This is a genomic window from Mycobacterium sp. NPDC048908, assembly GCF_043197955.1.
GTDB lineage: Bacteria > Actinomycetota > Actinomycetes > Mycobacteriales > Mycobacteriaceae > Mycobacterium.
In genome coordinates, this window is sequence record NZ_JBICUE010000003.1 from 115,344 (window position 1) to 339,896 (window position 224,553).

221 protein-coding genes, 1 tRNA gene and 4 pseudogenes (1 of these 226 cut by a window edge) are annotated in these 224,553 nt (G+C 65.3%); 125 read left to right on the plus strand and 101 right to left on the minus strand.

Translation table 11 applies throughout. From position 1 onward, the window contains the following. Positions 1–19: 19 nt before the first annotated feature. Genes ACGFK1_RS09425 through ACGFK1_RS09435 form a run of 3 tightly spaced genes read right to left on the minus strand, consistent with a single transcriptional unit; the run spans position 20 to position 2,547 of the window. Positions 20–1,609: a 5'-methylthioadenosine/S-adenosylhomocysteine nucleosidase gene (locus ACGFK1_RS09425; protein ID WP_393428000.1), complete on the minus strand. Its 1,590-nt coding sequence runs from the start codon at positions 1,607–1,609 to the stop codon at positions 20–22. A 57-nt stretch (positions 1,610–1,666) separates the two neighbouring features. Beyond that, entirely contained in the window at positions 1,667–2,056 is a 390-nt protein-coding gene (locus ACGFK1_RS09430; protein ID WP_393428001.1) for a DUF5313 family protein, read from the minus strand. Further along, positions 2,053–2,547, minus strand: coding sequence for a MarR family winged helix-turn-helix transcriptional regulator (locus ACGFK1_RS09435; RefSeq protein ID WP_393428002.1), 495 nt, complete (start codon positions 2,545–2,547; stop codon positions 2,053–2,055). The genes ACGFK1_RS09430 and ACGFK1_RS09435 overlap by 4 nt, the downstream gene beginning before the upstream one ends. A 228-nt stretch (positions 2,548–2,775) precedes the next feature. Here ACGFK1_RS09435 and ACGFK1_RS09440 point away from each other — a divergent pair, with 228 nt between their 5' ends. Beyond that, complete coding sequence (locus ACGFK1_RS09440) at positions 2,776–3,039, plus strand: DUF732 domain-containing protein (protein WP_393428003.1); 264 nt, start codon at positions 2,776–2,778, stop codon at positions 3,037–3,039. Between the two features lie 19 nt (positions 3,040–3,058). On the opposite strand, the gene ACGFK1_RS09445 is transcribed toward ACGFK1_RS09440, so the two are convergent. The 6 genes from ACGFK1_RS09445 to kdpF are packed head-to-tail and all read right to left on the minus strand — an operon-like array spanning position 3,059 to position 11,131. Further along, on the minus strand, positions 3,059–3,751 hold the full coding sequence (locus ACGFK1_RS09445) for a response regulator (protein ID WP_393428004.1): 693 nt from the start codon (positions 3,749–3,751) through the stop codon (positions 3,059–3,061). Next, positions 3,748–6,300 (minus strand): DUF4118 domain-containing protein, encoded by a 2,553-nt coding sequence (locus ACGFK1_RS09450; protein ID WP_393428450.1) that lies wholly within the window; start codon positions 6,298–6,300, stop codon positions 3,748–3,750. Before ACGFK1_RS09450 ends, ACGFK1_RS09445 begins: the two co-directional genes overlap by 4 nt. After that, the gene (locus ACGFK1_RS09455; RefSeq protein WP_393428005.1) at positions 6,278–7,204 is read right to left on the minus strand and encodes a potassium-transporting ATPase subunit C; all 927 of its coding nucleotides are present in this window, start codon (positions 7,202–7,204) and stop codon (positions 6,278–6,280) included. Before ACGFK1_RS09455 ends, ACGFK1_RS09450 begins: the two co-directional genes overlap by 23 nt. Positions 7,205–7,206: 2 nt before the next feature. After that, positions 7,207–9,351 (minus strand): potassium-transporting ATPase subunit KdpB, encoded by a 2,145-nt coding sequence (gene kdpB, locus ACGFK1_RS09460; protein WP_393428006.1) that lies wholly within the window; start codon positions 9,349–9,351, stop codon positions 7,207–7,209. Beyond that, on the minus strand, positions 9,351–11,021 hold the full coding sequence (gene kdpA / locus ACGFK1_RS09465) for a potassium-transporting ATPase subunit KdpA (protein WP_393428007.1): 1,671 nt from the start codon (positions 11,019–11,021) through the stop codon (positions 9,351–9,353). Before kdpA ends, kdpB begins: the two co-directional genes overlap by 1 nt. Before the next feature lie 8 nt (positions 11,022–11,029). Then, entirely contained in the window at positions 11,030–11,131 is a 102-nt protein-coding gene (gene kdpF / locus ACGFK1_RS09470; RefSeq protein ID WP_393428008.1) for a K(+)-transporting ATPase subunit F, read from the minus strand. A gap of 280 nt (positions 11,132–11,411) precedes the next feature. On the opposite strand from kdpF, the gene ACGFK1_RS09475 reads away from it, so the two are divergent. From ACGFK1_RS09475 to ACGFK1_RS09490, 4 genes are all read left to right on the plus strand, one after another. Then, complete coding sequence (locus ACGFK1_RS09475) at positions 11,412–12,173, plus strand: LysA protein (RefSeq protein ID WP_393428009.1); 762 nt, start codon at positions 11,412–11,414, stop codon at positions 12,171–12,173. Positions 12,174–12,278: 105 nt separating this feature from the next. Continuing rightward, positions 12,279–12,352, plus strand: a tRNA-Leu gene (locus tag ACGFK1_RS09480). A gap of 376 nt (positions 12,353–12,728) precedes the next feature. Further along, positions 12,729–14,963, plus strand: coding sequence for a GAF domain-containing protein (locus tag ACGFK1_RS09485; RefSeq protein ID WP_393428010.1), 2,235 nt, complete (start codon positions 12,729–12,731; stop codon positions 14,961–14,963). Between the two features lie 5 nt (positions 14,964–14,968). Further along, positions 14,969–16,654 carry a phosphotransferase gene (locus tag ACGFK1_RS09490; RefSeq protein ID WP_393428011.1) on the plus strand — a complete coding sequence of 562 codons (1,686 nt, stop codon included), beginning with the start codon at positions 14,969–14,971 and terminating at the stop codon, positions 16,652–16,654. A gap of 9 nt (positions 16,655–16,663) precedes the next feature. Here the strand turns inward: ACGFK1_RS09490 and ACGFK1_RS09495 are convergent, their stop codons facing one another. Next, a complete protein-coding gene (locus tag ACGFK1_RS09495; protein WP_393428012.1) occupies positions 16,664–17,182 on the minus strand; it encodes an SLATT domain-containing protein in 519 nt (172 codons plus the stop codon). Between the two features lie 501 nt (positions 17,183–17,683). Here ACGFK1_RS09495 and ACGFK1_RS09500 point away from each other — a divergent pair. The 4 genes from ACGFK1_RS09500 (at position 17,684) to ACGFK1_RS09515 (ending at position 20,478) form a co-directional block, all read left to right on the plus strand. Further along, a complete protein-coding gene (locus ACGFK1_RS09500) occupies positions 17,684–17,821 on the plus strand; it encodes a hypothetical protein (RefSeq protein WP_393428013.1) in 138 nt (45 codons plus the stop codon). Between the two features lie 363 nt (positions 17,822–18,184). After that, positions 18,185–18,826: a DUF2510 domain-containing protein gene (locus ACGFK1_RS09505; RefSeq protein WP_393428014.1), complete on the plus strand. Its 642-nt coding sequence runs from the start codon at positions 18,185–18,187 to the stop codon at positions 18,824–18,826. 77 nt (positions 18,827–18,903) lie between these two features. Further along, the gene (locus ACGFK1_RS09510) at positions 18,904–19,512 is read left to right on the plus strand and encodes a DUF4189 domain-containing protein (RefSeq protein ID WP_393428451.1); all 609 of its coding nucleotides are present in this window, start codon (positions 18,904–18,906) and stop codon (positions 19,510–19,512) included. A 642-nt stretch (positions 19,513–20,154) separates the two neighbouring features. Next, positions 20,155–20,478: a hypothetical protein gene (locus ACGFK1_RS09515; RefSeq protein ID WP_393428015.1), complete on the plus strand. Its 324-nt coding sequence runs from the start codon at positions 20,155–20,157 to the stop codon at positions 20,476–20,478. Positions 20,479–21,065: 587 nt separating this feature from the next. Here the strand turns inward: ACGFK1_RS09515 and ACGFK1_RS09520 are convergent. Next, a complete protein-coding gene (locus tag ACGFK1_RS09520) occupies positions 21,066–21,623 on the minus strand; it encodes a hypothetical protein (RefSeq protein WP_393428016.1) in 558 nt (185 codons plus the stop codon). 27 nt (positions 21,624–21,650) lie between these two features. Beyond that, entirely contained in the window at positions 21,651–22,100 is a 450-nt protein-coding gene (locus ACGFK1_RS09525; RefSeq protein ID WP_393428017.1) for a hypothetical protein, read from the minus strand. Positions 22,101–22,772: 672 nt separating this feature from the next. Here ACGFK1_RS09525 and ACGFK1_RS09530 point away from each other — a divergent pair. Continuing rightward, on the plus strand, positions 22,773–23,456 hold the full coding sequence (locus tag ACGFK1_RS09530; protein WP_393428018.1) for a trimeric intracellular cation channel family protein: 684 nt from the start codon (positions 22,773–22,775) through the stop codon (positions 23,454–23,456). Between the two features lies 1 nt (position 23,457). On the opposite strand, the gene ACGFK1_RS09535 is transcribed toward ACGFK1_RS09530, so the two are convergent. Beyond that, a complete protein-coding gene (locus ACGFK1_RS09535; RefSeq protein ID WP_393428019.1) occupies positions 23,458–24,723 on the minus strand; it encodes an amidohydrolase in 1,266 nt (421 codons plus the stop codon). A 997-nt stretch (positions 24,724–25,720) separates the two neighbouring features. On the opposite strand from ACGFK1_RS09535, the gene ACGFK1_RS09540 reads away from it, so the two are divergent. Further along, on the plus strand, positions 25,721–26,230 hold the full coding sequence (locus ACGFK1_RS09540) for a cupin domain-containing protein (protein ID WP_393428020.1): 510 nt from the start codon (positions 25,721–25,723) through the stop codon (positions 26,228–26,230). Positions 26,231–26,452: 222 nt separating this feature from the next. Here the strand turns inward: ACGFK1_RS09540 and ACGFK1_RS09545 are convergent, their stop codons facing one another. Together ACGFK1_RS09545 and ACGFK1_RS09550 are read right to left on the minus strand one after the other, a co-directional pair. After that, a complete protein-coding gene (locus ACGFK1_RS09545; RefSeq protein ID WP_393428021.1) occupies positions 26,453–26,857 on the minus strand; it encodes an MmcQ/YjbR family DNA-binding protein in 405 nt (134 codons plus the stop codon). 61 nt (positions 26,858–26,918) lie between these two features. Then, positions 26,919–27,572: a nitroreductase family protein gene (locus tag ACGFK1_RS09550; protein ID WP_393428022.1), complete on the minus strand. Its 654-nt coding sequence runs from the start codon at positions 27,570–27,572 to the stop codon at positions 26,919–26,921. Positions 27,573–27,942: 370 nt separating this feature from the next. Between ACGFK1_RS09550 and ACGFK1_RS09555 the strand changes: the two genes are divergently transcribed. Then, a complete protein-coding gene (locus ACGFK1_RS09555) occupies positions 27,943–28,554 on the plus strand; it encodes a peptide deformylase (protein ID WP_393428023.1) in 612 nt (203 codons plus the stop codon). A gap of 132 nt (positions 28,555–28,686) precedes the next feature. Here the strand turns inward: ACGFK1_RS09555 and ACGFK1_RS09560 are convergent, their stop codons facing one another. The 3 genes from ACGFK1_RS09560 to ACGFK1_RS09570 form a co-directional block, all read right to left on the minus strand. After that, positions 28,687–29,505 (minus strand): isocitrate lyase/phosphoenolpyruvate mutase family protein, encoded by an 819-nt coding sequence (locus tag ACGFK1_RS09560; protein WP_393428024.1) that lies wholly within the window; start codon positions 29,503–29,505, stop codon positions 28,687–28,689. A gap of 395 nt (positions 29,506–29,900) precedes the next feature. Beyond that, positions 29,901–30,437: a carboxymuconolactone decarboxylase family protein gene (locus tag ACGFK1_RS09565; RefSeq protein ID WP_393428025.1), complete on the minus strand. Its 537-nt coding sequence runs from the start codon at positions 30,435–30,437 to the stop codon at positions 29,901–29,903. Positions 30,438–30,466: 29 nt separating this feature from the next. Beyond that, positions 30,467–31,966, minus strand: a complete 1,500-nt coding sequence (locus ACGFK1_RS09570) for a dihydrolipoyl dehydrogenase family protein (protein WP_393428026.1) — start codon at positions 31,964–31,966, stop codon at positions 30,467–30,469. 1,130 nt (positions 31,967–33,096) lie between these two features. Here ACGFK1_RS09570 and ACGFK1_RS09575 point away from each other — a divergent pair. Next, positions 33,097–34,116, plus strand: a complete 1,020-nt coding sequence (locus ACGFK1_RS09575; protein ID WP_393428452.1) for a class I SAM-dependent methyltransferase — start codon at positions 33,097–33,099, stop codon at positions 34,114–34,116. Positions 34,117–34,174: 58 nt separating this feature from the next. Further along, positions 34,175–34,509, plus strand: a pseudogene (locus ACGFK1_RS09580) (LLM class flavin-dependent oxidoreductase); the annotation flags it as partial. A gap of 61 nt (positions 34,510–34,570) precedes the next feature. On the opposite strand, the gene ACGFK1_RS09585 reads toward ACGFK1_RS09580, so the two are convergent. The 4 genes from ACGFK1_RS09585 to ACGFK1_RS09600 all read right to left on the minus strand — a co-directional run bounded on the left by ACGFK1_RS09585 (position 34,571) and on the right by ACGFK1_RS09600 (position 38,542). Continuing rightward, entirely contained in the window at positions 34,571–35,215 is a 645-nt protein-coding gene (locus ACGFK1_RS09585) for an FMN reductase (protein WP_393428027.1), read from the minus strand. Next, the gene (locus ACGFK1_RS09590; RefSeq protein WP_393428028.1) at positions 35,212–36,306 is read right to left on the minus strand and encodes an LLM class flavin-dependent oxidoreductase; all 1,095 of its coding nucleotides are present in this window, start codon (positions 36,304–36,306) and stop codon (positions 35,212–35,214) included. Before ACGFK1_RS09590 ends, ACGFK1_RS09585 begins: the two co-directional genes overlap by 4 nt. A gap of 128 nt (positions 36,307–36,434) precedes the next feature. Next, on the minus strand, positions 36,435–37,091 hold the full coding sequence (locus ACGFK1_RS09595; protein ID WP_393428029.1) for a hypothetical protein: 657 nt from the start codon (positions 37,089–37,091) through the stop codon (positions 36,435–36,437). Between the two features lie 74 nt (positions 37,092–37,165). Continuing rightward, positions 37,166–38,542: an alpha/beta hydrolase-fold protein gene (locus ACGFK1_RS09600; RefSeq protein ID WP_393428030.1), complete on the minus strand. Its 1,377-nt coding sequence runs from the start codon at positions 38,540–38,542 to the stop codon at positions 37,166–37,168. 364 nt (positions 38,543–38,906) lie between these two features. Between ACGFK1_RS09600 and ACGFK1_RS09605 the strand changes: the two genes are divergently transcribed. Further along, the gene (locus tag ACGFK1_RS09605) at positions 38,907–39,797 is read left to right on the plus strand and encodes an N-acetylmuramoyl-L-alanine amidase (protein WP_393428031.1); all 891 of its coding nucleotides are present in this window, start codon (positions 38,907–38,909) and stop codon (positions 39,795–39,797) included. Position 39,798: 1 nt separating this feature from the next. On the opposite strand, the gene ACGFK1_RS09610 is transcribed toward ACGFK1_RS09605, so the two are convergent. The 3 genes from ACGFK1_RS09610 to ACGFK1_RS09620 all read right to left on the minus strand — a co-directional run bounded on the left by ACGFK1_RS09610 (position 39,799) and on the right by ACGFK1_RS09620 (position 41,508). Continuing rightward, a complete protein-coding gene (locus ACGFK1_RS09610) occupies positions 39,799–40,320 on the minus strand; it encodes an HPP family protein (RefSeq protein WP_393428032.1) in 522 nt (173 codons plus the stop codon). Between the two features lie 123 nt (positions 40,321–40,443). Further along, complete coding sequence (locus tag ACGFK1_RS09615; RefSeq protein ID WP_393428033.1) at positions 40,444–40,782, minus strand: hypothetical protein; 339 nt, start codon at positions 40,780–40,782, stop codon at positions 40,444–40,446. A 303-nt stretch (positions 40,783–41,085) separates the two neighbouring features. Beyond that, a complete protein-coding gene (locus ACGFK1_RS09620; RefSeq protein WP_393428034.1) occupies positions 41,086–41,508 on the minus strand; it encodes a hypothetical protein in 423 nt (140 codons plus the stop codon). Here ACGFK1_RS09620 and ACGFK1_RS09625 point away from each other — a divergent pair. The 5 genes from ACGFK1_RS09625 to ACGFK1_RS09645 all read left to right on the plus strand — a co-directional run bounded on the left by ACGFK1_RS09625 (position 41,468) and on the right by ACGFK1_RS09645 (position 45,711). After that, positions 41,468–43,096 carry a DUF4185 domain-containing protein gene (locus tag ACGFK1_RS09625; RefSeq protein WP_393428035.1) on the plus strand — a complete coding sequence of 543 codons (1,629 nt, stop codon included), beginning with the start codon at positions 41,468–41,470 and terminating at the stop codon, positions 43,094–43,096. The genes ACGFK1_RS09620 and ACGFK1_RS09625 overlap by 41 nt on opposite strands. 45 nt (positions 43,097–43,141) lie before the next feature. Continuing rightward, a complete protein-coding gene (locus ACGFK1_RS09630) occupies positions 43,142–43,426 on the plus strand; it encodes a hypothetical protein (RefSeq protein WP_393428036.1) in 285 nt (94 codons plus the stop codon). A gap of 104 nt (positions 43,427–43,530) precedes the next feature. Continuing rightward, the gene (locus ACGFK1_RS09635) at positions 43,531–44,259 is read left to right on the plus strand and encodes a flavodoxin family protein (RefSeq protein ID WP_393428037.1); all 729 of its coding nucleotides are present in this window, start codon (positions 43,531–43,533) and stop codon (positions 44,257–44,259) included. Between the two features lie 54 nt (positions 44,260–44,313). Then, the gene (locus tag ACGFK1_RS09640; RefSeq protein WP_393428038.1) at positions 44,314–44,592 is read left to right on the plus strand and encodes a hypothetical protein; all 279 of its coding nucleotides are present in this window, start codon (positions 44,314–44,316) and stop codon (positions 44,590–44,592) included. A 135-nt stretch (positions 44,593–44,727) separates the two neighbouring features. Further along, complete coding sequence (locus tag ACGFK1_RS09645; protein ID WP_393428453.1) at positions 44,728–45,711, plus strand: esterase family protein; 984 nt, start codon at positions 44,728–44,730, stop codon at positions 45,709–45,711. Here the strand turns inward: ACGFK1_RS09645 and ACGFK1_RS09650 are convergent. Then, positions 45,708–46,448, minus strand: a complete 741-nt coding sequence (locus ACGFK1_RS09650) for a DUF427 domain-containing protein (RefSeq protein WP_393428454.1) — start codon at positions 46,446–46,448, stop codon at positions 45,708–45,710. The two genes, ACGFK1_RS09645 and ACGFK1_RS09650, sit on opposite strands and share 4 nt — an antisense overlap. 160 nt (positions 46,449–46,608) lie before the next feature. Here ACGFK1_RS09650 and ACGFK1_RS09655 point away from each other — a divergent pair, with 160 nt between their 5' ends. The 3 genes from ACGFK1_RS09655 to ACGFK1_RS09665 all read left to right on the plus strand — a co-directional run bounded on the left by ACGFK1_RS09655 (position 46,609) and on the right by ACGFK1_RS09665 (position 48,810). Continuing rightward, the gene (locus ACGFK1_RS09655) at positions 46,609–46,797 is read left to right on the plus strand and encodes a hypothetical protein (RefSeq protein ID WP_393428039.1); all 189 of its coding nucleotides are present in this window, start codon (positions 46,609–46,611) and stop codon (positions 46,795–46,797) included. Positions 46,798–46,894: 97 nt separating this feature from the next. Beyond that, positions 46,895–47,308 (plus strand): YkvA family protein, encoded by a 414-nt coding sequence (locus ACGFK1_RS09660; RefSeq protein WP_393428455.1) that lies wholly within the window; start codon positions 46,895–46,897, stop codon positions 47,306–47,308. Positions 47,309–47,751: 443 nt separating this feature from the next. Further along, complete coding sequence (locus tag ACGFK1_RS09665) at positions 47,752–48,810, plus strand: YncE family protein (protein ID WP_393428040.1); 1,059 nt, start codon at positions 47,752–47,754, stop codon at positions 48,808–48,810. Between the two features lie 82 nt (positions 48,811–48,892). Here the strand turns inward: ACGFK1_RS09665 and ACGFK1_RS09670 are convergent, their stop codons facing one another. Both ACGFK1_RS09670 and ACGFK1_RS09675 read right to left on the minus strand, forming a co-directional pair. Beyond that, the gene (locus ACGFK1_RS09670; protein ID WP_393428041.1) at positions 48,893–49,582 is read right to left on the minus strand and encodes a response regulator; all 690 of its coding nucleotides are present in this window, start codon (positions 49,580–49,582) and stop codon (positions 48,893–48,895) included. Next, positions 49,579–51,129, minus strand: a complete 1,551-nt coding sequence (locus ACGFK1_RS09675) for an ATP-binding protein (protein ID WP_393428042.1) — start codon at positions 51,127–51,129, stop codon at positions 49,579–49,581. The genes ACGFK1_RS09670 and ACGFK1_RS09675 overlap by 4 nt, the downstream gene beginning before the upstream one ends. Positions 51,130–51,207: 78 nt before the next feature. On the opposite strand from ACGFK1_RS09675, the gene ACGFK1_RS09680 reads away from it, so the two are divergent. Then, positions 51,208–51,819 carry a DUF4352 domain-containing protein gene (locus ACGFK1_RS09680; RefSeq protein WP_393428043.1) on the plus strand — a complete coding sequence of 204 codons (612 nt, stop codon included), beginning with the start codon at positions 51,208–51,210 and terminating at the stop codon, positions 51,817–51,819. On the opposite strand, the gene ACGFK1_RS09685 is transcribed toward ACGFK1_RS09680, so the two are convergent. Next, the gene (locus ACGFK1_RS09685; RefSeq protein WP_393428044.1) at positions 51,816–52,706 is read right to left on the minus strand and encodes an alpha/beta fold hydrolase; all 891 of its coding nucleotides are present in this window, start codon (positions 52,704–52,706) and stop codon (positions 51,816–51,818) included. The genes ACGFK1_RS09680 and ACGFK1_RS09685 overlap by 4 nt on opposite strands. A 292-nt stretch (positions 52,707–52,998) precedes the next feature. Between ACGFK1_RS09685 and ACGFK1_RS09690 the strand changes: the two genes are divergently transcribed. Both ACGFK1_RS09690 and ACGFK1_RS09695 read left to right on the plus strand, forming a co-directional pair. After that, positions 52,999–54,381, plus strand: a complete 1,383-nt coding sequence (locus ACGFK1_RS09690; protein WP_393428045.1) for a cation:dicarboxylate symporter family transporter — start codon at positions 52,999–53,001, stop codon at positions 54,379–54,381. A 210-nt stretch (positions 54,382–54,591) separates the two neighbouring features. Next, the gene (locus ACGFK1_RS09695; RefSeq protein ID WP_393428046.1) at positions 54,592–54,900 is read left to right on the plus strand and encodes a hypothetical protein; all 309 of its coding nucleotides are present in this window, start codon (positions 54,592–54,594) and stop codon (positions 54,898–54,900) included. An 8-nt stretch (positions 54,901–54,908) separates the two neighbouring features. Here ACGFK1_RS09695 and ACGFK1_RS09700 read toward each other — a convergent pair whose 3' ends face one another. Further along, positions 54,909–55,499: a TetR/AcrR family transcriptional regulator gene (locus ACGFK1_RS09700; protein WP_393428047.1), complete on the minus strand. Its 591-nt coding sequence runs from the start codon at positions 55,497–55,499 to the stop codon at positions 54,909–54,911. Between the two features lie 83 nt (positions 55,500–55,582). On the opposite strand from ACGFK1_RS09700, the gene ACGFK1_RS09705 reads away from it, so the two are divergent. Together ACGFK1_RS09705 and ACGFK1_RS09710 are read left to right on the plus strand one after the other, a co-directional pair. Continuing rightward, positions 55,583–56,311, plus strand: a complete 729-nt coding sequence (locus ACGFK1_RS09705) for an SDR family oxidoreductase (protein WP_393428048.1) — start codon at positions 55,583–55,585, stop codon at positions 56,309–56,311. A gap of 1 nt (position 56,312) precedes the next feature. Continuing rightward, positions 56,313–57,236: an SDR family oxidoreductase gene (locus ACGFK1_RS09710; protein WP_393428049.1), complete on the plus strand. Its 924-nt coding sequence runs from the start codon at positions 56,313–56,315 to the stop codon at positions 57,234–57,236. Here the strand turns inward: ACGFK1_RS09710 and ACGFK1_RS09715 are convergent. The 6 genes from ACGFK1_RS09715 to ACGFK1_RS09740 form a co-directional block, all read right to left on the minus strand. After that, the gene (locus ACGFK1_RS09715) at positions 57,193–57,504 is read right to left on the minus strand and encodes a hypothetical protein (protein WP_393428050.1); all 312 of its coding nucleotides are present in this window, start codon (positions 57,502–57,504) and stop codon (positions 57,193–57,195) included. The two genes, ACGFK1_RS09710 and ACGFK1_RS09715, sit on opposite strands and share 44 nt — an antisense overlap. A 59-nt stretch (positions 57,505–57,563) precedes the next feature. Next, entirely contained in the window at positions 57,564–58,754 is a 1,191-nt protein-coding gene (locus ACGFK1_RS09720) for a lipid-transfer protein (RefSeq protein ID WP_393428051.1), read from the minus strand. 101 nt (positions 58,755–58,855) lie between these two features. Further along, positions 58,856–59,197: a DUF732 domain-containing protein gene (locus ACGFK1_RS09725; protein WP_393428052.1), complete on the minus strand. Its 342-nt coding sequence runs from the start codon at positions 59,195–59,197 to the stop codon at positions 58,856–58,858. 91 nt (positions 59,198–59,288) lie between these two features. Beyond that, complete coding sequence (locus ACGFK1_RS09730; RefSeq protein ID WP_393428053.1) at positions 59,289–60,416, minus strand: BTAD domain-containing putative transcriptional regulator; 1,128 nt, start codon at positions 60,414–60,416, stop codon at positions 59,289–59,291. 69 nt (positions 60,417–60,485) lie between these two features. Beyond that, positions 60,486–61,382, minus strand: coding sequence for an MBL fold metallo-hydrolase (locus tag ACGFK1_RS09735; RefSeq protein ID WP_393428054.1), 897 nt, complete (start codon positions 61,380–61,382; stop codon positions 60,486–60,488). Next, positions 61,379–62,089 carry an SDR family oxidoreductase gene (locus tag ACGFK1_RS09740; protein WP_393428055.1) on the minus strand — a complete coding sequence of 237 codons (711 nt, stop codon included), beginning with the start codon at positions 62,087–62,089 and terminating at the stop codon, positions 61,379–61,381. The genes ACGFK1_RS09735 and ACGFK1_RS09740 overlap by 4 nt, the downstream gene beginning before the upstream one ends. A 108-nt stretch (positions 62,090–62,197) precedes the next feature. Between ACGFK1_RS09740 and ACGFK1_RS09745 the strand changes: the two genes are divergently transcribed. Together ACGFK1_RS09745 and ACGFK1_RS09750 are read left to right on the plus strand one after the other, a co-directional pair. Beyond that, entirely contained in the window at positions 62,198–63,067 is an 870-nt protein-coding gene (locus tag ACGFK1_RS09745; RefSeq protein ID WP_393428056.1) for a LysR family transcriptional regulator, read from the plus strand. 31 nt (positions 63,068–63,098) lie between these two features. After that, positions 63,099–64,148, plus strand: coding sequence for a dihydrodipicolinate reductase (locus ACGFK1_RS09750; RefSeq protein WP_393428057.1), 1,050 nt, complete (start codon positions 63,099–63,101; stop codon positions 64,146–64,148). Here ACGFK1_RS09750 and ACGFK1_RS09755 read toward each other — a convergent pair. The 3 genes from ACGFK1_RS09755 to ACGFK1_RS09765 all read right to left on the minus strand — a co-directional run bounded on the left by ACGFK1_RS09755 (position 64,145) and on the right by ACGFK1_RS09765 (position 67,076). Continuing rightward, the gene (locus ACGFK1_RS09755; protein WP_393428058.1) at positions 64,145–65,191 is read right to left on the minus strand and encodes a cupin domain-containing protein; all 1,047 of its coding nucleotides are present in this window, start codon (positions 65,189–65,191) and stop codon (positions 64,145–64,147) included. The genes ACGFK1_RS09750 and ACGFK1_RS09755 overlap by 4 nt on opposite strands. A gap of 107 nt (positions 65,192–65,298) precedes the next feature. Further along, a complete protein-coding gene (locus ACGFK1_RS09760; RefSeq protein WP_393428059.1) occupies positions 65,299–66,036 on the minus strand; it encodes an SDR family NAD(P)-dependent oxidoreductase in 738 nt (245 codons plus the stop codon). After that, on the minus strand, positions 66,033–67,076 hold the full coding sequence (locus ACGFK1_RS09765; RefSeq protein WP_393428060.1) for a zinc-binding dehydrogenase: 1,044 nt from the start codon (positions 67,074–67,076) through the stop codon (positions 66,033–66,035). The genes ACGFK1_RS09760 and ACGFK1_RS09765 overlap by 4 nt, the downstream gene beginning before the upstream one ends. Before the next feature lie 22 nt (positions 67,077–67,098). Between ACGFK1_RS09765 and ACGFK1_RS09770 the strand changes: the two are divergent. Continuing rightward, positions 67,099–67,645: pseudogene (locus ACGFK1_RS09770) on the plus strand (class II glutamine amidotransferase); the annotation flags it as partial. Positions 67,646–67,739: 94 nt separating this feature from the next. Here the strand turns inward: ACGFK1_RS09770 and ACGFK1_RS09775 are convergent. The 4 genes from ACGFK1_RS09775 to ACGFK1_RS09790 all read right to left on the minus strand — a co-directional run bounded on the left by ACGFK1_RS09775 (position 67,740) and on the right by ACGFK1_RS09790 (position 72,282). Then, positions 67,740–70,910, minus strand: coding sequence for a protein kinase (locus tag ACGFK1_RS09775; RefSeq protein WP_393428061.1), 3,171 nt, complete (start codon positions 70,908–70,910; stop codon positions 67,740–67,742). A 6-nt stretch (positions 70,911–70,916) separates the two neighbouring features. Then, the gene (locus ACGFK1_RS09780) at positions 70,917–71,285 is read right to left on the minus strand and encodes a hypothetical protein (protein ID WP_393428062.1); all 369 of its coding nucleotides are present in this window, start codon (positions 71,283–71,285) and stop codon (positions 70,917–70,919) included. Between the two features lie 249 nt (positions 71,286–71,534). After that, positions 71,535–72,002 carry a hypothetical protein gene (locus ACGFK1_RS09785; protein ID WP_393428063.1) on the minus strand — a complete coding sequence of 156 codons (468 nt, stop codon included), beginning with the start codon at positions 72,000–72,002 and terminating at the stop codon, positions 71,535–71,537. After that, positions 71,950–72,282 carry a hypothetical protein gene (locus ACGFK1_RS09790; RefSeq protein ID WP_393428064.1) on the minus strand — a complete coding sequence of 111 codons (333 nt, stop codon included), beginning with the start codon at positions 72,280–72,282 and terminating at the stop codon, positions 71,950–71,952. Before ACGFK1_RS09790 ends, ACGFK1_RS09785 begins: the two co-directional genes overlap by 53 nt. A 47-nt stretch (positions 72,283–72,329) precedes the next feature. Here ACGFK1_RS09790 and ACGFK1_RS09795 point away from each other — a divergent pair, with 47 nt between their 5' ends. Next, positions 72,330–73,043: a hypothetical protein gene (locus ACGFK1_RS09795; protein WP_393428065.1), complete on the plus strand. Its 714-nt coding sequence runs from the start codon at positions 72,330–72,332 to the stop codon at positions 73,041–73,043. Between the two features lie 26 nt (positions 73,044–73,069). On the opposite strand, the gene ACGFK1_RS09800 is transcribed toward ACGFK1_RS09795, so the two are convergent. Then, positions 73,070–73,786 carry an HAD family acid phosphatase gene (locus ACGFK1_RS09800; protein WP_393428066.1) on the minus strand — a complete coding sequence of 239 codons (717 nt, stop codon included), beginning with the start codon at positions 73,784–73,786 and terminating at the stop codon, positions 73,070–73,072. 37 nt (positions 73,787–73,823) lie between these two features. Here ACGFK1_RS09800 and ACGFK1_RS09805 point away from each other — a divergent pair, with 37 nt between their 5' ends. Further along, entirely contained in the window at positions 73,824–74,681 is an 858-nt protein-coding gene (locus tag ACGFK1_RS09805) for a patatin-like phospholipase family protein (RefSeq protein WP_393428067.1), read from the plus strand. A 1-nt stretch (position 74,682) separates the two neighbouring features. Here the strand turns inward: ACGFK1_RS09805 and ACGFK1_RS09810 are convergent, their stop codons facing one another. From ACGFK1_RS09810 to ACGFK1_RS09820, 3 genes are read right to left on the minus strand one after another with little or no spacing between them, the layout of a single operon-like run. Continuing rightward, a complete protein-coding gene (locus ACGFK1_RS09810; RefSeq protein WP_393428068.1) occupies positions 74,683–75,624 on the minus strand; it encodes a patatin-like phospholipase family protein in 942 nt (313 codons plus the stop codon). A gap of 20 nt (positions 75,625–75,644) precedes the next feature. Further along, entirely contained in the window at positions 75,645–76,082 is a 438-nt protein-coding gene (locus ACGFK1_RS09815) for a lipoprotein LpqV (RefSeq protein ID WP_393428069.1), read from the minus strand. Positions 76,083–76,124: 42 nt separating this feature from the next. Further along, on the minus strand, positions 76,125–77,996 hold the full coding sequence (locus ACGFK1_RS09820) for a hypothetical protein (protein WP_393428070.1): 1,872 nt from the start codon (positions 77,994–77,996) through the stop codon (positions 76,125–76,127). Positions 77,997–78,898: 902 nt separating this feature from the next. Here ACGFK1_RS09820 and ACGFK1_RS09825 point away from each other — a divergent pair. Together ACGFK1_RS09825 and ACGFK1_RS09830 are read left to right on the plus strand one after the other, a co-directional pair. Next, complete coding sequence (locus tag ACGFK1_RS09825; protein ID WP_393428071.1) at positions 78,899–79,450, plus strand: cysteine dioxygenase; 552 nt, start codon at positions 78,899–78,901, stop codon at positions 79,448–79,450. Then, positions 79,450–79,821, plus strand: a complete 372-nt coding sequence (locus ACGFK1_RS09830; RefSeq protein WP_393428072.1) for a rhodanese-like domain-containing protein — start codon at positions 79,450–79,452, stop codon at positions 79,819–79,821. Before ACGFK1_RS09825 ends, ACGFK1_RS09830 begins: the two co-directional genes overlap by 1 nt. Here the strand turns inward: ACGFK1_RS09830 and ACGFK1_RS09835 are convergent. From ACGFK1_RS09835 to ACGFK1_RS09845, 3 genes are read right to left on the minus strand one after another with little or no spacing between them, the layout of a single operon-like run. Continuing rightward, positions 79,818–81,566: an alpha/beta hydrolase gene (locus ACGFK1_RS09835; RefSeq protein WP_393428073.1), complete on the minus strand. Its 1,749-nt coding sequence runs from the start codon at positions 81,564–81,566 to the stop codon at positions 79,818–79,820. The two genes, ACGFK1_RS09830 and ACGFK1_RS09835, sit on opposite strands and share 4 nt — an antisense overlap. Then, positions 81,523–82,302, minus strand: coding sequence for an enoyl-CoA hydratase (locus ACGFK1_RS09840; protein WP_393428074.1), 780 nt, complete (start codon positions 82,300–82,302; stop codon positions 81,523–81,525). Before ACGFK1_RS09840 ends, ACGFK1_RS09835 begins: the two co-directional genes overlap by 44 nt. Beyond that, on the minus strand, positions 82,299–83,360 hold the full coding sequence (locus ACGFK1_RS09845; RefSeq protein ID WP_393428075.1) for an enoyl-CoA hydratase/isomerase family protein: 1,062 nt from the start codon (positions 83,358–83,360) through the stop codon (positions 82,299–82,301). Before ACGFK1_RS09845 ends, ACGFK1_RS09840 begins: the two co-directional genes overlap by 4 nt. Positions 83,361–83,517: 157 nt before the next feature. Here ACGFK1_RS09845 and ACGFK1_RS09850 point away from each other — a divergent pair, with 157 nt between their 5' ends. Next, entirely contained in the window at positions 83,518–84,366 is an 849-nt protein-coding gene (locus tag ACGFK1_RS09850; protein ID WP_393428456.1) for a Bax inhibitor-1/YccA family protein, read from the plus strand. Between the two features lie 177 nt (positions 84,367–84,543). After that, positions 84,544–85,464, plus strand: coding sequence for a hypothetical protein (locus tag ACGFK1_RS09855; RefSeq protein ID WP_393428457.1), 921 nt, complete (start codon positions 84,544–84,546; stop codon positions 85,462–85,464). Here the strand turns inward: ACGFK1_RS09855 and ACGFK1_RS09860 are convergent. Then, entirely contained in the window at positions 85,461–86,678 is a 1,218-nt protein-coding gene (locus ACGFK1_RS09860) for an acetyl-CoA C-acetyltransferase (RefSeq protein WP_393428076.1), read from the minus strand. The two genes, ACGFK1_RS09855 and ACGFK1_RS09860, sit on opposite strands and share 4 nt — an antisense overlap. A 35-nt stretch (positions 86,679–86,713) precedes the next feature. Next, positions 86,714–87,679 carry an SGNH/GDSL hydrolase family protein gene (locus tag ACGFK1_RS09865; protein WP_393428077.1) on the minus strand — a complete coding sequence of 322 codons (966 nt, stop codon included), beginning with the start codon at positions 87,677–87,679 and terminating at the stop codon, positions 86,714–86,716. 196 nt (positions 87,680–87,875) lie between these two features. Between ACGFK1_RS09865 and ACGFK1_RS09870 the strand changes: the two genes are divergently transcribed. The 5 genes from ACGFK1_RS09870 (at position 87,876) to ACGFK1_RS09890 (ending at position 92,957) form a co-directional block, all read left to right on the plus strand. Beyond that, on the plus strand, positions 87,876–88,937 hold the full coding sequence (locus ACGFK1_RS09870; RefSeq protein ID WP_393428078.1) for an alpha/beta hydrolase: 1,062 nt from the start codon (positions 87,876–87,878) through the stop codon (positions 88,935–88,937). 29 nt (positions 88,938–88,966) lie between these two features. Then, positions 88,967–90,361: a cystathionine beta-synthase gene (locus tag ACGFK1_RS09875; RefSeq protein ID WP_393428079.1), complete on the plus strand. Its 1,395-nt coding sequence runs from the start codon at positions 88,967–88,969 to the stop codon at positions 90,359–90,361. Positions 90,362–90,496: 135 nt separating this feature from the next. Beyond that, a complete protein-coding gene (locus tag ACGFK1_RS09880) occupies positions 90,497–91,174 on the plus strand; it encodes an RDD family protein (RefSeq protein ID WP_393428080.1) in 678 nt (225 codons plus the stop codon). 20 nt (positions 91,175–91,194) lie between these two features. Beyond that, positions 91,195–92,355, plus strand: coding sequence for a hypothetical protein (locus ACGFK1_RS09885; protein ID WP_393428081.1), 1,161 nt, complete (start codon positions 91,195–91,197; stop codon positions 92,353–92,355). Between the two features lie 68 nt (positions 92,356–92,423). Next, positions 92,424–92,957: an RDD family protein gene (locus ACGFK1_RS09890; RefSeq protein ID WP_393428082.1), complete on the plus strand. Its 534-nt coding sequence runs from the start codon at positions 92,424–92,426 to the stop codon at positions 92,955–92,957. Here ACGFK1_RS09890 and ACGFK1_RS09895 read toward each other — a convergent pair. Next, on the minus strand, positions 92,941–94,107 hold the full coding sequence (locus ACGFK1_RS09895; protein WP_393428083.1) for an acyl-CoA dehydrogenase family protein: 1,167 nt from the start codon (positions 94,105–94,107) through the stop codon (positions 92,941–92,943). The genes ACGFK1_RS09890 and ACGFK1_RS09895 overlap by 17 nt on opposite strands. A gap of 103 nt (positions 94,108–94,210) precedes the next feature. Here ACGFK1_RS09895 and ACGFK1_RS09900 point away from each other — a divergent pair, with 103 nt between their 5' ends. Further along, positions 94,211–95,683, plus strand: coding sequence for an FAD-dependent oxidoreductase (locus ACGFK1_RS09900; protein ID WP_393428084.1), 1,473 nt, complete (start codon positions 94,211–94,213; stop codon positions 95,681–95,683). Here the strand turns inward: ACGFK1_RS09900 and ACGFK1_RS09905 are convergent. Then, positions 95,676–96,521 (minus strand): alpha/beta fold hydrolase, encoded by an 846-nt coding sequence (locus ACGFK1_RS09905; RefSeq protein ID WP_393428085.1) that lies wholly within the window; start codon positions 96,519–96,521, stop codon positions 95,676–95,678. The two genes, ACGFK1_RS09900 and ACGFK1_RS09905, sit on opposite strands and share 8 nt — an antisense overlap. Positions 96,522–96,566: 45 nt before the next feature. On the opposite strand from ACGFK1_RS09905, the gene ACGFK1_RS09910 reads away from it, so the two are divergent. After that, the gene (locus ACGFK1_RS09910) at positions 96,567–97,721 is read left to right on the plus strand and encodes a cystathionine gamma-synthase (RefSeq protein ID WP_393428086.1); all 1,155 of its coding nucleotides are present in this window, start codon (positions 96,567–96,569) and stop codon (positions 97,719–97,721) included. An 87-nt stretch (positions 97,722–97,808) separates the two neighbouring features. On the opposite strand, the gene ACGFK1_RS09915 is transcribed toward ACGFK1_RS09910, so the two are convergent. The 3 genes from ACGFK1_RS09915 to ACGFK1_RS09925 all read right to left on the minus strand — a co-directional run bounded on the left by ACGFK1_RS09915 (position 97,809) and on the right by ACGFK1_RS09925 (position 99,693). Next, a complete protein-coding gene (locus ACGFK1_RS09915) occupies positions 97,809–98,471 on the minus strand; it encodes a GPP34 family phosphoprotein (protein ID WP_393428087.1) in 663 nt (220 codons plus the stop codon). Positions 98,472–98,536: 65 nt separating this feature from the next. Then, on the minus strand, positions 98,537–99,031 hold the full coding sequence (gene greA / locus ACGFK1_RS09920; RefSeq protein ID WP_015308864.1) for a transcription elongation factor GreA: 495 nt from the start codon (positions 99,029–99,031) through the stop codon (positions 98,537–98,539). A gap of 239 nt (positions 99,032–99,270) precedes the next feature. Next, a complete protein-coding gene (locus tag ACGFK1_RS09925) occupies positions 99,271–99,693 on the minus strand; it encodes a DUF4307 domain-containing protein (protein WP_393428088.1) in 423 nt (140 codons plus the stop codon). A gap of 142 nt (positions 99,694–99,835) precedes the next feature. On the opposite strand from ACGFK1_RS09925, the gene mca reads away from it, so the two are divergent. Genes mca through ACGFK1_RS09945 form a run of 4 tightly spaced genes read left to right on the plus strand, consistent with a single transcriptional unit; the run spans position 99,836 to position 103,268 of the window. Further along, the gene (gene mca, locus ACGFK1_RS09930; RefSeq protein ID WP_393428458.1) at positions 99,836–100,702 is read left to right on the plus strand and encodes a mycothiol conjugate amidase Mca; all 867 of its coding nucleotides are present in this window, start codon (positions 99,836–99,838) and stop codon (positions 100,700–100,702) included. Further along, complete coding sequence (locus ACGFK1_RS09935) at positions 100,699–100,935, plus strand: hypothetical protein (RefSeq protein ID WP_393428089.1); 237 nt, start codon at positions 100,699–100,701, stop codon at positions 100,933–100,935. Before mca ends, ACGFK1_RS09935 begins: the two co-directional genes overlap by 4 nt. Beyond that, entirely contained in the window at positions 100,919–102,898 is a 1,980-nt protein-coding gene (locus tag ACGFK1_RS09940; RefSeq protein WP_393428090.1) for a thioredoxin domain-containing protein, read from the plus strand. Before ACGFK1_RS09935 ends, ACGFK1_RS09940 begins: the two co-directional genes overlap by 17 nt. Positions 102,899–102,908: 10 nt before the next feature. Next, the gene (locus ACGFK1_RS09945; protein ID WP_393428091.1) at positions 102,909–103,268 is read left to right on the plus strand and encodes a nuclear transport factor 2 family protein; all 360 of its coding nucleotides are present in this window, start codon (positions 102,909–102,911) and stop codon (positions 103,266–103,268) included. Here ACGFK1_RS09945 and ACGFK1_RS09950 read toward each other — a convergent pair. Then, positions 103,265–104,002, minus strand: coding sequence for a hemolysin III family protein (locus tag ACGFK1_RS09950; protein ID WP_393428092.1), 738 nt, complete (start codon positions 104,000–104,002; stop codon positions 103,265–103,267). The genes ACGFK1_RS09945 and ACGFK1_RS09950 overlap by 4 nt on opposite strands. A gap of 55 nt (positions 104,003–104,057) precedes the next feature. On the opposite strand from ACGFK1_RS09950, the gene ACGFK1_RS09955 reads away from it, so the two are divergent. The 4 genes from ACGFK1_RS09955 (at position 104,058) to ACGFK1_RS09970 (ending at position 107,364) form a co-directional block, all read left to right on the plus strand. Continuing rightward, on the plus strand, positions 104,058–104,849 hold the full coding sequence (locus ACGFK1_RS09955) for a (2Z,6E)-farnesyl diphosphate synthase (protein ID WP_393428093.1): 792 nt from the start codon (positions 104,058–104,060) through the stop codon (positions 104,847–104,849). 40 nt (positions 104,850–104,889) lie between these two features. Next, positions 104,890–106,245, plus strand: a complete 1,356-nt coding sequence (locus ACGFK1_RS09960) for a hypothetical protein (protein ID WP_393428094.1) — start codon at positions 104,890–104,892, stop codon at positions 106,243–106,245. 181 nt (positions 106,246–106,426) lie between these two features. Then, positions 106,427–106,864 carry a hypothetical protein gene (locus ACGFK1_RS09965; RefSeq protein WP_393428095.1) on the plus strand — a complete coding sequence of 146 codons (438 nt, stop codon included), beginning with the start codon at positions 106,427–106,429 and terminating at the stop codon, positions 106,862–106,864. Positions 106,865–106,953: 89 nt separating this feature from the next. Beyond that, the gene (locus ACGFK1_RS09970; RefSeq protein WP_393428096.1) at positions 106,954–107,364 is read left to right on the plus strand and encodes a hypothetical protein; all 411 of its coding nucleotides are present in this window, start codon (positions 106,954–106,956) and stop codon (positions 107,362–107,364) included. Positions 107,365–107,386: 22 nt separating this feature from the next. Here the strand turns inward: ACGFK1_RS09970 and coaA are convergent, their stop codons facing one another. Beyond that, positions 107,387–108,325 (minus strand): type I pantothenate kinase, encoded by a 939-nt coding sequence (coaA, locus tag ACGFK1_RS09975; RefSeq protein ID WP_393428097.1) that lies wholly within the window; start codon positions 108,323–108,325, stop codon positions 107,387–107,389. A 30-nt stretch (positions 108,326–108,355) separates the two neighbouring features. On the opposite strand from coaA, the gene ACGFK1_RS09980 reads away from it, so the two are divergent. The 6 genes from ACGFK1_RS09980 to ACGFK1_RS10005 all read left to right on the plus strand — a co-directional run bounded on the left by ACGFK1_RS09980 (position 108,356) and on the right by ACGFK1_RS10005 (position 115,759). Next, positions 108,356–109,555, plus strand: coding sequence for a DUF885 domain-containing protein (locus tag ACGFK1_RS09980; protein WP_393428098.1), 1,200 nt, complete (start codon positions 108,356–108,358; stop codon positions 109,553–109,555). Between the two features lie 4 nt (positions 109,556–109,559). Continuing rightward, entirely contained in the window at positions 109,560–111,029 is a 1,470-nt protein-coding gene (locus tag ACGFK1_RS09985; RefSeq protein ID WP_393428099.1) for a glycine hydroxymethyltransferase, read from the plus strand. An 80-nt stretch (positions 111,030–111,109) separates the two neighbouring features. Then, positions 111,110–112,384: a serine hydroxymethyltransferase gene (gene glyA, locus ACGFK1_RS09990; protein ID WP_393428459.1), complete on the plus strand. Its 1,275-nt coding sequence runs from the start codon at positions 111,110–111,112 to the stop codon at positions 112,382–112,384. A gap of 52 nt (positions 112,385–112,436) precedes the next feature. After that, on the plus strand, positions 112,437–113,264 hold the full coding sequence (locus ACGFK1_RS09995; RefSeq protein ID WP_393428100.1) for an acyl-ACP desaturase: 828 nt from the start codon (positions 112,437–112,439) through the stop codon (positions 113,262–113,264). Between the two features lie 226 nt (positions 113,265–113,490). Beyond that, the gene (locus ACGFK1_RS10000) at positions 113,491–114,804 is read left to right on the plus strand and encodes a PhoH family protein (RefSeq protein ID WP_393428101.1); all 1,314 of its coding nucleotides are present in this window, start codon (positions 113,491–113,493) and stop codon (positions 114,802–114,804) included. A 73-nt stretch (positions 114,805–114,877) separates the two neighbouring features. After that, the gene (locus ACGFK1_RS10005; protein WP_393428102.1) at positions 114,878–115,759 is read left to right on the plus strand and encodes a polysaccharide deacetylase family protein; all 882 of its coding nucleotides are present in this window, start codon (positions 114,878–114,880) and stop codon (positions 115,757–115,759) included. Between the two features lie 116 nt (positions 115,760–115,875). On the opposite strand, the gene ACGFK1_RS10010 is transcribed toward ACGFK1_RS10005, so the two are convergent. The 6 genes from ACGFK1_RS10010 to glpX all read right to left on the minus strand — a co-directional run bounded on the left by ACGFK1_RS10010 (position 115,876) and on the right by glpX (position 126,246). Next, a complete protein-coding gene (locus ACGFK1_RS10010; RefSeq protein WP_393428103.1) occupies positions 115,876–117,708 on the minus strand; it encodes a hypothetical protein in 1,833 nt (610 codons plus the stop codon). A gap of 96 nt (positions 117,709–117,804) precedes the next feature. Next, a complete protein-coding gene (locus tag ACGFK1_RS10015; protein ID WP_393428460.1) occupies positions 117,805–118,038 on the minus strand; it encodes a hypothetical protein in 234 nt (77 codons plus the stop codon). Between the two features lie 86 nt (positions 118,039–118,124). Next, entirely contained in the window at positions 118,125–120,839 is a 2,715-nt protein-coding gene (locus ACGFK1_RS10020) for an AAA family ATPase (protein ID WP_393428104.1), read from the minus strand. 136 nt (positions 120,840–120,975) lie between these two features. Beyond that, positions 120,976–123,711: an ATP-binding protein gene (locus ACGFK1_RS10025; protein ID WP_393428105.1), complete on the minus strand. Its 2,736-nt coding sequence runs from the start codon at positions 123,709–123,711 to the stop codon at positions 120,976–120,978. A gap of 55 nt (positions 123,712–123,766) precedes the next feature. Next, on the minus strand, positions 123,767–125,191 hold the full coding sequence (locus ACGFK1_RS10030) for a class II fumarate hydratase (RefSeq protein WP_393428106.1): 1,425 nt from the start codon (positions 125,189–125,191) through the stop codon (positions 123,767–123,769). A 26-nt stretch (positions 125,192–125,217) separates the two neighbouring features. Next, on the minus strand, positions 125,218–126,246 hold the full coding sequence (gene glpX / locus ACGFK1_RS10035) for a class II fructose-bisphosphatase (RefSeq protein WP_393428107.1): 1,029 nt from the start codon (positions 126,244–126,246) through the stop codon (positions 125,218–125,220). A 55-nt stretch (positions 126,247–126,301) separates the two neighbouring features. Between glpX and ACGFK1_RS10040 the strand changes: the two genes are divergently transcribed. Continuing rightward, positions 126,302–126,979 carry a DUF4245 domain-containing protein gene (locus tag ACGFK1_RS10040; RefSeq protein WP_393428108.1) on the plus strand — a complete coding sequence of 226 codons (678 nt, stop codon included), beginning with the start codon at positions 126,302–126,304 and terminating at the stop codon, positions 126,977–126,979. An 8-nt stretch (positions 126,980–126,987) separates the two neighbouring features. Further along, complete coding sequence (locus ACGFK1_RS10045) at positions 126,988–127,791, plus strand: dienelactone hydrolase family protein (RefSeq protein ID WP_393428109.1); 804 nt, start codon at positions 126,988–126,990, stop codon at positions 127,789–127,791. Here the strand turns inward: ACGFK1_RS10045 and ACGFK1_RS10050 are convergent. The 3 genes from ACGFK1_RS10050 to ACGFK1_RS10060 are packed head-to-tail and all read right to left on the minus strand — an operon-like array spanning position 127,766 to position 130,629. After that, positions 127,766–129,022: an AI-2E family transporter gene (locus tag ACGFK1_RS10050; protein WP_393428110.1), complete on the minus strand. Its 1,257-nt coding sequence runs from the start codon at positions 129,020–129,022 to the stop codon at positions 127,766–127,768. The two genes, ACGFK1_RS10045 and ACGFK1_RS10050, sit on opposite strands and share 26 nt — an antisense overlap. A gap of 9 nt (positions 129,023–129,031) precedes the next feature. After that, entirely contained in the window at positions 129,032–129,862 is an 831-nt protein-coding gene (locus ACGFK1_RS10055) for an SDR family NAD(P)-dependent oxidoreductase (RefSeq protein WP_393428111.1), read from the minus strand. Continuing rightward, positions 129,859–130,629, minus strand: coding sequence for an SDR family NAD(P)-dependent oxidoreductase (locus ACGFK1_RS10060; RefSeq protein ID WP_393428112.1), 771 nt, complete (start codon positions 130,627–130,629; stop codon positions 129,859–129,861). Before ACGFK1_RS10060 ends, ACGFK1_RS10055 begins: the two co-directional genes overlap by 4 nt. A 78-nt stretch (positions 130,630–130,707) precedes the next feature. Between ACGFK1_RS10060 and ACGFK1_RS10065 the strand changes: the two genes are divergently transcribed. After that, a complete protein-coding gene (locus ACGFK1_RS10065; protein ID WP_393428461.1) occupies positions 130,708–131,154 on the plus strand; it encodes an SRPBCC family protein in 447 nt (148 codons plus the stop codon). Positions 131,155–131,227: 73 nt separating this feature from the next. Here ACGFK1_RS10065 and ACGFK1_RS10070 read toward each other — a convergent pair whose 3' ends face one another. From ACGFK1_RS10070 to ACGFK1_RS10085, 4 genes are all read right to left on the minus strand, one after another. Continuing rightward, positions 131,228–132,106, minus strand: a complete 879-nt coding sequence (locus ACGFK1_RS10070) for a formylglycine-generating enzyme family protein (RefSeq protein WP_393428113.1) — start codon at positions 132,104–132,106, stop codon at positions 131,228–131,230. Next, on the minus strand, positions 132,099–132,995 hold the full coding sequence (locus tag ACGFK1_RS10075) for an HAD family hydrolase (RefSeq protein WP_393428114.1): 897 nt from the start codon (positions 132,993–132,995) through the stop codon (positions 132,099–132,101). Before ACGFK1_RS10075 ends, ACGFK1_RS10070 begins: the two co-directional genes overlap by 8 nt. Continuing rightward, positions 132,996–134,534, minus strand: a complete 1,539-nt coding sequence (locus ACGFK1_RS10080) for an arylsulfatase (protein WP_393428115.1) — start codon at positions 134,532–134,534, stop codon at positions 132,996–132,998. It lies immediately after the preceding gene. Between the two features lie 74 nt (positions 134,535–134,608). Next, positions 134,609–135,316 carry an alpha/beta fold hydrolase gene (locus tag ACGFK1_RS10085; protein ID WP_393428116.1) on the minus strand — a complete coding sequence of 236 codons (708 nt, stop codon included), beginning with the start codon at positions 135,314–135,316 and terminating at the stop codon, positions 134,609–134,611. Positions 135,317–135,412: 96 nt separating this feature from the next. Here ACGFK1_RS10085 and ACGFK1_RS10090 point away from each other — a divergent pair, with 96 nt between their 5' ends. The 5 genes from ACGFK1_RS10090 (at position 135,413) to ACGFK1_RS10110 (ending at position 140,739) form a co-directional block, all read left to right on the plus strand. Next, positions 135,413–135,688 carry a DUF1876 domain-containing protein gene (locus tag ACGFK1_RS10090; RefSeq protein ID WP_393428117.1) on the plus strand — a complete coding sequence of 92 codons (276 nt, stop codon included), beginning with the start codon at positions 135,413–135,415 and terminating at the stop codon, positions 135,686–135,688. A gap of 3 nt (positions 135,689–135,691) precedes the next feature. Further along, positions 135,692–136,213 (plus strand): 2'-5' RNA ligase family protein, encoded by a 522-nt coding sequence (locus ACGFK1_RS10095; protein ID WP_393428118.1) that lies wholly within the window; start codon positions 135,692–135,694, stop codon positions 136,211–136,213. Between the two features lie 160 nt (positions 136,214–136,373). Further along, positions 136,374–138,254: an ATP-binding protein gene (locus ACGFK1_RS10100; protein ID WP_393428119.1), complete on the plus strand. Its 1,881-nt coding sequence runs from the start codon at positions 136,374–136,376 to the stop codon at positions 138,252–138,254. Then, the gene (locus ACGFK1_RS10105; protein WP_393428120.1) at positions 138,223–139,497 is read left to right on the plus strand and encodes a hypothetical protein; all 1,275 of its coding nucleotides are present in this window, start codon (positions 138,223–138,225) and stop codon (positions 139,495–139,497) included. Before ACGFK1_RS10100 ends, ACGFK1_RS10105 begins: the two co-directional genes overlap by 32 nt. A 3-nt stretch (positions 139,498–139,500) precedes the next feature. Next, on the plus strand, positions 139,501–140,739 hold the full coding sequence (locus tag ACGFK1_RS10110) for a glycosyltransferase (protein ID WP_393428121.1): 1,239 nt from the start codon (positions 139,501–139,503) through the stop codon (positions 140,737–140,739). On the opposite strand, the gene ACGFK1_RS10115 is transcribed toward ACGFK1_RS10110, so the two are convergent. The 4 genes from ACGFK1_RS10115 to ACGFK1_RS10130 are packed head-to-tail and all read right to left on the minus strand — an operon-like array spanning position 140,701 to position 143,899. Continuing rightward, positions 140,701–141,843 (minus strand): NAD-dependent epimerase/dehydratase family protein, encoded by a 1,143-nt coding sequence (locus ACGFK1_RS10115; protein WP_393428122.1) that lies wholly within the window; start codon positions 141,841–141,843, stop codon positions 140,701–140,703. The two genes, ACGFK1_RS10110 and ACGFK1_RS10115, sit on opposite strands and share 39 nt — an antisense overlap. 51 nt (positions 141,844–141,894) lie before the next feature. Further along, positions 141,895–142,107 (minus strand): exodeoxyribonuclease VII small subunit, encoded by a 213-nt coding sequence (locus ACGFK1_RS10120; RefSeq protein WP_393428123.1) that lies wholly within the window; start codon positions 142,105–142,107, stop codon positions 141,895–141,897. Further along, positions 142,104–143,339: an exodeoxyribonuclease VII large subunit gene (xseA, locus tag ACGFK1_RS10125; RefSeq protein ID WP_393428124.1), complete on the minus strand. Its 1,236-nt coding sequence runs from the start codon at positions 143,337–143,339 to the stop codon at positions 142,104–142,106. Before xseA ends, ACGFK1_RS10120 begins: the two co-directional genes overlap by 4 nt. Next, a complete protein-coding gene (locus ACGFK1_RS10130) occupies positions 143,336–143,899 on the minus strand; it encodes a lipid droplet-associated protein (RefSeq protein ID WP_393428125.1) in 564 nt (187 codons plus the stop codon). Before ACGFK1_RS10130 ends, xseA begins: the two co-directional genes overlap by 4 nt. 66 nt (positions 143,900–143,965) lie before the next feature. Between ACGFK1_RS10130 and ACGFK1_RS10135 the strand changes: the two genes are divergently transcribed. The 9 genes from ACGFK1_RS10135 (at position 143,966) to ACGFK1_RS10175 (ending at position 155,389) form a co-directional block, all read left to right on the plus strand. Next, positions 143,966–144,967, plus strand: a complete 1,002-nt coding sequence (locus tag ACGFK1_RS10135) for a 4-hydroxy-3-methylbut-2-enyl diphosphate reductase (RefSeq protein ID WP_393428126.1) — start codon at positions 143,966–143,968, stop codon at positions 144,965–144,967. Positions 144,968–145,063: 96 nt separating this feature from the next. Further along, complete coding sequence (locus ACGFK1_RS10140) at positions 145,064–146,845, plus strand: penicillin-binding transpeptidase domain-containing protein (protein ID WP_393428127.1); 1,782 nt, start codon at positions 145,064–145,066, stop codon at positions 146,843–146,845. An 80-nt stretch (positions 146,846–146,925) separates the two neighbouring features. After that, positions 146,926–148,176 (plus strand): hypothetical protein, encoded by a 1,251-nt coding sequence (locus ACGFK1_RS10145; RefSeq protein ID WP_393428128.1) that lies wholly within the window; start codon positions 146,926–146,928, stop codon positions 148,174–148,176. After that, positions 148,173–149,135: a glutamate ABC transporter substrate-binding protein gene (locus ACGFK1_RS10150; RefSeq protein WP_393428129.1), complete on the plus strand. Its 963-nt coding sequence runs from the start codon at positions 148,173–148,175 to the stop codon at positions 149,133–149,135. The genes ACGFK1_RS10145 and ACGFK1_RS10150 overlap by 4 nt, the downstream gene beginning before the upstream one ends. 3 nt (positions 149,136–149,138) lie before the next feature. Continuing rightward, the gene (locus tag ACGFK1_RS10155; RefSeq protein WP_393428130.1) at positions 149,139–150,284 is read left to right on the plus strand and encodes a hypothetical protein; all 1,146 of its coding nucleotides are present in this window, start codon (positions 149,139–149,141) and stop codon (positions 150,282–150,284) included. Further along, positions 150,281–152,491: a tetratricopeptide repeat protein gene (locus ACGFK1_RS10160; RefSeq protein WP_393428131.1), complete on the plus strand. Its 2,211-nt coding sequence runs from the start codon at positions 150,281–150,283 to the stop codon at positions 152,489–152,491. The genes ACGFK1_RS10155 and ACGFK1_RS10160 overlap by 4 nt, the downstream gene beginning before the upstream one ends. Continuing rightward, on the plus strand, positions 152,488–153,495 hold the full coding sequence (locus ACGFK1_RS10165; protein WP_393428132.1) for a protein phosphatase 2C domain-containing protein: 1,008 nt from the start codon (positions 152,488–152,490) through the stop codon (positions 153,493–153,495). The genes ACGFK1_RS10160 and ACGFK1_RS10165 overlap by 4 nt, the downstream gene beginning before the upstream one ends. Beyond that, complete coding sequence (locus tag ACGFK1_RS10170) at positions 153,492–154,772, plus strand: VWA domain-containing protein (protein WP_393428133.1); 1,281 nt, start codon at positions 153,492–153,494, stop codon at positions 154,770–154,772. Before ACGFK1_RS10165 ends, ACGFK1_RS10170 begins: the two co-directional genes overlap by 4 nt. Further along, a complete protein-coding gene (locus tag ACGFK1_RS10175) occupies positions 154,772–155,389 on the plus strand; it encodes an FHA domain-containing protein (protein ID WP_393428134.1) in 618 nt (205 codons plus the stop codon). The genes ACGFK1_RS10170 and ACGFK1_RS10175 overlap by 1 nt, the downstream gene beginning before the upstream one ends. Here the strand turns inward: ACGFK1_RS10175 and ACGFK1_RS10180 are convergent. Next, positions 155,386–156,447 (minus strand): DUF6542 domain-containing protein, encoded by a 1,062-nt coding sequence (locus ACGFK1_RS10180; protein WP_393428135.1) that lies wholly within the window; start codon positions 156,445–156,447, stop codon positions 155,386–155,388. The genes ACGFK1_RS10175 and ACGFK1_RS10180 overlap by 4 nt on opposite strands. 84 nt (positions 156,448–156,531) lie before the next feature. Here ACGFK1_RS10180 and ychF point away from each other — a divergent pair, with 84 nt between their 5' ends. The 7 genes from ychF to ACGFK1_RS10215 all read left to right on the plus strand — a co-directional run bounded on the left by ychF (position 156,532) and on the right by ACGFK1_RS10215 (position 161,570). Then, positions 156,532–157,605 carry a redox-regulated ATPase YchF gene (gene ychF / locus ACGFK1_RS10185; protein ID WP_393428136.1) on the plus strand — a complete coding sequence of 358 codons (1,074 nt, stop codon included), beginning with the start codon at positions 156,532–156,534 and terminating at the stop codon, positions 157,603–157,605. Between the two features lie 76 nt (positions 157,606–157,681). After that, positions 157,682–158,080 (plus strand): VOC family protein, encoded by a 399-nt coding sequence (locus ACGFK1_RS10190; protein WP_393428137.1) that lies wholly within the window; start codon positions 157,682–157,684, stop codon positions 158,078–158,080. 11 nt (positions 158,081–158,091) lie between these two features. After that, the gene (locus ACGFK1_RS10195; protein ID WP_393428138.1) at positions 158,092–158,490 is read left to right on the plus strand and encodes an ester cyclase; all 399 of its coding nucleotides are present in this window, start codon (positions 158,092–158,094) and stop codon (positions 158,488–158,490) included. A 47-nt stretch (positions 158,491–158,537) separates the two neighbouring features. Next, positions 158,538–159,284 carry a class I SAM-dependent methyltransferase gene (locus ACGFK1_RS10200; protein WP_393428139.1) on the plus strand — a complete coding sequence of 249 codons (747 nt, stop codon included), beginning with the start codon at positions 158,538–158,540 and terminating at the stop codon, positions 159,282–159,284. 21 nt (positions 159,285–159,305) lie between these two features. Then, the gene (locus ACGFK1_RS10205) at positions 159,306–159,641 is read left to right on the plus strand and encodes a hypothetical protein (protein WP_393428140.1); all 336 of its coding nucleotides are present in this window, start codon (positions 159,306–159,308) and stop codon (positions 159,639–159,641) included. 51 nt (positions 159,642–159,692) lie between these two features. Then, positions 159,693–160,259: a VOC family protein gene (locus tag ACGFK1_RS10210; RefSeq protein ID WP_393428141.1), complete on the plus strand. Its 567-nt coding sequence runs from the start codon at positions 159,693–159,695 to the stop codon at positions 160,257–160,259. A 99-nt stretch (positions 160,260–160,358) separates the two neighbouring features. Continuing rightward, positions 160,359–161,570, plus strand: coding sequence for a serine hydrolase domain-containing protein (locus ACGFK1_RS10215; protein ID WP_393428142.1), 1,212 nt, complete (start codon positions 160,359–160,361; stop codon positions 161,568–161,570). Between the two features lie 56 nt (positions 161,571–161,626). Here ACGFK1_RS10215 and ACGFK1_RS10220 read toward each other — a convergent pair whose 3' ends face one another. The 3 genes from ACGFK1_RS10220 to ACGFK1_RS10230 all read right to left on the minus strand — a co-directional run bounded on the left by ACGFK1_RS10220 (position 161,627) and on the right by ACGFK1_RS10230 (position 162,609). Continuing rightward, positions 161,627–161,866, minus strand: a complete 240-nt coding sequence (locus ACGFK1_RS10220; protein WP_393428143.1) for a hypothetical protein — start codon at positions 161,864–161,866, stop codon at positions 161,627–161,629. Between the two features lie 25 nt (positions 161,867–161,891). Continuing rightward, a complete protein-coding gene (locus ACGFK1_RS10225) occupies positions 161,892–162,146 on the minus strand; it encodes a hypothetical protein (RefSeq protein ID WP_393428144.1) in 255 nt (84 codons plus the stop codon). Positions 162,147–162,237: 91 nt separating this feature from the next. Continuing rightward, positions 162,238–162,609 (minus strand): hypothetical protein, encoded by a 372-nt coding sequence (locus ACGFK1_RS10230; RefSeq protein ID WP_393428499.1) that lies wholly within the window; start codon positions 162,607–162,609, stop codon positions 162,238–162,240. Between ACGFK1_RS10230 and ACGFK1_RS10235 the strand changes: the two genes are divergently transcribed. Then, entirely contained in the window at positions 162,591–163,430 is an 840-nt protein-coding gene (locus tag ACGFK1_RS10235; RefSeq protein ID WP_393428462.1) for a DUF2993 domain-containing protein, read from the plus strand. The two genes, ACGFK1_RS10230 and ACGFK1_RS10235, sit on opposite strands and share 19 nt — an antisense overlap. A gap of 7 nt (positions 163,431–163,437) precedes the next feature. On the opposite strand, the gene ACGFK1_RS10240 is transcribed toward ACGFK1_RS10235, so the two are convergent. Further along, a complete protein-coding gene (locus ACGFK1_RS10240) occupies positions 163,438–164,115 on the minus strand; it encodes a guanylate cyclase (RefSeq protein ID WP_393428463.1) in 678 nt (225 codons plus the stop codon). 41 nt (positions 164,116–164,156) lie between these two features. Here ACGFK1_RS10240 and ACGFK1_RS10245 point away from each other — a divergent pair, with 41 nt between their 5' ends. Next, on the plus strand, positions 164,157–164,318 hold the full coding sequence (locus ACGFK1_RS10245) for a hypothetical protein (protein ID WP_393428145.1): 162 nt from the start codon (positions 164,157–164,159) through the stop codon (positions 164,316–164,318). Here the strand turns inward: ACGFK1_RS10245 and ACGFK1_RS10250 are convergent. Then, on the minus strand, positions 164,315–165,097 hold the full coding sequence (locus tag ACGFK1_RS10250; RefSeq protein WP_393428146.1) for an adenylate/guanylate cyclase domain-containing protein: 783 nt from the start codon (positions 165,095–165,097) through the stop codon (positions 164,315–164,317). The two genes, ACGFK1_RS10245 and ACGFK1_RS10250, sit on opposite strands and share 4 nt — an antisense overlap. Before the next feature lie 25 nt (positions 165,098–165,122). Here ACGFK1_RS10250 and ACGFK1_RS10255 point away from each other — a divergent pair, with 25 nt between their 5' ends. Beyond that, positions 165,123–166,076, plus strand: a complete 954-nt coding sequence (locus ACGFK1_RS10255) for a hypothetical protein (RefSeq protein ID WP_393428147.1) — start codon at positions 165,123–165,125, stop codon at positions 166,074–166,076. 99 nt (positions 166,077–166,175) lie between these two features. Further along, the gene (locus ACGFK1_RS10260; protein ID WP_393428148.1) at positions 166,176–167,012 is read left to right on the plus strand and encodes a hypothetical protein; all 837 of its coding nucleotides are present in this window, start codon (positions 166,176–166,178) and stop codon (positions 167,010–167,012) included. A 49-nt stretch (positions 167,013–167,061) separates the two neighbouring features. Here the strand turns inward: ACGFK1_RS10260 and ACGFK1_RS10265 are convergent, their stop codons facing one another. Together ACGFK1_RS10265 and ACGFK1_RS10270 are read right to left on the minus strand one after the other, a co-directional pair. Continuing rightward, complete coding sequence (locus ACGFK1_RS10265; RefSeq protein WP_393428149.1) at positions 167,062–169,953, minus strand: aminotransferase; 2,892 nt, start codon at positions 169,951–169,953, stop codon at positions 167,062–167,064. Next, positions 169,950–170,801 carry an alpha/beta fold hydrolase gene (locus ACGFK1_RS10270; protein WP_393428150.1) on the minus strand — a complete coding sequence of 284 codons (852 nt, stop codon included), beginning with the start codon at positions 170,799–170,801 and terminating at the stop codon, positions 169,950–169,952. Before ACGFK1_RS10270 ends, ACGFK1_RS10265 begins: the two co-directional genes overlap by 4 nt. A gap of 101 nt (positions 170,802–170,902) precedes the next feature. Between ACGFK1_RS10270 and ACGFK1_RS10275 the strand changes: the two genes are divergently transcribed. The 13 genes and pseudogenes from ACGFK1_RS10275 (at position 170,903) to ACGFK1_RS10335 (ending at position 184,133) form a co-directional block, all read left to right on the plus strand. Continuing rightward, positions 170,903–171,517, plus strand: a complete 615-nt coding sequence (locus ACGFK1_RS10275) for a TetR/AcrR family transcriptional regulator (protein ID WP_393428151.1) — start codon at positions 170,903–170,905, stop codon at positions 171,515–171,517. Between the two features lie 57 nt (positions 171,518–171,574). Beyond that, complete coding sequence (locus ACGFK1_RS10280; protein ID WP_393428152.1) at positions 171,575–172,045, plus strand: VOC family protein; 471 nt, start codon at positions 171,575–171,577, stop codon at positions 172,043–172,045. Between the two features lie 427 nt (positions 172,046–172,472). After that, complete coding sequence (locus tag ACGFK1_RS10285) at positions 172,473–173,240, plus strand: MlaE family ABC transporter permease (protein ID WP_393428153.1); 768 nt, start codon at positions 172,473–172,475, stop codon at positions 173,238–173,240. Continuing rightward, positions 173,237–174,091: an ABC transporter permease gene (locus ACGFK1_RS10290; RefSeq protein WP_393428154.1), complete on the plus strand. Its 855-nt coding sequence runs from the start codon at positions 173,237–173,239 to the stop codon at positions 174,089–174,091. The genes ACGFK1_RS10285 and ACGFK1_RS10290 overlap by 4 nt, the downstream gene beginning before the upstream one ends. 3 nt (positions 174,092–174,094) lie before the next feature. After that, positions 174,095–175,546 (plus strand): MCE family protein, encoded by a 1,452-nt coding sequence (locus ACGFK1_RS10295; RefSeq protein WP_393428155.1) that lies wholly within the window; start codon positions 174,095–174,097, stop codon positions 175,544–175,546. Between the two features lie 36 nt (positions 175,547–175,582). After that, complete coding sequence (locus ACGFK1_RS10300; RefSeq protein ID WP_393428156.1) at positions 175,583–176,614, plus strand: virulence factor Mce family protein; 1,032 nt, start codon at positions 175,583–175,585, stop codon at positions 176,612–176,614. Beyond that, a complete protein-coding gene (locus tag ACGFK1_RS10305; RefSeq protein WP_393428157.1) occupies positions 176,611–177,945 on the plus strand; it encodes an MCE family protein in 1,335 nt (444 codons plus the stop codon). Before ACGFK1_RS10300 ends, ACGFK1_RS10305 begins: the two co-directional genes overlap by 4 nt. Beyond that, complete coding sequence (locus ACGFK1_RS10310) at positions 177,942–179,261, plus strand: MCE family protein (RefSeq protein WP_393428158.1); 1,320 nt, start codon at positions 177,942–177,944, stop codon at positions 179,259–179,261. Before ACGFK1_RS10305 ends, ACGFK1_RS10310 begins: the two co-directional genes overlap by 4 nt. Beyond that, on the plus strand, positions 179,258–180,412 hold the full coding sequence (locus tag ACGFK1_RS10315; RefSeq protein WP_393428159.1) for a virulence factor Mce family protein: 1,155 nt from the start codon (positions 179,258–179,260) through the stop codon (positions 180,410–180,412). Before ACGFK1_RS10310 ends, ACGFK1_RS10315 begins: the two co-directional genes overlap by 4 nt. Position 180,413: 1 nt before the next feature. Next, the gene (locus ACGFK1_RS10320) at positions 180,414–181,916 is read left to right on the plus strand and encodes an MCE family protein (RefSeq protein WP_393428160.1); all 1,503 of its coding nucleotides are present in this window, start codon (positions 180,414–180,416) and stop codon (positions 181,914–181,916) included. Then, positions 181,880–182,536 carry an Mce protein gene (locus ACGFK1_RS10325; protein ID WP_393428161.1) on the plus strand — a complete coding sequence of 219 codons (657 nt, stop codon included), beginning with the start codon at positions 181,880–181,882 and terminating at the stop codon, positions 182,534–182,536. Before ACGFK1_RS10320 ends, ACGFK1_RS10325 begins: the two co-directional genes overlap by 37 nt. Continuing rightward, positions 182,533–183,183, plus strand: coding sequence for a hypothetical protein (locus ACGFK1_RS10330; protein WP_393428162.1), 651 nt, complete (start codon positions 182,533–182,535; stop codon positions 183,181–183,183). The genes ACGFK1_RS10325 and ACGFK1_RS10330 overlap by 4 nt, the downstream gene beginning before the upstream one ends. Before the next feature lies 1 nt (position 183,184). Beyond that, positions 183,185–184,133: pseudogene (locus ACGFK1_RS10335) on the plus strand (alpha/beta fold hydrolase). On the opposite strand, the gene ACGFK1_RS10340 reads toward ACGFK1_RS10335, so the two are convergent. Beyond that, the gene (locus ACGFK1_RS10340; RefSeq protein WP_393428163.1) at positions 184,090–184,890 is read right to left on the minus strand and encodes an SDR family NAD(P)-dependent oxidoreductase; all 801 of its coding nucleotides are present in this window, start codon (positions 184,888–184,890) and stop codon (positions 184,090–184,092) included. The pseudogene ACGFK1_RS10335 and the gene ACGFK1_RS10340 overlap by 44 nt on opposite strands. 23 nt (positions 184,891–184,913) lie before the next feature. On the opposite strand from ACGFK1_RS10340, the gene ACGFK1_RS10345 reads away from it, so the two are divergent. Then, complete coding sequence (locus tag ACGFK1_RS10345; RefSeq protein WP_393428164.1) at positions 184,914–186,167, plus strand: WS/DGAT domain-containing protein; 1,254 nt, start codon at positions 184,914–184,916, stop codon at positions 186,165–186,167. On the opposite strand, the gene ACGFK1_RS10350 is transcribed toward ACGFK1_RS10345, so the two are convergent. After that, positions 186,137–186,766 (minus strand): TetR/AcrR family transcriptional regulator, encoded by a 630-nt coding sequence (locus ACGFK1_RS10350; RefSeq protein ID WP_393428165.1) that lies wholly within the window; start codon positions 186,764–186,766, stop codon positions 186,137–186,139. The two genes, ACGFK1_RS10345 and ACGFK1_RS10350, sit on opposite strands and share 31 nt — an antisense overlap. 24 nt (positions 186,767–186,790) lie before the next feature. Here ACGFK1_RS10350 and ACGFK1_RS10355 point away from each other — a divergent pair, with 24 nt between their 5' ends. Next, positions 186,791–187,555 carry an SDR family NAD(P)-dependent oxidoreductase gene (locus ACGFK1_RS10355; protein WP_393428166.1) on the plus strand — a complete coding sequence of 255 codons (765 nt, stop codon included), beginning with the start codon at positions 186,791–186,793 and terminating at the stop codon, positions 187,553–187,555. A gap of 22 nt (positions 187,556–187,577) precedes the next feature. Next, entirely contained in the window at positions 187,578–188,108 is a 531-nt protein-coding gene (locus tag ACGFK1_RS10360; RefSeq protein ID WP_393428167.1) for a DoxX family protein, read from the plus strand. 61 nt (positions 188,109–188,169) lie between these two features. Here ACGFK1_RS10360 and ACGFK1_RS10365 read toward each other — a convergent pair whose 3' ends face one another. After that, the gene (locus ACGFK1_RS10365) at positions 188,170–188,529 is read right to left on the minus strand and encodes a hypothetical protein (RefSeq protein WP_393428168.1); all 360 of its coding nucleotides are present in this window, start codon (positions 188,527–188,529) and stop codon (positions 188,170–188,172) included. A 443-nt stretch (positions 188,530–188,972) separates the two neighbouring features. Between ACGFK1_RS10365 and ACGFK1_RS10370 the strand changes: the two genes are divergently transcribed. Further along, a complete protein-coding gene (locus tag ACGFK1_RS10370) occupies positions 188,973–190,718 on the plus strand; it encodes a DUF3556 domain-containing protein (RefSeq protein WP_393428169.1) in 1,746 nt (581 codons plus the stop codon). A 10-nt stretch (positions 190,719–190,728) separates the two neighbouring features. Continuing rightward, the gene (locus ACGFK1_RS10375; RefSeq protein WP_393428170.1) at positions 190,729–191,088 is read left to right on the plus strand and encodes a hypothetical protein; all 360 of its coding nucleotides are present in this window, start codon (positions 190,729–190,731) and stop codon (positions 191,086–191,088) included. A gap of 86 nt (positions 191,089–191,174) precedes the next feature. Here the strand turns inward: ACGFK1_RS10375 and ACGFK1_RS10380 are convergent, their stop codons facing one another. Then, complete coding sequence (locus tag ACGFK1_RS10380) at positions 191,175–191,966, minus strand: FadR/GntR family transcriptional regulator (protein WP_393428171.1); 792 nt, start codon at positions 191,964–191,966, stop codon at positions 191,175–191,177. A gap of 154 nt (positions 191,967–192,120) precedes the next feature. Here ACGFK1_RS10380 and ACGFK1_RS10385 point away from each other — a divergent pair, with 154 nt between their 5' ends. The 3 genes from ACGFK1_RS10385 to ACGFK1_RS10395 are packed head-to-tail and all read left to right on the plus strand — an operon-like array spanning position 192,121 to position 195,249. Next, complete coding sequence (locus tag ACGFK1_RS10385) at positions 192,121–193,275, plus strand: thiolase family protein (protein WP_393428172.1); 1,155 nt, start codon at positions 192,121–192,123, stop codon at positions 193,273–193,275. A 9-nt stretch (positions 193,276–193,284) separates the two neighbouring features. Then, positions 193,285–194,106 (plus strand): crotonase/enoyl-CoA hydratase family protein, encoded by an 822-nt coding sequence (locus ACGFK1_RS10390; RefSeq protein WP_393428173.1) that lies wholly within the window; start codon positions 193,285–193,287, stop codon positions 194,104–194,106. Further along, entirely contained in the window at positions 194,107–195,249 is a 1,143-nt protein-coding gene (locus ACGFK1_RS10395) for an acyl-CoA dehydrogenase family protein (protein WP_393428174.1), read from the plus strand. Here the strand turns inward: ACGFK1_RS10395 and ACGFK1_RS10400 are convergent. Genes ACGFK1_RS10400 through ACGFK1_RS10415 form a run of 4 tightly spaced genes read right to left on the minus strand, consistent with a single transcriptional unit; the run spans position 195,246 to position 201,346 of the window. Beyond that, positions 195,246–196,634 carry an FAD-binding oxidoreductase gene (locus tag ACGFK1_RS10400; protein ID WP_393428175.1) on the minus strand — a complete coding sequence of 463 codons (1,389 nt, stop codon included), beginning with the start codon at positions 196,632–196,634 and terminating at the stop codon, positions 195,246–195,248. The two genes, ACGFK1_RS10395 and ACGFK1_RS10400, sit on opposite strands and share 4 nt — an antisense overlap. A gap of 11 nt (positions 196,635–196,645) precedes the next feature. Continuing rightward, entirely contained in the window at positions 196,646–197,338 is a 693-nt protein-coding gene (locus ACGFK1_RS10405) for an SDR family oxidoreductase (protein ID WP_393428176.1), read from the minus strand. Next, positions 197,335–198,537: a flavin-containing monooxygenase gene (locus ACGFK1_RS10410; protein ID WP_393428177.1), complete on the minus strand. Its 1,203-nt coding sequence runs from the start codon at positions 198,535–198,537 to the stop codon at positions 197,335–197,337. Before ACGFK1_RS10410 ends, ACGFK1_RS10405 begins: the two co-directional genes overlap by 4 nt. A 31-nt stretch (positions 198,538–198,568) precedes the next feature. After that, the gene (locus ACGFK1_RS10415) at positions 198,569–201,346 is read right to left on the minus strand and encodes an AAA family ATPase (RefSeq protein WP_393428178.1); all 2,778 of its coding nucleotides are present in this window, start codon (positions 201,344–201,346) and stop codon (positions 198,569–198,571) included. A gap of 230 nt (positions 201,347–201,576) precedes the next feature. Here ACGFK1_RS10415 and ACGFK1_RS10420 point away from each other — a divergent pair, with 230 nt between their 5' ends. The 4 genes from ACGFK1_RS10420 to asnB all read left to right on the plus strand — a co-directional run bounded on the left by ACGFK1_RS10420 (position 201,577) and on the right by asnB (position 205,463). After that, positions 201,577–202,278 carry a sigma-70 family RNA polymerase sigma factor gene (locus tag ACGFK1_RS10420; RefSeq protein ID WP_393428179.1) on the plus strand — a complete coding sequence of 234 codons (702 nt, stop codon included), beginning with the start codon at positions 201,577–201,579 and terminating at the stop codon, positions 202,276–202,278. A 3-nt stretch (positions 202,279–202,281) separates the two neighbouring features. Beyond that, positions 202,282–203,115 (plus strand): SDR family oxidoreductase, encoded by an 834-nt coding sequence (locus ACGFK1_RS10425; protein WP_393428180.1) that lies wholly within the window; start codon positions 202,282–202,284, stop codon positions 203,113–203,115. Positions 203,116–203,131: 16 nt separating this feature from the next. Then, positions 203,132–203,347 carry a hypothetical protein gene (locus tag ACGFK1_RS10430; protein ID WP_393428181.1) on the plus strand — a complete coding sequence of 72 codons (216 nt, stop codon included), beginning with the start codon at positions 203,132–203,134 and terminating at the stop codon, positions 203,345–203,347. 286 nt (positions 203,348–203,633) lie between these two features. Further along, positions 203,634–205,463 (plus strand): asparagine synthase (glutamine-hydrolyzing), encoded by a 1,830-nt coding sequence (gene asnB / locus ACGFK1_RS10435; protein ID WP_393428182.1) that lies wholly within the window; start codon positions 203,634–203,636, stop codon positions 205,461–205,463. 9 nt (positions 205,464–205,472) lie between these two features. Here asnB and ACGFK1_RS10440 read toward each other — a convergent pair whose 3' ends face one another. Both ACGFK1_RS10440 and ACGFK1_RS10445 read right to left on the minus strand, forming a co-directional pair. Further along, positions 205,473–206,189, minus strand: coding sequence for a fasciclin domain-containing protein (locus ACGFK1_RS10440; RefSeq protein WP_393428183.1), 717 nt, complete (start codon positions 206,187–206,189; stop codon positions 205,473–205,475). Between the two features lie 77 nt (positions 206,190–206,266). Beyond that, positions 206,267–207,547: an MFS transporter gene (locus ACGFK1_RS10445; RefSeq protein WP_393428184.1), complete on the minus strand. Its 1,281-nt coding sequence runs from the start codon at positions 207,545–207,547 to the stop codon at positions 206,267–206,269. A gap of 82 nt (positions 207,548–207,629) precedes the next feature. On the opposite strand from ACGFK1_RS10445, the gene ACGFK1_RS10450 reads away from it, so the two are divergent. From ACGFK1_RS10450 to ACGFK1_RS10465, 4 genes are read left to right on the plus strand one after another with little or no spacing between them, the layout of a single operon-like run. Continuing rightward, positions 207,630–208,586 carry a GlxA family transcriptional regulator gene (locus ACGFK1_RS10450; RefSeq protein WP_393428185.1) on the plus strand — a complete coding sequence of 319 codons (957 nt, stop codon included), beginning with the start codon at positions 207,630–207,632 and terminating at the stop codon, positions 208,584–208,586. A 15-nt stretch (positions 208,587–208,601) separates the two neighbouring features. After that, positions 208,602–209,135 carry a gamma carbonic anhydrase family protein gene (locus ACGFK1_RS10455; protein WP_393428186.1) on the plus strand — a complete coding sequence of 178 codons (534 nt, stop codon included), beginning with the start codon at positions 208,602–208,604 and terminating at the stop codon, positions 209,133–209,135. A 58-nt stretch (positions 209,136–209,193) separates the two neighbouring features. After that, positions 209,194–210,342, plus strand: a complete 1,149-nt coding sequence (locus ACGFK1_RS10460; RefSeq protein WP_393428187.1) for an NAD(P)H-binding protein — start codon at positions 209,194–209,196, stop codon at positions 210,340–210,342. After that, entirely contained in the window at positions 210,339–211,043 is a 705-nt protein-coding gene (locus tag ACGFK1_RS10465; protein ID WP_393428188.1) for a CPBP family intramembrane glutamic endopeptidase, read from the plus strand. The genes ACGFK1_RS10460 and ACGFK1_RS10465 overlap by 4 nt, the downstream gene beginning before the upstream one ends. Here the strand turns inward: ACGFK1_RS10465 and tet(V) are convergent. The 3 genes from tet(V) to ACGFK1_RS10480 all read right to left on the minus strand — a co-directional run bounded on the left by tet(V) (position 211,040) and on the right by ACGFK1_RS10480 (position 213,665). After that, on the minus strand, positions 211,040–212,308 hold the full coding sequence (gene tet(V), locus ACGFK1_RS10470; RefSeq protein WP_393428464.1) for a tetracycline efflux MFS transporter Tet(V): 1,269 nt from the start codon (positions 212,306–212,308) through the stop codon (positions 211,040–211,042). The two genes, ACGFK1_RS10465 and tet(V), sit on opposite strands and share 4 nt — an antisense overlap. Before the next feature lie 65 nt (positions 212,309–212,373). Continuing rightward, positions 212,374–212,721 (minus strand): type II toxin-antitoxin system HicB family antitoxin, encoded by a 348-nt coding sequence (locus ACGFK1_RS10475; protein WP_393428189.1) that lies wholly within the window; start codon positions 212,719–212,721, stop codon positions 212,374–212,376. A 125-nt stretch (positions 212,722–212,846) separates the two neighbouring features. Continuing rightward, positions 212,847–213,665 carry an enoyl-CoA hydratase gene (locus ACGFK1_RS10480; protein ID WP_393428190.1) on the minus strand — a complete coding sequence of 273 codons (819 nt, stop codon included), beginning with the start codon at positions 213,663–213,665 and terminating at the stop codon, positions 212,847–212,849. A gap of 88 nt (positions 213,666–213,753) precedes the next feature. Here ACGFK1_RS10480 and ACGFK1_RS10485 point away from each other — a divergent pair, with 88 nt between their 5' ends. Genes ACGFK1_RS10485 through ACGFK1_RS10495 form a run of 3 tightly spaced genes read left to right on the plus strand, consistent with a single transcriptional unit; the run spans position 213,754 to position 216,637 of the window. Continuing rightward, positions 213,754–214,848 (plus strand): CaiB/BaiF CoA transferase family protein, encoded by a 1,095-nt coding sequence (locus ACGFK1_RS10485; RefSeq protein ID WP_393428191.1) that lies wholly within the window; start codon positions 213,754–213,756, stop codon positions 214,846–214,848. Between the two features lie 17 nt (positions 214,849–214,865). Beyond that, on the plus strand, positions 214,866–215,618 hold the full coding sequence (locus ACGFK1_RS10490) for a 3-hydroxyacyl-CoA dehydrogenase (protein ID WP_393428192.1): 753 nt from the start codon (positions 214,866–214,868) through the stop codon (positions 215,616–215,618). 8 nt (positions 215,619–215,626) lie between these two features. Next, positions 215,627–216,637, plus strand: coding sequence for an NAD(P)H-dependent flavin oxidoreductase (locus ACGFK1_RS10495; protein ID WP_393428193.1), 1,011 nt, complete (start codon positions 215,627–215,629; stop codon positions 216,635–216,637). Between the two features lie 91 nt (positions 216,638–216,728). Here the strand turns inward: ACGFK1_RS10495 and ACGFK1_RS10500 are convergent, their stop codons facing one another. Then, on the minus strand, positions 216,729–216,860 hold the full coding sequence (locus tag ACGFK1_RS10500; RefSeq protein ID WP_101953086.1) for a hypothetical protein: 132 nt from the start codon (positions 216,858–216,860) through the stop codon (positions 216,729–216,731). Positions 216,861–217,164: 304 nt separating this feature from the next. On the opposite strand from ACGFK1_RS10500, the gene ACGFK1_RS10505 reads away from it, so the two are divergent. From ACGFK1_RS10505 to ACGFK1_RS10515, 3 genes are read left to right on the plus strand one after another with little or no spacing between them, the layout of a single operon-like run. Beyond that, complete coding sequence (locus ACGFK1_RS10505) at positions 217,165–219,429, plus strand: MMPL family transporter (RefSeq protein ID WP_393428194.1); 2,265 nt, start codon at positions 217,165–217,167, stop codon at positions 219,427–219,429. Between the two features lies 1 nt (position 219,430). Continuing rightward, entirely contained in the window at positions 219,431–220,132 is a 702-nt protein-coding gene (locus ACGFK1_RS10510) for a TetR/AcrR family transcriptional regulator (RefSeq protein WP_393428195.1), read from the plus strand. After that, a complete protein-coding gene (locus ACGFK1_RS10515; RefSeq protein WP_393428196.1) occupies positions 220,110–220,742 on the plus strand; it encodes a class I SAM-dependent methyltransferase in 633 nt (210 codons plus the stop codon). The genes ACGFK1_RS10510 and ACGFK1_RS10515 overlap by 23 nt, the downstream gene beginning before the upstream one ends. 19 nt (positions 220,743–220,761) lie before the next feature. Here the strand turns inward: ACGFK1_RS10515 and ACGFK1_RS10520 are convergent, their stop codons facing one another. Further along, entirely contained in the window at positions 220,762–221,475 is a 714-nt protein-coding gene (locus ACGFK1_RS10520) for an NAD-dependent deacylase (RefSeq protein ID WP_393428197.1), read from the minus strand. 37 nt (positions 221,476–221,512) lie between these two features. Here ACGFK1_RS10520 and ACGFK1_RS10525 point away from each other — a divergent pair, with 37 nt between their 5' ends. Next, positions 221,513–221,878: a GntR family transcriptional regulator gene (locus ACGFK1_RS10525; protein ID WP_393428198.1), complete on the plus strand. Its 366-nt coding sequence runs from the start codon at positions 221,513–221,515 to the stop codon at positions 221,876–221,878. Here ACGFK1_RS10525 and ACGFK1_RS10530 read toward each other — a convergent pair. Both ACGFK1_RS10530 and ACGFK1_RS10535 read right to left on the minus strand, forming a co-directional pair. Further along, positions 221,879–222,717, minus strand: a pseudogene (locus tag ACGFK1_RS10530) (class I SAM-dependent methyltransferase). Beyond that, entirely contained in the window at positions 222,714–223,235 is a 522-nt protein-coding gene (locus ACGFK1_RS10535; RefSeq protein ID WP_393428199.1) for a DUF1697 domain-containing protein, read from the minus strand. The pseudogene ACGFK1_RS10530 and the gene ACGFK1_RS10535 overlap by 4 nt, the downstream one beginning before the upstream one ends. 143 nt (positions 223,236–223,378) lie before the next feature. Between ACGFK1_RS10535 and ACGFK1_RS10540 the strand changes: the two genes are divergently transcribed. The 3 genes in view from ACGFK1_RS10540 to ACGFK1_RS10550 are tightly spaced (at most 41 nt apart) and all read left to right on the plus strand, a layout consistent with a single transcriptional unit that may run on beyond the window. Continuing rightward, positions 223,379–223,822, plus strand: a complete 444-nt coding sequence (locus ACGFK1_RS10540; RefSeq protein ID WP_393428200.1) for a PPOX class F420-dependent oxidoreductase — start codon at positions 223,379–223,381, stop codon at positions 223,820–223,822. A 41-nt stretch (positions 223,823–223,863) separates the two neighbouring features. Further along, on the plus strand, positions 223,864–224,034 hold the full coding sequence (locus ACGFK1_RS10545; RefSeq protein WP_393428201.1) for a DUF5302 domain-containing protein: 171 nt from the start codon (positions 223,864–223,866) through the stop codon (positions 224,032–224,034). A gap of 5 nt (positions 224,035–224,039) precedes the next feature. After that, on the plus strand, positions 224,040–224,553 hold the 5' portion of the coding sequence (locus tag ACGFK1_RS10550; protein ID WP_393428202.1) for a LysE family translocator. 98 nt of this gene lie beyond the right edge of the window; 514 of the gene's 612 nt are visible here — the first part of the coding sequence; the start codon lies at positions 224,040–224,042; its stop codon lies off the right edge, out of view.

Sequence of the window (224,553 nt, forward strand, 5' to 3'; positions counted from 1 at the left end):
TTTGCGTCTGCTCGCGCAACTATGCGTCAGGTGCGTCGCCCCAGCTCTGAAGGAACGCCTCGGTCACGATCGCGGCATTGTCGGCCGCGATCTGCTTGTAAACGGCGAACGTGAACGGGTAGCCCGGCAGGTTCAGCGGATCGCCTGGCCCGTCCGACATACCGCGGATGCCGAGGAACGGAATGCCGTGTGCGTCGGCGACTTGTTGTGCCGCCGCGGTCTCCTGGTCGACCGCATCCACCGGTGGTGTGACCGGGTTCAACAGCCCCGTCAAGTTGCTGAAGAGTCCGAAGGCCACAAATGGCAGCACGGCCTGGAAGAAGTTGCCGGTGAACAGAAGCGAGAAGTCCGGGGCAGCACAGGGCTGCGCGCCGAAGATGTCGCCGACGAACGGGATCGACGGCAGCGCGGGAAACGCTGTGCCGTTGTTGTTGTCGTCGCTGGAACCGTTGCCGCCGACGTGCAGGTCTGGTTCGCGCCGCAGGTCGATGCGCGGGCCGGCGAACAGGCCGCAGAAGCAGCTGGGATCGCCGACGCTGTCGCGGCTGAGCAGGTCGACGTCGAGCGTGCTGGCGGCCGCCAACATGCCAGGGTCGACGGGATGCCACGTATGGCCATCGTCGGAGGTCCACCGGGCGGGCACGGCCACATCTCCGATCTCGGTGCGCCCCGATCCGCCTGCGACGCCCGAAAAGACCACGGCGTCAACACCGTTGAAATGGTCGAGTGCGATGTCGGTGGTCCGCGCCGCGTTGACCATTCCGATGCCGGTCATCGCGACGATGACCTTCTTGCCGCCGAGCGTGCCGAGGTAGAAATGATGGCCGTCGACGACCACCGAGGGGTTCGGATCGAGGGTGGTGCGCGCGAGGATCGCGTCGGTTTCGGCGGGGAAGGCCGACAGGATCAGGGTGCGTTGTTGTGTGGTCTGACTGGTCGTCGTTGCGTCCACGCGTGTTTGGGTCGGCGACGGCGACGAAAAGACGTGTTCGAATTCACGCCGCGCGAACGCCAGTAGCGTCCACAGCGACGGCGCCGCTGCGGGTGCCGCAGGAGCGCTGCTGGCGGCCACCGGGCGCAGGACCGCGTTCAGCACGGTCGACACCAGCGTGGTGACTGCGCGAACGACGTTGAGCTGCGGCGGTTTTGGCGTCGGCATTGCCCGTGTGAGGTTAGTCGGCGACTCCTCCGACGCGACCCGCAGCGAGGCTGTGACCGGTGGTGCTGCGGCGGGGGCTGGACCGACGGTATCGGCGGATTTGCTGGGCGCCGGATCGGTTCGCGTTGTCGCTTCGTGTTTCGCCTCGGATATCGGTGACGACTTCTTCGCCCGTGTGGGCTCGGCCGCCGCGGGCTCCTTGTTCTTCTTGGGCGGCTTCGGCGGCCTGGGCGGCCTGGCCGGCTTGGGTGTCTCCGCGGTCGCAGTGTCTGGTGGCTGCGCCGTGCCGGTGGGCTTGGTGGCGTCGTCGGTCGCGCTGGAGGTGGTGGCGCCATCGGTGCCACCGGATTCGTCGGCCCACGCGACACCGGTCCCCGTCCACAGAGTCGCACCGAGCGCCAGGGCGGCGACCAAGCCGCCGACCCGACGTGCACCTGCCTTGTGAGGCATTCGGTATGTATATCGCCGACAGCCCCGCGATGGGCCGGAACCGGCCGCCGTGTTTGCTCAGGCGGTGTCGCGGTATGTCTCCAGATAGCGACGCATCCGGTCGGGGTGCTTGGCGCTGTCCCGCTCGCTGAGAATGCGTTGCGCGGTGCCAGCGGGGTAACCGTGCTTCGCCAGCCGATGTTCGACGGCGGGGTCGAAGTAGGCGGCCGAGTAGATCAACGCCAACACCAGCCCGCAGCCGACACCGACCCAGGCGATCCAGCCGGATCCCAGCGCGATCAGCAGCACGGCGGCCAGCGGCACCACTTGCACGACCGCACGGACGATCTGGCGCTCCCATCGGGTCCGACCGGTGAGATCACGCAGCACCCATTCGCGGTAGCGGGATCCGAGGGTGCCGCCGAACGTGTACCAAATCCAGCGCAGAGGGTCGGGGCGCGGGGTCATCGGTCCAACTCCGCATCGAGCGCACCTGCCGCCAGCGCAGCGGTGTTGATTCCAGTGAGGACCTGGTGGAGGTGCTCCAACTCGGACAGCCCGACGCCCAGGCGCTCGACCACCGCGGGCGGCACCGCCAGAGCCTGCTCGCGCAACTCCCGGCCCTTCGCCGTGAGCTCGACGTGGGTGGTGCGTTCGTCGGCCTCGCTGCGCGACCGGGTGATCAGGCCCTGAGCCTGCAGCCGCTTGAGCATCGGTGACAGGGTGGCCGAATCCATTTGCAGCAAGCGCGCGATGTCCTTGACCGACAACGGCTGGCCGCCGGCCTTCGCGTTGTCCCACAGCGACAGCATCACGAGGTACTGCGGGTGGGTCAGGCCGAGCGGCTCGAGCAAGGGCCGGTACACCGCAAGCACCGCACGGTTGGTGACAGCGAGCGCAAAACACACCTGGCGCTCCAACGCCAGCGGATCGAGGTCCGTGGCCAGTCGATTCGTCATGGCTTTTCCTCTGATAGTTAGGGTACGATTAGTTAGCGTACTACCAATCTTGAACGCCGCTGCGCGCCGATACAGTTCGCGCTGCCATGAGAGATGGGTCACTACCTGCCCAACGGACGACAGCCAATAACTGTCGTTGGCGTTAATATGGCTGCAGTAAGCTGACCTTTGCTACTGCAAACACTGATCTCGGGGAGTCAACATCACATGTGGTCAAATGCGGTTCGGGTGGTGATCGCCGGCGCGGCGGTCTCGCTGATGTTTGCCCCGTCCGCAGCGGCCGACAACGCCGGTTTCCTGCACGCGTTGGTCCCCACGTACAACAATGTGACGCCCCAGCAGTTGCTTGCCGCGGGCTACAACGCATGCAATTCGATCCGCGGCGGGATGAACTCCACCGACGCCATGCTTCAGGTGCAGAACGAGATCGGCGTATCGGTACCCGCGGCCGGCGACATTGTCTCGGCCGCTGTGGTCCACCTCGGCTGCTGACTCCCGACAGCAGAGCAAGTCACTGCTGGAAGCGGTAACCCATACCGGCTTCGGTCAACAGGTGCACCGGATGTGACGGGTCGTTTTCGAGTTTGCGACGCAACTGCGCCAAATACACCCGCAGATAATGGGTTTCCTTCGCGTAGGCCGGACCCCAGACCTCTTTGAGCAGTTCTTCGCGGCCGACGAGCTTGCCGCGGTTGCGCACCAGCATCTCGAGCATGCCCCACTCCGTAGGCGTCAAGTGCACCTCCGAACCGTTTTTCGTGACCTTCTTCGCGGCGAGGTCGACGGTGAAGGACGACGTTTCGATCACTGGTTCGTCGGTGTCGGAGGACGCGGTGCCTCGACGCACTGCGGCACGCAACCGAGCGAGGAATTCATCCATGCCAAAGGGTTTGGTGACGTAGTCGTCGGCGCCGGCATCGAGCGCCTCGACCTTGTCGGCGGAGTCCGTGCGCGCCGACAGCACGATGACCGGCGCGGTGAGCCAGCCCCTCAGTCCGCCGAGCACTTCGATACCCGACATATCCGGCAGCCCGAGGTCGAGCACGATGACGTCGGGCCGGTGGTCGGCCGCCGAGCGCAGCGCCTCCGCGCCATTGGCGGCCGTAGTGACTTCATATCCGCGCACCGACAGGTTGATCCGCAACGCGCGCAGGATCTGGGGTTCGTCGTCGATGACCAGTACCCGGGTCTTCTGCGGGGTCATGCCGCGCCGTCCTGCGGTGCGGCGAGGTCGATTTCGACGGTGAGGCCGCCGCCGGGGGTGTCTGTCGAAGAAATCGTGCCGCCCATCGCCTCGACGAAACCGCGCGCAACCGAGAGACCCAGGCCGACGCCGCTGCTGGTGTCGTGGTCACCGAGTCGCTGAAACGGTGCGAACATCTGGTCTTCTGCGCCGCGGGGGATGCCGGGTCCTTCGTCGACGACCGCGATCAGCACGCGTTCTCCCACTTGCCCCGCGGTGACGCGCACCGGGCTGTCCGGCGCGTAGCGCAGCGCATTGTCGATCAGGTTGGCCAGCACCCGCTCCAGCAGACCGCTGTCCGCCATCGCCACCGCATCGCCCACGTCGACCTTGACCCGGTCGACGCCCTGGCGTCGAAAACCCGTGACGCCCCTACTGATTCCCAACAGAGCTCGCTGGACGGTTTCCTCGAGGTACACCCGCCGCAGTTCGGGCCGGAGCACACCGGCCGCCAACCGCGACGAGTCGAGCAGGTTGCCGACCAGTGCGGTCAGTTGGTCGATGGACTCCTCGATGGTGGCCAGCAATTCGGCGGTGTCCTCAGCGGAAAAGTGGATGTCGTCGCTGCGCAGGCTGGACACCGCGGCCTTGGCGGCGGCCAAGGGAGTGCGCAGGTCGTGGCTGACGGCCGACAGCAGGGACCGCCGTAGCTCGTCGGCTTGGGCGATCGCTTCGGCTTTGCCCGCCTCTTCGGTCAATTCACGCTGCTTGACCAGACCGGCCGCTTGTTTCGCGACCGCGCCGAGCACCCGGCGATCGCGGGCGGCCAGCTTGCGGCCCGCCATCAACAGCCAGAACTCGTCATCGCCGACTTCGATTGCGGTGTCGGCGGTGTCGACGTCCACGCAGGGATCCGTGCCCACGCATCCGACGATCCCAGCGCCTTCCCGCAGCAGGCTGACCGCACGCTGTGAATAGGTCTCCCGCACGCGTTCCAGCAGCGTGTTCAGGTCCGCGCCGCGCAGCACCGACCCGGCGAACAGCGCGAGCAGTTCCGCCTCCTGTGAGGCGCGTCGTGCCTCCCGTGCCCGACTTGCCGCTCCGTCGACCAACGCGGCCACCGCGACCGCGACGAGCAACAGCACCACCACCGTCACCGCGCTGTCGGGTTCGGCGATGGTGAACGTGTAACGCGGCGCGACAAGGAAGTAGTTCAACAGCAGACCGGACAGCAGCGCCGACAACGCCGCCGGTGCCACGCCACCGAGCAATGCGACGATCAGCACGCCGATGAAGAAGATCGCGCTCTCGCCACCGATACCCAGATACGGGTCAAGCAGATAGACGATCACCGCACAGATCGCGGACGGAACGACGATGGCGGCAAGCCACGACATCGCATGGTGTTGCCGAGGGGTGATCCGCGCCAAAACCGAACTGCGGCTTGCTTGGTCGTGGGTGACCATGTGCACGTCGATCTTGCCGGACTGCTGCACCACCGAGGCGCCGATTCCCTCGTCGAAGATGCGGGCCCACCGCGACCGCCGCGACGTGCCGATGACCAACTGGGTGGCGTTCTCGTCACGCGCGAAATCCAGCAGCGCACTGGGCACGTCGTCGCCGACCACGGTGTGCAGGGTGGCGCCCAGGCTGATGGCCAACTCGCGCACCTTGCCCATCTGCGGCGCGGACACCCCGGTGAGCCCGTCGCCGCGAACCACGTGCACCACCATCAGTTCCGCGCTGGACTTCGATGCGATGCGTGACGCCCTGCGCACCAGGGTTTCCGACTCCGCGCCGCCCGTGACGGCGACGACGACGCGCTCGCGTGCCTCCCAGGTGTCGGTGATCTGGTTCTCCTGGCGGTATTTCTCGAGTGCGGCGTCGACCTGGTCGGCAAGCCACAACAGCGCCAGTTCTCTTAGTGCCGTCAGGTTTCCGCGGCGGAAGTAGTTGGACAACGCGGCGTCGACGCGCTCAGGTGCGTAGACGTTTCCGTGGGCGAGCCTGCGCCGCAACGCCTCCGGGGTGATGTCGACGAGTTCGATCTGGTCGGCGGCGCGAACGACTTCGTCGGGCACCTTTTCTTGTTGTTCGATACCGGTGATCTGGGTAACGACGTCGTTGAGGCTTTCCAGGTGCTGCACGTTGACCGTCGAGATCACGGTGATGCCGGCGTCGAGCAGTTCTTCGACGTCCTGCCAGCGCTTGGGGTTCTTGCTGCCGGGAGTGTTGGTGTGGGCGAGTTCGTCGACGAGCACCACGTGCGGCTGACGTCGGAGCACCGCGGCCACGTCGAGTTCACCGAAGAGCTTGCCGCGGTACTCGATGTACTTGGGCGGCACCGTCTCGATGCCCTCGAGCAGGTCGGCGGTCTTCCTGCGGCCATGCGTCTCGACGACCGCGGCCACCAGGTCGGTGCCCCGTTCCAGTCGGCGGTGCGCCTCGCCCAGCATCGCGTACGTCTTACCGACGCCGGGGGCTGCGCCGAGATAGATGCGCAGCTCCCCGCGTTTGGGTGCGTGCTGGGACGTACTCACACGATCATCATCCACCCGGGTACTTCTGATCGAGCGCGATATTCAGCGTCAACACGTTGACCGTCGGCTCACCGAAGAAGCCCAGCCAGCGGCCGTCGGTGTTGTCCGCGACGAGTTCCTTGACCTGATCGGCGCTGATCCCGCGGGCCCGGGCCACCCGGTTCAGCTGCAGGTCCGCGTAGGCGACCGAGATGTCCGGATCGAGGCCGCTGCCGCTGGCGGTGACGGCGTCGGCGGGCACCTTCGGGTCCGCAGGGGCCGCGCCACGAACCGGCACGATCTGGCCGATGCTGTAGTCCTCGCCCGACTTTGCGCATTCGACGCGCACACCTTCGAAGGTGTTCAGGAATGGGGCCTTCGTCGTCTCGCACGGCTCGTTGACACTGACGACGCGGGTCGGGTGCACGACGTTGCCGCTTGCATCACGGGGTCCGATCACCGACAGCACCGCGCCGACGCCGCCGCCGGTGCAGAACGGGCGCGCGCCGTTCACCCCTTCGAGCTGGCCGACCGCCACACTGCGCGAGCAGACCTGGGTGAGCAGGCTCGGCTTGTCTTCGGCTGGATTGCCGGCACCGCCGGCGGCGGCTGGATTGTCGGCACCGCCGACGGGGGAGTCGACGATGCTTTCCGGGCCGAGGTTGCTCGCGCTGGTGGACAGCGGGTCGTAGCCGTCGCCCGCTGCCGACGGGCGGCTCTGGAAGTACTTGGCCAGCGCGTTGCCGTCTTTGTCGGTGAACGACTGCCCAATCAGGCTGCTGCCCACCGGCTTTCCGTTGGCCTCGATGATCGAGCCGTTCGCCTTATCGCGCAGACTGGGGATCTGGGCGACAAGCCAGATGAACAGGGGGTAGGCGAGGCCGACGATGACAGTGAGGACGAGCAGCGCGCGCAGCGCGGCCCAGTGTTGACGAACCAGATGCGAGATTTTCATGGTCACATTCCCGGTAAGAATTGGATGACGAGGTCGATGAGCTTGATGCCGATGAACGGCGCGATGATGCCGCCGAGACCGTAGATGTAGAGGTTGCGCCTCAACAGTTTCGACGCGCTGCTCGGTGTGTAGCGCACTCCACGCAGCGACAGCGGGATCAGCGCGACGATGATGATCGCGTTGAAGATCACCGCGGACAGGATCGCCGACTGCGGGCTGTGCAGGCGCATGATGTTCAGCAGATCCAGGCCGGGGAACAACGCCACGAACATCGCCGGAATGATGGCGAAGTACTTGGCGATGTCGTTGGCGATGGAGAACGTCGTCAGCGCGCCACGGGTGATCAGCAGTTGCTTGCCGATCTCCACGATCTCGATGAGCTTGGTCGGGTCGGAGTCGAGATCGACCATGTTGCCGGCCTCTTTGGCCGCCGATGTGCCGGTGTTCATTGCGACGCCGACGTCGGCCTGCGCCAGCGCGGGCGCGTCGTTGGTGCCGTCACCGGTCATCGCGACCAGGTTGCCGCCTGCCTGCTCCTTCTTGATCAGCGCCATCTTGTCCTCGGGCGTGGCCTCGGCGAGGAAGTCGTCGACGCCGGCCTCGTCGGCAATGGCCTTGGCGGTCAAGGGGTTATCGCCGGTGATCATCACCGTGCGGATGCCCATCCGGCGCATCTCGTCGAACCGTTCCCGCATGCCCTGCTTGACGACGTCTTTGAGGTGGATGACACCCAAGATTGATGCGGTGCCTCCGACGAGCTGACCGACGACCAGCGGGGTGCCGCCTGCGGCGGAGATACCGTCGACGATGTCGCCGAGTTCGGTTGTCACACGACCGCCCTCCGAGCGCACCCACTCGGAGACCGAGCTGGCCGCGCCCTTGCGCAGGGAATGCCCGTTCTCGAGGTCGACGCCGGACATCCGGGTCTGAGCGCTGAACTCGACCCAGTGCGCCTTGTCGAGTTCGCCGGGTGTGCGGGCACGTAACCCATACTCCTGCTTGGCGAAGATCACGATGGAGCGGCCCTCGGGGGTCTCGTCGGCCAGGCTGGACAACTGCGCGGCGTCGGCCAACTCGTGCGGCGTGACACCCGTCAGCGGCACGAACGCGGCGGCCTGCCGGTTGCCAAGGGTGATGGTGCCGGTCTTGTCGAGCAGCAGCGTGTTGACATCACCTGCGGCCTCGACGGCGCGACCGGACATGGCCAGGACGTTGCGCTGCACGAGGCGGTCCATGCCTGCGATGCCGATGGCGGACAGCAGCGCCCCGATGGTGGTGGGGATCAGGCAGACCAGCAGCGAGACCATCACGATGCCGGATACGCCGTTGCCGTTGAGCGCCAACGAATCCGGCACGCCTGGGTTGTTGGCCTTGGAGAAGATGGCCAGCGGCTGCAGGGTCGCGACGGCGAACACGAAGATGATGGTGAGCGACGCGAGCAGAATGTTGAGCGCGATCTCGTTGGGCGTCTTCTGCCGGTTGGCGCCCTCGACCAGTGCGATCATCCGGTCGATGAAGCTCTCGCCGGGCTTCTGCGTGATCTTGACGACGATGCGGTCGGAGAGCACGGTGGTGCCGCCGGTGACGGCCGAGCGGTCGCCGCCGGATTCGCGGATGACGGGCGCGGATTCGCCGGTGATGGCCGATTCGTCCACCGAGGCAATGCCTTCCACGACGTCGCCGTCACCGGGGATGGTCTGGCCGGCCTCGACGACCACCAGGTCGCCCTGCTGCAGCAGGGGAGCGGCGACTTGTTCTTCCCGGCCGGGGGCGCCTGGCAGCCAGTCGACGAGCCTGCGGGCCATGGTCGCCGTCTTGGTCCTGCGCAGCGACTCGGCTTGTGCCTTACCGCGGCCCTCGGCCACGGCTTCGGCGAGGTTGGCGAAAATGACTGTCAGCCAGAGCCATATCACGGTCAGCCAGCCGAACCAGGTCGGCTCGGTGATGGCCAGGATGGTGCTCCAGACGGCGCCGATCTCGACGATGAACATGACGGGGTTGCGCCACAGCGTGCGGGGATCCAGTTTGCGCAGCGCGTCGGGCAGCGACGTCCACAGCATCTTGGGGTCCATTAGGCCGCCGCCAACGCGCTTGTCGGCGTAGGGTTTCGGCTGGGCGGGTGGGGACAGGAGGGTTGGTGCGGACATCAGTGGATTCCTTCAGCGAGGGGTCCGAGCGCGAGCATCGGGAGGAAGGTGAGGGCAACGACGATCAGCGTGACGCCGGCGACCATGCCGACGAACTGTGGGCGGTGGGTCGGCAGGGTGCCGATGGATTCCGGTGCCTTGCCCTGTTTGGCCAGCGACCCGGCCAGCGCCAGCACGAAGATGATCGGCAGCAGCCTGCCGAAAATCATGGCGAGACCGAGAGCGGTGTTGTACCAGTCGGTGTTGGCCGACAGGCCGGCGAACGCCGAACCGTTGTTGTTGGCCGCCGAGGTCAACGCGTAGAGCACCTCGGACAGACCGTGCGGTCCGGTGTTGAGCATGCCGGCCCGCTGGCCGGGCATCGCCATCGCGACGGCCGTGCCGGTCAGTACCAGCAGCGGCGTGATCAGGAAATACGTTGCGGCGAGCTTGATTTCACGCGGAGTGATTTTCTTTCCGAGGTACTCCGGGGTGCGGCCGACCATCAGCCCCGCGACGAACACGGTGATGATGGCCAACACGAGCATGCCGTACAGGCCGGAGCCGACGCCGCCGGGCGCGACCTCGCCCAATTGCATGTTGAACATTGTGAGCATGCCACCGAGGCTGGTGTAGGAGTCGTGGAACGAGTCCACCGCGCCGGTGGACGTCAGCGTCGTCGCGGTCGCGAATACCGCGGAATCCGGTACGCCGAACCGTTGTTCGACGCCTTCCATCGCCGATCCGATTGCGGTGGGCACGGTTCCGTGCGCCTGGATCTGGAACCACATCATGAAGCTGACGCTGAGGGTGGCGATGACGCCCATCACCGCGACGATCGCATAGCCCTGCTTCTTGCTCTCCACCATCCGGCCGAATGTGCGGGGCAGCGAGAAGGCGATGCAGCAGATCAAAAAGATTTCGATCCAGTTCGTCCATGAGGTCGGGTTCTCGAACGGGTGCGCGGAGTTGGCGTTGTAGAAGCCGCCGCCGTTGGTGCCGAGTTCCTTGATGACTTCCTGGCTGGCCACCGGGCCGCCGGTGATGGTCTGCTGACCGCCGGTCAGTGTATTGACGATCTGGTCGTGCAGGTGGAAGTTCTGGATGGCGCCACCGGCGATTAGCAGGATGGCGGCAATCACCGAGATGGGCAACACGATTCGGATACTGCCGCGGACGAGGTCCACCCAGAAGTTGCCGAGTTCAGTGGTGTTGCGGCGGGCGAGGCCACGCACGAAGGCCATGGCCACTGCCATGCCAACGGCGGCGGAGACGAAGTTCTGCACCGCGAGGCCGGCCATCTGCACGAGGTGGCCCTGTGTGGATTCACCCGAATACGCTTGCCAGTTCGTGTTGGCCACGAAGCTGATCGCGGTGTTCCACGCGAGTGCCGGAGTCATCTTGGTGGCGGGATCGTTGAGGTGAAGCGGCAGCTTGCCTTGCACCAGTTGGAAGACGAACAGGAACAGGACGCTGACCGCGGAGAAGGCGAGCACGCTGCGGGCGTAGGCGCCCCAGGTCTGCTCGGCTTTCGGGTCGGCGCCGATCAGCCGGTAGATGAGGCGTTCGGGTCGGGAGTCCTTCGTGGAGCTGTAGACCCGATACATGTAGTCGCCCAGCGGCACGTGCACCGCCACCAGCGCGATGATCATCGATGCGAGGAACAGGATCCCCGCCGTTTGGGAACTCAAGGCACTCACTAGAACCTCTCGGGGAAGAGCAACGCGGCGAAGAGGAACAGGGCCAGCAGGACCGCGAGGATCAGGCCCACGATGTTTTGACTCACAGGTTCTCGACCCACTTCTCAACCAGGCCGAGCAGGGCGAAGATTGCCACCGTCAGCACGATGAATACCAGTACGGACATGCCCGTCTCCCACGTTTACGGGGCACCGGATTTCGGCGCTCTGTGAGAGATTCGTCCCAGCTCAGGGTGTAGATACCGGCCTTGACGGTTTCTTGACGGCAGCGCCGCGTTCCTTTACGGATTCACGTCAACGCGGCGTCAAACTTCGACAGAAGGCCGTCAAGAGAGCGCTAGGGCTATGGCGTGTTCGGGGGCCGCGGCGGATCGTCATTGGGGTGACAATCTCTGAGTTTCTGGGCCGTGGTCGGGTGTCCACCGACGAGGATCTGCGGCGCTGCGAGCAATACCGCAAATCGTTCCCGACGGCGGAGGTCGCGTTTCCGGCCGTCGTGTTGAGGAACCGGGTGATCGCGAAGTGGGTGCGGGACCATCGCGTGGCCGTGGATCTGCGCACAGGCGAGGACCTGGCCATCGCGATCGCGGCGGGTATACATCCGTCGAGGTTGAGCATGGACGCCGATTGGATGAGCGAATCCGACCTGCGGGTGGCGGCCCGGTTGGGAATCGGGTTGTTCCGGGTCGGTTCGATGAAGCACATCGAATCGCTTGCCGCAGTGGACTACCGGCGACACGAGATCGTGGTGTGCCTGTCGGACGGCACGACGGGAGGTTTCCGGTTCGACTCGCTGGAACTGGACCACGCGATCGGGGCGGTGCTGGCCGGCGACCGCTTCAATCTTGTTGGGCTGCATTGTGATGTCGGCCCGGGACTGCATGGGTTCCTCAGCTATCCGGCGGCGGTCGGGCAGATGATCACGGAGATGGAGCACGTCCGCAGGCATCACCACAGGTCGCTGACGCGGGTGGGCCTCGGCGGCGGTCGGGCGGTGCCGACGGGGGACTGGATGGTCGCGCTGCCGGAGTTGTCGATGCAGATCGAGCAGGCGCTTGACGACGAGTGTGCGACGTTGCGGTTCCCGCGTCCGCTGGTCGTGTTGACGCCGGGGTTGACGATGATGGGCCAGAGCGCGGCGTGATCGGGGGCGCGGGGCGCTTCTAAACAATGCCCGCGGACGTCGCGACTAGGCGCTGTCGGATCCGTCCCATCGGTTATGGGTGGGCTGCCTCTAACATCAGGCGAGGCCCCCATAGCCCAATTGGCAGAGGCAGCGGACTTAAAATCCGCCCAGTGTCGGTTCGAGTCCGACTGGGGGCACCGGAAGCGGCCTGGTAGAGGCGTTATTGTCGGGGCCACTGGATTCTCGTTTCACCCCTCGCATCGCGGCGTCGTCGCGGCGCTCGGCGGGTTCGCGGCGATGGGTTTGGTGCGCTAGCTAACTCGATGAGGCGCCTCCGGTGCTTGCCCAGGGCAACAAATAGGTTCCTCGCATTTTGGTATTCGAGTGATCACATCAGTCGAGACCTACGAATTCAACGGTGGCTGCGTGATGCGGCAAATGGTCGATGGACATGGCTCTGCGTATGCCGGCCGTTTGCAGGCAAGTTCCACGAGCTCGGTGAGATTTTGGTGACTGATGCGGACAATGTCTGCAAACGACTTATCACGTGCAAGTCTTTGGCACAATCGCCCAATGGGGACAATCGGGGGTGCCGCGACGTGGAGACCAAGTGATTTGATCTTGCGCGATATCTTTTGCCCACATAGCGAAATCCAAACGTTGGCCGACGAGCTTCGCATTCGGGTGGGTGCCTCATGGCTAGTGGCGCTGTCCTACGACAAGCACAACGTCGTCCCAGTGCTTTCCTTCATCTCGACCAACGGCAGCAATGATCATGCGAAGGTCGGCCAGAAGGTCCGTTCGCTCACGACGCAGCCGGTAGTGAACCGCCTGACAGGCAACGAACAAGAGATCATCCGATGGTCACGGTCGGTCGAGTTGTTTCCACCCGACGACGATCTATATGTTCTGAGGTCCAATGCCAACGCAATCTCCAGTCATGGATTGCAGATATGCGTATTCGCCGACGCAGACCTCCAGCGCGGGTTCCAGGAGGAGGTCGCCGAACTTGCCACGTACATTAACGCAACTGAACTTGCCGCGATTCGCAAACAACAAAGTCTGACGAGGACAATACGGCGTGTCACTGCGGCCGAAGAGGACGCCTCACGAACGGCGACGCTAGTCAGGGTGGCCGTGCAACACCTATCCGCCGACTGCGCGATCTTCTACTCAATAGATCGAGACCCCACCAAGTTGCAGGCGGATTGCGACTATCCGACGGGCTCCCGCGAGTTGGTGACTGACCTACCGGAAGACATCCAGCTCTCCGATGGGATACGCGGAATCACTAATCCCAAGGTTCGCAGCATAATTCAGGCCTTCATTCAATCAGCCTCGTTCATTCATCCACTGACTCCCCAATCAGGATCAGCGATCTCGACCACCGTCAGCTCTATCGCGGTGCCGGTGCCGTACGGCGATCCCGACCGTCCAAAGTCGTTGAACCTCGGCGTGCTGATCGTTCTGACGGACAGTAAACGACCCTTCTCACGCTTGAACCTGACCTCGCTGCAGATCTTCGCGCTGCGCTTGTCGCTGCTGTACCGCTTAGAGCAGATCGACGAGTCTAGCCACCAATTGGCGGTTGTGGCAGACATGTTGAGCAAGCTGGGAGAGCCCGACGAGAGTCTCAGCGTTGCCAAGCCACTTACGTTGGGCGCACGTGCATTCCCAGCCGATTACGAGCAATCCAGACTCATCCTCGAGTCACTCGCTGACCACCTGCTGAAGGCGACTCCTAGTGCCTCGGTGTCCATTCGGCTCATCAGCACAAGTCAACCCGCGGAAGCCTCCATCCTGGTCTGTCGGCGCTTCACTGCTCGCCCTGCCGAGCGGATGTCCGATCCCGAAGCGATTATCCCAATTTTCGGACAGGACGCCGCGGGGCGGCATCACGAGAACACATCTGCAAATGTCCGTGCAGTCATCACCGGCAAGACAACGCTGTATCCGAGCGACGAAATCAAACTCATACGGGAGATCACCGGCCGCAACACCCTGTCCGAGGTCGCGGTACCGATCGTCTGCGGGTCTCACATCGTAGGGACCGTCAACGTCGAAAGTCCTTTGGCGGAAGCTTATGTCGGCGAAGTGGTATCGATAGTCGAGTCGTTCGCGGCTCTGGCTGGCGTGGCCATTGCGCTGGGACGCGAGCAGGTGCTGGCTCGTGTGGCGCGCCGTGCGGCCATCGAACGCATCGGTCCGCATGAGATCGACAATGCACGCACCGCGGTCAACGCCATCCGCGAAGCCATCGACGGCGATGACACCGACTTGGGGCAGAAGGTCTCATATCTCGCGGCTTTGGTGGATCGGTACGATCTCGCGAGGTCGTCAGAAGCTCCGTCGACAGCCGAGAAGATGTCCGAGATTATCAAGCACTCGGTGAACAGTGTGTTGGTACCAGCCAACGTCGATTTTCGGCTGGGCATTGTTGACGACTGCCTCATCGATGAGCAGTCGTCACACGAAGTGCATTCCGTCATGGACGAGATCATGCGTAATGTCACCCGCCATTCTGCGCCGGGGGTGGCGATCATCCAAACCACGGGCGTCAAGCTCGGCGGTCTCAACTATGTGCACATCTCTTTCAAGAACCCGGCCAAGAAGCGACTGCTCTCGTCGCACACCGCGAAGGTGTATCGCGTGCCTGTGGTGAGCACCACCAACGACAATGATCGACCGCGTCTGGGTTGCTACATGGTCGGTGAAATGGTTCGAGAAATGGGCGGCGACATCTTCATGCGGTTTGTCCCTGACCCCGACATGGTGCAAACCCATTGGTTCGTGCCGGTAGGCGAGTAGGCAACATGTTCGTACCGCTGAAGGTCCTGATTGCCGACAACGATGCAAACGGACTCGAAAGCCCAAGAGCCGCTTGGGATGAGTTCGACTATCTCGAAAAGCTTGATATCGATTTCGTGCAAACCGTTGATGCCGCGATCGAGGCTGCCAGGGACAACTACTACGACCTGGCCTTCATCGATTTGGTGTTCACACCGGATGCTGAGGGCGACCCAGGCGGCCAGGCGGTTCTGACAAGTATGAGTAACACGTCGCCGGGATGCGTACGCGCCATCGCGACCGGATACAAGCGCGAGAACATCGACGTGATACTGAACCTCGTGAGCTCCCTCGAAGGGGGCGAGGTGCTATTTGTCAACAAGTTCGTCGGAGAGTCCTCTGGGTATGTGGAGATACTCAAGAACAAGTTCAGCGAACGATTCAATGCCACTTGGGAACTTGACGGTATTGACCGGCTTGCACAAGGCATCCTCGACCGGGGAAGAGTGCCAGGTCTGCGTCCCGAGTTCGTAGCGGTCAAGGCCGAACTTGTGGCACTGCTCTTCGACGTGTTCAACCGTCCGGCGTCCATCGGATTGGTTCGTGACAAGGTGCGACTGGTCTTAAGCCCGATGGAGCAACAGGGGATGAGCGCATCAGTTGTCATCAAGGCGAATCTGAATTACGGCACCGATCAGCACGGCCTACCGATTCGAGGCGCGGAGTGCGTCCTGAAGGTGGGTCCGAAGGAGGACATCCGCCACGAAGCCAATCAGTATGTCGGCTTGATCCGCATGGGGGTGCCCAGCCGATTTCGAGTCGATCTGGTCGGCTGGTCTCAACGCGACAGCCTAGGGGCGATCTGCTATTCGATGGCGGGGGGCGGCAGATCGCCGGTCAGATCCCTCGATGCTCTACTGGCCACAGATGAGTTCGATGCCGTTCGGCAGTCGATCCGATCCCTGTTTTCCGAGTCGTCGCAGAGTTGGATGGCGATCGCGGGCGCCCCAATAACGCCGCACCGGTATTACTTCAGCAAGTTCCGAAGTTCGACAGAGCGAGCGCTGGAGAAGATCGAGAACTTCTTGGTTCGGTCTGATACCGTCCGAGGCTTCGATTCGCAGGCAGGACAGGCAATCTTCGAAGATTTCACCCTCGAGATCGTTCGTCCAGGTGCAGTCACAGAGAGTGCGTTCACTTTCGACGTACCTGCCTGCTTGGTGCATGGAGACCTGCACGGCGGCAATATCCTCATCAGCGACTTGGACGGCGCCGAAGTGAGCATGATCGACTATGCGACGGCGGGAATGGGTCCGCGTTTCACCGACGGCGCTGCGCTCACATCCACGCTGCGCCTAGCTCAAGTCGACGGCACCACTACGCCACGGACTGCACTGTCCATTGCAAAACTGTCAGAACAGGATTACGACCTACTCGTCGCCTTCCGAGATGGCACAGAACAAGACCTCTCAGCGGTGACGAGCCGCGATCGAGAACTATTCGCATTGATGCGATTGGTCGCTGAAACCATGCTGGCCAACTTCGATTGCGATCGTACAACTGCTGCACGCGAGTGGGCCCAAACTCTATTCGCCTACGGACTGAGCATCTTCGTTCGCGAGTGGACAGATCTCGAACGGATGCGGATTGTCGCATTCGTCGCCGCGTCCAGTCGCTACCTGAAGGAAGCGGGCGTACCAAGCGTAAGTTGATGACGAGGATTACACGCCGCCCGCTGCCCGCGCCTCATCTCGTTCAGCGAGCATCTTTACCGTTCTCTCGAATATGCGCCGACTCACGACATCCCCTTCCGTGCCCAGCGCATCGAACTGCTGCCGAAACTCGTCGAGCACCACCTTGACGTCACCACGGTCGCTGGGAACGAGTGCGATTGATTGCTCGATGCCCCGCCGCACATTGCCATATTGGGCACCGAGATGTTTGTGTTGCTCAGCTTTCTCGGCGTACTTGAAGTAGACCTGAAGTGCAGCTAAAACCGCGGCAACCATGCTCAGTACGCCGAACCATATCTTCTGCGTGGTGCCGGCCTGGCTGTTGATAGAGGCGAACGCCGTGGTTCCAAGAACAGTGTTGATAACCACGACAGGAACGGCTAGTAGGTAGTTCCGACGCTTGAAGATCTTTCCTTGTTCATGATGCGAATGCTGACTGTGGCGGGCTCTCTGGAACCAGTCGCGAAGCAGCCTGTCTGAGTCGTCAGTCCATTGCCGTTCTGCCATTGCCGGATTCCCCCATCTCGGGCGCTGTCGCAGCCCCCTGAAAGACGGAGTTTATAACTTCGCTCGACGGCGAACAGCAATTCCGAGCGGAAGACGATGGGATTAGCCACAAGAAACACCGCTTCGGTCTACTCAAGGTGATAACGATTCACGCGTTCTCGTCCAGCGTATTAATTCACCGCATCAACCCCTGTCCCGCCGGGGAGGACACCTTGCGGTGGTGAAGGGGTTGTGGTGAGCGCAGAGTCTCGTGACAGTGCCGGGCGACTGACACGGAGCGCCGAAGCTTCTCCTAGAAGGCTAAGAAGATGGCAATGTTGTTCGCCTCGTGGCCGCCTTGGTCTTTCATGGGTATGCCGGCATCGTCGTCGTGGAAGTACTCGACAGCACCTTGTCGCGAATGCATCTGCCAGGCGGTGTTTCCGCAGGGGCATCGACTCGCATCACCCTCGTCGCTGACCTCTCCCGGCGCCGCCGGCGAAGCCATCGACAGTGGACCCAGTGGAGCGACCGCTACACCCGTGGCGTTCTGGGGGAAATCCCGGCGATGGTCTTCCCCTCGGGTTCGTCCTGCTCACCTACGTGGTGACCGACCTCGTCTTCATCGCGTTGCCGGTGTTTTTCTCATCCGGCGCATGATCGACCTTCGACGACAGTCTCTGACCTTTGCTAACAAGATTGCTGGCACGGTCGGCGGAAAGGCGGACCCTCATTGCATATGAAAGCTAAGGACCCAGCGGAAGTGGCTGGCCAAACATTGGAAAGGCCGCCCCGCGGGCGTTAGCATCCGCGTACATCAAGCCGGGAACGTGCAGAAATGCGCCCCGTTTGGCGCTACGTGGCATCGTGACTTCCTACGCCTCTGGCCGATTACTCTCATCCGGGGATGATTGCGAAATCAATCAAGTAGCATCACTCTGGCGTTAGCGGGGGACTTAGACATTTTGTGCCTCGCCGTCATGTAGCACTCGGAAACGGCGACGGAAGGCGATACACGGCAAAATGCCTAACGAATCGGATGAAGTCCCTCCCGGTTGGTATCCAGCACCGCAGGGTGGTCAGCGGTATTGGGACGGCAAGCGATGGCTGGCGCTTCCGGAACCTGATGACGCCACCCCGTTTCCAGCCGAGGCAACTGGTTCAGCGAAAAAGCCGGCTGCCGCACGGAAGAAAGTTGTTATCGCCAGTGTCGCAGCCCTAACCGCTCTTGTTGCGATCGGCATCGGAGCTTTGACCTGGAAGAATAGCCACGATACTCAGATGCGGAACGACGCGGCCGCGGCGTCTTCGTCCAAAGCGGCTGCCGACAAGGCCGCTGTGGACGCTGCGGCAGCTGAGCAGGTTCAGCGTGATAACGAGGCCAAGCGTGCCCAACGCGCTGCGGCTGTTAAAGACTTAGAGGCGTCTGTCACGAAGATGGCGCAGAAGCATGTGAACGACGGACTATTCGACGGCCCTGTTTTGTCCGTGTCTTGTGACCCGGTTGGCGGTGGATCGACTGACGACCTGACCGCCAAGACCACGATCTTCGAATGCTTCGCTGGAACAAAGGACAACGGTGATGGGACTATGAGCGGTCACAAATATCACGCCACCGTCAACTGGGACACCGGTCAATACACCTACGGTCTCGGTGCTCCGTGACAAACGCCAAAGTTTCGCCATCCCTCGGTTGGAATCCAGGTTCGATGCACAAATTCGTAGCGGCGTCCATCTTCGCAATGGCGGGACTCGGCTTATCAGCCGGTGTAGCTGACGCCGGCCCGTTTTGTTATGAGACGGGTCCGGGGTTTGAAAAGTGTCTTGACAGCCCGACCGGTGACTACTTCCATCCGATATATCAGGGACCCAAGCTTGACGATCGCTATATTCCGTGGGTTCCGAGCGCCGATCCTCCACCAGTCATCGCGCCAACATCCCCTCCGGTCAACACGAATGGTGGCCTCAGTCCCGCTGCCACAGCGGGGTGTCCGGAAGGCAGTTACGTTGACCCGAGCAACCTGAATGCGTGCTTAGCTGCAACGCCCGGTAACGACTACATTTCCTTGGCAGCGTCGTCGAGCAATCCCGAGTTGGGTGGATATGGGATGGCTGCCAGCCAAGGACAAGCGGACGAGATCGCTATTGCGGAATGCACAGCGAGAACCAACAGCGCCTGCCAAGTTGCCGCGAGGGCGTTTCACGCTTGTGCGGCGTATGCGCTGGGTGCAAACGGCATCATCGCCGGAGGTGTCGGCCCAGACCCAAGTGCCGCCTCCGCTGATGCGTTGCACGGAGCGCCCGGAGGACGTGCCGCGGGCGGTAAATGCTCTGAGCCGCCGGGCAATTAGACGGGACGGACCAGCTGCGGCTGAGGCGACTTCTGAGAATCAGTTGGGGTTTTCGGTGGGACGCGTTGCTCGTGAGTTCGCGGCAATGCTGTAGGCATGGGCATCCGCGTAGCGCCGCATCCAGTCGGCAAGTCTGTAATCGACGCAGAGGCGCCGAGACCTTACGCGGTCACGCTTCGACCATGCTGCTCGCCCACGCGCTAACTTGAAACTCCCACTTTGGCATCGACATCGGCTGAAGGCCCCGGGACCGCCGCGAGCACGTCACGCCGCCGACCCCGTACGGGGCGGCGCACAACGTTCCGATATTTCAGCCGATTCGGGCTTACAGCGCACAGCCGCATAGATACGGCGGCTGCGCTCGGGTCTCGAACTACGCGCCACTCCTCGCGCTGCAGATGTCGAGGCTACGTATCGAGCACCACCCGCTGGGGGGAATAGATTCGGCAGTCCTACTGTTGAACTGACTGATTCCTGGTCGAAACCCGCCGCTGGGCGGACGCTGGCCAACAGCAGGATGCCACCGAATCGACTTCAGGCCCGACGAACAAATCGTCGGGCCTGTTCGATGTTGCGGCACAGGCAAGTTCGTCGGCGATGACCAGAAGGCAGCGAAATGGATACGTACAGAGGGAGATCGAGATGAAGAACATCGCCGCCACAGTTGGAACTATCGTTGCGATCGCTGCGCTGGGCCTAGGCACCGCTGCCGCGGCCAGCGCCGCCCCGAGCGGCGTCGGCACAGCCGATCAGACCATCGGCAAACTTCAATCCGAGGGCTACAACGTCATCGTCAACCGAACCGGTGCTGGTCCAACCGAGCAGTGCACCGTGACGGGAGTGCGCCCCGGCCAGACATACTCGCGGACCGACTCCGGCGTGCCTGGGAACCTACTCGGCACCCCTGGGCCTAACATCGCCACGACTGTGATGAACAAGACGGCGTACGTGACACTCAGTTGTTGATGATCCGCAGGGCCGCGCCCCGCAACGACGGCTTGAGGTGTGGTGACAGAAAGCCTGACCGAGGGTGGCAGTCGCAGCTGTCACCCTCGGTCGTTAGCTGTTATTTGGCCGCGGACGCTGATATTTCGCGTCACGCGAACGCATTTTGAGCCGTCCGGCCGCACCGCTCCTGCAGTCGGCGCGCGACTCGGTCGAGCGTCGCCCTCATCCAACCCGGATCGCCGCGCCGACCGGGCCGCTGCGGTCAACGCCGGGGCGGCAGTGGTGATCACCGTCTGGGCGCTGGGCGTGATGAGGGGTCCGGGACCGCTCTAGCTTGATACAGCACAGCGCAGTCGAATCACAAGCCCCAATCTGCCGACGAAGCGATGACAACATCCACGTACTGCAATCACCTGCGTGGCGCGCGTTCAGTTCAACTCACGCTTCAGCCGCGGCGGGTTTGTCGTTCGTCCGTCGCGCCAATGTGTGTCACCAGCGCAACAGCGCGGCGATGCCGGCCGCATCAGCCAGCTCACCGCGCGCGGCCCCTTCGACGGGAGTGATCTGTGCCCCGGTGTCGAGCGCACGCTCGACCAGTCGTTCGGTCAACCGGGGTTCGGGTCGCGGCTGCTGGCTGCCGGGGGAATCTCCTCGCCGCCGTAGAGCCCACCATCAGCGCCGAGGCTTCCCATGTATCGCACGTTCGGGTCGTACACCAGGTGCGCAACCCTGCCGACGTTCAAGGCCGCGGCCACTTCAGATAGTCCCAGGGCTGCCAATCCCGAACTCGCAGCTTCACCTACTTGCGCCAGCAGTCGTTTCTCGCGGTCCTGGTGCTGTTTGTGGAGCTGTTCGGTGATCGCCGCGGACAACGCCGCGTCATCAACGGCGGACAAGAACCTCGCGTCAGCGATCGTGTTGTCGCGCAACGCTTGCGGGAATCGGGAGATGACCGGCTCGGTCCAGCGTTCGCCGCCGCTGACGAGAATGCGCTCCCAACCAAGTTTTTCGGCTACCTCCGACCGTACGTGCGCTGACCTCGTCCAAGAACCGCAGTGTGCGGTGTCGCCCGCGGGCGGCACGTTGTTCGCGCATCGGGGTGTGGAATTGCCCTGTCGGGCCGCCGCCGATTTGCCCGGCCCGCTCGTGCGGAGCCTGGACATATCTCTGCGACATCCGATCGACTTCAGTCACCGAGCCGACCCGCCCTCGAGCAGCCGGGCCTCTTCGGCGGTGGCGATGACGATCCCGGCGCGCCGGCCTTCGTCGAGGAGTTCCAGTAGCGGATGGATGAAGGGGCCGTCATCCAACACGAGCCGGTTGGGTACCGGCAACGCGCTCTCGAGTCGCACGGTCCAATCCCCGCCCAGCGCGGCGAAGACAATACGGCCTCGTCCCGATGCGATTGGGCTTGTCAGGATCTCCAGTTGCGGCCAGAGCCGCTGCAGTTGGTCAGCGTCTTCATGGCTGACCCGGCGCTGCAACTCGGAAAATCGGTTCCTCAGGTCGATCGCGGCGGCACGCAGATTCGGGTCCCGATAGGGGTCAGCGTTCACATAGACCGACAGCACGCCGAGGGTGTCGGTGCGCTGGGCGAGCTCGCGCACCGCGGCGTGGTCTAGCCGATCAATCATCAGCATGATGTGTCACTCGTTCCTTTCGTCGGTGTGTGCGCCGACCGTTGACTGAATTTCTGCCGAGCGGAGGCAAGGCACACGCTGGCGCGCACGGCGTTGGTTCAAGACGGATGAAGGGCCGCACGAACACGTGTGCGCCGTCGGAGAATCCTGTGGTCGGCACCGGTAGCCGTATGGGGTGTTCGGTCCTCGACGTTTCGTCGAAGTGTTGAAGACTGGCCGTGTGGCGAATTCTGTTGGGGTCTAGGCATTGTCAACGTGCTGTCTCCTGCCGTCCGTTGTCCTCGTCGTCATGGCGGTGCGCTGTCCGGGCTTGCGGCAGCACCGCCGATGGGCCATGGGCGGCCGAGTTGTTGCGAGGTCCGTGTCATGCGCGCTCGACGACTACTGCGATCCCTGGCAACACATCACGTTGCGCTACTTCCAGGGTCGTCGATGAGGCGCCCCAGCGGTTGCCTGGACTCGACAATCAAACGCCGGCCCGTTGTCGTGGTCGCACAACGCGCATCGCGAGCGCCCCCGGTGAGGGCACCAGCGCCGGCGTGGTGAAGGCCGCACCACCGGCGGCCAAGAATCTCGCCAATCCAGCAGCACTAGCGTGCAGTGGTCAAAACAGCGCGAATCCGATGACCGCGAGGCTCCGATCGCGGTTCGGATCCGTGATAGGCACGGTGTGTGAGTGTCGAACCGCCGTTGCTGCTTGTTCTGGATCTGATAGGCACCTTCGTCTTTGGACTCAACGGAGCCCTGACAGCGGTGCGGGCCGCGCGACTCGACGTGGTGGGCGTGGTGACGCTGGGCATGATGACGGCGTTGGGCGGCGGGGTTGTCCGCGATGTCGTTATTGGCGCGATACCACCAGCAACCTTTCGTGACTGGCGGTATTTCGCACTCGCGCTCGGGGGCGGGCTGATCGCATTCGTCCTCAGCAGGTGGCTCATACGACTGGAGACACCGATCACGGTGCTGGACGCGATCGGGCTCAGTGTGTTTGCCGTCATCGGTGCGAGTAAGGCGGTGGAGTTCGGACTTGGGGTCGCGCCGGCGCTCCTGCTGGGCGTCGTCACCGCGGTGGGGGGCGGCACGATACGCGACACCATGGTTGGGCAGATCCCTACAGTGCTGCGCAGTGAGCTCTACGCGATTCCTGCTTTGGTGGCCGCCGCGATCACCGTCGCCGCGATCCGGCTGGATGTCTACGGCCTACCGGCCGCGTTGGCCGCTGCGGCGGCCTGCTTCGTTATTCGGATGATCGGCGTCCGGTTCGATCTTCACGCCCCTGGGCCTCCAGGCGCCGAAAGAAATTCTCGGCGTCCTGATTCGGATCCGCCCGCGAAAGGACCGACCGATCAGCGGTGAGTCAAGTGGCGAGCCAGGCGAGCGCGGCGACCACGAGTGCTTGGGTGCCGGTGTCGAGGGTGGGCTGAATGGTCGGAGCGAAGGTCGATGAGTGGTTGACCGGGATGTCCTGAGCTACCCGTCCGGCATCTGCAGCCCTGCGGTATTGCTGCTCCTCGACACCGCCGATCCCCCAGTAGGTGTACGGCGCGCCAAGGGCATTGGGGATGTCGCTGAAGTCCTCACTGGCCGACTGGGCCGCCATCGTGGCGAAGCGCTTACCGAAGTAATCGGCGAATGCGCCGCTGACACGGTCGGTGACTTCATCGTCGTTAACGGTGAGTGGGAACCGGTCGTAGAGCTCAAATTCGGGTTCCTTCGGGGAGTTGGACGCCTGACACTCGGCGATGACGATGCGCCGGATCGCCGCTAGTACCGCGGTGCGTACCGAGTTGTCATAGGTGCGCAGATTCAGCTCGAGCACCGCGTGGTCACCGATCACGTTGCTCTTGGTGCCGGCGTGGATGCTTCCGACCGTCAGCACGACGGTGTCGGTCGGCGCGACTTCACGCGAAACGACTGCTTGCAGCCGGACCACGATGATCGCCGCGAGCACGACGGGATCGACGGCGGCCTGCGGCATCGAACCATGGGCGCCGCGGCCGAAGACCGTGATCCGCATGCTGTCGGCCGCTGAGAGCACTGGGCCACGATGGGTGCCCACGTGGCCGGCCGGGGCCGGAAGCACATGCTGAGCAAGGGCAACATCGACGTGGCCGAGGACTTCTGCCAGGCTGTCATCGACCATGCCGCGCGCGCCGTCGCCGACTTCCTCGGCGGGCTGAAACAGCGCGACCGCGGTTCCGATCCAGTCTCGGGTTGCATCCGAGAGTAGAGCGACCGCGCCGAGCAGGCATGCGACGTGCACGTCGTGGCCGCATGCGTGCATCACAGGCACCTCATCACCGGCGGCGTCGGTGGCGCGCACGGTGCTGGCATACGGCAGACCGGTGGCTTCCTCAACGGGCAGCGCGTCCATATCGGCGCGCATCAGCACCGTCGGTCCTTCGCCATTGCGCAACAGGCCAATGACACCGGTGCCGCCGATCCGTTCGCGCACTTCGCAACCCGACGCCCGCAACCGGTCCGCGACTAGACCCGAAGTGCGATGCTCCTGATGAGACAGTTCTGGATGCTGGTGGATGTCGCGGTAAAGCTTCTCTTGCCACGATCGGATGCCAGCGAGTCCCTCGAGGACCGAGGCGGCTGGCGTCGAAGCCTTGCTCACATGTCCTCCCACCTCGAGATGAGGTCAGTCGCTGGCACAACCGATGTTGGTGCGGCATACCCGCATATTTGCCGATGGTAAACGCAGCCGATGGCTCGCCGTGCCCGGTCCTGCGTGATGGAAAGCGATTGGTCGTGCGGTCATCGGACGCTGCCAGGAAAGAGACGTGGTCGGCACGATCCGACGAGGCTGGCAGATTTGCTCTGGGCCGGGTGTCCTGCAGCGCAATACAGACGCTGTGGCAGATGGACAGCCTCCCAGCCTGGACGGCCCCACTGCCGGCAGCGTTCATCGCGCACTGCAGCCCGATGCATCCGGTTGAAGTCAACCGGTACCTGTCCGGTCTGGAAAACCTTGGGACAAGCGGCGACGGTCAAGCACACTTCGCCGACAGAAGTCGGCAACACCTGAGTCGTCGGAATGAGACATGCGGCTCACGGTCCCCGCGTAAACGCGACTCTCTTAGGGGCTTCCCTGTGTGTTGTGAAACCACTGTCAGTGTGCTTAGCGGTCGTCGCAGAGGACTGGCGGCTGAGCGCTCGGCCGAGATACCCGACAACGGGAACGTCGCACTGACCGGGCGCCAGACGTGTGTTCAACGCGATCGAATGTGAACGTCGAAACACCCGACGCTTCGGGTTCGTTTGAACCGACTATTGGACAATTCCCATTGTCCGCAAACGCATTTGAGAAGAGAGCAGATTTACCAAGAGGACTATTTAGTCCTTGTGTGTTACCATCGCACCGGTGCGGTTAGTTACCCCGTCATGGTGCCCGGCCGTCGCGACCGCGCTCGTCCGACCAACCCGGACTCCCAACACATGTTGTGAAATTACGGCGCGGGCTGCGGCTGACATCCCCACCGCTGGGCACCCACTGGCCAGCAATGCCGTTGCGCCACCGCCGTTTCGTACCGCACATGCGTCACGCGCCGGCAGTCAAACCCGTAGCTCTCGATGCAACTCGGGAGTGAAGAACGCTGTAGAGGAGTCACCACATGGATGACGTGGAACCGCCTCCACCGCTGACCATTGTTCGGCCTGGCGAAGGCAGGGCCGGCGACATAGGCCCGCACGGGGTGGAATTCAAGCTGTGGGGCGAGGACACCGGCGGCGCGTTGGCTATCGTGGAGCACCCATTCCCTGTGGGTGCGCTCACTCCACCGCACCTGCATACCCGCGAAGATGAGTACTCGATCGTCACGGAAGGCGAAATCGGTTTTCGCTCAGGTGACCGGGAGGTCGTGCTCGGCGCAGGCGGCTACATCACGAAGCCCCGGGGCGAACTGCACACGATGTGGAACGCGGGCTCCACTCCTGCCCGCATGATCGAGGTGATCAGCCCAGCCGGCTTCGAAAAGTTTTTCCGCGACCTCACTGACCTCACGGTCGAGGGTGCCCCACCCTTCGAGGCAATCGCGACACTTGCCAAGACCTACGGACTGCAGTTCGGCGAGCCCCCGTGGCTACCCGACCTCATCGCCCGCTACAACCTCACCCCGCCGTGACGAACGCGGGTACGCCCGCGCTTCAATCAACAAAACGCGCCACCCGTCGCTAAAGCTACGAGAAGCGACCTGTCAGGCGCGATACCGATTCCGACACTCGATCCCCATCGGCCGGTTTCGCAGCGATCAGTTCACCTCCGTTCAATCGGCTGTGCGCCAGCCGTTTCGGGTGGGGTGCCAACCGTTGCGCCGCGGCCGGTAATGACCGCGGGCGTTACAAGGTCACGACGACGGCTGGCGCGGCTGCGGGTGTCGGAATGTGTCGGGATCTACTGGGCGCTTCTTCTTGGGAAGCCCTTCGACGACGAGCAGGTAGGACTCGGTCACCAGATCGTCGACAAGCCGAGGTTCGATGCCGCCACCGGGATGAAGCGTGATCCAGTGCTCCTTGTTCATGTGGTACCCCGCGGTGATCTGCTCGTGGGCTTCGCGTAGCGACTTCGCATCGGCCGGATCAGCCTTCAGGATGACGACCGGTTCCCCGGGCATCGCGGTGTGCAACATGAACACCTTGCCGCCGACCTTCCACAGGTCCCAGCCGCCGGAGGGCTGATGAGTCCGCTCCGCTCCTGGGAGCTCGTCCGCGCGGGTGGCCGACCGCGCCTGCAGCCGCGTGTCACGTTCCATTGTGATGCTCCTGGTGGTCGCTGCGGAGGTTCACGACGCCGTGCCGATGCGGCTCCGGGGTCTAAAGGACGGTGAACAGGCGGTCGGGGCTGAGCCGCGAGATCTTGGTCGTATAGGCCTTCTCCTGATTCGGGTAGCCTAGCCCCATAAGAAGCGTTGTCGTGTAACCAGTCCCGACAATTCCGAACGCCTCGTCAACGCTGGCCCGGTTGAATCCTTCGAAAGGTGTCGCCGCGACACCGAGTTCGGCGGCAGCCATCATCGTCATGCCGACAATCATGTAGGTCTGCTTCTCCATCCAGTGCTCCAAAGCCTTATCCCTGAAGCCCGAGGAACGGATGTTGAGGAAGTCACGGGTCATGAACTCCCACAGCTCCTGCTTCGCCGGGTCGCCGAAACGGTCGTCCGCCCGCTCTTTGGCAAAAACCGCATCCATGTGCTCGTCGGGTAGGTCAGTTCGCGTAGTAACGATGATGTCGTGCGACGCGTTCTGGACTTTCTCACCGTTGTCGCTAAAGCGTTCGCCCAAGTTGTTCGCGAGCTTCTCCTTGGCCTCGGGCGTTGCGAGAACGTAGAAATGATTGGGCTGCACGTTGACTGACGTCGGAGCCGAGCGCAGAAAATTCAACAGTTGCTGCAAAGTCTCTTCCGGGATGGTCTTCGTCGGGTCGAAGTACCGCGTGAGGTGCTTGTCCATCAGCTGTCCGAGGTCCATGGTCTTCCTACTTTCTTCGTAAAACGGGTAAGGGTTATAGGCGGGCGATCGTCAGTCCGTCGGCTCCGCGAGATAGCGGGGTGTAAGCCAGTCATTCCTACTATCTGTGACACTCCTTTGTTCCTCGACGGGCGCGAGCGTGATCACCGACGCAACAGAGCGGCATCGCACTGGCGGCGAAGCGAGGATATCATCTAGCGGACTAAAAAGTCCTTTCTATACGTTTGTTGGCGCAGTTCTTGGTGTCCTGTTGGGCTTCGTCGCCAAGGACTGCGAAACTGTCCGGATCGAAATGGCAACCCGGGCTCGCCGTTGCCGATAGCCGAGGTGCACAAGATGATTCGCAACCGATGGCGTATCGTCGCCCCTCATGGGTGTCATACCGATCCGCATTGTCGGAGATCCCACTCTGCATACCCGCACCCGTCTAGTCTCGGTCGGCGCCGACGGGTCGTTACCGCCCGACCTCGCACATCTCATCAAAGATCTGTATGACACGCTCGCGGCATCGAAGGGAGTCGGCCTGTCGGCCAACCAGATCGGAGCCGACCTTCGCGTCTTCGTCTATGACTGCGCACGAGCGCGTGCTGAACCCACACGCATCCGGGGTTGCGTTGTCAACCCGGTCTTAGAGACTGCCGATTGGCCTGCGGGCCCACCCGATCCGGACAGCGACGAGGAAGGCTGCCTATCAGTGCCGGGGGAGAAATTTCCGATCGGCCGCGCGAACTGGGCACGTGTCACCGGACTGGATGCGTACGGCAGGCCTGTCACCGTGGAGGGCACTGGACTGATCGCGCGAATGCTGCAACACGAAGTCGGGCACCTCGACGGCGAGCTATACATCGATCGCCTGGTGCCTCCCTACGCCGTCCGCGCCTCCGACGCTGTTACCGCACATGGCTGGGGGGTCCCTGGGCTTTCCTGGACGCCTGGTGTCGATCCGCACCCATTCGCTGATAGCGGCAACATCCAAAAGTAAATTTCTGAACAGAGGCGGTCGCCACCAAGACGGTTGCGTTGGCCGGATCAGGCTGTGTGCCGGCGTCATGGTCGCTCCACCGCATGTCCGGGAGTCGACCGAGCGGTCCATCGTGACGAGCGGCAGCGTTTGTCAGCCATTGATCAGGTCGACGATGTGGCCGAAGTTCAGGTTTGATGCGAGCGCCGTGAGGTCTCCCTGCACAAGCCTGGCGGCCGCCTCTTGTGTAGCTCCGAGAGCGTGCGTATAAGGGTCGACGCCAAGGCTGATTCGACGCACACCGATCGCCTGCAGTTCCGCGAGTGTCGCGGCATCCCCAGGGCTGACTACGTTGACCGGCTTGGGGGCGACAGCATTGATGACTGCGCTAATCGAGGCGCGGTCAGGCAGATTGGGTGCGTAGAGGACGTCAGCTCCTGCCTCTGCGTATGCGGTAAGGCGGCGGATGGTGTCGTCGATGTCGGAAACGCCCCACACAAGGTTGTCCGTACGGCCGGTCAAGACGATCTGTCCGCGCGCAGCTGCGGCGGCCGCCTCGATGCGGCGAACCGCGTCATCGAATTCACGAATCGGCTTGGTGGGGTCGCCGGTGGTGTCCTCGACTCCGATGCCAGCCAGACCGTGGGCGATTGCTGCCTCGACGGTGGCCCGGACATCTTCGGGCGTCTCGCCGTAGCCGTCCTCGAAGTCGCCGTTGATCGGAAGTCCACTCACGGAGGTGAGTAAGGCGGCGTAACCGAGATGCTCGTCACGGCTGACGGCGTGGATGCCGTCGATGCGGCCAAGCGTTGCGGCGAGAACCGCGGAGGAGGTGGCGATGGATTTGAATCCGGCTTCCTTGAAGAGCAGGGCCGACGGCCCATCCCATGCGTTGGGCATGATGAATGTCGCAGGGCCACGGTGGAGTTCGGAGAACTCTTCGTAGCGTACCCGGGCGGCTATGTCATTCATGGCGGAGCTGTCCTTTCAGCGATGCGCGAAGTTCTGTCCAGTGGGTTAGGCGGTGCGAAAGACGCGGATGACGTACGCCGGCGATTCGGGGGTACCGTTCGACCCCGAAGCGGTCGCCGCCGCCTTCGGCGGTCGGGCGGTTGTTGTGCCGTCGGGTCATGACTGACTGGAAGTCGTTCATGCTCTTCACCAGAGCTTCTCGCGAACAGGGTGAATAGTCATCACCCTCGGCGCCTGTTCACCCGGGTGACTCCTGCGGGACCGACGGTCTTTGCGATGGGCTCGGCTCGTGCGGGTGCACCCGCGTCGCGGCCCACTGGACCGGTAATGAGAGCGCACTACGGGCCGACCGTGAGGTCTCGCTCCTCGTGGGGATTGTGGAGCAGGTCGACGGGTCACAGTGGGACGACCGGCCATTCGTTGTCGACGCGAGCCATGATGTTGAAGTAATTGGTCAGAGTGTTGAGCGCAAGGTTGGCCACGAGTTCTCCGATCTCTTCCTCGGTTACGCCGGCCAGACGGGCGGCGCTGATGTCGGCTTCGTCGACGTCGCCGAAGTTGGCAGCGATGGTGTTCGACAGTTTCAGAAGAGCGGCCACGTGTGGATCGTCAGATTCGCACCTGCGAGCCTTCGCCAGTTCGGCCGCATCAACCTTGTTTATGGTTGCGCCGATGTAGGTGTGCGACGACAGGCAGTACTCACATCCGTTGAATTGAGCGGAGGCGATGGCCAGACGCGCACGGGTGGCCGCTGGAATGGTTCCGCTGGCGACTGCGGTGAACAACGCGAGATAACTCTTGAGTAGAGTGGGGCTGTTTGCCATCACTTTCGTCATGTTCGGGATGGAGCCCAACGTCTTCCTTACCTGGTTCAAGAGGTCGGCGGCTTCGCCGTGCGCTGTATCGGGCTCGATAGGGGTGAAGTAGGCCATTGCGGGTTCCTGTCGTAGGGGATCGACGTCTAAAGGGCTTGACGGATAAATCGATTCGCTTCCATGCTCGCGAGCCCTTCGTTCCTGCCCTTCTGCAATATGTCGGCAAGTTCGGATTCCTCGGCGAGTAGCGGATTCCAGACCTGATTGACCGTTGGGTGTGGCGCGACGGCATGGCGCAGGAGACTGACCGGAACCTTCGCCACGATCGCTACGGTGGCTGCTTGAGCCAGTTCCGAGAACTGCGGGCCGACGAATGTCGCTCCGAGCAATGTGTCGGTCTCGGCGTCAATGACCAACTTCGCCCAGCCCTGGAAGCCATCCCTGTACAGCGCGAGGAATGCCACTGCGCCGGGGTAGTGGGCAGTTCGCGTGCGCACCGTGAATCCTTCATCCCGAGCCTGACTTTCGGTGAGGCCGACCCTGACCACCTGAGGCTCGGTGTGAATAACCTGCGCCAAACTGCCGCCATCACGGGCGATCAACTCGTTGTCGGACAGTTCTCGTCCCGCAACCCGAGCGGTGATGATGTCGGCCACAACAAGGCCGTGGTAGGTGGATATATGAGACAGCCGAGCACGCCCGGTGGTATCTCCCAACGCGTAAAGCCAGCCACCGTCGATGCCGACTGCTTGGAGATGGTTGTTCACGACGATGGGCTTGCCGCTGGGCAGGCCAACGTGCTCTAGCCCGATGTCGTCGGTGTTGACACACCGTCCGGCGGCCAGAACGATCTCGTCTACCTCGATGCTGCTGCCGGCGAAGGTTGCGGTGACGGGTCCGTCCGCCACAGGGCGCGCCACTGAGGACAACTCCGTCTGAAAGTGAACATCGACACCGCGACTTCGAAGTGACTGCGCAACGACCTCGCCGACTTCTGGTTCGCAGCCAAGGAGCAGGGCGTCCTCACGGACGAGAAGTGCTACGGCTGAGCCCAAACCGCTCAGTATGGTCGCGAACTCGACGCTGACAGGTCCGCCACCGACCACAAGGGCGCGAGGCGGCACTCGTGTCATGGTCGTCAAGTCCCGATTGGTCCAAGGACGCGCTTGCGTCAACCCGGGAATCTTCGGCACGTGAGGACGAGTGCCGGTGGCCACGACGACGGCGTGGCGTGCAGTCAAGACGGCTTCGGTGTCATCAGCATTCACCACACGCACCGTTCGTTCGCCGCTCAACCGGCCGAACCCATGAAACACCGCAACCCCAGCTTGACGCAGAGACGCTGTCCGGTCGTCGTCCGAAAGATGCTCGATGAGCTCATCCCGCTTCGCAAAAATGGCCGCAAGGTCGAGTTTGGCACCCGAAATAGCCTCGCGCACACCAGGAACTGCCTTTGCGAGATTGAGCACCTCGATCGGGCGAAGCAATGTCTTGCTCGGATTGCAGCCGAAGTAATGACACTCCCCTCCGATCAGACGATCCTCGACGAGTGCTACCTCGAGGCCGGTCGACGCAAGCCTTCGGACGGCGGCTATACCGCCGACACCGCCACCCAGGACGACCACGTCGAATGCTTTACCCGTCATATCTACCTTCGCTTCCGATGTTCATTGCGAACAGCGATGTCTGCCTGCGACTCGACGGATTGCAACGAACCGGCCTCATCTCGAACCCTGCCGGCCGACACATTGAGTCTCAGGCGAGATCCAGCGCAGGGGCGTATCGACCACAATGTCAGGGTCGTCATTGCGCACTGTCAGAATCCAGAGATGCGTTGGGCTCTATCGTGCCCATGCGCCATGTCGTCGTAATCGCGGTCGATGGTGATGCTCCTGACGTCCATCCGCGGACCTATCGAGTGGCCGCCTGCACCTGATGATCAACGCCTCACGATGTTGTTATCGGGACGTCTGGATCCTCAGTCTAAACTTATGAGGACTATATAGTCCACTGAAAGTCTTCCGCCGTCCGACCAACGCCTCGAATTGACTCCCGGTGAATCGAGCACGGGTTGCTCGAATCCTAGTGCGTAAGAGGAATATCGATGGTACGCGGAACATGGGAGTCGTCGTTGCCGGTGGCAGCCCACTTGATGGCTAATATTTTGCACGGTAGCGCGCGAAGAGTTTGACCGCGGAGACGAGGACGGCGCCTGATCTGTCGTCCGGATCACGGCCTATGGGCGTGGGCTCCCCCTACTGACGGTCCCCTTTGATGTCTTCGGTACTACACGGCGAACCCGGGTGAATTGGCTCGCCGGGTGATGACGACGTACACCCTGTCGGAGAACGCTGACGCAGGGGAGGACAAGTGCAGCCGACGATCTACCAGATCTGATTCGGGGGTTGCCTGACCGAGCGCTCGAGTCCGCACTGGAAGGGGTGCGCGCCTCAGGTCCGCGGCACGGTACAGTCGCGATCGGGCGGTTGGGGGCGGGTCTCGCCCTCAATGACCCACTCCGCGGCCCCTCGATCTACACACCGTCAAGTAGGCCGCCCCATCCATGCAATTTGCCGCCAACATCTCTGTCGGCAACGCTTGACCCGATGGCTATACGTACGTTTTAGTCCTCAAAGGTATTGCACTCAGCGCGAATTGAGTGCCTTCTCACACGGGGTTATCGACGGCGTTGATCCGAGTAACGTCGGAAAATGTGACTGCAATAGAACAACAATCCAACTACGAGATTGCTGACGCCGAGGCGTTCGGCAGCCGGATGCTCAGCGTTGTGAACGACGCGGCCGTTGCCCTGCTACTGAGCATCGGACACCAGACGGGTCTATTCGACCGCATGGCCGGCCTTCCGCCCTCTACTAGTGCTGAAATCGCCGCGGCTGCAGGGCTGAACGAGCGCTATGTCCGAGAGTGGCTGGGCGGCATGGTGTGTGCGTCGATCGTCGACTATGACTCGAACAGCCACACGTATCACTTGCCGGCCCACCACGTTCCCGCGTTGACACGCGCCGGTGGACCCGACAACGTCGCCAAAATGGCCCAGTACGTCGCGCTGTTGGGCGAGGTCGAGCAGCGCATTGTTGACTGTTTCCGCGACGGAGGCGGATTGCCGTACAGCGCATTTCCGCGCTTTCATGGGCTGCGAGCGGAGGAAAGCGGTGCCGTCTTCGACGCTGCGTTGATCGGCACGACTCTTCCGTTGGTCAACGGGCTAACAGAACGACTGCAGGCGGGCATCGAGGTCGCCGATTTCGGTTGCGGCAGCGGACATGCCATCAATGTGATGGCGCAGGCCTTCCCGGCGAGCACATTCACCGGATACGACTTCTCCGAGCAGGCTATGTCGACGGCCCGGAAAGAGGCTGCCGAACTGGGTCTATCCAATACGCGGTTCGTTGCGCAGGATCTTGCGGCCATACCTAAGGGCGACGCGTTCGACGCCGTTGTGGTGTTCGATGCTATCCATGACCAAGTCCACCCGGACAAGGTGCTGGCTAATATTTACCGCGCGCTGCGGACCGGTGGTGACCTACTGATGGTCGATATCAAAGCGTCGTCGGACTTGGCGCAGAACCGTCAGCTTCCATGGGCTACCTGGCTCTACACCATATCGACGATGCACTGCATGACAGTTTCGTTATCGGCCGGCGGTGCCGGGCTAGGCACAATGTGGGGCCACGAATTAGCCACCTCCATGCTCGCAGATGCCGGCTTCACCGATGTCCACATCGCAGAGGTCGACACCGACCCCTTCAACAACTACTACATAGCCCACAAATGAAGTGAGGACCGCAACCGCAACACACGACGAGGCGTGAGCTGATGCGCGAGTCGGCGGTGTGAAGTACTACGTAAGTACCGTATTCCTCCGTCTCCAGGGACGTTTTAAAGGTAGGCCGCCGCCGACGAGATCGGCTTTCACGGTTTGGCAATTGCCGATCACGTGGTCAACATAAAGCAAATTTCTTCGCGGTACCCATACACCGGTGACGGCTGCCGCCGATGGCAGCCTTTCACGGAGTGGCCCGACCCGTGGGTGATGATCGGCGCATTGGCCCAGGTGGCGCCGCGATTACGCTTCGCGACGACCGTCTACATCGCCGCGATGCGTAATCCTTATGTGGCCGCCAAAGCCATTGGAACTGCCGCGCTGCTGTCCGGCGGACGGGTTGACCGCAGCGCCTTGGTCTGGGCGGAGCGTCACGAACCTGGTCAACCTGGGCTCTACCCAGCCTTCAGTCCTCGACACTTTCGCCCGCGCTCCGCGGCTGCCAGCCCGCCAGCAGGCGTTCCATGTCGGTCACGCCTTCATCGAATACGTCTCGGCGAGCTCTCGGACCACACGCCTGCAACAGCCGGGCGAAGTCCTGGGCGGCTTTGGTGATCCGCTCGGACAGCCCGGCCGACCCTTGCTGAGCGCCGAAGTCGTCGGTGGCGGCGTACACACCCGTGGGCGACACGACCGCATGCAGGTAGGAAAACATCGGCCGCAGTGCATGTTCCAGCACCAGGGAATGTCGCTCGGTACCGCCGGTCGCTGCGATCAACACTGGCATGTCCGAGAGCGTTTCCTCTGGCAGCACGTCGAAGAACGACTTGAACAGCCCGCTATAGGAGGCGTTGAAAGCCGGGCTCACCGCGATCACCCCGTCGGCGTCAGCGATTGCCGCAAAGGCGGATTCCAGTTCAGGAGAGGCGAATCCGGTCAGCATTGCATCGATGATCGGCCGGGCGAGCGGGCGCAACTCGATCACGGAAGCATCGGTGGCCAGGTTCTGGTCACTCAACGCTGCCGTGACTGCCGCGGTGATTCGGTCGGCCAGCAGCCTGGTCGACGACGGTTCACGCAACCCGCCGCTGATCACCGTCAACTTCGTCATGACTGGACTTCCTCGCCGCTGGCCGCCGCCTGCACCAGCGCTGCATGGGTAGGGGCGTCGGGCACATGGTCCGGTCGACCGACGGCAAATTCCTTGCGCAGCACTGGAATTACGTGTTCTCCGAGAAGATCGAGTTGCTCCAACACCACTTTCAACGGCAGCCCGGCATGATCGATGAGGAACAACTGCCGCTGATAGTCACCGGCGTATTCCCTGAAGCCGAGCGTCCGGTCGATCACCTGCTGCGGCGAACCGACGGTCAACGGGGTCTGCGCGGTGAACTCCTCCAGACTCGGGCCATGCCCGTAGACCGGTGCGTTGTCGAAATAGGGCCGGAACTCGGCGACGGCGTCCTGACTGTTCGGCCGCATGAAGACCTGTCCGCCGAGACCGACGATCGCCTGATCGGCGGTGCCATGTCCATAGTGCTCGAACCGCTGCCGATACAACTGCACCATCCGTTTGGTGTGCAACGGAGGCCAGAAGATGTGGTTGGCGAAAAAACCATCGCCGTAGAACGCGGCCAATTCGGCCACCTCGGGTGTTCGGATGGAACCGTGCCAGACGAACGGCGGGACGCCGTCGAGCGGTCGCGGTGCCAGCGTGAAGCCTTGCAGCGACGTGCGGTACTCCCCGCTCCAATCGACGACCGTCTCTCGCCACAGTCGCCGCAGCAGCCCGTAATGCTCGACGGTCAACGGGATCGCCGCACGGATGTCCTGACCGAACCACGGGTAGACCGGCCCGGTGTTGCCGCGGCCAAGCATCACGTCCACCCGGCCACCGGACAGATGCTGCAGCACACTGAAATCCTCGGCGATTTTCACAGGATCGTTCGTGGTGATCAATGTGGTCGAGGTGGAAAGGATTATCCGCTCGGTCTGCGCCGCGATGTAGCCCAACAGAGTGGTCGGCGACGACGGCACGAACGGCGGGTTGTGGTGCTCACCGGTGGCGAACACGTCGAGGCCCACCTCTTCGGCCTTCTTCGCGATCTCGACGGTGGCCCTGATGCGCTCGGCTTCGGTGGGCGTGTCACCCGTCGTCGGGTCGCCGGTGACGTCTCCGACCGTGAAGATCCCGAACTGCATGCCTGACAAAACGCCCCTGGGCCCATTTTCGATGCGACGCATCCGACGGCAACGCGGCCGCGGTGCCAGCACGACGTTACGCCTGGCTCATTGGGCGCGGGAGTCGTTGACTGAACGAGCGCTGATGACTAGCGGGCCCGGCCCAGCCGCCACTTGGTCTTCTTCGGCGGGTGGTACAGCTCGTGCGTCCAGGCGTCCATCATGTCCTCGGCCTCGCCGCTGACCGGGTTGTTGGTCACCTGCCAGCCCAGACTCTCGATCTGGGTCGTGCACCACCGAATCAACGAGCCGTCGGCTCCGATCTCCTGCGCGAGCAGAACCCGCTCGTCGGAGTCCAGCTTGTCGCTGAACGCGTCCATGCAGTTCTTCACGCGCCAATAGGGCACGGCGTCGTCGAACTGCCGGCACAGCTCCAGGAATTCCTTGCGAGCCCGCTCGAGGAACGGCGTCAGCGGTGTGTAGGTGGGATCTCCGCTGGCGCGCACCTGATCGCCCGCATCGCCCGCTTGCCGTTCGGGGTCGGTCAGCTCGCGGTATTTGATGCGCAGCTCGTCGAGTTCGGCCGTGGCTGCCTCAGCAGTCTCGCGCCACCATCTGAGGTGATACTCGACCAGCCTGGCCTCGCAGTCAACGCACACCGAAGCTGGTTGGTCCGTCGGATCCAGCTGGGCCGGATTGTCGAGCGCCAACCCGCACAGCGCGTGGTCATCGCGACGGTTGAGGTAGTCCTGATGGTGCACTACCGGCGAGGATGCGTCCTGCAGGTAGGTGTGGGGTGGTTCCACACCGCGAACCTAACCCACGGGCACCACGGTCTTCACCGGTTCCGTCGAATGTCCGGCCGCTCAATCGAATTCGGTCAGGGCTGTACCGCCGCAGGTGGCCCTGGCGCCACCCCCGCCGCCGCAGGTCGTAGCCGGGCGATGATCCCGTCGAGATCAAGGCGGAACATCTCGGGACGGAAGACGTGGCCGCCGGGCACCTCGTGCGGTTCATACGGGATGCCTGCCGCTCTGAGCCGATCGCCGAACTCCCGCTGGCCCGCCAGCACCTGCGTCTCGTTCACGCTGTCGAACCAGTTGAGCGGGTCAGGACTGGTGCCGGCGACCAGAAATATCCGCTTGTTGCGGTAGCTTTCAATGCGCTCGACGGGATTGTCCGCACTGACCCTGGCCTGGTCCCACAGCGGGGCGCCGTAGACGGTGCCACCCGCCAGGTCCAAGACCGCCGAGGTGATGTTGGCCCAATGCACCACCAGGCCGAAGTCACGCCGCAGGCTGGCCGGGCCGGAGTGCGCGCTGACCGAAGCGAAGTGGCCGTAATACTTGGCCGCATACTTAAGCGCTCCGAAGCCGCCCATCGAGAACCCGCCCACCGCACGGCCGTCGTACTCGGCATAGGTCCGGAAGTTCGCCTCGATCCACGGAAGCAGCTGAGCGATGTGGAACGTCTCCCAGTTCCGCGGGCCGACGAATGAGCTGACCGGGTTGGAGTACCACCCTGCGTGCCCGCCGTCGGGCATCACCACGATGATCGGCTTCCCGGCGGTCCACTCGCGAATGCCGAGGAAGTCGAACTGACGGAAATCGTCGGCGCCGCCGTGAAACATATAGAGGACGGGATAGGTGCGACCGCTGGTGCGGTAGTCATCCGGAAGCAGCACGTTGACACCGGGATTCCAGCCGATCGCTGCGGTCTGGAAGCGGTAGTACCACAACCTGGGATCGTTCTCGTTTCGGTCCACGATCCGCAGGCCGAACCCGTCGCTGCGCCCCACGAAGATGATCAGCTTCTGCCCGACGTTGATGACAGCGGGGTCGGTGATTCTGTTGACGGCCGCGATCGGCGGATAGAACGCCGTGTCACCGTAGTAGCGCATCGCCAAGGCTGCCAAGGTGTCGCCAGCAGCCACGGTGTGCTTGGTGAGGTCCGGGATGATGAGCCGTTGGCCGGCGCTGACGGGGCCGGACTCGGCGATTCCGCTCGCGCCCGCGATCAGCCAGTCCAGTTCGGCGTCACCGTAGAACCTCGAAGCCAACGCCGACAACGTGTCCCCAGCGACCACCGTGTACCTGGTGAAGTCGGGCATCACCAATCGTTGCCCGACATTGATCAGGTTGGGATTCGGGATCCCGTTGGCGGTGGCGATCAGCCGATACAGTTCCGCGTCGCCATAGAAGCGCAAAGCCAACGACGACAACGTTTCTCCCGCGACGACCGTATGCGTTCTGACCATTTCTTGGCTCCCTCTGCCGCACGGTATGGATGCCGGGTCCCCGTAGTCGAAATCCTATCCGCATCCATGGGAATCGGTCAGCGATTCCGGGCGCGACGTCGCACGACCGAAGACAAATCCCGATCCTGATCCCTCGCGTACAGAGCGACCACACGCAATGTTCCTTCTGCGCAGTCATCTTCAAGATGAGAGGTGGCTGCAGGTCTAATTCTCGCCTTGTTGGCGTTTGCTTGACCCACGCCAGCGAACGCCGGTGGTTGTCTCGAAGTGCTTGAGATACAACGGTTTTGTCAGCGCCCCCGAGGCGAGGTGTTCGTCGGATACGCTCGCCGATGAGGCCACCGCGATCGAAGAGAGGAATGTCGTGGCTCAGACAGGACCGTGGACCGGCGACCCGGTCTGGCTTGCAGACGTGCTCCGCGCCGAGAACGTCAGGCTAGTCGAGTATCCCGGGTGGCGCGACCGTGGGCACGGCGACTTCAAGGACATTCGCGGCGTGATGGTGCACCACACCGGATCGGACAACGCCACTGCGGCCTCTATCGCCAACGGCAGGCCAGACCTGCCCGGGCCGTTGTCACAACTGCACATTGCCCGTGACGGTACAGTGACGGTCGTCGCGGTCGGTGTCGCATGGCATGCCGGTGTCGGGATGTATCCGTGGCTGCCGACAAACATGGCCAACTGGCACATGATCGGCATCGAATGCGCCAACAGCGGCACCAGTCCCACCGCACCACACCGGACGAATTGGCCCGACGCGCAGTACGACGCGTTGGTTAGCTGCTGCGCAGCGATCAATTGCCGCTTGGCGCAGAACTCCAGCCGAACGATCGGCCACAAGGAGTACGCCGGTCGCTCACAAGGCAAATGGGATCCCGGCGCCATCGACATGGACATCCTGCGCAGCGACGTGCAAGCCCGGATCGGCACCGTTGCCGACCCTGCGCCCACGCCAAGACCCCCGGTGCCGGTCGGCGAGTACGCCCACGTCCTGCTGTTTCGGGGCTCCGAAGGGCCGCAAGTCGCCGAGTTGCAGCGCCAGCTCAAGGAAAGCTATCCGGAGTACGCCGGACAACTCGACGTGGACGGAATCTATGGCCCGCAAACTGAGGCGGCGGTCAAGGAGTTTCAGCGGCGCACCGGCGGCTTGAAAGTCGACGGCATCGTCGGCCCCCTCACGGCGGCTGCCCTCAGGTTGAGATGGGTGCCACCGGCCCAGGCGCTGCTGCTGGCCGACGCCGAAACGGGCTGACTCACCACCAGTAATGCGGGTACTTCGCCCGGTTGATCTTGTTGCCCACCACGCCGACGGCGACCAGAATGGTTGCGGCAGTGCCGATCAGGAGCACGAATTCCCACCGCGGTATTGCGGGCGCGACCCCGATCATCGCCGTCGCCGCGGCCGGCGAATGCGACATCCGGATCACCTTCATGACACCGAGGGCAAGCGCGCCCGCAAGCGCACCACCCCACAACGCGTCGATGCCGATGATGCCGACGACGACCCCGACGACCGCGGCCGCCATGTGCCCGCCAATCACATTGCGCGGCTGTGACAGCGGGAAATGCGCGCCGCCGATCACCAAAGCCATGCTGGCGGCCAGGGGCGGAATGAGCCACGGCTCGCGGGTCAACGCGGTCAGACCGGCGACAATTCCGAGCGCCACCAGACTGATGATCGTCTCGACCGCGATGACGAGGAGTTTCTGCCTTGGCGGCGCTGAACTCACATACCAGGGGGAACTGGTCGGGGCTGGCGCCTCGGCCTGCGTCACTGAAACCTCCCGAATGGTCAAGCCATCCCGGAGAAAGCTAGGTTGCCCGTTTACCTCCTCGCAACATTTCCGCGATTCACGCTAGTTATCAAGCGGGACAACGGATATCGAGGGGCCGTGCGTTCAATTTGCCGTTACCTGCCCCGCTGTTGATTCATGCACGTTATCGTCACCTGTCGCGGCGCCGAACCTGTGATCGGAGGGAACTGCGTCAGCGGTAGCCCACCCGGCCAGCAACTCATCGAACTCGTCGTCGACGGACTTCTGGCGCACCTCGAGGATGCGCGCCGCTTCGGCGACCAGCGCGATGGCCACGAACTGGGCCGCTCCTAACGCCAGCAGCGGCCACACCGCGCCCAACACCGCGATCACCCGGAAACGTTGACTACCCGCGAAGAGGGTCAGTCCGATCGACGTGGCGGTCCAGCCGATCAGATAGCTGCACAGAACTGTTTGGATCACGTTTCGGGCTCCTTGCTAGCCGCCGGTGCGGCCCAATGCCGCCCAGTGTGAAACCGGCCCCTTGAGAATTCCTTGGCGGCGGCCGACGCCGGTCACGGCCATTTGCTGGATAACACCCTCGCAAACATCCGGCCCGTAAATTTTCGTTGATTTTCGTACATTCGTCCTTGATTCGTGCAAGAGTGTTGCGCGGGTCGGGGATGCATCAAAAGCTTAGGGGAGAAAATTGGGTGCATCCGCTTATGTAGGCCGCGTCGGCGGCCTGGCTGTCGCTCTAGGGGTGGGCGTAGCCATAGCTACCGGTCAAGGGGTTGCTTCGGCAAGCCCGACGGACTCGGATTCGCCGCCGTCAGACACCTCGGCGTCCGCTGACGCGGGTGCTGGCGCGTCCGCGCCTGCCAAGAAGTCGACAACGAAGCCGACATCAACCATTAAAACCGACCCCGCAGAACCACGTGGTGAGAACGAGAGCACCGCCGACACCAAGAGCACCGCCGACGCTGAACCCAACGCCGACACCGAGGTGACGCCGACCGCCGAGCCCGAAACCGAGGCCGACGAACCGGAAGCGAAGTCCCACGACGATGCCGCACCGGCGCGTAAGTCGACGAAGCCCAAGAGCGCCGAAACGCGCGTCGTGAAGAAGCCGGCTGCCGGACTGTCGAAGATTTCGTCGGTGAATGAGGTGACGACCACGTCGGCCGCCGACGCGCCCGCCGCTGTCACGCGCACCACCGCCGACAACCCGCCCGCCGCGCAACGCGTCATGCTCGCGGTTGAGCCAACGCAGCCGCAGGAAGTCGCGGTCGTCGCGATCCAGAAGACCGAGACTGTCCGGGCAATCGCGCCGCAGCCGTCGACGGTGCAGCGAACGCTGTCGGGCATCGTGTCTCGGCTGTTGTCGGCGGTCGGTCTGGGCTCGCTGGCGGCCAACGCGCCAGGCAGCCCGAGTTGGTCACCACTGGGGCTGGCGCTGCTGGCGTTGGGGGTGCGCCGGGAAACCGAGCAGACATTCGACGTCGCGGCCACCGGGACGACAACGACCGGAACACCGGTGGCCGCATTGGCGTTGGTGCCGACCGCGGTGGTGACGACGACGGACCCAGGGACTACGCGCACACCTGTATGGGTAAGCGGCAACACACAATTCATCGAGTACGTGACCGGTGCTGGAAACCTCAATGACACGCAGAGGCGGTTCGGCATCGGCGGCACTGACCTCGGCATCATGTGGGACAACGGGATCAAAGACGATCCGACGACCGCCGTCAACGAACACCAGGTGTTGATGGCGTTCGGTGACACGTTCAGCAACAGCTTCCCCGTGCGCTCCGGAATCTGGCGGATGAACACCATGTTCCGTAGCACGGACACGAATCTGGCCAACGGGATGTACATTCCCGACGGCATTCAGCATGACCCAGGCATGTACAGCGGTTCACCGATGTCGGATCCCAACTTCTCGCGAGAGATCATCGGCCATCCGCCGTATGCCATCGGCCCGGAAGTCACGATCATCCCCACCGCGGCCATCTCGGTTCCCGGCGCCGGCGCCAACGGCGCAACCAGGCAGTACATCAGCTTCATGTCCGTCAGGTCGTGGGATACGCCGGGAAGCTGGACGACGAATTACTCGGGCATCGCGTATTCCGATGACAACGGGCAGAATTGGCGATCCGAACTGGTGCCGACGTCGTCGATCCGGACCGCCGCGTCCGGCCGCTCGACGGTGCCATACGTCTCGGGTAATCAGAACTTCCAGCAGAACGCGTTCGTCAAACCGCCGGAGGGGTCGCAGGAAGCCGCAGAGGGCTGGGTGTACATGTACGGCACGCCGTCCGGTCGCAATGGCACCGTGTACGTGTCGCGGGTCAACCAGTACCAAGTGATGGATCAAACGAAGTACCAGTACTGGAACGGGTCCTCATGGGTGGCGAACAAGCCGTCGGCTGCGAAGCCGGTCTTGCCGGGGACGACCACCAGCTTCTTCGGTTTCTTCAAGTCGACCACGTATCCCAGTGCCGGCGAGATGTCGGTGCAGTACAACCCGTACCTGCAGAAGTACGTCATGGTGTACGCCGACAAGAACAACAACGTCGTGATGCGCACATCGACTACGCCGCAAGGGACTTGGTCGGCGCCGAAAACACTGGTGACGTCGACGAAGATGCCTGGCTTGTACGCTCCGATGATCCATCCGTGGTCCGGCACCACTAATCTGCCTCAGTCAGAGGCCCAGTACCTGTACTGGAACCTGTCGACCTGGGGTGACTACGAGGTGAGGCTGATGCGCACGGATCTGACCAAGGTGTAGTCGGCGCTACCGCTTACGACCCGCCCCTGCGTTGCCCTGCGTAGCGTGTTCGCCAACGCAGGTGGGGAATGTGAATCAATCCTGCAACGGCTGGACTTGGCCGAGGACGTCTACTTCGACGAAGTCAGCCAGATTGTGATGCCGAGGTGGTTTCGAGGTCGCATCGCGACCATCGGTGACGCGGCCGCTGCGGCGTTCGCCCCGACAACGGCGCCCGGACTGTGGGTGCGAAACCACGCGACCAAGCTTCTGGCAATCCCCTATATCGGTGAGCGCATACTGTCGCGTCAACTCAGCGATGGATTCACGCTACCGACGTACGGCATTTAGTGTCGACGTGAGCCCGAAAGCACGGGCTGTCGGGCAGATCGGTGCAACGCTGAAACCGCGGTATGCACATCACGTCCCCGTTGGGAGCCAGGAGGAAACCCGCGATGGCCGTTACCCAGCCAGGCGAGCCGACCGACTTCGCCGGCCTGCGCGCGTTGTTCATCAACTGCACACTCAAGCGGTCACCCGAGCCGAGTAACACGCAGGGACTGATCGATGTCAGCGCCCGTATCATGGCGAAGCATGGGGTGGCTGTCGAGGTTGTGCGCGCGATCGACCACGACATCGCCACGGGCGTCTGGCCCGACATGCGCGAGCACGGCTGGGATACCGACGCCTGGCCGACAATCTTCGAGAAGGTGTTGTCTTCCGACATTCTCGTGCTGGCAGGCCCGATCTGGTTGGGCGACAACAGCTCGGTGATGAAGAAGGTCCACGAGCGGCTGTACGCCGGATCTCATTTGGTCAACGACGCCGGGCAGTACGTCTATTACGGTCGCGTCGGCGGATGTTTGATCACAGGCAACGAAGACGGGGTCAAGCACTGCGCGCAGAACGTGCTCTATACGTTGCAGCACATCGGTTACACCATCCCGCCGCAGGCGGACGCGGGCTGGATCGGCGAAGCGGGTCCCGGCCCGTCCTATCTCGACCCGGGATCGGGCGGGCCTGAGAACGACTTCACCAACCGCAACACGACGTTCATGACGTGGAATCTGATGCACCTGGCGTGGATGTTGCGCTCGGCTGGCGGTGTGCCCGCATACGGCAACATCCGATCGGAATGGGACGCCGGGTGCCGCTATGACTTCGTCAACCCGGAATATCGGTGAACGCCAAACCGATCACTCAGGGACCGCGCAGCATCCGCGGCTAGCGTCGAGCCAGTGAACCACAGCGATGTGTCTGCCCTGGCGTCGGAGTTAGCAGAGTTGACTTGTCCGCATCTAGCGTGGAGCGACCGGCGGGTCATTGCCCTCGAACTGGGCGCGGGGGAGTGTGATCTTGCCATCGATGACATGGTGCGCGGCGCCGTTCATTCGCCGTGTCGGCTGCCCCCCGAAATGATTGCCCGATTGCGGCTTTGGCTCGATGGCACTGACCTGACCGCATGCACCGACAAGACGCAGTTGCGCGGCTACGTCAACCAGCTACGGTGCGCATGATCGGGGCAAGCGGTGCGCGGCATCGGCGGCGAAGATTCTTCAGGCGGGCCTGATCTCAAGGTTTGATAACAAGCCGATCAACGGCCGCGCGTCGGCGGCGCGGTGCTGATCCTGCGCTGCTAGCTTGCCGACGTGATGTTACGGCTTGGCAGAATCTGCGGCGTGCTCCTCGCGGCACTGCTGCCGGCATTCGCCGCGATCGCAGTTGTCCCACCTACGGCCTCGGCTTATTCGCGCGAGGGATTGCCGGTAGAGGATCTAGAAGTGCCCTCACCGTCGATGGGCCGCAACATCAAGGTGCAATTCCAGGGCGGCGGGCCGCATTCCGTGCTGCTGCTCGACGGGCTTCGGGCCCAGGACGACGCCAATGGCTGGGACATCAACACCGCGGCGTTCGAGTGGTTCTATCAATCCGGCGTCTCGGTCATCATGCCTGTCGGCGGACAATCCAGTTTCTACTCCGACTGGTACCAGCCGGCCACCGGAAGCTCAGGCACCGTGACCTACAAATGGGAGACGTTCCTGACCCAGGAGTTGCCGGCCTGGCTCGCCGCGAACAAGGCGCAGGCACCCACGGGCAATGCCGTTGTCGGGCTTTCGATGTCGGGCAGCGCCGCGTTGACGCTGGCCATCTGGCATCCCGCGCAGTTCATCTTCGCGGGCTCGTTGTCTGGTTACCTCAACCCGTCAATGGGATTGTGGCCCACGCTGATCGGGTTTGCGATGAAGGATGCGGGCGGCTACAGCGCCGCGAACATGTGGGGGCCGACGTCCGACATTGCCTGGCGCCGCAACGATCCGATGGTCAACATCAACACCCTGGTGGCCAACAACACCGCTTTGTGGATCTATTGCGGCAACGGCGTCACGTCGGAACTGGATGACGGCGCAAACTTCGGCAATCAATACAGTGCCCAGGTCCTGGAGAACATCACGTTGTCGACCAACAAGGAGTTCCAGCAGAAGTACGTCGCGGCAGGGGGCCGCAACGCGGTGTTCAATTTCCCCACCGACGGCACTCACAGCTGGGGTTACTGGGGATCCCAATTGCAGGCCATGAAGCCGGATCTGGTGCGCATCATCGGCGGTCAGCAACCCCCACCGGCGCCGCCGGGCTAACCCAAGTGCGTCTGCGGACGCGGGAGTTGCACACCGTCGACGGTGAAGTCCAGTTTTTCGTTGTAGAAGGCGATCATGCCCGTGATGGGCGAGACCGCGGGCACCGGGTAGTGATACGTCCAGGCCAGGTCTTGATGGAGGGCGCCTCCGACCCGCACCGACCAGTAGCCCGATGTCACGCCCTTGTACGGACAGAGCGTCTCGGTGTCCGACGGTTCGAGGTGCTCGAATGCCACGTCGGTTCGGTCGATGTAAAACCTGGTCGGCAGACCAGTTTCAAACAGCAGGACGGGACTGTGCGTGTCGGCGAGCAGCACGCCGTCCATTGCGACGGTGACGTGCCGGTGTGACCGCAGCGCGTCCACCCGAACGTACGGATTGCGGGGATGACCCCAGATCGGCTCGTCTTCCTCGAACCAGGCCAGCCGAGCCCATTCAAAACGCACCAGTCCCGCGACCGGCCCGTCACCTTCGTCGAACACCCGCGCGGCCGATTCGTATGTCTGGTCGTCGTCGATCAACGAGAAGGTGCGAGAAGGGCCGAGTTGCACCCTCTGCGGATGATTTTCGTCGCGCAGGAATTCGGCACGGAGGTCGGCAAGCGGGATGTAGTACTGCGGGTAGTAAGGCAGTTCCCACACGTATCGGGCCGCCGTGGTGTCGAAGACCAGCTTGTCGTTCAGGAAGCCGCGGACCCGACGCGGTGCGGGTTCGATGCGCCCACGGGCCGCGGCCATCTGCGGATAGTCGTTGGCAGGCTGCTGAGATGTGGTGCTCACACCTCCATCATGGCGGGTTGGCGAGAAGAACTCGCTTAGGAGACGCGACCATTCGCAGTGAGTTCTCAAATTCCTCGACGTCTGTGAGGACCGCCGTCCGCACACCTAAAGTGGACGCATGCGCATTGCCACCGTCGTCATCGGCGTTGTCGTTTTCCTGTTCGGCACGCTCTGGGCGTTACAGGGTTTCGGCGTCGTCGGCGGCAGCCCGATGAGCAACACCACGACATGGTCGATCATCGGCCCGATCGTCGCGTTGATCGGCATCGCCTTGGTCGTTGGTGCGCTGCGCCGACGCAAGTCGTAGCCGACGAAGTGGCCGCGTCACTATGAAAGAGTCTGTGGCGCAGGACAACCCGCGCGCTCACGCTTCGGCGATGGGAACGAAGCGGGAGTCTTAAGTGGTGTGGCACGACTGGTGGACGATCCCGCTCGGCATTGTCGGCGGGGTTTTGCTGGTGTGGGCTGTCCTCGTCGCGGTGCTGTGGCTGAGCAAGCCCGGCGACTACGACCTGAAGCAGGCCGCACGCCTGCTGCCCGACCTGATCCGGCTGGTGAAGCGCCTGGCCAGCGATCCGGAGACGCCCCGAGGGGTGCGGATCAGGCTCGCGCTGCTGCTGGCCTACCTGGCCCTGCCGTTCGACCTCATCCCCGATTTCATCCCGGTGCTCGGCTACGCCGACGACGCGATCATCGTTGCCCTGGTGTTGCGCTCTGCGACGCGACGCGCGGGATCCGACGCATTGGCCAAGCATTGGCCCGGTACCGAAGACGGCCTGACGGCCCTGAAGCGGCTGTGTCGGCTGAACGAAATGTGAACGCTTGTGATCCAGCTAACACCGCGAACGGATGGTTCCGCTTCCCGTAGCGCCGGCGGAGGAGCGGTCCTGCGTCCATGCGCCCCCAACGGCGACGAGTGAGAAGTTTGCTGACGTGTCGGGTGTGATCTAGCGCTCACTTTCGCTCGCAAATATAAGAAACCGTTACCGAAGCGTTGTCGGTAATCGAACTCTAATCGATTGCCGTGACTTCAAATCCACATGTCGGCAACGGAAACAACGTTGCCGGCTCCGCGTAACAGCTGCATAACGAAGAGTTTCTTAAGCGCTGTCTGAGAGCATCGCCAGTATTTCCGCGGATCGACGAAGTCACCCGCTCGTAACACACATTTTCGTCGCTAGACTCGATTTCGGATCGCGCCGACAGGCGCTGATAGACGTGAAATCTAGGGCCGGTGCACGCCATACCGGCGGAGGTACCGATGAAGATGGCTAACTTTTTGTTGCCCAAGGGCACTGGTGAGACGCATGTGAATACCGAGGCGACGGCTGACCCGGAGGTCGCTCTGGTTGGCGCCGTCGCGGTCGGCCGGGGCCCGATCGGTGACATCGCCGCGGGTGACGTCCTGATCGCCACCAACTACGGCGACAACAGCGTTTCGTTCGTCAACCCTGGCAGCTTGCAGGTCGAGGACACCATCGGCGTTCCTGGCGAACCGTTCGCTGTCGTCGTCTCCAATGACCGCGCCTATGTAAGCACCTCCTCGGAGAGTCATGACATCGTCTCGATGATCGACGCGAACACCAGGACCGTCATCGCCACCTACCCGCTGGCGTTCGGCATCACGGCGCTGGCCATCAGCCCGGACGGCAAGCGCGTCTACGCAGGCCGAACCGGCCAGGACCACGTCGACATAGCGGTCATCGACACCACCGCCGAGCGTGTCGGCACCATCGATGTCGCGACGGGTGCCGGAATCGGGATCGATGCAGTGATGGTCGACCCGGGCGGCAAGCGCCTGTACATCGCGACCACCGATATCCGCGGCAGCCAACTCGTGGTCATCGACGCCGAAACCACCCGCGTCGATCGCAAGGTGTGGGTCGGCGCGCCCATCCGCGACATCGCTTTCGCCGACGGCAGCGTGTACGTCTTGACGTCGGATCGGAACCGCGGCGGTGCGGTCAGCGTCATCGACGTGGCAACCAGTCGGGTCACCGACACCATCGAACTCGGCATCGGCGCACCGACTCAGATGGTGTTGGGCCCCGACAAAACCCGCGCCTACATCGTCGACTACGACCGCGTCGTGGTGGTGTGCATGCTGTCTCACGACGTCGTCACCGATGTCACGGTGGGGGCGCGGCCGTCTTGTGTCGCAGTCGATTCCGAAGGCGGCCGGATCGCGATCGCCGATTACGCCGGCAACGTCAATGTGTTCGCCGTCGCATCGACGCTGCCGCAGCTGTATTCGCAGCTGGTTGCCACCGAGCCGATCGCCTCTGCCGGGGCGCGCGAACTGGCGCCTGCCGCAGTCTGACCTCACCGATCCCGCGAGCGACCGCATTTGCACGCGGAAGCACGGCGTGTCGGCGTACAGACGCGGTCACTCGCGGCCAGGGTCAGCCCCAGGTGTAGCGGGTTTTCGGCCGCCCGGCCTTGCCGTAGTCGGTTTGCCGGGTGACGGTGCCCTCGTCGGCAAGCCGTTCGAGGTAACGCCATGCCGTCACCCGCGACACGCCGACCTGCTTGGCCACCTGGTCGGCGGTGATGCCCTCGACGGAATCCCGGACAGCGCGGGCGATTTCGTCGTTGGTGCCGGGTGCCGCTCCCTTGGGTGCGGCGGATTTGTCTGAGCTGACCCGCAACTCGGCGAGCGCGCGGTCGACCTCCGCCTGGCTGGCCGCGTCGGTGCCTGCGGGCAGTGCCTCGCGGTAGCGCTGGTAGCGCTCCAGTCGGTCGCGGAACGCAGCGAACGTGAACGGCTTGAGAAGGTACGCCAGCGCGCCGTGACCGACGGCGGCGCGCACCATCTCCAGGTCGCGTTCGGAGGTGATCGCGATGATGTCGGGCGCCGGACGTAGCCCGGACAGGCCCGACGCCAGCGCGATGCCGTTCGCGTCGGGCAGGCCGATGTCGAGCAACACCAGATCAATCGGCGTCTCAGAGGCCACCGCCTCGGATGCGGCCCGCATCGCATCGCGCGCGGTATGCGCGACGGCAGTCACCGAAAACCCTTGCAGCCGACCCAGATACGACTGATGCGCCTCGGCGATCAACGGTTCGTCCTCGACGATCATCACGCTGATCACGCTGTCACCGTCACTGTCACCACCGAGCCGTACGTGACGTCGGCACGCACGGTGCCGCGGTGCCGCTTCACCACCTGAGCCACCAACGCCAGGCCGAGACCGTGTCTTTCGGGGTCGGAACCCTTCGTCGAATAGCCGCGTTGCATCGCCTTTTCGAACGTTTCTTCATCCATGCCGTGTCCGCTGTCGGCCACTCGGATCAGCAGCGTGCCATTGTGTTGGGCTATGGTGACTTCCACCCACGGGTCTTCGCGATCGCACGCGTCCATCGCGTTGTCGATCAAGTTGCCGAGCACCGTGACCATCTCCTGTCCCGACAGTGCGAGTTCATCGGTATTCGACGGCAGATGCGTCTCCTCGGTGACCGTCAACTCGATACCGCGTTCGTCGGCCTGTGCGGTCTTGCCGAGCAGCAGCGCGACCAGCGCGGGCTCGCTGACGGCGGTGGAGAGCCGGTCGACCAGTTGTTGCGACAGTTCCAACTCGTTGGTCGCGAATTTGACCGCTTCGTCCGCGCGGCCCATCTCGACCATCGTGACGATGGTGTGCAATTTGTTGGCCGCCTCGTGCGCCTGCGACCGCAACGAGTCGGTCAGCACCTTCAGCGAGCTGAGTTCGCCCAGCGCCCCCTGCAATTCGGTGCGGTCGCGGATGGTGACGACTTCCGAATTGCTTGGTCCGTCCGCCACGGGGGAGCGGTTGACCACCAGCACCCGCTCGTCGGTCACGTGCACTTCGTCGCGCGCCCCTGGGTTGTAGGTGCGCAGGAACTGCGGCAGATCCGACGGGTCGACCGGGCCGGGCGGCAACCCGAGCAGCCTGCGGGCTTCGTCGTTGACCAGCGCGACGCCGTTACGGTCCAACACGATAAGTCCCTCGGACACCGAATGCAGGATCGCGTCGTGATGCTCGTACATCACCCGCAACTCGTCGGGGCGAAGACCGTGTGTCTGACGCAGCAGCCTGCGCCGGATCGCCCACACCCCGACCAGCGCGATGGCGAGCGCCGCGATGCTCACCGCGACGATCGTCGGGATCTGCGCGCGCCACCGGTCGGCAAGGCTCTGCTGCAGGATGCCTGCCGACACCAACCCGACGACGCGTCCGGTGCTGTCGCGTACGGGCGCCACTGCGCGGATCGACGGGCCCAGCGTCCCGGTGTACACCTCGCTGAACGTCTGTCCGCGCAGGGCAGGCTCGATGCTGCCGATGTACTTCTGGCCGATCTGGGGCGGGTCGGTGTGGGTGAAGCGGGTGCGGTCGGGCGCCATGATCGTGATGAACGCGATGTCGGTGTTCTTGCGGACGGCCTCGGTGACCGGCTGCAAAGTTTCGGTCGCCCTGCCCGATTCGATCGCGGCCGCTGTGGACGGAGAATCGGCGAGCGCAGTGGCGATACCGAGCACCTGTTGCCGCGCGGCGGCGTCACCGTCGTTGCGGGCGTCGACCAGCGCGAGCGCGCTGCCGACCAGCACGACCACCGCGATCACCAGGATCTGCAGCGCAATTGCCTGCGTCGCCAGGGATCGGGGTCGCCATCGGTTCACGGCTTCATCTTGACCGTCCGCGCCCACGACATCGAGCCGATCGCGAAGAATCGGCCCGCCTCGCTAGCATCGGCGGCTATGTGGTCACATCCGCTGCCGCCAGGCTGGTACCCGGACCCTCGGGGCGGCGGGGGCCGAGCCTACTGGGACGGTCGGCAATGGCAGCTCCCGCCACAACGGCGCAAGCGGTCACCGTTGAAGATTCTCCTCATCGGCTGCGCCCTGGTGGTGGGCGTCGTTTCCCTTTCCCTCGCTTCGCCGCTCGGCCAGAAGGTGATTCACAAGTCGAAGTCGAATCAGTCGAGTCAATCAGCGGCGCGGCCAGCACCGCAGAAACCGACCGAGGTGCGACTCAACCAGGAAGCGCGCGACGGCAACTTCGCGTTCGTCGTCGGTTCTGTCGATGCGGCGCAGCGGGCCGTCAACGTCCACCTGACAGTGAAGAACGCAAGCAATCGTCCCGCGGTGTTCTGGACCGACAACCAGCGGTTGTGGGTCGGCGGCAAGTGGTTCGTGCCCGACAAGGCCGCCGCGGCCAAGGCAGGCACCGCGAGTGTGAAGCTTGATCCCGGCAAGTCCGCCACTGTCGTGCTGGTGTTCAACATGTCGTCCGATGACACGGCTGTCGACCACATCGAATTGCACGACGCGGCGGTGTCTGCAGGCATCACCGTCGTTCCGCGGTCTTAGCCGCCGGCCAGTTCGTCGGCTGCGATGGCGAAGATATGGTCGGCGGCCCCGACCGCCACGAAGTGGCCTGCGCCGTCGACGGGATGCCACACCGCACCTGGCATGGCGTCAGCGACTGCCTTGTTGATGGCATCGGGCACCAGTCGGTCGTCGAGCCCCTGCCAGATGTGCACCGGCCGGTGAATCGCGGAAACGTCGAAAGACCATCGGCGATAGAGGCATTCGGCGTCGCGGACCAGTCCGTCACTGCCGTGCGCGAAGCATTCGGCGGACGATTCCGCGAAGTCGATTGCGATCTGCGGGCGCAGCAGAAGCTCACGGTCGTAGTCGTTGACGCCGTTGCGGATCTGCTTGACGAAGCTGGCAGGAAACCATTTCGCGGAGACGCCGAGCATGGCGTACATCAGCCGGAAACCAGGTGTGAAACGCAATGCCAACGCACCGCCCAGCGCGTCGATTCTCGAAAGGTATTGGGCCGCCGAATTGTCCCCGAATGCACCATAGCTGCCCGGCGCGATGGAGCTGACGTGACGCAGCCGGGCCGGGTCGATGTAGGCGGCCGCCGCCAGAGCCCACGGGCCGCCCTCGGACCAGCCGGTCACACCGAATTCGCGGTAGCCCAGGTGGTCGGCGACCGCGACGAGGTCGTCGGCCCAACCGGCATAGCTGCGCTGCTTCTGCGGACTCGACTGGCCCATGCCCGGCCGGTCGATGCAGACCAGCCGCAGCCGGTTCTTGGCCGCCGACTCTGCGAGCAGGCGCGCCTCCAGCCGACTGCTCGGGCCGCCGTGGTTGTGCAGCGCCAGCGGCCCGCTCGGGTCGCCCACGTCAAGGCAAGTCAGTCGGCGGCCGTCTTCCAGGATGATGTCGCAAGCGGACTCGTGCACCTTGCACAGGCTAGGGCGACGCGTGAGCGCAATGCGGACAACTCCGAAATCGGCGGTTACGCGGCTTGCGCGCACAACCTCGCCGGCGTGGGCGTGGGTCCATAACGTGGTGTCCAGAACGTCGCAAAGCGCATGTGAGCTAACGGGCGGGCAGGAGCGGAGGTCGGTCCCGGTGGGCCGGCCTCCGCTCTTATAGGCCGCGCGAACTTAATGCACTAAAACGTGACCTGGCTCACCTTCTGGCCGAGAGTCCTTGCAGACCACTTTCCGGATCTGCTTGGAGGAAACGACCATGACCACGAGTTTGGACCGACCGTCGGTGGCGGAGCCGCCGCGCCGCCGCGACCGCACCCACTGGCTGTACCTCGCCGTCATCGTCGCGGTGCTGGCCGGCATCGTCGTCGGCCTGGTTGCGCCCGAGGTCGGTAAGAGCGTCGGGGTGCTCGGCACCATGTTCGTCAACCTGATCAAGATGATGATCGCGCCGGTCATCTTCTGCACGATCGTGCTGGGCATCGGGTCGGTCCGCAAAGCAGCCACCGTCGGCAAGGTCGGCGGTCTGGCCTTCGTCTACTTCCTGGTGATGTCGACGTTCGCGCTGGCGATCGGCTTGGTCGTCGGCAACCTGATCCACCCCGGTAGCGGTATGCACCTGACCGAGAGCGCCGCTGGGAAGGGCGCCGAACTCGCCGAGAAAGCACATGAGGCCGGTGGCCTGATGGACTTCGTCCAGGGCATCATCCCGGAGACCCTGTTCTCGTCGCTGACCGCAGGCAGCGTGCTTCAGGCGTTGTTCGTGGCGCTGCTCGTCGGGTTCGCGCTGCAGGCGATGGGCCGCACCGGTGAGCCGATCCTGCGCGGCATCGAGCATCTGCAGAAGCTGGTCTTCAAGGTGCTGGTGATGATCCTGTGGCTCGCCCCGATCGGTGCGTTCGGCGCGATCGCCAACGTCGTCGGCCAGACCGGCTGGACCGCGGTGACCCAACTGCTCACGCTGATGCTCGGCTTCTACGTCACCTGCGTGGTGTTCGTGTTCGGTGTGCTCGGCGTGATCCTGCGCGTGGTGTCCGGCGTCTCGATCTTCAAGCTGGTGCGCTACCTGGCCCGTGAGTACCTGCTGATCTTCTCGACCTCGTCGTCGGAGTCGGCGCTGCCGCGGCTGATCGCCAAAATGGAACACCTCGGCGTCGACCGCAGCACCGTCGGTGTGGTGGTGCCCACCGGCTACTCGTTCAACCTGGACGGCACCGCCATCTACCTGACCATGGCGTCGCTGTTCATCGCCGACGCGCTGGGCGCCCCGTTGTCCGTCGGTCAGCAGATCGGCCTGCTGGTCTTCATGATCGTCGCGTCCAAGGGCGCCGCCGGTGTCACCGGTGCCGGGCTTGCCACGCTGGCGGGCGGCCTGCAGAGCCACCGCCCCGACCTGCTCGACGGCGTCGGCCTGATCGTCGGCATCGACCGGTTCATGTCGGAGGCCCGCGCGGTGACGAACTTCTCGGGTAACGCGGTTGCGACGGTGCTGGTGGGCTCCTGGACCAAGACGATCGACCGCGACCGGGTGAACGCGGTACTTGGCGGATCCGATCCATTCGACGAACTCACCATGGTCGACGACGATCGCGCCTCGCACGCCGAAGAGCCGACGCAGGAGAAGGTGCCTGTGCTGGCGTAGCGCGAGCCAAGAAAGGCCCGGCCGAGCCCCTCCGGCCGGGCCTTTCTGCTGCCTCGAGACTGCGAGGAGATCGATATATCACTCGAAAACGCGATCTCCCCGCAGTCTCGCCGACGTTTGGAAGAATTTTGAAGATCCTTTGAACCCGCTGCGGACTCCTCCCGTTGGACCGGCTGACACCGACCAAACGGAAAAGATCGGAGGCCCGCCATGCGTGCCATCTTGCTCACCCTCATCGCATTGGCCGCGGCGGCTTGCGGATTGATCCTTGCCCCCGCAGGTTTCGCCTCAGCAGCCGAGTCAGCCGTCGCCACCATCGGCCAACTTCAGGCCCAGGGCTTCGACGTGAAGATCGACCGAGTGGGCAGCGCGCCACTCTCGCAGTGCGTGGTCACCAACGTGCGAAACCCAAGGAACCGAACGGAATTCGTGCCGGTGCTCGGTGACCGCGGCGACGGCGTCGTCCCGGTGATCGTCGATCGGACCGTCACTGTGTCACTGGACTGCTCGAGTCGCTGACGTCCGCATCATCTGCTGATACCGCGAAAGAGGTTGTCCACCAATGCATCGACGAATTCGTCGGTCAACGGCTGATCGGGAAGCAGCAGTCGGTGATAGCAGGCGCCCCACAGTTGGTCCACGACAGTTTCGGGATCCAACGTGGCCCGAAGCTGACCGCGTTCCATCGCTGTGTTCATGGCCGCCACGGCTTTGGCCCGCCGCGGTCCCGAATAGCGGTCCAAAAAAGCCACTTTCAGCTCTGGATCGGACTGCGCCTGCCCGATCAACTCGCCAATCACCCGACCGGCCGGGCTGTCACCGATGACCCGCAAAAAGGCATGCAACTGCGCGCGCAGGTCGGCCTCGATGTCGCCGGTGTCGGGAAACTCCAGTTGCGGCTCGACGCGGTGAAAGTAGCCGTCGAGCGCCAACGAGCCTTTGGAAGGCCACCACTTGTAGATCGTCATCTTGCTGGCGCCGGAAAGCTTGGCGACCGTCTCGATGGTGAAGCCGGCCGTCCCGTGGTCGAACAGCAGCGCGGCCGCGGCTTCGAGAATTCCGTCCCGCACCTCGGCCGCGGGCCGACGACCGCGGCCGCGCCGAGTGCGTTCGGTCATCGACGACTCCTCCCGGGAATATATGGACTGATCGTACACTTGAGCCACATATGGACGCATCGTACACAAATAAGGAGACCAAGATGACCGACCGTATTGCCATCGTGACCGGCGCTTCCGGCGGCATCGGCCAAGCCGTGGCAGTCCGGCTTGCCAGCGCGGGCATGGCCGTGGCCGTGCATTACGCAGGCAACAAGGACGGTGCCCAGGCCGTTGCCGACGAAATCACCGCCGCCGGTGGCCGCGCCATCGTCGTGGGAGCAGACGTCGCCGACGAAGCCCAGGTGGCCGCGCTGTTCGATCGGGTGGAGACCGAGTTCGGCGGGGTGGACGTGGTGGTCAACACCGCGGGCATCATGCTGCTGTCACCGTTGACCGAACTGGACTTCGACGACTTCGATCGCATGCATCGCACCAACGTGCGCGGCACCTTCGTCGTCAGCCAGCAGGCGGCGCGGCGCATCCGTGAGGGTGGGGCGATCATCAACTTCTCGACGTCGGTGACCAAATTGGCCCTGCCCGGCTACACCGCGTATGCGGCCACCAAGGGCGCCGTCGACGCGATGACGCTGATCCTGGCCAAGGAGATGAGGGGTCGCGATGTGACCGTCAACGCCGTCGCGCCGGGACCCACCGCCACGCCGCTGTACTTCCAGGGCAAGTCACAAGAGGTCATCGATCGCGCCGCGGCGGCAGCGCCACTCGAGCGTCTCGGCGAGCCAACCGATATCGCCGAGGCCGTGGCTTTCCTCGCCGGACCTGCCCGCTGGGTCAACGGTCAAATCATTTACGCGAACGGAGGATTGATCTGAAATGAGCACACCGAGAGTCATTCTCGTCACCGGCGCCTCGAGCGGTTTCGGCGCGATGACGGTCCGCGCGCTTGCCGACGCCAAACACGTTGTCTACGCGGGGATGCGGGACATCGGCGGCCGCAACGCACAAGCCGCCGCCATGGCTCGGCGCTACGCCGACCAGCATGGCGTGACGCTGCGGCCGGTCGAGATGGACGTGTCTGACCAAACCTCTGTCGACGGCGCCGTGGCCGCCGTGCTTGCCGAAGACCGGCGCATCGACGTCGTCGTTCACAACGCCGGGCACATGGTGCTCGGTCCGACCGAGGCGTTCACCCCGGAACAGGTCGCGGCGGTGTACGACACCAATGTGCTGTCCACGCAACGCGTCAACCGTGCGGTGCTGCCTCCCATGCGCGCCCAGCGGGACGGCCTGGTGGTGTGGGTGGGCTCGTCGAGTTCGCGTGGCGGGACGCCGCCCTACCTCGGACCGTATTTCGCGGCCAAGGCGGCCGAGGACGCGCTGGCGGTCAGCTACGCCGCGGAGCTCACCCGATTCGGCATCGAGACGACGATCGTCGTGCCCGGCTCGTTCACGTCGGGCACCAATCACTTCGCCAACGCGGGAGCGCCCGCCGACAGGTACATCGCGACCGCCTACGAGGCCGAGTACGCGGGCATGATGGATGAGGTCAGCAAGAAGCTGGCCGAGCTGTCGCCGCCTGATGCCGACCCGACGGAGGTGGCCCGACAGATTGTGAAAGTTGTTGACACGCCGAAAGGCTCACGCCCATTCCGGGTGTACGTCGACCCCGCCGACGACGGTGCGGAGGATGTCTTCCGGGTCGGCGACCGGGTGCGTCAGTGGTTCTTCCAGCGGATCGGGATGCTGGACCTGCTCAGCGTGAGCAGTTCAACGTCACCGAGATCGACTGGCTGGTGACCACCTGAACGAGCACGCGATCGCCGTCCTTGCCGGGGCCGCTGTACGGCAGCCACTGCTTGACCTGCTGCGGGTTCCTCACGTTGGTCACCACGCACTGGTCCATCGGCCCGGTGCCGATCTTGTCGATGTTGACCGTGTAGCCCTCGCTCTGCAGCCTGTTGATCACCTCTTGCGCCGTTTCCTCGGCAGAGGCGAGGCCCGCAGGGGCGGTGATCGCTGCACACACACCCGCAGCCACTGCGGCGAGCATCAGCCTGGTACGCACGATCCCATGGTCCTCTCTATGGCAAGCAGACGCAAAGTCCGCTCGCCAGAGAAAAGCAGTTAGCGTTCGGCGCGCTGGTAGGCCGTCACCACCGCCGCCCCGCCGAGACCGATGTTGTGCTGCAGCGCGGCCGTGACGTTGTCCACTTGGCGTTTGTCGGCCGTGCCGCGCAGCTGCCAGGTCAACTCGGCGCACTGCGCAAGGCCGGTCGCTCCCAGCGGGTGGCCCTTCGAGATCAGGCCGCCGGATGGGTTGACCACCCAGCGGCCGCCGTAGGTGGTGTCGTTGTTGTCGATCAGCTTGGGCGCCTCACCTTCGCCGCACAGCCCGAGCGCTTCGTAGAGCAGCAATTCGTTGGCGGAAAAGCAGTCGTGCAGCTCGATCACCTGGAAGTCGCTTGGCCCGAGCCCGGACTGTTGGTAAACCTTCTGCGCGGCTTGCACATTCATGTCGTAGCCGATCAGGTTCTTCGCACTGCCGTCGAAGGTAGACGCGGAATCGGTGGTCATCGCCTGTCCCACGATCTCCACCGCCTGTCCCGCCAGGCCGTGCTTGTCGACGAATGCCTCGCTGGCCACGATCGCCGCACCCGAACCGTCCGACGTCGGTGAGCACTGCAGTTTGGTCAGCGGGTCGGAGATCATCTTCGCCGCGAGGATGTCGTCGAGCGAGTACTCCTCCTGGAACTGCGCGTACGGGTTGTTCACCGAATGCTTGTGGTTCTTGAGCCCGATCTTGGCGAAATGCTCTGCGGTGGTGCCGTAGTGGCGCATGTGCTCACGTCCGGCGGCGCCGAACATCCACGGCGCGACGGGGAAGGCGAATTCGTCGATCTCGGCCATCGCCTTGACGTGCTTGCCCATCGGCGATTCGCGATCCTCGGCGCCGCCCTGCAGCGGGCCGGGTTGCATCTTCTCGAAACCGAGTGCGATCGCGCAGTCGGCCAGGCCGCCGCGGATGGTCTGCGCCGCGAGGTACAGCGCCGTCGAACCCGTCGAGCAGTTGTTGTTCACGTTGGCGATCGGAATTCCGGTCATGCCGAGTTCGTAGAGCGCGCGGTTGCCCGACGTCGAGTCACCCGCGACGTACCCGACGAAGCCCTGCTCGACCTCGGAGAAATCGATGCCCGCGTCCTCGAGCGCCTTGGTTCCCGATTCCCGGGCCATATCGGGGTAGTCCCAACCCTCGCGGCGGCCCGGCTTTTCGAACTTCGTCATCCCCACACCGACGACGAACACTTTGTTTGGCATGCCATCGACAGAAACACACGGCGGGCGAACTGTCTAGATGCTCTAGCCAGGGAGGTGCGGGGGCCCCGCCGCCGCAACGGGGCCCCCGCAGGGGAGGGGGGCTATTCGAAGTAACCGGTGTACTGGGGGCAGTACGTGGTGACCGAGGTGATTACGAACACCGCGGCCTGGTGCGTGGTGAGATCCATGGTGTCCAGGATGTTCGGGGCGAAGTCGACGGGGTCGGCCCCGCCGTCTAGGGCGCGACACACCGAGTGGGCGGTCTGGATGGCGGCCTTCGGGCTGTCATAGGAGATGCCCTCGTCGCTGATCCTCGTCACGAACGTGTGGTCCGTCGAACTGACCGCGCCTGCGCTGCCGGCGGTTGCCACGGCGGCAAGTCCGAACGCGGCAGCGACCAAAGCGGCCCCGGCGAACGTGCTCAGGCCGTGCGTGGCGAACATTGGGCTCCTCACTGATGTCGTTTCCGAGCCGACATCAGAGTCGGACAACGCCCTTGGCGGATTCTTGACGAATCCTTGGTGGCCCGCGGTGCTACGCGTCGGGCGGCACGATCTCGAAGGTGAACTCGTGGGCACAGATGCGGATCCGGTCGCCGTCGGCGAGGGTGGCGGTGCCGCGTATGCGTTCGTTGCGGACGTCCACGCCGTTCGCCGAGCGCAGGTCGCTGATCACGAAACTGGTGCCGGTATCGATGATGACGGCGTGATGCCGGCTGACGCTGGCGTCGTCGAGCACGATGTCGTTGTCGGTGAGCCGACCGATGCGGGTGGCGGCGGCCAGCAGCGGATAGACCCGGCCATCGGTGGACCGCAGATTCGCCTGCGCATGCAACGCGTCGACCGAGGTGCGCAGCGCGATGTCGTGGACGGTGTGCACAGCGGTGGTCTTGGCCGCCTTTTTCGCATCGAGCGGTTCTTGTCGCAGGATGCGCTCGTGCAGGGTGCGCACGGTCGGACCGGGGTCGATGCCCAAGTCGTCGGCGAGCGTGGTCTTCAACCGCTGGTAGGCATCCAGCGCCTCGGACTGCCGCTCGGCCAGATAATAGGCGGTGATCAACTGTGCCCAGAGCGGCTCGCGATAGGGATGCTCCGCCGTCAGCGATTCGAGCTCTCCGATGACGGCATAGCCGCGGCCACAAGCGATTTCGGCCTCTGCGCGGGCAGTGTGGGCTACCACCTTGTCCTCGGTCAACGCGGTGGCGAACGCGTCGACGAACTGGAAGTCGCGCAGATCCTCCAGGACCGGTCCGCGCCACAACGCCAGCGCCGCAGTCAGATGACGGCTGGCCTCCTCAAATCGGCCCGCGGCGGCAGCCTGTACGCCCGCCGTCTTCTCGATGATGAACCGGCCGATGTCACAGGCGCTGTCGTCTGCCTTCAGCCGATATCCCGGTGGAGCGTTTTCCAGCATCGACCGTGAGTCCCCAAGCAATCTGCGCAGGTTCGAGATATAGGAATGCAGACTCGCCCGCGCCTCCGAAGGGGGCCACTGTTCCCAGGCCGCGGTGATCAACGAGTCGATCGCCACCGGCCGGTTGCGGTTCATCACCAGCATCGCCAGCACCGCGCGCTGTTTCGGGGTGCCCAGCGCGACGGGCGCGCCGTCGACCGTGACCTGCAGCGGCCCCAGCACACCGAATCCGATCTTGTTGTCGGTCATCACGGATGTTCTTATCGCGAACCGACGCCGTATGCCGACACAAGGCCCGAAATTGGGGGCAATTCGTCCTCAGCGCGGCGGCGGGGCCAGCACCACAGTGGGTACCGGCGCCCAGCCGCCGTCGGCGGTCACCCGGCCGAACGGCTGATCACCGAAGTGAAAGCCGAAGCCCAACGTGTTCGGCTCGGCCAGTTCGGCGAGCAGGCGGCGTCTGGCGGTGACGACCTCCGCGGCATCCCATTCCGCGACCGACATCCATTCGGGGTGCGCCAGTTGGGCCGGGATGTGGAAGGCGTCGCCGAACACGACGAGCCGTTGGCCGTTTGTCGAAGTGATCACGTACGACGTGTGGCCCGGCGTGTGCCCCGGAGTGACGACGGCGCGAACACCTGGCACGACCTCGTCCCCGTCGTCGATCAGGTCGATACGTTGATCGGCCAACTGCGCGATGATCTGCTTCGGCGTCACGGCGTCCCCTTCAGGGGTGCCACCTCTGTGCGGCGCCCACTCCGCCGCGGCCATCACATAACGGGCGTTCGGAAAGGTCTTGTCGCCGTTGGCGTGAGACCAGCCCGCATGATCGAAATGCAGGTGGGTGAACGCCACCACGTCGATGTCCTCTGGCCGACGCCCGACGATGCCGAGCACATCGAGCAGCGAACCGCAATCGACACTGCCCCAGGCGAAATCGGTTGTCATCGCTCCGACTCCGGTGTCGATCAGCAGAGTGTCGTCACCCCGCTCGACCAGCAGACCACCCGCGCTCATCACCAGATCGCCGGTCTCGGTGCACAGGTCCGGCCGTGTCGACCAGTAGTCGCTTGGGATGGCGGGGAAGAAACCGGTGGGCGGCATGGTGATGACTCCGTCGACCACATACGTGGCGACCACGTCGTCAAACGTCAAGGACCGCACCGCCGCTCGATCACCGGGACGGCCGATGGAGGATGCGCCGACGGTTGTCATGCGGCCAGGCTGCCGCCGCCGTCGGCCCGAATGATCTGGCCCGTGATGTAGCCGGCGTCCTCGTCGAGTAGTGCGCATATCGCGTGCGCGATCTCGGCTGGCTTGCCGACGCGACCCAGCGGAATGCTGTTCAGCAGGTGGGCTTCGCGTTCCGAGCCGACCGGGCTGCGCTGCCGGTACATCTCGGTTTCGGTCGGGCCGGGTGCGACGGCGTTGACCGTGATACCCGTCAGAGCGAGCTCCTTGGCCCAAATTCGGGTGCACGTTTCCAGCGCGGCCTTCGCGGCGGCATACGGCGTCCGCTCAGTGGTGCCGAGGGTGGTCAAGCTGGTCACGTTGACGATCCGGCCCCACCCGGCGGCCAGCATGCCGGGCAGGACGGCCTGCACGACCTGAACGGCGGTGCGGACATTCATGTCGTAGGTGTCGAACAGGTGATCCAAGTCGATCGAGCCGATCCGGCCCATTTGCACATAGCCGACATTGTTGACCACTCCGTCGACTCTGCCGCCCGCAAGGATGCTCGCCAGCGCGTCGTTCGTAGCGGCTCTGTCGGCCAGGTCCAGCTCGACGAACTCGCCGGGGAAGTCGGCGGGCTTGGTTCGCGCGACGCCGACCGGGATGTTTCCCGCGGCGGCCATCCGGTCGGCAACGGCTCGGCCGATGCCCTTCGATGCGCCTGTGATCAATATCCGTCTGGGTGACATGACGTCCTCCTTCTCATCGTTGGCTATTACGTAAACGCTGCGGCGGGACTAAATCGCATACCAAGGTCGATATAGAGGTATGTCGTTCACCGCATCCCTGGAGGCTCCATGTCAACGCTGTTGCAGTTGAAGGCGTATGTCGCGGTCGTCGATCAGGGCGGTTTCACCGCGGCGAGTCGGCGGCTGGGGTTGTCGCAACCCGCCGTGAGCCGGGCAGTCGCCGCGCTTGAAAAGGAGTTGGGCGCCCCGCTTCTGGTTCGTCACCGCGACGGGCTGTCGTTGACGGAGGCCGGTTCTCGCGCGTTGACGCATGCGCGTGAGGCAGTGCGGCATTTGACCTTGATGCGCGCCGACGTCGTCGCGCTGTCCGGCGCGATCTCCGGGACGCTGAGCCTTGCCAGCCTGCCGAGCGTGACCGGCACGCTCGTCGCGCCGCAGTTGCACACCTTCACCCACCGTCATCCTGCGGTGAAGGTGCGCTTGCTGGAAGGCAGCGAACAGGAGGTACGCGACTGGCTGGACCAAGGCGCCGCCGAGGCCGGAGTGGTGTCCCTGCCGATCAAGGGCCTGGCGGCCGCGGTGCTCGGGGATCAGGACATGGTCGCGGTGGTGCCTGCGGGTAACCGGTTGGCCGAGTGGGCGCACATCGGCTACGCGGAGTTGGCCAAGGAGCCGTTCATCCGGTCGACTGGTGGCTGCACAGAGGTGTTCATGCCGGTGGCGCAGCGGTTGGGCGTCGAATTCGACGTGGCTTTCGAAGCGCGCGAAATGTCGGCTGTGCTCGAGATGGTCCGCGCGGGACTGGGAGTCAGCATTCTGCCGAGTGCCGGCATGCCCAAGGCGCCCGACGGCGTGGTCACCCGCCCACTGGTGCCCAAGACCGTGCGGCGGTTGGGTGTCGCGGTGTCTGCCAGCGCCTCCTCGCCCGCGCGGGCCTTCCTGGAGCAGATCGCCGCGCTCGAACGCGAAGTGGTGTAGAACCTGTTCTAATTCCAAGTCAGGAGGCGTAATGGCCTTGCGGGTCGTGCAGTGGGCAACCGGAGGCGTCGGGGTCGCCGCCATCAAGGGCGTGTTGGAACACCCGGACCTCGAACTCGTCGGCTGCTGGGTGCACTCAGAGACCAAGGCAGGCAAGGACGTCGGCGACATCATCGGCGCAGAACCAATGGGCGTCACGGCCACCACCAGTGTCGACGAGATTCTGGCGTTGGACGCCGACGCGGTAATCTATGCGCCGTTGATGGCCAACCCGGACGAGGTGGCGGCACTGTTGCGGTCCGGCAAGAACGTGGTGACTCCCGTTGGCTGGCTGTACCCGAGCGAACGAAGCGCCACCCCGATGCGGGAGGCCGCCTTGGCGGGCAACGTGACGTTGCACGGCACCGGTATGGCCCCCGGGGGGATCAGCGAGAAGTTCCCGTTGCTGTTCTCGGCGTTCTCGACCGGTGTGACTTTCGTTCGCGCCGAAGAGTTTTCCGACCTGCGTACCTACCAGGCGCCCGACGTGCTTCGGCATGTGATGGGCTTCGGCGAGGTTCCGGACAAGGCGATGACCGGGCCCATGCAGAAGATGATGGACAGCGGGTTCATCCAGGCGGTGAAGATGGTCGTCGACCAGATGGGGTTCAACGCTGATCCGAAGATACGGGCCACCCAGGAAGTGGCGGTGGCGACCGCGCCGATCGACTGCCCACTCGGCGTGCTTGAACCCGGCCAGGTCGCAGGTCGCAAGTTCCATTGGGAGGCGCTGGTCGATGGTGAGCCTGTCGTCCGCGTCACGGTGAATTGGTTGATGGGTGAGGAAAACCTGGATCCCCCTTGGACATTCGGGTCCGCTGGGCAGCGTTACGAGATGGAGGTGCGGGGCAACCCGGATATCACTATCGCTGTGAAGGGTTTTCACTCCGCGATCGGCGGCGAGGGTCCGGAGCATGGCATCGTCGGGACGGCGGCGCACTGCGTGAATTCTGTTCCCGCGGTGTGCGCCGCCGACCCTGGCATCCTGACCATGCTCGACCTGCCACTGATCAGCGGCAGGGCGGCGCCTGCGCTTCGCTAGCGGTCCAGCGGGTTGTGCCTGTTGACGATCAGCGGATCGGACTTGGTGAACGGGAAGTCCGGCAGGTCGTCGATGTGGGTGTTGAACGTGGCTGCCAACACTTCGCGTGAGTATGCGCTGATCGACGTGCGATAGCCGATGTCGGCGGGGAACGGCTGATCGAAGAAGATCAGGAAGTGCCACTCCGGCGCGTCGAACACCTCGATGTGATGCGGGTAGGCGCGCGGGATGAAGTAGACGTCGCCGTGGTTGAGGTGCCAGGTGTCCAGCGTGCCGTCGGGATCCATCACCGTCATGCGCGCGGAACCGCTTTCGACGTAACCCATTTCAGCGGTGGCCGGATGCCAGTGTGGTTCACGCATGCCGTCTTCGCGGATGCGCAGCGAGTACATCGACAGGTCTTTGAGCGCAGGCCAGAACTGCACGCGGGCGGTGCGGGCGGAGCCGACCGCGGCCTGCACCGGAGGAGTCATGGCTTCCACCGAGAACTTGTGCGGATCGTTGAAATGCGCGGTCGACGGCACCACCGGGTCGCCGGTCCTGCCTGCGATCGAGCGGTCGACGAGGTTGCGGCGGATTGCCGCGAAATCGGAGGCGTCGAGGTCATACGTGTTGCCGAGCACCGCATCGGTCATCGCGCCGAAGGCGCCGGCAAGGCCGAAGTCCTGGGGGCGCTCGTGGCGGAAGGTGATGATGAACTCGGCGGGCTCGGTGCCGATGTTCTCGATGTGGTGCAGCGAGCCCGAGTCGATGTGGAACATCTCGCCCGCGCTGATGGTGAAGCTGGCGAACTGGCTTCCGCTGTCGAGCACGGTGACCAGCGCGTTGCCTTTGACGCAGTACGTCAACTCGTTGGCGTTGGCATGCCAGTGCGGGGTGCGCATGGCGCCGGGGTTGATCACAAGGCGCTTGATCGACAATCCGTCGAGGATGGGGAAGTTGTCGGCAGTCAGACGCTGGATCGAGCCGAGCTCGGACTCCTCGACGATCTCGCCGTTCAGCAGGGACGCGGCATGGGTGCTGCGGTCGATGGAAAGCGTCATGGTGTTGCTCCTTTGGCTCGTGTGGCTAGTACCTTCGCCCACAAGCGCGCAGCGCAACATCGCCGCTGGCAACCAAAATGCGCTACCGGCTAGCCGGTAGTGCACGGTCAGCGCGGCAGGATGCCGCCGTCAAGCGTGACCACCTTGTTCGTAAGGTATCCGTTGCCCAACATGGCGATAGCCATTTCCGCCACCTCCGAGGGCCTGCCCGCCCTCCCCACGGGGATGGGTATCGGGGCCTCGGCCGTCTCAGGGTCGGCGGGGAACATGCCGGTGTCGCCGATCAACGCGGGCGCCAGCGCGTTGACGGTGACGCCTTCGGCGGCCAGCCGCGGCGCCAGATGATGCATCAAACCGTGCAACCCGGCTTTGCTTGCCGCGTAGTGCGCCCCGACGACGCCGCCGTTGAGGCCAGCGACCGACGAGATGAACAACACGCGGCCGAACCGGTTATCGATCATCGCGGGCAACACCTGCTGCGCGAGCAGAAACGGTGCGGTCAGGTTGACGGCCAGGGTGTGGTTCCACGACTCGAGGTCGATGTTCTGCCAACCCTTTACGTCTGCAGTGCCGGCATTGGCGACGAGAATGTCGATGCGGCTGAACTCGCGTCGGGCGGCCGCGACCACGTCGGCAGGCACGGTCGGATCGCTGAGATCGGCCGATGCGACGACGCGCCTGCCGAGTCCGCGGGCGTAGTCGGCGGCCTGCTCGGCGTCCTCGTTGTTGCGTCCGTAGGCCAGAAACAGATCGACGCCTTCTTCGGCGAGTCCACGGGCGATGCCCCTGCCGATGCCGCCCGACGCGCCGGTCACCAACGCAACTCGCCCCGCCAGGTTCGTCACGGTTTGACCAGGATTCGGATCGGGTTGCCCTCCTGACCCTCCAGCTTTTCGATTCCGCCCCTCACATCTTCGAGTGAGACGACGTCGCTGATCGACCGGGACAGGTCCAGGCGGCCGAGAGAAACCAGCGTCGCGAGGGTCTCGATGTCGACGTTCTGATAGCCGAGGTGGCCGAGCACCTGTTTTTGGGTGAGGCCGAACATGCTGGTCGGCCCGACGGTCGGCGCTTCCGCGCTCATCCCGACGCCGACCAGCCGTCCGCCAACCGAGATGCAGTCGAGCGCCTGCTCGAACGTGGACTTGAGCCCGACCGCATCGAAGGCAACGTTCAGCAGCCGCCCGCCGGTGATCTCGGCGATCTTGTCGCGCAGGTCCGGATCGGCCGCGTCGAGGGCGTGGTCGGCGCCCAGTTCCAGCGCCCTGGTGAACACTGCGGGCTTGATGTCGACGGCGATCACCGGTGCCGCACCGACCAACCGTGCCAGTTGCACGATGTGCGTGCCGACCCCTCCGACGCCCCACACCCCGACGGACTCGCCGATGCGGACCTGCCCGGTGCGCACCACCGCGCCGAACGGGGTCGACACCGCGTCGGCCAAGATGGCAGCCTGCTCGAGCGGAACGTTGTCGGGCACCCGGGTCAGGCCGACGGCTTGTGCGACGGTGTACTCCGCCCAGGCGCCGTCATATGCGAACGCCATCAACTGAATTCGCTGACAATTCGCGATGTCGCCGCGTCGACAGGTCGGACAGGTTATGCACGGCCTGCCCGCAGCGACGACAACCCTGTCGCCCTCGGACCAGCCGGTCACGCCCGCGCCGAGCTTGGCGATCGTGCCCGACGCCTCGTGGCCCTGCGTCACAACCGGTCGCTGAGCAGGAAACGTGCCGTTGATCAGGCTGAGGTCCGAATGGCAGATGCCGCAGTAGGCGACCTTGACAAGCACCTCGCCGGGACCGGGCTCTGGTATCGGAACATCTTCCAGCACAATCGTTTTGGAGTCCGCGTAGAACCGCTCGGCCCGCATGGTGTCGACCATTGCGTCACGCTACCATCGGGCCATGTGCCGGCTGTTCGGCCTTCATGCCGACAAGAAGGTGGTCACCGCGACGTTCTGGCTGCTCGATGCTCCTGACAACCTCGTCGAGCAGAGCAGGCGCAACCCGGACGGCACGGGGCTGGGAGTGTTCGGCGCCGACGGCAAGCCGGTGGTGTACAAGCAGCCCGTCGCCGAGTGGCAGGATCGGCGTTCGCGACCGAGGCACACGAGTTGACCGGGACGACCTTCATCGTGCACGTCCGCTACTCGTCCAGTGCCGCGCTGCGGGTGCGCAACACTCACCCGTTTCTGCAGGACGGCCGGATCTTCGCGCACAACGGCGTGGTGGAGGGGCTCGACGCGGTCGACGCACGGCTCGCCGAATTGGGCGCAGGCGGTCTGGTGCACGGCCAAACGGATTCCGAGCGGATCTTCGCGTTGATTACCGCAGGGCGTCGGATCGGTGATGTCGGTGCGGGCATTGTCGATGCCGTCGGTTGGCTGGCGCAGACCGCGCCGATTTCGCGGTCAACATCCTGCTCAGTACCGCGACCGAGATGTTTGCGATAGGGCCGTGCAGGAGGAGATTGTCGCCGCTCAATGCAACCCCTCAACGTCGCTGTTGCTGCGGGATCGCGCTGGTCCGGATCGGCTCACCGATCGCTAGTTCAGCCAACCTTGGCTTCGGTCATGCCACCAGCGGTAGACCTGGTCGATCGTCGTTCCGTCACGACCGGGAGCATTGCCAACCAGCAGGCGCGCGTCGTCGGTCCACCACACCGACGGCGCGCCGTCCCCATCGACGATGCAACCGACCAGCCCTCCTGCCAGGACGTCCCCGGCACGATGCCAGTTCTGAACAGCTGCCGATGCGCCGGGGCACGATTGAACGAAGTGGAGGCTGTCGAAGTAGTTGTTCAAGGCAGTCTGGTCGGCAAAGAGGTAGTAGGTCGGCGAACCGCCTCCAAGTCCGGTTTCCTCTGCGCAAGCGACGCCGGCCAACGCCTCGGGCGGATACGGGCCGGATTTGCAGTCGCGACCGAACAGATCCTCTGCGACCAAATCCGTCAGCTTTCGCTCGGCGACGCGTGATGGGTTGGCGTTGTAAAGAACAGCGGTCACAACGGCGGCCACGACAACCACGACGACCAAGATGATCACGAGCGCGCCAGCGGCTCGTCTGCGATCTCGAAGGAACGATCTCGAGAACCGACTCTGCGTAACCTTCGCCTCCGAGACGGAGTCAAGCAGGACAGCAGCGTTCGTCGCGATGTCTTGGTCGAGATCGTCTCTCGCACAGAATGTGCTGAGAAGCCGCTGCGCGGTGTTGGATTGGATATCCGACTTCAGTCGGCCGAGTAAATCCTGCTGTTCCTGGTGACTGAGCCGTCTATCGGAGTCGATTAACGACCCCAGGTCGCTCCACTCATGAATCCCGGTTGCCGGTCCCAACGCCGAATCCTGCCGGTTGGCCGCGCCTTTGACGTCGACGCAAGCCTCAGGGGATTGGGGGGATTTCTCTGGCGATGCCGGTGGGGAATCGGCCTTTATGTCTTTGGCTGCCGTGAGTTCCTGCTGCGCTTTTGTGATCAGCGTAGAAGCGTCGCGAAAACCCGATTGTTCTTGTTCGATTGCGGTCAACATCTCGACGGCCTGCTGCCAGTGCCGCTGAGTGAACTGATTCACCGCGTGCTGGTAACGGTCGGCTAGATCTGCTTCTCGAAGCTTGGCTCGGGAGTCGGCAAAGACGCCGTCTGGGTCTGGATGGTCGGGGTCGAGGCTGACGAACTCTTCCTCGGCCGCCACTACCTCTTGCCACCGCCCGGCACGGTGTAGGGCGGTCACCTCGTTCAGCAGGTCCTTGCGCCGCCGTGCCGCCCGGGCCTGCGCCAGACGAGAGCCGGCGTCCGGGTAAGCGCTGTCCAGGCCGATAAGCTTCTCGAGCGCGGTGACGGCTCCGTCCCAGTCGTCGGCTTTCGCTGCTGCGGTTGCCCGTTCTGACCACACGGCCATATCGCACTGTCGTTGGGCCTCGGCATGTAATTCGGCCGCCTCACGGTAGCCCGGCTGCTGCTGCTCGATCGCCGCGAACAAATCGGCTGCTGCTTGCCACTGCTGCCGGTCGAGATTTTCCCGCGCCTCCGCATACTGCTCGGCGAGCGCCGCGTCGCCCGGCTGGCCATCAGATTGGAGGTCGGGGAATTCAGGCCGGTAACCGGCAACGACAGCGGCCACCGCATCCGCGAACTGGCCGCCATCGCGGTAACGCATTGCGGGGTCTTGCGCCATCGCAGTTTCGACCAATGCGTGAACGGGTTCAGGCAGATCGGCCGGAAGCTTCGGCAGTGTTTCCCGGACATCGTCGGTCGGCGCTTTGGTTACGCGACCATCTGGAAACGCCGGTCTACCCGACAGCGATTCATAGGCCACTACTCCGAGTGAGTAGACGTCGCTAGCTGCTGTCGCGTCATGGCCGAGAACTTGCTCCAGGGACACATATTGTGCCCCGCCGATCGCTGTGCCGGTTCCCGCCACGGCGGCGGAGTCGACACCGCTGGAGATGGCGGCGGAGTCGACACCGCTGGAGATTTTGAAGCCGATCAGCTTCACCCGCCTGTCTGAGGTGATCAGGATGTGACCTGGTGTGACGTCGCGGTGCACCAGCCCAGCACCATGGACCATCTGCAACGCACGTCCGGTCTGCTCGAGCATGTCCAGGGAGTCCGCGAGGGAGAGGCGGCCCGTCCGTTCGAGCACCGAGCTCAGTGGCTCGCCTTCGACCAACTCCATCACCAGGTATACGACGCGGCCCCGGTCCGTCTCGCTTTCGCCGTAACCGTAGACACTCGCGATATTCGGGTGGTTCAGCAGCGCGATGGCGCGGGCCCCGACACGGAAGCGTTGACCGAACTCGGGGTCGTCGGAGAACTCCGGGAGGAGTATCTTAACCGCGACGCGCCGAGGGTCGGTGTTGTCCTGCGCCTCCCACACCTGGCTGGCGGTGCCGGTGGCGATGAGGCGTTGCAGCTCATACCGCTCGGACAGCGTTGCTCCGGCTTGCAAGCCTCTGTCGGGCGTCGTCGACTCGGAGCTGGCGAGCTTTGCGCGGTTACGCGCAATGCGAAGCTCGCCAATACTGTTACGGTCGCGCCTCTGCGGTTCAGGCCGTCCTTTAGCCCGCAGTTCTCGACGGAGGGTCCGATACAGCGAGTCGAGGTCCCAGAATTCCGGTGCGTCCGGATGCCCTTGGTCGAACAGCCTCACAAGCTCACCAGTGAACGCGGTGTACTTCTCGTTCACGGGTGCCAAGGCGGTCATGTTTTCCGCCGAGGCGGCAAGCACGAACGTGCCTTCCGCTTCTGCTGCTTGCGCGACCAGATCGGCGTGTGACTGCGACGAACTCATCGTCCCGAGAGCGCGTCCGCTGTAGCAGCAGTCCATGATCACGACACGACGCTCGGCGGGACTCTCAATCACAAGTTGACGAATTCGATCAAAGTCCGCCGCGCTGTACCACTTTCGCGGGTCTGAGCCCTTCAGGGCGAGCATCAGGTTGCCGCGGCGGTTCACTATGCCGTGTCCGGCGTAGTAGACGATGAGGGTATCGGTAGCTTCCTCAGCGGCGGTATGAATTAGGTCTAGAAGCGATTTTTCGTCAACGGGATCCATGGATCTGCTGACGTTCTGTCTGTCGATGCCCCACAGTTCTTTGTCCAGCAGGCAGGCCTCGAGTGCTTCAATGTTGTTGCGTACGGCGGGCAGGTCGTCAAGGTAATCAAAGACGCTGGACCCGACCAGCACGGCTCGGGAGTGTTGCGGGCTGGGTAACTGCATAGCCCGCTACTTACGTCGTCGGCCTAGGCTGTCGGCAATCGTGCTGGCGGCTGGGCCTTTGGCGCTAACGACCGCCTTTGCGCCATCCGCACCAGTGACTTCGACCGATATCTCTGGACGGCGCGATTGCAGCCAGGCCGTTATTGAACTGATCAATACGGTCATTGCGCCGCCACTGCCCAGCGCGACGACCAACACGTCGGACACCGCCCCCATTTCCCCGGGTAGTGGTGCTCTTTCCTCTGGCTGAATTCGATCCCGGAACTCCCGCTCCGTTGACAACCAGTCCCAAAGTGACGCCATTTCAGAGCCGACGTCACGAGCGCCGGATAATTGGAGCCGAGCAACCACTGATGGCTGCTCATCTCTGATCATGAGGAGATCCTAGGTCGCTTACAGGTAGTGATCAGGCTTCTTGCTCAGAAAACCACCGTGATCGAGCCGTATCCGGGCACTGCGGGCTCAACCTGGCCGCGATGACGCCCTTGCTGTGGGTTGCAGCGAGGCGGTCGAGACGAGAGCAACGGATGGCGATGCTTGGAGGCGAGATCTGCCTGCGCTGTCCAGCCGCACAAACATCACTGGACTGACGTGACTAGCCCGCCAGCCGGTGGCTCTTCGTCGCTATAGCCGCGCGCTGGGTCCCTGACCACCGAGTCGCGCTGCGGCGCGGCGTCGCCACTCTCCGGCGTTGTCCCGGTCCGGACTCGAACCCTTGCCGAACTCGTCGGGCCACCGTCTTCTGCTGCACATCGACGCAGTTCGTGGGGATTCCCGCCGGGCTGTGGCGCCGGCCACCCGCGGGTGTGCCGCAGGCGGGGGTCGGCCCGGCACCGGTGGCCCGGTCAACGGTTCCTCAGGCGTGTTCGGGTCGTCGTCGCGGTGCCCGGAATCGTTGCGGGTCAGTCGGTCCCGGCCGCGCTCGTACAGCTCGCTGCCGCGCACAACTGTTCTGCGACCACGTTCGTAGCCGGTGCGGCCGTGGTCGATCAACTCTGTCACCACGCTGGTCAGGTCCTCGCGGGTGTGGTCACCCAGTTCACGTTTGAGCCAGCGGAACAGCCCGGTGGCTACCGCCGCGATGAGCGCCATCAACACCAGCAGTGCCCGCCGGGTGCGTCATGCCGACCTGAGCGGCATACCCGTCCGGCGCCACCGTCTTCAGCACGATCACAGCAGCCACCGAAATGTAACTGACATAACCGAATTCCAGCATCACGTGTTTGAAAAACGTCACTAGCCGCTGCCACGCCCGACGCCGCGGTCTGCCGTCGATCATCGCCACCGCCGCCGCGGGTACGGCCAGCAGCGCATTGAGGAACGCCGCGCCCGCCACCATCACATAGCTGTAGGCGACATAGCAGACGAACACCGTGAAGATCAGGCCCAGCAGGCAGTAGAACGAACCCAGGTGCCAAGTTGCCGCCGTCGAGGTGCTGGGCGTACGACAGCGCCTGCGGCGCAACGCAACTGGTCATCGCCCGCGCCGACGCGTCGGACACCCCCGTCAGGACAGCACGCGACCACGCCTCGGCGCAGCTGCCGATCCCGTCCACTGGCGCGCCGAAGTTCCACAGCTGCAACGGGGTGCGCACGGTGGCGTCGGCGATCAGCCCGGTCAGGCTGTGCAGCTGCGCGGCGCCACCACCGGGCGCCAGTGAGCCGTTGTTCAGCGCGGCCTGGGCGACGGTGAAGCCGAGGTTGCGGCCCTGGTTGAGCAGTCCGTCATCGCTGTACAGCTCGGTCAGCGGGTCGTGTGTCAGTGCGAGCCCGACGATCCCGATCGCGAAGCTGCTCAATATGATTCCCCAGCCGCGGCCACGATGCCGGTGCCACAGGATGTGCGCCGCGGGTTGTGGTTGCGGCGCGCGGCGCCGCAGGTCGATCAGCACGGCGCTGTTTAGCGTGTTGGTCTTGTTGAAGCCCAGCAGGATGCCGGTGTCGTTGCCGAGCCGGCTGGAGACCAGGGGGACGAAGCGGGACCATTTGCTCGCGCCGGGTGAGCTGGTGCACGTCGACGCCGATCTGACGATCAGCCGCCGCCTCGCGTTTCCCGACGCGCCGAAACATCAACTTCGCCACGCGGATCTGACTGCGCAGGCCGCCGCGTCGCAGCACGGATCGGTGGCGTGAACCCGGAACCGAGATCGCCGGGGCGGCTAGGGGATCCGGTAGAACGGATTTGGCAACAGATAGGTCCGCTCGGCGAATCCGCCGTCGAGGTCCGACGGCTGGTCGCCGAGGTTCGCGATGATCGTGAAGCCGCGCTGCTCGATCTGCTGACGCTGCGGCGCCTTGAAATCGGCCGCCGAAACATAATGAGCTCCAGCAGGTTCCATGATCAGCTGGGTGTAGTCGAGATAGCCGGCGGCGTGCAGGTTGCGCTCGGTCGACGCGCGCTGGGTCTCGTCGCGCCCGGTGATGAAGAAGATGGCCGCATCATGGTCCTTGGCGGCCCGGTAGACGTCCATCGTCGGTTGGATGACCGTCGACTGCGCCCGCTGATCCCAGGTGAGAAGACCGCACGGGCCATGAGGCAGCCGGTCACACGGACCGTCGGCTATGCGGCCGAAGTCGTTGGCCTTCAACTCTTCCCAGTTCGACAGCGCGGTCTCGTCGATGTCGAACACCACCGCAGGCCGGTCGACGCGCGGCGCCTCGTTGATCCATCCGATTGCGGGGGCAGCGGCGAACTGTAGGTCGGTCAGATACGCGCCGCTGTTGTAGTAGTCGATCGCCGCGAACTTCAGATCGCCGATGTTCGCGGGTTGCACCGGAGGCGGAACGATCGGTGCGGGCGGTGCGGGCGGCTCGGCGGCTGCGGCGGGCGCGAACGCGATCAGCGCGCCGGTGACAAGGGCTACGACAGTGCGCATGACTGGACCCTAACGGCGGTTTGGCACACTCGCTGCCGTGGCAACGAAACGAGGCCTGGTCCTGGCAGGCGGGGGACTGGCGGGCATCGCATGGGAAACCGGGATTCTGCGGGGCATCGCCGACGAATCGCAGGCGACGGCGGAAGCGCTGTTGGCCGCCGACGTATTGGTGGGAACGTCGGCAGGTTCCACGGTCGCCGGGCAACTCGGCAGCGGGCTTGGACTCGACGCGCTGTTCGAGCGTCAGACGGCCGCGTCGTCGGCCGAACTGAACCCGGACGTCGGGATGGACGAGATCACCGAACTGTTCCTGACCGCGATGACGGCGCCAAATACGAGCAACGCAGAGAAGCTCCAACAGATCGGCGCGATCGCGTTGTCGACACAGACGGTGCCAGAGGCGGTGCGTCGCGACGTGATCGCGCAGCGGCTGCCGTCGCACCAATGGCCCGATCGAGTGCTGCGGATCTCCGCGATCGACACCGAGACGGGCGAACTGGTCGCATTCGACAAGGACTCCGGCGTCAGCTTGGTCGACGCGGTCGCCGCCAGCTGTGCGGTGCCAGGGGTCTGGCCGCCCGTGACGATCGGCGGCCGCCGCTACATGGACGGCGGCGTCGGCAGCAGCGTCAACATGGCACTGGCCAACGACTGCGCCGCCGCGGTGGTATTGGTGCCGTCGGGCCGGGACACGCCCTCCCCGTTCAGCGCCGGTGCCGGCGACGAGGTCGATGCATTCGACGGCGCCACCTTCGGCGTGTTCGCCGACGACCAGTCGCTCGACGCGTTCGGCCCCAACCCGCTGGACCCAGCGTGCCGGCTGCCGTCGGCGCTGGCAGGCCGCGAACAGGGCCGCCGCGTCGCTGCGGCACTCGCCGACTTCCTGAACAGCTGAATTAGCTTTCCTGCGTTGCCTTTTCGAGCTCGTCGAGCATGGTGGCCGCCAACTCTCTGCCGATGTCGATGACTTCAGCCGCGCGGTGGAAGTCGAGACTGCGGCACGCCGTGCGCGGTACCTCGATCAACAGATCGGGCGGATAGGCCGCGAGGGTGTGCCGCGCCAGTGCGGCCTGGGCGATGTCGATGGTGCGGTTCATCACCTCGAAGCTGCCCAGTTTTGGCACCGCTTCTTCTTTGGACGTGTCGACCAATTCGTCGACGCTGCCTGTCTCCTCTGGTGCCTGGCCGGTGCGTTCGAACAGGGCGGTGGTGCTGCGCCACACCCTGCTCAACCATTCCGGGGTGGCCCTGGACTCGCCGTCGGTCGGTTCCTGCCGTCCGCCCGCCTCGCTGCCAGCGAGGCTGATCGCGATGGTGAGGTCGGCGTTGACGGCGGCGATCGGCGCCATCGGCAGCGGGTCGAGGATGCCGCCGTCGGCGAGCAGGCGTCCGTCGAACACGTGCGGTGTGATCACGCCGGGGATCGCGATCGACGCCCGAATCGCCGCGTCGACCGGACCCCGTTGCAGCCAAACGGCTTTCCCGGACAGCAGGTCGGTCGACACGGCCGTGTAGGGGATCGGCAGTTCCTCGATGGTCACCTCGCCGAGGATGTCGCGGACCGCGTCGAGGATCTTCTCGGCGCGCAGCACACCGGCGGCGGTGATCGACGGATCCAGCAGGCGCAGCACCGCCCGCTGCGTCAATGACTTGGCCCAGTCCGCGAATTCGTCGAGCTTGCCCGCCGCCTGCAACCCGCCGACGAGCGCTCCCATCGACGATCCGGCGATGCCGACGATGTCGTACCCGCGGTCGCGGAGTTCGTCGATCACCCCGATGTGCGCGTACCCGCGAGCGCCGCCGCTCCCCAAGGCGAGGGCGACCCGGTTGGAAGCCATAACGCTATTTTGCGCCGCGGCTACTCGCACTCACCATTGCCTGCGGCGGTGACCGCGACGATGACGCCCGCCTGTTGGCCAGGGGTCAGGTCGGCCCACGGAGTGTTGAAGTTTCCGGGACCGGTGAATCCCGGCGCCTGCAGCATTTTCAGGTAGGGCTCCACGAGCGTCTTGGGGTCGGCGGCGTGTTGGCCGTCCATCCACACCTTCGCCGCGTGACAGGCCTGGCCGTATTGAGATTCTGTGGCGTCGGCGGGTACGTCGACCCTGGTGGTGACCCCGCCCGGCGACACGCCGACAGCGCCAGGCTCGGCCGGTTCGGCGGGCAGCGGCGCCAGCTCACTGGTTGGCGTCGGCGACGGCTGCGAGGTCGGCGGCGGCTGCCCGTTGGACGAACAGCCGACAGCGAGGGTCGCCAGAGCCGTGAGCAGCGCGACGCGTTGGAGATACCTGGGCATGCAGCCCAATGTAAGCAACTCCGCTTTGAGGCCTATCGCCAGTTACCCGTCGGCGCCGTCGCTGCCGTGGTTGCTGCCATCGGATCCGCTTCCTTTGCCGCCGGTGCCGCCCTTGCCGTCGGCCGCGCCGAGGCCGTCATGGCCGCCGGCGCCACCGGCCCCGCCGTTCCCGGTGCCGGTGGTGGCGGTGCCGTTGCCGCCGGTACCGCCGGTGCCTGCGTGATAACCGTTGGCCCAGCTGGTGTTTCCGCCCTTGCCGCCGTCACCGCCCGTGCCGGTGCCTGTGCCCGCGGTCCCGTGCCCGCCGTCGCCGCCGTTACCGCCGTTCTGCATCAGCCCACTCGGGCCACCCGAACCGCCGCTTCCGCCGGTCGCGGTGCCGGTCTCGACGGCCGCATCGCCGCCTGAGCCGCCGTTGGCGCCCTGGCCGTCGATGCCGCCGATGCCCGCGTTGCCGCCGTTGCCTCCGGTCGCGGTGCCGGTGGTGGCCTGCGCGCCGCCGCCACCACCGCCGTTGCCTGACGTGCCGTTGAAGATGTTGCTTCCGCCGTTGCCGCCGTCACCGCCAGTGGCATTGCCGGTTCCTGTGGTCGCCGACCCGCCCAGACCGCCGTCGCCGCTGTCGCCTTCGATGCCCAGGCCGCCACCGTTGCCGCCGTTGCCACCGGTGGCGTCGCCGCTGTTGCTCGTCGCTTCCCCGCCCGCGCCGCCGCCGCCTGCCCAGCCGAACAGCGCGCCGGTGTTTCCGCCGTCACCGCCGTCGCCGCCGGTGGCGTGGCCCGACTCGCTGGTGGCCCCGCCGCCCGCGCCGCCGCCGCCGCCGGTACCGGTCCAGACGCTGCTTCCGCCCGCGCCGCCCTGGCCGCCTTGCGCGGTCCCTGTGGTGCTGCTGGCCGTGCCGCCCGCACCGCCGTGACCGGCGTTGCCGAACACCAGGCCGGAGTTGGCGCCCTTGCCGCCGTCCCCGGCGACGACGTCTCCGGTATCGCTAGTCATGCTCGCGCCGGCACCGCCCGATCCGCCGCTGCCGAAAAGGCCCACGCCGCCACCGTTTCCGCCTCGACCGTCGTTGACGCCCTCGACGCCGACACCGCCGTTACCGCCCTGGCCGAGCAGCAGGCCGCCGCGACCGCCGTCTTGACCCGGTGCCCCGTCGGCGCCGCGACCAATCAGCAGACCGCCGTTCTCACCAGGCTTCTCGCCGTTGCTGATGTAGACCTTGACGGTCGCTTTCACCCACTTCTCGAAGGCGGACTGGCCAGGCACCCACCCTTTGGGAGCGGCCGGGTTCGCGGCCGTCGTCACCGGGTCCGTTGCCGGCGACGCCGACGGACCGACCACCATCGCCGACCGGGCGGCAGGTGGATGGTCATGGATGAGCGATTTGGCGAAGTCCGGCAGTCCGAACGTCGGCAGCGAGAGGTTCTGCGGATCGAAAGCGAAGTTCCCGGGATCGAACCCCAGGTTCTGCGGCGCGAACGCCAATACCTGCGTTGCGAACGCGGTGCCGGGGGACAGGCTCGGCGTGACGCAGTCCGGCGTGAGGACCGGTCCCGTCCCGCATGCGAGCGGATCGCCAACGGCGTCGTCGGGGTTCGAGGCGGGCGCTGCTGCAGGTGAAACCGGGGCGGGGGCCGCGCCGCCGCCGACGCCGAGTCCGCCGGAATCCGGCGCCCCGATGGGCTCAGCCACCGCGAACAGCGGATTGGGGGCAGGGCTGGGTTCGACGGCCGCCGCCAAACCGAGGGTCGGCGTACGCGCGTCGGCGTGATCGGTCGAATCAGCGGACCGGTCAAGGAGGTCGAACGCGCCGCCTCCCGCGGCCACGAGCACGCCACCGGTGACCGCGGCGGCGGTGACCAGCGCCTTCCTGCTCGGCTTCGCATGCCGTGAGCGCTTGGCTCGTTGAACCATCCCCTGTGCCCCTTCCACGTCTCGCCCGGCGGCGCTGCGATCTTTACTGGCTAACCAACGCCTAGCGCGGAGCAACAATATGATTAGCACAAAGAAGTCCAGTTTGGGATGGTTATTCCGGCGGTTTCGGTAAATTTCCCAAAACCGGGAGACGGTTTCGCTGAGGCCTTGCCTCGGCCGCCGCGGCGAGTCGATCAGCAAACACGGTCACACTCGAACCGCGGGCCGTTGACGGCTCGGGCGAGGCACCCCGTGCCCGGCGTCGCCGGGCTGACCCGGCGGACCGCGCACTGCGGTGCTCAGACCGACCGCGACTGAAGTGGGCGGAAGCCGTGTGCCACATGCCCACTGGGTGCCGGGCATCGGATTTACCCGTGCGTCGAAACGCGTCGAGATCGGCAGCGATTGGCTGGTTTGGGGGGTGTGTCGACACGGCCTCGCGCCGCGCCGGCGAAGCGTCGCGCTCAGCTAGGCCTTTCGAATGTTCGCAAATTGGACTGTTTGTGATGTAAATCCCTGTCGAGGCGCTTTCCCGAAATGCCGTTCGGCATCGGATCGGGTGATATTGAGGGCAGAAATTGACGGCATCGGCAAATAGCTGGTTGCGAATTCAGCAACGTCAGGCGCCAGCGCGTCGGAGGGGTAGTGAAACCGGTTTACCGATCTTGAGCGCGGGGTTTGCCGAGGCCTGGCTCAGTTCTGCTCACGCCGAGTCGAAAGTGGCTCGCCGATGATACTTCGCTGACCTGGTTCTTTGGCTTCGTCGCGGCCATGGCCGCAGCGGCACGGTCCGCTCGTGCTTCAGCGGCGTGCCACACTCGCATACATGACGAACCGGTTTGAGTGTTGTCGGGCCTGACCGCCGACCATCCGATCCGATCCCGTCATTCCTGGAGCTCTACATGGTTTCCGCACAGCCTGCTGTGTTGCCGTCCGCCATCCCCGCCGTCTCCTCCCCGACGCGCCTGAGGCTGCCGGACCTACTGCAAACGACCGACCGATACGCCGACGGGGTGCTCTCCGGACGGTACGACCATCTGCTGCCTGCAGGCGGCCCGCCCGCCGACGACCGCTGGTTCACGCGGTTGCACGGCGACGATGAACTCGACGTCTGGCTGATCAGCTGGGTGCCGGACCGTTCGACGGAACTGCATGACCACGGCGGCTCGCTGGGTGCGCTGACGGTGCTCTCCGGCGCGCTCGAGGAAACCCGTTGGGACGGTGACCAGTTGCGGCGCAGGCGGTTGAGTGCGGGCGACCAGGCCAGCTTTCCGTTGGGCTGGGTGCACGACGTCGTCTGGGCGCCCGAGCGGAATCTGTCGACGACGGTCACGCCCACACTCAGCGTGCACGCGTACTCACCGCCGCTGACGGCGATGTCGTACTACGAGGTAACTGAGCGAAATATGCTGCGTCGCAAGCGCACCGAACTCACCGACGCTCCGGAGGGGTAATGAGCCGTATCGACAACATCCTCGAAGAAGCGCGCTCGCGGCTGCGCAGGCTGTCGGCGGGCGAGGTGCCCGCGGCGCTCGAGCGCGGCGCAGTGCTGCTCGACATCCGTCCCCAGGCCCAGCGCCAGCGGGAGGGTGACGTGCCCTGCGCGTTGGTGATCGAGCGCAACGTGCTCGAGTGGCGGTGCGACCCGACCAGTGACGCGCGAATCCCACAGGCCGTCGGCGACGATGTCGAATGGGTGGTGCTGTGTTCGGAGGGCTACACCTCGAGCCTGGCCGCGGCGGCGTTGCACGACCTCGGCCTGCACCGCGCCACTGACGTCGTCGGCGGATACCACGCGTTGAAAGCTGAAGGCGTTGTCACTTAGGCGTTTTCGTCATTGGACAGCAGCGGGCGAAGCCTCTCTGTCTTCTCCGGTGTCCACCCCGGCGGCTCCATGATGGCGGCCCACGCGTTGGCGACGTCCTTGACGTAGACGTGGCCATGCCCGTCGGGCACGTCGACGGCGACCGCCATATCGGCGGACACCTGGAGGAACGTGACGATCGGGACCCACTCCATCTGGGGCGACAGGTCGTAGCCGCGGGGTTCTTTGAGCCAATCGGGTTTGGCGAACAGGAGATCGACGTTCCACCAGGCGATCGGATCGGATGCATGCTGCAGGTACACCACCCGGGGATGGCCCCACGGATCGGGGGGCCTGCTGAGATTGTCGGCGCGCGCCGCGAAGCGCGCGTTGTCGCCCTTGTCATAGATCGGCAGCCACATCGGCGACCCGGGGTCGCGGTCACGGGTGAGCTCTTCCCAGATCGTGTTGTTGAAGGTGGGTCCCGAGAACAGCGCGCCGTCGGTGCGGGCGATGAGGTTGTTGAGTGCTAGGAACGGCGCCTCACCGCCGAACGAGCCGAGGCTCTCGCCGAATACGACGAGTTTCGGTCGCTTGCCCTCGGGTCGTTCCTTGACCAATGCGTCGACGGCCTCGAACAGTGCCTGGCCGGCCTGCCGCGCGTTCTCCTTATCGACCAGGAAGGACAGCCAACTCGGCAGGAACGAGTACTGCATCGACACGATCGCGGTGTTGCCGTTGTACATGTACTCCAGCGCAGCGGCTTCCGCCTCGTTGATCCACCCGGTGCCCGTGGTGGTGGCGACGGCGACGACCGCGCGATCAAGGCCGCCTTCACGCCGCAGTTCCTCGGCGGCCAGCTTCGCGGTCGCCTCGATGCCGTCGGCGGAGTGCAGTCCCGCGTATGCGCGAATCGGTTCGGTCGCCGGTTTGCCGTTGAACTTGGTGAGTTCCTCGACCGTCGGGCCCGCGGAAACGAACACCCGACCCTGATGGCCCAGTGATTCCCAGCTTGCCAACGACTCCGGCCCGCCCGAGCGCAACCTCGACGTGGGCGCAGGGAAATCAGGATCGGTTTCGTCGTTGACGGCCGCGAAGGTCTTGTTGATGGTGCTCATCGCGACGCGCGCCACCACACCGTTGAGTAGCGCGATCGTCAGCGCCAGCAACAATCCGACCACGATGACGGCCGAAACCCGGGGCGGCGCAAAACGATCCATCTTGCGGACCAAGAAGCGCACCAATCGTCCTATCAGTTGGCCGATTTCGACCAACAGGAACAGCACGACGATCGAGAGGACGGCGGTCAGCGGATGGTCCCAGAACCCCATACGCGCCACTCCGTTGAGGTCGCGAACGTCGTCCTGCCACACGTGGAACCAGAAGATCATCAGGATCTGGCCGATGACACCGGCGATCACCAGCCCGATCCAGGCCCACCGTGGCGCGGGCGGGCTGGTCTCCTTCGAGCGCATGTAGCGCACCAGCCATACCCCGAATACGCCGAGGCCGTAGCCGATTGCACCGGCGGCGCCGCTGACGATGCCCTGGAACAACGGCCCTCGGGGCAGCAGCGAAGGCGTCAACGACAACCAGATGAATGCCAACCCGATGGCGGTCCCGGTATAGGTGTAGTGCCGTTCCCACCAGGGCTTCTTGGCAGACTCGCGCTGCGGAGGGGCTTGTTCGGTCTTCTCCGCCGTGTCGGTCACGGACGAAAATTTACCGGTGCGTGAAGTTCGGGGGGCGCTTCTCGGTGAACGCATTCATGCCCTCGGTCTGGTCGCTGGTGGCGAACGCTGAGTGGAACACCCTGCGCTCGAAGAGCAATCCCTCGGCGAGTGTGGTTTCGAAGGCGCGGTTGACGGCTTCCTTGGCCATCCGCGACGCCGACAGTGACATGCCCGCAATGGTCTTGGCGACGGCGTTGGCTTCCTCGAGCAATGTGTCCGCGGGCACCACACGGGACACCAGACCTGCGCGCTCGGCCTCCTCGGCGTCCATGTTGCGACCGGTCAGAATCAGGTCCATGGCCTTGGCCTTACCGATCGCGCGGGTGAGTCGCTGCGAGCCACCCATGCCGGGCAGCACACCGAGTTTGATTTCGGGTTGGCCGAATTTCGCGGTATCGGCGGCGATCAGCAGGTCGCACATCATCGCCAGTTCACAACCGCCGCCCAGCGCGTAGCCTGCCACCGCGGCGATGGTGGGGGTGCGGGTCGCGGCGAACTTGCCCCACGCCGCAAAGAAGTCTGAGGAGAACACCTCGGCGAACGACAGTTCGGCCATCTCCTTGATGTCCGCCCCCGCGGCGAACGCCTTCTCGCCGGACCCGGTGACGATGATGGCGCCGATACCCGGATCGTTGTCGAATTCCGCTGCGGCCGCGACGACTTCGTTCATCACCTGGGTGTTGAGGGCGTTGAGCGCCTTCGGCCGGTTCAGCGTGATGGTGCCGACGCGCTCGTCGCGGCTGACGAGGATGGTCTGGTAGCTGGTCATGTGAACTCCAGTTCGCGGTCGGCCGGCGCGAAATAGGCATCGACGTCGGCGGGGGTGACGGCCGCCAATGACGCAGGCGACCACTTCGGGTTGCGATCCTTATCGATGACTTGGGCGCGGATGCCCTCCACTAAATCATGTGAGCGTGACGCGCCGCATGACGTCCGATACTCCTGGCGCAACACGTCTTCCAGGGTGTCGAGCTTGGCGGCGCGGCGGACGGCTTCCAAGGCGACGGACAGGCAAACGGGGGAGCGGGTGGCGATCAGGTTCGCGGCCTCGACGGCGGCGGTGCCGCCGAGCTGACCCGCGGCCTCGCCGCCGTGTTCGTGCAGGGCGGCGACGATGTCGGTCACCGTGTCGCGCGCGTAGCAGTGGTCGATCCAGTCCCGTTGTGCCAGAAACGCACTCGGTGGCGGCTCTTGGGTATAAGAGGCCAGTGCCGCGTCGATACCGTCGGCGACGACCGCGTCCTTGAAGTCGAGTAGTTTGTCGTGAGGCACGAAGTGGTCGGCAAAGCCCATGGCGATCGCGTCGGCGCCGTCGAAATTGGCACCCGTCAGCGCGGCGTGCAGGCCGAGCAGACCCGGTGCACGCGAGAGGATGAGCGTGCCGCCGACGTCAGGGATGAGGCCGATACCGACTTCGGGCATCGCCATCTTCGTGGTGTCGGTGACCACGCGGACGCTGCCGTGAGCGCTGATGCCGACGCCGCCGCCCATCACGATGCCGTCCATCAGCGCGACGTACGGCTTGCTGAAACGGCCGATCCGCGCGTTGAGCAGATATTCGTCGTACCAGAATTTTCTCGCCTCAGACCCGTCGGCGTTGACGCTGTGATAGATCGCGACGATGTCGCCTCCTGCGCACAGGCCACGCTCGCCGGCGCCGGACACCACGACCGCGCGCACACCATCGTCGTGCTCCCAGTCGGCGAGCACCTTCGACATCGCGGTGACCATCGAGTGGGTCAGCGAGTTGATGGCCTTTGGGCGGTTGAGCTCGATAAGGCCGACGCCGCTTTCGACAGTTACTAGGATGTCCTCGTTTTCCGCCACGAGTATGCAATCTAGATCGCCGCCCGCGCTGCGCACGCGCCGGGTAGGGTTTCCTGTGAACTAGCTGGGAGGTTTCTTCGGGAACCGAGAACAGGTAGTGATCGTTGAGAGTGTGTTCGCCAACTTGTCGAACCACAGCACAGGAGAGGAACCGACGGTGCGGGAGACCAGCAACCCGGTATTTCGTTCCCTGCCTAAGACGCAGGGCGGTTATGCACAGTTCGGTACCGGAGCCGCCGGCTACGGTGCACAGGCGGTACACGCCGACCCGTATGCGGGCGCGTACCCGGAGCAGCGGCAGGCGGGTGTTGCCCGGCCGCTGACCATCGACGACGTCGTCACCAAGACGGGCATCACGTTGGGCGTGCTGGCAGCCGTCGCGGTGGCCGCCTACTTCTTGGTCGCGCAGAACATCGGCCTCGCGATGCCTCTGATGATGGTCGGCCTGATCGCCGGCATGGTGCTGCTGCTCATCGGCATCTTCGGCCGCAAGCAGGACAACCCGGGCATCGTGCTGAGCTACGCCGCGTGTGAGGGCTTGGTCGTCGGCACGTTCTCATTCGTGGTCGCGAACTTCATGGTGTCGGGCATCAGTGCAGGCGCGCTGATCAGCCAGGCGATCGTCGGTACCTTCGGCGTGTTCTTCGGCATGTTGGTCGTCTACAAGACCGGCGCCATCCGCGTGACGCCCAAGTTCACTCGCTTCCTGGTGGCGGCAGGCTTCGGCGCCGTCGTGCTGATGCTGGTGAACCTGGTGGTCGGCTTGTTCACCCACAGCGCCGGACCGCTGCGCGACGGTGGCCCGCTGGCCATCCTGTTCTCGCTTCTGATGATCGGCCTCGCGGCGTTCTTCTTCCTGTCTGATTTCGATCAGGCCGATCAGCTGATTCGCGCAGGTGCGCCGGAGAAGGCGGCATGGGGTGTCGCGCTCGGCCTGACCGTGACGCTGGTCTGGCTGTACCTGGAGATCCTGCGGCTGTTGTCCTACTTCAACAGCAGCAACTAGCTACCCGGCGAGAGAAGGGGCGTCCACGAATGTGGGCGCCCTTTTTCATTGGCTCGGTCTGGCTCGGATTGGCGCGGGCTCGGCCGCCGAGACTGCTCACAGATCCAAATTCGTCCACAGATTGCGATCTGTGCGCAGTCTCGAGGGGGATAGACGAGCGAGAGTCGACTCATGAAAATGGTCGACAAGCCGTTCGTCGGTAGTGAGGCGATAGCGGCCGGAGTGCTTCGAAAGCATGAACTCCGCACGCGTTATCGGGCGGAGTTCCCAGATGTCTACGTTCACAAGGACGCCGTGTTGACGACCGCGCAGCGTGCGCGGGCGGGGTGGTTGTATACGCACCGACAGGGCGTCATTGCGGGGGTGACGGCGTCGGCGCTGCACGGCGCGAAGTGGGTCGACGCCCACTTGCCGATCGAGCTGATCTGGTCGAACTACCGTCGTCCGCGCGGACTTCGCACCTATGGTATGCGGCTTCTCTCAACAGAATCCGCCTATTACACCGACATGCGTATCACCACGGTTGAACGCACAGCCTTCGACATCGGCCGCAGAGGCCGGCTCGACGATGCGGTCGCCCGCCTCGATGCGCTCGGAAATGCCGCGGGCCTCAAGGCGAATGAGGTGCTTGCCGTTGCCGCCCAGCATCCCGGTGCCCGAGGCGTTCGCCAGCTGCGTGCAGCGCTCGACCTCTACGACCCTGGCGCACAATCACCGAAGGAAACGTGGTTGCGGCTGTTGATGATTCGAGCTGGTTACCCTCGACCGCAGACACAGATTCCGGTGCTGAGCCCGGACGGCTGCCGGTGGTACTACCTCGACACGGGCTGGGCGGACATCAAGCTCGCTGCCGAGTACGACGGGGAACAGCATCGCAAAGATCCTGAGCAGTATGCGTACGACATCCGCCGGTCAGAGGATCTCGACGTCCTTGGCTGGACCCGGATCCGGGTCGTCAAACGCCACGACGAAGCCGACGTCTTGCGTCGACTCGACCGCGCGTGGCGCTCGAAACTGCGGACAGACACGAAATCTCGTGAAATCGCGATCTCACCGCAGTCTCGGCGACGAACGCGCGACGAACGCGAAGGAAACTAGCTGAGCCGCTCGATGATCATCGCCATGCCCTGGCCGCCGCCGACGCACATGGTCTCCAGGCCGAACTGCTTGTCGTGGGTCTGCAGATTGTTCAGCAGGGTGGCGGTGATCCGAGCGCCGGTCATGCCGAACGGGTGTCCCAGCGCGATCGCGCCGCCGGACACGTTGAGCTTGTCGAGATCCATGCCCAACTCGCGGGCCGAACCGAGCACCTGTACGGCGAACGCCTCGTTGATCTCGTAGAGGTCGATGTCGTCGATCGTCATCTGAGCGTTGGCCAACGCCTTCCGCGTCGCCTCGATGGGACCCAGCCCCATGATCTCCGGCGACAACCCGGACACTCCCGTCGCGACGATGCGCGCCAACGGCGTCAGCCCCAACTCGCGGGCCTTGGCATCCGACATCACGATCACCGCCGCAGCGCCGTCGTTCAGCGGACACGCGTTGCCCGCGGTGACCGTGCCGTTGGGCCGGAACACCGGCTTCAACTGCGAAACCGCCTCGTAGGTGGTGCCTGCGCGCGGCCCGTCGTCCTTGGCGACCGTCGACCCGTCAGGCAGCGTCACCGGCACGATCTCGCGCTCGAAAAAGCCGCTCTTGATGGCTTCTTCGGCACGATTCTGGCTGCGCACGCCCCAGTGGTCCTGTTCCTCGCGACTGATGCGGGTGAGCAGCGCGACGTTCTCCGCGGTCTGGCCCATCGCGATGTAGACGTCGGGCAGCAGTCCGTCCTGACGTGGATCGTGCCATTCGTCCGCGCCGGCCGACGCCTGCACCGAACGTTGCTCGGCGTCGGCGAACACCGGGTTGTGTGAATCGGGCCAGCCGTCCGAAGTTCCCTTCGGAAAACGCGAAACCGTCTCCACCCCAGCGGAAATGAACGCGCTACCCTCGCCGGCCTTGATCGCGTGGAACGCCATCCGGGTGGTCTGCAGCGACGACGAGCAGTACCGGTTCACGGTGGTGCCCGGCAGGAAGTCGTAGCCCAACTCGACAGCCACGGCGCGACCGATGTTGAAGCCGGCCTCGCCGCCGGGCTGCCCGCAGCCCATGATCAGGTCGTCGATGTCGCGGGGGTCGAGCGCAGGCACCCTGTCCAGCGCGGCGCGCACCATCTGCGCGGCCAGGTCGTCGGGCCGCATCTCGACCAGTGAACCCTTACCGGCGCGGCCGATCGGCGAACGGGCGGTCGAAACGATCACGGCTTCAGTCATGACGGCTCCTCGGTATCGAGTGGATACCAGAAAACCTAGCTGGCGGACACCACGACGGGTGCGGGCACCCCAGTCGACCGACGCCACAGCCTGCTGATGTTGCCCATCCGAGCCAGCAGTGAACCGTGTTGGGCCGTCCGCGCCTCGAGCGCGTCGTCGGTCACCGGGTGACCGATGAAGTCTGCCAACGCGTTACCGAGCGCGGGCAGTAGCTGCTTGGCCGCCAGCGCGTATCCCGCGGCCGACGGGTGGAACATGTCGTGGGAGAACAACACGTCCGGCTTCTTGCGGAACTCCGGCGCCAGCAGATCGGAGAACGGGACGGGCACGCCGCCGGCCGAGCGGATTTCCGCGGCTTGCGCGCGGGCCAACCGCAACCCGCGACTGTGGGCCACCCAACGCAACGGTTGTGGAATCGCGGTGATGACACCGAAGTCCGGACAGGTGCCGACCACCACGACGGCCCCGCTGGCACGCAATCGGCGCACGGCCGTGCCGACCCGGCGGGCCGACGGTCCGATGCCGTTGGGCTTGGTGATGTCGTTTGCTCCGATCATGATGACGGCCGCGTCGGGCGGTGGGCCCGCCACGAACATCGCGTCGATCTGTCCCGACAACCCTTTCGACGTCGCGCCGACGATCGCTTTTGTGCTCAACCTCACACGCCTGCCGGATTCTTCGGCGAGTCCGCGCGCAAGCAGCACGCCGGGCAATTCGTCGGGGTGCTCGCAGCCGTAACCGACGGCGGTCGAGTCGCCGAAGATCATCAGGTGCAGGTCGAACGGAACTCCGCGATGCCATCGCTCGACCGGCCCGCCGCCCGGTGAGTACACGCCGTCCGCCCGCGGCGGGATGTCCCATGACTTCGGTATCACGCGTCGTGCCTGGTCAGCCTGTCCGGTCAGCAGGTTGCGAGCCCCGATATAAGCGGAGCCTGTCGACGCCAGGCCGGCCGCCGCCGCAAGGGCGATGGTCGATCGACGCCCCACACGAATGCGCACAGCACAAGTTTATGTGGGAATTGCGGGACTCTCCGCGTGGCGGACAGGATCGGCGATCACATTGCGGTATCAAGTCCGGTATCGATTTTGACAAGTTCGTTGTTTGAATGGATATAGGGTGTCAAGCTAACCGTGTTGGGTTAGCTCAGTTAATTCTTGAACACCCCGGCACTGCGATGGCGTAGGAGTGGTGGCGATGACGGCACCGAGTAAGGTAAGTCCAACGACGCACGCTGGCGTCAGCCCAGCTAGCTCACGTAAACCGCGCAAGTTTCCGGTCAGCGACGGCGCGCCCGTTGAGTTCGTCGAAGACGGTCCAAGCCTCGCGGGACGGCTGACTGCGCTGGCCGCTCTGCTAACTATCCGGCCGACGCTAGCAATCGGCAGCTATGCGCCCCGGCTGCCGTGGCCATGGGGTTTGGTCGATTTCGTGTCCCGCGTGATGCGGCCCGCTCCCGGGACGGTCCGCGCCACCATTTCTTTGCCGAACTGCACTGCGCAGTTGGTGCGCGCCGCAGGCGTGCTTCCCGCCGACGGCAAGCGAAGCGTGATCCTGTACATGCACGGTGGCGCGTTTCTCACCTGCGGGGTGCACTCGCACGGCAGGCTCGTGACCGCCCTGTCGAAGTACGCCGACAGCCCGGTGCTCGTCGTCAATTACCGGATGATCCCGAAGCATTCGGTCGGCATGGCGATCGACGACTGCTACGAGGCATACAAGTGGTTGCGCCTGCGCGGCTACGAGCCCGACCAGATCGTGCTGGCCGGTGACTCCGCCGGTGGCTATCTGGCGCTGGTGCTGGCCGAGCGGTTGCAGCAGGAAGGTCTGGCCACCGAATCGCCCGCGGCCATCGTCACCATGTCGCCGTTGTTCGAAATCGACAACGAGACGCGGGCCAACCACCCGAACATCCGCACCGATGCGATGTTCCCGCCCAAGGCATTTCACGCTCTTGTCGAGCTCATCGAGCAAGCCGCGGAACGGCACATTGTCGACGGCAAGCCCGAAGAGGTCTACGAACCGCTCGACCACATCGAGCCGGGGCTTCCGCGCACATTGATTCATGTGTCCGGCTCGGAGGTTCTTGTCAGCGACGCCCGCAAGGCCGCCCACATGCTTGCCGCCGCCGGAGTGCCCGTCGAGGTCCGGGTCTGGCCGGGACAGATGCACGTCTTCCAGTTGGCCGCGCCGATGGTCTCCGAGGCCAGCCGGTCGCTGAAGCAGATCGGCGACTACATCCGAGAGGCCACCTGGTAGCCGATGGACGGGCCTGAGACGATGGTCGTATGCGCATCGCCAGGCACGTCAGTGAGCTCATCGGCAACACCCCTCTGGTACAGCTGAACTCTGTTGTGCCGCAAGGCGCGGGCACGGTCGCGGCCAAGATCGAATACCTCAACCCCGGCGGCAGCGCCAAAGACCGCATCGCGATCAAGATGATCGACGCCGCGGAGGCCAGCGGCGAACTGCGGCCGGGCGGCACGATCGTGGAACCGACCTCCGGCAACACCGGCGTCGGGCTGGCCCTTGTCGCCCAGCAGCGCGGCTACAAGTGCATCTTCGTCTGCCCTGACAAGGTCAGCGAGGACAAGCAGAACGTGCTGCGCGCCTATGGCGCCGATGTCGTGGTGTGCCCGACGGCGGTACCGCCCGACCACCCCGACAGTTACTACAGCGTGTCCAACCGACTCGTCGAGGAGATCGACGGCGCGTGGAAACCCGACCAGTACTCCAACCCGATGGGGCCCGCCAGCCACTACGAGACCACGGGACCCGAGATCTGGGCCGACACCGAGGGCAAGGTCACCCACTTCGTCGCGGGCGTCGGCACCGGCGGCACCATCACCGGCGCCGGCCGCTACCTCAAGGAGGTGTCCGGCGGGAAAGTGCGCATCGTCGGCGTCGACCCGGAGGGATCGGTGTATTCCGGCGGCACCGGCCGGCCGTATCTGGTGGAGGGCGTCGGCGAGGATTTCTGGCCGTCGGCATACGACCCCACCGTGCCGGACGAGATCATCGCGGTTTCCGACGCCGACTCGTTCGAGATGACCCGCAGGCTGGCGCGGGAGGAAGCGCTTCTGGTCGGCGGCTCCTGCGGCATGGCGGTCGTCGCCGCGGTCAAGGTGGCCGAAACGGCCGGCCCCGACGCTGTGGTGGTGGTTCTGCTGCCCGATGGCGGAAGAGGTTATCTCTCAAAGATTTTCAACGATGACTGGATGTCCTCCTACGGTTTCCTGCGTACCCGTCTGGACGGCTCGGTAGAGGAGACGACCGTCGGCGACATCCTGCGCGGGAAGTCGGGCGCGCTGCCTGACCTGGTGCACACGCATCCGTCGGAGACGGTGCGCGACGCAATCGGCATCCTGCGCGAGTACGGCGTGTCGCAGATGCCGGTCGTCGGTGCGGAACCCCCGGTGATGGCGGGCGAGGTCGCGGGCAGCGTGTCGGAACGCGAACTGCTCTCCGCGGTGTTCGAGGGCCGCGCGAAACTCGCCGACGCCGTCGCACAGCACATGAGCCCGGCGCTGCCGTTGATCGGTGCGGGTGAACTGGTCAGCACCGCGGCCAAGACGCTGCGCGAATGTGATGCGGTGATGGTGGTCGAAGAGGGCAAACCCGTTGGCGTCCTGACCCGGCACGACCTACTGGGTTTCCTGTCCGACGGCGTCATGCGTCGATAGCGACGCGATTCGTGCGGGTCATCGGACCGCGCGCGTGTCCAAGATCAACTTCCGCAGGGAAAGCCCTGTTATCGGGGACTTTCCAGGTTAGGGTAGGCACGCTCGTTGCCAGCTAATCCACCCTGGAAGGCGTCCATGACCGATCAACCGCCACCGCCCCCTGGTAACTACCCGCCCCCGCCTCCACCTCCGCCCGGCGGGTATCCGCCTCCGCCGCCGCCACAGGGTGGTGGCTACCCGCCGCCCCCGTCCGGTGGTGGCTACCAAGCACCGCCGCAGGCCGCGATGGCGTATCCGCCACCAGCTTCCGCCGGGCCCGTGCTGCCGAAGGAGGCCTACACCCCGTGGGGCACGCGGGTGTTGGCGTGGCTGATCGACTTCATCCCGTTGGCGATACTCGAGGGCATCGGCTGGGGGCTGCTGCTCGGCACCCAGCAAACTGCCTGCATCACAGACAATTCCGAGTACGACCTCGGCGAATTCTGCGCGACGGGCGCGTCGACGCTCGGTCAGATCTCGATCGTCGTCACCGCGATCATCGCACTGGCCTACTGGATCTGGAATCTCGGTTATCGGCAGGGCACAACTGGCTCGAGCATCGGCAAGTCGATCATGAAATTCAAGATCGTCAACGAAAAGACTGGACAGCCAGTCGGTTTCGGAATGTCGGTGCTACGTGAGGTCATCTACTGGGTGGCCGCGGGCCTGTGCTTCGGTGTGCTGTGGCTGGTCGCAGTTTTGTTCCCGCTCTGGGATGTGAAGCGGCAGACTCTGGTTGACAAGATCCTCACCCACGTTGCCCTGCCGATCTAGCTCGAAAGCCGAAGAACGTCATGACTGATCAGCCACCTCCGCCCGGCGGCTATCCACCGCCGCCCCCTCCCGGGGGCCATCCACCACCGTCCCCTCCCGGGGGCCATCCACCACCGTCCCCTCCCGGGGGCCATCCACCACCGTCCCCTCCCGGGGGCTACCCACCTCCTGGCGGCTATCCACCGCCGCCTCCGCGGCCTGGAGGCGGTTACCCGCCGCCACCTCCGCCGGGCGGTTACCCGCCGCCACCTCCGCCGGGCGGCTACCCGCCACCGCCCGGGTCTGGCGGTTACCCGCCACCACCTCCACCGGGCGGCTATCCGCCACCACCGTCCGGGCCGGGCAGCTATCCACCGCCAGGTCCGCCCGGCGGTTACGCCCCGCCGCCTCCTCAAGGGGGCGGCTATCCCGGCTACGGGACTGCGCCGCAGGTGAGCATTGGTGAGGGTTTCTCCTGGGCGTGGAACAAGTTCACCGCCAACGCGGTTCCGCTGATCGTCGCGACGCTGATCTTCGGCGTGATCGTCGGCATCCTCTACGGGATCATCTACGGGTTGGCGTTCGCCCTCGCCCCGTCCGGCGCAACCACATACGACTCGTCGGGAAGTGGTTTCGAGTACTCCACCAGCGTGTCGTTCGGCGTCGCGAGCATCATCGTTCTGGTGATCGGGCTGCTGCTGATGTTCGTCGTCGTTGCCGCGCTTCAGTCCGCGTACCTGGGGGGAATCTTCGATATCGCCAACGGTCAACCGGTGACGATCGGGTCGTTCCTCAAGCCGCGGAACGTCGGCAATGTGATTGTGGCGACGCTGATCATCGGCGTTCTCACAGCGATCGGGTACGCGCTGTGCATTCTGCCGGGGCTTGCGGTGGCTTTCCTCACCTTCTTCGCGGTGATCGCTCTGCTCGACCGGAACCTGTCCGCGATCGACGGGATCAAGACCAGCTTCGAGGTGGTCAAGGCCAACTTCGTGCCGACGCTGCTCACCTGGCTGTCGTGCGCAGCCATCGCGGTCGTGGGCGCACTGGTGTGCTTCGTCGGCTTGTTCGTCGCCGTTCCGGTGGCGGCGCTGCTCCAGGTGTACGCGTGGCGTCGCCTCAGCGGCGGAGAGGTAGCGGCGCTCAACCCGCAACCGCTGCCACCCGGCCCACCGCAGCAGTTCGGTCCACCCGCGCAGTAGCTGTTCGTCGGAAGGCGCGGCCCTCCCAGGGGCAGCGCCTTCCGACGTTGTTCACGCTCCACGGCTCTATGACCGAAGACCGGCCGATCCCGTCGCTGCCTGTGCCCGCCGACGCCCTCACCCCCTGGTTCACCCGGGTGGTGGCCTTCGTCATCGATTGGGCGCCAATCATTCTGGTCTGGGCGACGCCGTTGGTGGTCATGCTCGCCGCCGGTGACACCCAGTGCATCAGTAGCGTCTACTTCGGCGCCAGGGAACCTCGCTGCTCCTCGGGGATACACCACTTCTGGACCGGCTTTCTCGGTTTCGCGCTGCTGCTCGTTGTCGCCTATCCGCTGTGGAACAACGGCTATCGCCAGGGCACGACGGGCCAGAGCATCGGCAAAACGTTGATGAGATTCCGGGTGGTCAGCGAAAAGAATTGGCAACCAATCGGTTTCTGGCGATCAGTGCTACGCCAGCTTGCCCACAACATCGACCTCGCGGTCTGCTACCTCGGCTACCTGCTGCCGCTGGTGGACAAGAAGCGGCAGACCATCGCTGACAAGATCTTCGGCACTGTCTGCGTGCCGGTGCAGCAACCGCTCAGCGGAAGGCGCTGACACCGGTCAACGCCTCCCCGATGACCAACTGGTGCACCTCCGACGTGCCCTCGTAGGTCAGCACAGATTCCAGATTGTTCGCGTGCCGAATGACCGGGTACTCGAGCGTGATTCCGTTGGCACCCAACAATGTTCGGCATTCACGCGCGATCTGGATCGCTTCGCGGACATTGTTGAGCTTGCCGAAGCTGACCTGCTCGGGACGGATCCTGCCGTCGTCTTTGAGCCGCCCGAGATGCAGCGCCAACAACTGCGCCTTGCCGAGTTCCACTGCCATGTCGGCGATCTTGGCCTGTGTCAACTGGTATCCGGCGAGCGGCTTGTCGAACACCTCGCGGGTGCCGACGTAGTCCAGCGTGGTCTGCAGGCAGTCGCGCGCGGCGCCGACACTGCCGAACACGATGCCGAACCGCGCCTCAGACAGGCAGCTCAGCGGGCCCTTGAGGCCCGACGCCTCTGGCAGCTGAGCATCGGCAGGCAGTCGGACGTCGTCGAAATGCAGTTCAGAGGTCACCGACGCCCGCAACGAGAGCTTGTGCGTCATGTCTCGCGTCGAGAAGCCCGGCGTGCCCGCGGGCACGAGGAAACCGACGATGCCCTCCTTGGAGCGGGCCCACACGATCGCGACGTCGGCGACCGAACCGTTGGTGATCCACATCTTGGAACCGTTGAGAATCCAATCCGAGCCGTCGCGACGGGCGGTGGTGCGCATACCGCCGGGATTGGAACCGAAATCGGGTTCGGTCAGCCCGAAGCAGCCGATGACGTCGCCGGTGGCCATGGCCGGCAGCCACTGGTTGCGCTGCTCCTCGCTGCCCCAGCGGTGGATTGCGAACATCGCCAGCGACCCCTGCACCGAGACCAGGCTGCGCAGACCCGAATCAACCGCTTCGAGCTCCTGGCACACCAGGCCGTATGCCGTCGCCGTCGAGCCACCGCAGCCGTAGCCCGACAGGTGCATCCCCAGCACGCCGAGTTTTCCTAGGTCGGCGGCCAGCTCACGGACCGGGACCTCTCCAGCCTCGAACCACTCCGCGACGTGCGGGCGCAGCCGCTGTTCGCCGAATCGGCGCACCGTCTGCCGTAGCTCGATGTCTTCGGGAGTCAGCAGCGAGTCGAGGTCGAGCAGGTCTTCAACGCGGGTAGCCATGGTCCATGTCTACACCGACTGGCTCGTTGCCTTGGCCACGACCACGAACTCAGGTATCCGAATACTCGCTGGGGCCCGCGGGCACGGGCAGACAATGTTTGCCATGGGAGGAAAAGAATCCGCGGCCGCGCCGACAGAGCGCTGCGATGTGTGCGTCGTGGGGGCCGGCATCGCCGGGCTGAACGCGTTGTTCGTCGCCAGTCAATACCTGGCCAGCGACCAGAGAGTGATCCTGGTGGATCGTCGGCCGCGCGTCGGCGGCATGTGGGTCGACACCTATCCGTACGTGAGGTTGCATCAGCCGCATCCGATGTTCACTGCCGGGAACATCGCATGGACTCTCGGCGCAAAACCCGCGCACCTGGCGACCAAAGCCGAGGTGCTCGACCACTTCACCCACTGCCTCGACGTGATCAAGCAGCGGGTGCGAGTCGACGAGTTCTTCGGCTGCACAGTCGAATCCCACGAAGACGCCGATGGGGCAGTGCGCATCGACTGCCGCTCGGTGGACGGCAAGCGTTCGGTGATCGAAGCCAAGCGAATGATCAAGGCCTACGGTTTCCAGGTAACGCCGAATCAACCGCTCGAGCTCTCCAGCGCGCGCGTGCTCTCGGTGTCGCCCGACTACTGCGATATGCGGTGCGAGCAGATGCGCGCCAGTGATGCCCCGGTGTGGGTCATCGGCGGCGGTAAGACCGCGATGGACACCGCGCACGCGTTGATTACCGAATACCCCGGCCGCCAGGTGAATTTGGTGGCGGGCTCGGGCACCTACTTCATGTGCCGGGACCGGCTGCTGCCGACCGGGATCAAGCGATACTGGTCCGGCACGTCGTTCGGCAGACTCGGGCTGGAGATGGCCCGTCGCTACGACGGAACCAACGAGGCAGCGGTCAAGCAGTGGTTCCGCGAAACCTATGGCACCTGGTTGACGCCGGAGACCGGTAACTTCCTCGCCGGTTTGCTTTCCGAATCGGAGAACCAGACGATCGCGGCGGGCCTCGACGACGTGATCATGGACCACCTCGTCGATGTCGTCGACCGCAACGGCAACACCGATCTGGTATTGCGCAGCGGCGCCACCAAGGCGATCCAACCCGGCAGCTGGATCGTGAACTGCACGGGTTACTTCAAGTACCAGGATGCGGCGCCTTACGAGCCGTATGTTTCGTCGAGCGGCGCGGTGCTGTCCATCCAGCCGCGGTCCACCACGCTCCAATTGAGTTCGCTGATGGGGTATTTCATGACGCACCTGCTGATGCAGGACAAGCTCAGCAGTCTTCCGCTGTACGAACTCGATGTGATGGAACTGCGAGAGAAGTCGAACACGGCATTCGCGTTCGCGCTTTTCACGCTCGCGATGTACAACATGGGCCTCATTGCCGGGCAGATCCCGAAGAAGGCGCTGACCGACTGCGGAGTCGACCCGAGCCGCTGGTATCCGCTGCCGCGGCGCATGGCGGACGCGGCGCAGTTCATGCTCGCGGGCCGCCGTGAACGCGAGCACCAACGGCGGACCCTCGACACCGTGCGGGAACGTTTCGGTGTCCGGTGCGGCCCACTGCCTGCTAGTTAGGGTGCGCGGCGAACCACTCCAGCAGCAGGTCGGTGGTCTCATCCGGTGCTTCGTCGACGATCCAGTGTGAAACACCCGTGAGGACCTGCAGCCGATAGTCGGCGTGCACATAGTCGCCGGTGAGTCTCGCGCCCTTCTCCTTCAATGCCATGTCGCCGTCACTCCAGATCAACATCGATGGCACCGCGACAGGACGACTGGCGTCGCGTGCGTTGCCGATCGGCATCGCGCGGTACCAAGCGAGCGCCGCGGTGAGCGCGCCCGGCTCCCTCATGGCCAACGCTTCGGCCTCGGCGAGCTCGCGGGCATGCCCTTCGCGCTGCGCCACCATCCCGCTCAGTGTGAACCCCCGCTTGGAGTGCAACGTGTACCACTCCGGCACTCGAGGCAACTGGTAAAACAGCATGTACCAGGACGCGAGCGCTTGGCGGCTCGTCATCATCGCCTTGTAGAACGCGCCCGGGTGCGGCACCGACAGCGACGTCACGGTGAGCAAGCGGTCGGGATGGAGCTGCGCCACCCGCCACGCGACTGCACCGCCCCAGTCATGGCCGACGAGGTGTACCCGCTCCGCGCCGCTGACGTCGATGAGCGTTCGGATGTCTTCCGCGAGCTCGTCGACGCGGTAGTGCCGTCGGCCTGTCGGCCGCGCGCCGGGGGAGTAGCCGCGTTGTCGAGGGGCCAGACACCGGTACCCCGCCGCGGTCAATCGAGGGGTGATGCGCCGCCACATGATGTTCTGGTTCGGGAAGCCGTGCAGCAGAATTACCACCGGTCCGTCCGCAGGACCCTCGTCGATGACGTCGAACACGAGCGCGCCGCGGCGGAACTGTTCCATCGGCCAACGGTATCGCCGGATCACGCATCGTTACGCTGATCGGTGATGAGCGACAAACACATGTTCAAGGGCTTGGCCACCAAGGCCATCCACGCGGGCTTCCGGCCTGATCCTGGCACCGGTGCCGTCAACGCACCGATCTACGCCAGCTCGACGTTCGCGCAGGACGGCGTCGGCGGCTTACGCGGCGGCTTCGAGTACGCCCGCACCGGCAACCCGACGCGCGCCGCGTTGGAGGCGTCGCTGGCCGCCGTCGAGGAGGCCGCGTTCGGGCGCGCGTTCTCCTCCGGTATGGCCGCCACCGACTGCGTGCTGCGTGCGGTGCTGCGGCCAGGCGATCACGTGGTGATACCCGACGACGCCTACGGCGGCACGTTCCGACTGATCGACAAGGTGTTCACGCAATGGGGAATCGGCTACACGGCGGTGGCGCTGGCCGACCTCGACGCGGTCCGCGCTGCGATTACGCCGCAGACCCGGCTGATCTGGGTGGAGACGCCCACCAACCCGTTGCTTTCGATAGGTGACATCGCCGGGATAGCGCAACTGGCGGCGCCGTCGAACATAAAAGTGTTGGTGGACAACACTTTTGCTTCGCCCGCATTGCAGCAGCCGCTGAGGCTGGGTGCAGACATCGTGCTGCACTCGACCACGAAATACATCGGCGGGCACTCCGACGTGGTGGGCGGGGCCCTGCTGACCAACGACGAGGAACTCGACACCGCGTTCGCGTTCCTGCAAAACGGCGCGGGCGGGGTGCCGGGCCCGTTCGACGCCTACCTGACCATGCGTGGACTCAAGACGCTGGTGCTGCGAATGCGTCAGCACAGCGAAAACGCCATGGCCGTCGCCGAATTCCTCGTCAACCACTCCGCCATCGACTCCGTTCTCTACCCCGGACTGCCCGGCCATCCCGGCCACCAGGTCGCTGCGCGTCAAATGAGCGCGTTCGGCGGCATGGTGTCAGTGCGAATGGCCGGTGGACCGCAGGCAGCTCACGACTTCTGTTCCAAGACAGAGATTTTCATCCTCGCTGAGTCGCTGGGCGGCGTCGAGTCGCTGATCGAGTATCCCGGCGCGATGACGCATGCGTCGACGGCCGGCTCGCAGCTGGAGGTGCCCGACGATCTGGTGCGGCTGTCGGTCGGTGTCGAGGACGCCGCCGACCTGCTGGCGGATCTGGACCAGGCGCTGACCTGAGATCAGGTTTGCGCCGTAACTGCTCTTTGTGTTCCTGTCCACGAACATCGCCGTGCTGTTCGCCGTCCCGAGGTGGGCGCGCAATCGCTAGTCCAGCGCTCCGCGCACGGCTGATGCAGTGATCGCCAGGTTCACCTCGGGCATGGCGGTCGGATACTCGTCGACCCAACTGCCCATTGCGATTTCGCCTGCCCTGGCGTGCACCCAGCGCCAGCCGCGGTCGTTCAGGCTCAGTAGCGCGCCGAGACCGTCGGCGGCGTGCAACAGCGAGATGATCGCCGCGGTCGGCGGCGCGGGCGGTCGCCGGTCGAACAACGCGGCCAGCAGCGCCGAGCGCGCCCGACCGACCCGTTCCCTGTTGGTCAGCGGCCAGGCGTACGGATGGCTGAATCGCTTGGAGGCCAACCGGACCCGGCGGATCTGGCCCATGTATTCCAGATAGTTGGCCAGGTTGTCCTCGGTGTGCTTGGACAGCCGTTTGACCGCAGTGGCGGGGCGCAGGGGCCGTCGCTGCAGCAGTTGGAAGGCGGGCCCAACGACGGGATCCATCGGCCCAGGCGCCCCGAGCGCCAGCAGCCTGCCGGTTTCGACGGGTTCGTCGGCCGTCGCGGGCCGGATTCGGCATGCGTGCGCCAGGTCCAACAGCACCGCGGCCGCGAGCAGACGCTCACGCCGCGGCCGGTCCAGGGCCGGCTGCGCGGACGCGTTGTCCAGCAACAGCAAGAACAGGTCCTCGGCGATCTGGGCCATAGCCCGGACTGTAAACCGCGCGCCGGTGCGACCGCGAATCCAGGGACCGCGGCCGAGCCGCGCAGCTAGGAGTGGTACGGCTCGGCGCTGACCAGGGTCACCTTGACGGTGTTGCCGTTGGGCACCTGATAGCTACGCGTCTCGCCGACCTTCGCGTCGATCAGCGCGCCGCCGAGCGGCGAATTCGGCGAGTACACCTCGAGCTTGCCGTCGGACACGCCTTCCTGGCGGGTGGCGATCAGGAACGTCTCGGTGTCGCTCTTGTCGTCGTCGTAGTAGACCTTGACCACGGAGCCGGGCAGGGCCACGCCGGACTGCTTGGGCGCCTCGCCCACCTTGGCGTTGTTCAACAGCTCCTGCAGCTGGCGGATGCGGGCCTCCTGCTGGCCCTGCTCTTCGCGGGCGGCGTGATATCCGCCGTTCTCCCGAAGATCGCCCTCTTCACGGCGGTCGTTGATCTCGGCCGCGATGACCGGGCGGTTGGCGATCAGCTGATCGAGCTCTGCCTTCAGCCGGTCGTACGCCTCCTGCGTCAACCAGGTGACCTGGGTGTCGGTCATATCGTCGCGCTCCCCTCGTCGTTGCTCTCGCGCGTATTCGCGTAAGAAGTCTCGCTTCTACGGTGCCGGGAGCTGTCTGCGTGTATTGCCACTCACGTGAACGCCTAATCCGCGCACTAAAAGCAGCAATACACGGTCCCAGCAGGAACCGTGTATCGGACTATTCTAGCACCGCCAGGACAACGAATTTTCACGTTCGCGCTGTTCGCTGTTTGTTGCATCGACCCGTGCCGCGTGCTCTATTGGGCCACCAGGTAGGACGGCACATTGGTGCCGCATCCGTATACATCACCGACGACGGGTGGCTTGCTGGTCTTCACCATCGTGGTCACCTGCACGGTTTTCTGTGTCGACGGACCGACCAGCACTTCGCGTCTGCCGACCTCGCTGCCGTCGATCGATCTGGCCCGGACGATGCAGGCCACCGGCCGGCTTGGGTCGTCGCGGGTGACGGTGATCGTCACCTGCGCGGTTCGGTCGTCGACCAGCTGATATCCGCCGAGCTCGCCCTTGACCTCACCGGTGCCGAGTCGCTGTGAAGCGATCACGGCGATGACCACCCCCGCCGCGATCACCAGCACGCCGAGTCCGATGGCGATCCAGCGGCGGTTGCCACCCGACGCCCGCTGCCGCCCGTAACGGGCCGTAGGACGTTCGATCATGTCGTTTTGCATGCCCGTCGCTCGGATAGATCTACTAGGACTGGAACTATAGGGGCACCGGCGATGGTTTAACTGTCTCGGCAATGTCAGCGACCAGGTGATACCAGACCGATACCACACGATCCAGACGATGAGGAACCAGTTGAGTGAACTGCGATTGATGGCGGTGCACGCCCACCCGGACGATGAGTCCAGCAAGGGCGCCGCCACCATGGCCCGCTACGCCGATGAGGGCGTCCGCGTGCTGGTCGTCACGCTCACCGGCGGCGAACGAGGCGACATCCTCAACCCGGCGATGGACCTGCCGGACGTGCACGGCCGCATGGCGGAGATTCGCCGTGACGAGATGGCCAAGGCGGCGGAGATCCTCGGGGTCGAACATCATTGGCTGGGCTTCGTCGACTCGGGGCTGCCCGAGGGTGACCCGCCGCCGCCGCTGCCCGAGGGCTGCCTCGGCGTGGTGCCGCTAGAGGAGCCCGTCGAGGAACTGGTGCGGGTGATCCGCAAGTTCCGGCCGCACGTGATGACCACCTACGACGAGAACGGCGGCTATCCGCATCCGGACCACATCCGCACCCACCAGGTTTCGGTGGCCGCCTATGAGGCCGCAGGCGACTTTCGGCTTTTCCCCGACGCTGGTGAGCCGTGGGATGTGCGCAAGCTGTACTACAACCACGGATTCCTGCGGAAGCGAATGCTACTGCTGCAGGAGGAGTTCGCCAAGCACGGCGAGGAGGGGCCGTTCGAGAAGTGGCTCAAGCACTGGGATGCCGACGACGACGTGTTCGCCAAGAGGGTCACCACCCGAATCGAGTGCGCCAAGTATTTCGCGCAGCGTGACGATGCGTTGCGCGCCCACGCCACCCAAATCGACCCGAACGGCGACTTCTTCCGTGCGCCCATCGAATGGCAGCAAAGGCTGTGGCCCACTGAGGAATACGAGTTGGCGCGGTCGCGGGTGCCGGTGACTCTGCCGGAAACCGACCTGTTCTCCGGGATCGAGCCATGACCGACACGCTGATGCTGGCGGTCAGCCTGCTTGCCGACGATGCGCCTCGCAACACCGGCCCCGACTTCGGGAAGGCCAGCCCGTTCGGGCTGGTCGTCGTCGTGCTTCTGCTCATCGGCACGTTCGTGTTGGTGTGGTCGATGAATCGGCACCTGCGCAAACTACCCAAGTCGTTCGACGAACAGCCACCCGATCAGCCGACTGAGGATCCCAAGAGTGAGTCCGGCGGCTAACACTCTCTCCGAGGCGACCAGCCCGTATCTCCGCCAGCACGCCGGCAATCCGGTGCACTGGCAGCAGTGGACGCCCGACGCGTTGGCGGAGGCCGCGGCCAGAGATGTGCCGATCCTGCTGTCGGTGGGATATGCGGCGTGCCACTGGTGCCACGTGATGGCGCACGAGTCGTTCGAGGACGAACAGGTCGCCGCGGTGATGAACGACGGCTTCGTCAACATCAAAGTCGACCGCGAGGAACGGCCCGACCTCGACGCGGTCTACATGAACGCCACCGTCGCGCTGACCGGGCAGGGCGGCTGGCCGATGACATGCTTCCTGACCCCCGACGGCAGGCCGTTCTTCTGTGGCACCTACTACCCGAAACCGAATTTCCTGCAACTGCTGGCCGCCGTCACGGAGACCTGGAAGACCAGGCGCGGTGACGTCGAAGAAGCGTCCGACCGGATCACCGGCGAGTTGCGGTCGATGGCCGCCGCGCTGCCGGGTGGTGGGCCGCCGGTGCAACCCGCGCTGTGTGACCACGCCGTGGCCTCGGCCCTGCAGGACGCGGACGTCGAGCGCGGCGGATTCGGGGGAGCGCCGAAGTTCCCGCCATCAGCGCTTCTGGAGGCGCTGCTGCGCAACCACGAACGCACCGGCGACGCGCTGCCGCTGGAGACGGTGGAGCGAACCTGCACCGCGATGGCGCGCGGCGGCATCTACGACCAACTGGCGGGCGGCTTCGCCCGCTACAGCGTCGACGCGTCGTGGGTGGTTCCGCACTTCGAGAAGATGCTCTACGACAACGCCTTGCTGCTCCGGGTCTATTCGCACTGGGCGCGTCGCAGCGGTGACGCGTTGGCGCGCAGGGTCACCGAGCAGACTGCGCGGTTCATCATCGACGACCTCGGCGCCGATGGCATGTTCACCTCGTCGCTGGACGCGGACGCCGACGGTCGGGAAGGCCTTACCTACGTCTGGACGCCCGCGCAGCTGCGCGAGGTGCTGGGCGATGACGACGGCCGTTGGGCCGCAGTACTTTTCAACGTGACGGGCGAAGGCACGTTCGAACACGGCAGTTCGGTGCTGCAACTGCTTGCCGATCCGGACGACACCATGCGGTTCGAACGGGTGCGCGCCCAATTGCTGACCGCGCGGCTGACCCGGCCGCAACCCGGCCGCGACGACAAGGTCGTCACCGCGTGGAACGGGTTGGCGATCACGGCGCTCTGTGAGGCGAGCGTGGCGCTGGGCCGTCGCGAATTCCTCGACGCCGCAACGCGATGCGCGCGATCCCTGCTCGACCTGCACATCGTCGACGGCCGGCTGCGTCGGGCCAGTCTCGGTGGCCGGGTGGGGGAGAGCGCGGCGATCCTCGAGGATCACGCGGCGCTCGCGACCGGCCTGTTGACGCTGTTTCAACTCGACGGCGACGGGTCGTGGCTGGACGCGGCGACGGGTCTGCTCGATCTCGCCCTTGACCACTTCGCAGGCGACGACGGCCGCTGGTTCGACACCGCAGACGACGCCGAACAGTTGATGGTGCGGCCCGCCGACCCGCTCGACGGGGCCACCCCGTCGGGGGCTTCGACGATCGCGGAGGCGCTGCAGTTGGCGGCGCACGTGGCGCCGCGGCCGGACCGCTACGCTGCAGCGGCCGACGCCACGCTGGCCAGCGCGACACAGATCCTGGCGCGGCTGCCGCGCTCGGGCGGGCACTGGCTCGCGGTCGCCGAGGCCGCGGTGCGAGGGCCGATCCAGATTGCGGTGGCCTGCGAGCCGGAGAACTCGGAATTACTCACGGCGGCAAGGCAATTGGCACCTGGTGGGGCGATCGTCGTCGGCGGCCCGGTGAATTCCTCGGAACTGCTGCTCGATCGTGACCGGGTGGGCGGCGCCGACGCTGCCTACGTCTGCCGCGGCCGGGTATGCGGCCTGCCTGTCACGACTATTGCCGAATTGACGGCGGCGCTGCGGTAGCGTCTCGGCCATGTCGAGCCCTGAAGACAACGCCAAGACCGTCAACCGATATCTGGAAACTCTGTCGCAGGGGCAGCCCGACGACATCGCCGCCCTCTACGCCGACGACGCCACCGTCGAGGATCCTGTCGGCGGCGAGGTGCACATCGGCCGCGAGGCGATCCGCGGGTTCTACACGACCGTCGAGGGCGCCAACAGCACCAGCGAAATCGTGATGCTGCGCACGCTCGGCAATGAGGCCGCCTTCTTGTGGAAGCTGCACATTCACGGCATCACCATCGAGATCATCAGCACGATGACGTTCGACGACGAGGGCAAGATCGCCTCGATGAAGGCCTACTGGGGACCGGACAACATCACCAAGGACTAGAAGACGGCGAACCACATCGCGATGTAGTGGCAGATCGCCGCGACCGCGGTGCAGGCGTGGAAGAATTCGTGGTGGCCGAACGTCGTCGGCCACGGGTTGGGCCACTTCAGCGCGTACAGCACACCGCCGATGCTGTACAGCGCGCCGCCGACGATCAACAACACCAACGCCGCGACGCCCGCGCCGTCCATGATGGGTCCGACGAACCACGCCGCGACCCAGCCCAACAAGATGTACAGCGGCACACCGACCCAGCGCGGGGCCGACGGCCAGAACATCTTCAGCAGCGCTCCCGCGATCGCGCCGCCCCACACGATCCAGAACAACACCCAACCGCTGCGCTCCGGCAGCGCCAGCAGCGCGAACGGGGTGTAACTGCCCGCGATGAAGATGAAGATCATGGAGTGGTCGGCCCGCTTCATCCACTTGCGGGCGCTCTTGGACTTCCAGTTCACCCGGTGGTACGTGCCGCTGACGGCGAACATGGCCACGATCGTGAAGGTGTAGAGCAGGGTCGCGAGCCCGGCCCTCGTCGACTCGACCGACCACGACACCGACACCAGCGCGGCACCGGCGATGAACGCGATGACGGCCGAGTAGACGTGAATCCAGCCGCGCGCCCGCGGCTTGCCGAGAACTTTCTCGACGTGGTCTACGACAGCCTCGGGCAGGTCCTCGGCGTACACGCGCGGCGGCTGTTGCTGCGCCTCGTCGGCGGTGTCGATCTGCGCCATGTCACCTCCAGCAATGCCGTGGGGGTCTACCACCGAAACAGTAGTCTGGATCCTCGTGGACATCATTCCTCCCGGTCTCAAGGAACCGATGTACCGCCTCTACGAGATGCGGTTACGTCAAGGACTGGCGTCCTCGAAATCTGAACTGCCCCGCCACATCGCGGTGCTCTGCGACGGTAACCGACGATGGGCGCGTGACGCGGGTCACGATGACGTCAGCTACGGCTACCGGATGGGCGCCCGCAAGATCGCCGAGATGCTGCGCTGGTGCCAGGAAACCGGCATCGAGATGGCGACCGTCTACCTGCTGTCCACGGAGAATTTGCAGCGCGATAAGGACGAGCTGGCGTCGCTCATCGAGATCATCACCGATGTCACCGAGGAGATCTGCGCGCCCGCCAACCGGTGGAGCGTGCGCACGGTCGGCGATCTCGAGCTGATCGGCGAGGAGCCGGCGCGCCGGCTGCGTGAAGCCGTCGAGTCCACCAACGGCAACGGCAGCGGGTTTCACGTCAACCTCGCCGTCGGCTACGGCGGCCGCCAGGAGATCGTCGACGGCGTGCGCCAACTGCTCAGTAAGCAGTTGGCCAACGGCGCCACCGGCGAGCAGCTGATCGAAGCCGTCACCATCGACGCGATCTCGGAGAACCTCTACACCTCCGGGCAGCCCGATCCCGATTTGGTGATCCGCACCTCAGGCGAGCAGCGGCTGTCCGGCTTCCTGCTGTGGCAGAGCGCCTACTCCGAGATGTGGTTCACCGAGGCGTACTGGCCGGAGTTCCGCCGCGTCGACTTTCTTCGCGCACTGCGCGATTACACCGCCCGTCACCGCCGGTACGGGATGTAATCGGCTCGGCCGATGTGGCGTGTAGTGCCACACTTGAGCCATGGCTGCGCTGTCAGCGGTGGTTTTCGCGCTCAGCTGGTGGTTGGGCCTGTACCTGCTGGCCCGTGATCCACGTAAACCCGTTCTCGTGCTGGCCGCCATCGGGTTGACCAGTTTCGCGTCCGTGGTCGCGCTCGATGCCGTTCGGCTGGTGAGCGATTCGGAGTTGTTGAGCAGCGTCGAGGTCTACCTCGTCGTGGTGCCAGGCATCGCGTGGTTCGCGGTGCTGCTGGAGATGTCGCGTCCGAGTGACACCTGGCGCGGCAGGGCGGGGGAAATCGCGCTGGTGGCCGGCGTCGCGGCGGTTGCGTTCGTCGGGGCGGTGTTGGCGGGCAACGTCGACGGCCCGCTGCGGGTGGGGCACTGGGTGATGTTCGCCGCTGTCTCGTTGTCGTCGTTGGGCGCGATGCTGCGTGCGGTGTTCGGTCCGTGGCAGCCGCGGCCCGTCGTCGGCTACCTCGTGGTCGCGACGCTGTTCTTCGCGCTGGGCAACGCGATCCTGGTCATCCCGCTCGGGCTGGTGCCCAGCTGGTTGGCGCTGGCGTCAACGGGATTCGACGTCGCGCTGCTGGGGTTGGCGGTCGCGATGTGGGACGCGTTCGATGAGGGCCAGGCGTTGCGGGCCGACATGCTGCGGTCGTTCGCGGCGACGGGCGTTGTCGCGGTGTTGTTCGGCGGCCAACTGTTGATCGGGCTGGCGGTGTCGCACGGCCAGACCGCGCTGACGGTGCTGCTGTTCACCAGCCTCGGCGTGGCGATCGTGATCAACGTGCTTGCCGATCCGCTGGCCGGGCTGCTCGACCGGGTCACGTTCTCCCGCTCGCCTGGGCTGCGGGCCGACCGTGCCGCGCTGCGGGAGGCGGAGGCCGCATTGCCGCGACGGTCGGCCAGCCCCCTGGACGGCATCGACGATGAGACGTTCGTCCGGCTCACCCGCCGCGCGCTCGGCCATTACGGAGACTTGTCGAAGCTGGTCGCCAGCCCGCTGACCGCGCTGCCGATCATCGACGAGCGACTGGCCGAACGCGGCGCACCCGACGCGCCGCTGGAGAGGGCCAACGAACTGAAGGCCTTGCTGGCCGACCGCATCGCCCGACTCAAGCCGCGCGACGGCGGCGACTTCGGCACCACCGAGCAGTGGCGGCACTACAACTCGCTGTACTTCCCGTACGTCGTCGGGGTGCGCGCCTACGCGCAGAACGCCACCGCCACCGGGTTGGACCCGGTCGCGCGGCAAGCCTGGCAGTGGTTCGCCACGGAGGTGCCGCAGCGGTCACTGCACAACTGGCAGAACGCCGCGGCGCGGCTGATCGCCGCGGATCTGCGCGGCAACCTGGTGGCCGTAAAAGAGGCCTGACTCAGGTTTGACAGGTCGCTCTCCTCGGGCTCGTTCCTCGCACGTATCGTCGCTGACTCTGCTTTTCAGGTCGCTCCTCCTCGGGCTCGTTCCTCGCCCGCATCGTCGCTGACCTGCGGTTGGCAGTAGCTGGCAGCGATCGGCGTCGATCTGGCAGCAGCTTCTGAGCAATCTCAGGGCCATGACCGCAATCAACACCCAACCGGTCCGGGAAACGCAAACCGATGTCGCCGCCGCTGGTGCTCCAGGCGATTCTCTACTGCGTTTCGCCCTTCGCGCCGACGCGACACTGTGCGGCGGACTTGGCTTGCTGGTCGCGATGGCGGCCGATCCGCTGTCCCGGCTGTCCGGCCTGTCGTCCACATCGGAGTTCATCGGGGGCACCGCGTTGGTGATCTACGGCGCGGCGCTGTACATGGCCGCCGGCCTGCCCGACGTCCGCCGCGTCGGTGTCGCAGTGCTGGCCGGAAACGTGGCGTTCGCGATCCTCGTCACCGTCGTGCTGATCGCGGGGTGGCTGCCGCTGACCGAATTCGGCGTCATCGCGACGATCGCGTTCACCGTTGCCACCCTCGGCTTCGCCTACGCCCAATACCTCGGAGTGCGCCGTCTTGCGTGACTCCCGCATGACTGGGTCCGGAGCCGCCGTTGTAAGAGGTTGCGGCGTCGGCTCCGGAACCGGTACCACCCAACAAGAGAGGAAGTTTCATGACCGCCATCACCACGCCCAAGCTGCGTCAGTCCAACGACTCATTCCTGCGCTTCGCCCTGCGGGCCGATGCGACCTGCAGCGGGCTCATGGGCATCGCCGGAATCCCGCTCGCAGGCCGGCTCGCCGAGCTGTCCGGTACCACAAAGGCATTCGAATACTCCGTGAGCGCCTTCTTCATCGCGTTCGCGGTGGGCGTTTTTGCAGTCGCCGCACGACCGTCGGTGAAACGACCGGGCATCGTGATCGCCGTCGGCAATCTGCTCTACACCGTCGCGAGCGTCGTCTTCGTGCTCGCCGACGTGTTTCCGTTGACGGTCACGGGCATCGTGCTCACCCTCGCGACCGGTGTCTACACGCTGGTGATGGCCGAACTGCAGTACACCGGCTGGCGCCGCGCCAAGGCTTGATCGCCCAGTGGCCACTCGATGCCTAGAGCTTGCGCAGCCGCAGCCTGTTGATCGCGTGGTCGGCGTCCTTACGCAACACCAGCGTTGCCCGCGGTCGGGTAGGCAAGATGTTCTCAATAAGGTTGGGGCGGTTGATCGAATGCCAGATGTCGCGAGCCGCGAACACCGCGGCGTCGTCGGTCAGGGTGGCGTAGTGGTGGAAGTGTGAAGCCGGATCGGCGAACGCGGTCGTCCGCAGCCCGAGGAACCGGTTGATGTACCACTGCTCGATGTCCTCGATACGTGCGTCGACGTACACCGAGAAGTCGAACAGGTCCGACACCATCAGCGCCGGTCCGGTCTGCAAGACGTTGAGGCCCTCGAGGATCAGGATGTCCGGATGCATGACGAGCTGCTTTTCGCCCGGCACGATGTCGTAGAGCAGATGCGAGTACACCGGCGCGCACACTTTGTCGGCGCCCGACTTCACGGCCGTGACGAAGCGCATCAGTGCGCGTCGGTCGTAGCTTTCGGGAAAACCCTTGCGATGCATCAGGTTTCGACGGCCCAGCTCGGCATTGGGGTACAGGAAGCCGTCGGTGGTGACAAGGTCGACGCGGGTATGGTGTTCGAAGCGGGCCAGAAGTGCTTGCAGGACACGGGCCGTCGTGGACTTGCCGACGGCGACGCTGCCCGCAACGCCGATGATGAACGGCACCGGCCGGTTCGGGTTCTGCTGGGGCTCGCCGAGGAACTCGGCGGTCGCGGCGAACAGTCGCTGACGCGCCGCCACTTGGAGGTGGATCAGCCGGGCCAGCGGCAGGTAGACCTCTTCGACCTCGAGTAGGTCGAGTTTCTCGCCAAGACCGCGCAGTTGCAGCACTTCGTCTTCGGTCAGCTTCATCGGCGTCGACATGCGCAGTGCGCGCCATTGACTCCGGTCGAACTCCACGTAGGGGCTCGGCTCGCTCAGCCGCGGCATGGGGTCAGTCTTGCATTTAACGTTGGGGACATGGACACGACCACCTTGATGCGGGAATATCTGCTGCTCGGCCTGCGCTTCGACCGGATCGAGGAAGGCTACGTCGACTCCTTCACCGGGGACCCGGAACTGCGCAAGCAGGTGCAGAACGAGGCCGCGCCCGACCCCGCCGATCTGGCTGACCAGGCCGAGCGGCTGGCCGCCGACATTCCCGACGATCTCGAAGCGCCGCGTGCCGACTACGTCGCCGCTCATCTGCGCGCGTTGGCCTGCGCCGGCCGCAAGTTCGCTGGCCAGGACGTGGGCTTCGTCGACGAAGTTGAGGCGTACTTCGACGTGCACATCACCAGGGGCGACACGGAGAAATACGAGCAGGCGCACCGCAGGCTCGACGACGCGCTCGGCGGCAGTGGACCGCTTGCCGAGCGCATGCAGGCCTATCGGGTCGCCGAGGAGATTCCGCCCGCCCGACTCGAGGACGCCATCCACGCGTTTTCCAGCGCCCTGCGCGACCGGGTCCGCGCCGAATTCCCGTTGCCGGAGCGCGAGACCATCACCTACGAGATCGTCACCGACAAACCCTGGTCGGGGTTCAACTACTACCTCGGCGACTATCGCTCGACCGTCGCAGTCAACGCTGACCTCAAGCAGCAGATGTCGAATCTGCCCCGTCTTGTCGCGCACGAGTCCTATCCCGGACACCACACCGAGCACTGCCGCAAAGAATTCGGCTTGGTGGCCGGGCGGAACCAGGCCGAGCAGACCATCTTCCTGGTGAACACGCCGCAGTGTTTGATGGCGGAAGGGTTGGCCGATCTGGCGCTGTACGCGGCGATCGGACCGAACTGGGGTGATTGGGCCAGCGAAATCTATGCCGACCTCGGGCTGCGGTTCGACGGCGCGCGCGCCGAGGCGGTGTCCGAGGCGGTCGGCGCACTCGCCGAGGTTCGCCAGGACGCGGCGCTGATGCTGCACGACGAGCATCGCGATGTCGACGACGTCGTCGCGTTCCTCAGGCGCTGGTTGCTGGTCAACGACGAACGGGCCCGGCAGATGCTGCGGTTCCTGTCCTCGCCGTTGTGGCGCGCCTACACCAGCACCTACGTCGAGGGGTACCGACTGCTGCGCGGCTGGCTGGAGGCACGGCCCGACGACGTCAGCCTCACCGAACGGTTCGGACGACTGCTCGACGAGCCCCTGATTCCGTCTTCGCTGCGGGACGTAGGCTGACACCATGACTGCAGACCCCGTCACCACCTCAGCTCCCGGTGCCGAGTACGCCGATACCGCGAGCTCGGCCTACCGCTCGATCCTGCAGATCATCGAGTCCGTCGAGCCACGCATCGCCGCCGCGACGCGCAAAGAGCTTGCTGACCAACGTGATTCGCTCAAACTGATCGCCAGCGAGAATTACGCCTCCCCGGCGGCGTTGCTGACCATGGGTACCTGGCTGTCCGACAAGTACGCCGAGGGCACCATCGGGCACCGGTTCTACGCCGGCTGCCAGAACGTGGACACCGTCGAGACCGTGGCCGCAGAGCATGCCCGCGAGCTGTTCGGCTCGCCGTACGCCTATGTGCAGCCGCACTCGGGCATCGACGCCAACCTGGTTGCCTACTGGGCGATTCTGGCCACCCGCGTCGAAGCTCCCGGGCTGGCCGACGCGGGTGTCAAGAACGTCAACGACCTGTCCGAGGCGGACTGGGAGAAGCTGCGCGCCAAGCTGGGCAACCAGCGGTTGCTCGGCATGTCGCTGGACGCCGGTGGCCACCTCACCCACGGCTTCCGGCCGAACATCTCGGGCAAGATGTTCCACCAGCGCAGCTACGGCACCGACCCGAAGACCGAACTGCTCGACTACGACGCGCTGGCCGCGGCCGCACGCGAATTCAAGCCGCTGATCCTGGTCGGCGGGTATTCGGCCTATCCGCGCCGGATCGACTTCGCCAAGCTGCGCGAGATCGCCGACGAGGTGGGCGCCACGCTGATGGTCGACATGGCACACTTCGCCGGCCTGGTCGCGGGCAAGGTGTTCACCGGTGACGAGGATCCGGTGCCGCACGCCCACGTCACCACGACCACCACGCACAAGTCGTTGCGTGGTCCGCGCGGCGGGCTGGTGCTCGCCACCGCCGAGTACTCCGATGCCGTCGACAAGGGCTGCCCAATGGTGTTGGGCGGGCCGCTTTCTCATGTGATGGCAGCCAAGGCCGTCGCGCTGGCTGAGGCGCGCCAACCCGCATTCCAGGCGTACGCGCAGCGCGTCGCCGACAACGCCAAGGCGCTCGCCGAGGGTTTCCTCAAGCGCGGCGCGCGACTGGTCACCGGGGGCACCGACAACCACATCGTGCTGCTCGACGTGTCATCGTTCGGGCTGACCGGCCGCCAGGCCGAGTCGGCGCTGCTGGACGCCGGCGTCGTCACCAACCGCAACTCGATCCCCGCCGACCCCAACGGCGCCTGGTACACCAGCGGAATCCGGTTGGGCACCCCGGCGTTGACCACTCGCGGCTTCGGGGCCGACGACTTCGACCGGGTCGCCGAACTGATGGTCGAGGTGCTGTCCAACACCGAGGCGGCGGATGGGCCTGCCGGCCCGTCGAAGGCCAAGTACAAGTTGGCCGACGGCACGGCGCAGCGGGTGCATTCGGCTGCGGCGGAGCTATTGGCCGCCAACCCGCTGTATCCGGGGCTGACGCTCTAGAAGACGTAGCCCCCCATTTCGCGCGGGTGCATGCCACACTCGCCGCCGTGACCGCCACAGCTGAGCTCGCCAGTTCCGTGATGTCCGCCCCGCTGGGCGTTGTCGATCCCGACATTGCGCAATTACTGAGCAGCGAACTGGGGCGCCAACGCGACACGCTCGAGATGATCGCTTCTGAGAATTTCGCGCCGCGCGCTGTGCTGCAGTTGCAGGGCAGCGTGCTCACCAACAAGTACGCCGAAGGGCTGCCGGGCCGTCGGTATTACGGCGGCTGCGAGCACGTCGACGCGATCGAGGACATCGCCCGCGACCGCGCGACGACGTTGTTCGGCGCCGAATTCGCCAATGTGCAACCGCATTCCGGCGCGCAGGCCAACGCCGCGGTGCTGGCCGCGCTGATGGCGCCCGGTGAGCGGTTGCTCGGCCTTGACCTCGCCAACGGCGGGCACCTGACGCACGGCATGAAGTTGAACTTTTCCGGCAAGGTGTACGAAAGCGGTTGCTACGGCGTCGATCCCGTGTCTGGCCGCATCGACATGGACGCAGTGAGGGCCAAGGCCAAGGACTTTCGGCCTCGGGTGCTGGTCGCCGGGTGGTCGGCGTATCCGCGCATCCTCGACTTCGCGGCGTTCCGAGCGGTCACCGACGAGGTCGGCGCGCATCTGTGGGTCGACATGGCGCATTTCGCCGGCTTGGTCGCAGCGGGTGTGCACCCCTCACCGGTGCCCCACGCCGATCTGGTGTCCACCACCGTGCACAAGACGCTTGGCGGCGCACGCTCGGGCTTGATCCTGGGTGCCAAGCGGTTCGCCAAGGCCGTCAACTCGGCCGTGTTTCCTGGTACGCAGGGCGGCCCCGCCATGCAGGTGGTCGCGGCCAAAGCCGTCACCTTCAAGATCGCGGCCACGCCGGAGTTCGCCGAACGCCAGCGCCGCACCCTCTCCGGTGCCCGCATCATTGCCGACCGACTGCTGTCCGCCGACGTCGCACGCGCCGGGATCAAGGTGCTCACCGGAGGCACCGACGTCCACCTGGTGCTCGTCGACCTGCGCGATTCATCGCTGGACGGCAAGACCGCCGAAGACCTGCTCCACGACATCGGCATCACCGTGAACCGCAACGCGGTGCCCAACGACCCCCGGCCGCCCATGGTCACCTCGGGACTGCGGATCGGGACGTCCGCCTTGGCCACCCGCGGCTTCGCTGACGCCGAGTTCGCCGAGGTGGCCGATGTGATCGCCGCGGCGCTGACGCAGACCGCCGACGTCTCGACACTGGCCGGCCGGGTTCGTCGTCTCGCCGGCAACCATCCGCTCTATGACGGGCTGGAGGGGTGGGAACTGCACGGGCGGTGACACGCCCGGCCCGATTTCCGGAAATGTGTGAACACGGGTTACAGTTACTTTTATGGCACAGAAACCTGTTCCTAATGCGTTGATACTCGAACTCGAGCCGGTCGTTGCGCAGGAACTACGCCGCCACATCGACTCCGAGGATTTGTGGTACGCCCACGACTACGTGCCGTTCGAGCAGGGCGAGAACTTCGCCTTCCTCGGCGGCCGCGATTGGGACCCGTCGCAGGTCACTTTGCCCAAGGTCGTCACCGACGCTCTCGAGATTTTGCTGATCACCAAGGACAACCTCGCCGGCTATCACCGCGAGTTCGTGTTCAGCTTCATCCTCGAGAACAAGTGGGGGCGCTGGCTCGGTCGCTGGACCGCCGAGGAGCACTTGCATGCCATCGCGCTGCGCAATTACCTCGTCGTCACCCGCGAGATCGATCCCTCAGCCAACGAGGACGTCCGCGTCCAACACGTGATGAAGGGCTATCGCGCCGACACCTACACCCAGATCGAGCGCCTGGTGTTCATGGCGTTCTTCGAGCGCGAGCACGCCGTGTTCTGCCGCAACCTCGAAGCCCAGATCGCCGAGCCGGTATTGAAGGGCCTGGTCGGCCGGATCGCCCGCGACGAGGAGCGGCACGAAGAGTTCTTTGCCAACCTGGTGGCGCATTGCCTCGGCTACAGCCGCGAGGAGACGGTCGAGGCGATTGCGCGGCGCGCCGCCGAACTCGATGTCGTCGGTGGGAACATCGACGCCTACCCGGACAAAGTCGCCAACGTCGCAGATGCCGGGATTTTCGGACCCGAGCAACTGCGCCAGGTGATCGCCGATCGCGTCACCGCGTGGGGCGTGGCCGACGAGCCTGCGCTGAAGCAGTACGTCACCAGTTAGCTACCGGAGGCCGCTGCGGCCCGCGACACCGGGCACGGCGCGCCTGCGCGGCGCGAACCGCGAAGCGAGAGTAGCGTCGTTTCTCGATGGCTAGCGACATGCTCTGCTATCCGGGCGGTACCGATCGTTTCGATCACGAGAGGACCGGCCCCGGTCCTGGTACCGCAGCGTCCGCCGAAGTGTTCGTGCGGGGCCGCATGAATTCCCTCGCCTCGAGGAGCGCTACGTGACCAAAACTACCGTCCGGACCTATGTGCTCGACACCTCCGTGCTGCTGTCTGATCCCTGGGCGGCAACCAGGTTTGCCGAACACGAAGTCGTGGTCCCGTTGGTGGTGATCAGCGAACTGGAAGCCAAGCGACATCACCATGAACTCGGCTGGTTCGCAAGGCAGGCACTGCGGATGTTCGACGATCTGCGGCTCGAGCACGGGCGGCTGGATCAGCCGATTCCCGTTGGGACGCAAGGCGGTACGCTGCATGTCGAGTTGAACCACAGCGACCCCACGGTGTTGCCCGCCGGGTTCCGCAACGACAGCAACGATGCGCGGATCCTCACGGTCGCGGCCAACCTGGCCGCGGAGGGTAAGCGAGTCACGTTGGTCAGTAAGGACATTCCGCTGCGGGTCAAGGCGGGTGCGGTCGGGCTGAATGCCGACGAGTACCACGCCCAGGACGTCATCACCTCTGGTTGGACCGGGATGGACGAGATCGAGGCGACGCCCGGCGACATCGACATGCTGTATGCGGACGGTGAGATCGACCTGGAATCCGCACGTGATCTCCCGTGCCACACCGGAGTTCGGCTACTGGGCGGCAGCTCCCATGCGCTGGGCCGGGTCAACGCCGACAAGCGGGTGCAGTTGGTGCGCGGCGACCGCGAGGTGTTCGGATTGCGTGGCCGCTCAGCCGAGCAGCGGGTGGCGCTGGACCTCCTGCTCGACGAGTCCGTCGGCATCGTGTCACTCGGCGGCAAGGCAGGTACCGGCAAGTCCGCGCTGGCGCTGTGCGCGGGCCTCGAGGCGGTGCTCGAGCGCCGCACCCATCGCAAGGTCGTCGTGTTCCGGCCGCTGTACGCCGTCGGCGGACAGGATCTGGGCTACCTGCCCGGCAGCGAGAGCGAGAAGATGGGCCCGTGGGCGCAGGCCGTCTTCGACACGCTCGAAGGTCTGGCCAGCCCGGCGGTGCTCGAAGAGGTGCTCTCCCGCGGCATGCTCGAGGTGCTGCCGTTGACGCACATCCGGGGCCGGTCGCTGCACGACTCGTTCGTGATCGTCGACGAGGCCCAGTCGCTGGAACGCAACGTGCTGTTGACGGTGCTGTCGCGGTTGGGTGCCGGGTCGCGGGTGGTGCTGACCCACGACGTCGCCCAGCGCGACAACCTGCGCGTCGGCCGCCACGACGGCGTGGCCGCGGTGATCGAGAAGCTCAAGGGCCATCCGTTGTTCGCCCACATCACGTTGCTGCGCAGCGAGCGGTCGCCGATCGCGGCGCTGGTCACCGAGATGCTCGAGGAGATCAGCCCCGGCGCCCTGCCCTGATGCGGTTTGTGGAGTCGCAACCGCGGTCGGCGCGGTTCAGACTCCTCAAATCACCAATCGGTAGGCTGCTTGCGTGCCGAAGCGACCCGACAGCCAGGCCTGGCGCTACGCGAGGACCGTCCTTGGCGTACTGGCGGCGGCCGCGGTGCTGGTCATCGGTGGCCTCACCGGGCACGTGCGTAAGGCCAGCGCGGAAGACGTCGACTGCGCGAAAGTGAAGTGCGTGGCGCTGACGTTCGACGACGGGCCGAGCCCATACACCGACCGGCTACTGCAGATCCTCAAGGACAACGACGCCAGGTCGACGTTCTTCTTGATCGGCAACAAGGTCGCGGCCAACCCGGCGGGGGCCAAGCGGATCGCCGATGCCGGCATGGAGGTGGGCAACCACACCTGGGAGCACCCCAACATGACGACGATCCCGCCCGAGGACATCCCCAGCCAGATCTCGAAGGCCAACGACGCCATCCAGGCCGCAACGGGACAGCGACCCAAGCTTCTTCGTACCGCGGGCGGTCTGATCAACGACAACGTGCTCGCTGCCGCGAAAGCGCAAGGCATGGCCGACATCAACTGGGACGTGATCCCGTTCGACTGGGCCAACGACTCCAACACCGGCGCCACCCGCTACATGCTGATGACGCAGATCAAGCCGAGTTCGGTGGTGTTGTTCCACGACACCTACTCCAGCACAGTCGATTTGGTCTACCAGTTCATTCCCGTGCTCAGGCGCAACGGTTACCACCTGGTGACTGTGAGCCAAATGGTCGGACCGCGCGAACCCGGCACCAGTTACGGAAGCCGGGAGAACGGCCCGCCGGTCAACGATCTGATGGACATCCCGCCCGCCGAGATTCCGACGCTGCCTGCCACGCCGTCGCCCGCGCCGATGCCCAACTTCCCGATCCACGATATCGAGGGCGCCAACTCCGGCGGCGCGAACAACGGCGCATAGGTAGGGGACTCGGTGCGCACCGACCCACGTTTGTGCTCACCCTGCTGGTGCTGGGTTACGCGGTTGTCTTCACCGTCAGCCTCGTTGTGCACAACCTGACCGCGCCCCGCTGGGCATCAGGAGGTGGCCCGCTGCTGCGAAGACGGCGAGGACTGACGGCACGGCGCATGAATCGTGAATTCCGGTTCGATGAGCCGTGTCTGGATGGGGCCGGTACGAGGCTTGAGCCATGACGCCTCACGCGATGGGTTGTCGGGGTCGTAATCCCAACGCGTGCAGATGTTGTCGATTCCGATCGGGTATACCGTGACCGCCTCCTTCGTCACGTGCATACGCAGGAAATTCTTGTATCCGGAGTAGCGGAACGCCGAGAAAGCCTCGGTGCTGTTCCAGCCGAACACGGTGAACACCAGGAAGAGAAACGTCGCGAAGATCAACGAGCCGACGACACCGCCCGCCACAGCGACCAGAAGCGTGCTGAGTAACAAGCGCCAGCTCGTCAGCGGCTCCAGGAACGTCACGCACGCCATCGCGATCGCGGCCTGCGCAGCGACATGGCACGCCGTCTGGGCGATTCCGGCCAGCCCCCGCATGACACGTGAAGTCCAGACGCCGACCCGTTTGGGGACGATGTAGAACGCGGATGTTATCGCGGCTACCACGAAGACGATTGCGAGCGTCGTCGCGCCCATCCCACTGATCAGGAAGTCGCGAAAACCCCATGGTTCATGGTGGACATCGAGGCCGATCTTGTTGTCCTGGTCGGCAAGCCGAGAGACGCTCGCGATGAACAGCAACACATACATCGTCGCCGGAATGACCATGAACCACGGGTTGCGCAGGCCCAGCGCGAGAATGTGGCCGTTGAGGCGGCGCGACTGGTTGAGGCTCGGGTAACGGCACGCCAACTGGAAGCGTTCGTTGTCGTCGGTCTCGGGATCGGCGTCCCCTCGGGGTTTCGGCACCTCCAACCAGCGGTCGAGCTTTTGCGTCGTGGACAAAAACGCCCCGCCGCCGCCTGCGGTGACCTTCATCCTGCGCTGCGCTGCGACGGCATCGTCCACCGCTTCATAACGTGCGTAGTGATGCTTGTCGCCGGACAGCATGAGGATGGTCCTGACCCCGTCGGGCACCAGCGTGCGTTCGACGAACGCGAGGTTGCGGTACGCGTCCTCGGAGTCGCGGACCGCTGTCCAACTCGGTTTGGCCGTGCACAGGATCAGCGCGTCGTTGTGGGTCATCTTGTCGGCGGCGGTCTTGAAGTAGGCGATCTGCGCGGCGTCCACATAGTTGTCGCTCTGAATGTCAATGCCCCACAACCAGAATGGGCCGGGAAGGTCGACGGCGAAGTAACTTCGGGTCTGCTGCAATTGGCGGCCGCCGATCCAGCCGTGTTGTGCGAACATCCGCATGAACCCCGTCAGGCCGTCATACCAGTCGTGGTTGCCGGGAATGGCCAGCATGCGCGGATGCGGCTCCTCGGTGCGCGACGGATCCGGCTCCGTCCATGGCAGCGCGGCAAGATATGGACCGCTGAACCTGTCTTCGTACTCCTTTGGTGTGGCGTACGGGTACACCTCGTCGCCGCCGAACACGATGAGCTGTGCGCGAGGCAGCGTTCGGGGTTGTCCATCGGAGCCGACCGGCGTGATGTTCGGTTGCGAGACACACCACGCGACCGAATACGTCTGATCGAATCCGTCGGCGGTGTCAGCGACGAAGTCGATCCACAGGTCGCCGGCGCCGGCGCCCGCCGTCAACACACTCGCCGTGAGAGTGCTTTCCATTTCCCGCTTGTCGAGATAGTCGCCGAACGCGGCGGCCAGCACCACTTTGGCGGCGGCGCGGGCCAGTGTGGGCGGACTGAACCACCGCACCGCCTTGCGCCGGCTGAACCCGAGCCCATCGCCGTCAGTTGGGCGTGGTCTGGGTTTGTCGATCGATGTCACTGTTGACTCCTGGGGCTCACCAGGGTGGAACCTTATCGTTTGCCACAGCAATAGATGACCACAATCGACGCTGGCGTCAGCGCCTGCAACGCCGGGCTACCGCAGTCTGCGCCCTCGGACCAGAAACCAGCCCGCGACGACGGCCCCACCCAGCGCAACCACCCTGTCGGCCGGTTCCGCTCGTGGCAGGTCCAACAACGAGACCAGGCCCAGCATCGCGAACCCGGTGCGCAACGCGGGCTGGCTGGTCGCCGTTGTCACCAGGGTGGAGTGGTTCTGACTTGCCACAGGGCTGGGGTCGAGGCCCACCGATCCCTCCTTCGGTTGCATGACCGGCACGGCGGTTGACGCTAATCCGCCCAACGGCCGTACAGAAATAGGGTGTTTCCCTACCGTCGAGCGGTGCGACGGGGTGACTAGCTCTTGCCCATGTGGCGGCCCAACTCGGCGCGCGACTTGATGCCCAGCTTGCGGTAGATCCGAGCCAGGTTCGCCTCGACGGTCTTCGGGCTGATGAACAACGCGGTCGCCACGTCGCGGTTCTTCATCCCCAACGCGGCCAACTCGGCGACTCGCTGCTCCGAGGGGGTCAGTTGTCCGCTCTGACGAGGGCCGACGTTGGCGCGGGCGAGTTCGGCACGGGCACGAGCGGCCCACAGCGGCACGTGCAGCCGCTCGAAGATGTCCAACGCCTCCTGAAGGCTTGCCGATGCCGCCTCCTTCTTGCGCTGCCTGCGCTGTAACTGGCCGAGCAGCAACAGGGTTCGGCCGCGTTCGACAGGCATCGGCAGCCGGTCGTGTTGCAGCATTGCGTTTTCGGCGGCGGCGCCTGCCCCATCGAGGTCACCGCGTGCGGCCAGCAGCATGCTCCTGCCTCGCGCGCCAACGGCTCGCATCCACGCGCGGCCCTGCCGCTCCCCGTTGCGTTCGAGGGCCGCGATGAGTGGCTCGGCGTCGTCGCCCCTGTTCACCTGAATCAGCGCCTCGATGGCGTCGGGCAGGAACGTTGCGCCTGGCAACTCTGTCGACGTCGACGCCGGGTCGAACTTGGCGAGCAGGGACCGCATCGTCGCGACCGCCTCCTCGTAGCGGCCCAACGACACCTCGAGGAAACCGAGCGTGCCGATGACCCTGTCGGTCAATCGAATTGCGCCTGTGCGGCGGCCGATTTCGAGGGCTTCCGCTGCGGACTGCCTGGCATCAGTCTCGCGCCCGGCGTACGCGGCCAGCTGCGCCCGCAGGCTGTATGCCAAGAACAGCGGGGTGTCGCCGCCGAGCTGACGGGCCCGTTCCATGGCGTCGTCGGCGACCAGGCCTGCCGCAACGAAATCGCCCCGCCAGACGTCGCTGAGCACCACATGTTGTGCGATGAAGATCAGCTCGCCTTCTTCGCCTTTCTCTGCGCAGCGACGCCTGACGGCTTCCAGAATGCGGTGCGCCTCGTCGAGGCGGCCGATCCACTCCAGTAGCAGCGCACGCTGAACCGACGGCCGAAAGACCAAGGGTGTGAAGATGTCTGGGTCCTCGAGCTGCAGCGCGAAGCGCAGCTGGTCTTCGTCGAACCCTGCGCCACTGAGGAATTCCAGGGTCACCCGCATACCCATCGCCAAGCCCAGCAGATGCCGTTGATTCAGTCGCTCGGCATGTGCGACGGCCTCCTCCGCTGTCTCGAGGGCGTCGGGCAACTCGCTGGATTGCAGAAGGGCATAGGCCAGCGTGATGAGAATCTGCACCCGCAGAGGGCTATCGGGATGCACTTCGTTCAGTGCTCGACGCAGTAACGTCACCGCCTCGAAGAAGCCGTCGCCGTACAGTCTGACGACAGCCAGTCGACTGAACGCTTCGGCGCGCAGTTCGCCTGGCGCCAGACTGTCGATGGTCTCTTCCAACACGATGCGTGCGCGCTCTTGGTCGCCCGCGTCGAAATGATGCAGGGCGGAACGCAGTCGACGGTCGGCGGTGTCGCCGCCGAGTCCGATCGCCAAGTCCATCAGTTCTGCCGCGGCGGCGGGTGCGCCGCGGACACGCGCGGATTCGGCCGCCGTATCAAGCGCTTGCAGCGTGATCTGGTCGCCTCTGGTGGCGGCCAACGCCAGATGGCGTGCCCGCAACTCGGGCTCGTCGACGATGTCGGCGAGGCGCCGATGCATCGTTCGACGCCTGCCTGGGGCGGCCTCTGTGTACACGCCCCTGGCCAACAGGGGATGAGCGAATTGGATACGGTTGCCGTCGATGGTGATGATGCCCTTGCTCTCCGCACCTTCGAGGAGCGCGATCAGACGGTCGTCGTCCTTGATCGTCGCTTCCGACACCAGTTCTACCGTCGGTGAAGCCAGGCATGACGCAGCCAGCAATGCGTCGTGCAGGTCGGAATCCAGCCCATCGAGCCGAACTTTCACGACATCGGCAAGAGTGCTCGGCAACGCAGTTTCGATGCCAGGAGGCCGTTCGGTCAGCGCCCGAGCCAATTCGATTGCATAGAACGGGTTTCCGCCGGACTCAGCGTGGATGCGGCCCATGGTGGGACGCGAGAACGCCCGCCGGAGGCGCGTCGAGACCGCGGCGTGCAGATCGTGGAGACCCAACGGGTGCAACTGGACTCGGCTGACCGCATCGGGGCGTGGCAGCTGCAGCCATGCAGTGCTTGCGGTGTCGCCGGTATCGGTGCGCACACTGCCGAGGATGCCCACCGGACCGCTGAGTCGCCGGGCGGCGAACGCCACCACGTGCATGCTCGACGGGTCGATCCACTGCAGATCGTCGATCGCCAGCAGCAACGGGCCCTCGTCGGTCAGGTAGCCGACGACGGACAGGAATGCGGCGGCGATGGCGCGCTGATCGGTGACCGTGTCGTCATCCGCGCGCATCAGCACCTGATCGACCGCGAATCGCTGCGGTTCGGGGAGATCGGCCCACGCGGCGGCCGGGACACTGTCCAGCAGGTCTGCCAGCGCGGTGTAAGCCAGTACCGACTCGGCTACGGCGGCGCGCGCCGAGAGGACCCGAAATCCGATCTCGTTGGCCAGTTCGAGCGCCTCCAGCCAGAGCGTGGTCTTGCCGATGCCGGCTTCACCGTCGATCAGCAGGGCCGACGGCTCCGAACGCGCCGAAGACAAGAAACCACTGATCATCCGGCTCTCCGTCGGACGGCTTTGCACGCCAACTCCCCTTGGCACAGTAGAAGGATTCCAGCTAACCGCGGATCGGTCTACTTTTTGCGCCACCTAGGTCAGGAGCCCCCAGCTGGCAACATCCGCAAACGCATAATTACCCATTGTCGCGAATGGTATGCATGTGCCGGCCAAGCTCCGCGCGCGAGCGGATGCCCAGCTTGCGGTACACGCGCGCAAGGGTCGCCTCGACCGTCTTGGCGCTGACGAACAGCTGTGCCGCCACGTCGCGATTGGTCATTCCCGACGCAGCGAGCTCGGCGACCCGTTGCTCGACGGGCGTGAGGCCTTCCTGCGTTCGAGTCCTTGGCTTGGCGCCCGCCACTTCGGCACGGGCCCGATCCGCCCATAGGACGGTGCCGAGCTTTTCGAACGTGGCCAGCGCACCGTTGAGGACGGCCGTCGCGTCCGACCGCTGGCGCCGCAGCAGTTGGCCCAACAGCAGCTGAGTCCTGGCCCGCTCGAACGGCATGGGCAGCCGTTCATGTTCGATCATCGCGGCGCGGGCACTTTGCACGGCCCCGTCCAGATCACCCTGGGCGGCGAGGATGATGGCCCGGCAGCGTGCGCCGACCGCGAGCATCCACGGCCGGTGGAGTCTGCGGCCGTTGCGCTCCAGCGCCTGCACGAGTGGTTCGGCCACGTCGGCGCGGCCCAACGCGGTCAGCGCCTCCACCATGTCGGGTGCAAAAGCCGCCGCGTTCAGCTCGGTGGAGACGGGCACGTGCCGCGACAGCAGCGGCTGAAGCGCGTCCACCGCGGCGCCGTAGTTGCCGAGCGATACCTCCAGCAATCCCAGCGCGGTCAGCGTCCAGTCCTCGTGCCACGCGGTGCCGCTGCGCTTGCAGGCGTCGATCGCCTCGGCGACCGCCAACCGGGCGTCGGCTTCGGCGCCGGCGTACACCGCCAGCCACGCCCGCAAGACATGGCTCAGCATCGCCGGGAATTCCGCACCCAGTTGCTGCGCCAGTTCCGTCACCTGCGCGGCCAGCCGGTTGGCCGTGGCCATATCCCCTCGCCAGATCCGGTTCACCACAACGTAGAAGTCGACGAAGATAAGTTCGCCTTCTTCACCCTTGTCGGTGCAGCGCCGCTCGATGGTCCGTAACCGCTCGTAGGAGGTGTCGAGGTCGCCGGTGCACGCCAGGATGAGCGCATGTTCGACGCTGGGTCGAAGCATGATCGGCATGAACGAGTCGTGGTCTTCCAGCTCGAGCGCCTGTCTCAGGCTCGGTTCGTCGATCCCGCCCCCGACGAAGAACTGTATCGTCGCCCGTACCCCGAGTGCCTCGCTGAGAAGCCCAGGCGCACCAAGCTTTTCGGCGAGCGCGACCGCCTCTTCGGCGCGGCGCCACGCGGCATCCGGCTCGCCGGTCATGAACAGCGCATACGCCGACGTGGTCGCCATCCGCACCTGGGCGGGTCCGCCTAGGGTGTCCTCGTCGAGCGCCTGCCGAAGCAACTCGGACGCCTCCAGGTAGCCGTCGTCGATGAAGCGCACCACCGCCAGCGTGTACAGCACCTGTGCGCGGACCGATCCGGGTTGCATACCCGTGATCGCACGTTCCAGCAGCGTCCGCGCCCGTGCCGGGTCGCCGGCGTCGAAATAGTGCGCCGCCAACTGGACTCGTCGCTGCGGAGTGTCGCCGCCAAGGCCGATCGCCAGCTCGAGCAGTTCCGCGGCGGCGGCGGGTGCGCCGCGGGCATGCGCGGTCGCTGCGGCGTTGTCGAGTGCCTCCAGGGTCTCGGTGTCACCTGTGGTCGCCGCCAATGCGAGATGCCGTGCGCGCAGCTCTGATTCGTCGACGACGGCGGCGAGGCGCCGGTGCATGTTGCGTCTCTTCGCCGGCGAGGCGGCGGCGTAGACGCCACTTGCCAGCAATGGGTGGGTGAACCGGATCCGGTTTCCCTCGATCACCACGACGCCGTGGCGCTCGGCGGCTTCCAGCAGTTCGATCAGCCGGTCCTGGTCCACGTCGGTCGCCGCGCCCACCACTTCGACCGTTGGCGTGGCCATGCACGCGGCCGCCCGCAGCACCTCATGTGCTGCGGGTTCTAGGCCGTCGATCCTGGCGCGAACCAACTCGGCCAATGAGCCGGGCAGTTCCTCACCTGTGTTGTCGACGAAGGCCCGCGCCAATTCGATTGCGTAGAGCGGGTTTCCGGCCGACATTTGGTTGATGCGCGTCATCACCGTGCGCGGTACCGGCCGGCCCAACTCATCCCCGATCACGGTTTCCAGCGCCCTGGCCGGAAGCGGATGCACCGTGATCCGCTGAACTGCGTCGGGTCGCGGCAGCTGCAGCCAGGACGTGGTGTGGCTGCTGCCCGGTTCGGTGCGGACGGTGGCCAGCAGGCCCACTGGATCCGACAAGCGACGCGCCGCATACCCGATCACATGCACGGTCGACGGATCCAGCCATTGCAGGTCGTCGATGGTGAGCAGCAGGGGACCGTCGTCGCTGAGCCGATCCACCACCGACAAGAAGCCGGCCGCCACCGCCCGCTGGTCGGTGACGACGCCGGTAGTGAGGTCGCGCGTCATCACCCGGTCGATCGCCGCCCGCTGAGGAGTGGGCAGGTCGGCCCAGGTGTCCGCATCGACGTTGACGAGCAGGTCGGCCAGATGTGTATACGCCGGCACCGATTCGGCTTCCGCGCCTCGGGTGGACAACACCCTGAAGCCGTGCCCACGCGCACTGATTAGGGCCGCGGTCAGAAGGGTCGTCTTGCCGATTCCCGCCTCGCCGTCGAACAGCAGTGCCGACGGCATCCTGGTGGCGGCATCAAGGAACGTGCCGAGAGCATGCTGCTCGGCGGGGCGGTTGGCCATGCCCGCGATCATCCTCGAGGAATGTTAGCTACCGCGGGGCCGCGTGCAAGTGCTGTTAGGCGTCGCCCGGCTTGACCTTGGCCATTTGGAGGACATCGAGTCGCCGGTCGAGTTCCTCGAGCGACAGCTTGTCGCCGATCAGACCCCGGTCGATCACCGTCTGACGGATGGTCTTCTTCTCCTTCAGCGCCTGTTTGGCGACCGCCGCGGCTTCCTCGTAACCAATGGCCGAGTTGAGCGGCGTCACGATCGACGGTGACGATTCTGCGAGCTCGCGCAGCCGATCCTCGTTGGCAACCAGCCCGTCGATGCAGCGCTCCGCGAACAGGCGGGACGCGTTGGTCAGGATCTTGAACGACTCCAGCAGGTTGCGGGCCATCATCGGGATGTACACGTTGAGCTCGAAGGCGCCTGACGCGCCGCCGAATGCGATCGCCGCGTCGTTGCCGACCACCTGCGCGGCGACCTGCGTAACCGCCTCGGGGATAACCGGATTGACTTTGCCCGGCATGATGGAACTACCCGGCTGCAGATCGGGGAGCGCAATCTCGCCAAGCCCGGTCAGCGGCCCCGAACCCATCCACCGGATGTCGTTGGCGATTTTGGTCAGCGACACGGCGATGGTGCGCAGCGCCCCCGACGCCTCGACAAGTCCGTCGCGCGCGGCCTGAGCCTCGAAATGGTTTGCGGCGACCTTCAATTCGGCGATGCCCGTCTGTTCGGTGAGCACGGCGACCACCCGGGTATCGAAGTCCTTCGGCGCGTTGAGTCCGGTGCCGACAGCCGTGCCGCCGATGGCGAGTTCGCCCAGCCGGGGAAGCGTGGCCTTGACCCGTTCGATCCCCGCTTCCACCTGGCGGGCGTAGCCGGAGAACTCCTGACCGAGCGTCACTGGGACAGCGTCCATCAGATGGGTGCGGCCCGACTTCACCACCGTTCGCCACTGCCGCGCCTTGCCTGCCAGTGATTCGTGCAGCACCTCGAGCGCCGGAATCAGATGGCGCACAGCGGCTTCCGTCGCTGCGATATGAGTTGCGGTGGGGAAGGTGTCGTTCGACGACTGCGACATGTTGACGTCGTCGTTGGGGTGCACGGTCACGCCGTTGGACGCGGCGATGCTCGCGATCACCTCGTTGGTGTTCATGTTGGAACTGGTGCCCGATCCGGTCTGGAAGACGTCGATCGGGAACTGATCGTCGTGCAGGCCGTCGGCGATCTCTGCGGCCGCGGCGATGATCGCGTCGGCCTTTTCCGGGGCGAGTAACCCGAGGTCTTTGTTCACCTGCGCGCAGGCTCCCTTGAGCAGACCGAGTGCGCGAATCTGCGTGCGCTCAAGGCCGCGGCCGGAAATCGGGAAGTTCTCCACGGCCCGTTGGGTCTGCGCACGCCACAGCGCGGCGACGGGCACCCGGACCTCGCCCATGGTGTCGTGCTCGATGCGGTACTCGACGTCTTCGGACTTCGCTGAGTCGACGCTCACAAATTGATCCTTACGGTGAGGTGTTTTTACGGAAGCGGGTAGCCGGCGCTGCTGTCGCCGGTGAAGTCGATGGCAGAGTATTCGTTGAGCTTCGACAACCGGTGGTAGGCCTCGATCATTCGCACGGTGCCCGATTTGGAGCGCATCACGATGGACTGCGTGGTGCAGCCGCCACCGTAGTAGTGGACGCCCTTGAGCAGATCGCCGTCGGTGACACCGGTGGCGCAGAAGAACACGTTGTCCCCGGACACCAGGTCCTCGGTGAACAGCACCTTGTCCAGGTCGTGGCCGCGATCGAGTGCCTTCTGCCGTTCGTCGTCGTCCTTGGGCGCCAACTGACCCTGGATCGCGCCCCCCATGCAGCGGATGGCCGCGGCGGCGATGATGCCCTCCGGCGTGCCGCCGACCCCGACGAGGATGTCGGTACTGGTGTTGGGCCTGCACGCCGAGATCGCGCCCGCGACGTCGCCATCGGAGATCAGCCGGCATCGGGCGCCTGCCTCCCGGACGTCGGCGATCAACTGCCCGTGCCGCGGCCGGTCCAGAATGCAGACGGTCAGGTCGGACACCGACACGCTCTTGGCCTTGGCCACCCGGCGGATGTTCTCGCCGATCGGCGCGGTGATGTCGATGGCGTCGACCGCGTCCGGCCCGACGGCGATCTTGTTCATGTAGAACACCGCCGACGGGTCGTACATGGTGCCGCGCTCGGACACCGCCAGCACCGAGATCGCGTTGTTGATGCCCTTGCTCATCAGCGTGGTGCCGTCGATCGGGTCGACGGCGAAGTCGCATTCGGGCCCGTCGCCGTTGCCGACCTCTTCGCCGTTGTACAGCATGGGCGCGTTGTCCTTCTCGCCCTCGCCGATCACCACTACGCCGCGCATCGAGACGGAATTCACCAGCTCGCGCATGGCGTCGACGGCGGCGCCGTCGCCGCCTTCCTTGTCGCCGCGACCCACCCAGCGGCCCGCCGCCATGGCGCCGGCCTCGGTGACGCGGACGAGTTCGAGGGCAAGGTTGCGATCCGGGGCTTCACCGCGCGAGGGGCTCATGGTGCAGATTCTCCCATTAGCGGGTCGTGGATTGGGAGCTGGGATACTGGCGACCATGACGACGGAGCCGCTGCCCGGTCCAGATGTTGCCGGCCAACCAGCTCCGGCCCCCAAACCTGCCAAGCCGCGGCTCCTGCAGGACGGCCGGGACATGTTCTGGTCGATCGCGCCGCTGGTGATCGCCTGTATCGTGCTGGCCGGGGTGCTGGGGATGTGCTCGTTTGCCCCCAACGGGCCCGGCAAGGGGCCCGCGCCGAATTACGACGCTCCTGCCGCACTGCAGGCCGACGCCGACGCCCTGAAGATCCCGATCCGGTTGCCGAAGCTGCCGGATGGCTGGCACGCCAACTCCGGCAGCCGCAAGGGCATCGAGGGAGGCCGTACCGACCCGCTGTCGAACCAGCGCAGCCGCGCGGTCAGTTCCACCGTCGGATACCTCGCACCCAGCGGGATGTACATCAGCCTGACGCAGAGCAATGCCGACGAGGACAAGCTGGTCACCTCGATCGACTCCGACGTCTACCCGACCGGGACCCAGGACGTCGACGGTGTCAAGTGGGTGGTCTACGAGGGTGCGCCCGACGACGGCAAGCCGGCCGAGCCGGTGTGGACAACCCGCCTCACCGGTCCCGGCGGCCCGGCCCAGATCGCGATAACAGGAGCCGCGGGTACGGCTGAGTACCGTACGCTGGCGGCGGCGACGCAGACCGCTTCGCCGCTTGCCGCCAAGTAGGGGACTCGATGACCGCGCCGCAAGGAGACTTGACCGGTTGGACCGCCGCGCCGTTCTCGGCGGCCGGCTACACCCACGACGTCTATCGGAAGGGCGACGGCGAAGGCGTCGTGCTGATCCCGGAATTGCCAGGGATGACTCCGGAGGTGATCGGGCTCGGTAATCATCTGGTGGACAACGGCTTCACCGTGGCATGCCCGTCACTGTTCGGCACCCCGGGTGCTGCGGCGGTCAGGCCGGGTGCGATTCCCGTCATGATGCGCACCTGTATCTCGAGGGAATTCGCCGGCTTTGCGCTCAATGCCGACCGCCCGGTGGCGCATTACCTGCGTGCGCTTGCGCGTGACCTCAACGAGCGGACGCCCGGCAAGGGCGTCGGCGTGATCGGGCAGTGCTTCACGGGCGGCTTCGCGCTCGCGGCCGCGGTGGACGACAGTGTGTTGGCGCCGGTACTGAGCCAACCGTCAGCGCCGATCTCGTTGACGCCGAAGATGAAGCGCGATCCCGGCATGTCCGAGGGTGAACTCAAGGTCATCGAACAGCGTGCCGCCAACGACGGTTTGTGCGCGCTGGGTCTGCGATTCAGTGAAGACCCGCTGTCACCGGGTGAGCGTTTCAAGACCCTCAAGGCTCGTCTCGGCGATGCGTTCGAGGTCATCGAGATCGATTCGAAGAAGGGCAACGAACACGGCTTCGGCAAGATGGCCCACTCGGTGCTGACGCTTGAGGTGCGTGAGCAGGACGGACACCCCGCTTACGAGGCGCGCAAGCGCGTGGTCCAATTCCTCACCGAGCGCCTGCGCTCGAATTAGGCGGGGGAGCGCCTGCGCTCGAATTAGGCGGGGGAGCGCCTGCGCTCGAATTAGGCGGGGGAGCGCCTGACTCGGCAGGCGCTTTTGGCGGTGTCTTCTTGCCGGTGAGGCGGGCCAGCCAGCCGGGAAGCCCATGCTGCCTTGGCTTTTGGTCGTCTTCGGGGGTGGCCATCGGCACCCCCTTGTACACCGCGAGGTAGACGCTGATCGTGGTGACGATCACGATCATCAGCACCGGACCGATCACGATGCCCCACGCGCCGAACATGGCGATGCCGGAGAACACGGCAAGCAGCATCAGCGCCGAGTCCAACCGGGCCGCGCGCGGCACCAGGATCGGCCGCAGGAAGTTGTCGATATTGGTCACCACGATGAGGTGGAACGCGATCACGAACACGCCGCCGAATACGTTGCCGAACAGGATCATTCCGATTCCGAACGGGATCGTGACGATGCCGCTGCCGAGGGGGATCACCGAGAGCGCCGACAGCAACACCGCGAACAGGAAGAAGCCTTGGTGGAAGCCGGCGATGTAGATCGACGCTGCCCCAGCGACGCCCTGACATACCGCGATGACGAACTGGCCCATCACGGTGCCCTTCACCATCGCGCCCATCTTCGACATGTACAGGTCGGTGATGTCCTCGCCGAGAGGGTTGAGGCGGCGGATCAGCACGAGCACTTTGTCGCGGTTGGTCAACAGCGACAGGAACACGTACAGAAACAGAATTGCCGCCGTCACTCCGCCGAACACGCTGCCCGCCGCGCCCTGCAGGAGACCCAGCAGCCATTCGCCGATCTTCTGTGCGGCGGTGGCCATCCAACCGCGCAGCGAGTCCGGCGTGACCGTCACGTTGATGAACGGCACCCGGTGCAGCACGTCATTGACGAACCGCAGCGCTTGATCGCCAATGGTCGACAGGTCCGTCCGGCCCACCCACTCCGCCACCCGCTCGACCATGTTCGTGATCTGAACGACGGCCAGCATCACGAATAGGCTCAACGGCAGCACCACCGCGGCGATCGCGGCCAGCAGGGTCACCGTCGCGGACAATCCTGAGCCGAATCGCTTGTTCAGCCAGTCATAAAGCGGTGTGAACAGATACGCCGCCACCGCCGCCACCACGATGAGGATGAAGTAGCCGCGTAGAAAGTAGGCGCCGAACAAAAGGGCGACGACGGTCGCGACGGCCAGTGCACGCTTCTGTGTCAGCGTGAACTCGGTATCCATGCTGTGACGCTAGCTCAGCTGCGAAGATCCTGTGCCCTGGCTGGCACGCTGCTTTTCGATGAAGCCGATCGAAACCCGGTTCATTAGGGTCGGTGCGAGCCGGGCGAACAGCCACTGGGCGTGTGCCAGTCGGGGTTTGACCAGAATCGCTTTGTTCTTTTCGATGGCGCGCAACGTGTCTCGCGCCAACCGATCCGGGTCGTAAGCGGTCTTGGCGCCCTGTCCCTCGAGAAAGTAGTTGCGCCCGACGAAGCCGCCGACCGCACCTTTGTCGAGGATCGGCGTCTCGACGGCGGACGGGCACACCACGAGCACACCGACCCCGCGGGCGGCCGCTTCCGAGCGCAGTGCCAACGACAATCCGACGACGGCGTGTTTGGTGGCGACGTAACTGGTGATCTGCCCAGCGGCGGTCAGGCCCGCCATGGACGCGGTGTTGACGATGTGTCCGAACCCCTGTTTCACCATCAGCGGATAGGCCGCAGCGACGCCGTGCACGACGCCGCGCAGGTTCACGTCGATGATCGCGTTCCACTGATCCAGCGTCAGCAGTTCGGTGTCGCCGCCCCACACGATGCCTGCGTTGTTGAACATCAGGTCCAATCGGCCCGCGCGATCGACGACACCGTCGACGGTGTGTTGCACCGCCGCCGCGTCGGTGACGTCGAGGCGTGCGGCCATGGCGTTGGCGCCAAGTGCGGCGGCGGTGCGTGCCGCGGCCTCGCCGTCGATATCGGTGCACACGACCGTGGCACCCGCGTCGACAAGGGCGCGACACAGCGCAGCGCCGATGCCCGAGCCCGCACCGGTGACGATCGCCTGCTTGCTGGCCAGGCTCATTGCGATGCTTCCGCCAGTCTTTGCACATGGCCGAGGATGTCGGGGTAGCGCTTGAGGTGCGCACCGCCGTTGAGGTCGAGCACCTCGCCGGTCAGCCACGACGCCGCGGGCGAGCACAGGTACAGCACGGCGCCCGCAATGTCCTCGGGCGTACCTGCGCGGCCGAGCGCGGTGTTCTCCAGGTACTCCTCGACGACCCCTGGCACCGCGGCGGCCGGTTCGGTCAGTGGGGTGCGGACGAAGCCCGGCGCCACGGCATTGACACGAATACCTCTAGGGCCGAGTTCCAGCGCGGCAACCTGGGTGAGCATCGAAAGGCCCGCCTTGGCCGCGCAATACGCGCTCATGCCCGCCGCGGGCTGGCGGCCGTTGAGCGAGCTGATCGATACCAGTACGCCGCCGGGGCGCAGGTTGCGGCCCGCGTGCTTGGCGACGATGAACGCGCCGGTGAGGCAGACGTCGATGACGTCGCGGAATTGGTCGACAGGCATATCGGTGATCAGGCCGACGTTGGAGAAGCCCGCGCAGTTGACGACGACGTCCACGGGGCCGGTCTGCTCGAAGAGTCGTTGCACCGAATCCTCGTCGGTGACGTCGACGGACGCGGCGGGCTGCCCGAGTTCGGCGGCGCGGTCTCGTGCCCCCTCGGCGTTGCGGTCGGCGATGGTGACGTGGTCGCCCTGGGCCGCCAGCGCTTGGGCCGTCGCCAAGCCGATGCCGGACGCGCCGCCGACCACGACCGCGTTCCGGTGATTACCGTCGGTCATCCGGTGAGCCCTTTCACGAAGGCTAGAACGCGTTCCAACTTAGCGGTACGGCAGACTCGTGGGGTGAGCGATTTGAAGATGTCCGAGTCGATTTCCGTGGCCGTGCCGCCCGACGAGTTGTACGCGTTGGTGTCGGATGTGACCAGGATGGGCGAGTGGAGCCCGGTATGCCGGGCCTGCTGGTGGGACGACGGTGACGGCCCGCGCGTCGGCGCCTGGTTCACCGGCCGCAACGAACTGCCCGAGCGGACATGGGAGACGCGCTGCCAGGTGGTGGCGGCCGAACCCGGTCGCGAGTTCGCGTGGGAGGTCAACAATGGCTGGACGCGTTGGGGTTACACCTTCGAGTCGCAGGGAGATGGCACGAAGCTGACCGAGTCGTGGGAGTTTCTGCCCGCCGGTATCGCCGGCTTCCGCGAGCGATACGGCACCGATGCCGACGCGCAGATCGAGAGCCGCACCGAAGCGGCGAGGACCGGGATTCCCGCGACGCTGGCCGCGATCAAGAAGGCCGCCGAATCCTGATTCGCCGAAACGGTATTCCAGCAGGCGTGTTCTCGCACTTTCGCTGCTGGAACGCAGTTTCGGCGGATATGCCTCAGCGCCTCACGCAGCGGAAGCCGATGTGGCTCATGCCCGTATCGACCGGTTGCGGCCTGCGCGCCGCGGGGCGGTACCTCAGGCAGTAGTTGTCGGCGCACAGAAACGAGCCGCCCTTGACGACCTTGCGCGGTACCTGGAACTGCGGTTGACGGGGATCGTAACTGTCTGCCGCACAACAGGGCTCACCTGAGCGGCTGTCGGTGTACCAGTCGGTTGTCCACTCCCAGACGTTGCCCGCCATATCGGCCAACCCGTAGCCGTTTGGGGGGAACGTGCCGACGGGGGTGGTGCGGCCGTAGCCGCGGTCAGGCCGCCACGGGAAATCGCCGTGCCAATAGTTGGCCAGCCGTTGGCCGGGAGCTTCGGGTTCGTCGCCCCAGGTATACGTCGCGCCGTCGAGACCGCCGCGCGCCGCCGTCTCCCACTGCGCTTCGGTGGGCAGCGCGAGCCCGGCCCACGTCGCGTACGCCTCCGCGTCCTCATAGGCCACATGCACGACGGGGTGGTCGACGCGTTTGTCGATCGACGAATGCGGCCCGACCGGATGCCGCCACGATGCGCCCGGCGTCCACGTCCACCACAGGTTCAGGTGCCGCAAGTCGACGGCACCGCGGGTGCGGGTGAACACCATCGACCCCGGCTGCAGGTTCTCCGCGGGCGCGCCGGGGTAGTCGGCCGGGTTCACCGGACGCTCCGCGACAGTGATATACCCTGTGGCACCGACGAATTCGGCGAACTCGGCGTTTGTCACCTGATGCGTCTGGACCGCGAAGCCGCCGACGTCGACGATCCGTACCGGGCCTTCCTCGGCGTAGTGCATCTCGGATCCCAGCGCAGCCTTCTGCGCGGGAATCTGCACCAGTTCGTTAGTCACTGAAGACGGTCGTCCAATCGTCGCGCATGCTGACCACGGTCCAGTCGTCTCTCTCTGCCTGCGCCAGCGCTTTCTCGGCGCCTGCGGTGTAATCGAATTCGCGATCGGCATCGTCGTGCAAGACCATCAGTCGCAAGCCGCGGGTGAACTCCAGCATCTCGATGTCACCGTTGGAGTTGCCCGCGGCGAGAATGGGCCTGCGTCCGATTCTGCTCCACAGCCGCACCGGCTTCATCGGCCCGTCGTCGAGGAATTCTGGTTGCGCAGTCGTATAGAGATTCCCGTCACGATAATCGAGGCCGACGGAACTTCCGACGATCCGCTCTGGCGGAATCCCATACATCGCACTGGTAATCGGACGCATGAAGTCACGGCCGCCGCCCGAGACGATGTAGTTCGTGAAGGCGTTCGCCTCGAGATAACGAAGCAACTCGACCATCGGGCGGTACTTGCACGACGTGTACGGCCGCTTCAGTGTGGGGTGCGCGGCGTCGGAGAAGAATGCGCGGACGCGGCCGGCGTGTTCCTCCACCGTGATTTCGTGATGGGCTGTGAGGATGGCTCCGACAAGGGGTTTGACGGCTGAGTCGTCGCCCTGGTAGTGCTTGGTCACCGCGTCGCCGAACCATTTCAGGTTGCCCTCGAACGCCGCCTTGTACGGCTGCTGATTACGCAACGACGGGTCGGCTTTGGCTTGTTCGACGAACCGGCGGATCAGGAAGTCGAGTTGGATGTACATCGGCTTCTCGCACCAGAGCGTGCCGTCGTTGTCGAACACGGCGATGCGCTGATGCGGCTCAATGTAATCCGGTCCGCCGTGGGTGGTTATTCGACCGACAAAGTCGACGATCGCCGACTTCGCGGCCCCGTCGTTCCATGACTCGAGCATCTAATCCTTCGCGAGGAATTCGTGCAGCTTCTGCACGGCATTGCTGATGGTGAACGACGCCGGCTCCTGCCGCGGTGGGAATTCCTTGAACGTCTCGAGGAATTGCGTGACGACCGCACCGGCATAGAAAGCGAGATACACACGGTCGAGCATCCAGTCGTAGTAGGTATTCGATGTGATGTCGGCGCGCTCAAACGGGTCGGTGCGCAAATTGAAGATCTTCGGCGCCCGCAGCGGCGTGAACGGCTCTTGCCAGATCTTCAGCGTGCCTTCGCACCGTTGCTCCATGAAAACGACTTTCCAGTTCTCGTACCGCAGGCCAAGGACGTCGCCGTCATCAGAGAAGTAGATGAAGCCTTGCCGCGGACTCTTGTCGGCCTCGCCGGTCAGATACGGCAGAATGTTGTAGGCATCGAGATGGACCTTGAACTCCCTGTCTCCGACTTTGTGGCCGTTCTTCAGCTTCTCGACTATGTCGGGTTCTCCCGCCGCGGCCAGAAACGTCGGAAACCAGTCGTGATGCTGGATAATTTCGTTCGACACCACACCGGCGGGGATCTTGCCAGGCCAGCGGATCACCTCCGGAATGCGGAACGCGCCCTCCCAGTTGGTGTTTTTCTCGCTCCGGAACGGCGTGGTCGCGCCGTCTGGCCAGCTGTTGGCATGCGGTCCGTTGTCGGTGCTGTAGATGACGATCGTGTCCTCGGCGATGCCCAATTCGTCAAGGGTGTCGAGTAGCAGGCCGACATGCTTGTCGTGATCGATCATCGTGTCGTGATACGGCGACTGCCAGCGGCCCGCCTGTCCCACGGACTCCGGTTTCGTGTGCGTCCGGAAATGCATGTGCGTGGTGTTCATCCACACGAAGAACGGCGTGCTGTCCTGCACCTGCCGCCTGATGAAATCTACGCAGGCGGCCGTGGTTTCGTCGTCGATGGTCTCCATGCGCTTCTTGGTCAGCGGACCGGTGTCCTCGATGCGCTGCTTGCCCACGCGGCCCCAGCGCTCATGCACTTCATCGTCGTCCTCCTCGGTGGCCCACGAATGGATGACGCCCCGCGGCAGGAAAGCGTTGCGCATGAGAGGAGCTTCTTCGGCGGTGGGATAGTCCGGCTGTTCCGGCTCCTCCTCCGCGTTCAGGTGATAGAGGTTGCCGAAGAACTCGTCGAAGCCATGCACCGTCGGTAGGTACTTGTTGAGGTCGCCCAGGTGGTTCTTACCGAACTGGCCCGTCGCGTAGCCCAACGGTTTGAGACAGTCGGCGATGGTGGGGTCTTCCGGCTGAAGGCCGGCGTCGGCCCCCGGCATTCCGACCTTGGACAGCCCCGTGCGGTAGACACTCTGTCCGGTGATGAAGGCGGACCGGCCCGCGGTGCAGCTTTGTTCACCGTAAGAGTCTGTGAAGCGCATGCCCTCGTTGGCGATGCGGTCGATGTTCGGCGTTCGATAGCCCATCAGGCCGTCGCTGTAGCAACTCAGGTTGGTGATGCCGATGTCGTCGCCCCAGATGACGAGGATGTTCGGCTTGCCGTCCGGCATGGCGGCTCCTTCAATTGACGTCGGTGTTGAGCCTAGGGATTGGCGCGCGCTGCGACGGCGGTTTGGCCGACGACTCAGCGATTCGTAAGTTCGCAGACGAGCCGTGGATACCTGCCGCGGTCGGGGCGGAAGATGTCGTGCGGTGAGTCGACGAACTCGTGCAGCTGTGCCGACGGAAATGCGCTGTGGTAGCGGGCCCACGCGGCGTCGTCGATCAACGGGCTGTTGGGGCTGCGCACCGCCAACATCGGCGGCTGCAGTGCCGACAATTCTGCCCAGAACGACCTGCCTCTCGCTTCGCGGAACGTCTTGACGGCGGCGGCATGGTCGAGCCGGTCGCGCACCGGTGTGCCGCGCCACCGGCCGTCGAGCAATCGGTGCACATGCGGGTCGGGCAGCACGATCTCAGCAGGCACGTAATCGCCGATGGCGAGCGAGCGCACCCGGTTCGAATTGGCCAGCACCCACGCGATCGCATATGTTGTGCCGCGGGAGAACGTCATCACATGCACAGGCCCGTCGGTGACCGCATCGACCACCGCGCCGACGTCGTCACGCAGCGTGTCGAGGTCGTAGCCGGTTTCCGGCGCATCGCTTCGGCCGTGGCCGCGAAGCTCCACCACGATGGTCCTGCGTCCGAGCAGAGGCAGGATCTCGACGTAGTCCTCGGCGATGTCGGTCATGCCGGGAACGAAGACGATGGGTGCGCCGCGATCGTGTCCGCCCGAGTCGAGGTAGTGAATGCGGGCGTCGCCGTTGGTGGCGAAGCGGGAATGAACCATCGCCGGACAACGATGCCCGCTCGATGCGGGCCGGTGTGCGGTTTCGGTGCGAAGTGCCCGGATCAGGCGCACCCTGGTAGCCGGAAGGTGATGGCCATGTATGACAAGGATTTGAGCAACAAGTGGCGCGTCGAGATCGACTTCGACGAGGACGAAACCCACACACATGCGACGGTGCACGGCCGGTGCGGCGATGAGGCGGTGACCGCGTTGGGCGACGCCTTTCGCAATCCGAAGGACAGCAGTCAGCCAATGATCGGTGAGGAGATCGCCGCGGCGCGCGGGCTGATCGCGTTGGGCACCGAACTGCTGCAACGCGCGTCGTCGCGGATCGAGCAGGCCACGCACCAACCGGTGCACCTGTATCGCTGACCCGTGGCCCTGGCCGTCTGTCTGTTGTTCGACCGGCGATCCGAGCGGGCAGTCCGTGCGCTGTGGGACCGAATCGAGGAGCAGGGCGTCGGCACCCTGCGGTCGCACACCCACGGCAGGCATGTGCCACATGTGTCATACGTGGTGTTGCGCCAGTGGGATCTGCCTGCGGTGACGACCGCCCTGGCGGGCCTGCACGGCGACGCTGTCGACCTCGACTTCGACGGCGTGGGGCTGTTTCGTCGCGGCAGGGCCTGGTTGCTGGCAGGCGTGAGCGCCGACCTCGTCGCCCGCCAGCAGCGGGTCGTCGAGGCGGTCATCGGCACCGGAGCAGAACTGCACAAGCACTACCGGCCGGGCGTGTGGCTGCCGCACTGCTCGCTGGCGCCGCGCGCGACGCTGTCTTCGCTGCCATCGGTGGTGGCGGCGGTGATGGACGTGCTGCCCCTGCAGGCCAGGTTGGACCACGCGGCCTTGGTGAACAGCGCGACAGGAGAGCTCAGCCAGTTGCCGGACCTGCCGTGACGCGTCCACATTTCATCGGTTAGCGGCCGCATTTCCGGTTGGTAGGCGATCATGTTATTGACGCAGGAGAAACCGGGGGATGCTCAGTTCTGGCAGCGGAGGCACTGTTCAGTGCGGGTCGTGCGGTAGCGACCTGCGTTCGATAGCGCGCTTCTGCGATGTGTGCGGAACCCCGGTCGCGCCGCGATCGGCCACCGGCGAGCACAAGCAAGTCACCGTGCTGTTCGCCGACGTTGTCGGCTCCATGAGGCTGGCAGCGACGCTCGACGCTGAGCGACTCCAAGCGATCATGAACGAACTGTTCAACCGCGCGGCAGCAGTGGTGCAGCGCTATCAGGGCACCGTCGACAAATTCACCGGCGACGGGTTGATGGCCCTGTTCGGTGCCCCGGTTGCGCTCGAGGACCATGCACTGCGCGCATGCATCGCCGCGCTGGAAATCCAATCGGTCACGAAAGATCTTGCCGCCGATGTCCTTCGCCGAGACGGTGTTGCGCTCGAGATTCGCGTTGGCTTGAATTCCGGCGACGTCATCGTTGGCGAGATCGGGTCAGGACCGGGCAGATACACCGCGGTGGGCCATCCCGTCGGAATGGCGCAACGGATGGAGGCCGCCGCAACCGCAGGCGGCGTCCTCTGCTCGATTTCGACGGCCAACCTCGTGATGGGCGCCGCTGAACAGGGTCCGGTGCAGCGGGTCGCTGTCAAAGGCCTTGACGAGCCCGTACCCGCGAGAGCGTTGCTTGCCGTCGGCTCCGACCGGATGGTGTTGGGCCGTAACGAAGGCATGATGGTCGGACGCGATGCCGAGCTGAAGTGCCTCGAGAACACTCTGGACGCCGCCGACGGACGCTTTGTCGCGGTGGTCGGTGCCCCCGGTCTGGGTAAGAGCCGATTGATCAACGAGTTCACCACGATTGCTGCCGGCCGCGGCGCTGACGTCGTCCTCGGCCGTTGCGAAGCCCACACCGCCACGGTGGCTTTCAGCGCGTTGTCGCGCCTGTTGCGCACCTTGTTCGAGGTGGACGGGATGACCGACGCCGAGGGCCGCGAGCACACCATCGCCCAGTACGACGGGCTCCTGCGCCCGGACTCGGCCGACGCCCGGATCCTGTTCGACGCCATGGGAATCGGAGATCCCGACGCGTCTGCTCTGCAGGTCGGCGTCGACGGGCGTCGTCGCCGCCTGGTCGAGCTGATGAGGCTGGCGGTTCTCGAGCGGCCCTCTCGCACGGTTCTCCTCCTCGAGGACGCCCATTGGATCGACGAGCCAAGCGACGGCGTCCTTGCCGGATTCGCTGCCGGGCTCACCACGACCGACTCGCTGCTGGTGACCACGTATCGGCCGGAGTTCGACGGCACCCTCAGTCACAGCCCGGATCAGAAGGTGACGCTGCAACCGCTGCCGGACTCGGAGGCGGTGCGCATGATCGACCAGCTACTCGGCGGCCATCAGTCAGTGGCCGGGCTGGCCGAACGGATCGCAGTTGCAGCAGCCGGCAATCCTTTCTTCATCGAGGAGATCGTCCGTGACCTCACGGGGCGCGGCGTGCTTTCAGGCGGTCGCGGCCGTTACCGCCTGCAGGAGGACGTCGCCGAGATCACGGTCCCTGGCACGGTGCAGGCAGTAGTCGCCGCCCGCATCGATCGGTTGCCCGGTGAAGCGAAATCCATGCTCAACGCCGCAGCGGTGATCGGCAGCCAGTTCGATCTCGAATCGCTTCGCGTTTTGCGGCGAGAGGTCCGGCCCGATCAGTTGGCCGTGTTGGTGTCGGCGGAATTGATCGACCAAACGGAATTCACTCCTTGCCAACGCTTCTGCTTCAGACACCCGTTGGTCCGTGCGGTCGCTTACGAGTCACAGTTGAGCTCGGCCCGAATGGATGCCCCACAGCAGACTGGCCGCCGCGACCGAGGCTCGCGATCCGACCGCAGTCGACGAAAACGCAGCACTGATCGCCCGCCATCTGGAGGCGGCAGGCCGGTTGGCGGCGGCCTACCAGTGGCACATGCGCGCGGCGGAATGGCTTCGACCCCGTGATCTAGCCGCTGCCCGCGCACAGTGGGAGAGCGCGCGATTGATCGCCGATCGGTTGGCCGACGACCACGGCGATGTCATCGCCATGCGGATCGCGCCGCGCACATTGCTGACATCGACAACATTCTTCGTGGGCGAGACGGCCGATGCTGATGCGCAATATCGCGAACTCCGCGACTTGACAACGCAAATCGGCGACATGACGTCGCTGGCGATCGGAACAGCCGGTCGAATCTGGTCGTATTGTGTCAATGACAACCGCGTGCCGGAAGCCGCCGCGCTGGCGTCGGACGTCGACCGGGTCTTCGACAAGGTCGACTGCGACGTCCAGACGAAGAGCATCATCCTGATCGCGGTGGCGTATGCGCGGTTCGCCACATGTGATTTCCATGGCGCGCTACAGGTCATCGATGTGATCCAGGCTTTTCCGCACGAGCGGTTGATCGTGGAGAACTCCGTTGCTGATTCATTGCGCGGTGTGATCGAGATCTGTCTCGGCGACCACGAGCGGGGTAGACGAAGCCTGCGCAAGGGAACCGACGAGGCCCGGGTGTTGCCGCCCGTCAACTATGCTGCGGCGCTGTCGTATTGGGTAGCCCTGTTGGCGGCCTTCGGCACGTACGCAACCGACGAACTGGTGGACGAAATGCACGAGGTCGTGCGGCGCGCCGAGGCGTTCGGTGACATCTTCGGGATCATCGCGGCGCAGTGGGCCTATGGCACTGCGCTGCTGCGCTCGGGCAAGCCGTCCCGAAACGATGCGATCGCTGTGCTCGAACGCGCTCGCGCCGGCATCCTCAAACACAGGGTTTGGACACTGGCGCTGGCAACTGTTACGCCTGACCTCGCGATGAATGCTGCCCGCAAGGGCCGACGAGACGAGGCGATCGCGGACCTCCGCGAATCCGTGGCAGTCCAGATGGCCGGTGGCTCTCTGGTTTTCGTCAGCTGTGCGTGCGAGGTGCTGGTCGAACTTCTCGTCGACCGAGGAACCGGCGACGACCTCGTCGAAGCGCATCGGATCGTCGACCAGTGGCGGGCTTGTCGACCTGCCTCGCCTGCACTGGACCTCTGGTGGTTGAAGTGCCGTGCGCTGTTGGCGAGGGCCGAGGGGCGGTCGCAGCGCTCGGCCGAACTGGCGGCGCAGTACCTCGCGCTCTGCCACGAGGTCGACGCCAGAGGTCGCCTCGCGGAGGCGCGTCGGATGCTGGACGAAATGACGCCGGTCAGGCGCGGAACAGGCTGAGCGATGGCAACGATTTTGGCGTACACGTCACCTGCGCTCGGGCACCTGTTGCCCATCGGTGCACTGTTGTCAGAATTGTCCGATCGTGGTCACAGAATCCACGTGCGCACACTTTCCACCGGCGTCGAGCAAGCCGAACGTCTGGGCTTCAGCGCGGCTGCGATCGACCCGCGGATCGAGGACATCCATCATGACGATTACAAGGCCACCAATTCCCTTGCAGCGCTGAAGCTGTCCGTCGCGGTGTTCGCTAAACGTGCGGTGCATGAGGTCGCCGACCTCACAGACGCGGTCGGACAGGTGGGCCCGGACGCTCTGCTGGTGGACGTGAACTGTTGGGGCGCACTGTCGGCCGCCGAGGCCGGTGGTGTGCCATGGGCATGCTTGTCCCCGTACACGCCCCCGCTGCGTTCACGTGGCGTGCCGCCGTTCGGGCTCGGTCTCAAACCCCTGCCAGGAGTGCTGGGAGAGTTGCGCGACGCTGCGGTACGAGTGACGCTGTTGCGCACCATCGAGCACGCGATGTTGCCGTCCATCAACGCGATACGAGCCGATGTCGGCCTGCGGCCTGCGGCGTCCGTGGACGAGTTTTTGCGCAGCGCACCGCAGATGTTCATCGCCAGCGGCAAGCCGTTCCAATATCCGCACACCGAGTGGGGCGACACGGTTCACATGATCGGCCCTTGTGTACTCGAACTGGGGCTCGATGCCAAACCGGCTTGGTTGGATTCCATCGACCAGCCGATTGTTCTGGTCACCACGTCGTCGGAAGCACAGGCCGACGCCGACCTGATCACCAGTGCGATAGCCGCGTTGGCCGACGAACCGGTGCACGTTGTCGCCACCGCGCCCGCCGGGCTTTCGGAGGGACTACCGGAGTCGCCGAACGCCACGGTCTGCCGTTTCGTCCCCCACGGACTCGTGCTGGAGCGTGCAGCGTGTGCAGTCACCCACGGCGGGATGGGCGCCACCCAGAAGGCGCTGGCCCGGGGCGTACCGGTGTGTGTGGTGCCGTATGGACGTGACCAATTCGAGGTGGCGCGCCGCGCCGAGGTGGCACGGTGCGGCACCCGGCTTCCCGCCAAGAAACTGTCGGTCAATCGGCTGCTCGCCAAAGTGCAGGAAGCAATGACCATGACAGACGGCGCGAAGCGCGTAGCGGCCGGGTCCGAGGCCACCGGGGGAGTGGCCCGCGGCGCGGACCTATTCGAACACCGCACTCTCGAACTCAGTGGCGGCTGAGGTCTTCCGGTACGCGGGTACCGGCGACCGCGCGCCCTTCATCTGGTGGAAGAGGTCGACATAGTACGGCAGACACTCGGCCATCGCCTGCTCGGTGGTGAACAGCGGCCGATAATCCAGGTCGCGTTGTGCCTTGGCGATCGAGAAGTAATTGTCAAGGTAAAGCCGTTCCACCCCAAGGGGTTCCAGCAGGGGCTTGGGCAGGCCGAACCGGAAGTGGAACCACTGCCACACCATCATCACGGCCTTCACCAGCCGCCCGGACACCCACAACGTCGGCCACGGCTGCCCGCAGGCCTCGACCACGGGCCGGGAGAACTCGAACATGTTGATCGGTTCACCGTCATTGATGAAGTACGCCTGGCCGGGCGCGGTGCCTCCCGGCACCAGGTGCTGCGCGGCCAGGATGAATCCGTGAATCAGGTTGTGCACGTACGAATTGTCGAGCTTGACCTTCTTGTTGCCGACCAGCACCTTGACGTGACCGGCGAGCACGTTCTCGAACACCTTGCGGAACATGGTCTGGTCGCCCCGGCCCCAGATGCCGCTGGGTCGGATCGAGCAGGTCAACAACCCTCGAATGCCGTTCTGCGACAGGACGAACCGCTCGGCGACGACCTTGGTCTCGGTGTACAGGTCGGTGAACCGTTCGGTGTAGGGCAGGGTCTCATCGCCGCCGGAGATCCGCCGACCGCCCATCACCACACTGTTGGATGCGGTGTAGACGAACCGTTTGACCCCTGCCGCCTGCGCGGCGTGCACGAGGTTCTTGGTCCCGTCGACGTTGACCGCGAAGCTGCGTTTCCGGTACTCGTCGGTGACTGACGCCCCGCCCATCAGGTCGATGATCGCCGCGGTGTGGAAGATCGTGTCGACGCCCTCGACCGCGGCCGCCACGGTTTGCGCATCGCAGATGTCGCCCTCGATCACCTCGAGGCGTGGATGCGCGGGCAGTGGGGACGCGGCCCGATCGAAGGAGCGGACGTGATGCCCGCGCTTCAACAGTTCCGTCACCAGGTTGGCTCCGACGAAGCCGGACCCTCCCGTGACGAGCACACGGCCCAAAGCGGTCGTCAACGTTGAATCGCCCATGCCGCGAAGCATAAATGAAACGTGTTACAGTTTCGAGCCCTTAACCGAAATTCGGTTTCGGATTCAAGCGTCGTCACTGTCCTTGGCGGCCAACGCGTCCTCCACCCGCTTGCGGGCGCCAGCTAAGTGCTCTTCGCAGCGTTTTGCCAGTTCTTCACCGCGTTCCCACAGTCTCAGCGACGTCTCCAGGTCGAGGCCGCCCTGCTCCAGCTGCTGCACGACAGCCATCAGCTCATCACGGGCTTCTTCGTACCCCAATTGACTAATAGGCTTCATTTAGCGCCCTCGCTGCCTTCTCTGCCTTCACTGACGGCGGTCACGGCCCCGTCGGCGACCCTGACCCGCAGTCGCGTGCCGGCGGGCGCGTCGGCGGTGGTGCGCAAGACCGTGCCTGCTGCGGTCTGGACGACGGCGTAGCCACGGTCCAGGGTCGCCGCAGGGCCCAGTGTCGTCAGCCGGGCCGACAAGTGGCCGATCCGGTCCGATTCGGCGGCTAACAGTCGGGTGATGTCGCGACGGACACAGGCCCTGGCGCGCTGGATCTCGTCGGACCGCGCCGTCAACGCCGCCAGCGGCTGCGCCAGCACCGGCCTGCTGCGCAGTTGTGACACCGTGTGTTCTTCGCGGTGCACCCAGTTACGCAGGGCCCGCGCGCTGCGCCGGCGCAGGTCGGTGATCAATGCCTGCTCGGCCGTGGCGTCGGGCACGATCCGCTTCGCCGCATCGGTCGGCGTTGCGGCACGCACGTCGGCGACGAGGTCGCATAGCGGATTGTCCGGTTCGTGCCCGATCGCGCTCACCACCGGTGTGGTGCACGTGGCGATCTCCCGGCACAGCGTTTCGTCGGAGAACGGCAGCAGGTCTTCGACACTGCCGCCGCCACGGGCGATGACGATGACGTCGACGTCGGGATCGCCGTCCAGGTCGCGCAGCGCCTCGACCACCTGTGGCACGGTGTTGGGTCCCTGGACCACGGTGTTGCGGACGGCGAATCGCACACCCGGCCACCGGTCGGTCGCGCACGTGATCACATCGCGCTCGGCATGACTGGCTCGTCCGGTGATCAGCCCGACGGTGCCGGGAAGGAAGGGAAGCGGCCGCTTCAGCCGTGGATCGAAGAGGCCCTCCGCGTCGAGCAGTCGTCGCAGCCGTTCGATCCGCGCCAGCAGTTCACCAAGGCCAACCGCCCGGATCTCGCTGATACGCAGACTGAATGAGCCGTTGCGGGTGTAGAACTGCGGCTTGCCGCACATGATCACCTGGGTGCCTTCCGACAGCGGCACGGGCGCATTGGTGACGAGGTCGCGCGCGCAACTGACCGTCAGTGACATGTCCGCGGCGGGGTCGCGCAGCACCATCCACGCCGTCGTCTGGCGGAGTTTCAGCTCGGTCAACTGGCCCTCGATCCAGACCACGCCGAGCCGGTCGATGTACTTCGCGATGCGGGTGGCGACCGCCCGCACCGGCCAGGGGTTGTCGGGGGACTTGCCGGGCTCGGGTTCGCTCACTTGGCGGTCGCGCGGGTGATCCTGTTGGCCAGAAGGGTCTGGAACGGAGCCCGCGACTTCGTGGCGCTTTCATAGTCGAGCAACGCCTCGAGATCGGCGACACGCAGGGAAGCCAGCCGGGCCCGCAGCTGGGCCAGCGTGAGCGACTCGTATTCCAACTCGGTGACGATCTCGGGCGGGTCATCATCTGCGGAGTTCGTCTCCGGCGCGCGCCTGGACTCGCCGGACCCCGGCTCGCCGCTGGTGAACAGCGCGAAGCGGCCTTCGGTCAGCCGCTCCCCGTCGGCGCCTGGCTTGGCAGGGGCCTCGTCGTCGAGGTCCTCGTCGAACGTCGCCCACTCGGGCTGCTCGTCCTTGGGCGGAAACAACGATTCGAGCGCCTCGTCGCCCTTGTTCACCAGATCGGCGACGTCCTGCTGCATCTTCATCACGAAGTGGGCAACCTGGCTCGCGATGGTCATCGGGTACATCAGGATGGTCTGCGGGAGCTTGCGGGTTTCCTCGAGGGCGGTCACCGCCGCACCGACCAGCAGACGGACCCCATACGGTGCAGTTGCCATGGCGTCCAGACTACGGGCGATCCTCTGGCTGGCCCCGCGAGGTGCGCAATCAGTACCCTGGAAACCATGCCGCCGACGATAAACATGGGGATTCCGGGTGCCTCCAGCTCGGCAGCCGGCGGTGTCACCGGTAAACGGGTGCTGCTGGCCGAGCCGCGTGGGTACTGCGCAGGCGTGGACCGGGCGGTCGAGACCGTCGAGCGCGCGTTGGAGAAGCACGGCGCGCCGGTGTACGTGCGACACGAGATCGTGCACAACCGTCACGTGGTGGACACGCTGGCCAAGGCGGGTGCGGTGTTCGTCGACGAGACCGACGAGGTGCCCGAGGGCGCGATCGTGGTCTTCTCCGCGCACGGCGTGGCGCCGACGGTGCACGAGTCGGCCGCGGCGCGTGAGCTCAAGGTGATCGACGCGACCTGTCCGCTGGTCACCAAGGTGCACAACGAGGCCAAGCGGTTCGCCCGCGACGACTACGACATCCTGCTGATCGGCCACGAGGGCCACGAGGAGGTCATCGGCACCGCGGGTGAGGCGCCCGAGCACGTGCAACTCGTGGACGGCCCTGATGCCGTCGACGACGTCACCGTGCGCGACGAGAGCAAGGTGATCTGGCTGTCGCAGACCACGCTGTCGGTGGACGAGACCATGGAAACCGTGAGGCGGCTGCGCGAGAAGTTCCCGACGCTGCAGGACCCGCCGAGCGACGACATCTGCTACGCGACGCAGAACCGTCAGGTCGCGGTCAAGGCGATGGCCCCGGAGTGCCAGTTGGTGATCGTCGTCGGCTCGCGCAATTCGTCGAACTCGGTGCGCTTGGTCGAGGTGGCGCTTGGCGCGGGCTCGGACGCCGCCCACCTGGTCGACTACGCCGACGACATCGACCCGGCCTGGCTCGAGGGAGTGACGACGGTCGGCGTCACCTCGGGCGCATCGGTGCCCGAGGTGCTCGTGCGTGGCGTGCTCGAGCGGCTCGCCGAGTACGGCTACGACATCGTCCAGCCGGTGACGACCGCGAACGAGACGTTGGTGTTCGCGCTGCCGCGGGAGATCCGCCCGGCGCGCGCGTAGCCGAACTGCGCAATCGACTTACGTAACGCTTCGGCGGAAATCGAGTTGGTTTTCCGCCCTGACGTTACGCAACCCGGGCTGGGTAGGGTCGACTGAGTGTGCTTACCCCAGAAGCTCTTTTCCCTTCTCGCGGGTGTGGCGACCTTCGCACTGCTGCTTGCCGGGTGTGGCGACGACGCGACAGACCGGCTCAACGCCGCCGTGCACACGTTCGCCGACGCGCTCAGCAAGGGCGACGCTTCGGCCGCCGCCGCGGTGACGAGCGATCAACGGCAGGCCTCCGACACACTCGGCAAGTTGTTCGACAGCCTCGGTCGCAACGCGCAATTCGACGTGTCGACCGTCGATCGCAAGGACAATGACGCGACGTTCAGCCTCGCTGCCACATGGAAATTCGGCAAGGACGGGCGCAACCGGTGGACGTACAACACCACCGGCAGCGCGACCCAGACCGGCGATCAGTGGAAGATCCAGTGGAACCCGGCCACCGTCGCGCCCGGACTTGGCACCGGGCCGCTGTCGTACAGCACGCTGACCCCCGACCCGGCCGCAAGGGTGTTGGACCGCACCGGAGCAGAACTGCTCGCCCAGCAGGTCGTCACGCTGGTGAACGTGTCACCCGGCGCGGACGTGAATGCGGTTGCCGCGCTGCTGAATCCGATCGACGGAAGCATCACGGGCGACTCGCTGCAGTCGCAGCTGAACGGAGCCAACGGCCAGCCGGTCACCGCTGTCACGCTGCGCGCGGACGATCTTGCCCCCATCCAGGATGCGTTGTCGGCGTTACCGAATGTGACTCTGGCCCCGCAGACGCGGCTGCTCACCAGCGACAGGGCATTGACGTCGCCGACGCTGTCCGGCCTGTCCGACCTGTGGCAACACGCCACCGACGATGCGGCCGGATGGGCGGTGAGCGCGCAGACCGCCACCGGCAGTCAGCAAGTCGGCGGACAGCAGCCCAAGCCGGTGGCCGACATTCACAGCACGCTGGACGTCGCGATGTCGCGCGCGGCCGAGGAGGCACTTGCCGCGATCCCAACGCCGGCCGCGATGGTGGTACTGCAACCGTCGACGGGTGACGTGCTGGCGATCGGCCAGAACCCCCCCGCGGACGCCGAGGGCCCGATCGCGCTGACCGGCCTCTACCCGCCCGGTTCGACGTTCAAGACGGTGACCGTGTCGGCCGCGCTTCAGGCAGGCCAGATGACCCCCGACAGCATCGTCGGCTGTCCCGGCACCGAGAACATCGAGGGCCGCCAGATCCCCAACGACGACAATTTCGATCTCGGTCAGGTGCCACTGCACACGGCGTTCGCGCGGTCCTGCAACACGACGATGGGACGGCTGGCGGTGAATCTGCCACCCGACGCTCTGACCAAGGCGGCCGCCCAACTCGGCCTCGGCATCGATTACACCGCACCGGGCATGACGACGGTCACCGGAAAAGTGCCCGTTGCCGACACCTCCGCCCTGCGCGTCGAGGAGGGCATCGGACAGGGCCAGGTGACGGCGTCGCCGTTCGGCATGGCACTGCTGGCCGCCGCGCTCGCGCACGGGTCAGTGCCTGCGCCCGCGATCGTCGCCGGCCAGCCCGGTAAGCCGGACCGCGCGCCCGACCCGCTGCCGCCAAGCGTTGCCGATCAAGTGAAATCGATGATGCGCGAAACCATTACGAGCGGCACGGCCACCCAGCTGCAGGACATCCCCGACATGCTCGGCAAGACCGGCACCGCCGAGTACATCGACAACACGCATGCGCACGGATGGTTCGTCGGCATCGACGGAGACCTTGCGCTGGCGGTATTCATCAGCGACGCGGGCAGTTCCACACCCGCCGTCGACGCCGCGGGCCGATTCCTGCGCACGCTGCATCCCTGATCGCAATTGAAGATCAATCATCGTTACCCGCTGTGCCTTTGCGGTTAATATCGCCTTGAGGTTCAGGGGGGAGGCCGAAATTGGGGGCCCCGGGCGCAGTGGACACCCGGTCCTCCGCCGCCCTTGTGCGACGGCTGGCCCGCACGACGCCTGGCATCATTTCAGTGATCGCGCTCGCTGTCGGGGCGATCTGTGTGATCGCGGGCCTGGTGTGCGGTGGGCAACTCGACGGACGGCTCGACAAGCGCAACGCCGTGCTCAGCAGTTCCGAGCCGTTCGCCTATGCGGCGCAGAACCTCTACGCCGCCCTGTCTGCCGCCGATGCCGCCGCAGCGTCGGCGTTTCTTTCCGGGGGCATCGAAACAGCCGAGATGCGGGCGCGCTATCAGGAAGCCTTGGCGCGCGCGTCCTCGGCACTGGCCGATGCGACCGCGGGAGCGGCAGACAGTGAGGCTCGCACCCGAATAGCAGAGATATCAGCGCAGCTGGCCAAGTACACGGCCCTCGTCGAGTCGGCGCGGGCGAACAATCGGCAGGGCTATGTGATCGGCTCGGCGTATCTGCGCGAGGCGTCGTCGCTGATGCAGACGTCGCTGTTACCGGGCGCCGAGAAGATCTACACCGCCAATCTCGCCACTCTCGAGGAGGACCAGCACGCGATCGGCTCGCTGCCCGTCGTGAGCCTTGCGCTGCTTGTGCTCGCCTTGGTGGCGGTCGTCGTCAGCTCGATCGTCATGTACCGCCGCACGCACCGGCAATTCAATATCGGGCTCGTCGTTGCGGCCACCCTCATCATCGTGGTCACCGGATGGGTCGTGGTGGCCACTCAGATGGCCGCAGGCGAGATCGAGCGCAGCAGGAAGGACGGCACCGAGAGGTTCGAACAGCTCGCGAAGGCGCGCATCCTTGCCCAGCAAGCGCGCACGGAAGAGACGCTCGAGTTGATCGCCCGCGGCGACATCACCGCGCGAGAAGAGTCCTTCCGCAGCCACATCGGCGAAATGACCACACTGCTGGACGTGGCGCCTACGGCCACGATGGACGCGGTGCAGGGATGGACGGCTAGTCACGCCAAGCAGTCCGAGGCCTACGAGGGCGGGGACTACGACACTGCGGTGGTCCAGGCGCTCGGTACGTCCGCAACGGAGTTCTTCGCTGTCGAGTCGCGCCTGCGCGACGGTATCGAGAAGACGCGGAACACCCTGCGCGACAAAGTGTCCGAGGCGGGCGGCTGGCTGGCGATGAGCCCGACTGGAACCCTCGTGCTGATGGTGATCGCCGCCGCTGCGGCGGCCGTCGGGCTGTGGCCGCGCCTCAAGGAGTTCCTATGAGGGCACAAGTCGTGGTCGTGCTCGTCGCCCTCGCACTTGCGGTCGTCGGCTGCGGCTCATCGGCGGCACCGGTATCGGTGTCCGTCGACCCGATCAATCCCCGCCCGGCGGGCGCCACCGAGGTCACCGCCGCGCCCGCCGCGGGAAACACGGACTGCGACCCGCAAGCCAGCCTGCGGCCCGGCCCTTTGCCTCCGCCCGGCAACATGCCTGCGGGGTCGACGATGGCAATGATCGCTGACCGCGGTCGGCTCATCGTCGGTGTCGACCAGAACACGTATCTGTTCGGTTTCCGCAACCCGAATACGGGAGAACTCGAAGGCTTCGACATCGACATCGCGCGTGAGATCGCGCGGGCCATTTTCGGCGATCCGGACCGCATCCAACTGCGAGTCGTCGATGCGAGCCAACGGGAATCGATGTTGCAGTCCGGCAAGGTGGACCTGGTGGTGCGAACCTACTCGATCACCTGCGCACGCAAGGAGCACGTTGAATTCTCCACCGTGTACTTCAACGCCAACCAGAAGGTGCTGGCCGTGAAGGGCTCGGGAATCGACTCGTTCCAAGCGCTTTCGGGCAAGCGGGTGTGCGCGGTGGCGGGCACCACCTCGCTGGCGAGGCTGTTCGAGCTCACCCCGCCACCCCACGTGGTCAGCACGGTCACGTGGACCGACTGTCTGCTGATGCTGCAGCAAGGCCAGGTCGACGCGATCAGCACCGACGATGTGGTGCTCAAGGGGCTGGCGCATCAGGATCCGAACCTGGAAGTGGTCGGGGACAGCGTGGCCGTCGAGCCGTACGGCATCGGAGTCAACTTGCACAACACCGACCTCGTCCGATTCGTCAACGGGGTGCTCGACAAGATTCGCAATGACGGCACCTGGGAGCGGCTCTACCAAGCTCGGCTGAACGAGCTCGGACCCTCGCCGGGGCCGCCTCAACCGCGGTACCGGGACTGACCCATGGGCGCGTTGACCACCGATGAAATCGACCGGGAGCTCGAATCGCGGACCAAGGAAGTCGCTGCGATGTCGGCGACGTTGGTCGAACTCGAAAGCCACCCGGGACTCGAACACGTGCGGGTCTATCCACCGACCGGCCTGACGGCACAGCGATGGCTGGTGGTCGAGAAGTCGCTGAGCCAATTGTGGGACGACCTGGGACGAATGACGTCGATTCTGGAGTCGGCGCGCGGGATCAGGACCCGCCGCTCGAAGCCCGACGACGGTGACCGCAGCGAGCTGACCAGGCTGCTGCGCGAGCCGACGTTGGAGGTCTCTCGACAGCCGATTCCATTGGCGCAGCGCAACATCAGTGGTAGCGGGGTAGCAGTCGAGTATGTCGGGCTCGCCGACACGGCCGAGCGAATGCACGCGGCGTATCCCAGTGTCGTCGACTTCCTCGACGCAGTGAATCGGGTCAACACGCTGGTAGCCGAGAAGCTTGCCCCGACGCGGAAACGACTCGATGCGGCAGGTGTCGCAGGCCCCGTGGAAATCAGCGAGTTGTTGGAGATTTCCGCGACCGACCCGCTGTCGTTGACTGCCCGCGAGATCGAGCAGCGCATCGAACGCATCACCGACAACGTCGAGCGCATGTCGGTCGAACTCGCCGAACTGGCTGCAATACGGTCGGATTGGGCTAGGGCGCGCGCGAATGTGGTTCAACAGCTGGACGAATTGTGCGAGGCAAGCACGCGGGCCGAAGAGGTGCGCGATCAGGCCGTGCGGAAAGTGTTGGCGGGCGCGTTTCCCGAACGTCGCGACGAACAACCGGCCTTACGCGCCGCACTCGCGGCCATCACGTCACCGGATCCGAGGGCGCTGCGCTCGTTGCGGCACCAAATCGAGGCGGCACTGCAAGCCGCACGCGACGAGGAGGAGCTCGCGCAGGGTCTGCTCGATCGACGCAGCGAGCTCAAGGGTCGGCTGACCGCGTATCAGGCGAAGGCGGCCAGGCTCGGTCTTGGCGAGGACCGAGACCTGTTGGCGTGTACGCGGATAGCTGAAGGTCTGCTGTCGCGGCGGCCGTGTGACCTTCGTGCGGTGACGCGAGCGATTTCTGACTATCAGCAGATGATCGCGGAGAAGCGGGAGAAGACATCATGAAGTGCGCCGAGCCGGACTGCGGCGGCACCGTCGTCGACGGCTACTGTGACGTCTGCGGCACCGCGCCGCAACCCGCTACCGCGCAGGCGGTTTCGGTAGCGACGGCACCCGGGCGCTCAGTCCCGTCGGTGCGGACGGCCTCGGTGCGAACCGCGAGGAGCGGGTCGTCGTCGGTGGGCAGCGCGCGCGGCCGCCTCGGCGCGGGAATCGTCGAGATGCCGCGCATCCCGAAGGGTGACCCGGCCGCCGCGATCCTGGCCGATCCACAGGTGCCCGAGGCCAGCCGGTACTGCGGCAACCACGACTGCAACAAACCGGTCGGACGTGAACGGGACGGTATACCGGGCCGCACCGAGGGCTTCTGCCCCGACTGTGGCACCCGATACTCCTTCGTTCCCAAACTTGCTCGAGGCGACGTTGTCGGTGGTCAGTACGAAGTTCGGGGCTGCATCGCGCACGGCGGACTCGGCTGGATCTACCTGGCGACAGACCGCAACGTTGAGAACCGCTGGGTGGTGCTCAAGGGTCTGCTGAATTCCGGCGATGCCGAGGCGATGGCGGTGGCCAAGGCCGAGGTCCTGGCCCTTGCCGGGGTGGAACACCCGAACATCGTCCGCATCTACAACTTCGTCCAGCACCCGGATTCAGCAGGCATTCCGGTCGGCTACATCGTGATGGAGTTCGTCGGCGGCACCTCGCTCAAGCAGATCCGCAAGGCACGCAACGCCCCACTTCCGCCGAGCCAGGCCGTCGCCTACATGATCGAGATCATTCCGGCGCTGGGCTACCTGCACTCGCAGGGGCTGGCGTACTGCGACTTCAAGCCGGACAACGTGATGCAGACTGATGACCAGCTCAAGCTCATCGACCTCGGCGCAGTGATCGCCATGGACGACGACGAGAGTGCGATCTACGGCACGCTGGGCTACCAGGCGCCCGAGATCGCCGAAACCGGTCCGACCGTGGCCAGCGACGTGTACACGGTCGGCCGCACACTCGCTGTGCTGGTGATGGACGTGCCGCAGGAGAGGGGACGCTTCGTCGCGCAGTTGCCGGGACCCGACACCGCACCCGTGCTGGCCACACACGAATCGCTTTACCGCGCAATCCTTCGCGCCACCCACCACGATCCCGACTGCCGCTTCGAATCCATGGAGATACTCGGCGATCAGCTGACCGGGGTGCTTCATGAGATAGTCGCTGTCGAAACAGGCACTCCGCAGCCGCGGATGTCGAGTCACTTCAGCCCGCAACGCGGGATCTACGGTGCGGGGTCGGACAAGCCGGTCGACGCCGACGCGGTCATCGCCGCCTTACCCGTGCCCGTCGTGGATCCCAACGATCCGGGTGCCGCAGTGCTGGCGACGACGAGTGGGACGCCGCCGGCGCAGCTGGAGCACGCCCTCCAGATCGCCAGAACCGGTGCGCACCAAGCAAATAGGTCTTCTGTCGAGGTGCCGCTGCGGCTGGTGCGGGCGTCGCTGGAGATCGGCGCTCCCGAGGAGGCGAGAAAGCGGCTCGCCGAGTTGGATGCGAAGCTCCCCGGCGATTGGCGGCTGCGCTGGTACAGCGGGCAGTGTGCACTGTTGGAGGGCGCGTTCGACAACGCCGCGGCGGATTTCGAGGCGGTGCTGGCGGCTCTGCCCGGTGAGCTGGCACCCAAGATGGCCATCGCCGCCACCGCCGAATTGCGTGGCGCCCGGGATGTGGCCGCGCGTTACTACGAGACAGTGTGGCGCACCGACCGCAGCTATGTCAGCGCCGCATTCGGGTTGGCGCGGCAGCGTGTACACGCCGGGGACCGAGTCGGCGCCATCGCGGCGCTCGACGAGGTACCCACGGACTCAGCTCATTTCACCCCCGCCGCGGCCAGGGCCGTCGAGGTCCTGCTCGACGGCGGCGAATCGGAGAAGCTCGACGAGCAGACGCTGGTTGACGCGGGCCAGCGGGCGGCCGAACTGAACCTGGAGTCGGCCACCAAACGCGCGTCGATCCGGCTAGGGGTGTTGGGCGCCGCGCTGGACTGGTTGCATGCGGGTCATCAGCCAAGCGGCAGGCGGCTGCTGGGCGCGGAATTCGACGAACCCGGCATTCGCGTCGGCATGGAACGCAGTTATCGCGAGCTGGCACACGAGGCGACCGACATGTGGGAGCGTATTGCGCTGGTGGAGAAGGCCAACGAGATCCGACCGAGGACCCGCGTATGACTCAGGCAGCCGTCTGTCCGCACTGCGACACCGCCGTGCAACGCGCCGATAGGTTCTGCGAGAGCTGTGGCGCCTCGCTTGCTGAACCGCGTCGGGTGGCGATCCCACGGCAGGAAGGCGGCGGATTCGCGCCATGCAAGGACTGCGGCAACGACGCCCGCTTCGACGAGTACTGCACGGTGTGCGGGCACCGCCGCGAGCAACCCGACCGCGACGAGGCGAGCCTAGGTCCCGTGGTGCTGATCACCGACCGCGGCATCGAACACACCAAGAACGAGGATGCCGCCGCGGCGGGAATCCTGGTCGGCGGCGACGCTGAACGGCCCGACGCGATCGCCGTGGCGGTGTGCGACGGGGTCTCCTCGTCGCAACAAGCGCAGATCGCCGCGGTGGCCGCGTCGAAAGCCGGCGTGGATGCCATGCTGGCTGCGCTGTCCGCGGGCATGACGTCGCGGACGGCGATGCTCTCGGGACTGCAAGCCGCGACGGCGGCCGCGGCCGCGGCAGGCGACGATTCCGCATCGGCACCCTCGTGCACATACACCGCGACCATCGTCGTTCCCACGGCGGCGGGGGCGGCGCAGATAACGGTCGGCAATGTCGGCGACAGCAGGGCATACTGGCTGCCCGAACCGCCAGGCGCCCCGCGGCAACTGACGGTCGACGACTCGCTGGCGCAGGAACTGATCACCGCGGGCGCCGCACCGGATTCCTTTGCGGTGCAACGCGGTGCGCATACGTTGACCCGCTGGCTGGGCGCGGACAGCGAACCCCAGCCCTGGTCGGAGTCCAGTGTGCAGACGATCACGGCGGCCGGCCCAGGCACCGTGGTGGTGTGCAGCGACGGCCTGTGGAACTACCTGCCCGACGCCGCCGACATCGCCCGGTTCTGCAGTGGCGCCGACGCCAGCGTCGCGGCAAGGGCGCTGACCCAATTCGCGTTGGACGGCGGCGGCCAGGACAACATCACCGTCGTGGTGATACCGATCGGAGGGCTGCGATGAGTTCGGCTGAACGACAAGGCATTTCCGTCGACGTCGACCACAACCCGTACCTCGCCGACGGCAACGGAACGGTCGACGCGATCGTCAGCATCACCGCCGACGTGGCCGCCACGGCCGCTTCGCCCGATCGGGTCGAGGCCATCATCATCGACTGCTCGACGTCGATGCAGGCACCGATCGAGAAGTTCGAGGCGGCCAAGCGCGCCACCGCGGCGGCCATCATGGAACTCGTCGACGGCACCTATTTCACGATCGTCGACGGCACCGAGAAGGCGGTCAGCGTCTACCCCAAGGAAGGGCTCGCGCGTGCGAGTACAGAAACCAAGGCCGCGGCAATGCGCGCCGTCGACGGTCTTCGGCCGCACGGCGGCACCGCGATGGGAACCTGGCTCGCGCATGTGCGCGGCATCGTCGGCCAGCGCGAAGGCGCGATTGTGCACGCGATCCTGCTCACCGACGGCAAGGACGAACACGAGACACCAGAGGAGCTCGGCCAGGAGATCGGGCTCAGCGAAGGGGAGTTCACGTGCGACTGCCGTGGTGTCGGCACCGCATGGGAGGTTGACGAACTGCGTGCGATTTCGACCGCGCTGCTGGGCACCGTCGACATCGTCGCCGACCCGGAGGACCTCGCCGACGACTTCGCGTCGATGATGAAAACGTCGATGGGCAAGTCGATTCCGGACCTGACCCTGCGGCTGTGGACACCGGCGGGGGCGAGCGTTGAGTTCGTCAAACAGGTGGCGCCGACCGTCGAGGACCTTACCCACCGCCGCGTTGAGGCGGGCAACCAATGCGGGGAGTACCCGTTGGGGTCATGGGGGTCCGAGGACCGCGACTACCACATCCAGGTCGAGGTCGAACCCGCGGCAGTCGGCCGTGAAAAGCTGGCTGCCCGCGTCAGCGTCGTTGCGGGCGAACAGGTTCTGAATGAGGGCCTGGTGAAGGCGATATGGACCGCCGACACCGGATTGTCGGCGCGGATCAGCCGACGAGTCGCGCACTACACGGGGCAGGCGGAATTGGCACAGGCCGTCCAGGAGGGGTTGAGCGCACGCAAGGCCGGCGACGTGCGGACCGCCACCGCGAAGCTGCAACGCGCCATGGAACTCGCCGTCGAATCGGGCAACGACGGAACGGCAAAGCTTCTCAAGGGAGTGGTCGAGGTCGACGAACGCACCGGTACCGTCCAACTGCGGCGTGACGTCGACGCGGCGGATGAGATGGCGCTCGACGCCAGGTCCACCAGGACCGCCCGAGTGCGGAAGGAGACCTGATGCCGACCTGCGTGGAGGGGCACACGTCGAAGGCCGCCGACTACTGCGACGTCTGCGGAGCACCGATCGGCACCGCTGCGGCACAACCCGATCCGGCCCCGCCGGTGGAGGCGAAGGCCTGTCCGGCATGTGGAATGCCGGTGACCGGCCGGTTCTGTGAGGCGTGTGGGCACGACTCGGCGTTGCCGGAACCGTCGGCGGCGCCGACGGCCACCGCACCGACCGGCTGGACGGCCGTCGTCAACGCTGACCATGACCTCTATGAGCGGGTGCTGGCCCAGGGCGGCCCGGAAACCGTCGAGTTCCCGCGGTTCTTCCCTGAGCGCCGGATCGCTCTGCAGACCGACACGACGCTGATCGGCAGGAGCAACCGTAAACAGGGCGTGGATCCTCAGATCGACCTCGGCATCCACCCTGCCGACCGCGGCGTCTCGTCACAGCACGCGGTGCTGCGACTGCGCGATTCGCGACTCACCATCACCGACCTCGGCTCGACCAATGGCACCTGCCTCAACGGCAGCGACGTGCGACTGGAAGAAGGCGAAGAAACGCCCCTCGCCGACGGCGATCGCATCCATATCGGCGCGTGGACCACGATCACGATCGTGCAAGGCTAGATGTCGTACTCCCAGCTTTCGGCTTCCCAGCCGTTACGTGATGCGCGCGGCCGCGACCGGTTCTCGGCGCGGGTGTCGCTCTCGTCGGCGCCGCGGTAGCGGACCCGGGAGACGGGGTGGTGGGTGCCGTTGCCGTTGCCGTTGCTGGCGTGCGGCTCACGGGGCGGAAAGTCGTCGTAGCGACGTCGCCGCTCAGGGCGCTCATAGGGAGCGCGCCGCTCCGGTGGCGCCGCCTTACGGGGTTCGCGGGTCGACGACGAACGCGGCCGTCGGCGTGGCGGGTCGGCGGGTGGCTGATCGGTCTGCCGTGTGGGGCGGGGCCGGCGCGGACGCTCGGCGACCGGTTCGATGAGCTCGGTCTCGGGCGGGCGGGTGTGACGGGAACGGGACGGCGCGGTGCGCTTGGTGGTACGCGCAGTGCGGGTGGCGCTTGTACCGGACTTGGCCGACTTGGACGTTCGGGTCGGCCGCTCGATGGTGTGCTTGCGGCGCGGCTCCTGTGCGTCGTCGTCCTCGTCGACGTCACCGGTCAGCAGCGACGACATCTTCGATGTGACGGACGACACACGACTGGGTTTCGCCGTGGTGGTGTCTCTGGCGGCGGATTGGCTGGCACCTCGCCGCGACGACATCGCGTAATACCAGCGACCCAGCCCGATGAGCAGCACCGCGGCCGACGTGAAGAACATCAGCGGGAACCGCTCGATCAGCGGATAGCCGCAGTTGATCGCGAGGTCTTTGAGACCGCCGACCTGGCCGCTGTGGAACAGGAAATATGCGGTGGGCACCGCGCCGAACAGGATGAGCGGCGGCTGGATGACGGCGGTGAACACCCCGGACTGGCGCACCCCCAGCACGGCGAAGACGCAGCCCAGCACGTAAAACGAGGCGAATACGATGTCGAGTTCTTTATTGCCGGAGCCCGCGTCATACGCGAAGCCGACGGCGGTCATCGTGATGGCCAGCAGCACCGCACCCCACCACGGAATGCCCGGGATATTGGGGTGCGCAGAGCGGTGATCGGCCGGCACCGCCGACCGTGCGCGCTGAGCTGACACAGGTAGACCGTACCGGCTGTAGCCGAAAGTAGCTGTCAGCGCGCTTCTGGCGTGCCCGTCACAGTCTCCTAGACTCTGGTGCCTGTGGGCCTGAACCTGGGAATCGTCGGCTTGCCGAACGTCGGCAAGTCGACCTTGTTCAATGCGCTGACGCGCAACAACGTGCTAGCAGCCAATTACCCGTTCGCGACGATCGAACCGAACGAAGGCGTGGTGCCGCTGCCCGATCCGCGGTTGGCCAAACTCGCCGAGATGTTCGATTCGGCCAAAATCGTGCCTGCGCCGGTGACGTTCGTCGACATCGCCGGGATCGTCAAGGGCGCGTCGGAGGGCGCCGGGCTTGGCAACAAGTTCCTGGCCAACATCCGCGAGAGTGACGCGATCTGCCAGGTCGTGCGGGTGTTCACCGACGACGACGTGGCACACGTCGACGGCAGGATCGATCCGAAGTCCGACATCGAGGTGATCGAGACCGAGCTGATCCTCGCGGACCTGCAGACGCTCGAGCGCGCGGTGCCGCGGCTGGAGAAGGAGGCCCGCACGCACAAGGACCGGCGCCCGGTACACGACGCCGCCATGGCGGCGCAGGAGGTGCTCAACGGCGGCACGACGCTGTTCGCCTCGGGCGTGGACGCGTCGCTGCTGCGGGAGCTGAACCTGCTGACGACCAAGCCGTTCCTCTATGTCTTCAACGCCGACGAGGCGGTGCTGACCGATGAGAAACGACTGGCGTCGCTGCGCGAACTGGTCGCGCCGGCGGACGCGGTGTTCCTCGACGCGAAGATCGAAGCGGAGCTGCAAGAACTCGACGACGAGTCGGCCGCGGAACTGCTGGAGTCGATCGGCCAGAGCGAGCGCGGCCTGGATGCCCTGGCGCGCGCGGGCTTTCACACGTTGAAACTGCAGACGTTCCTGACTGCGGGGCCGAAAGAGTCGCGCGCCTGGACCATTCATCAGGGCGACACCGCGCCGAGGGCCGCCGGCGTCATCCACACGGACTTCGAGAAGGGTTTCATCAAAGCCGAGATCGTGTCGTACGACGACCTGATGGAGGCTGGGTCGATGGCGGCCGCAAAGGCCGCGGGCAAGGTGCGGATGGAAGGCAAGGACTACGTGATGGCCGACGGCGACGTGGTCGAGTTCCGCTTCAACGTGTGAGCGCGAGTTGACTCTGGCGATGTGCTCTCAGCGCAGAGTCAACGGCTTGTCGGTGGTCTCGGCTAGCGTGCGCGGGATGAACCTTGTCTCGATCCGCATCATCACGGCCGACGTGAAGCGCCTCGTCTCGTTCTACGAGGTGGTCACCGAAACCGAGGCGGTGTGGGCGAACGAACTGTTCGCCGAAATTCCCACAGCGGCGGGCACACTGGCGATCGGCAGCGACAAGACGGTCCCGCTGTTCGGGCCCGGTTCCGCTGAGCCAGCGGCAAACCGGAGTGCCATTGTCGAGTTCATCGTCGACGATGTGGACGCCGACCACGAGCGTCTACGCGGACAACTGGACGAGGTCGTGACCGAGCCGACCACCATGCCGTGGGGCAACCGGGCCTTGTTGTTCCGCGACCCCGACGGAAACCTGGTCAACCTGTTCACTCCGGTCACCGATGACGCCCGCGCCAAGGTCGGCGTGTGATCGGAGGGCCCATGGACGACAACCAACTGCACACGGTCTATCGCGACTACTTGGCGTGCTTGAACGCGCGACGCTGGGATGACCTCGGACGATTCGTGGCCGACGAGGTCGTTCACAACGGAAAACGCCTCGGTCTCAGCGGCTACCGAGCGATGCTGGTGGCTGATACCCACGCGGTACCAGACCTTCAGTACATCCCCGAAATCCTGATCGCCGACTCCGACTTCGTGTCATGCCGGTTGCACTTCGAGTGCACGCCGCAGCGAGAGTTCCTCGGCTTCGAACCCACAGGAACCCGAATATCGTTCGCGGAGCACGTGTTCTACCGGTTCCGCGACCAGCGAATCGGCGAGGTCTGGTCGCTGATCGACCGAGACTCGATCGCCGCGCAGATATCTCAAACCCAATAGCGCCCGAACGAGACGCTCATCGCTGCCGCGCGGCATAGCATTTCCTGATGAGTTTCGAGGTAGCGCCGGACGCCTACACGCGGTTCATGGGGCGATACGCCGAACCTCTGGCGAAGGTCTTCGCCGCAGTGTGCGGCGTGCAGGCCGGCGACACCGTTCTCGACGTCGGCTGCGGGCCCGGCGCGTTGACGGCCCAGCTGCTGTCCCTCGGGGCCGAGGTCACCGCCATCGATCCCTCACCGCCGTTCATCGAAGGGCTCCATGCACGGTTTCCCGACGTCGACGCCCGCCTGGGCACGGCGGAGGAATTGCCTTACGACGCAGACGTTTTCGACGCTGCTCTGGCACAGTTGGTGGTGCATTTCATGACGGACGCGGTCGGTGCCATCGGACAAATGGCGCGCGTTACCCGACCGGGGGGTGTCGTTGCCGCCTGCGTGTGGGACGGGCCGACCGGGGCGCTGGCGCCATTCTGGGACGCGGTGCATGTGATCGACCCTGATGCTGAGGACGAAGCGCTGCTGTCCGGGGCGCACAGGGGACACCTGACCGAGATATTCGAAGTCGCCGGCCTGCGTGATGTCGAGGAACGCCCCATCTCGGTTGACGTGCAGCATCCGAGTTTTGAGGAGTGGTGGCAGCCCTACACCTTCGGCATCGGTCCCGCGGGGGAGCATGTCAAACGTCTCGACGACGACGGCCGCGCACGTCTCGAATCGGTGGCTCGCCAACGACTGGGAGATGGCCCGTTCACCATCACCGCTACCGCGTGGGCTGCGCGCGGCACGGCGTGACTGCGAGCGTTATCGTTGGTTGTGGTCACTGGAGACTCCGCCGACATTGCCAGTGAACTCGCGTCGAGTGAGGCAGCCCTCGAGCGGCGTGAAGCTGAGTTGTCCAAACGCGAATTCCACGCCGAAGAGCGTGATCGGCTTGCCGATGAGCGGGACCGGATCGCTGATCTGCGCGAGGAGGCGGCGGACGAACGAGAGCGACTCGCGGATGAACGCGAGGGCACCTCTGCCGAGCGGGAACGTGAGCGGCAGCGGCGAGCCGACGAACGGGCGGCGCGCCGGGCCGCCAGTGCGGAGCGAGAGCAGGCCGACGTGGCCAGGGAAATGGCCGAAGCCGAACGACTCCAAAACGAGTGAATTCCTCCGCCTTATGTACTACCTTCCGTAGTAATCGAGCGGGGAGGCATGATGCGGTGGCGCGGCGTCAGCCACGTGGAGTTCGCGGTATCCGACTACGCCGACTCCGTCGCGTTCTACGACGCGATGTTCGGTTGGCTGGGATACGACAGCTTCTCGTCGCTGAACATGGAGTATCAGTCGATCTACTACTTCACGCGCTACGTCAACCCGCACAGCTACATCGGCATCCAGCCGGCCCGCACCGGTGACAAGCTGCGACACCGCGACCAAGCGGTGGGCATCAATCACATCACACTATGGGCGCGCAGCAGAACAGAAGTCGACCGGTTCCATCATCAGTTCCTGCTAACCCGGGATGTCGACGTCACCGATGCGCCGAAGGACTACCCGCAGTACTGGCCGGGTTATTACGCGGTGTTCTTCGACGATCCCATCAACGGGATTCACTGGGAGCTGGCGTGGGTGCCGAAAGTTCCCAGCCCGCGCCAGATTTGGTCGTTCTACCGCGCAATCAACGGATTCGCCAGGAGCCGGACTGACCTTGCGCGCACCGTGCCTGGCGTGATGTGGCAGGCCAGGCGAACGCTGCCTGGCCAAGAGGCGGCCACCCCGTAAGACGGGTCTGCGCATCAATCGGCTCAAACGCCGATTCGGCCAGGTGAGCGCCGTTAGAGTTCGGCTACGCGGGCCGACCGCGCTGGGGGTGGTGTCACGATGAGAATCTGCCGGACGCTACTGGTGGCCATGTTGGTTGTGTCCTGCTCGGCGACCCAACCCGACAATTCAGCGCTGGAGACCATTGACCCCCAGGCGTTTCGGGACGTGGTGGAGCACGCCGCCCAGCAGCTGAAGGTTCCGGGAGCGGTTGTCCTCGTCCGATCGCCGAGAGGTGATGTCGCCGTCGGCGTCGGCACCACCCAACTCGGCGCTCAGATAGCGCCTGCGGCCGACACCCATTTCCGGATCGCGTCGAACACCAAGACCATGACCGCAGCGCTGATCGTGCTGCTCGCCCAGGACGGCAAGTTGAAGCTCAGCGATCCGATATCGACCTACGTTCCCGACGTACCGAACGGTGAAAACATCACAATCGCGCAGCTTTTGAAGATGCGCAGCGGCCTGGCCGGCTACACGTTCGACCCAGCGCTCGCCGCCGCCATGGATGCGACGCCAGGCAAGGCGTGGACGCCCCAGGAGGTGCTTGCCATCGGGTTCCGGCACCCGCCGCTTTTCGCGCCCGACGCCGCGTATGACTACAGCAACACCAACTACGCGCTGCTCGGTCTCGTCGCCGAGAAGGTCGGCGGGCGTTCGCTGGCACAGCAGTTGCAGGAGCGGTTGTTCGGCCCGGTCGGCCTCAAACACACGTCGCTTCCGGCCGCCGACGACACATCCATGCCTTCGCCCTACTCACACGGCTACATGTACGGCGGAAGCATCTACGCGCTCGCTGACATTGCGTATCCATCCGAGATCCAGGCCGGCGCCGAAGCCGGAACGCTGCAGCCTGTCGACTACACGAACCAGAACCCTTCGTATGCCACCGCGGCCGGTGGCGCGATCTCAACAGCCGACGATCTGGCCACCTGGATGAAGGAACTCGTCTCCGGCGCGGTGTTCAACGCTGACTTCCACCAACAGTGGCTGGCCAGCCTGCAAGCCGAAGACCCCGACAGCCCCGATGCCCAGAAATACGGCTACGGAATCTCCTACCAGCGCTTCGGTCCGCACGCCGCGATGTTCTACCACGGGGGCGAACTCCCCGGCTTCAATTCGTTCATGGGGTATGACCCGGATAACGATGTGACGCTGGTGATTTGGACGAATTTGACCCTCTCGCCAGACGGTAAGACGACGGCGCAGGCATTGTTGCCGACGATGCTCGACGAGATCTACCAGGGGTTGTCGCTCGCGCCTGCCAAGTGACGCCCAAGACCCCACCTGCGGTGTGCAGATAGGGTCTGGCGGTGTTCAGCGAGGACTCAGAAGGGCACGTCCGTGTCATCGCCGAGCCACGGGTGATAGCCGAAGATGGCCGGGCTCTCACGGTCGGTTCCGTAGGGCGTGGCCGGATCGGTATCGGTCACCGCGGGCCGCGCCGACTGCGTCGTCGTAGGTATGTGCACCGGATCGGAGGCGGCACCGGCGGTGGGGGCGAACGCAATGCCGGCACCCACGACCGCGGCAGCCAACAAGGGTGCGGCGTAGTTGATGGTTTTCATCGGTGTCTCAGTGTTGGGCGGAGGTTCAGAACGGGACGTCGATTTGACCGTTCGTGGTGTTGGACTCGTCGTGGTCCGACGTGTGGTAGCCCAACACATACGGGCTGCGGGGGTCCGTGCCGAAGGGCACGATGGGATCGGTGCCCGCAGTGCCGACAGCGGATTGGCTGGAATGCGGTGCCGGCACGGTGGCAGCGCTGGCGACGGGGGCGAGACCGACCGCCCCACCGATCGCGGCGACAACCATCCACGGGGCGAGGTACTTGAGCGTGTCCTTCATGGTGTCCTCCTGGCTTGTTGAGCACCCGGTTGGGCTGGATAAGAGATTGCCGCGTCAGCAAGCCGAAGTCGTCACTGCTGTCACCCGTCGTTCACCTGCTGCTAGCTGGAATCTGCTGCGGTAGCCAACAGGTAAGCCGCAGGTAGGGCAGGACCCCGCAGCGGCATCCGCGGCTGGGCGGTGGCGCCGATCCGCCGCCGTGCGGGCCGCGCACAGCAACCGTCGACGGATCGCGCAGCCCGACACCAGCATGGTCGGACGCGAGCCGGCCCGCGATGAGGCAGAATCGCGCAAGTGACTCCGCCGCAACGCCCCGGGCACCCTGATTGGCGCAGCAGGGGCGCACCACCGCCGCGGCCACCCGGGCCGCCGAGACGGCCGGAGCCTCCAACCGAACGCCTGCGCGGGCCGTATCGCCGCCCGGACGCAGGCCCGACGCAGCGGATACCGCGACCGCCGTCACCCGCCGATGCCTCGCCCACTGAACAGATCTGGCGCACGCCGCCACCCCCACCTCGGCCGCAGACACCGCCGCACGCGTCGCCGGAGCAGAAACCGCGTCGTCGCGGACTGTCCCGGATGTCGATCGTTCTGATCGTCGTCATCGTGATCGCGTTACTCGTGGGTGGACTGGCGGGCGGTGAACTGTACGCGCGGTATCGCGCCGACAAAATCCTGACCGAGGTCGCTCAGTGCGTCGTCCAGGACGGCGCGTCGATCTCGTTCGGGGTGAACCCGCCGTTCCTGTGGCAGCACATCACCGGCCGCTACACCAACATCTCGGTCAAGACCGATGGAAACAGGGTGCAGAGCGCAGACGGCATGACGGCCGACGTGACGCTCGAGGATGTGCGACTGCAGGACTCGGCGAACGGCAAGGGCACCATCGGATCGCTGACCGCGACACTGAGCTGGAAGTCCTCAGGCATCAAGGACACCGTGGCGGCCAACCTGCCCGGCGTCGGGAATCTGGTCACCGGCGTGAGCACCGATGCGTCCGCGGGAACCGTGATCCTGAACGCCGGCGGCGGCAGTGTCACAGCGAAACCTGTTGTGACGGACGGCGATCTGAACCTCGACGTCGTCGACGTCACCGGTATCCTGCCGAAGGACGCGGTGCAGACGGCGCTGAACGGTTTGACCAAGAAGCTGAACGACAACTACCCGCTCGGCATCCACGCTGACAGCGTCAAGGTGACGGACACCGGAGTCGTCGGGACATTCTCCAGTCAGAACGCGACCATCCCGAAAGAAGACGCCAACGCCTGCTTCGCGCGCCTGTAACCGCGAATCAGTCTGCCAAGACCGCGATTTCGTCGCCGAGCTGGTATCCGGGTGCCAGCGGCAGCTCGTCGCCGCTCCAGAACACACCAGGATCGAACCAGTTGTAATGCTTTTCCGTTGACAGCAGCCCCATCTCCTCGTAGGTGATGGCGACGGTCTCCGCGCAGTAGGCCGTTTCCAGCCCGACTTGAAGCGTCTGCTTCTTCTTGCGCTGTGCGGCTTCCCGGACTCTGCTGTGCACGAACGGAAGTCCGCGCGTGAAGTCGGTGACCGCGAGCCGGCCGCGAAACCAGCGGCCGGTCAGTCGCGCGGTGGTGGGAAAAGGAGTGCCGTCCATCCTGGCAACCACCTTCAGCGCGAGGTCCTCTTGCTCGCGGGTGGCGAATGGCGTGAGCTCTCGCAGCCAGCAGCGCTGGTGATAGTTGTTCATCCACCGCTCGACAGCCTGGCGCGCGTCGTGAAGCTGAACCCCGCGGTGGTTACCACCGGTCCACATGTCGGTCAGCTTGTCACCGAGTTCGGCATGCCAGATCAGCGGCGGGAGATCCTCGATGGCGATGGTCATCCCGACGTGGTTGACGGGGGCGTTGCTCATCGTCTGGATCGCCCGATCGGGCCCCGAGGTGCCCCTGAACAGCCAGATATCGCCCGTTCGGGTCTCTTCCAGCGCCCGGCTCAGCGACACGGTGCTTTCCTTCACGGGAGCAGCTTAGGCAAACTGTCGCGATGCGCAGCATCTGGAAGTGGGTCGGACTGGCCGGTGTCGCCGGCGTAGTGGCGGGCGGCGTGCTGGTCGCGCGTGACCAACGCAAGCGCAACTCGTACACCCCCGAGGACATCCGCGCCCGGCTACATCAGCGGGTCGCAGACGCCGACAAGGCAACCTAGGACGCGACGGCGTAGAGCCGGTACGAGCCGGAGAACCCTTTCAACTGGACTTCGCGCCCGTCGTCGAAGGCGATGTCCTCATCGCTGACGGCATCGCGGACGACCTCGCTGACAAGGATCTCGCCGCCGTCGGCCTGCGCGGCCACCCGTGCCGCCATCGCGACATTGCGGCCGAACAGATCGTCGCCGCGGCGTACCGACTTGCCCATGTGGATGCCGATCCGCACGCGAATTCCGTTGGGCCGGCGGTGAAGTGAACGCTGCACATCGATGCTGCACCGCACCGCCTGCTGAGGCTGCGCGAACGCGATCATGAAGCCGTCGCCCTGGCTCTTCACCACATGGCCGGAATGCTTGTTGACGAGCTTGCGAACCAGCTTGTCGTGACTGCCGAGCAGCCGTACCCAGGCGCGGTCGCCGATGCGTTCGTTGAGTGCCGTCGACTCCTCGATGTCGGAGAAGACGATCGCCACCTTCCCGTTGGACGCCACCCGCGCGAGGTCTGGCCGCTCGACCTCCGCCCAGTCGGCCAGATCCTCGATCGACGACCGGACCGCTGCACCGAAGCCGTCTTTGCGAAGGATGTTGGCGGTCTGCCAGACCTGCTTGACAGCCTCGCGGCCACCGGTGAACAGCATGTTCTTGGTGTCCAGGCGCCTGCGCAACTCGTCGAGTTCGTGCTGCTGACGTCTGTAGCTCAGCCCCAGCACCACAAGTGCCACCGCCTCGACCGCGGCGACCGCCGCGAGCACGTAAGCCGCAATCTGCGCTCCGATCACGGGTCAAGTATTGGATGCTCTACTCGTGAAGCCGCAGGCGCCCTACTACGAGAGCCGCTACATCCGCGCCAATCATCCCGGACAACCGCAGGCGGTGTGGCTGCGCGAGACGCTGCTGCTGCCCACGGCCGGTGATCCGGTGGCAGATGTGTGGGTGATGGCGTTCGATCCCGACGGGCAGGGCAATCGGGCGTTCAAGCAGCCCTACCCAATTGACGCGGCCGACTACGACTACGACGAGTGGATCGCCAGGATCGGCGCGACGTCCATTGACGACACGTCGGCGCAGGGCGCCGTGACGGACGGGAACACCTCGGCGCGATGGGATCTGCGTATCGCCCCCGGTGTGGAGGATGCGGTCAGGATGCTCACCGAACGGGCGTACAACGCACGCATTCCGACCGCGAAGACAACGGTGCGCCACCCCTTGGCGCACTTCGACGGGCTGGTGGAACTCGATGACACTCGTCTGGTGCTCGACGACTGGATCGGCAGCGTGAACCACAACTGGGGCACGCGGCACACCCCTGCCTACGCGTTCGGGCAGGTGTGTGGTTTCGACGAATCGCCGGGCTCGACGCTGGAGATCGTCACGGCGCGAGCCGCGATCGGACCGGTGTTGACTCCGGCGGCGACCCTGTTCGTATTCCGGCACGCCGGGCAGGAGTTCGCGGTCCGCTCGATTTTCGGCAGCCTGCAGACCCACGGCAGATACCGGCCGTTCTCGTGGGCCTTCGGGGGGCGCGTCGGCGATCAGATGATCGAGGGCGAAATCGTCGCAGAGCCGTCCGATGTCATCGGGCTGATCTACACCGACACCGACGGTGGCAAGAAGTACTGCTACAACTCGGCGATCGCAACGTGTCGAGTTCAGGTGGCGGGCAAGGCTTTCGAACGCGCGGAGCTGGTGGCTACCCGCAGGGCGATGTTCGAGATCCTCACCGACAAACGGCACGACGAGGTGCCGCTGCTGGCCTGAGTCTGTCGCGAATGTGAACTCATTGCGAGTCTTGGGCCGAAATCTCACAATGGCTTCACGCTCGCGGGGCGTGTCGGTCCGCGTTGCCACAATCTCCGCATGGGGGAGCCATTCATCGGCAATGAAGCGGTCGCATCCGGCCTTCTGACGCCGTACGTGCTCAGAAGCAGATTCTCGGCGCTGCACCACGATGTGTACCTGCCAAAGGACGCCGAGGTCACTTCGATCATTCGTGCCAAGGCCGCCTGGTTGTGGTCGCGGCGGAATGGGGTGGTTGCGGGTCAGTCGGCAGCGGCTTTGCACGGTGCGAAGTGGGTGGACGCGAACGCGCCCGCACAGATCATCTACGCCAATCGCCACCCACCACGGGGGATTCATACGTGGGCGGATCGCTTCGATGACGACGAGGTCGAGGTCATCGACGGAATGCTCGTGACGACGCCGGAGCGCACCGCTTTCGACCTTGCATGTCGATACCCCGTCGGTTCCGCGGTTGCAAAGATCGATGCTCTCGCTCGCGTGACGCGACTCAAGTTGGCAGACGTCGATCTTCTCGGCGAACGGTATGTGGGCCGCCGCGGCATCAAGAATGCTCGCGTTGCCTTGAGCCTCGTCGACGCCGGTGCGGAATCGCCTCGGGAAACGTGGCTGCGGCTGCTGCTGATTCGTGCCGGATTTCCCCGGCCACAGACGCAGATTCCGGTCTACAACGAATACGGCGTCCTCATTGCCGTTCTTGACGTGGGCTGGCAGGACATCAAGGTGGCCGCCGATTACGAGGGCGACCATCACAGGAGCCGCGCACGGTTCAACAAAGACATTCGCCGTCATGAGGAGGTGACCGAGATGGGCTGGATCGACGTCCGTGTCACATCTGAAGACACGGAGGCTGTCATCATCCGACGGCTACAAGCCGCGTGGGATCGCCGAGTGTGAAGTCATTGCGAGTTTTCCGCGGAAAGTTCGCGACGGTTTCACGCTCGCGTTAGAAACCTTCGGTGAGTACCCGATCCAACGTGTCGACGTAGAAGTCGGCCCCTTCGACGTCAATGCACAACGGTGGCTTGGTCTTCAGGATGTTCTGATGGTCGCCGGTCGGCTGAATGATCACCCCGAGTTCCAGCATGCGGTCGCAGATCGCCGAGGTCTCCTGCACGGCAGGCTCCAACGTCGACCGGTCGCGCACCATCTCGACACCCAGATACAGCCCGATGCCGTGGACGGTGCCGATGATCGGGTGTTTGTCCTGCAGCGCTTGCAGTCTTGCCTTCAAATGCGCGCCGACCCGGGCGGCGTTCTCCTGGAGCCGCTCCTCGCGCAACACATCGAGGACTGTCATCCCGATGGCACACGACAACGGACTGCCGCCCGTCGACGAGAAGAAGTAACCCTGCGACCGGAATCCGTCGGCCACCGCGCGACTGGTGATCACCGCGCCCAGCGGATACCCGTTGCCCACCGATTTCGCGATCGAGATGATGTCGGGCACCGCGTCCTGCTGCATGAAACCCCAGAACCACTCGCCAAGACGGCCATATCCGACCTGGACCTCGTCGGAGATCGCGAGTCCGCCCGCGGCCCTCACCGCCGCATAGACCTGTTGCAGGTAGCCGTCCGGCAGCGCCATGCCGCCCGCGTTGCCGTAGACGCTTTCGCAGATGAATCCGGCGGGCGGTCGGCCGTCGGCCACCAGCCGATCGATGACCTCGACGGCCTCGCCCGCGTACCGCACCGCGTCGGCGCCGCGGTATTTGCCGCGGAAGCTGTTCGGTGACTCGACGGTGTGCACCCAATCCGGCCGGGTGGCCAGGGCATTGGGATTGTCGGCCGTGGACGTCGACACCGCGTCCGTACCGTAGGTCCATCCGTGGTACGCCTCGCGGACCGCGACCACATCACGTCGCCCAGTCGCCGCCGTCGCCAGCCGGATCGCCAGATCGCTTGCCTCCGAACCGGAGTTGACCAGGAACACCGTGTCGAGCGGATCGGGCAACAGCCCTGCGAGCCGCTCACTGAACTCGACAACGGCCGCGTAGTTGAACCGTGAGTTCGTGTTCAGCTTGCGCAGCTGTCTGGCCGCGGTGTCCGCGATCCGCGGATGCGCGTGGCCGAGCACCGTCACGTTGTTGACCATGTCGAGGTACGTGCGCCCGGCCGTCGACATCAGATAGTGCCGTCGGCCGCGTTCGATCTGCGGTGGCCTGCGGTAGTAAAACTCCTGCACCGGAGCGAAACTCGCGTCCCGACGCGACAGCAGATCACCGGTGTCGGGTGCCGCCGAGGCCGGCAGCCCGAGCAGCGGTCGCGGATCGCGCGTCAGTGCCAACCAACCGGGCGCATATTCGGGTCGCACCAACGGTGGTGCCACTGACGTGCCGACCGGACGCACCCCAATCTCGACCCAACTGCCTGCCGGTATCTCGGCCAGCGGGTCACCTGCACGCACACTGCCCGACGCCGCGTCGATCCCTGTCAACGTCAGCACGAACTCGGCGCCCCGCACCGTCGACCCGTCGACGTTGCCGTCCCACGGCGCGACGAGCGCCATCGGCGCCGCCGCCCAGACGCTGACGCCGGTGGCCACCACCTCGGGGCTCTGCTGGCTGAGCCTGCGGGTGCGGCTGAGCCGCGCCTGACCGTACTGCGTGACGACAAGTCCGGCACCGGCTTTCACTGCCGCCCTTGCCAGTTCGTCCTCGATGTCGGGCTTCAGCGATCCGTCGTCGGTGAATGCGACGTCGTATACATCCGATGTGGTGGCCAGGTCCAAAGTGACCACCGACCCGGATTCCGCCGCTATGAGCGACCCAGGCAGCGGGTCCGGCGACACGGTGAACCCGAGGTCGGCCTTGATCACCTCGGTCATCACGTCCATCGGGATCGAGGTCGCCTGTTCGAACATCCGCCACTCGCCGCCTGCCTGGTCGACGAGATAGGGATTACCAGGGTCGAGGCCGGCCTGCTGCGCTCCGCTGACGATGAGCACCGCGGCGCGCAGCACCAGCAGGGGCCACAACACTTGCGCCTCTGTCGCCGTCAGCGGTCTTACGGCGTGAAACGCCCTGACGGCAGGCAGGATCGAGACCGGTTCGCTGCCGGGGTGGCCGAGCACCGACGACGCCGTGATCGCGAGGTCGGAGACCGCCCAGGTGTCCGACAGGTCGCCGAAGTCGATGACGCCGTCCGGCCCGGTGGCGGAAAGCACCACGTTCGCGTCGGTCATGTCCAGATGGACCGCCTGCCGCGGCAGGTCGTCGACAAGCGGCGCGACACGTGCCCACGCGTCACGCGTCGCCGCCTCCACCCGGGCCCGATGCAACGGATCGGCGACATACGAAATCAATTCAGCCACAACGGCATCGCCGTAACGCAGATCCCACTGCAGGATTCGGTCCAGGCCGGGATGGCTGAACCCCTCGAGGGCTCGGCTGACCCGCCCGGCCACGTCGCCAAGCCCCGCGACCCTGTCCGGTGACAAGTAGCCCGACTCGTACAACGTCCCACCGGGCAGGTAGCGCAGCAGTCGCACGTACGCAGTACCGTCCACCAAACCGTCAATGGCCGTGCACTTCTCGCCAGCAGCGTTGGGTATCGGCACGGCGATCCGGAGCGCAGGGTCGGCCTCGGCGATCCGTTCCGCCGCCAGATCCTGGGCCTCGATCTCGATGGCGTTGAACGCGGGGTTGGCGATCTTGAGCACGCCAACGATCGCGCCGTCGGCACCGGTCATCACGAAGTTCTTGTCCTGTTGGCTGCCAAGCGACGTCGCGCGGGCCTGCAGTCCGTAATGCCGCGCCACGACCTCCTCGGCCTGCGCCTCGCTCACCTGAGGCGCCGGAAGCTCCGGTGCCTCAAGGAAATTGAACCCGACGCTCACCGGCTGACGAATTGGACGACGGCCTGGGTGAACGCATCGTTGTCGTCTCCTGCCGCGGTATGCCCGGCATCGGAGAGTTCGACGAACTCGGCGTGCGGCACCTTGTGCATGAAGTCCTTCACACCCTCGGGACTGACCACATCGGACAACTTGCCGCGAATCAGCAGGATCGGGATCTTCAGATGCATCGCCGCCCGCTCCAGCTTCTCTTCCCGCACAAACGCGTCGTCGGACGGCGCAGTCAGAAACTTGGGATCCCAATGCCAATACCAGCGGCCGTCGCGCCTGCGCAGGTTTTTCTTCAGACCCTCCGGGCTTCGCGGCTTTGCCCGGTGCGGCAGATACGCCGCGACCGCATCGGCCGCCTCGTCCAGCGTCGCGAAACCGTGCACATGGCTGAACATGAATTCGCGGATCCGGGCGCTGCCGCTCTTCTCGTATCGGGGCACCACGTCGACGAGCACCAGTTTGGTGACGTTCTCCGGGCCCGCCTCATCGGCGGCGAGGATGCCAGTCATGCCACCCATGCTGGCGCCGATCAGGATCACCGGTCGACCGATCTGCTCGCATACGGCCAGCGTGTCCGCACACAGCGCGTCCACGGTGTAGGTCGCGTCGGGGGAGCGGTCGCTGTCGCCGTGACCGCGGCTGTCGAGCGCCACGACGTGAAACCCCCGGTCGGCGAGCACCTGGCCGGTGTTCTTCCACGAGAAGCGGTTCTGCCCGCCACCGTGCAGCATCAGCACCGACGGGCCGGGGGCACCGGGGTTCCATTCGTCGGCGACCAGGACCAGGTCGTCGATGCCGCGGAACTTCACAGTCTGCGGTTCGCTGCGGGTAGTGCTCACGAACGTCCTCTCGGCTGGCCCCGAGCGCTCACGTTACCCAGACGATTATTTGCGCCAATCTTGGGCCCGACAGATGCATAGCTTCCCTAGACTTTCCGATCGTGCAGCCAGATTCCGCCAACGACGACGACCGCGGCTGCATCATCGACGCGGCCTACAGCTGCCTGTCCGAGCCGCACTCCGGCCCGATCTCGGTTGCCGCGATCCTGCAGCGCGCCGGGGTGTCGACGCGGGCCTTCTACCGTCACTTCGAGTCCAAGGACGAGCTGTTCCTGGCGCTGCTGCGACAGGAGAGCGACGCGCTGGCCGACCGGCTCGACCGCATCGTCGATGAGCCAGGCGATCCCGTCGACCAATTGAGGGCGTGGATCCGCGGAATGTTCGGCTGGATGCACGATGAAGAGCTGCGAATGCACCTGACCGTGATCGACTCCGACGAGGTGCGGGCGGCGAAGGGATATCGCGAGACCCGTGAACGCGCGCACCAGGGCCGGGAACGCTCACTGGTCGAGATCATCCGGCGCGGGAAAGCCGATGGGTCGTTTCCGCTGGCCGACCCAGAACACGACGCTGTCGCCATCAGCGCCGTGATCAGCCGTGAGATGGCCAACCAGTCGGCCGGCGACGAGGAGGGTGTGCAACGGTCGCTGGTTTGGGTGCTGGAATTCGCGTTGCGTGCTCTTGGCGCACCCAGGACAACCGCCGGCCGGCGATGAATCTGTAGCGCGCGGACGGTCAATACACCCAGAGCCGTCCATCGACAGGAGTCTGCGATGCCATCCATCACCCCATGCCTGTGGTTCGACGACAACCTCGAAGAAGCCGCGCAGTTCTACACATCGGTCTTCCCGAACTCGTCGATCGAGCAGATCGCGCGCTACACAGATGCCGGTCCCGGAAATCCCGGCGACGTCGTGTGGATTGCCTTCGTACTCGACGGGACGCGGTTCCTCGGCATCAACGGCGGGCCTGCGTTCCAGTTCAGCGAGGCGGTGTCGTTCATGGTCGAGTGCAGGGACCAGGCCGAGGTCGACTACTACTGGGAGCGACTGGTCGACGGGGGCGAGGAGTCCGAATGTGGCTGGCTCAAGGACCGTTTCGGGGTGAGTTGGCAGGTCACCCCGACCCGCGTGCTCGAGTTGACGTCCGATCCCGATCCACCTCGTGCCGCGGCTGCCACGAAGGCGCTGCACGGAATGCGCAAGATCGTCATCGCCGATATCGAGGACGCCGTCAACACATGAGGCGCGCGACGCGGTCCGGGGCGGCGCCTACGTAGCGGTCGATACCGGTCATCTTCGCTGCGGTGTACATCCGTGGTCGGCGAAAACTTCGCTGGCAGGGTCTCGGATGCGCTGTTGCATCGCAATCCGGCTTCGCCCGGCGCCTCATCGCGGAAGTGATGCGCTCAGGCCGAAGCGCTACTCGTCGCAGATGGATCGCGATTCGCGAAGCGCCGAGGCGTCGAACCTACATTTTGCTGACAGGATCGGCAAACCCGCGAAAGTCACGATTGTCACCGGTCCGGGGTGCGTGTTGCCCGGCCAGAAATCGGTGATGTACGGTTCTGCCGCGTCATCCCGTGCAACACTCACAACTTGCGCACCAGGTTGTTCGCGGGAGGTATCGGCAGCCTATGGCGATCAGGGAAACACGAGGGAGGACCCGCTGATGGTCGCTTCCAGTCTCTTAGCCAAACCGGTGCGCGGCTTCGGTGGCTTTTATGCGATGGCGCTCGACACCTTCGTCGCCATGTTCAGGCCGCCCTTCGCGTGGCGCGAATTCATCTCGCAGTCTTGGTTTGTCGCTCGGGTCTCCATCGTCCCGACGCTGATGCTCACGATCCCTTACACGGTGCTGCTGACGTTCACGTTCAACATCCTGTTGACCGAGTTCGGCGCCGCCGATTTCTCCGGCACCGGCGCGGCGCTCGGCACCGTGCGACAGATCGGGCCGATCGTCACGGTGTTGGTGGTGGCCGGCGCCGGGGCCACCGCGATGTGTGCCGACCTCGGCGCGCGCACCATCCGCGAAGAACTTGACGCCCTCCGAGTGATGGGCGTCAATCCTATTCAGGCCCTTGTTGTTCCGCGGGTGCTGGCCGCCACGCTGGTGTCGCTGGCGTTGGCGGCGACGGTGATTCTGGTCGGTTTGGCAGGCGCGTACCTGTTCTGCGTTTACATCCAGCACGTATCGCCGGGTGCGTTCGCAGCGGGGCTGACGCTGATCATCGGAGCGGTGGACGTCACGATCGCGCTGTTGAAGGCCGCGTTGTTCGGCTTGTCCGCAGGCATGATCGCCTGCTACAAGGGCATCTCGGTAGGGGGTGGTCCAGCAGGCGTCGGGATCGCGGTCAACGAAACCGTCGTGTTCACCTTCATGGCGCTGTTCGCCATCAACGTGGTCGCCACCGCGGTCGCGGTGAAGGTGACGATGTGACCGTCTCCCGGCCCCACTCTCAGTTCCCGTGGCTGAAGGCCCGGTATCGGTCGGTGGCGGAGCCGTGGAACCGGATCGGCAGGCAGACGAAGTTCTACGGCACGACGCTGCGCTCGATCCACATCGCCGTGACCTCCTACCGGGTCGAGCTGATCCGACAGATCGCGGCGATGGGCCTCGGTGCGGGCGCGTTGATCGTCATCGGCGGAACCGTCGCCATCGTCGGATTCTTGACCGTGACGACCGGCGCGCTGGTGGCGGTCCAGGGATATACCGACTTCTCCGAGATCGGCGTCGAAGCCCTGACCGGATTCGCCTCGGCGTTCTTCAACGTCCGCCTGATCGCGCCGGCCACCACGGCGGTGGCGCTGTCCGCGACCATCGGCGCCGGTGCCACCGCACAACTGGGCGCAATGCGGATCAACGAAGAGATCGATGCGCTCGAGGTGATGGGCATCCGGTCGGTCGCCTACCTGGCCTCAACCCGGGTGCTGGCCGGTCTGCTCGTCGTCATCCCGCTGTATTGCGTTGGGGTGATTGCCTCGTTCTGGGCGGCGAAGTTCGGTACCACCGTCATCTACGGGCAGTCGACCGGCGTCTACGACCACTACTTCCGTACCTTCCTCAACCCGACCGACCTGATGTGGTCCTTCCTGCAGTGCGTCGTGCTGGCCATCGTGATCATGCTGGTGCACACCTTCTACGGCTATACCGCGCGCGGCGGACCGGCCGGCGTCGGTGAGGCGGTCGGGCGCGCTGTCCGGACGTCGTTGATCGTCGCCGCGTTCGTTCTCGTGATGATGTCGCTGGCCGTGTACGGCCAGTCCGGAAACTTCAACTTGGCCGGGTAGCAGATGGACAGCGACGACACCGGCCTGCACCCAGCGTGGTACACGCTGATCCTGGTGGTGGGCTCCGCCCTGTTGATCTGGCTGAGCCTGTCGCTGTTCGCGGGCACGTTCCGAAGCGAGGTCCCCGTCACGCTGACCTCCGACCGGGCGGGCTTGGTGATGGAGACCAATGCCAAGGTCAAGATGCGCGGAGTGCAGGTCGGGCGGGTCGTCGACATCCACGGCGGCAGGGAACCCGTGTCGTTGAAGCTGGAGATCGACCGCGACCAGATCAAGTTCATCCCGGCCAACGTGGAAGCCCAGATCCGCGCCACCACGGTGTTCGGCGCGAAGTTCGTCGAGCTGGTCTATCCGGAGGACCCCAGCCCGAAGCGGTTGGCCGCCGGTCAGGTGTTGCAGTCGCGCAACGTCAGCACCGAGGTCAACACGGTGTTCCAAAACGTGGTGGCGGTGCTCAATCAGATCGACACCGCCAAACTCAACAGCACGCTGGCCGCACTCGCCGAAGGTGTTCGCGGACAAGGGGAGAAGATCGGCCAGGCCACCACCGACGCCAACGAGGTGCTGCTGCAACTCAATCCGCGCAGCGAGACGATCCGCGCGGACTGGCAGGCGCTGAAAGGCTTCAACGATGCGTACAGCGCCGCGGCGCAAGACATTCTGACGGTGCTGAACGCGGCGAGTACCACCAGCCAAACCGTCACCAATCACACGAAGCAACTGGACGCGTTGCTGCTGGCCACCATTGGGCTGTCCAACAGTGGAATCAACCTGTTGGCGCCGAATCAGGCGAACCTGATCAAGGCCATCAACGTGCTCGAGCCGACGACGGATTTGTTGTACAAGTACAACCCCGAGTACACCTGCCTGCTGATGGGTGCGAAGACCATCCTGGATACCGGAGGGTATGAATCGGCGGGCGGCAACGGTCGGACACTGGTGCTCGACACGTCTCTTTCACTGGGCGACGACCCGTACCACTATCCGGACAACCTCCCGGTCATCGGTGCCAAGGGTGGACCGGGCGGCAAGCCGGGTTGCGGCTCGCTGCCGGACGTCGCGAAGAACTGGCCGGTGCGTAACCTCGTCACCAACACCGGGTTCGGCACCGGCATCGACTGGCGGCCGAACCCCGGTATCGGCTTCCCGGCATGGGCCAACTACCTGCCGGTCACCCGCGCCGTGCCAGAACCGCCGAGCATCCGCAACCTGTTCGGCGGGCCTGCTCCCGGACCGATCCCGTATCCGGGTGCCCCTGCCTACGGCGCCGATCTGTACGCACCGGACGGCACTCCGCTGTGGCCGGGACTTCCCCCTGCGCCGCCGCCAATGGCGCCGCGGGATCCGGGCGCGACGCCGGGGTCGGAGCCGTTCGTTGTGCCCAACCCCGCACAGATGCAGCCGACGCCGCTGCCGCCGGTACCGCTTCCCGAGTTCGCCGCCCCGTCGCCCTAGCCATCCGAAAACCGCAACCGCGAAAGGTAACCAGCCATGAAAGAGAACTTGCGAGCCACGGTGGTGCGCCTCGCTGTCTTTCTGGTTGTGTGCCTGCTCGGCGTGTTCGGGCTGTACGCCGTGTTCGGGCAGTTGCGATTCGGGGAGAAGGCGCACACCTACCGGGCCGCGTTCACCAACGTGACCGGACTGGAGAAGAACGACTTCGTCCGCATCGCGGGCGTCGAGGTCGGGCAGGTGAAAGACGTTGCCATTCAGCCGGATACGACGGCGATGGTCGAATTCACCGCCGACGATTCGGTGGTGCTGACCGAAGGCAGCCGGGCCGTCATCCGGTACGACGACCTCATCGGCGGCCGCTATCTCGCCCTCGAGGAAGGCGCCGGAGGCGTCAAGAAGCTCAACCCCGGCGACACCATCCCGCTGGCCCGCACCTCACCGGCACTCGACCTGGACGCACTGATCGGCGGGTTCCGACCGCTGTTCCGTGCGCTGGATCCCAAACAGGTGAACGCCTTGTCCGGTCAGCTGATTGCGGCACTGCAAGGTCAGGGCGGCACGATCAACTCGTTCCTGGCCCAGACCGCCGCGCTGACCAGCACGCTGGCCGACCGCGACCAGTTGATCGGCGAGACCATCGTCAACCTCAACACCGTTCTTGGCTCGCTCGGTGACCAGAGTGACCAATTCGGCAAGGCAGTCGATGCTCTGGCCGAGCTGACGAAAACGTTGGCAGACCGCAAGCAGGACATCAGCAACGGCGTGGCGTACGCCAACGCCGCCGCCGGAAGCATCACCGACCTGTTGTCCCAAGCGCGGCCACCGTTCGCCAAGACGATCCGCGAGACCGACCGCGCTTCGGCGATCGTCGTCGCCGACCACGACTACTTCGACAACTTCCTCAACACCCTGCCGGATGCGTATCAAGCGCTTGCGCGGCAAGGCATCTACGGGGACTTCTTCAGCTTCTACCTGTGTGACATCGTGCTGAAGCTGAACGGCAAGGGCGGCCAGCCGGTGTACGTCAAGGTCGCCGGCCAGAGCACGGGGAGGTGCGCGCCGCGATGAAGCCATTCGCTGAACGCAACCTTTTCGTCATCGGCGCCATCGGGATCGCCATCACCATCACGATCATTCTGGGCGCGATCAACTACGACAAGCTGCCGTTCCTCAACCAGGGCAAGGAGTACTCGGCTCACTTCGCGGACGCCGGCGGGCTGATGGACGATGCGGCCGTTCAGGTTTCGGGTTTCCAGGTCGGCAAGGTCCAGTCCATCGAACTCGACGGGACACGGGTGCTGGTGAAGTTCACCGTTGACAAGGACATCCGGCTGGGCGACCGCACCGAGGCCGCGATCAAGACCAAGGGGTTGCTCGGCTCCAAGATCCTCGAGGTCACTTCGCGCGGTGACGGCCGGCAGGACGGCACGATCCCGCTCGACCGCACCAGGTCGCCGTACCAGCTACCGGATGCCCTTGGCGAGTTGGCCACCACGATCAGTGGTTTGAACACCGACCAGCTGTCGGACTCGCTGCGGGTGCTCTCGGAGACGTTCGCCGACACTCCGCCCCAGCTGAAGATCGCGGTGGAAGGGGTGGCTCGGTTCTCCCAAACCCTCAATGAGCGCGACGCCCAACTGCGCGGGCTGCTGACCAACGCCGACAAGGCGACCACGGTGCTGGCTGAGCGCAGCAACCAGGTGGTGAGTCTGATCGCGAGCACCAACGCGTTACTCGCCGAACTCCAGACTCAAAGCGCTGCAGTAGATCAGATCTCGGGCAACATCTCGGCGCTGTCGCAACAGCTGCAGGGCTTCATCGGGGAGAACAAGGCGACGATGCGGCCTGCTCTCGAGAAGCTCAACGGGGTGCTGACCATGCTGGACAATCGGAAGGACCGGCTGCAGAAGTCGCTTCACCTGCTCACCGAATATTCGATGTCGCTCGGCGAGTCGGTGGCATCCGGTCCGTTCTTCAAGACCTACGTGTCCAACCTGCTGCCCGGCCAGTTCCTGCAGCCGTTCATCGACGCCGCGTTCTCCGACCTCGGCCTTGATCCGAACGTGAAACTGCCTTCGGAGCTGAGCGATCCGCAGGTCGGCCAGCCGGGGACGCCGGCGTTGCCGGTGCCGTTCCCGCGGACAGGGCAGGGTGGCGAACCGCATCTGACACTGCCCGATGCCATCACCGGCAACCCTGGCGACCAGGGATGCGGTCCGCCCGGCTTGCCGCTGCCAGGGCCGACGGGCTGCTACCCGTACCGCGAGCCGTTGCCTGCTCCGCCGCCGGGCGGTCCGCCGCCGGGGCCGCCCGCGCTGGCGCCGCCGGGGTTGGATTCGACACCGATACCGACGCCGAGCCCCGTCGCGGTGCCCGGTCCTGGGGAGGCGGGTCAATGAGCCGCATCCGTAGAAGCTGGGTTGCCGTCGCCCTCGTGGTGCTCCTGGTGGCCGGTGTGGTCGCGCTGCTGAGAACCAGCGACACCATCAACCGCACGAATGTTGTTGCGTACTTTGAGAACAGCAACGGTATCTACGTCGGCGACGACGTTCGCATCCTCGGCGTCAACGTCGGTAAGATCACCGAGATCCAGCCGCAGCCCGAGCGGGTGAAGATCTCGTTCTACTACGACAACAAGTACAAAGTGCCTGCCGATGTGAAGGCGGCGATCCTGTCGCCGACGCTGGTGACTGCGCGCGCCATTCAGCTCACCCCGGTCTACACCACCGGGCCGGTGCTCAAGGACAACGCGGTGATCCCGCGGGAGCGCACCGCGGTGCCGGTCGAATGGGACCAGGTCCGCCGGGAATTGGAGAAGCTGGCACAGACGCTTCAGCCGACGGAGCCTGGTGGAGTGGCGCCGCTGGGCTCGGTGATCAACACCACCGCGGACAACCTCCGCGGGCAAGGCGCCAACATCCGCGACACGGTGATCAAGCTGTCGCAAGCGTTTTCGGCGTTGGGAGACCACAGCACCGACATCTTCTCGACGGTCAAGAACCTGGCGACATTGGTTTCGGCGCTGCAGGACAGCACCGACCTGATGCGTCAGCTCAACCAGAACCTGGCATCGGTGACGGGATTGCTTGCCGACGATCCCAACGAAGTGGCCGACGCGGTGAGGGACCTCAACGCCGTCGTGCCGCAGGTGCAGCAGTTCGTCGCCGACAACCGCGAGGCGCTCGGTACCACATCGGACAAGCTGGCGGGTGTGACCCAGGCGTTGAACGACAGCCTCGCCGACGTCAAGCAGTTCCTGCACGTCGCACCCAACACGTTGCAGAACTACGTGAACATCTGGCAGCCCGCCCAGGGCGCGGTGAGCAGTGTGCCGATGATCAACAACTTCGCCAATCCGATCTCATTCCTGTGCGGGGCGATTCAGGCCGCCTCCCGCCTGGGCGCCGAGGAGTCGGCGAAGCTGTGCGTGCAGTACCTGGCGCCGATCATCAAGAACCGGCAGTACAACTTCCTGCCGGTGGCTCAGAACGTGTTCGTCGGCGCCACGACGCGGCCGAACGAGCTGACCTACAGCGAGGACTGGCTGCGTCCGGATTACATTCCGCCGCAACCGCCGCCGGGCGCCGCGCCGCCGCCTCAGGCGGCCGAACCCCCGCCGCCGCCCGGGCCGCCGCTGGCCGCGGAGGCCCCGATCGCGACGAACCCGGCTGACGGGCTGAGCGGCATGATGGTGCCGCCTGGGACAGGACCATGATGCGCGCCAACGGGATTCGTGTTGCGGTGGGCATGCTCGTGCTCGCCCTCTGCTTGGCGGGCTGCAGCGACTGGCGAGGGTTGAACTCGATTCCGCTGCCCGGTGTGCAGGGCGTTGGTCCTGGCTCGTTCACGATCCAGGCGCAGATGCCGGACGTTGACAACATCGAACAGAACTCACGCGTGCGCGTCGGCGACGTGAACGTCGGCACGGTCACCAAGATCGAGCGTCAGGGCTGGCATGCGCTGGTGACGATGAAGCTCAACCGCGACGTCGAACTGCCGGCCAACGCGACCGCCACACTGGGCCAGACCAGCTTGCTGGGGTCACTGCACATCGAACTGGCCCCGCCCAAAGACGTGCCGCCCCAAGGCAGACTGCACGAGGGCTCGCTGATTCCGCTGGCCTCGTCGGGTAAGTACCCGAGCACCGAACAGACGTTGTCGGCAATTGCGCTGCTCCTCAACGGCGGTGGAATCGGCAACATCCAAGACATCACCGACGCGCTGAGCATCGCCTTCGCCGGGCGGGAGAACGACCTGCGAAGCCTGATCCAACAACTCGACAAGGCCATCGGCTACCTCGACGACCAGAAAGACGACATCATCGCGGCCACCGAGAGCCTGAACAACCTGGTCGGCCAGTTCGCGGCGCAGAAACCGGTGGTGGACAAGGCATTGAAGACCATTCCCGACGCGCTCGTGGTGTTGAAGGATCAGCGCAACAACCTCTCGGATGCACTCGCGCAACTCGGCAAGTTCAGCGCGCTTGCCGCCGACTCGGTCAACCAGACCAAGGACGCGCTCGTCCAGGAGCTCAAAGACCTTGGCCCGGTGCTGCAGTCACTCGCCGACTCCGGCCCGGCGTTGACTCGGGCGCTGAGTTTCCTGCCCACGTTCCCGTTCCCCAAGGAGACGCTCACCAACTGGATGCGCGGCGACTACGCCAACCTGACGTTGATGCTCGACCTGACGCTGAGCCGGATCGACCAGGGCATCTTCACCGGTTCGCGGTGGGAATGCGATCTGACCTGGCTAGAGCTTCAGTGGGGTCGCACCATCGGTCAGTTCCCCAGCCCCTGCATGTCCGGCGGCCCTGGCACCGCAGGCAATCCGCTGATCGCTCCGTACCGATTCGATCAGGGGCCGTGACATGATTCTGACTCGGAGAATCGTGATCCAGATGGCGATCTTCGCCATCATCGCGACCACCGCGCTCGCCGTCATGCTGTTCGGCTACATGCGCGTGCAGGACATGGCGGGGCTCGGGCAGTACAAGGTGAAGCTGGAACTGAACGAAACCGGCGGCCTCTACCCGCGGAGCAACGTCACTTATCGCGGCGCACAGGTCGGCATCGTCGACAGCGTCAGGTTGACCGACACCGGCGTGCAGGCGGTCCTGTCGTTGAACAACAACGTGGAGATCCCCGCCGACCTGACAGCCGAGGTCCACAGCGTGTCCTCTGTCGGTGAGCAATTCGTCCAGTTGATCCCGCGCAGTGCCAGCGGTCCGTCGTTGAAGGACGGCGACGTGATTCCCGCGGACCGCACGACGGTGCCGACGGACATCAACAAGGTGCTGACCGACACCACCCGTGGGCTACAAGCGATTCCGCAGGAGAATCTGAAGACCGTGGTGGACGAGGCCTACGTCGCAGTGGGCGGTCTCGGCCCGGAGTTGCGTCGGTTGGTCAACGGCAGCACCACGCTGGCGATCGACGCGCGCAAGAATCTCGATCCACTGACCACGCTGATCGACCAGTCCAAACCGGTGCTGGACTCGCAGACCGACACCGCGCCCTCCATCCAGGCGTGGGCGTCGAACCTGGCGAGCGTCACCGGCCAACTGCAGAGCCAGGACCGCGCCGTCGCCGGCATCTTGGAGAACGGCCCCGGCGCCGCCGACGAGGTGCGCGCATTGTTCGACCGGGTGCAGCCGACGCTGCCGATCGTGCTGGCCAACCTCGTCAGCATCGGTGAAGTGGCCGTTACCTATCGGCCGAGTCTCGAACAGCTCCTTGTGCTTCTGCCGCAGGGCACCGCGGTGACCCAGGCCGTCGGCGTGCACAAGCGCAACACAAAACAGGATTACGAAGGCGATGCCTTGACCTTCAACCTGAACCTGATGATTCCGGCGTTTCCCGCGCCGATACCGCTGCCCCCACAGCAGCTGCCGCCGCCGTGCACCACCGGCTTCCTGCCCGCCCAGCAGCAGCGGGTGCCCACGTTTGTGGACTACCCCGACAGGCCGGCGGGCGACCTGTACTGCCGGGTGCCGCAGGACGCGCCGTTCAACGTGCGCGGCGCGCGCAACCTGCCATGCATCACCGTGCCAGGCAAACGCGCGCCGACATGGCAGCAGTGTGAGAGCAACGAGAACTACGTGCCGCTCAATGACGGCTACAACTGGAAAGGCGATCCCAACGCGACACTGTCCGGGCAATCGGTCCCGCATGTGCCGCCGGGGTCGCCACCTGCGCAAGCAGCTCCACCGCCGGGCCCGGCACCGCCGCCGATAGCGGCCGCCGAGTACGACCCAGCGACTGGCACGTACGTTGGACCGGACGGACGTGTGTACACACAGTCCAACCTGGCCCGCAGTGCCACAGAGGAGCAAACATGGCAGACGATGCTGCTGCCCCCGGCGGGGAAGTGAGCGAGTCGACCGCTACCGATCCGGAATCGAGCGGTGTCGAGGTGTCGGATGCGGTCGCCGCCGATGAGGTGACCGACTCGGCCGAGGACACCGAACACCCCGGCGAGGCGGCCAAACCGGCCAAGGCGCCGATGTCGCACGTAATGCTCGGGGCGATCATCGGCATCGTCCTGGTGGTGGCGCTCGCCGGGCTGACGGGCTGGCTGGGCTTCCGCGCCTACCAGTCGCATCAGACCGACGAACGAGAGAAGCTCTTCCTCCAGGTCGGCAGGCAAGGTGCGCTGGACCTGACCACGATTGACTGGCAACACGCGGACGCCGACGTGCAGCGCATCCTGGACTCCGCGACCGGCACGTTCTACGACGACTTCCAGCGGCGCGCGCAGCCATTCACCGAGGTCGTCAAGCAGGCCCAGTCCAAATCCGAGGGCAGCATCGCCGAGGCCGGGCTGGTGCCGGAATCGATCACCGACAACGGGGCCGACGTGTTGGTCGCGATGACGGTCAAGACCGCCAATGCCGGTGCGCCAGAACAAGCGCCGCGGGCCTGGCGGATGCGCATCTCGGTGGAGAAGGTCGGGGACGAGGCCAAGGTCGCCAACGTGGAGTTCGTGCCGTGACCAACCACAGCAAGGACGAGACCGCGGAGGAAGACACCACGGTGCCCACCGACACCGACACCACCACCACCGACGCCGACGCCGACGTCGACGCCGAGAAGGTGGAGGACACGGTCGCCGACGAGGCGACGGAGGCCGGCGAACCGACCAAATCGAGGCGGCGGATCCAATGGGCGCGGATCTTCGTCTTCGGTGTGCTGCCCGCGGTGGCGCTGCTGCTGGCGCTGGGCGCGGGATACCTGAAGTGGATGGACAATTCGGTGCGCGACAACCAGCTTGCGCGCAAGGAATCCGTGCAGGCCGCCAAGGACAGCACGGTCAAACTGTTGTCGTACAAGCCCGAAACCGTCGAGCAGGAACTCACAGCCGCGCGTGACCTGTTGACCGGCGACTTCCGCGACTCATACACCTCGTTGACCAACGACGTGGTGATTCCCGGCGCCAAACAGAAGCACATCTCCGCGGTGGCAACGGTTCCCGTGGCGGCATCGGTGTCAGCCAACCCCCGGAAAGCCGTTGTCCTGGTGTTCGTCAACCAGACCGTGGTCATCGGGCAGGATGCGCCCACCGACACCGCGTCCAGCGTGCGGGTCACCCTGGAGAAGGTGGGCGACCGCTGGCTGATCTCGAAGTTCGATCCGGTCTAGCGTGCTCGAACCTCAGTGGCTCGACGTCTCGGCGCCGGCCGTGCGGCTGCGCGCGTTGACTTGGGGACCCGTCGGCGCGCCGAGCGTTGTGCCTGCACGGTTTTCCTGACACCGCCTACGGGTGGCGAAAACTCGCGCCCGCCTTGGTCGATGCCGGCTGGCGCGTGGTCGCACCGTTCATGCGCGGCCATGCGCCCTCGTCGCTGCCCTCGGACGGCAGCTACCACGTCGGTGCGTACATGGATGACGCGCTTCGGGTGCTGCAGGCCGCGGGTCCGACGGGGCGTGACGTGTTCATCGGTCACGACTGGGGAGCGATCGCAGGCGCCGGACTGGCAGCGATGCCCGAGACGCCGTTCAGTAAGGCGGTGATCATGTCGGTGCCGCTCGGCGCTGCGTTCCGTCCGTTCGGCAGGTTGCCGCAGTCGGGAAGTCTTGCCGCGAAGCTGCCACGTCAGTTGCTGCTCAGCTGGTACCTCATGTACTTCCAATTGCTCTGGCTGCCAGACCGTTCCGCGTCCTGGGTGATCCCGAAGCTGTGGCGGCGATGGTCGCCGAGCTATCACGCCGCCGAGGATCTACGCTACGTCGGCGACGCGATCGGTGCGCCCGCGCGGTGGCGGGCCGCACTCGGGTACTACCGCGCCACCATCCGCGGCAGCAGGCCGCCGGCCCGCTACGCGGAACTCGGCAAGCACTGGCTGGACGCGCCGCGGCTGCCGACGCTGTATCTGCACGGCACCCACGACGGCTGCTCCGAGGACTACACGCCGTGGATCTCGCGGGTGCTCCCCGATGACAGCGAGATCGCGCTGATCGAAAACGGCGGACACTTCCTGCAGCTGGATCAGGCCGACGTGGTAGGGCGCCGCATCGTCGACTTCGTCGGGCGGGCCTGCCAGCCCGCTACTTCGCCAGCCCGGGGTGGTTGCGTGCTACCAGTCGAGTGATCAGCGCGCGTGGCAGAAGGTGATTGGCCGCCGCCGCGGTTCGGTTCGCCGCACCGGGAATGATCACGCCCTTGCCCGACGCCAACCCGTCGACCGCGGCTTTGGCCACCGTGTCCGGCTTCTTCCATAGGAACTTGGGCAGCGACTTCTCGGCTTCCTCGTCGGGGATGCCTGCCGCCTCGCCGAAGCCGGTCCTGACGGGGCCCGGGCACAGCGTCGCGGCGCTGACGCCGGTGCCGCGCAACTCTTCTCGCAGCGCGTGGGTGTACGACAGGACGAACGCCTTGGCCGCGCCGTACGACGCCTGCCCTGGCACGGGGCCGAACGCTCCGACCGACGCGACGTTCAGCACCGCGCCGCGGCCGCGCTTGACCATCTCAGGGACGAACCGGCTGCACAGGTCCACCACGGCGGCGACGTCGACCTCGACCAGGTTCAGTTCGGCCTTGGGATCGCAATTGGCGATGGCGCCGAGGGTCGCCAGTCCGGCGTTGTTGACCAGGACGTCGGCCATGACACCCAGCGCGGCCACCTGGTCGGGCAGCGTCGCGCGGTCATCGCGATCGGAGAGGTCGACCGGCAGCACGTGCGCCAGGCCGCCGAAGTCTTCCGCCAGTTCTCGCAGCCGATCGGCCCGCCGCGCGACGAGGACCAATCGGTATCCGCGGCGGGCGAATTCGCGGGCGATCTGTTCGCCGATACCCGACGACGCACCGGTCACGATCACGACGCCGTCGTCGCGCTTGGGCGGAAGCATGTGGCAGACAATAGCCTGGACCCATGATGGTCCGTCGGCTCTCGGCGGTCGATGCGCAAACATATTGGATGTCGGCCAAGATCCCCAACGATCAGTTCCTGCTCTACGCCTTCGCGGGCGTGCCTGCCAATCTGGGGCAGGCGGTGGACGGGATCCTGCGCCGGGCCCGGACCGCCGCCGAGTTGAGGATGCGGATCGAGGACCGGGGTCGCCTCACGTATCCCGCATGGGTGCGGTCGGACATCGATGCCGACCACATCGTGGTCCATGGCCAGCCCGGCGGCTGGGCCCGCTGTCTGGCCGCCGTCGCCGGGTTGGCCGAGCACCAACTCGATGCGCGCCGGATGGCGTGGCGGCTGCACGTGTTTACCTCCGTAGCAGACGTGCCCGGTGTCGGCGTCGGGACGGTCGCAGTGCTGCAGGTCGCCCATGTGCTGGGCGACGGCATCCGGTCCTCGGCCCTGGCGGCGTGGCTGTTCGGCCGCGCGGCAGAGGTGTTGGCTGTTCCCGCGCCACCGCCGTTGCGGGGCGCGGCACTGCCGTGGCGAGCCTTCACCGCGGCCATGGCGCATCGGCGACTGGTTCGTGATGTCGAAGCGGGACTGGTCCCCCCGCAAGCAGATTCGCGCCCGGCGCTGCGCAGCAATGTACGCCCCGACGGGGTGCGCAGCATCCGCACGGTGGTCCGCAACCGTGCCGCGCTGCGGGGGCCCACGATCACCGTCGGGGTGCTTTCCGCGGTGTCCACCGCGCTGTCGGCGCATTTGCGTGAACTCGGCGACGACCCCTCGGCGCTAGGCGCCGAAGTGCCGATGGCCAAGGCCGGTGTCCGCAACGCGCACAATCACTTCGGCAACGTCGGCGTCGGGCTGTATCCGGATCTCGCGGTCGACGCGCGCATCGCCAGGATCCTCGAGGACATGGCCGACCGGCGCCGAAGGGCGGCGCATCCGGCGATGCTGGCCGCGAGCCGAGCTGCCGCCTCGGTTCCCGCCCCGCTATTACGTTGGGGCGTAGCGCAATTCGACCCGATGCTGCGGTCGCCGACCGTCACCGGCAACACCGTGGTCTCCAGCGTCAATCGCGGTTCGGCTGACCTGCGTTTCGGCGGGTTGCCCGTCGCGCTGACCGCCGGTTATCCGGGATTGTCGCCGATGATGGGCCTTACGCACGGTGTGCACGGCATCGGCGACACCATCGCGGTCAGCGTGCACGCCGCCGAATCGGCGGTCGGTGACGTCGACGCCTACGTCGAGCGACTCGAGGCCGCGCTGTAGGTCCCACGCAGCGAGTCGATGCCGACGTCGAGCGCCGCTTCGAGATAACCGAGATCGCCGGTGGCCAGCATCACGCCGACTCCACCCTGAATCCCGGCAAGCATCGCGGCGGCCACCTTGTCGGCGTCCAGGTGCGGGTTGACTTTGTCTTGTGATTGCATGTACCGCACCCCGGCCGCGATCTCGTCATGCCACTTGCGCATCAGCGCTGCCGTGACCGCCTGGGCGCCCGGCGTCGTGCGGCCGATCTCCGACATCAGCACCGCGAGTGGGCAGTGTTGGCCCTGCCTGCGGTACCGGTCCACCACGGTGTCGCGCCACCGTTGCCACGCCGCCCATGACGTCAGCGCGCCCAGATGGGGCTGCTGATCCTCGAGCACCATCCGCGCCTCGTGTTCGGCGACGGCCAGCAGCAATTGCTCCTTGCCGTCAGGGAAATAGTGAAACAGTTGGCTTTTGGAGGTATGGGTGCGTGCCCGGATGTCGTCGAGCGTCGCGACGGCGACACCGTGCTCGCGGATCTCCGACGCCGCGCCCTCGATGATGCGTTGTCGGGTGGCGCGGCCCTTGGCGGTCAGTTTCTGGACTTGCAGGTCCATTTTTACGAGCGTACCAGTTGAGCCATGAATTCCACGATCAAGCGGCTGAGTGCCCGCACAGCATTGGTTACCGGTTCGACAGGCGGTCTCGGCGTGGCGATCGCCTCGGCGCTGGCGGCCCAGGGTGCGTTCGTCATCGTCAGCGGGCGCGACAAGGTGCGCGGTGATGCGGTGGTCGCAGACATCCGATCCGCCGGCGGCTCGGCCGAATTCGTCGCGGCCGACCTCGGCGCGGGGGAGCGGGAGGTGCGCCGGTTCGCCGAGGAAGCCGTCGCCGCCGCGGGCGGCCGGATCGACATCCTGGTCAACAACGCCGCGATGCTGTTGATGCCGACGCCGACCGGCGAGATTTCCGAAGGGGTGCTGCGGGATGCCTTCGCGGTGAACGTTTTTGCGCCATTCCTGCTGACTGGGCGGCTGGCGCCTGCGATGGCGCAGCGCGCTGACGGCGTGATCGTCAACGTCGGATCCATCTCAGGGTTGCGGGGCAGCGCCGGTTCGGCGATCTACTCGGCCAACAAGGCGGCGATCCACTCGTTCACTCAATCGTGGGCCGACGAGTACGGGCCGGCCGGCGTCCGGGTCAACGCCGTGGCGCCGGGACCGATCGCCACCGAACGCCAGGAGCAGTTCGCCGACCACGTCGCCCCGATGCTCGCGCACATTCCGTCGCGCCGGATGAGCACGCCCGCCGAAGTCGCGGCGGCAGTGGTTTTCCTGGCCAGCGACGACGCCGCAAACATCCACGGAACCGTGCTCGGCGTGGACGGGGGCTGGTCGGCGGCTTAACACATGGCTTAGATTTTGTTGCATGACTGACCACACGGCGATCGACACCGGACTGCTGATTCTGCGGGTGGTGCTTGGGCTGACCTTGGCCGCCCATGGCTACAACAAGTTCTTCGGCAAGGGCGGCTTGGCCGGCACCGCGGGCTGGTTCGACAGCATGGGCATGAAGCCGGGCATGTTCCATGCCCGGGTCGCGGCGACTGCGGAGATGTCGTCGGGCATCGGGTTGGCGGTGGGGCTGTTGACACCGATTCCGGCCGCGGGGTTCGTCGCGCTGATGTTCGTCGCCGCGTGGACCGTGCACCGGCCCAACGGGTTCTTCATCGTCAAGGAGGGCTGGGAGTACAACCTGATCCTGGCGGCCTCGGCGGTGGCGGTGGCCACGATCGGGGCAGGCAAGTTCAGCCTGGACTACGCGTTGTTCTCCACCGCGGGGTTCTACGACTACTTGCATGGGTGGTGGGGTCTGCTGATCTCGGTGGTGCTCGGTCTGGTCGGCGGCATCGGCCAACTCGCCATCTTCTGGCGACCGCCCGCGAAAGTCGAAGCCTGACACCGCAAGTCACGCGAGTGCAGGTGACCGATCACCGGTCACCTGCATCCGTCGGGTCGAGTTAGCGGCTGTTCTTGCCGAGCAGGCTGTTCAGCAGGCCCGAAACCGCCCTGCCAGTCTGGGTCAGTGCGTACGAGCCCGCCCGGCCGGTCTGCGTCAATGCGTACGAGCCCGCCCGGCCCGCCTGCACGCTGTAGTAGGTACCCGCGTGGCCAACCTGATGGTTCAAGAAGGTGCCAAGGTGTCCGAGCTGATGGTTGTAGTACGTGCCGGCATGACCGATCTGTTGGTCGATGGTTTCCCCAGGTGCAGCCGACGCCGTACCTGCGCCCGTCAGCGCGATACCGCCGGACACGATCGCCGTTCCGCACACCAGAGCGGCCCTGGAGAGCAGTCGGTTCACCCCGCCTTTACGTTGCATGGCAATATCCCCTTTTCCTGTCCGCACTTCCGCCCAGCAAATGATTCTGTCGGGCGCGAATGAGGGTTAACCATCCTGATCGCCGTTGAAACCGTGATTCTTCAAAAACTTCATCGGTTTGCCGCGGCCGACACTTTTACCAGCGAGTCTTGGGTACAGGGCCACAGGTGGGTTAACCACGTGAGGTACGAGCGGCTGTGCTCTGGCCGCATAGCATGGCGAATGCACGAGGGACGAATGGCATCCAGTTAACGAGCCAAGTGTCGTGATTTGCCGTTCGTGGTTAAGTCGTTGGATTGGCGTCGTCGGGGGTTTGTCCGGGACAACACACTGGTTGCTGTCACGACGTCGCCACGCAGAAATGTGCGCCCTGCACCAGCGCCAAGGTGGTCGTTGGCCAAAGCTATTCCACTCGGCTAGAACACGTTCTAGTCTCATCCGACATGGGGTTTCTGAGGCAGGACGCGCCCGTCGTCGACTACCAGGAATGGCACAAGGGCACCCGCGCCGAGAAGATCGTGCCGATGGCTCGGCACTGGGCCGAGGTGGGCTTCGGCACCCCGGTCGTGCTGCACCTGTTCTACGTCGTCAAGATCCTGCTCTACGTACTGGTGGGCTGGCTGTTCGCGCTCGCCACCAAGGGCATCGACGGCTTCACCAATGTCGGCCAGTGGTACGCCGAGCCGATCGTGTTCGAGAAGGTCGTGCTCTACACCATGCTGTTCGAGGTGATCGGCCTTGGCTGCGGATTCGGCCCGCTGAACAACCGGTTCTTCCCGCCAATGGGCTCCATCCTGTACTGGCTGCGCCCCAACACGATTCGGCTGCCACCCTGGCCCACCCGGGTGCCGCTGACAAAGGGCACCACCCGAACGCCTTTCGACGCGCTGCTCTACGGGGCGCTGGTCGTCGTGCTCGTGATCACGCTGCTGTCCGATGGCACCGGGCCGCTGCCCGCGCTGGACACGACGGTCGGCGTGCTGCCGATGTGGCAGATCTGGACGGTCCTCGGCCTGCTCGCCGTGCTCGGACTGCGCGACAAGGTCATCTTCTTGGCCGCACGCGGTGAGGTGTACGCGTCGTTCACGGTGGCGTTCCTGTTCGCCGGCTACGGCGTGGACATGATCATCGCCGCCAAGCTGGTGTGCCTGGTCATCTGGCTGGGTGCCGCGACGTCGAAGCTCAACAAGCACTTCCCGTTCGTGATCTCGACGATGATGAGCAACAACCCGGTGTTCCGGCCGCGGTTCATCAAGCGCAAATTCTTCGAGCACTTCCCGGACGACCTTCGGCCAGGGTGGCTGTCGCGGTGGCTGGCGCACTTCAGCACCGCGATCGAGGGGCTGGTGCCGCTGGTGTTGTTCTTCTCCCATGGCGGCTGGCCGACGGCGATCGCTGCGTTCGTGATGCTGTGCTTCCACTTCGGCATCCTGTCGTCGATCCCGATGGGTGTGCCGCTGGAGTGGAACGTCTTCATGATGTTCTCCGTGCTGGCGCTGTTCGTCGGCCATGCCGAAGTCGGCGTGAGCGATATGACGACACCGCTGCCGGTGCTGCTGTTCGCCGTTGTCGCGGGCACGGTCGTGGTGGGAAACCTGTTCCCGCGCAAGGTGTCCTTCCTGCCAGGCATGCGGTATTACGCGGGCAACTGGGACACCGGTCTGTGGTGCGTCAAGCCGTCGGCCGCGGAGAAGATCGAGAAGCACATCGTGTCGATCGCGAGCATGCCGCAGGCGCAGATGGAGCGGTACTACGGCAGCCCGGAGACCGCGCAGATGTACCTGTATATGGGATATGCGTTCCGCGCCTTCAACACTCACGGCCGCGCGATGTTCACACTCGCCCACCGGGCCATGGCGGGTCAGAACGAGGACGACTATGTACTGACCGACGGTGAGCGGATCTGCTCGACGGCGATCGGCTGGAATTTCGGCGACGGTCACATGCACAACGAGCAACTGATCGAGGCCCTGCACGAGCGGTGCCAGTTCGAGCCGGGCGAGGTCCGCATCGTGTTGATCGACGCGCAGCCCATCCACAAACAGCGGCAGGAGTACCGGCTCGTCGACGCGGCCACTGGCGAATTCGAGAGCGGCTATGTCAAAGTCGCCGACATGGTGACCCGCCAACCGTGGGACGACACCGTGCCGGTGCACGTGTACAGGAGCGACCACGTCTCGGCATCCTGAGCCGGTATCGGTGTGGTTCGACGGGACCGGGCAGGTTCAGAGCGACCTCGGGCCCGTCGACAGGAACTGCGTGGTGCGAGTGATCGGCGGGCACTGTCCGGACCGTCACCAGTGTGTGCTGCTGTACCGCGAGCCGGGACCGCGGTTGTTGTACGGCAGCGATCTGATGTCGGAACTCGACGACGAACGCGGCCTGTACTTCGAGACGCACGCCAAACACTTTGGCGACGACTTGATTTCGACTTCCGTCGACCATGTCGGTGCCGACGGTCGTCCCGGTAGTTGGCGCTACCGGCTGTTGCCGATGCGGTGGAAGACCGAGGACGGGTTCGTGGAGACGTCGACCCGATTGGCGGTGTGGCCGGACTAGCAGCCGAGACTGCGCACAGATCGCGATTGCGCCGCGAAACGCGATCTCCCCGCAGTCTCGGCGAAGAGGTGTGTGGTGGCTAGGCGTCAGCCCATCACGTCGCGGACCTTCACGGTCTCCAACCCCTCCAACAGCAGGCTGCGTGCGACGTCGAGGTGCTTGCGCCAATGCGCCTCGGCGGCCTCACCGTCGCCCGACCGCAACAACTTCATCAACCGCCCGTAGGACCGCATCAGCTTGTCGTAGTCCGCCTTCGACACCGGTCGGCGTTCCTTGAACAGAAACGCGGTGTGCCGCACGGTGATCTCGTGCAGCATGCCTGCGATGATCGCCAGGGTCGCGTTGCCCGACAGTTCCACCATGCGACGGTGGAAATCGCCCGTGGTTTCGGCCAGCCTGCCCGACTGCCATCCCGTCGGGATGTGTTCGGCAAGCATCTTGTCCAGTTCCTCGAACGCCTCGGGCGTGCCGGACTCCGCGAGCAGGCGGGCCGCCATCGGCTCGATGCCCGCCTGGGCCACCATGACGTCGGCGATGGTCGCACCGGTCAGTTCGAGCAGCAGACCGGCGGGGCGTGCGACGATCTCCGCGCCGGGCACCCGCACGCGGGCCCCGGTACGCGAGCCCCGTCGCACCTCGACCAGCCGCTCCGATTCGAGCACCCGCACCGCTTCCCGCAGCGTCGGACGGCTGACGCCGAAATGGGCCATCAGCTCTGCCTCGTTCGGCAGGAAGTCGCCGTCCTTGAGTTGCCCGTCGACAACCATGCGGCGCAGCGTGCCCGCGACCAGCTCGGCAGTCTTCGGCGAGCGGACGGTGGCCCCGGCACCGACGCCGTCCGGCCCGATCATGGGCGCCAGCGGTGTGCTTCGCGTCACAACTTCTCCCAAAACAGTGGCCCCCGAGCTATGCAACTCAGTAAACCATGTCGGGGGACGTGGACCGGCTACCAGCCTACCAACCAGCAGGTTGACCTAGTAAACCTTGTTGATCTACCTTCGGGGAAACACCGCTATTCAAAGGAGAAGTGTCATGGCTGAAGCCGTCATCGTCGAGGCTGTGCGCTCGCCGGTTGGCAAGCGCAACGGCGGACTGTCCGGTGTCCATCCCGGCGAATTGTCCGCGCAGGTGCTCAACGGCCTCGTCGAGCGCACCGGCATCGATCCCGCGATCGTCGACGACGTCATCTGGGGTTGCGTCATGCAGGCAGGCGAGCAGGCGCTCGACATCGCTCGCACGGCCGTGCTGGCTGCCGGGTGGCCCGAGAGCGTGCCCGGTGTGACCGTCGACCGCCAATGCGGGTCGAGCCAGCAGTCCATCCACTTCGCCGCCGCGGGCGTGGTCGCCGGCCACTACGACGTCGTCGTCGCCGGCGGTGTGGAGTCGATGTCGCGCACCCCGATGGGTTCCTCGCTGGCCAACGGCGGACATCCCTACCCGGAGGCGTTCCGCAACCGCTACAGCCAGACCCCAAACCAGGGCATCGGCGCCGAGATGATCGCCGAGCAGTGGGGCTTCGACCGGACCGCCGTTGACTCGTTCTCACTCGGATCCCACGAGAAGGCGGCGGCAGCACAGGACTCCGGTGCGTTCGACGACCAGATCGTCGCCATCAAGGTGAAGGACGAGGAAGTAACAAGCACAGTGCTCAAGGACGAGGGCATCCGCCGCGGCACCACCATCGAGAAGATGGGTGAGCTGAAGCCTGCGTTCAAGGAGGGCGGCGTGATCCACGCAGGCAACTCGTCGCAGATCTCCGACGGTTCGGCCGCGATCCTGTTCATGTCGGCGGAGAAGGCGAAGTCGTTGGGCCTCAAGCCGCTTGCCAAGGTGCACACCGCGGTGCTGGCCGGCGCCGATCCGGTCATCATGCTGACCGCACCGATCCCGGCAACCCAGAAGGCGCTGAAGAAGTCGGGCCTGAGCCTCGACGAGATCGGCGTGTTCGAGGTCAATGAGGCGTTCGCCCCGGTGCCGCTGGCGTGGCTGAAGGACATCGGCGCCGACGAGAAGAAGCTCAACCCGAACGGCGGCGCGATCGCGCTCGGCCACCCGCTCGGCGGTTCCGGCGCGCGCATCATGACCACGATGCTGTACCACATGCGGGACAAGGGAATTCAGTACGGCCTGCAGACGATGTGTGAAGGCGGTGGCCAGGCCAACGCCACCATCATCGAGCTGTTGTGAGGGTTTGAGGTGTCCGACTCCTCACCGATCGTCGTCGGACGAGATGTTGTGGCCCCCGCCGCTCTGACCGAGCGGCGGGGCAACGTACTCATCATCACGATCAATCGGCCAGAAGCCCGCAACGCCGTCAACAGCGCGGTGAGCACCGCTGTCGGTGACGCACTGCAGGCCGCGCAGGAGGACCCCGAGGTACGCGCGGTGGTGATCACGGGTGCCGGTGAATCGTTCTGTGCTGGAGCTGATCTCAAGGCGATATCGCGTCGGGAGAACCTGTTCCATCCGGATCACCCGGAGTGGGGGTTCGCGGGCTGTGTGCACCACTACATCGACAAGCCCACCATCGCGGCCGTCAACGGGACGGCTCTGGGCGGCGGCAGTGAACTCGCGCTGGCGAGCGACCTGGTGGTGGCAGAGGAAGGCGCGAAGTTCGGACTGCCCGAGGTCAAGCGCGGGCTGATCGCCGCCGCAGGCGGCGTGTTCCGGATCGTCGACCACCTGCCACGCAAGGTTGCGATGGAGTTGATCTTCACCGGTGAGCCGATGTCATCGGCCGACGCGCTGAAGTGGGGACTGATCAACCGGGTGGTGCCCGACGGCACTGCCGTGGAGGCCGCCCTCGCGCTCGCCGAGCGCATCACATGCAATGCGCCGCTTGCGGTCTGGGCCAGCAAGCGGGTGGCCATGGGCGTCGACGACGGGGTGATCGTTGGCGACGAGCCCGGTTGGGCGAGGACCATGCGTGAAATCGGCACGTTGATTCGTTCCGAGGATGCCAAGGAAGGGCCGCTGGCGTTTGCCGAGAAGCGTGAACCAGTATGGAAGGCAAAGTAAATGAAGCGTCTGGTATTCGAGGCCGAACACGAGCAGCTGCGCGAGACCGCGCGGCAGTTCCTGGAAAGGGAGTGCGCGCCGCACGTCGAGAAGTGGGAGAGCGAACGTCTGGTCGACCGCGAATCCTATCTGGCCGCAGGTAAATACGGGCTGATCGGCTTCAACATGCCCGAGGAGTACGGCGGCGGTGGCGTCGACGACTTCCGGTTCAACGCGGTGATCGTCGAGGAATTCGCGAAGTTCGGCCCCGCGACGCCCGGCCTGAGCCTGCAGAACGACATCGTCGGCCCGTATTTCGCGTCGCTGGCCACCGACGAGCAGAAGGAGCGGTGGCTGCCGGGTTACATCACCGGTGAACTGATCGGTGCGATCGCGATGACCGAGCCCGGCGCGGGCAGCGACCTGGCGGGCATCAAAACCACGGCGGTGCGTGACGGCGACGACTGGATCCTCAACGGCTCCAAGACATTCATCTCGGCGGGCATCAACAGCGACCTGGTGATCGTCGTCGCGCGGACCGATCCGGAAGCCGGGCACAAGGGCTTTTCGCTACTGGTCGTGGAGCGCGGGATGGAGGGCTTCGAACGCGGACGCAAGCTCGACAAGATGGGTCTGCACGCCGCGGACACCGCGGAGTTGCATTTCGAGAACGTTCGTGTGCCAGGCAACAACATCCTCGGCGACGTGGGCAAGGGCTTCTACCACCTGATGCACAACTTGCCATCCGAACGGTTGTCGATCGCGATTGCCGCGATCGCGGGTGCGCGTGAAACCTGGCGCGAGACATTGCAATACGTCAAGGATCGCAAGGCGTTCGGACAGCCCATCGGTAGCTTCCAGCACAACCGGTTCCTGATGGCCGAGATGGACACCGAACTCGAGATCGCCGAGCAGTACATCGACCGGTGCCTACGCGCCGCCGTCGACAAGGAGCTCACCGCGGTGCAGGCGTCGAAGGCCAAGTGGTGGTGCACCGAGCTGGGCAAGCGCGTCGTCGACAACTGCGTTCAGCTGCATGGCGGGTACGGCTACATGAACGAGTACAAGGTGGCCCGCGACTACGTCGACGTGCGAATCCAGACCATCTTCGGCGGCACGACCGAGATCATGAAGGAGATCATCGGCCGCGACTTGGGACTCTAGCCGGCTCGGCCGGCGTGGCCTTTAGTCGGCGTGGGCAGCGGCGTTGCCGAGAAGACGTCGTCAGGGTCCCATCGACGCTTGAGCGCAACCAACCGGTCACCGTTGGGCCCGTAGGACGCCTCGGCTTGGCCTGCCTGGCCGGGACCGATGAGGTTCGGATAGCCGCCCGGCAGCGCAAAGGGAGCGAGCGCCTGGTAGGCCGTATGTATCCAGCGGCGGTGGTCGGTGCCGTCTTCGGTGCCATGCCACGCGGCAAGGAGTTCGACCACATGGTGTGGTTCGCGTCGGCCAAACGCGGTGTGTGTCACCGGCACTCTTGTGGCGGCCCCATGGAAATGGTGGACGACGACGCCGCTGAACGGCGATGTCCGAGTGTCGCCGGCGCGGATGATGGCCTGCACTGCACCCTGGTTGAGCGTTGCCACTGTCCTGGTACGCATCTCGCAGTGTCTGCCCCACTCGATGAACGGATCGAGCAGACGTAGCTGGCCGCTGTACGGCATCTCAGCAATCTGTACATCGAGCGCCGTACCCAGACTCTGTAATCTGTCGATCCAGTCGGATCCCGTGGATGCGACTCCCGCCCATGTCGGCAAGACGTAGACGACAGGAGTACCGTCCGGTCCTGACACGACGCCGATCTGGGCGGTGAGTTCATCCGGCATCTGCGGAACGACTGCGGCGTAGCGTCGCATGACCTCGGCCGCCTGCCGCCACGGGAACAGCATCACGCCCGTCGTCACCGACGAGACGGGATGCAATCGCACCTCCATCGCGGTCACGACGCCGAAGTTGCCGCCACCTCCCTGAAGCGCCCACAGTAGATCGGGCTCGCTGCGGCTGCTGACCCGGACCGTGCGGCCATCGCCGAGTACCACTTCCGCGGCGACCAGATTGTCCAGGGCCAGGCCCGCCACCCCGTTGAGCGGGCCGTAGCCACCCGCGAGCGTCAGACCCACCATGCCGACCTCGCCTACCATGCCGGTGGCGGCAGCAAGGCCGTGTGGTTCGGCTGCGGCAATGACATCGGCGGCCGTTGCGCCGCCGGCTACCGTCGCTATCCCCGCGGCGCCGTCGACGATCACCGAACGCATCCGCGACATGTCGATGACCACGCCGGCCTCGACCAGACATCGACCGGCCCAGTCGTGGCCGCCACCGCGCACCGCAATCGGTAACTGGCGTGCGCGGGCATAGCGCACTACCCTTGCCACTTCCTGAGGTGACGTCGGCTGCACCACGATCGCGGGTTGCCGCTTCACGGCACCGTTCCACACTCGCGTGGCGCCGTCGAAACCCGGCGTGCCAGGGTGGTGGATTCTGGCGGACGCGATATCTCCCAGTGTCATGCCGTCAGCACGCAGCGACGATTGTTTGTTCGGCATTCCAGGTCCCTTCAACGAATCTTGAGTCGTTCGACTGGGCCCGACAGGGCCGCTTTGACCTCGCGGGTGAAGTCGTCGACCAGGACTTCGTTTTGGTCATTCTCGAGTCCGTCGAGGATGGTGGCGGCCGCGGCCGCTGGGGCGATCTTGTCGACGTCCAAAGTACGGACCATGTCGGTGTCGATGTAGCCGGCGTGAACGCCCGTCACCAACGTGTTCTGCCGAGCCAGTTCCAAGCGGAGTGAGTTGGTCGCCGCCCACAGAGCGGCCTTCGAGTCACCGTAGGCGCCCTTACCCGCCAACCATGACATGACCGAGAGAATGTTCACGAGGGCTCCGCCGCCGTTACGCGCCAGGACTGGTGCGAACGCGCGAGCGACCGCGACCGCGCCGAAGTAGTTCGTCTCGAACACCCGACGGACATCACGCATATCGCTGTTCAACGGTGACGGCCGCCCGCCGCTGATTCCGGCGTTGTTGATGACTATGTTTGCTTCTGATGCTCTTATTGCCAGTGCCGCAATCGACTTCGCGCGAGTCACATCCAGTGCCACATTGATCACTCGTGGATGCTGACTCCCCGCGGGCTCGCGCGCAGTAGCGTAAACCAGGAATGCGCCGCGCTTGATCAACTCGTCAACCAACGCCTTACCTAGTCCACGCTGACCGCCCGTCACTACGGCCGTCGATCCGTGTACCTTCATGGCCGGGTTCTCGTTCTCGCGTCGTAGGTTTTCCTTTTCTCGTGCGCAGCAACATCATCGGCGATCTCTCTCGCAAGTGGCCGAGACTGCTGACCGGCGATTCCCAGTGCCGTCGGGCCGAGTTGATAGCCGATGAACCACAACCCGCGAGCGGCGGGTTCTGGTGCCATGGCTCGCGGTGCACCGCTGTCGTCGAGCACGTCGAGGTTGCCCACCAGCGGTTCGAGTCCGGTTCGATAGCCTGTCGCTGCGATCAACACCTCTGGTTCCAGCTGTGTCCCGTCCACGAGCGAGACGGTCGCGGTCTCGATGGCGGCTACATTGCTGACGATCGTGATCTGGCCACGCCTGATCGCATGAACTACTTCCTTATCGACGATCGACGGGGAGATGGCGCGTTGATGCGCGGCAGCGAAAGGGCCCATGGGCGGTATCGGCAAGCCGACATCGGCAAGATCACCCACTGTGAGCAGTCGCAGCGTTCGTAGGATGGCGTCCGCAGCGGTTGGGCGTAGCCGAAAAAGGGGGCGTAGCAGCACGTCCCCGGGGACGACGCCAAACAGACTGCGCAACAAAATGTTCGGCGGGGTACGCACAGCCAGCCATACCCTCGCCGCACCGCCTCGGGCGAGGTCATGCGCGATGTCCATGCCCGAAGCCCCCGATCCGACGACCAATACCCGCTTGCCGGCGTACGGCTTCGGGCTGCGATATGTCGACGAGTGAAGGAAATCACCGGTGTAGGTGTCAAGCCCGGACCATCTCGGCAGCACCGGGATTTGGGCCCGACCCGTCGCAATCACCACATGGCGCGCATCCACAAGACCGTTGGAGGTCTGCAGCCGCCAGTCGCCGCCGAGGAGGGGGTCCAACCGCTCCACCGAGGTGTTCAACGAAAGCCGGATGGCGGGGGCCTGCGCATGCAGCTCGTAGTAGTCAGCAGCCTGCTCGCGGCTGGGGAACATCGGCGTGTGCTTCGGATAGGGACGACCGGGAAGGCGCGAAAACCACTTGTTCGTATCGAGTTTCAAGCAGTCGTAGCGGTTCCGCCACGATGAAGCAAGCTCGCTTGCCCTGTCGATGAGCAATGAGCTCACCCCCAATTCGCACAGGCTCGCGGCTGCGGCGATACCGGCGGGTCCTGCGCCGATGATGACTACGGGTTCTCGGTCCGGGGCTTTCTCGTCTACGCGGTTCACACACGCGTAAACACCAGAAGGACGAAGTTATTCAGTCCCGAAGGATGCGGTTTATCTGTTCGCGGGACTCCACGTTGAGCTTGCGGAAGATGTTGCGCAAATGCCATGCGATCGTGTTGCGCGAGACAAACATCAGCTCGGCGATCTCCCGGTTCGACAATCCGGTTGCCGCAAGTTCGGCAATCCGGAGCTCGGTCGGCGTGAGCGCCTCCACGCCGGTGACGGCCGCCCTTCGTGGCCGCCCACCTGCTGCGGCCAGCTCCTCACGCAGCGACGCTTCGACTCCGATGGCACCGCCTCGATGGGCAAGATCAACCCCCGCTTGAAGGTGTCGTCGGGCTTCTACTCGTTGCCCCGCCCGTCGAAGTGCACCCCCAAGTGCGCCTTGGGTGCGGGCCAGCTCCAGTCGTGCTTCGGTAACCTCGAGAACATCGAGTGCCGTGCGCAGCGTCTCGATTGCTTCATTGCCTGTCTCGGTGACCGCCCGGCGGCGCAGCGCTATCCCGATGGCGATCGGCGCCTCGAATAGCTCCGCCAGTGCAAGCTCTTCCGCAATCAGGTTTCGCGCCCCTGCGCTGTCCCCGGTGAAGTGGGCGATCAGCCCGGCGAGGGAACGCCAGGGGAAGGCAGCGGGGTTGATCGGCCCGTAGTGGGCGACGGATTCAGCGGCAGCCTGTACGTCCCGGCGCGCCGCGTCGAGACTGCGGACCCGCAGGTGTACGCGAGCTTTGGCCAAGCGAAGCAGAGCGCTGATGCCGTGTGCCGCCGACACGGGCAGTTCCTGATCCGCGCGCTGAATGAGGTGGACCGCATCGTCTAGTTCAGCTCGCTCGACCATGCACTGCAGTTGGATGGCCACCGCCCTCTGCCGGTGTGCATGCCAGCGCCAGTCCAGACCATCCAAGGCAGTTTGTGCGTCGGCGGCAGCCTCGGTAACCCAGCCCCTTGCCAAGAAGACGAGTGCTCGTGCGTAGCTCGCCTCGACGTGCGCCAACAGCGCGCCTCGCTCCCGTGCATCGCGTACCGCGGCATCGGCGGCGTCCTGCGCGTCGGTCAGCCTGCCGGCATACACCAGCGCCTGTATGGCGAGGTCTACGCTGGGGCCCTGCGACGTCTGCTCGGCAAGCAAGGCACCGTTGCCAAGGGCCCGCATCGCCAGGTCGCCGGCCCAACGCACCGGCGGCACGGACACCGCCTCCTGCAGCGACTTGACCGCGAGCACAACCCGAGTTCCCGGGCCGTCCGCGAGATCTTCGGGTCTGATGATTTCGCGTTGCATGCGTTGCGACGGTGCGGTGATGAAGAACTCGGCACTGGCCGCCGCGCCCTGGAAGCGCAATCTCGCCTGAGTGCCGTCGTCGGTGAGGGTTGCGCCGCGGCGGAATGCCCGGCTCGCCTCAGCGAACCGGCCGATCGCGTACAGAGTCTGGCCCAGCGAGTACAGCGCATCCGCCCGTTCGCTCGGATCTGTCACCGTGTCCAACGCTTGTGCGAAACGGTCAAGCGACGTCGGCTCGCCGGCTGCGGCCTCGGCCAGGCCAAGCTCGATGAACAGCCTTGGTGGCATCGGTTCGGCGACGCAGGCATCAATCGCGCGTCGTAGGTAACGAATTGCCGCAGCGGGTGCGCCCTTGCGAGCAGCGGCACGTCCCGCGTCGTACAGTGCGTCAACGGCCCACGACTCGTTGATGGCACCCGACTTCATCAGATGCTCGGCGACGGCCTCGGGCGGAAATCGGCGATCTGCAAGGAGTTTGGCTGATCGCGAGTGAAGCACAAGTCGCTCCGCGGGATCGAGCACGCTGTACGTCGCGGTCCTGGTTATGCCGTTCGCGAACAGGATCGGACTGGCCGAAGCAAGGATATTCGCTTCGACCAGTTCTGCGACCGCCACAAGGCCGGCGTCGTGGTCGAGATCGGTCAACGGAATGACGTCGCGCAGTTCTGCCTCTGACGCCAGAACGGCAGCCGCCTTTGACAGTTCACGCGCCGCAGGACTCAACCGGGTCAATCGCCGAACGACATACCGGCGCAGTGATTCTGGCGTGGTGATCGACACATCTTCACCGGCGCGGATGGCGTCGGCGACCGCGACGACAAACAGCGGGTTGCCTCCCGTTTCCCGGTGCACCGTCTCGACGAGCTCATCGTCAACCTGGGTCCCAGGAAGAGTGGCCGCAAGCAGTTCCGCCACAGCGGCCTGGCTGAGTACCCCCGGTCGAAGAGGCGGCACTGTAGCCGCTTGCCACAGCTCCCCGATGAATTCCGATTCTGCGCCTTGGTCACCCGACCGGATCGCCACGACGACGACGACGGCGAGGTCGTCGAGGCGCTGGGTCAGATAGGCCAGGAAGCGCAGCGTGAAGTCGTCGGCAAACGAGACGTCGTCAACCAAGATCGCCAGCGGCCGCTGTTCGGCGAAGTTGAGGGTCAGCCAGTACAACCCATAGATGATCGCGAACTCGTCAGTTGCGGTGTCCGCCTGCTCGAAAAGTGGTTTCGCGAACGCCGCGGGCCCGCGCGTCAGCTCGTCACCCAAGGTGTTTGACCCGCGAACCAAGCACGGTTCGAATAGGGTACGTGCGACTCCGAACGGATAGTCACGGGTCAGCTCACTGCAGCGGGCGCGGAGCACGCCGAAGCCCAGCGTCGAAGCCGCCGCGGCGCATTCGTCGAGCAGTCGCGACTTGCCGACACCGCTGGGCCCCTCGATAACGCACACCTGGCCCTGGCCGTCCTTGGCTGTCGCCAGCAACGCGGAAAGCTGGTTCAGCTCGGCCGCGCGTTCAAGGGGTTCCGCCAGGCCCATCACGCACAGCATAAACCCCGCATGTCGCCCATTAATCCCCTTACGGGCAGGTGGTGTGCCGAAAACCACGCGTTCCTACTGTCGGTCCTATGCCCCAGTCGAACCCTATTTCACCAGTTCAGAATGCCGTTCGTGGCGACCGATCGATGTCGCCACTCGACACGCCACCAGCAGACGCGTCCTCGGCCGCGGTAGTCATGGGCCGTCTCCGTGGCACAACATCGACCAGCGTGACCGCGCCGCTGCCGGGTGCAGACGCCGCCGCGAGGCTGGCTCGCCGCCCGCAAGCCGACGTTTCAGCAACACGCAACCGACCGATATTCGACCAGGCGATTGAAAACGAGACGGAGTTGAGCGCCCGTTTTGAGCGGGACGTGGTGCCGCTCATTCCCCATCTGTACGGCGGCGCGCGGCGGATGACGGCATCACGGGCCGACGCAGAGGACTTGGTGCAGGACACGCTACTGAAGGCCTACGCCCGCTTCGGGACATTTCGCCGCGGGACATATCTGAGGGCGTGGCTTTTCCGCATCATGTACAACACCTGGGTCAACGGCTATCGCCACGTCCAGCGCCGCCCGTTGGAGATCCTCAGCGGTGACATCAGCGAGAACCCCTCAGCGAGCCGCGGCCGCCCTGCATCGTTCGGTTCGATCAGTTTGCGTTCGGCAGAAGTGCAGGTGCTGATTGGGTTGCGAGACAGACAGATTGCTGCGGCGGTGGACAAGCTCCACGAGGATCTGCGCAATGTCCTCTACTACGCATGCGTGGACGGACTGCGTTACAGGGACATCGCTGAGTTGATGGATATCCCGCTCGGCACTGTGATGTCGCGGCTTCACCGTGCGCGCAAGCAACTTCGCACCGAACTTGCCGATGTGGCCGAGGAGTGCGGACTGGCCCGCACACAGAGTGGCGCGGAGGCGGTTTAGCCGATGGCGAGGCGCTTACGAGCCGAGGAGAGCAGCTGCATAGTCACGGGTGCAGGGTCGGGCATCGGCCGGGCGCTGGCTGCCGAATTCGCCGCTAACGGAGCCAGAGTAGTGGTCGGTGACATCGATGCAACGGCGGCACATGAGACCGCTGAACGAATACGCCAACACGGGCATGTTGCAACGTCCGTACAAGCTGATGCCAGTTCGACGTCGGACATATCCATGCTGATTGATTTGGCTCGCAACAGGTTTGGCTCAGTGGATGCATACGTGGCAAATGCCGGCGTGCTCGGACCCCCCGGTCTCGGGCGAGGCGATAGCGACTGGGAGCAAGCGCTGGCCGTCAACGTCTGCGCACACGTCCGAGCCGCCGCGCTGTTGATCCCGGACTGGCTCCGAAGGGGCGGCGGTTACTTCGTCAGCATCGCGTCCGCCGCGGGGCTGTTGACACACCTCGGTGGTGCCGCATACGCCACCACCAAGCATGCCGCAGTCGGCTTCGCGGAGTGGCTTGCAATCACCTACGGTGACCAAGGGATCGGCGTGAGCTGCGTATGCCCGATGGGCGTCGACACGCCGCTGCTGCGCACGACCAGCCAATCATCAGATCCCGCAGAGCAACTGGCAGCAAGGTCCATCCTCAGCGCTGCACCGGTCATGTCGGCGGAACAGGTGGCGAAAACGACGCTCAACGCCTGCAGGCAAGGGCGCTTCATGGTTTTGCCTCACCCCCAAGTGCAAGAGAGGTTTCGAGACAAGAGCCGTGGCCACGATCGCTGGATAGAGGCGATGCGCAGGTACCAAACCTCCCTGAAACCGAAGACTAGTGACTGACTTCAAGGAGCAAACCGTGCCACCAACCCGATTACTGGTCATCCTGTTGTGGGCCGTTCTCGGCGTCACTTTCACGAGCACGATTCTGTGGGTTTCCCTACTGGCGCTGCCGCTCGAGCCGCTACCAAAGACGGCTGAGTGCCCACTTGTGGCGCTGGCTCCGATGGCGCGCAAATCGGACGTGGACGAAGCTGTGCCACTTCCGCTGGTCTGCGCGGCAAGGGACGTCTGATGGAAATCAGAAGCGAATCCGATCAGCATGCTGCCAAGACCATACGCGCGCTCCGTCGGACGTTCGCGGTGCTGATTGTCGCGGTCGGCGAATTGGCGTTCGTGTATTTGGCGCCGCCGGGAACTTGCGATGATCCTGATCGCACACATGAGCACTGTGCCGACTCCGGTCCCCGACAAGCACCGACATCTCCCAGCGCTAGCCAAATGCGGTCGAGTCAAAGCACATCTGCGTCATCACCCGACGTGCCCGCGCAACGACCAAATTACTGAAATGGAGGAAGGGCATGTGTGGGATCACTGGCTGGTTGGCTTATTCACGAGATCTGCGTCGGGAAGGAACGACTATCGACGCGATGACGGCGACAATGGCGTGTCGCGGGCCGGACGCAGGGGCCACGTGGTGTGACGACGACGTGGCGTTGGGACATCGCCGACTGGCCGTCATCGACCTCGCAGGCGGTGCGCAACCCATGTCGATATCCACAACCCATGGCGAGGTAGTAATGGCCTACAGCGGAGAGACATACAACTACAGGGAGTTGCGAGAACGATTGAGGCGCGCCGGGCATCGGTTCACCACGGCCAGTGACACGGAAGTGGTGTTGCGTGGTTACCTGCAGTGGGGGGATGCGGTGGCCAGACGGCTGAACGGAATGTTCGCATTCGCGATTTGGGATGCCCGCGAACGCAAACTGGTGATGGTTCGCGACCGGATGGGGATCAAGCCACTTTACTTCTACCGCACATTCGACGGTGTGCTGTTCGGCTCGGAGCCGAAGGCGATCCTCACCAATCCACTTGCACAGCGAGTAGTGGACGCCGACGGTCTTCGCGAGATGCTCACCGCCGTCAAGACTCCGAAGCATGCCGTGTGGAAGGGCATGCAAGAGGTCGAGCCGGGCACCATCGTCACGGTTGACGAACGGGGGACCCGCGAGCGTACATACTGGCGGTTGGAGTCCAAACTGCATACGGGCGACCGAGATTCGACAATCGCGCGGGTCCGCGAGCTTCTCGAAGACACCGTTCGCCGACAACTCGTCGCGGATGTTCCCGAGTGCGTCCTGTTATCCGGAGGTCTAGATTCGAGCACCATAACGGCGTTGTCGGCATTTGAACTACCGGTCCCTATCCGCACTTTTGCCCTTGACTTCGTCGATCAAACGGAGAACTTCACGCCTGATCCGATGCGGCCGACCATGGACACCCCGTATGTGCGCGACGTGGCCGCGCACGTCCATTCATCACACACCGACATCGTGCTCGATCACAACGCGTTGGCAGACATGGAGATTCGGCGGGAAGTCATCAGAGCGCGCGACTTGCCGCTGGGACTCGGGGAGATGGACGCCTCCTTGTATTTGCTGTTCAAGGCGATTCGCCGAGAGTCGACGGTTGCGCTCTCCGGTGAATCTGCTGATGAGATCTTCGGCGGGTATCGGCAGTTTCACGACCCAGTGGTGCAACAGACAGATGCATTCCCATGGATCGCCATCGGCGGCGCGCCGTTCGGCGCGACCGGCAAAATGCTCTCTCCGGCAGTGCGTTCGGTGCTGAACCTGGACTGCTACATGAAAGATCGCTACATCGAGGCAGTGGATGAGGTCACCAGACTTGACGAGGAGGACGACTTCACCCACCGGATGCGGGTGATGAGCTATCTGCACCTGACACGTTTTGTCCGAATCCTGTTGGACCGCAAGGATCGAATGAGTATGGCAGTCGGTCTGGAGGTGCGGGTGCCGTTCTGCGACCATCGCCTCGTCGAGTACGTGTACAACACTCCCTGGTCACTGAAGACTTTCGACGGCCGTGAGAAAAGCCTGCTTCGCGCTGCCGCTTGTGACCTTCTGCCCCAGTCGGTGCTGGGGCGGGTCAAAAGCCAATACCCGTCAACCGCGTCGCCGCAATACGGTCTGGCGATTCAAGCGCACGCGAAGGAAGCCATGCACACCGCCGACGATTCATTTCTCGGCCTGATCGACCTGGCCGAACTGGAACGCCTTGTCACGCTGGATCCGCAGCGCCTCCAACCGATCGAAAGGGCCCGCTTGGAGTGGGTACTGAACCTGTGGGTGTGGCTCGACGTGTACCGGCCGACGATCGTCTACTGAGCCAGGCCTCTAGCCGGCAGGCGGGGGAGCGGCCGACGTCGTCGTGGTCGTTGTCGTCGTGCTCGTCGCGCTGGTGCCGGTCGGCGTGATCGGCTCGGGCGCCGTCGCGGGGTCGAGCACCTGGTCGATGATGTAGATCCGCGCGTTGTCCGCCTGGATGCCGCCGCACACGACCTTGGCGGCGTCGTTGATCTTGATGTCGCCGCCCTTGCCCGTCACCTTGACCTCCGCGCCCTCCTGCGAGGGCCGCTGGCCGTGCAGGTCGTCGGGGCCGAGCAGGCCGAGGAACACGTGGTAGTAGTCGAGCCTGCCAAGCGCCGCGGGGTCGGCCTTGATCGCGTCCAGCTGACCCGGGTCCATGGCGGCGAATGCATCGTTAGTCGGCGCGTAGACGACGTACGGGCCGTTCTCCAGCACCGGGATGATGTTGATCGCCGGGTTGGCCGCACCGGAGACCAGCGCGTTGAACGTCGAGATGTTCGGGATGCTGGCCAGCACCTTGCCGACCGGCTGGGTGTCGAAGCTCTTCCAGTTGGGCAGCGCGGTCTTGAATGCGTCGCATCCCGGCCCCTGCGGATCAGGCACCTGGTTCAACGAGCTGGGGTCCGCCGGCGGGTCGGCGTACGCCTTGCCTGCCACCGGTGCGTTGAGTGCGAACGGCACCGATGCCACGATCGCGGCGATTCCGGCCGCGGCTCCCAATCCCTTGCTGGCGCGAGTCTTCAATGTCGGCTCCTTCGTCAGGTCGCATCGCATGTTAAGGGCAGCGAACACCCAATTCCAAAGTCGCTGCGACCACCCGATTACGTTACAGCCGCGCTGACCTGGGCTTTTCGCACACTGGAACAAAGTACGGCGGCCACGAAACACAGCCCTGCCGCCAGCTGAAACGCCATGTCGTAGTTGCCCTGCAGATCGCGTAGCCAGCCCGCGCCCGCCGCGGCGACCGCGGCGCCCAATTGGTGCGACGCGAACACCCAGCCGAACACGACTGGAGTGCGGGCGCCGAAGTAACGGCGGCACAGCACGATGGTCGGCGGCACGGTGGCGACCCAATCCAGGCCGTAGAAGATGATGAACACCCAGGTGCTCGGCTGGGCGTGCGGAGACAGCAGCGCCGGCAGCAGCAGCAGCGAGACGCCCCGCCCCGTGTAGTAGACGACGAGCAGCAAGCGGGGATCGACGCGGTCGGTGAGCCAGCCCGAGAAGATCGTGCCCACGACGTCGAGGATGCCGATGGTCGCGAGCAGCGCCGCCGCCACGGTGGTCGGCATGCCGTGATCGTTGGCGGCGGGGATGAAGTGCGTGCCGATCAGTCCGTTCGTCGTCATCCCGCAGATCGCGAAGCTGCCCGCGAGCAACCAGAACGCGGGCACCCGCGTGCCGATCCGCAAGCCGTCGAACGCAGCCTTGAAGCTGGAAGCGGGCACGACTGCGGGTTCGGCGACAGTGGTTGCGCCGTAGGCCGTTAAACCCTTGTCCTGCGGGTAGTTTCGCATGAACACCAGCACCAGCGGCACGACGCTGAGCGCCGCCGCCGCCACGATCAACGAGGCCCATCGCCAGCCGTGCCGCGTGGTCACCTCGGCGACGACGGGCAGGAAGAGCAGCTGCCCTGTCGCGCTCGCGGCAGTCAGCACGCCGGTGACTAGTCCCCGGCGCGCCTCGAACCACCGCGTCGCCACGGTGGCGACGAAGCCCATCGAGATCGAACCGGTGCCAACGCCGACCAGCACGCCCCACAGCAGCACCAGCTGCCAACTGGCCGTCATCGTCACGCTGAGCGCCGATCCGGCCGCGATCAGCACCAGTGCCCCCGACAACACCGGGCGCACACCGAACCGATCCATCAGGGCCGCGGCGAACGGCGCGGTGAGCCCGAACAACGTCATGTTGACCGACATCGCCAGCCCGACCACGCCGTGCGACCACCCGAACTCGTGGTGCAGCGGGTTCATCATCACCCCGGGCACCGAGCGGAAGCCCGCCGCGCCGAGGATCGCGACGAAGCTGACCACCGCCACCACCCACGCCCAGTGCAAGCGGCCGAGGGGCGTGCGGTTCTGCGCGGCGGTGAGCGTCACCGGATCACTGTCGCGGATCCGCAGGGACAGTAACCAGTGGCATGAGTGACACTAATCGTCAAAAACATGCCAAAATGACGGCATGCATCGTGTCGCGGTCCTGCTGCTGCCGCCCGTCGTGACCTTCGACGCCTCCATCGCACCGACGCTGTTCTCCTCCGCGACGGACGCCGACGGCGACGCGCTCTACGAGGTCGTCACGTGCGGGCTGACACCCGGTCCTGTCGCGGCCACGGCGGGCTTCGATCTGCTGCCATCGGCGGGGCTGGAGGCGCTGGCGACCGCCGACACCGTCGTGATCCCCGGAACCCGTTACCCACCCGCGAGGATCGACGGCGTGCTCGAACCGCAGGCCGCCGACGCGTTGGCGCGGATCCGGCCGGGCACCAGGCTGGTGTCGATCTGCACCGGCGCATTCGTGCTGGCCGCCGCGGGCATGCTGGACGGCCGGCGCGCGACCACACACTGGAAGTTCGCCGACCAGATGCGGCGGCTACATCCGCAGGTGCTCGTCGACGAGAATGTGTTGTTCGTCGACGACGGCGATGTGCTCACTTCGGCGGGCCTTGCCGCGGGAATCGACTTGTGCCTGCACATCATTCGTTGCGATCACGGCACCAAGGTGGCTAATGCGGTCGCCAGGTATTGCGTGGTGCCGCCGTGGCGTGAGGGCGGTCAAGCGCAGTTCATCGACCGGCAAGTGCCTGCGCCGGACCACTTTTCGACCGCCGCGACGCGGGAGTGGGCCTTACAGCACCTCGACCAGGACCTCACGGTGCAGCGAATGGCGCAGCACGCCAAGATGAGCGCCCGCACCTTCAACCGTCGGTTCCGCGAGGAAACCGGCCAGGCGCCTGGCGCGTGGGTGCGCGGCCGCCGCATCGACCGCGCTCGTGAACTTCTGGAGTCGCGCGATCTTCCGGTCGATGAAGTGGCCCGGCTGGCCGGTCTCGGGTCGGGCGGCAATCTGCGCCACCATCTGCGTCGTGGTGTCGGGATGTCGCCGTCGAGTTATCGCAAGGTGTATCAAGGCGTCTAACAGCGGGTGGTTACCATGCCCCTCATGTCCGGACCGCTGATCCTGCCCATTCGCGGACGTGCACCGCAGCTGCACGACGAGTCCTGGGTGGCGCCCAACGCCAGTGTGATCGGTCAGGTCACGCTGGCCGCACGGGCCAGCGTCTGGTACAGCGCGACGCTGCGTGCGGAGGCCGAGCCCGTCGAGATCGGTTTCGGCAGCAACATCCAAGATGGCGTCACCATCCACGTCGATCCGGGATTTCCGGCGCGGATCGGCGCCAACGTGAGTGTCGGGCACAACGCGGTCCTGCATGGATGTGAAATCGACGACGGCTGCCTCATCGGGATGGGGGCGGTGATCCTCAACGGCGCCAAGATCGGCGCGGGGTCGCTGATCGCCGCCAGCGCTTTGGTGCCGCAGGGCGTGGTGGTGCCGCCTCGGTCCCTGGTGGCAGGTGTGCCCGGTAAGGTCCGGCGCGAGTTGTCCGATGCCGAGGTCGCTCACAACAGGAACAACGCCCAGGTGTATCAGGCCCTGGTCGAGTTGCACCGCGACGCCGTCAATTAATCTCTCACTCGCACAAGGTCTCTGATTTCGATTGGATGCCTGCGGGTACCTCCGTACGGTGATTCCCTTGCGAATTCTGGTGACCGGCGCGACCGGGTATGTCGGTTCACGGCTGGTGGGTGCGCTGCTCGACGAGGGGCATGACGTCGTAGCGGTCTCTCGAAATCCCGATCGGCTGGCCGACTTCGGTTGGTATGACCAGATCACCGCCGTCGCGCTGGACGCGCACGACGACGCCGCAGCCAAGCAGGCCTTCGCCGATGCGGGTCCGATCGACGTGGTCTATTACCTGGTGCACGGCATCGGCCAACCCGGCTTCCGCGATGCCGACAACCGCGCCGCGGCCAACGTGGCCAACGCGGCGAAGGACGCGGGCGTGCGGCGGATCGTCTATCTCGGCGGCTTCGTCCCCGACGACGACGAACTGTCCGAACATCTGACCAGCCGTGCCGAGGTGGCGCATGCGTTGAGTGTCGACGGCGGTGCGGACGTGGTGTGGCTTGGCGCGGCGATGATCATCGGCGCCGGGTCGACGTCGTTCGAGATGCTGCGCTACGTCGGCGACCGGTTCGTGCTGATACCCCTGCCGGCCTGGTCGGCGAATCCGATGGATCCGATCTCGATCCGCGACGTCCTCTATTACCTCGTCGCCGCCGCGGATGGTGAGCGTGTTCCTGCCGGCGCCTACGACATCTTCGGCCCGGAGACCACGTCCTACGGCGACCTGCTGCGGTCGTATGCGCGGATCTCCGGCAAGTGGCGCGCCGAGCTGCCCGTGCCGATGGTGGACACCAGCGTGGTGTCGAAAATGACGGCCGCGGTGCTACCGGTTCCTGGCGGTCTTGCCGCCGATCTCGTGGAGTCGCTCGACCATCCGATGTTGGCGTCGGAAGCCAGGTTGCGCGATGTGGTGCCCGACCCGCCGGGCGGGCTGTTGGGTATCGACGACGCGATATCGCGTGCGCTGTCGAGTGATCGGCCGCGGCCGGTCAACGAGTTGGCCGATCCGCACCATCTGGCCGACACCGACCCAGTGTGGGCAGGCGGGGACACGGCTCGCATCCGGCAGTTGGCGCGGGCCATCACCCCGCCGATCGCATGGCCGGTGCTCGGCCTGCTGCAACTGGTGCCGGGGCCCGTCGCCGGTGCGCTGCGCACCGGACTCGACACCCTGATCAGTTTGGCGCCGAAGGCGAAATCGGCATGACGACCGGATTCCTCGACGACGTCAGAGGCATCGTCGGCGCGTGCCCCGTCGCGCACCACGAGCCGCCGAGCGTGATCCGGCGACGCCGCATCGTCGTCGCTGTGGTGTTGGTGATCGGCGGTGCGCTGCTTGGCTATTCGTTGACGCGGCCGCCGGGCGATGCGTCGTTCTACTGGCTGACACTGGTGCTCGCGGCAGTGTGGGCGCTCGGCGCCTTCGTGTCCGGACCGCTGCACCTGGGCTGCATCCGGTTCCGCGGCCGCAATCAACGTCCGGTGATCACCGGAACCGCGATGGGCGTCGCGCTGGGTGCCGTCTTCCTCATCGGTGGGTTGATCGCACGCGAGATTCCTGGCGTGCGCGAATACATCACGCGGGTTCTCGAATTCGCCAACTACGGGCCACTGGCGCTCGTCACGTTCATCACGGTGATCAACGGCATCGCCGAAGAGTTGTTCTTTCGCGGTGCGCTCTACACCGCGCTCGGCAAGTGGCACCCAGTTTTGGTGTCGACGGTCGTCTACGTCATCGCGACCGGGGCCACCACCGGTAACCCGATGTTGGGCTTCGCTGCTCTGGTGCTCGGCGTGGTGTGCGCTTTCGAACGTCGAGCCACCGGCGGCGTGCTCGCACCGATGCTGACCCACTTCTTCTGGGGCTTGGTCATGGTGCTCGCACTGCCACCGGTGTTCGGCGTCTAACGCAGCGGGTGAGCCAGTTCGTCGCGGCGCATCTTGGCGGCGGACATGGCGACCGCCGCGAGCAGCACCGGCGCGACGCCTGCCACCAGGAAAATCGCCTGCATGGAAACGACTTTGGACAGCGGGCCGACGATCGCGAACGACACCGGCATGAACGCCAACGAGACGAAGAAGTCCAGACTGGACACCCGTCCCAACATCGCGGTCGGGACGCGCCGCTGCAGCAGCGTCCCCCAGATCACCATGCCCGCACCGTCGGTGAGGCCGATGACGAATGTCGCGACGGCCATCAGGGGAAACGACGACGTGATGCCGACGACCACCAGCGGAACCGAACCGACGCTCCACATCGTCATCATCACCGTCAGGTAGCGACGAGGCAGCCGTCCCGACGACACGGCCAGCGCGCCAAGCGCGCTGCCGACACCGAAGAACGCCAGGATGAAGCCGTACGTCCTGGCTCCGTCCTCGAAGCGTTGCTTGGCGATGAAGGGCAGAAGTACCTCGATCGGCCCGAGCACCAAGAGCACGAACATGCTGGCGAACAGCAGCGTCCACAGCAGCCACGGAGTGCCGACCATGAAGACGAAGCCCTCTCGCAGATCTCTGAGCAGATGCGGCCGCTCCTGATCCGGCTGCGGCGCAGCGGTTCTCATCGGCGGCCTGGTGGCGACCAGCAGAGTCAGTCCGATGGCGAACAGCGCGGCCACCACCGCCGCGCCCAGCGACGGGAACGTCGCGCCGACCACCAGACCTGCGATGGCGGGGCCGACGGCCCGCTGAAACACCGGGCGCACGACGCCTTCGACGCCATTGGCGGCGAGCAACTGCTCGGGCGGCAGAATTCGCGGCAGGATCGCGCTGTAGGCGGGGAAGAAGAACGCCGCGGCGATGCCCAGCGCCGCGGCAGCCACCGCCATATGCCAAATACGCAGGGCCCCAACCAGTCCGAGGATCGCGATGGCTGAAACCACGATCACGTTGACGGCCTCGACCGCGATGATGATGGCGCGTTGGCTGATCCGGTCGGCGGCCAGTCCGCCGACGAGTACGAAGGCCACCAGGCCTGCGCCAAGGCAGGTGGCGACAAGCGACAGCGATGCGGGGTCGTTGTCGAGTTCGATGACCTGAAGCGCCATCACGACGGCCCACATGCCTTCGGCGAAGATGGACAACGACACCGCCGTGATGAGCAGGCGGTACTCGCGGAATCTGAAGGGCGCGAGTACACGCCAGCCGCCGGCATGGGCCACCGGCTGTTCGATGTCGAATTGCGTACTCACCACTAGATGGTGGCGGAGCGCCTCTGGCCGAGTCCACCGAATTTCGGCTAGAACAGGTCGTCGAGGCCGGCCAGATGGCGTCCGGCCAGCTTCTGCACCACCCACTGATTGAACGACACGCCCTGCTCATGTGCGTCCACCATCAGTCGGCCGTGAAGCTCAGGTGAGGTGTGGACCACGAACTTGCCGCTGTAACGCCGGTCGGTCAGAGATGGCGGCGGCTCGAGACCGCGTTCCTCCAGATCGGCCACCTCCTCGGCGATCACTTTCTGTATTCCTTCGATCGCTTGGTGAGCGGTCTGTGCGCGGGAGTATCGCGACGGAAACTCGAGGCACACCGCGACGTATTCGTCACTGTCCGGTGACCATTCAGCGCGATAGGTGTAGTTCGCCATGGCCCGATGTTTGACCCCGCCCTCAGATATCGCCGGTGATATCGAGTTTCAGATGGCACGCATGGTCGGGAAAAAGGGCCGCCCGGACCATGAGGCGCTTCTCGAGCTCGATGTCGCCGGTGATATCAGTCAGTGAACTTCGCGGGCCTGCGCTGCTGAAACGCCCTGGTGCCCTCGCGGAAGTCGTTCGACTCGAGCAGTACCAGTTGGCCTTCCTTCTCGCGCTCCAGCGCCGGTTCCAACTCCACAAGCGTCGCCGCGTTGATCGCTTCCTTGGTCTTGCGCAACGCCACCGCAGGCCCCGACACCAGGGCCTCGATCACCTTCGCGACCTCGCCGTCGAACTGCTCGGCCGGGTAGACCGCCGTCACCAGTCCCCAGTCGAACGCCTCCGCCGCCGGAATCCGCTCCGCGAGCAGCGCCATCCGCATCGCCCGGATCCGACCCACCGCCGATGCGATCAACGCCGACGCGCCGCCGTCCGGCATCAACCCGATCTTGGTGAACGCCAACATGAAAAAGGCCTTCTCCGAAGCCAATACAACATCGGAGGCCAGCGCCAGCGACGCGCCCACACCGGCCGCAGGCCCCTGCACCACCGCCACCACCGGTTGCGGCAGGTTCACGATCGACCGGACCGCACGATTGGCCGCGTCAAGCACATCAGCGGGCGTTCCCGCCGCACCGGGATTCGCGTGGTCCTCCTCGCTGATCCCGGCGCCCGACGAGAACCCACGACCCGCGCCGCCAAGGCGCACCACCTTGACCCGCGGATCGCCTGCCGCCTGCTCCAGCGCATCCGCGATGCCCGCGAGCATCGCCGCGGTCAGCGAGTTCAGGCTGTCCGGCCGGTTCAGCGTCACGGTCAGCACCCCGTCGACGAGCTCGACGTGAAGGTCGTCGATGCTGGCATATGCGGCGGTGCGGGCGTCAGTCGTCGTCATAGAAGGCACCCTAAGTCGGCCCACATGGTTATACAAGTAAGCTATGTCGGCGGTCACTGGGTTCCTCGGCGGAAGGGCGGGTTTAGACATGGCTGGACCACTACACGGACTACGAGTCGTCGAACTGGCCGGTATCGGCCCGGGTCCGCATGCCGCGATGCTGCTCGGCGATCTCGGCGCCGACGTGGTCCGCGTCGAGCGGCCGGGTAAGGGCCCCGGCCCTGCCACCCAACCCGGTCGCGACTACCTGTTGCGCAACCGGCGTTCGGTCACCGCGGATCTCAAAAGCGACGAGGGCCGCGAATTCGTGCTGCGACTGGTCGCGAAGGCCGATGTGCTCATCGAAGGCTTCCGGCCCGGCGTCACGGAGCGGCTCGGCCTCGGCCCGCAGGACTGCGAGAAGGTCAACGACAGGCTGATCTACGGCCGGATGACCGGCTGGGGGCAGACCGGTCCGCGCAGCCAGCAGGCAGGCCACGACATCAACTACATCTCGCTCAACGGTGTGCTGCACGCGATCGGCCGGGCAGGCGAACGCCCCGTCCCGCCGCTGAACCTGGTCGGCGACTTCGGCGGTGGCTCAATGTTTCTCGTTGTCGGCATCCTGTCGGCGCTCTGGGAGCGGGAGCGCTCCGGCAAGGGGCAGGTCATCGACGCGGCGATGGTGGACGGCTCGAGCGTGCTCTCGACCATGATGTGGGCCTTCCGCGGAATGGGGATGTGGAGCGACGAGCGCGGCGTCAACATGCTCGACACCGGCGCGCCCTACTACGACACCTATACGTGCGCCGACGGCCGCTACGTGTCGGTGGGCTCGATCGAACCGCAGTTCTTCGCCGAACTCCTCGACAAGCTCGGACTGGACGCCAACGAACTGCCAGACCAGAACGACATGAGCCGGTGGCCGGAGTTGCGGGCGAAGTTGACCGAGGCGTTCGCCTCGCACGACCGTGACCACTGGGCCAAGGTGTTCGCCGACAGCGACGCCTGCGTGGCACCGGTGCTGTCGTTCGGCGAAGTCGAGGCCGAACCGCACAACACCGAGCGCGACACGTTCTATCGCGACAACGACTTCTTGTATCCCTCGCCGGCGCCGCGGTTTTCGCGCACCGTGCCGGCCAAACCGAAAGCGCCGGGCGTGCCGGGCGCCGATACCGACGCTGTCCTACGCGACTGGGTTTAGAGAAAGGAACGCAATCAGTGGAGATCAAAGACGCAGTAGCCGTTGTCACGGGCGGCGCATCCGGGTTGGGGCTGGCGACAACGAAGCGCCTGCTCGACCGCGGCGCATCCGTCGTCGTCATCGACCTCAGGGGTGAGGAGGCCGTCAAGGAACTCGGCGACCGCGCTCAGTTCGTCGAGACCAACGTGACGGATCCCGAGGCCGTGAGCGCGGCACTCGACGCCGCGGAGAAGATCGGCCCGCTGCGCATCAACGTCAACTGCGCCGGTATCGGAAATGCGGCCAAGACCCTGTCCAAGGACGGACCTTTCCCTCTCGACGCGTTCAAGAAGGTCGTCGAGGTCAATCTGATCGGCACGTTCAACGTGCTGCGGTTGTCGGCCGAACGCATCGCGAAGACCGAACCGATCAGCGGTGAGCGCGGCGTCATCATCAACACCGCATCGGTCGCGGCCTTCGAAGGCCAGATCGGCCAGGCCGCATACTCCGCGTCGAAGGGCGGCGTGGTCGGCATGACGCTGCCGATCGCGCGCGACCTTTCGCGCGAGTTGATCCGCGTCGTGACGATTGCGCCCGGTTTGTTCAAGACCCCGCTGCTGGGTTCGCTGCCGGAGGAGGCGCAGCAGTCGCTGGGCAAGCAGGTGCCGCATCCCGCCCGCCTCGGTGATCCCGACGAGTACGGCGCGCTGGCGGTGCACATTGTCGAGAACCCGATGCTCAACGGCGAGGTGATCCGCCTTGACGGTGCGATCCGGATGGCGCCCAGGTAGGCAGCTGAATGACGATCACGACGAAGTTCACCGAGACGTTCGGTGTTGAGCATCCGGTTGTCCAGGGCGGTATGCAGTGGGTGGGTCGCGCGGAACTCGTTGCCGCCGTTGCCAATGCGGGAGCGCTGGGCTTCATCACCGCTTTGACGCAACCGACGCCCGCGGACCTGGCCAACGAGATCGCCAAGTGCCGCGACCTGACGGACAAGCCATTCGGGGTGAACCTGACCATCCTGCCGACGATCAATCCGCCGCCGTATGACGAGTACCGCCAGGTGATCGTCGACTCCGGCATCAAGATCGTCGAGACCGCCGGCTCCAACCCCGCCCCCCACCTGCCGATGTTCCACGACAACGGCATCAAGGTGCTGCACAAGTGCACCTCGGTGCGGCATGCGGTCAAGGCGCAGAGCCTGGGTGTGGACGGCATCAGCATCGACGGGTTCGAGTGCGCAGGACATCCTGGCGAGGACGACATTCCCGGTCTGGTGTTGATCCCGGCGGCGTCGGCCAAGATCGACATCCCGATGATCGCCTCCGGCGGTTTCGCCGACGCGCGCGGTCTGGTGGCGGCGCTGGCGCTGGGTGCCGACGGCATCAACATGGGCAGCCGGTTCATGTGCACGGTCGAGTCGGCGATCCACCAGAACGTCAAGGAAGCGATCGTGGCGGGCAGTGAGCTCGACACCGAGCTGATCTTCCGCCCGCTGCGCAACACTGCGCGGGTGGCGAGCAACGCGGTGTCGCGCGAGGTGGTCGAGATTCTCAACCGCGGCGGGCAGTTCGAGGACGTCAAGGATCTGGTGGCCGGCAAGCGCGGCGTGAAGGTGTACGAGGTCGGTGACCTGGATGCCGGAATCTGGTCCGTTGGCACCGCCATGGGTCTGATCAACGACATCCCGACATGCGGCGAGCTGGTGGCACGCATCATCGACGAGGCCGAGGAGCTGATCACCAGTCGATTGGCACGCATGGTGGTGCCCGGCCAAAACGACCCTGCCGAAGAGAACGTGGCTTAGCGGTAGCTTCGGGAGAACGGGAAATATAGACGAACTGCCCGTGCTGGGCAAATTGTCATGAGTGAACGCGCGCCGCGAGGCGCGCGCTTACTCAGACTGCGGTAGGAAGCGTGTGCTCGTCGTCGAGCTGCTCCGAAGTATCGCCCTCGACCAGGACATCGCCATGGTAGAGCGCCTCGAAGTCAACCTTGATGACATCCGCACTGGTGTCGTCGATCCACATGTACTGAACAGTAACCATCACCATTAAGGAATCTTTGAGTCTCGATTCGGAAAATGGTGGCAATTCTTACTGCCGGGTAGGTTCCCGGCTCGGGCCGGCGGCGGCGCGATGAACGTGGCTGTCCGGGGTACTCACCTGTGTGGTCACCATGATCCGCAGCTCAAGTGGCTGTGAGAGCGCCGCGCCAGCTGGCGCTGTGAACGATCCGGTGGTGTCTCGACGTATTAACCGGTGAGAGGTTTATTGACCGCCTTAACTTATCGCTGATAACTTACCGACGATAGCCACTTCGGAAGGACGCCACGTGCTGCACCGCATCGCATTGCTCGCCATCGCGGCGCCGCGCCGGATCCTCGCTGCTGCTCTGCTGGTGATGGTCGCCTGCGGCATCTTCGGTGTCCCCGTCGCCAAACACCTCTCGGCCGGCGGATTCCAGGACCCCACCTCGGAGTCGGCGCAGGCCGCCAAACTGCTCGTCGACAAGTTCGGTCAGGGCGACATGGAGTTGTTGATCAGTGTCACGTCCGATCAGGGCGCGCAGGGGGCGGCCGCCCGTGACGTCGGCACCGACATCACGGATCAACTCAAGGCATCGCCGTACGTGGGGCAGCTGGCCTCGGCGTGGACCGCACCGCCGTCGGCGGCCCCCGCACTGATCAGTAAGGACGGTAAGACGGGCCTGATCGTCGCCGGCATCACCGGCGGCGAGAGCGGTGCCCAGCAGCATGCCAAGGACTTCACCGACCGCCTTGTGCACGACCGCAACGGGGTGACCGTGCGTGCGGGTGGCGAAGCGATGACCTACGTACAGATCAACGGCCAGAGCGAAAAAGATTTGCTGACAATGGAATCCATCGCGATTCCGCTGAGTTTCGTCGTGCTGGTCTGGGTGTTCGGCGGGCTGATCTCCGCGGCGCTGCCGCTGGCCGTCGGCGGCTTCGCGATCCTCGGTTCGATGGCCGTGCTGCGGGCCATCACGCTGATCACCGACGTGTCGATCTTCGCGATGAACCTGACGGTCGCCATGGGCCTGGCGTTGGCCATCGACTACACACTGCTGATCATCAGCAGGTACCGCGACGAACTCGCCGAGGGCGCCGACCGCGAACGCGCGCTGGTGCGCACCATGACCACGGCGGGCCGGACGGTGTTGTTCTCCGCGATGACGGTCGCACTGTCGATGGTCGCGATGGTGCTCTTCCCGATGTACTTCCTGAAGTCGTTCGCGTACGCGGGCATCGCTGTGGTGGTGTTCGCGGCCGTCGCCGCGATCGTGGTGGCGCCGGCGGCGATAGCCTTGCTCGGCGACCGACTGGATTCCCTCGACGTGCGCCGACTGGCCCGCTGGGTGTTTCGTCGGCCCGACCCGGTGCGCAAGCCGATCGAACAGAACTTCTGGTATCGCACCACGAAACTCGTTATGCGCCGGGCGGTTCCGATCGGATTGGCCATCGTGGCACTGCTGTTGGTGCTGGGCGCGCCGTTCCTCGGCATCAAGTGGGGCTTTCCCGACGATCGGGTGCTGCCGCAGTCGCAGTCCGCGCGACAAGTGGGCGACGATCTGCGCAACAACTTCGCCGTCGACTCCGCACGCAACGTCACGGTCGTCATGCCGGACACCGCCGGCGTCACACCCGCCGATCTCGACCGGTACGCGTCGACGCTGTCGCAGGTGGCCGACGTGTCGTCGGTATCGGCACCCGGCGGCACGTACGTCGACGGCACGCACGCCGGACCGCCCTCAGCCGCAACCGGCTTCACCGACGGCAGCGCGTTTGTGACGGTGGGCAGCACCGCACCGCTGTTCAGCGATGCGTCGGAGAACCAACTCGACCAGCTGCGCGCGGTGCCACCGCCTGCCGGTCAGGCCGTGCAGTTGACAGGCGTGGCTCAAATCAACCGCGACAGCTCCGGCGCGATCACGTCGCGCTTGCCAATGGTCCTCGGCATCATCGCCGCGATCACGTTCGTGTTGCTGTTCCTGTTGACCGGCAGTGTGGTCTTGCCGCTGAAGGCGTTGGTGCTCAATGTCTTGTCGTTGACGGCCGCGTTCGGGGCGCTGGTGTGGATCTTCCAGGAAGGCCATCTGAGCGCGCTGGGCACCACACCGACCGGAACGCTCGTCGCGAATCTGCCGGTGTTGTTGTTCTGCATCGCCTTCGGGTTGTCGATGGACTACGAGGTCTTCTTGGTGTCGCGGATCAGGGAGTACTGGGTGAAATCGGGAAGGACACGGGCCGACAACGACGAAAGCGTCGCGCTCGGGCTGGCGCGCACCGGCCGGGTGGTCACCGCCGCCGCCCTGCTGATGGCGATTTCGTTCGCGGCACTGATCGCCGCACAGGTCGCGTTCATGCGGATGTTCGGAATCGGCCTGACGCTTGCGGTGCTCGCCGACGCCACGCTGGTCCGCATGCTGCTGGTGCCGGCGTTCATGCACGTGCTCGGCCGATGGAACTGGTGGGCGCCCAAACCGCTGGCCCGCTTGCACGAGCGCATCGGGATCAGCGAGTCAGCCGACGACGGGCCTGCGGCCGAGAGCCGCGAACGAGTGGCGGTCACCGGTTAGCGTGGCGGTCGAAGGCTTGCGCCGTCGCCGGCGAGCCCCGCGTGGTTCGGGCGAGCAATTGCGCGAAGACATCCTGGACGCGGCGACCGAACTGCTGCTGGACACCGGACATGCGAAGGCGGTGTCCATCCGCTCGGTCGCCCAGCGGGTCGGGGTGACGCCGCCGTCGATCTACCTGCACTTCGCCGACAAGGACGCATTGCTCGACGCGGTCTGCGCCAGGTACTTCGAGAAGCTCGACGAGGAGATGCAACGCGTCGCGGCGGATCAGCCGTCGACCATCGACGTGCTGCGCGCGCAGGGGCTGGCCTACGTCAGGTTCGCGGTGAAAACGCCTGAGCTGTACCGCATCGCGATGATGAGCGAGAGCCGACCGGGCAGCGATGTCGACATGGCGCTGAACACGTCGGCATTCGTGCACATGCGTAGTTCGGTGGAGACGCTGATCGCCGAGGGCACGTATCCGGCCGGCGACGCGACCACCCTGGCGCTGGAGTTGTGGACGGTCGCCCACGGGCTGGCGGCGCTGTTGATCTCGCGACCGTATCTACCCTGGGGGGACACCGAGGCCTTCGCCGACAGAGTGCTGAGGGCGATCTGCGTCGGTCAGATCGTGACCGGGCCGATCGATCCCGATCTGCCGCCGACGGACGCGATCGCAATGCTGAAGGGAATGTTCGATGAGCAGCACGACCGTCGATAATCCGTTCTTCGCCAGGATGTGGACCTGGATGGCGAGCCACGAGCCCGAGCCGCTCAAGCGGCTGCGGAAGGAGAACCTTGCCGGCCTGTCGGGTCGCGTGCTCGAAGTCGGTGCGGGCACAGGCACGAATTTCGCGCTGTATCCGGACACGGTGAGCGAGGTGGTCGCAGTCGAGCCCGAGCGCAGGCTGGCGGAGCTTGCCCGGCAGGCGGCGGCCGCCGCGGCCGTGCCGGTCACCGTCAGCACACAGACGGTCGAGGAATTCTCGGCGCCTGAGCCGTTCGACGCGGTGGTGTGCTCACTGGTGCTGTGCTCGGTCGATCAACCCGAACACGTTGCCCGGCAGATCTTCTCGGTGCTGAAGCCCGGCGGAGAGCTGCGCTACTTCGAGCACATCGCCAGCACCGGCGCGCGGGCCCGGTTGCAGAAAATCGCCGACGCCACGCTGTGGCCGCGGCTGGCAGGCAACTGTCACACCTATCGGAACACCGAGCAGACCATCGTCGACGCAGGCTTCACGGTCACCGGCGCGCGGCGCGAATGGGTGATTCCGCCGTGGCTTCCGGTGCCATCCTCGGAGGTGGCGATCGGCCGGGCCGTCAAGCCGTGATCACGCACAAATCGCCCGGCTAACTGAGCAGGGTCGGTATCCGCTGCAGCAGTGTGGGCAGCGCGGTCGCGGCCGATTCGCGCACCACCGCCGTCGCGGAGTCCGACAGCGGTGTGGGTTCGGGGTTCACCTCGATCACCGGGATGCCCTTGGCCACCGCGAACTCGGGCAATCCGGCGGCCGGGTAGACGATCGACGAGGTGCCCACCACGATGACGAGGTCGGCGACGCTGACCGCGTCGACGGACCGCTGCCACGCAACATCGGGCAGCGCCTCGCCGAACCAGACGACATTCGGGCGGATCAGCCCGCCGCACACGCACCGCGGCGGGTCAACCGACGCCACCGGTTCTGGCATATCGGGAATGGCGTCGAGATATTCGCGCTGGCAATGGTCGCAACGGAATTGGAACAGACTGCCGTGCAGGTGGTAGACCTGCTTGCTGCCGGCTCGCTCATGCAGATCGTCGACATTCTGGGTGACGACATGCACGTCGGCGTAGTTTTGCCAGGCCGCGACTGCGAGATGGCCCGTGTTCGGCTGCACCGCGCCCATCAGGTGGTGCCGCCACAAGTACCAGGCCCACACCTTGTCCGGGTGGGCCTGCCAGCCCTCCGTGCTGGAGATCTCGTACGGGTCGACCTTGGCCCACAGTCCGGTCTCGGCGTCGCGGAACGTCGGCACTCCGCTCTCGGCGGAAATGCCGGCTCCACTGAGCACCGCCAGTTGCACATGACCAAAGTAACCGGTTTACGGGATACTGATGCACGTGGCCGAGTTGGGGGATTGGGTACGCGTTGATCAGAACGTCGCCAAGCCGCTTTTCGACCAGCTCAGGACGCAGATCATCGACGGGGTCAGGGACGGCAAGCTGCCGCCGGGGACCCGGCTGCCGACGGTCCGCGAACTGGCCGGGCAAATGGGGCTGGCGGTCAACACAGTGGCACGCGCATATCGGGAGCTGGAAACGGCGGGGATCGTCGAAACCCGGGGTCGTTTCGGCACTTTCGTCGCGCGCGTCGATCCGGCGGACAACGCGATGGCGACCGCCGCGCACACGTTCGTGACGGCGGCGCGGGCGCTGGGGATCGAGAAGGACGACGCGCTGCGCTACGTCGAGGCCGCGTTCGGCTGACTAGCCGAATTCGAGCAGCGTCAGCACCGGCCTGATCGGGTCAAGCAGGGGAATGCGCTGCGCGGTCCACATCAGTGCGTTGAGCACTTTGCCCCGACCGGGCGGATACGGCGTGTCGTGCACTGCCCGGATGCCGGGGATGACGTTGACCAAATTTGCGGCGCCCGAGACGGACAAGCTGAACGGCATGGGCGGAATGCGGTAGCGCAGCGATGCGCGCACGCCGCGGCGGTGCAGGGCCTGCAAACCTGTCGGGGGCAGGTCGAACATCATCTGCGCGCCGGGGAAGCGCTTCGCGCACTCGGTGATCAGGCCGATGGCCTCGTCGGGTTGCAGGTACATCAGCAGCCCCTCGGCGGTGATGAACACGCCGTGCTCGGTGTCGACCTGGTCCATCCAGCTGAAGTCGAGTGCCGACTGGGAGCACATCCGGACCCGTTCCGAGGTGGGCAGGAGTTTCTGCCGTAGCGCGATCATGGGCGGGAGATCGACTGTGAGCCATTGGAATTGGTCGCCGATCCGGGCGGCGTCGAGGCGGTGGAAGCTGGTCTGCAGCCCCTCGGCCAACGCGACAACGGTGGCCATCGGATGGTCACCGAGATAGCGGCGGTGGCCCTGTCGAAGGCGAGGGCTCGCAACGCCATGTCCTGGCGGCGGCCGAAGCCGAACTTCCCATAGTCGTAGTCGATGGCGTCAGCCAACTCGATCGCCATCGGGTCGTCGATGATCGAATCCGGCCTGCGCGCCTCGTTGGCCCGGACCCAGAGCGTCAGCAGTGCAGTCTCGGAGACGCCCGTCAAGACTGTGCCGTCGGCTTTCGCAGTGGGGGACTGCGTCACCGCAGCACCTTCTCGACCGTGCGCAGATTGCGCGTGGTGGTGGAGGATTTGTAGCGCTTCTTGCCCATGGTCTTGCCGATCGTCGTGTCCAGCGTGCCGGTCTTGGGCACCTGCCAGTAGATGACGCCCTCGCCGCGTTTGATCTTCTCCTCGGGGCCGGCCTGCTTGGCGAGTCCGGCGAGTTCGTCGAGCACCTGTTCGTCGGTGACGAAGGTGACGTAGGAGTGGCGGCCGTCGACGTCGCGGTCGAACGGGTAGTTCTCGGAGATCTTCGCGACGGTGTCGACGTCGTAGGCGAGCACCCAGGCGTCGTAGCCGAACGCGTCGCGCAGCGCCTTTTCGGCCTTCTTCCTGACCGCGTCCACCCCGGAGCGGCTCTCCAGCAGGACGTTGCCACTCGCCAAAATGGTTCGCACGTTTGTGAATCCGGCTTCTTCGAGGGCCTTGGCCACCTCGGCCATCTTGAGATTGACGCCGCCGACGTTCACGCCGCGCAGGAAAGCAGCGTATCGAGCCATGTCAGCCATGTTAGTTGCCGAGTCATCCTGCACAATCCGCTGCTGCGCGGGCCACCCGATCACCTCATCCGGGCGCTTCCGGCGTCGCTGTGCAACAAGAATTTGCCAGGGCTCACGGCCCGATCCGGACGTAGGCTCGACTCATGGGGCGTCAGGTGTTCGACGACAAACTGTTGGCCGTGCTCTGCGGAAACTCGCTGGGCGTACTGGCCACCATCAAACGCGACGGCAGACCGCAGTTGTCGAACGTGTCGTATTGGTTCGACAAGCAAAACCTGACCATCCAGGCGTCGATCACCGAGCAGCGGGCCAAGACACGGAACCTGCGCCGGGACCCTCGGGCGTCGATACACGTCAGCTCCGACGACGGCTGGGCATACGCGGTCGCCGAGGGTGAGGCGTCCCTGACCCCACCTGCCGCGGCGCCGGACGACGACACCGTCGAGGCGCTGATCGCGTTGTATCGCAATATCGCCGGTGAGCACCCCGACTGGGACGACTACCGACGAGCCATGGTGGACGATCGGCGGGTGGTGCTGACCCTGCCGATCGCGCACGTGTACGGGATGCCGCCGGGCAGGCGATAATCGACACGACGTCCGCGGCATGGAGGGATAGGCTGCGGTTCATGGCTGATGCACCGGAAGAAGACGACACCAAACGCAAGTTCCGGGAAGCGCTGGAGCGGAAGAAGGCCAAGGCATCGGGCGGCGCCGACCACAAGGATGGCGGCGCCAAGCAGCCGCGGGCGCACGGACCGCTGGAAAGCCGCAGGGAGTTCCGCCGCAAGAGCGGCTGACCGAAGTGACGCCGGAATTCCTTTTGACGACGCTGATCGTGGTCGCGACGCCGGGTGCTGGCGTGCTGTACACCGTGGGCGCCGGGATTTCCCGCGGGTGGCGGGCCAGTCTGGTGGCCGCGTTCGCGTGCACGCTCGGCATCGTGCCCCACATGATTGCGGCGGTGACGGGGTTGGCCGCCATCATGCACGCCAGCGCGATGGCGTTCTCGATCATCAAGTTGATGGGTGTTGCCTACCTTCTTTATCTGGCGTGGAAGACTTTTCGCGACAAGTCGGTGTTCCAGGTGCAGGATGGCCCGGCGAAGATGTCGCCGTGGCGGGTGATCGCGTCGGGCGTTCTGGTCAACACGTTGAACCCCAAGCTGACGATTTTCTTCTTCGCGTTCCTGCCGCAATTCGTCGCGCCCGACAGGCCGGGGGCGGTGGCGCAGATGGTGTGGCTGAGCGCGGTCTTCATGGCAGTGACGCTGGTGGTGTTCAGCGGCTACGGCGTGTTCGCCGCGGCGGTCCGGCGGG

Excerpts from the sequence above, each read along its gene's own strand:
- ACGFK1_RS09425 (WP_393428000.1), bottom strand. The coding sequence starts at position 1,609 with ATGCCTCACAAGGCAGGTGCACGTCGGGTCGGCGGCTTGGTCGCCGCC.
- ACGFK1_RS09430 (WP_393428001.1), bottom strand. The coding sequence starts at position 2,056 with ATGACCCCGCGCCCCGACCCTCTGCGCTGGATTTGGTACACGTTCGGC.
- ACGFK1_RS09435 (WP_393428002.1), bottom strand. The coding sequence starts at position 2,547 with ATGACGAATCGACTGGCCACGGACCTCGATCCGCTGGCGTTGGAGCGC.
- ACGFK1_RS09445 (WP_393428004.1), bottom strand. The coding sequence starts at position 3,751 with ATGACCCCGCAGAAGACCCGGGTACTGGTCATCGACGACGAACCCCAG.
- ACGFK1_RS09455 (WP_393428005.1), bottom strand. The coding sequence starts at position 7,204 with ATGAAAATCTCGCATCTGGTTCGTCAACACTGGGCCGCGCTGCGCGCG.
- kdpB (WP_393428006.1), bottom strand. The coding sequence starts at position 9,351 with ATGTCCGCACCAACCCTCCTGTCCCCACCCGCCCAGCCGAAACCCTAC.
- ACGFK1_RS09485 (WP_393428010.1), top strand. The coding sequence starts at position 12,729 with ATGGGGACAATCGGGGGTGCCGCGACGTGGAGACCAAGTGATTTGATC.
- ACGFK1_RS09490 (WP_393428011.1), top strand. The coding sequence starts at position 14,969 with ATGTTCGTACCGCTGAAGGTCCTGATTGCCGACAACGATGCAAACGGA.
- ACGFK1_RS09495 (WP_393428012.1), bottom strand. The coding sequence starts at position 17,182 with ATGGCAGAACGGCAATGGACTGACGACTCAGACAGGCTGCTTCGCGAC.
- ACGFK1_RS09505 (WP_393428014.1), top strand. The coding sequence starts at position 18,185 with ATGCCTAACGAATCGGATGAAGTCCCTCCCGGTTGGTATCCAGCACCG.
- ACGFK1_RS09510 (WP_393428451.1), top strand. The coding sequence starts at position 18,904 with ATGGCGGGACTCGGCTTATCAGCCGGTGTAGCTGACGCCGGCCCGTTT.
- ACGFK1_RS09515 (WP_393428015.1), top strand. The coding sequence starts at position 20,155 with ATGAAGAACATCGCCGCCACAGTTGGAACTATCGTTGCGATCGCTGCG.
- ACGFK1_RS09520 (WP_393428016.1), bottom strand. The coding sequence starts at position 21,623 with ATGTCCAGGCTCCGCACGAGCGGGCCGGGCAAATCGGCGGCGGCCCGA.
- ACGFK1_RS09525 (WP_393428017.1), bottom strand. The coding sequence starts at position 22,100 with ATGCTGATGATTGATCGGCTAGACCACGCCGCGGTGCGCGAGCTCGCC.
- ACGFK1_RS09540 (WP_393428020.1), top strand. The coding sequence starts at position 25,721 with ATGGATGACGTGGAACCGCCTCCACCGCTGACCATTGTTCGGCCTGGC.
- ACGFK1_RS09545 (WP_393428021.1), bottom strand. The coding sequence starts at position 26,857 with ATGGAACGTGACACGCGGCTGCAGGCGCGGTCGGCCACCCGCGCGGAC.
- ACGFK1_RS09550 (WP_393428022.1), bottom strand. The coding sequence starts at position 27,572 with ATGGACCTCGGACAGCTGATGGACAAGCACCTCACGCGGTACTTCGAC.
- ACGFK1_RS09555 (WP_393428023.1), top strand. The coding sequence starts at position 27,943 with ATGGGTGTCATACCGATCCGCATTGTCGGAGATCCCACTCTGCATACC.
- ACGFK1_RS09560 (WP_393428024.1), bottom strand. The coding sequence starts at position 29,505 with ATGAATGACATAGCCGCCCGGGTACGCTACGAAGAGTTCTCCGAACTC.
- ACGFK1_RS09565 (WP_393428025.1), bottom strand. The coding sequence starts at position 30,437 with ATGGCCTACTTCACCCCTATCGAGCCCGATACAGCGCACGGCGAAGCC.
- ACGFK1_RS09570 (WP_393428026.1), bottom strand. The coding sequence starts at position 31,966 with ATGACGGGTAAAGCATTCGACGTGGTCGTCCTGGGTGGCGGTGTCGGC.
- ACGFK1_RS09575 (WP_393428452.1), top strand. The coding sequence starts at position 33,097 with ATGCTCAGCGTTGTGAACGACGCGGCCGTTGCCCTGCTACTGAGCATC.
- ACGFK1_RS09585 (WP_393428027.1), bottom strand. The coding sequence starts at position 35,215 with ATGACGAAGTTGACGGTGATCAGCGGCGGGTTGCGTGAACCGTCGTCG.
- ACGFK1_RS09590 (WP_393428028.1), bottom strand. The coding sequence starts at position 36,306 with ATGCAGTTCGGGATCTTCACGGTCGGAGACGTCACCGGCGACCCGACG.
- ACGFK1_RS09600 (WP_393428030.1), bottom strand. The coding sequence starts at position 38,542 with ATGGTCAGAACGCATACGGTCGTCGCGGGAGAAACGTTGTCGTCGTTG.
- ACGFK1_RS09635 (WP_393428037.1), top strand. The coding sequence starts at position 43,531 with ATGGCCGTTACCCAGCCAGGCGAGCCGACCGACTTCGCCGGCCTGCGC.
- ACGFK1_RS09645 (WP_393428453.1), top strand. The coding sequence starts at position 44,728 with ATGTTACGGCTTGGCAGAATCTGCGGCGTGCTCCTCGCGGCACTGCTG.
- ACGFK1_RS09650 (WP_393428454.1), bottom strand. The coding sequence starts at position 46,448 with ATGGCCGCGGCCCGTGGGCGCATCGAACCCGCACCGCGTCGGGTCCGC.
- ACGFK1_RS09655 (WP_393428039.1), top strand. The coding sequence starts at position 46,609 with ATGCGCATTGCCACCGTCGTCATCGGCGTTGTCGTTTTCCTGTTCGGC.
- ACGFK1_RS09665 (WP_393428040.1), top strand. The coding sequence starts at position 47,752 with ATGAAGATGGCTAACTTTTTGTTGCCCAAGGGCACTGGTGAGACGCAT.
- ACGFK1_RS09680 (WP_393428043.1), top strand. The coding sequence starts at position 51,208 with ATGTGGTCACATCCGCTGCCGCCAGGCTGGTACCCGGACCCTCGGGGC.
- ACGFK1_RS09690 (WP_393428045.1), top strand. The coding sequence starts at position 52,999 with ATGACCACGAGTTTGGACCGACCGTCGGTGGCGGAGCCGCCGCGCCGC.
- ACGFK1_RS09695 (WP_393428046.1), top strand. The coding sequence starts at position 54,592 with ATGCGTGCCATCTTGCTCACCCTCATCGCATTGGCCGCGGCGGCTTGC.
- ACGFK1_RS09700 (WP_393428047.1), bottom strand. The coding sequence starts at position 55,499 with ATGACCGAACGCACTCGGCGCGGCCGCGGTCGTCGGCCCGCGGCCGAG.
- ACGFK1_RS09705 (WP_393428048.1), top strand. The coding sequence starts at position 55,583 with ATGACCGACCGTATTGCCATCGTGACCGGCGCTTCCGGCGGCATCGGC.
- ACGFK1_RS09710 (WP_393428049.1), top strand. The coding sequence starts at position 56,313 with ATGAGCACACCGAGAGTCATTCTCGTCACCGGCGCCTCGAGCGGTTTC.
- ACGFK1_RS09720 (WP_393428051.1), bottom strand. The coding sequence starts at position 58,754 with ATGCCAAACAAAGTGTTCGTCGTCGGTGTGGGGATGACGAAGTTCGAA.
- ACGFK1_RS09725 (WP_393428052.1), bottom strand. The coding sequence starts at position 59,197 with ATGTTCGCCACGCACGGCCTGAGCACGTTCGCCGGGGCCGCTTTGGTC.
- ACGFK1_RS09730 (WP_393428053.1), bottom strand. The coding sequence starts at position 60,416 with ATGACCGACAACAAGATCGGATTCGGTGTGCTGGGGCCGCTGCAGGTC.
- ACGFK1_RS09735 (WP_393428054.1), bottom strand. The coding sequence starts at position 61,382 with ATGACAACCGTCGGCGCATCCTCCATCGGCCGTCCCGGTGATCGAGCG.
- ACGFK1_RS09740 (WP_393428055.1), bottom strand. The coding sequence starts at position 62,089 with ATGTCACCCAGACGGATATTGATCACAGGCGCATCGAAGGGCATCGGC.
- ACGFK1_RS09745 (WP_393428056.1), top strand. The coding sequence starts at position 62,198 with ATGTCAACGCTGTTGCAGTTGAAGGCGTATGTCGCGGTCGTCGATCAG.
- ACGFK1_RS09750 (WP_393428057.1), top strand. The coding sequence starts at position 63,099 with ATGGCCTTGCGGGTCGTGCAGTGGGCAACCGGAGGCGTCGGGGTCGCC.
- ACGFK1_RS09755 (WP_393428058.1), bottom strand. The coding sequence starts at position 65,191 with ATGACGCTTTCCATCGACCGCAGCACCCATGCCGCGTCCCTGCTGAAC.
- ACGFK1_RS09765 (WP_393428060.1), bottom strand. The coding sequence starts at position 67,076 with ATGGTCGACACCATGCGGGCCGAGCGGTTCTACGCGGACTCCAAAACG.
- ACGFK1_RS09775 (WP_393428061.1), bottom strand. The coding sequence starts at position 70,910 with ATGCAGTTACCCAGCCCGCAACACTCCCGAGCCGTGCTGGTCGGGTCC.
- ACGFK1_RS09780 (WP_393428062.1), bottom strand. The coding sequence starts at position 71,285 with ATGATCAGAGATGAGCAGCCATCAGTGGTTGCTCGGCTCCAATTATCC.
- ACGFK1_RS09785 (WP_393428063.1), bottom strand. The coding sequence starts at position 72,002 with ATGGCGCTCATCGCGGCGGTAGCCACCGGGCTGTTCCGCTGGCTCAAA.
- ACGFK1_RS09800 (WP_393428066.1), bottom strand. The coding sequence starts at position 73,786 with ATGCGCACTGTCGTAGCCCTTGTCACCGGCGCGCTGATCGCGTTCGCG.
- ACGFK1_RS09810 (WP_393428068.1), bottom strand. The coding sequence starts at position 75,624 with ATGGCTTCCAACCGGGTCGCCCTCGCCTTGGGGAGCGGCGGCGCTCGC.
- ACGFK1_RS09815 (WP_393428069.1), bottom strand. The coding sequence starts at position 76,082 with ATGCCCAGGTATCTCCAACGCGTCGCGCTGCTCACGGCTCTGGCGACC.
- ACGFK1_RS09820 (WP_393428070.1), bottom strand. The coding sequence starts at position 77,996 with ATGGTTCAACGAGCCAAGCGCTCACGGCATGCGAAGCCGAGCAGGAAG.
- ACGFK1_RS09825 (WP_393428071.1), top strand. The coding sequence starts at position 78,899 with ATGGTTTCCGCACAGCCTGCTGTGTTGCCGTCCGCCATCCCCGCCGTC.
- ACGFK1_RS09830 (WP_393428072.1), top strand. The coding sequence starts at position 79,450 with ATGAGCCGTATCGACAACATCCTCGAAGAAGCGCGCTCGCGGCTGCGC.
- ACGFK1_RS09835 (WP_393428073.1), bottom strand. The coding sequence starts at position 81,566 with ATGCGTTCACCGAGAAGCGCCCCCCGAACTTCACGCACCGGTAAATTT.
- ACGFK1_RS09840 (WP_393428074.1), bottom strand. The coding sequence starts at position 82,302 with ATGACCAGCTACCAGACCATCCTCGTCAGCCGCGACGAGCGCGTCGGC.
- ACGFK1_RS09855 (WP_393428457.1), top strand. The coding sequence starts at position 84,544 with ATGGTCGACAAGCCGTTCGTCGGTAGTGAGGCGATAGCGGCCGGAGTG.
- ACGFK1_RS09860 (WP_393428076.1), bottom strand. The coding sequence starts at position 86,678 with ATGACTGAAGCCGTGATCGTTTCGACCGCCCGTTCGCCGATCGGCCGC.
- ACGFK1_RS09870 (WP_393428078.1), top strand. The coding sequence starts at position 87,876 with ATGACGGCACCGAGTAAGGTAAGTCCAACGACGCACGCTGGCGTCAGC.
- ACGFK1_RS09875 (WP_393428079.1), top strand. The coding sequence starts at position 88,967 with ATGCGCATCGCCAGGCACGTCAGTGAGCTCATCGGCAACACCCCTCTG.
- ACGFK1_RS09880 (WP_393428080.1), top strand. The coding sequence starts at position 90,497 with ATGACCGATCAACCGCCACCGCCCCCTGGTAACTACCCGCCCCCGCCT.
- ACGFK1_RS09885 (WP_393428081.1), top strand. The coding sequence starts at position 91,195 with ATGACTGATCAGCCACCTCCGCCCGGCGGCTATCCACCGCCGCCCCCT.
- ACGFK1_RS09890 (WP_393428082.1), top strand. The coding sequence starts at position 92,424 with ATGACCGAAGACCGGCCGATCCCGTCGCTGCCTGTGCCCGCCGACGCC.
- ACGFK1_RS09895 (WP_393428083.1), bottom strand. The coding sequence starts at position 94,107 with ATGGCTACCCGCGTTGAAGACCTGCTCGACCTCGACTCGCTGCTGACT.
- ACGFK1_RS09900 (WP_393428084.1), top strand. The coding sequence starts at position 94,211 with ATGGGAGGAAAAGAATCCGCGGCCGCGCCGACAGAGCGCTGCGATGTG.
- ACGFK1_RS09905 (WP_393428085.1), bottom strand. The coding sequence starts at position 96,521 with ATGGAACAGTTCCGCCGCGGCGCGCTCGTGTTCGACGTCATCGACGAG.
- ACGFK1_RS09910 (WP_393428086.1), top strand. The coding sequence starts at position 96,567 with ATGAGCGACAAACACATGTTCAAGGGCTTGGCCACCAAGGCCATCCAC.
- ACGFK1_RS09915 (WP_393428087.1), bottom strand. The coding sequence starts at position 98,471 with ATGGCCCAGATCGCCGAGGACCTGTTCTTGCTGTTGCTGGACAACGCG.
- greA (WP_015308864.1), bottom strand. The coding sequence starts at position 99,031 with ATGACCGACACCCAGGTCACCTGGTTGACGCAGGAGGCGTACGACCGG.
- ACGFK1_RS09925 (WP_393428088.1), bottom strand. The coding sequence starts at position 99,693 with ATGATCGAACGTCCTACGGCCCGTTACGGGCGGCAGCGGGCGTCGGGT.
- ACGFK1_RS09935 (WP_393428089.1), top strand. The coding sequence starts at position 100,699 with ATGACCGACACGCTGATGCTGGCGGTCAGCCTGCTTGCCGACGATGCG.
- ACGFK1_RS09945 (WP_393428091.1), top strand. The coding sequence starts at position 102,909 with ATGTCGAGCCCTGAAGACAACGCCAAGACCGTCAACCGATATCTGGAA.
- ACGFK1_RS09950 (WP_393428092.1), bottom strand. The coding sequence starts at position 104,002 with ATGGCGCAGATCGACACCGCCGACGAGGCGCAGCAACAGCCGCCGCGC.
- ACGFK1_RS09960 (WP_393428094.1), top strand. The coding sequence starts at position 104,890 with ATGGCTGCGCTGTCAGCGGTGGTTTTCGCGCTCAGCTGGTGGTTGGGC.
- ACGFK1_RS09965 (WP_393428095.1), top strand. The coding sequence starts at position 106,427 with ATGACCGCAATCAACACCCAACCGGTCCGGGAAACGCAAACCGATGTC.
- ACGFK1_RS09970 (WP_393428096.1), top strand. The coding sequence starts at position 106,954 with ATGACCGCCATCACCACGCCCAAGCTGCGTCAGTCCAACGACTCATTC.
- coaA (WP_393428097.1), bottom strand. The coding sequence starts at position 108,325 with ATGCCGCGGCTGAGCGAGCCGAGCCCCTACGTGGAGTTCGACCGGAGT.
- ACGFK1_RS09980 (WP_393428098.1), top strand. The coding sequence starts at position 108,356 with ATGGACACGACCACCTTGATGCGGGAATATCTGCTGCTCGGCCTGCGC.
- ACGFK1_RS09985 (WP_393428099.1), top strand. The coding sequence starts at position 109,560 with ATGACTGCAGACCCCGTCACCACCTCAGCTCCCGGTGCCGAGTACGCC.
- glyA (WP_393428459.1), top strand. The coding sequence starts at position 111,110 with ATGTCCGCCCCGCTGGGCGTTGTCGATCCCGACATTGCGCAATTACTG.
- ACGFK1_RS09995 (WP_393428100.1), top strand. The coding sequence starts at position 112,437 with ATGGCACAGAAACCTGTTCCTAATGCGTTGATACTCGAACTCGAGCCG.
- ACGFK1_RS10015 (WP_393428460.1), bottom strand. The coding sequence starts at position 118,038 with ATGCAACCGAAGGAGGGATCGGTGGGCCTCGACCCCAGCCCTGTGGCA.
- ACGFK1_RS10020 (WP_393428104.1), bottom strand. The coding sequence starts at position 120,839 with ATGATCAGTGGTTTCTTGTCTTCGGCGCGTTCGGAGCCGTCGGCCCTG.
- ACGFK1_RS10025 (WP_393428105.1), bottom strand. The coding sequence starts at position 123,711 with ATGGCCAACCGCCCCGCCGAGCAGCATGCTCTCGGCACGTTCCTTGAT.
- glpX (WP_393428107.1), bottom strand. The coding sequence starts at position 126,246 with ATGAGCCCCTCGCGCGGTGAAGCCCCGGATCGCAACCTTGCCCTCGAA.
- ACGFK1_RS10040 (WP_393428108.1), top strand. The coding sequence starts at position 126,302 with ATGACGACGGAGCCGCTGCCCGGTCCAGATGTTGCCGGCCAACCAGCT.
- ACGFK1_RS10045 (WP_393428109.1), top strand. The coding sequence starts at position 126,988 with ATGACCGCGCCGCAAGGAGACTTGACCGGTTGGACCGCCGCGCCGTTC.
- ACGFK1_RS10050 (WP_393428110.1), bottom strand. The coding sequence starts at position 129,022 with ATGGATACCGAGTTCACGCTGACACAGAAGCGTGCACTGGCCGTCGCG.
- ACGFK1_RS10055 (WP_393428111.1), bottom strand. The coding sequence starts at position 129,862 with ATGAGCCTGGCCAGCAAGCAGGCGATCGTCACCGGTGCGGGCTCGGGC.
- ACGFK1_RS10060 (WP_393428112.1), bottom strand. The coding sequence starts at position 130,629 with ATGACCGACGGTAATCACCGGAACGCGGTCGTGGTCGGCGGCGCGTCC.
- ACGFK1_RS10065 (WP_393428461.1), top strand. The coding sequence starts at position 130,708 with ATGTCCGAGTCGATTTCCGTGGCCGTGCCGCCCGACGAGTTGTACGCG.
- ACGFK1_RS10075 (WP_393428114.1), bottom strand. The coding sequence starts at position 132,995 with ATGCTCGAGTCATGGAACGACGGGGCCGCGAAGTCGGCGATCGTCGAC.
- ACGFK1_RS10080 (WP_393428115.1), bottom strand. The coding sequence starts at position 134,534 with ATGCCGGACGGCAAGCCGAACATCCTCGTCATCTGGGGCGACGACATC.
- ACGFK1_RS10085 (WP_393428116.1), bottom strand. The coding sequence starts at position 135,316 with ATGGTTCATTCCCGCTTCGCCACCAACGGCGACGCCCGCATTCACTAC.
- ACGFK1_RS10090 (WP_393428117.1), top strand. The coding sequence starts at position 135,413 with ATGTATGACAAGGATTTGAGCAACAAGTGGCGCGTCGAGATCGACTTC.
- ACGFK1_RS10105 (WP_393428120.1), top strand. The coding sequence starts at position 138,223 with ATGCGCGCGGCGGAATGGCTTCGACCCCGTGATCTAGCCGCTGCCCGC.
- ACGFK1_RS10110 (WP_393428121.1), top strand. The coding sequence starts at position 139,501 with ATGGCAACGATTTTGGCGTACACGTCACCTGCGCTCGGGCACCTGTTG.
- ACGFK1_RS10115 (WP_393428122.1), bottom strand. The coding sequence starts at position 141,843 with ATGCTTCGCGGCATGGGCGATTCAACGTTGACGACCGCTTTGGGCCGT.
- ACGFK1_RS10120 (WP_393428123.1), bottom strand. The coding sequence starts at position 142,107 with ATGAAGCCTATTAGTCAATTGGGGTACGAAGAAGCCCGTGATGAGCTG.
- ACGFK1_RS10130 (WP_393428125.1), bottom strand. The coding sequence starts at position 143,899 with ATGGCAACTGCACCGTATGGGGTCCGTCTGCTGGTCGGTGCGGCGGTG.
- ACGFK1_RS10135 (WP_393428126.1), top strand. The coding sequence starts at position 143,966 with ATGCCGCCGACGATAAACATGGGGATTCCGGGTGCCTCCAGCTCGGCA.
- ACGFK1_RS10150 (WP_393428129.1), top strand. The coding sequence starts at position 148,173 with ATGAGGGCACAAGTCGTGGTCGTGCTCGTCGCCCTCGCACTTGCGGTC.
- ACGFK1_RS10155 (WP_393428130.1), top strand. The coding sequence starts at position 149,139 with ATGGGCGCGTTGACCACCGATGAAATCGACCGGGAGCTCGAATCGCGG.
- ACGFK1_RS10160 (WP_393428131.1), top strand. The coding sequence starts at position 150,281 with ATGAAGTGCGCCGAGCCGGACTGCGGCGGCACCGTCGTCGACGGCTAC.
- ACGFK1_RS10165 (WP_393428132.1), top strand. The coding sequence starts at position 152,488 with ATGACTCAGGCAGCCGTCTGTCCGCACTGCGACACCGCCGTGCAACGC.
- ACGFK1_RS10170 (WP_393428133.1), top strand. The coding sequence starts at position 153,492 with ATGAGTTCGGCTGAACGACAAGGCATTTCCGTCGACGTCGACCACAAC.
- ACGFK1_RS10175 (WP_393428134.1), top strand. The coding sequence starts at position 154,772 with ATGCCGACCTGCGTGGAGGGGCACACGTCGAAGGCCGCCGACTACTGC.
- ACGFK1_RS10190 (WP_393428137.1), top strand. The coding sequence starts at position 157,682 with ATGAACCTTGTCTCGATCCGCATCATCACGGCCGACGTGAAGCGCCTC.
- ACGFK1_RS10195 (WP_393428138.1), top strand. The coding sequence starts at position 158,092 with ATGGACGACAACCAACTGCACACGGTCTATCGCGACTACTTGGCGTGC.
- ACGFK1_RS10200 (WP_393428139.1), top strand. The coding sequence starts at position 158,538 with ATGAGTTTCGAGGTAGCGCCGGACGCCTACACGCGGTTCATGGGGCGA.
- ACGFK1_RS10210 (WP_393428141.1), top strand. The coding sequence starts at position 159,693 with ATGCGGTGGCGCGGCGTCAGCCACGTGGAGTTCGCGGTATCCGACTAC.
- ACGFK1_RS10215 (WP_393428142.1), top strand. The coding sequence starts at position 160,359 with ATGAGAATCTGCCGGACGCTACTGGTGGCCATGTTGGTTGTGTCCTGC.
- ACGFK1_RS10220 (WP_393428143.1), bottom strand. The coding sequence starts at position 161,866 with ATGAAAACCATCAACTACGCCGCACCCTTGTTGGCTGCCGCGGTCGTG.
- ACGFK1_RS10225 (WP_393428144.1), bottom strand. The coding sequence starts at position 162,146 with ATGAAGGACACGCTCAAGTACCTCGCCCCGTGGATGGTTGTCGCCGCG.
- ACGFK1_RS10245 (WP_393428145.1), top strand. The coding sequence starts at position 164,157 with ATGCGCAGCATCTGGAAGTGGGTCGGACTGGCCGGTGTCGCCGGCGTA.
- ACGFK1_RS10260 (WP_393428148.1), top strand. The coding sequence starts at position 166,176 with ATGGGGGAGCCATTCATCGGCAATGAAGCGGTCGCATCCGGCCTTCTG.
- ACGFK1_RS10280 (WP_393428152.1), top strand. The coding sequence starts at position 171,575 with ATGCCATCCATCACCCCATGCCTGTGGTTCGACGACAACCTCGAAGAA.
- ACGFK1_RS10285 (WP_393428153.1), top strand. The coding sequence starts at position 172,473 with ATGGTCGCTTCCAGTCTCTTAGCCAAACCGGTGCGCGGCTTCGGTGGC.
- ACGFK1_RS10295 (WP_393428155.1), top strand. The coding sequence starts at position 174,095 with ATGGACAGCGACGACACCGGCCTGCACCCAGCGTGGTACACGCTGATC.
- ACGFK1_RS10300 (WP_393428156.1), top strand. The coding sequence starts at position 175,583 with ATGAAAGAGAACTTGCGAGCCACGGTGGTGCGCCTCGCTGTCTTTCTG.
- ACGFK1_RS10305 (WP_393428157.1), top strand. The coding sequence starts at position 176,611 with ATGAAGCCATTCGCTGAACGCAACCTTTTCGTCATCGGCGCCATCGGG.
- ACGFK1_RS10310 (WP_393428158.1), top strand. The coding sequence starts at position 177,942 with ATGAGCCGCATCCGTAGAAGCTGGGTTGCCGTCGCCCTCGTGGTGCTC.
- ACGFK1_RS10315 (WP_393428159.1), top strand. The coding sequence starts at position 179,258 with ATGATGCGCGCCAACGGGATTCGTGTTGCGGTGGGCATGCTCGTGCTC.
- ACGFK1_RS10320 (WP_393428160.1), top strand. The coding sequence starts at position 180,414 with ATGATTCTGACTCGGAGAATCGTGATCCAGATGGCGATCTTCGCCATC.
- ACGFK1_RS10325 (WP_393428161.1), top strand. The coding sequence starts at position 181,880 with ATGGCAGACGATGCTGCTGCCCCCGGCGGGGAAGTGAGCGAGTCGACC.
- ACGFK1_RS10340 (WP_393428163.1), bottom strand. The coding sequence starts at position 184,890 with ATGCTTCCGCCCAAGCGCGACGACGGCGTCGTGATCGTGACCGGTGCG.
- ACGFK1_RS10345 (WP_393428164.1), top strand. The coding sequence starts at position 184,914 with ATGATGGTCCGTCGGCTCTCGGCGGTCGATGCGCAAACATATTGGATG.
- ACGFK1_RS10350 (WP_393428165.1), bottom strand. The coding sequence starts at position 186,766 with ATGGACCTGCAAGTCCAGAAACTGACCGCCAAGGGCCGCGCCACCCGA.
- ACGFK1_RS10355 (WP_393428166.1), top strand. The coding sequence starts at position 186,791 with ATGAATTCCACGATCAAGCGGCTGAGTGCCCGCACAGCATTGGTTACC.
- ACGFK1_RS10360 (WP_393428167.1), top strand. The coding sequence starts at position 187,578 with ATGACTGACCACACGGCGATCGACACCGGACTGCTGATTCTGCGGGTG.
- ACGFK1_RS10365 (WP_393428168.1), bottom strand. The coding sequence starts at position 188,529 with ATGCAACGTAAAGGCGGGGTGAACCGACTGCTCTCCAGGGCCGCTCTG.
- ACGFK1_RS10370 (WP_393428169.1), top strand. The coding sequence starts at position 188,973 with ATGGGGTTTCTGAGGCAGGACGCGCCCGTCGTCGACTACCAGGAATGG.
- ACGFK1_RS10385 (WP_393428172.1), top strand. The coding sequence starts at position 192,121 with ATGGCTGAAGCCGTCATCGTCGAGGCTGTGCGCTCGCCGGTTGGCAAG.
- ACGFK1_RS10395 (WP_393428174.1), top strand. The coding sequence starts at position 194,107 with ATGAAGCGTCTGGTATTCGAGGCCGAACACGAGCAGCTGCGCGAGACC.
- ACGFK1_RS10400 (WP_393428175.1), bottom strand. The coding sequence starts at position 196,634 with ATGCCGAACAAACAATCGTCGCTGCGTGCTGACGGCATGACACTGGGA.
- ACGFK1_RS10405 (WP_393428176.1), bottom strand. The coding sequence starts at position 197,338 with ATGAAGGTACACGGATCGACGGCCGTAGTGACGGGCGGTCAGCGTGGA.
- ACGFK1_RS10415 (WP_393428178.1), bottom strand. The coding sequence starts at position 201,346 with ATGGGCCTGGCGGAACCCCTTGAACGCGCGGCCGAGCTGAACCAGCTT.
- ACGFK1_RS10425 (WP_393428180.1), top strand. The coding sequence starts at position 202,282 with ATGGCGAGGCGCTTACGAGCCGAGGAGAGCAGCTGCATAGTCACGGGT.
- asnB (WP_393428182.1), top strand. The coding sequence starts at position 203,634 with ATGTGTGGGATCACTGGCTGGTTGGCTTATTCACGAGATCTGCGTCGG.
- ACGFK1_RS10450 (WP_393428185.1), top strand. The coding sequence starts at position 207,630 with ATGCATCGTGTCGCGGTCCTGCTGCTGCCGCCCGTCGTGACCTTCGAC.
- ACGFK1_RS10455 (WP_393428186.1), top strand. The coding sequence starts at position 208,602 with ATGCCCCTCATGTCCGGACCGCTGATCCTGCCCATTCGCGGACGTGCA.
- ACGFK1_RS10465 (WP_393428188.1), top strand. The coding sequence starts at position 210,339 with ATGACGACCGGATTCCTCGACGACGTCAGAGGCATCGTCGGCGCGTGC.
- ACGFK1_RS10475 (WP_393428189.1), bottom strand. The coding sequence starts at position 212,721 with ATGGCGAACTACACCTATCGCGCTGAATGGTCACCGGACAGTGACGAA.
- ACGFK1_RS10480 (WP_393428190.1), bottom strand. The coding sequence starts at position 213,665 with ATGACGACGACTGACGCCCGCACCGCCGCATATGCCAGCATCGACGAC.
- ACGFK1_RS10485 (WP_393428191.1), top strand. The coding sequence starts at position 213,754 with ATGGCTGGACCACTACACGGACTACGAGTCGTCGAACTGGCCGGTATC.
- ACGFK1_RS10495 (WP_393428193.1), top strand. The coding sequence starts at position 215,627 with ATGACGATCACGACGAAGTTCACCGAGACGTTCGGTGTTGAGCATCCG.
- ACGFK1_RS10500 (WP_101953086.1), bottom strand. The coding sequence starts at position 216,860 with ATGTGGATCGACGACACCAGTGCGGATGTCATCAAGGTTGACTTCGAG.
- ACGFK1_RS10515 (WP_393428196.1), top strand. The coding sequence starts at position 220,110 with ATGAGCAGCACGACCGTCGATAATCCGTTCTTCGCCAGGATGTGGACC.
- ACGFK1_RS10535 (WP_393428199.1), bottom strand. The coding sequence starts at position 223,235 with ATGGCTCGATACGCTGCTTTCCTGCGCGGCGTGAACGTCGGCGGCGTC.
- ACGFK1_RS10540 (WP_393428200.1), top strand. The coding sequence starts at position 223,379 with ATGGGGCGTCAGGTGTTCGACGACAAACTGTTGGCCGTGCTCTGCGGA.
- ACGFK1_RS10545 (WP_393428201.1), top strand. The coding sequence starts at position 223,864 with ATGGCTGATGCACCGGAAGAAGACGACACCAAACGCAAGTTCCGGGAA.